Origin of the sequence: Myroides sp. ZB35, assembly GCF_001865835.1 — a bacterium.
GTDB lineage: Bacteria > Bacteroidota > Bacteroidia > Flavobacteriales > Flavobacteriaceae > Flavobacterium > Flavobacterium odoratimimum.
This window is the reverse complement of sequence record NZ_CP017769.1, coordinates 1,057,501-1,288,186: the sequence shown is the minus strand read 5'-3', so window position 1 is coordinate 1,288,186 and position 230,686 is coordinate 1,057,501. Positions and strand designations below refer to the sequence as shown.

The 230,686-nt window shown below is 35.5% G+C and carries 204 protein-coding genes, 6 tRNA genes, 5 rRNA genes and 1 pseudogene (2 of these 216 running past the window's edge); 120 read left to right on the top strand and 96 right to left on the bottom strand.

Annotated features, from left to right (window positions below):
• The 3 genes in view from BK054_RS05855 to ricT are tightly spaced (at most 33 nt apart) and all read right to left on the bottom strand, a layout consistent with a single transcriptional unit that may run on beyond the window.
• Positions 1 to 1,397: the 5' portion of a transglycosylase domain-containing protein gene (locus BK054_RS05855; protein ID WP_006257825.1), read on the bottom strand. It extends 919 nt beyond the left edge of the window; the window shows 1,397 of its 2,316 coding nt (coding positions 1-1,397); it begins with the start codon at positions 1,395 to 1,397; its stop codon lies off the left edge, out of view.
• 33 nt (positions 1,398 to 1,430) lie between these two features.
• The gene (locus BK054_RS05850; RefSeq protein WP_006257826.1) at positions 1,431 to 1,925 is read right to left on the bottom strand and encodes a gliding motility lipoprotein GldH; all 495 of its coding nucleotides are present in this window, start codon (positions 1,923 to 1,925) and stop codon (positions 1,431 to 1,433) included.
• Entirely contained in the window at positions 1,912 to 3,513 is a 1,602-nt protein-coding gene (gene ricT / locus BK054_RS05845; protein ID WP_006257827.1) for a stage 0 sporulation family protein, read from the bottom strand. The genes BK054_RS05850 and ricT overlap by 14 nt, the downstream gene beginning before the upstream one ends.
• A 502-nt stretch (positions 3,514 to 4,015) precedes the next feature.
• On the opposite strand from ricT, the gene BK054_RS05840 reads away from it, so the two are divergent.
• Positions 4,016 to 4,774, top strand: a complete 759-nt coding sequence (locus BK054_RS05840; RefSeq protein ID WP_006262514.1) for a 5'-methylthioadenosine/adenosylhomocysteine nucleosidase — start codon at positions 4,016 to 4,018, stop codon at positions 4,772 to 4,774.
• 98 nt (positions 4,775 to 4,872) lie between these two features.
• Here the strand turns inward: BK054_RS05840 and BK054_RS05835 are convergent, their stop codons facing one another.
• Both BK054_RS05835 and BK054_RS05830 read right to left on the bottom strand, forming a co-directional pair.
• Complete coding sequence (locus BK054_RS05835) at positions 4,873 to 6,894, bottom strand: DUF5689 domain-containing protein (protein ID WP_071307057.1); 2,022 nt, start codon at positions 6,892 to 6,894, stop codon at positions 4,873 to 4,875.
• An 11-nt stretch (positions 6,895 to 6,905) separates the two neighbouring features.
• Positions 6,906 to 9,716 carry a TonB-dependent receptor gene (locus tag BK054_RS05830; protein ID WP_006257830.1) on the bottom strand — a complete coding sequence of 937 codons (2,811 nt, stop codon included), beginning with the start codon at positions 9,714 to 9,716 and terminating at the stop codon, positions 6,906 to 6,908.
• Positions 9,717 to 9,850: 134 nt separating this feature from the next.
• On the opposite strand from BK054_RS05830, the gene BK054_RS05825 reads away from it, so the two are divergent.
• Positions 9,851 to 10,915, top strand: coding sequence for an endonuclease (locus BK054_RS05825; protein ID WP_006257831.1), 1,065 nt, complete (start codon positions 9,851 to 9,853; stop codon positions 10,913 to 10,915).
• A gap of 435 nt (positions 10,916 to 11,350) precedes the next feature.
• On the opposite strand, the gene atpG is transcribed toward BK054_RS05825, so the two are convergent.
• From atpG to BK054_RS05765, 12 genes are all read right to left on the bottom strand, one after another.
• Complete coding sequence (gene atpG, locus BK054_RS05820; RefSeq protein ID WP_006257833.1) at positions 11,351 to 12,211, bottom strand: ATP synthase F1 subunit gamma; 861 nt, start codon at positions 12,209 to 12,211, stop codon at positions 11,351 to 11,353.
• Positions 12,212 to 12,276: 65 nt separating this feature from the next.
• Positions 12,277 to 13,851, bottom strand: a complete 1,575-nt coding sequence (atpA, locus tag BK054_RS05815; protein ID WP_006257834.1) for a F0F1 ATP synthase subunit alpha — start codon at positions 13,849 to 13,851, stop codon at positions 12,277 to 12,279.
• A 41-nt stretch (positions 13,852 to 13,892) separates the two neighbouring features.
• Complete coding sequence (gene atpH, locus BK054_RS05810; RefSeq protein ID WP_006257835.1) at positions 13,893 to 14,429, bottom strand: ATP synthase F1 subunit delta; 537 nt, start codon at positions 14,427 to 14,429, stop codon at positions 13,893 to 13,895.
• Positions 14,430 to 14,442: 13 nt separating this feature from the next.
• Complete coding sequence (locus tag BK054_RS05805; protein ID WP_006257836.1) at positions 14,443 to 14,943, bottom strand: F0F1 ATP synthase subunit B; 501 nt, start codon at positions 14,941 to 14,943, stop codon at positions 14,443 to 14,445.
• Between the two features lie 94 nt (positions 14,944 to 15,037).
• Positions 15,038 to 15,232 carry an ATP synthase F0 subunit C gene (gene atpE / locus BK054_RS05800; protein ID WP_006257837.1) on the bottom strand — a complete coding sequence of 65 codons (195 nt, stop codon included), beginning with the start codon at positions 15,230 to 15,232 and terminating at the stop codon, positions 15,038 to 15,040.
• A 55-nt stretch (positions 15,233 to 15,287) separates the two neighbouring features.
• On the bottom strand, positions 15,288 to 16,466 hold the full coding sequence (atpB, locus tag BK054_RS05795; RefSeq protein WP_006262511.1) for a F0F1 ATP synthase subunit A: 1,179 nt from the start codon (positions 16,464 to 16,466) through the stop codon (positions 15,288 to 15,290).
• A gap of 105 nt (positions 16,467 to 16,571) precedes the next feature.
• The gene (locus BK054_RS05790) at positions 16,572 to 16,970 is read right to left on the bottom strand and encodes a hypothetical protein (protein ID WP_006257839.1); all 399 of its coding nucleotides are present in this window, start codon (positions 16,968 to 16,970) and stop codon (positions 16,572 to 16,574) included.
• Entirely contained in the window at positions 16,970 to 17,185 is a 216-nt protein-coding gene (locus tag BK054_RS05785) for an AtpZ/AtpI family protein (protein WP_006257840.1), read from the bottom strand. The genes BK054_RS05790 and BK054_RS05785 overlap by 1 nt, the downstream gene beginning before the upstream one ends.
• Before the next feature lie 6 nt (positions 17,186 to 17,191).
• A complete protein-coding gene (locus BK054_RS05780; RefSeq protein WP_006262510.1) occupies positions 17,192 to 17,587 on the bottom strand; it encodes a polymer-forming cytoskeletal protein in 396 nt (131 codons plus the stop codon).
• Positions 17,588 to 17,611: 24 nt separating this feature from the next.
• On the bottom strand, positions 17,612 to 20,263 hold the full coding sequence (locus tag BK054_RS05775; RefSeq protein ID WP_071307056.1) for a tetratricopeptide repeat protein: 2,652 nt from the start codon (positions 20,261 to 20,263) through the stop codon (positions 17,612 to 17,614).
• A 720-nt stretch (positions 20,264 to 20,983) separates the two neighbouring features.
• On the bottom strand, positions 20,984 to 21,679 hold the full coding sequence (locus BK054_RS05770; protein ID WP_071307055.1) for an ABC transporter ATP-binding protein: 696 nt from the start codon (positions 21,677 to 21,679) through the stop codon (positions 20,984 to 20,986).
• A gap of 1 nt (position 21,680) precedes the next feature.
• Positions 21,681 to 23,156 carry a DUF5687 family protein gene (locus BK054_RS05765; protein ID WP_071307054.1) on the bottom strand — a complete coding sequence of 492 codons (1,476 nt, stop codon included), beginning with the start codon at positions 23,154 to 23,156 and terminating at the stop codon, positions 21,681 to 21,683.
• 252 nt (positions 23,157 to 23,408) lie between these two features.
• On the opposite strand from BK054_RS05765, the gene BK054_RS05760 reads away from it, so the two are divergent.
• Together BK054_RS05760 and BK054_RS05755 are read left to right on the top strand one after the other, a co-directional pair.
• Complete coding sequence (locus tag BK054_RS05760) at positions 23,409 to 23,816, top strand: hypothetical protein (RefSeq protein ID WP_006257845.1); 408 nt, start codon at positions 23,409 to 23,411, stop codon at positions 23,814 to 23,816.
• Between the two features lie 92 nt (positions 23,817 to 23,908).
• Positions 23,909 to 24,334 (top strand): c-type cytochrome, encoded by a 426-nt coding sequence (locus BK054_RS05755; protein ID WP_016649957.1) that lies wholly within the window; start codon positions 23,909 to 23,911, stop codon positions 24,332 to 24,334.
• 75 nt (positions 24,335 to 24,409) lie between these two features.
• Here the strand turns inward: BK054_RS05755 and BK054_RS05750 are convergent, their stop codons facing one another.
• From BK054_RS05750 to BK054_RS05725, 6 genes are all read right to left on the bottom strand, one after another.
• A complete protein-coding gene (locus tag BK054_RS05750) occupies positions 24,410 to 25,390 on the bottom strand; it encodes a TerC family protein (RefSeq protein ID WP_006262505.1) in 981 nt (326 codons plus the stop codon).
• Positions 25,391 to 25,587: 197 nt separating this feature from the next.
• Positions 25,588 to 26,583, bottom strand: coding sequence for an NAD(P)H-dependent glycerol-3-phosphate dehydrogenase (locus BK054_RS05745; RefSeq protein ID WP_006257848.1), 996 nt, complete (start codon positions 26,581 to 26,583; stop codon positions 25,588 to 25,590).
• A gap of 329 nt (positions 26,584 to 26,912) precedes the next feature.
• Positions 26,913 to 28,070 (bottom strand): iron-containing alcohol dehydrogenase, encoded by a 1,158-nt coding sequence (locus BK054_RS05740; protein ID WP_071307053.1) that lies wholly within the window; start codon positions 28,068 to 28,070, stop codon positions 26,913 to 26,915.
• A 77-nt stretch (positions 28,071 to 28,147) separates the two neighbouring features.
• A complete protein-coding gene (gene nadD / locus BK054_RS05735; RefSeq protein WP_006262503.1) occupies positions 28,148 to 28,735 on the bottom strand; it encodes a nicotinate (nicotinamide) nucleotide adenylyltransferase in 588 nt (195 codons plus the stop codon).
• 10 nt (positions 28,736 to 28,745) lie between these two features.
• The gene (gene gmk / locus BK054_RS05730; protein WP_006257851.1) at positions 28,746 to 29,315 is read right to left on the bottom strand and encodes a guanylate kinase; all 570 of its coding nucleotides are present in this window, start codon (positions 29,313 to 29,315) and stop codon (positions 28,746 to 28,748) included.
• A 30-nt stretch (positions 29,316 to 29,345) separates the two neighbouring features.
• Positions 29,346 to 30,194 (bottom strand): YicC/YloC family endoribonuclease, encoded by an 849-nt coding sequence (locus tag BK054_RS05725; protein WP_016649954.1) that lies wholly within the window; start codon positions 30,192 to 30,194, stop codon positions 29,346 to 29,348.
• Between the two features lie 339 nt (positions 30,195 to 30,533).
• Between BK054_RS05725 and BK054_RS05720 the strand changes: the two genes are divergently transcribed.
• Together BK054_RS05720 and BK054_RS05715 are read left to right on the top strand one after the other, a co-directional pair.
• Positions 30,534 to 30,887 (top strand): hypothetical protein, encoded by a 354-nt coding sequence (locus BK054_RS05720; RefSeq protein ID WP_006262421.1) that lies wholly within the window; start codon positions 30,534 to 30,536, stop codon positions 30,885 to 30,887.
• Positions 30,874 to 31,860 (top strand): transposase, encoded by a 987-nt coding sequence (locus BK054_RS05715; protein ID WP_071307052.1) that lies wholly within the window; start codon positions 30,874 to 30,876, stop codon positions 31,858 to 31,860. Before BK054_RS05720 ends, BK054_RS05715 begins: the two co-directional genes overlap by 14 nt.
• A gap of 541 nt (positions 31,861 to 32,401) precedes the next feature.
• Here BK054_RS05715 and BK054_RS05710 read toward each other — a convergent pair.
• The 5 genes from BK054_RS05710 to BK054_RS05690 all read right to left on the bottom strand — a co-directional run bounded on the left by BK054_RS05710 (position 32,402) and on the right by BK054_RS05690 (position 36,292).
• Positions 32,402 to 32,929, bottom strand: a complete 528-nt coding sequence (locus BK054_RS05710; RefSeq protein ID WP_071307051.1) for a dihydrofolate reductase family protein — start codon at positions 32,927 to 32,929, stop codon at positions 32,402 to 32,404.
• A 163-nt stretch (positions 32,930 to 33,092) separates the two neighbouring features.
• Positions 33,093 to 33,449, bottom strand: coding sequence for an arsenate reductase family protein (locus tag BK054_RS05705; RefSeq protein ID WP_071307633.1), 357 nt, complete (start codon positions 33,447 to 33,449; stop codon positions 33,093 to 33,095).
• Position 33,450: 1 nt separating this feature from the next.
• On the bottom strand, positions 33,451 to 33,681 hold the full coding sequence (locus tag BK054_RS05700; protein ID WP_006257855.1) for a ferredoxin: 231 nt from the start codon (positions 33,679 to 33,681) through the stop codon (positions 33,451 to 33,453).
• Positions 33,681 to 34,922, bottom strand: coding sequence for a U32 family peptidase (locus BK054_RS05695; RefSeq protein WP_006257856.1), 1,242 nt, complete (start codon positions 34,920 to 34,922; stop codon positions 33,681 to 33,683). The genes BK054_RS05700 and BK054_RS05695 overlap by 1 nt, the downstream gene beginning before the upstream one ends.
• An 11-nt stretch (positions 34,923 to 34,933) precedes the next feature.
• Positions 34,934 to 36,292 (bottom strand): rhodanese-related sulfurtransferase, encoded by a 1,359-nt coding sequence (locus BK054_RS05690; protein ID WP_071307050.1) that lies wholly within the window; start codon positions 36,290 to 36,292, stop codon positions 34,934 to 34,936.
• Between the two features lie 360 nt (positions 36,293 to 36,652).
• Here BK054_RS05690 and BK054_RS05685 point away from each other — a divergent pair, with 360 nt between their 5' ends.
• Positions 36,653 to 36,982 carry a hypothetical protein gene (locus tag BK054_RS05685; RefSeq protein WP_006257858.1) on the top strand — a complete coding sequence of 110 codons (330 nt, stop codon included), beginning with the start codon at positions 36,653 to 36,655 and terminating at the stop codon, positions 36,980 to 36,982.
• A 68-nt stretch (positions 36,983 to 37,050) separates the two neighbouring features.
• On the opposite strand, the gene def is transcribed toward BK054_RS05685, so the two are convergent.
• Together def and BK054_RS05675 are read right to left on the bottom strand one after the other, a co-directional pair.
• Positions 37,051 to 37,629 (bottom strand): peptide deformylase, encoded by a 579-nt coding sequence (def, locus tag BK054_RS05680; RefSeq protein WP_006257863.1) that lies wholly within the window; start codon positions 37,627 to 37,629, stop codon positions 37,051 to 37,053.
• 67 nt (positions 37,630 to 37,696) lie between these two features.
• Positions 37,697 to 38,761, bottom strand: a complete 1,065-nt coding sequence (locus BK054_RS05675) for a WG repeat-containing protein (protein ID WP_071307049.1) — start codon at positions 38,759 to 38,761, stop codon at positions 37,697 to 37,699.
• 574 nt (positions 38,762 to 39,335) lie between these two features.
• Here BK054_RS05675 and recA point away from each other — a divergent pair.
• Positions 39,336 to 40,340, top strand: a complete 1,005-nt coding sequence (recA, locus tag BK054_RS05670; protein WP_006257865.1) for a recombinase RecA — start codon at positions 39,336 to 39,338, stop codon at positions 40,338 to 40,340.
• A 414-nt stretch (positions 40,341 to 40,754) separates the two neighbouring features.
• A complete protein-coding gene (locus BK054_RS05660; RefSeq protein ID WP_071307048.1) occupies positions 40,755 to 41,636 on the top strand; it encodes a hypothetical protein in 882 nt (293 codons plus the stop codon).
• 66 nt (positions 41,637 to 41,702) lie between these two features.
• On the opposite strand, the gene BK054_RS05655 is transcribed toward BK054_RS05660, so the two are convergent.
• Positions 41,703 to 42,461 (bottom strand): lysophospholipid acyltransferase family protein, encoded by a 759-nt coding sequence (locus BK054_RS05655; RefSeq protein ID WP_071307047.1) that lies wholly within the window; start codon positions 42,459 to 42,461, stop codon positions 41,703 to 41,705.
• Between the two features lie 137 nt (positions 42,462 to 42,598).
• Here BK054_RS05655 and trpS point away from each other — a divergent pair, with 137 nt between their 5' ends.
• Positions 42,599 to 43,579: a tryptophan--tRNA ligase gene (gene trpS / locus BK054_RS05650; RefSeq protein WP_006257868.1), complete on the top strand. Its 981-nt coding sequence runs from the start codon at positions 42,599 to 42,601 to the stop codon at positions 43,577 to 43,579.
• A 69-nt stretch (positions 43,580 to 43,648) separates the two neighbouring features.
• Here trpS and dprA read toward each other — a convergent pair whose 3' ends face one another.
• A complete protein-coding gene (dprA, locus tag BK054_RS05645; RefSeq protein WP_006262489.1) occupies positions 43,649 to 44,734 on the bottom strand; it encodes a DNA-processing protein DprA in 1,086 nt (361 codons plus the stop codon).
• A 221-nt stretch (positions 44,735 to 44,955) separates the two neighbouring features.
• On the opposite strand from dprA, the gene BK054_RS05640 reads away from it, so the two are divergent.
• From BK054_RS05640 to BK054_RS05630, 3 genes are all read left to right on the top strand, one after another.
• Entirely contained in the window at positions 44,956 to 45,897 is a 942-nt protein-coding gene (locus tag BK054_RS05640; protein WP_071307046.1) for an SPOR domain-containing protein, read from the top strand.
• A gap of 80 nt (positions 45,898 to 45,977) precedes the next feature.
• Complete coding sequence (locus BK054_RS05635; protein ID WP_006257871.1) at positions 45,978 to 46,490, top strand: acyl-CoA thioesterase; 513 nt, start codon at positions 45,978 to 45,980, stop codon at positions 46,488 to 46,490.
• 4 nt (positions 46,491 to 46,494) lie between these two features.
• On the top strand, positions 46,495 to 47,283 hold the full coding sequence (locus BK054_RS05630) for a S1/P1 nuclease (protein WP_006257872.1): 789 nt from the start codon (positions 46,495 to 46,497) through the stop codon (positions 47,281 to 47,283).
• Between the two features lie 88 nt (positions 47,284 to 47,371).
• Here BK054_RS05630 and BK054_RS05625 read toward each other — a convergent pair whose 3' ends face one another.
• Positions 47,372 to 48,793, bottom strand: a complete 1,422-nt coding sequence (locus tag BK054_RS05625) for a hypothetical protein (RefSeq protein ID WP_071307045.1) — start codon at positions 48,791 to 48,793, stop codon at positions 47,372 to 47,374.
• A gap of 238 nt (positions 48,794 to 49,031) precedes the next feature.
• Here BK054_RS05625 and hflX point away from each other — a divergent pair, with 238 nt between their 5' ends.
• Together hflX and asnA are read left to right on the top strand one after the other, a co-directional pair.
• Positions 49,032 to 50,264 carry a GTPase HflX gene (gene hflX / locus BK054_RS05620; protein ID WP_006257874.1) on the top strand — a complete coding sequence of 411 codons (1,233 nt, stop codon included), beginning with the start codon at positions 49,032 to 49,034 and terminating at the stop codon, positions 50,262 to 50,264.
• Between the two features lie 262 nt (positions 50,265 to 50,526).
• Positions 50,527 to 51,531, top strand: a complete 1,005-nt coding sequence (asnA, locus tag BK054_RS05615; RefSeq protein WP_071307044.1) for an aspartate--ammonia ligase — start codon at positions 50,527 to 50,529, stop codon at positions 51,529 to 51,531.
• A gap of 47 nt (positions 51,532 to 51,578) precedes the next feature.
• Here asnA and BK054_RS05610 read toward each other — a convergent pair whose 3' ends face one another.
• Genes BK054_RS05610 through BK054_RS05590 form a run of 5 tightly spaced genes read right to left on the bottom strand, consistent with a single transcriptional unit; the run spans position 51,579 to position 55,000 of the window.
• Complete coding sequence (locus BK054_RS05610; RefSeq protein ID WP_006257876.1) at positions 51,579 to 52,433, bottom strand: DUF3078 domain-containing protein; 855 nt, start codon at positions 52,431 to 52,433, stop codon at positions 51,579 to 51,581.
• A gap of 56 nt (positions 52,434 to 52,489) precedes the next feature.
• The gene (locus BK054_RS05605; RefSeq protein WP_006257877.1) at positions 52,490 to 53,005 is read right to left on the bottom strand and encodes a DUF2480 family protein; all 516 of its coding nucleotides are present in this window, start codon (positions 53,003 to 53,005) and stop codon (positions 52,490 to 52,492) included.
• Positions 53,006 to 53,007: 2 nt separating this feature from the next.
• Entirely contained in the window at positions 53,008 to 53,328 is a 321-nt protein-coding gene (locus BK054_RS05600) for an iron-sulfur cluster assembly protein (protein ID WP_006262485.1), read from the bottom strand.
• Between the two features lie 11 nt (positions 53,329 to 53,339).
• Complete coding sequence (locus tag BK054_RS05595; RefSeq protein WP_006262484.1) at positions 53,340 to 53,759, bottom strand: SufE family protein; 420 nt, start codon at positions 53,757 to 53,759, stop codon at positions 53,340 to 53,342.
• A 26-nt stretch (positions 53,760 to 53,785) separates the two neighbouring features.
• On the bottom strand, positions 53,786 to 55,000 hold the full coding sequence (locus BK054_RS05590; RefSeq protein ID WP_006262483.1) for an aminotransferase class V-fold PLP-dependent enzyme: 1,215 nt from the start codon (positions 54,998 to 55,000) through the stop codon (positions 53,786 to 53,788).
• A 188-nt stretch (positions 55,001 to 55,188) separates the two neighbouring features.
• On the opposite strand from BK054_RS05590, the gene BK054_RS05585 reads away from it, so the two are divergent.
• The 6 genes from BK054_RS05585 (at position 55,189) to BK054_RS05560 (ending at position 62,063) form a co-directional block, all read left to right on the top strand.
• Positions 55,189 to 56,046, top strand: coding sequence for a hemin ABC transporter substrate-binding protein (locus tag BK054_RS05585; RefSeq protein ID WP_071307043.1), 858 nt, complete (start codon positions 55,189 to 55,191; stop codon positions 56,044 to 56,046).
• Positions 56,047 to 56,052: 6 nt separating this feature from the next.
• Positions 56,053 to 57,084: a FecCD family ABC transporter permease gene (locus BK054_RS05580; protein ID WP_006262481.1), complete on the top strand. Its 1,032-nt coding sequence runs from the start codon at positions 56,053 to 56,055 to the stop codon at positions 57,082 to 57,084.
• A 2-nt stretch (positions 57,085 to 57,086) separates the two neighbouring features.
• Positions 57,087 to 57,863: a heme ABC transporter ATP-binding protein gene (locus tag BK054_RS05575; protein ID WP_006257883.1), complete on the top strand. Its 777-nt coding sequence runs from the start codon at positions 57,087 to 57,089 to the stop codon at positions 57,861 to 57,863.
• 11 nt (positions 57,864 to 57,874) lie between these two features.
• Positions 57,875 to 58,915: a hemin-degrading factor gene (locus BK054_RS05570; protein WP_071307042.1), complete on the top strand. Its 1,041-nt coding sequence runs from the start codon at positions 57,875 to 57,877 to the stop codon at positions 58,913 to 58,915.
• A gap of 436 nt (positions 58,916 to 59,351) precedes the next feature.
• Positions 59,352 to 60,329: a ribonucleotide-diphosphate reductase subunit beta gene (locus tag BK054_RS05565; protein WP_071307041.1), complete on the top strand. Its 978-nt coding sequence runs from the start codon at positions 59,352 to 59,354 to the stop codon at positions 60,327 to 60,329.
• 39 nt (positions 60,330 to 60,368) lie between these two features.
• Positions 60,369 to 62,063, top strand: coding sequence for a ribonucleoside-diphosphate reductase subunit alpha (locus BK054_RS05560; RefSeq protein ID WP_006257886.1), 1,695 nt, complete (start codon positions 60,369 to 60,371; stop codon positions 62,061 to 62,063).
• 706 nt (positions 62,064 to 62,769) lie between these two features.
• Here the strand turns inward: BK054_RS05560 and sufD are convergent.
• The 4 genes from sufD to BK054_RS05540 all read right to left on the bottom strand — a co-directional run bounded on the left by sufD (position 62,770) and on the right by BK054_RS05540 (position 66,843).
• Entirely contained in the window at positions 62,770 to 64,089 is a 1,320-nt protein-coding gene (gene sufD, locus BK054_RS05555; protein ID WP_006257887.1) for a Fe-S cluster assembly protein SufD, read from the bottom strand.
• A 53-nt stretch (positions 64,090 to 64,142) separates the two neighbouring features.
• Positions 64,143 to 64,895: a Fe-S cluster assembly ATPase SufC gene (gene sufC, locus BK054_RS05550; RefSeq protein ID WP_006257888.1), complete on the bottom strand. Its 753-nt coding sequence runs from the start codon at positions 64,893 to 64,895 to the stop codon at positions 64,143 to 64,145.
• A 64-nt stretch (positions 64,896 to 64,959) separates the two neighbouring features.
• Complete coding sequence (gene sufB / locus BK054_RS05545; protein WP_036471293.1) at positions 64,960 to 66,408, bottom strand: Fe-S cluster assembly protein SufB; 1,449 nt, start codon at positions 66,406 to 66,408, stop codon at positions 64,960 to 64,962.
• A gap of 105 nt (positions 66,409 to 66,513) precedes the next feature.
• Positions 66,514 to 66,843, bottom strand: a complete 330-nt coding sequence (locus BK054_RS05540; RefSeq protein WP_006257890.1) for a HesB/IscA family protein — start codon at positions 66,841 to 66,843, stop codon at positions 66,514 to 66,516.
• Between the two features lie 716 nt (positions 66,844 to 67,559).
• Between BK054_RS05540 and BK054_RS05535 the strand changes: the two genes are divergently transcribed.
• The 7 genes from BK054_RS05535 to BK054_RS05505 all read left to right on the top strand — a co-directional run bounded on the left by BK054_RS05535 (position 67,560) and on the right by BK054_RS05505 (position 77,060).
• Complete coding sequence (locus tag BK054_RS05535; protein ID WP_071307040.1) at positions 67,560 to 68,084, top strand: transposase; 525 nt, start codon at positions 67,560 to 67,562, stop codon at positions 68,082 to 68,084.
• 774 nt (positions 68,085 to 68,858) lie between these two features.
• Positions 68,859 to 69,719, top strand: a complete 861-nt coding sequence (locus BK054_RS05530; protein ID WP_071307039.1) for an MBL fold metallo-hydrolase — start codon at positions 68,859 to 68,861, stop codon at positions 69,717 to 69,719.
• Positions 69,720 to 69,795: 76 nt separating this feature from the next.
• Positions 69,796 to 71,409, top strand: a complete 1,614-nt coding sequence (locus BK054_RS05525; protein WP_071307038.1) for a S8 family peptidase — start codon at positions 69,796 to 69,798, stop codon at positions 71,407 to 71,409.
• 54 nt (positions 71,410 to 71,463) lie between these two features.
• Positions 71,464 to 73,386, top strand: coding sequence for a M1 family metallopeptidase (locus BK054_RS05520; RefSeq protein ID WP_071307037.1), 1,923 nt, complete (start codon positions 71,464 to 71,466; stop codon positions 73,384 to 73,386).
• Between the two features lie 70 nt (positions 73,387 to 73,456).
• On the top strand, positions 73,457 to 73,858 hold the full coding sequence (rnpA, locus tag BK054_RS05515) for a ribonuclease P protein component (RefSeq protein ID WP_006262479.1): 402 nt from the start codon (positions 73,457 to 73,459) through the stop codon (positions 73,856 to 73,858).
• A gap of 251 nt (positions 73,859 to 74,109) precedes the next feature.
• On the top strand, positions 74,110 to 74,979 hold the full coding sequence (locus tag BK054_RS05510) for a tyrosine-protein phosphatase (RefSeq protein WP_071307036.1): 870 nt from the start codon (positions 74,110 to 74,112) through the stop codon (positions 74,977 to 74,979).
• Positions 74,980 to 75,077: 98 nt separating this feature from the next.
• Entirely contained in the window at positions 75,078 to 77,060 is a 1,983-nt protein-coding gene (locus BK054_RS05505) for a KUP/HAK/KT family potassium transporter (RefSeq protein ID WP_006262477.1), read from the top strand.
• 43 nt (positions 77,061 to 77,103) lie between these two features.
• Here the strand turns inward: BK054_RS05505 and BK054_RS05500 are convergent, their stop codons facing one another.
• From BK054_RS05500 to BK054_RS05490, 3 genes are all read right to left on the bottom strand, one after another.
• The gene (locus BK054_RS05500) at positions 77,104 to 78,012 is read right to left on the bottom strand and encodes a DUF4837 family protein (RefSeq protein ID WP_071307632.1); all 909 of its coding nucleotides are present in this window, start codon (positions 78,010 to 78,012) and stop codon (positions 77,104 to 77,106) included.
• Positions 78,013 to 78,111: 99 nt separating this feature from the next.
• Positions 78,112 to 79,620, bottom strand: coding sequence for a lytic transglycosylase domain-containing protein (locus tag BK054_RS05495; RefSeq protein WP_071307035.1), 1,509 nt, complete (start codon positions 79,618 to 79,620; stop codon positions 78,112 to 78,114).
• Between the two features lie 55 nt (positions 79,621 to 79,675).
• The gene (locus BK054_RS05490; RefSeq protein ID WP_071307034.1) at positions 79,676 to 80,866 is read right to left on the bottom strand and encodes a phosphoglycerate kinase; all 1,191 of its coding nucleotides are present in this window, start codon (positions 80,864 to 80,866) and stop codon (positions 79,676 to 79,678) included.
• Between the two features lie 522 nt (positions 80,867 to 81,388).
• Between BK054_RS05490 and BK054_RS05485 the strand changes: the two genes are divergently transcribed.
• Positions 81,389 to 82,537, top strand: a complete 1,149-nt coding sequence (locus BK054_RS05485; protein WP_006257901.1) for an ATP-binding protein — start codon at positions 81,389 to 81,391, stop codon at positions 82,535 to 82,537.
• A 243-nt stretch (positions 82,538 to 82,780) separates the two neighbouring features.
• Here the strand turns inward: BK054_RS05485 and BK054_RS05480 are convergent, their stop codons facing one another.
• From BK054_RS05480 to BK054_RS05455, 6 genes are all read right to left on the bottom strand, one after another.
• Positions 82,781 to 85,060: a helix-turn-helix domain-containing protein gene (locus BK054_RS05480; RefSeq protein WP_071307033.1), complete on the bottom strand. Its 2,280-nt coding sequence runs from the start codon at positions 85,058 to 85,060 to the stop codon at positions 82,781 to 82,783.
• 93 nt (positions 85,061 to 85,153) lie between these two features.
• Positions 85,154 to 85,744, bottom strand: a complete 591-nt coding sequence (locus tag BK054_RS05475) for an OmpH family outer membrane protein (protein ID WP_006266025.1) — start codon at positions 85,742 to 85,744, stop codon at positions 85,154 to 85,156.
• 268 nt (positions 85,745 to 86,012) lie between these two features.
• Positions 86,013 to 86,861: a class I SAM-dependent methyltransferase gene (locus tag BK054_RS05470; protein ID WP_006266024.1), complete on the bottom strand. Its 849-nt coding sequence runs from the start codon at positions 86,859 to 86,861 to the stop codon at positions 86,013 to 86,015.
• Positions 86,862 to 87,737: 876 nt separating this feature from the next.
• On the bottom strand, positions 87,738 to 89,615 hold the full coding sequence (gene mnmG / locus BK054_RS05465; RefSeq protein ID WP_006266023.1) for a tRNA uridine-5-carboxymethylaminomethyl(34) synthesis enzyme MnmG: 1,878 nt from the start codon (positions 89,613 to 89,615) through the stop codon (positions 87,738 to 87,740).
• 42 nt (positions 89,616 to 89,657) lie between these two features.
• Complete coding sequence (gene ybeY / locus BK054_RS05460) at positions 89,658 to 90,077, bottom strand: rRNA maturation RNase YbeY (protein ID WP_006266022.1); 420 nt, start codon at positions 90,075 to 90,077, stop codon at positions 89,658 to 89,660.
• Between the two features lie 2,748 nt (positions 90,078 to 92,825).
• Positions 92,826 to 94,076, bottom strand: a complete 1,251-nt coding sequence (locus tag BK054_RS05455) for an NAD(P)/FAD-dependent oxidoreductase (RefSeq protein WP_071307032.1) — start codon at positions 94,074 to 94,076, stop codon at positions 92,826 to 92,828.
• A 116-nt stretch (positions 94,077 to 94,192) separates the two neighbouring features.
• Between BK054_RS05455 and hutH the strand changes: the two genes are divergently transcribed.
• From hutH to BK054_RS05280, 35 genes are all read left to right on the top strand, one after another.
• The gene (hutH, locus tag BK054_RS05450) at positions 94,193 to 95,710 is read left to right on the top strand and encodes a histidine ammonia-lyase (protein ID WP_006257909.1); all 1,518 of its coding nucleotides are present in this window, start codon (positions 94,193 to 94,195) and stop codon (positions 95,708 to 95,710) included.
• A 9-nt stretch (positions 95,711 to 95,719) separates the two neighbouring features.
• Positions 95,720 to 96,829: a WG repeat-containing protein gene (locus BK054_RS05445; RefSeq protein WP_006257910.1), complete on the top strand. Its 1,110-nt coding sequence runs from the start codon at positions 95,720 to 95,722 to the stop codon at positions 96,827 to 96,829.
• Positions 96,830 to 96,843: 14 nt separating this feature from the next.
• Positions 96,844 to 97,575: a 3-oxoacyl-ACP reductase FabG gene (gene fabG, locus BK054_RS05440; RefSeq protein ID WP_006257911.1), complete on the top strand. Its 732-nt coding sequence runs from the start codon at positions 96,844 to 96,846 to the stop codon at positions 97,573 to 97,575.
• Between the two features lie 3 nt (positions 97,576 to 97,578).
• Positions 97,579 to 98,799 carry a beta-ketoacyl-[acyl-carrier-protein] synthase family protein gene (locus BK054_RS05435; protein WP_006260483.1) on the top strand — a complete coding sequence of 407 codons (1,221 nt, stop codon included), beginning with the start codon at positions 97,579 to 97,581 and terminating at the stop codon, positions 98,797 to 98,799.
• Between the two features lie 8 nt (positions 98,800 to 98,807).
• Positions 98,808 to 99,056: a phosphopantetheine-binding protein gene (locus BK054_RS05430; RefSeq protein WP_006257913.1), complete on the top strand. Its 249-nt coding sequence runs from the start codon at positions 98,808 to 98,810 to the stop codon at positions 99,054 to 99,056.
• 5 nt (positions 99,057 to 99,061) lie between these two features.
• A complete protein-coding gene (locus BK054_RS05425) occupies positions 99,062 to 99,946 on the top strand; it encodes a lipid A biosynthesis acyltransferase (protein ID WP_006257914.1) in 885 nt (294 codons plus the stop codon).
• Positions 99,946 to 100,851 carry a flavodoxin gene (locus BK054_RS05420; protein ID WP_006257915.1) on the top strand — a complete coding sequence of 302 codons (906 nt, stop codon included), beginning with the start codon at positions 99,946 to 99,948 and terminating at the stop codon, positions 100,849 to 100,851. The genes BK054_RS05425 and BK054_RS05420 overlap by 1 nt, the downstream gene beginning before the upstream one ends.
• 8 nt (positions 100,852 to 100,859) lie before the next feature.
• Positions 100,860 to 101,993 carry a beta-ketoacyl-ACP synthase III gene (locus BK054_RS05415; RefSeq protein WP_006257916.1) on the top strand — a complete coding sequence of 378 codons (1,134 nt, stop codon included), beginning with the start codon at positions 100,860 to 100,862 and terminating at the stop codon, positions 101,991 to 101,993.
• Positions 101,994 to 102,434: a hypothetical protein gene (locus BK054_RS05410; RefSeq protein WP_006257917.1), complete on the top strand. Its 441-nt coding sequence runs from the start codon at positions 101,994 to 101,996 to the stop codon at positions 102,432 to 102,434.
• Positions 102,435 to 102,893, top strand: a complete 459-nt coding sequence (locus tag BK054_RS05405; protein WP_006257918.1) for a hypothetical protein — start codon at positions 102,435 to 102,437, stop codon at positions 102,891 to 102,893.
• A 3-nt stretch (positions 102,894 to 102,896) separates the two neighbouring features.
• Complete coding sequence (locus tag BK054_RS05400) at positions 102,897 to 103,304, top strand: hypothetical protein (protein ID WP_006257919.1); 408 nt, start codon at positions 102,897 to 102,899, stop codon at positions 103,302 to 103,304.
• A gap of 3 nt (positions 103,305 to 103,307) precedes the next feature.
• Positions 103,308 to 104,303, top strand: coding sequence for a BtrH N-terminal domain-containing protein (locus BK054_RS05395; RefSeq protein WP_006257920.1), 996 nt, complete (start codon positions 103,308 to 103,310; stop codon positions 104,301 to 104,303).
• Positions 104,303 to 105,055: an ABC transporter ATP-binding protein gene (locus BK054_RS05390; protein WP_071307031.1), complete on the top strand. Its 753-nt coding sequence runs from the start codon at positions 104,303 to 104,305 to the stop codon at positions 105,053 to 105,055. The genes BK054_RS05395 and BK054_RS05390 overlap by 1 nt, the downstream gene beginning before the upstream one ends.
• Positions 105,056 to 105,062: 7 nt before the next feature.
• The gene (locus BK054_RS05385) at positions 105,063 to 106,328 is read left to right on the top strand and encodes an ABC transporter permease (protein WP_083387859.1); all 1,266 of its coding nucleotides are present in this window, start codon (positions 105,063 to 105,065) and stop codon (positions 106,326 to 106,328) included.
• Positions 106,303 to 106,749: an acyl-CoA thioesterase gene (locus tag BK054_RS05380; RefSeq protein WP_016649923.1), complete on the top strand. Its 447-nt coding sequence runs from the start codon at positions 106,303 to 106,305 to the stop codon at positions 106,747 to 106,749. The genes BK054_RS05385 and BK054_RS05380 overlap by 26 nt, the downstream gene beginning before the upstream one ends.
• A gap of 1 nt (position 106,750) precedes the next feature.
• Positions 106,751 to 107,875 carry a beta-ketoacyl synthase N-terminal-like domain-containing protein gene (locus BK054_RS05375; RefSeq protein WP_071307030.1) on the top strand — a complete coding sequence of 375 codons (1,125 nt, stop codon included), beginning with the start codon at positions 106,751 to 106,753 and terminating at the stop codon, positions 107,873 to 107,875.
• Positions 107,876 to 107,877: 2 nt separating this feature from the next.
• Positions 107,878 to 108,504: a hypothetical protein gene (locus BK054_RS05370; protein ID WP_006266015.1), complete on the top strand. Its 627-nt coding sequence runs from the start codon at positions 107,878 to 107,880 to the stop codon at positions 108,502 to 108,504.
• Positions 108,504 to 108,761: a phosphopantetheine-binding protein gene (locus BK054_RS05365; protein ID WP_006257926.1), complete on the top strand. Its 258-nt coding sequence runs from the start codon at positions 108,504 to 108,506 to the stop codon at positions 108,759 to 108,761. Before BK054_RS05370 ends, BK054_RS05365 begins: the two co-directional genes overlap by 1 nt.
• Before the next feature lie 6 nt (positions 108,762 to 108,767).
• A complete protein-coding gene (locus tag BK054_RS05360; RefSeq protein ID WP_071307029.1) occupies positions 108,768 to 109,964 on the top strand; it encodes a beta-ketoacyl-[acyl-carrier-protein] synthase family protein in 1,197 nt (398 codons plus the stop codon).
• 3 nt (positions 109,965 to 109,967) lie between these two features.
• Positions 109,968 to 110,981 carry a beta-ketoacyl synthase N-terminal-like domain-containing protein gene (locus BK054_RS05355; protein WP_006260474.1) on the top strand — a complete coding sequence of 338 codons (1,014 nt, stop codon included), beginning with the start codon at positions 109,968 to 109,970 and terminating at the stop codon, positions 110,979 to 110,981.
• The gene (locus tag BK054_RS05350; RefSeq protein ID WP_071307028.1) at positions 110,975 to 111,736 is read left to right on the top strand and encodes a polysaccharide deacetylase family protein; all 762 of its coding nucleotides are present in this window, start codon (positions 110,975 to 110,977) and stop codon (positions 111,734 to 111,736) included. Before BK054_RS05355 ends, BK054_RS05350 begins: the two co-directional genes overlap by 7 nt.
• Before the next feature lie 4 nt (positions 111,737 to 111,740).
• Positions 111,741 to 112,370: an outer membrane lipoprotein carrier protein LolA gene (locus BK054_RS05345; RefSeq protein WP_006257930.1), complete on the top strand. Its 630-nt coding sequence runs from the start codon at positions 111,741 to 111,743 to the stop codon at positions 112,368 to 112,370.
• A complete protein-coding gene (locus BK054_RS05340) occupies positions 112,348 to 112,974 on the top strand; it encodes a hypothetical protein (RefSeq protein WP_006257931.1) in 627 nt (208 codons plus the stop codon). The genes BK054_RS05345 and BK054_RS05340 overlap by 23 nt, the downstream gene beginning before the upstream one ends.
• Before the next feature lie 9 nt (positions 112,975 to 112,983).
• A complete protein-coding gene (locus tag BK054_RS05335) occupies positions 112,984 to 113,580 on the top strand; it encodes a porin family protein (protein WP_071307027.1) in 597 nt (198 codons plus the stop codon).
• Positions 113,581 to 113,612: 32 nt separating this feature from the next.
• Positions 113,613 to 114,206 (top strand): porin family protein, encoded by a 594-nt coding sequence (locus BK054_RS05330; protein ID WP_006257933.1) that lies wholly within the window; start codon positions 113,613 to 113,615, stop codon positions 114,204 to 114,206.
• A gap of 981 nt (positions 114,207 to 115,187) precedes the next feature.
• Entirely contained in the window at positions 115,188 to 115,556 is a 369-nt protein-coding gene (locus BK054_RS05325; RefSeq protein ID WP_006257934.1) for a 3-hydroxyacyl-ACP dehydratase, read from the top strand.
• Positions 115,557 to 115,558: 2 nt separating this feature from the next.
• Positions 115,559 to 116,038, top strand: coding sequence for a hypothetical protein (locus tag BK054_RS05320; protein WP_006266009.1), 480 nt, complete (start codon positions 115,559 to 115,561; stop codon positions 116,036 to 116,038).
• 14 nt (positions 116,039 to 116,052) lie between these two features.
• Positions 116,053 to 117,246 carry a DUF2062 domain-containing protein gene (locus BK054_RS05315; RefSeq protein WP_071307026.1) on the top strand — a complete coding sequence of 398 codons (1,194 nt, stop codon included), beginning with the start codon at positions 116,053 to 116,055 and terminating at the stop codon, positions 117,244 to 117,246.
• Positions 117,246 to 120,908 (top strand): 1-acyl-sn-glycerol-3-phosphate acyltransferase, encoded by a 3,663-nt coding sequence (locus BK054_RS05310; protein WP_071307025.1) that lies wholly within the window; start codon positions 117,246 to 117,248, stop codon positions 120,906 to 120,908. The genes BK054_RS05315 and BK054_RS05310 overlap by 1 nt, the downstream gene beginning before the upstream one ends.
• Positions 120,909 to 120,913: 5 nt before the next feature.
• A complete protein-coding gene (locus tag BK054_RS05305) occupies positions 120,914 to 122,452 on the top strand; it encodes a phytoene desaturase family protein (RefSeq protein WP_071307024.1) in 1,539 nt (512 codons plus the stop codon).
• Complete coding sequence (locus tag BK054_RS05300; RefSeq protein ID WP_071307630.1) at positions 122,436 to 124,091, top strand: C45 family peptidase; 1,656 nt, start codon at positions 122,436 to 122,438, stop codon at positions 124,089 to 124,091. The genes BK054_RS05305 and BK054_RS05300 overlap by 17 nt, the downstream gene beginning before the upstream one ends.
• A complete protein-coding gene (locus tag BK054_RS05295; protein ID WP_006266004.1) occupies positions 124,091 to 125,383 on the top strand; it encodes a phenylacetate--CoA ligase family protein in 1,293 nt (430 codons plus the stop codon). The genes BK054_RS05300 and BK054_RS05295 overlap by 1 nt, the downstream gene beginning before the upstream one ends.
• Before the next feature lie 94 nt (positions 125,384 to 125,477).
• Positions 125,478 to 126,992, top strand: a complete 1,515-nt coding sequence (gene gltX, locus BK054_RS05290) for a glutamate--tRNA ligase (RefSeq protein WP_071307023.1) — start codon at positions 125,478 to 125,480, stop codon at positions 126,990 to 126,992.
• Between the two features lie 110 nt (positions 126,993 to 127,102).
• Positions 127,103 to 127,618 (top strand): hypothetical protein, encoded by a 516-nt coding sequence (locus BK054_RS05285; protein ID WP_058700016.1) that lies wholly within the window; start codon positions 127,103 to 127,105, stop codon positions 127,616 to 127,618.
• 73 nt (positions 127,619 to 127,691) lie between these two features.
• On the top strand, positions 127,692 to 128,678 hold the full coding sequence (locus BK054_RS05280) for an SPFH domain-containing protein (protein ID WP_006260463.1): 987 nt from the start codon (positions 127,692 to 127,694) through the stop codon (positions 128,676 to 128,678).
• Positions 128,679 to 128,724: 46 nt separating this feature from the next.
• Here BK054_RS05280 and BK054_RS05275 read toward each other — a convergent pair whose 3' ends face one another.
• The 4 genes from BK054_RS05275 to BK054_RS05260 all read right to left on the bottom strand — a co-directional run bounded on the left by BK054_RS05275 (position 128,725) and on the right by BK054_RS05260 (position 131,487).
• A complete protein-coding gene (locus tag BK054_RS05275; RefSeq protein ID WP_006257944.1) occupies positions 128,725 to 128,976 on the bottom strand; it encodes a DUF6327 family protein in 252 nt (83 codons plus the stop codon).
• Positions 128,977 to 128,986: 10 nt separating this feature from the next.
• Complete coding sequence (locus BK054_RS05270) at positions 128,987 to 129,337, bottom strand: phage holin family protein (RefSeq protein ID WP_025125990.1); 351 nt, start codon at positions 129,335 to 129,337, stop codon at positions 128,987 to 128,989.
• 18 nt (positions 129,338 to 129,355) lie between these two features.
• Positions 129,356 to 129,697 (bottom strand): YtxH domain-containing protein, encoded by a 342-nt coding sequence (locus tag BK054_RS05265; protein ID WP_006257946.1) that lies wholly within the window; start codon positions 129,695 to 129,697, stop codon positions 129,356 to 129,358.
• Between the two features lie 107 nt (positions 129,698 to 129,804).
• Positions 129,805 to 131,487, bottom strand: coding sequence for a glutamine--tRNA ligase/YqeY domain fusion protein (locus tag BK054_RS05260; protein ID WP_006260462.1), 1,683 nt, complete (start codon positions 131,485 to 131,487; stop codon positions 129,805 to 129,807).
• Positions 131,488 to 131,615: 128 nt separating this feature from the next.
• Here BK054_RS05260 and folB point away from each other — a divergent pair, with 128 nt between their 5' ends.
• Together folB and BK054_RS05250 are read left to right on the top strand one after the other, a co-directional pair.
• A complete protein-coding gene (folB, locus tag BK054_RS05255) occupies positions 131,616 to 131,972 on the top strand; it encodes a dihydroneopterin aldolase (protein WP_006257948.1) in 357 nt (118 codons plus the stop codon).
• An 88-nt stretch (positions 131,973 to 132,060) separates the two neighbouring features.
• Positions 132,061 to 132,131, top strand: a tRNA-Cys gene (locus BK054_RS05250).
• Positions 132,132 to 132,235: 104 nt separating this feature from the next.
• On the opposite strand, the gene BK054_RS05245 is transcribed toward BK054_RS05250, so the two are convergent.
• The 5 genes from BK054_RS05245 to BK054_RS05225 form a co-directional block, all read right to left on the bottom strand.
• Positions 132,236 to 132,919, bottom strand: coding sequence for a LysE family translocator (locus BK054_RS05245; protein ID WP_006265999.1), 684 nt, complete (start codon positions 132,917 to 132,919; stop codon positions 132,236 to 132,238).
• A 90-nt stretch (positions 132,920 to 133,009) separates the two neighbouring features.
• Positions 133,010 to 133,678, bottom strand: coding sequence for a head GIN domain-containing protein (locus BK054_RS05240; protein ID WP_071307022.1), 669 nt, complete (start codon positions 133,676 to 133,678; stop codon positions 133,010 to 133,012).
• Between the two features lies 1 nt (position 133,679).
• The gene (gene rnr, locus BK054_RS05235; protein ID WP_071307021.1) at positions 133,680 to 135,857 is read right to left on the bottom strand and encodes a ribonuclease R; all 2,178 of its coding nucleotides are present in this window, start codon (positions 135,855 to 135,857) and stop codon (positions 133,680 to 133,682) included.
• 404 nt (positions 135,858 to 136,261) lie between these two features.
• Positions 136,262 to 136,855: a toxin-antitoxin system YwqK family antitoxin gene (locus BK054_RS05230; protein WP_006257952.1), complete on the bottom strand. Its 594-nt coding sequence runs from the start codon at positions 136,853 to 136,855 to the stop codon at positions 136,262 to 136,264.
• On the bottom strand, positions 136,848 to 137,729 hold the full coding sequence (locus BK054_RS05225; protein WP_071307020.1) for a toxin-antitoxin system YwqK family antitoxin: 882 nt from the start codon (positions 137,727 to 137,729) through the stop codon (positions 136,848 to 136,850). Before BK054_RS05225 ends, BK054_RS05230 begins: the two co-directional genes overlap by 8 nt.
• 263 nt (positions 137,730 to 137,992) lie before the next feature.
• Between BK054_RS05225 and BK054_RS05220 the strand changes: the two genes are divergently transcribed.
• Together BK054_RS05220 and rpiB are read left to right on the top strand one after the other, a co-directional pair.
• On the top strand, positions 137,993 to 139,606 hold the full coding sequence (locus BK054_RS05220) for an AMP-binding protein (RefSeq protein ID WP_016649908.1): 1,614 nt from the start codon (positions 137,993 to 137,995) through the stop codon (positions 139,604 to 139,606).
• 48 nt (positions 139,607 to 139,654) lie between these two features.
• Positions 139,655 to 140,086, top strand: coding sequence for a ribose 5-phosphate isomerase B (gene rpiB, locus BK054_RS05215; protein ID WP_006257955.1), 432 nt, complete (start codon positions 139,655 to 139,657; stop codon positions 140,084 to 140,086).
• A gap of 112 nt (positions 140,087 to 140,198) precedes the next feature.
• Here rpiB and BK054_RS05210 read toward each other — a convergent pair whose 3' ends face one another.
• The 5 genes from BK054_RS05210 to BK054_RS05190 form a co-directional block, all read right to left on the bottom strand.
• Positions 140,199 to 140,405, bottom strand: coding sequence for a hypothetical protein (locus BK054_RS05210; RefSeq protein WP_006257956.1), 207 nt, complete (start codon positions 140,403 to 140,405; stop codon positions 140,199 to 140,201).
• A gap of 6 nt (positions 140,406 to 140,411) precedes the next feature.
• Complete coding sequence (locus tag BK054_RS05205; RefSeq protein ID WP_016649906.1) at positions 140,412 to 140,882, bottom strand: DUF6934 family protein; 471 nt, start codon at positions 140,880 to 140,882, stop codon at positions 140,412 to 140,414.
• A gap of 176 nt (positions 140,883 to 141,058) precedes the next feature.
• Complete coding sequence (locus tag BK054_RS05200; RefSeq protein WP_006265994.1) at positions 141,059 to 141,274, bottom strand: hypothetical protein; 216 nt, start codon at positions 141,272 to 141,274, stop codon at positions 141,059 to 141,061.
• 6 nt (positions 141,275 to 141,280) lie between these two features.
• The gene (locus tag BK054_RS05195) at positions 141,281 to 141,751 is read right to left on the bottom strand and encodes a DUF6934 family protein (protein ID WP_071307019.1); all 471 of its coding nucleotides are present in this window, start codon (positions 141,749 to 141,751) and stop codon (positions 141,281 to 141,283) included.
• 82 nt (positions 141,752 to 141,833) lie between these two features.
• Entirely contained in the window at positions 141,834 to 142,979 is a 1,146-nt protein-coding gene (locus BK054_RS05190) for an Atu1372/SO_1960 family protein (RefSeq protein WP_071307018.1), read from the bottom strand.
• 66 nt (positions 142,980 to 143,045) lie between these two features.
• On the opposite strand from BK054_RS05190, the gene BK054_RS05185 reads away from it, so the two are divergent.
• The 5 genes from BK054_RS05185 (at position 143,046) to BK054_RS05165 (ending at position 147,898) form a co-directional block, all read left to right on the top strand.
• Positions 143,046 to 143,846: an AraC family transcriptional regulator gene (locus BK054_RS05185; RefSeq protein WP_071307017.1), complete on the top strand. Its 801-nt coding sequence runs from the start codon at positions 143,046 to 143,048 to the stop codon at positions 143,844 to 143,846.
• A gap of 73 nt (positions 143,847 to 143,919) precedes the next feature.
• Positions 143,920 to 144,549 carry a hypothetical protein gene (locus tag BK054_RS05180; protein ID WP_071307016.1) on the top strand — a complete coding sequence of 210 codons (630 nt, stop codon included), beginning with the start codon at positions 143,920 to 143,922 and terminating at the stop codon, positions 144,547 to 144,549.
• Positions 144,550 to 144,896: 347 nt separating this feature from the next.
• On the top strand, positions 144,897 to 145,634 hold the full coding sequence (locus tag BK054_RS05175) for a hypothetical protein (RefSeq protein WP_071307015.1): 738 nt from the start codon (positions 144,897 to 144,899) through the stop codon (positions 145,632 to 145,634).
• Between the two features lie 91 nt (positions 145,635 to 145,725).
• The gene (locus BK054_RS05170; protein WP_071307014.1) at positions 145,726 to 146,670 is read left to right on the top strand and encodes a hypothetical protein; all 945 of its coding nucleotides are present in this window, start codon (positions 145,726 to 145,728) and stop codon (positions 146,668 to 146,670) included.
• A gap of 25 nt (positions 146,671 to 146,695) precedes the next feature.
• On the top strand, positions 146,696 to 147,898 hold the full coding sequence (locus BK054_RS05165) for a hypothetical protein (protein WP_016649898.1): 1,203 nt from the start codon (positions 146,696 to 146,698) through the stop codon (positions 147,896 to 147,898).
• Positions 147,899 to 147,977: 79 nt separating this feature from the next.
• On the opposite strand, the gene BK054_RS05160 is transcribed toward BK054_RS05165, so the two are convergent.
• Complete coding sequence (locus BK054_RS05160; protein WP_006260445.1) at positions 147,978 to 148,241, bottom strand: DUF1294 domain-containing protein; 264 nt, start codon at positions 148,239 to 148,241, stop codon at positions 147,978 to 147,980.
• Between the two features lie 56 nt (positions 148,242 to 148,297).
• Between BK054_RS05160 and BK054_RS05155 the strand changes: the two genes are divergently transcribed.
• The gene (locus BK054_RS05155; protein ID WP_071307013.1) at positions 148,298 to 150,424 is read left to right on the top strand and encodes a Tex family protein; all 2,127 of its coding nucleotides are present in this window, start codon (positions 148,298 to 148,300) and stop codon (positions 150,422 to 150,424) included.
• A 256-nt stretch (positions 150,425 to 150,680) separates the two neighbouring features.
• On the opposite strand, the gene BK054_RS05150 is transcribed toward BK054_RS05155, so the two are convergent.
• Positions 150,681 to 150,896 carry a twin-arginine translocase TatA/TatE family subunit gene (locus BK054_RS05150; protein ID WP_006257970.1) on the bottom strand — a complete coding sequence of 72 codons (216 nt, stop codon included), beginning with the start codon at positions 150,894 to 150,896 and terminating at the stop codon, positions 150,681 to 150,683.
• A gap of 190 nt (positions 150,897 to 151,086) precedes the next feature.
• Here BK054_RS05150 and BK054_RS05145 point away from each other — a divergent pair, with 190 nt between their 5' ends.
• The 15 genes from BK054_RS05145 to purD all read left to right on the top strand — a co-directional run bounded on the left by BK054_RS05145 (position 151,087) and on the right by purD (position 167,494).
• Positions 151,087 to 151,968: a murein hydrolase activator EnvC family protein gene (locus BK054_RS05145; RefSeq protein ID WP_006257971.1), complete on the top strand. Its 882-nt coding sequence runs from the start codon at positions 151,087 to 151,089 to the stop codon at positions 151,966 to 151,968.
• A gap of 6 nt (positions 151,969 to 151,974) precedes the next feature.
• On the top strand, positions 151,975 to 153,462 hold the full coding sequence (locus BK054_RS05140; protein ID WP_071307012.1) for a GH3 auxin-responsive promoter family protein: 1,488 nt from the start codon (positions 151,975 to 151,977) through the stop codon (positions 153,460 to 153,462).
• 36 nt (positions 153,463 to 153,498) lie between these two features.
• Positions 153,499 to 155,178, top strand: a complete 1,680-nt coding sequence (locus BK054_RS05135) for a DUF6909 family protein (RefSeq protein ID WP_006257973.1) — start codon at positions 153,499 to 153,501, stop codon at positions 155,176 to 155,178.
• Between the two features lie 126 nt (positions 155,179 to 155,304).
• Positions 155,305 to 155,853 carry a dTDP-4-dehydrorhamnose 3,5-epimerase gene (rfbC, locus tag BK054_RS05130; protein WP_006257974.1) on the top strand — a complete coding sequence of 183 codons (549 nt, stop codon included), beginning with the start codon at positions 155,305 to 155,307 and terminating at the stop codon, positions 155,851 to 155,853.
• Positions 155,850 to 156,623 carry a dTDP-4-dehydrorhamnose reductase gene (gene rfbD / locus BK054_RS05125; RefSeq protein ID WP_006257975.1) on the top strand — a complete coding sequence of 258 codons (774 nt, stop codon included), beginning with the start codon at positions 155,850 to 155,852 and terminating at the stop codon, positions 156,621 to 156,623. Before rfbC ends, rfbD begins: the two co-directional genes overlap by 4 nt.
• Positions 156,624 to 156,625: 2 nt before the next feature.
• Complete coding sequence (locus BK054_RS05120) at positions 156,626 to 157,939, top strand: O-antigen translocase (protein WP_006265987.1); 1,314 nt, start codon at positions 156,626 to 156,628, stop codon at positions 157,937 to 157,939.
• Positions 157,940 to 157,942: 3 nt separating this feature from the next.
• Positions 157,943 to 158,668 (top strand): glycosyltransferase family 32 protein, encoded by a 726-nt coding sequence (locus BK054_RS05115; protein WP_006262442.1) that lies wholly within the window; start codon positions 157,943 to 157,945, stop codon positions 158,666 to 158,668.
• A complete protein-coding gene (locus BK054_RS05110) occupies positions 158,669 to 160,039 on the top strand; it encodes an O-antigen ligase family protein (protein WP_071307011.1) in 1,371 nt (456 codons plus the stop codon).
• Positions 160,023 to 160,832, top strand: coding sequence for a glycosyltransferase (locus tag BK054_RS05105; protein ID WP_006262440.1), 810 nt, complete (start codon positions 160,023 to 160,025; stop codon positions 160,830 to 160,832). The genes BK054_RS05110 and BK054_RS05105 overlap by 17 nt, the downstream gene beginning before the upstream one ends.
• Positions 160,822 to 162,042, top strand: a complete 1,221-nt coding sequence (locus BK054_RS05100) for an O-antigen ligase family protein (RefSeq protein ID WP_006262439.1) — start codon at positions 160,822 to 160,824, stop codon at positions 162,040 to 162,042. Before BK054_RS05105 ends, BK054_RS05100 begins: the two co-directional genes overlap by 11 nt.
• Positions 162,042 to 163,145, top strand: coding sequence for a glycosyltransferase (locus tag BK054_RS05095; RefSeq protein WP_071307010.1), 1,104 nt, complete (start codon positions 162,042 to 162,044; stop codon positions 163,143 to 163,145). The genes BK054_RS05100 and BK054_RS05095 overlap by 1 nt, the downstream gene beginning before the upstream one ends.
• A gap of 468 nt (positions 163,146 to 163,613) precedes the next feature.
• Complete coding sequence (locus BK054_RS18425) at positions 163,614 to 163,778, top strand: hypothetical protein (RefSeq protein ID WP_006262437.1); 165 nt, start codon at positions 163,614 to 163,616, stop codon at positions 163,776 to 163,778.
• Positions 163,779 to 163,784: 6 nt separating this feature from the next.
• Complete coding sequence (locus BK054_RS05090) at positions 163,785 to 164,768, top strand: UDP-glucuronic acid decarboxylase family protein (RefSeq protein ID WP_006262436.1); 984 nt, start codon at positions 163,785 to 163,787, stop codon at positions 164,766 to 164,768.
• Positions 164,768 to 166,117 (top strand): exopolysaccharide biosynthesis polyprenyl glycosylphosphotransferase, encoded by a 1,350-nt coding sequence (locus tag BK054_RS05085; protein WP_071307009.1) that lies wholly within the window; start codon positions 164,768 to 164,770, stop codon positions 166,115 to 166,117. The genes BK054_RS05090 and BK054_RS05085 overlap by 1 nt, the downstream gene beginning before the upstream one ends.
• 105 nt (positions 166,118 to 166,222) lie before the next feature.
• A complete protein-coding gene (gene purD / locus BK054_RS05080; RefSeq protein WP_071307008.1) occupies positions 166,223 to 167,494 on the top strand; it encodes a phosphoribosylamine--glycine ligase in 1,272 nt (423 codons plus the stop codon).
• A gap of 9 nt (positions 167,495 to 167,503) precedes the next feature.
• Here the strand turns inward: purD and BK054_RS05075 are convergent, their stop codons facing one another.
• The gene (locus BK054_RS05075; protein WP_006257986.1) at positions 167,504 to 167,734 is read right to left on the bottom strand and encodes a DUF6341 family protein; all 231 of its coding nucleotides are present in this window, start codon (positions 167,732 to 167,734) and stop codon (positions 167,504 to 167,506) included.
• A 111-nt stretch (positions 167,735 to 167,845) separates the two neighbouring features.
• On the opposite strand from BK054_RS05075, the gene BK054_RS05070 reads away from it, so the two are divergent.
• Entirely contained in the window at positions 167,846 to 168,784 is a 939-nt protein-coding gene (locus tag BK054_RS05070; protein WP_006257987.1) for a DUF6427 family protein, read from the top strand.
• On the opposite strand, the gene upp is transcribed toward BK054_RS05070, so the two are convergent.
• Positions 168,779 to 169,432, bottom strand: coding sequence for a uracil phosphoribosyltransferase (gene upp / locus BK054_RS05065; RefSeq protein WP_006257988.1), 654 nt, complete (start codon positions 169,430 to 169,432; stop codon positions 168,779 to 168,781). The two genes, BK054_RS05070 and upp, sit on opposite strands and share 6 nt — an antisense overlap.
• Positions 169,433 to 169,491: 59 nt before the next feature.
• Here upp and BK054_RS05060 point away from each other — a divergent pair, with 59 nt between their 5' ends.
• The 11 genes from BK054_RS05060 (at position 169,492) to argH (ending at position 180,701) form a co-directional block, all read left to right on the top strand.
• A complete protein-coding gene (locus tag BK054_RS05060; RefSeq protein WP_006257989.1) occupies positions 169,492 to 170,097 on the top strand; it encodes a DUF4254 domain-containing protein in 606 nt (201 codons plus the stop codon).
• Positions 170,098 to 170,171: 74 nt separating this feature from the next.
• On the top strand, positions 170,172 to 171,218 hold the full coding sequence (locus BK054_RS05055; protein WP_006257990.1) for a glycosyltransferase family 9 protein: 1,047 nt from the start codon (positions 170,172 to 170,174) through the stop codon (positions 171,216 to 171,218).
• A 29-nt stretch (positions 171,219 to 171,247) separates the two neighbouring features.
• Positions 171,248 to 171,760, top strand: coding sequence for an adenine phosphoribosyltransferase (locus BK054_RS05050; protein ID WP_006257991.1), 513 nt, complete (start codon positions 171,248 to 171,250; stop codon positions 171,758 to 171,760).
• Between the two features lie 685 nt (positions 171,761 to 172,445).
• Positions 172,446 to 173,126: an N-acetyltransferase gene (locus BK054_RS05045; protein ID WP_006257992.1), complete on the top strand. Its 681-nt coding sequence runs from the start codon at positions 172,446 to 172,448 to the stop codon at positions 173,124 to 173,126.
• 18 nt (positions 173,127 to 173,144) lie between these two features.
• Positions 173,145 to 174,341, top strand: coding sequence for an argininosuccinate synthase (argG, locus tag BK054_RS05040; protein ID WP_071307007.1), 1,197 nt, complete (start codon positions 173,145 to 173,147; stop codon positions 174,339 to 174,341).
• 4 nt (positions 174,342 to 174,345) lie between these two features.
• Entirely contained in the window at positions 174,346 to 175,317 is a 972-nt protein-coding gene (argC, locus tag BK054_RS05035) for an N-acetyl-gamma-glutamyl-phosphate reductase (RefSeq protein ID WP_071307006.1), read from the top strand.
• 12 nt (positions 175,318 to 175,329) lie between these two features.
• Complete coding sequence (locus BK054_RS05030; RefSeq protein WP_071307005.1) at positions 175,330 to 176,469, top strand: aspartate aminotransferase family protein; 1,140 nt, start codon at positions 175,330 to 175,332, stop codon at positions 176,467 to 176,469.
• 13 nt (positions 176,470 to 176,482) lie between these two features.
• The gene (locus BK054_RS05025) at positions 176,483 to 177,481 is read left to right on the top strand and encodes an acetylornithine carbamoyltransferase (protein ID WP_006257996.1); all 999 of its coding nucleotides are present in this window, start codon (positions 176,483 to 176,485) and stop codon (positions 177,479 to 177,481) included.
• A 3-nt stretch (positions 177,482 to 177,484) separates the two neighbouring features.
• The gene (gene argB / locus BK054_RS05020) at positions 177,485 to 178,264 is read left to right on the top strand and encodes an acetylglutamate kinase (protein WP_006257997.1); all 780 of its coding nucleotides are present in this window, start codon (positions 177,485 to 177,487) and stop codon (positions 178,262 to 178,264) included.
• Positions 178,265 to 178,307: 43 nt separating this feature from the next.
• Complete coding sequence (locus tag BK054_RS05015; RefSeq protein WP_071307004.1) at positions 178,308 to 179,366, top strand: M20 family metallo-hydrolase; 1,059 nt, start codon at positions 178,308 to 178,310, stop codon at positions 179,364 to 179,366.
• Between the two features lie 3 nt (positions 179,367 to 179,369).
• Positions 179,370 to 180,701 (top strand): argininosuccinate lyase, encoded by a 1,332-nt coding sequence (gene argH, locus BK054_RS05010; RefSeq protein WP_006257999.1) that lies wholly within the window; start codon positions 179,370 to 179,372, stop codon positions 180,699 to 180,701.
• A 386-nt stretch (positions 180,702 to 181,087) separates the two neighbouring features.
• On the opposite strand, the gene BK054_RS05005 is transcribed toward argH, so the two are convergent.
• Positions 181,088 to 182,140: a ferredoxin--NADP reductase gene (locus BK054_RS05005; RefSeq protein ID WP_071307003.1), complete on the bottom strand. Its 1,053-nt coding sequence runs from the start codon at positions 182,138 to 182,140 to the stop codon at positions 181,088 to 181,090.
• A 297-nt stretch (positions 182,141 to 182,437) separates the two neighbouring features.
• On the opposite strand from BK054_RS05005, the gene BK054_RS05000 reads away from it, so the two are divergent.
• Positions 182,438 to 184,924 carry a DUF5686 and carboxypeptidase regulatory-like domain-containing protein gene (locus tag BK054_RS05000; RefSeq protein ID WP_071307002.1) on the top strand — a complete coding sequence of 829 codons (2,487 nt, stop codon included), beginning with the start codon at positions 182,438 to 182,440 and terminating at the stop codon, positions 184,922 to 184,924.
• Positions 184,925 to 185,060: 136 nt separating this feature from the next.
• Here BK054_RS05000 and pheS read toward each other — a convergent pair whose 3' ends face one another.
• Both pheS and BK054_RS04990 read right to left on the bottom strand, forming a co-directional pair.
• Positions 185,061 to 186,077, bottom strand: coding sequence for a phenylalanine--tRNA ligase subunit alpha (gene pheS / locus BK054_RS04995; protein WP_036471075.1), 1,017 nt, complete (start codon positions 186,075 to 186,077; stop codon positions 185,061 to 185,063).
• 86 nt (positions 186,078 to 186,163) lie between these two features.
• A complete protein-coding gene (locus BK054_RS04990) occupies positions 186,164 to 186,520 on the bottom strand; it encodes a hypothetical protein (RefSeq protein WP_006258004.1) in 357 nt (118 codons plus the stop codon).
• 95 nt (positions 186,521 to 186,615) lie between these two features.
• On the opposite strand from BK054_RS04990, the gene BK054_RS04985 reads away from it, so the two are divergent.
• Positions 186,616 to 187,158: a CvpA family protein gene (locus BK054_RS04985; protein WP_071307001.1), complete on the top strand. Its 543-nt coding sequence runs from the start codon at positions 186,616 to 186,618 to the stop codon at positions 187,156 to 187,158.
• Here the strand turns inward: BK054_RS04985 and BK054_RS04980 are convergent.
• The 8 genes from BK054_RS04980 to BK054_RS04945 all read right to left on the bottom strand — a co-directional run bounded on the left by BK054_RS04980 (position 187,155) and on the right by BK054_RS04945 (position 196,197).
• Positions 187,155 to 187,913 carry a tetratricopeptide repeat protein gene (locus BK054_RS04980; protein WP_071307000.1) on the bottom strand — a complete coding sequence of 253 codons (759 nt, stop codon included), beginning with the start codon at positions 187,911 to 187,913 and terminating at the stop codon, positions 187,155 to 187,157. The genes BK054_RS04985 and BK054_RS04980 overlap by 4 nt on opposite strands.
• 6 nt (positions 187,914 to 187,919) lie before the next feature.
• On the bottom strand, positions 187,920 to 189,680 hold the full coding sequence (locus BK054_RS04975) for a BatD family protein (RefSeq protein ID WP_071306999.1): 1,761 nt from the start codon (positions 189,678 to 189,680) through the stop codon (positions 187,920 to 187,922).
• A 6-nt stretch (positions 189,681 to 189,686) separates the two neighbouring features.
• A complete protein-coding gene (locus BK054_RS04970) occupies positions 189,687 to 190,562 on the bottom strand; it encodes a tetratricopeptide repeat protein (RefSeq protein WP_006262425.1) in 876 nt (291 codons plus the stop codon).
• A 1-nt stretch (position 190,563) separates the two neighbouring features.
• On the bottom strand, positions 190,564 to 191,595 hold the full coding sequence (locus BK054_RS04965) for a VWA domain-containing protein (protein ID WP_006258009.1): 1,032 nt from the start codon (positions 191,593 to 191,595) through the stop codon (positions 190,564 to 190,566).
• Between the two features lie 6 nt (positions 191,596 to 191,601).
• Positions 191,602 to 192,606 carry a vWA domain-containing protein gene (locus tag BK054_RS04960; protein ID WP_006260420.1) on the bottom strand — a complete coding sequence of 335 codons (1,005 nt, stop codon included), beginning with the start codon at positions 192,604 to 192,606 and terminating at the stop codon, positions 191,602 to 191,604.
• Between the two features lie 2 nt (positions 192,607 to 192,608).
• A complete protein-coding gene (locus BK054_RS04955) occupies positions 192,609 to 194,231 on the bottom strand; it encodes a BatD family protein (RefSeq protein WP_006260419.1) in 1,623 nt (540 codons plus the stop codon).
• 5 nt (positions 194,232 to 194,236) lie between these two features.
• Complete coding sequence (locus tag BK054_RS04950) at positions 194,237 to 195,100, bottom strand: DUF58 domain-containing protein (protein ID WP_071306998.1); 864 nt, start codon at positions 195,098 to 195,100, stop codon at positions 194,237 to 194,239.
• Positions 195,101 to 195,192: 92 nt separating this feature from the next.
• Entirely contained in the window at positions 195,193 to 196,197 is a 1,005-nt protein-coding gene (locus BK054_RS04945; protein WP_006258013.1) for an AAA family ATPase, read from the bottom strand.
• Between the two features lie 169 nt (positions 196,198 to 196,366).
• Here BK054_RS04945 and BK054_RS04940 point away from each other — a divergent pair, with 169 nt between their 5' ends.
• From BK054_RS04940 to BK054_RS04930, 3 genes are read left to right on the top strand one after another with little or no spacing between them, the layout of a single operon-like run.
• A complete protein-coding gene (locus BK054_RS04940; protein WP_041894930.1) occupies positions 196,367 to 197,515 on the top strand; it encodes a DUF5929 domain-containing protein in 1,149 nt (382 codons plus the stop codon).
• Positions 197,508 to 198,248, top strand: a complete 741-nt coding sequence (locus BK054_RS04935; protein WP_071306997.1) for a metallophosphoesterase family protein — start codon at positions 197,508 to 197,510, stop codon at positions 198,246 to 198,248. Before BK054_RS04940 ends, BK054_RS04935 begins: the two co-directional genes overlap by 8 nt.
• Before the next feature lie 40 nt (positions 198,249 to 198,288).
• Positions 198,289 to 198,846 carry a DUF3575 domain-containing protein gene (locus tag BK054_RS04930; RefSeq protein WP_006258016.1) on the top strand — a complete coding sequence of 186 codons (558 nt, stop codon included), beginning with the start codon at positions 198,289 to 198,291 and terminating at the stop codon, positions 198,844 to 198,846.
• Between the two features lie 71 nt (positions 198,847 to 198,917).
• Here BK054_RS04930 and BK054_RS04925 read toward each other — a convergent pair whose 3' ends face one another.
• The 6 genes from BK054_RS04925 to dut form a co-directional block, all read right to left on the bottom strand.
• Positions 198,918 to 200,465: an aldehyde dehydrogenase family protein gene (locus BK054_RS04925; RefSeq protein WP_006258017.1), complete on the bottom strand. Its 1,548-nt coding sequence runs from the start codon at positions 200,463 to 200,465 to the stop codon at positions 198,918 to 198,920.
• 87 nt (positions 200,466 to 200,552) lie between these two features.
• On the bottom strand, positions 200,553 to 201,086 hold the full coding sequence (locus BK054_RS04920; RefSeq protein WP_071306996.1) for a 3-hydroxyanthranilate 3,4-dioxygenase: 534 nt from the start codon (positions 201,084 to 201,086) through the stop codon (positions 200,553 to 200,555).
• A gap of 15 nt (positions 201,087 to 201,101) precedes the next feature.
• Entirely contained in the window at positions 201,102 to 202,358 is a 1,257-nt protein-coding gene (locus tag BK054_RS04915) for a murein hydrolase activator EnvC family protein (RefSeq protein WP_071306995.1), read from the bottom strand.
• A 23-nt stretch (positions 202,359 to 202,381) separates the two neighbouring features.
• Complete coding sequence (locus BK054_RS04910; protein ID WP_006258020.1) at positions 202,382 to 203,167, bottom strand: DUF4292 domain-containing protein; 786 nt, start codon at positions 203,165 to 203,167, stop codon at positions 202,382 to 202,384.
• A gap of 168 nt (positions 203,168 to 203,335) precedes the next feature.
• Positions 203,336 to 204,346: a sugar nucleotidyltransferase gene (locus BK054_RS04905; protein ID WP_006265966.1), complete on the bottom strand. Its 1,011-nt coding sequence runs from the start codon at positions 204,344 to 204,346 to the stop codon at positions 203,336 to 203,338.
• Between the two features lie 26 nt (positions 204,347 to 204,372).
• Positions 204,373 to 204,810, bottom strand: coding sequence for a dUTP diphosphatase (dut, locus tag BK054_RS04900; protein ID WP_006260413.1), 438 nt, complete (start codon positions 204,808 to 204,810; stop codon positions 204,373 to 204,375).
• Between the two features lie 439 nt (positions 204,811 to 205,249).
• Here dut and xseA point away from each other — a divergent pair, with 439 nt between their 5' ends.
• Positions 205,250 to 206,731 (top strand): exodeoxyribonuclease VII large subunit, encoded by a 1,482-nt coding sequence (gene xseA / locus BK054_RS04895; protein ID WP_071306994.1) that lies wholly within the window; start codon positions 205,250 to 205,252, stop codon positions 206,729 to 206,731.
• Positions 206,698 to 206,892 (top strand): exodeoxyribonuclease VII small subunit, encoded by a 195-nt coding sequence (gene xseB, locus BK054_RS04890; protein WP_006260411.1) that lies wholly within the window; start codon positions 206,698 to 206,700, stop codon positions 206,890 to 206,892. Before xseA ends, xseB begins: the two co-directional genes overlap by 34 nt.
• 132 nt (positions 206,893 to 207,024) lie before the next feature.
• Here xseB and BK054_RS04885 read toward each other — a convergent pair whose 3' ends face one another.
• From BK054_RS04885 to BK054_RS04875, 3 genes are all read right to left on the bottom strand, one after another.
• Positions 207,025 to 208,368 carry a mechanosensitive ion channel family protein gene (locus BK054_RS04885; protein ID WP_006260410.1) on the bottom strand — a complete coding sequence of 448 codons (1,344 nt, stop codon included), beginning with the start codon at positions 208,366 to 208,368 and terminating at the stop codon, positions 207,025 to 207,027.
• A gap of 237 nt (positions 208,369 to 208,605) precedes the next feature.
• Positions 208,606 to 209,511 carry a flagellar motor protein MotB gene (locus BK054_RS04880; RefSeq protein ID WP_006265962.1) on the bottom strand — a complete coding sequence of 302 codons (906 nt, stop codon included), beginning with the start codon at positions 209,509 to 209,511 and terminating at the stop codon, positions 208,606 to 208,608.
• A gap of 31 nt (positions 209,512 to 209,542) precedes the next feature.
• Complete coding sequence (locus BK054_RS04875; RefSeq protein ID WP_006258027.1) at positions 209,543 to 210,307, bottom strand: exodeoxyribonuclease III; 765 nt, start codon at positions 210,305 to 210,307, stop codon at positions 209,543 to 209,545.
• A gap of 194 nt (positions 210,308 to 210,501) precedes the next feature.
• On the opposite strand from BK054_RS04875, the gene BK054_RS04870 reads away from it, so the two are divergent.
• Entirely contained in the window at positions 210,502 to 212,337 is a 1,836-nt protein-coding gene (locus BK054_RS04870; RefSeq protein WP_006258028.1) for a GNAT family N-acyltransferase, read from the top strand.
• Between the two features lie 34 nt (positions 212,338 to 212,371).
• Here BK054_RS04870 and BK054_RS04865 read toward each other — a convergent pair whose 3' ends face one another.
• The 5 genes from BK054_RS04865 to serS form a co-directional block, all read right to left on the bottom strand.
• Positions 212,372 to 213,316, bottom strand: coding sequence for a 2-hydroxyacid dehydrogenase (locus BK054_RS04865; RefSeq protein WP_006258029.1), 945 nt, complete (start codon positions 213,314 to 213,316; stop codon positions 212,372 to 212,374).
• A 24-nt stretch (positions 213,317 to 213,340) separates the two neighbouring features.
• The gene (mgtE, locus tag BK054_RS04860; RefSeq protein WP_006258030.1) at positions 213,341 to 214,693 is read right to left on the bottom strand and encodes a magnesium transporter; all 1,353 of its coding nucleotides are present in this window, start codon (positions 214,691 to 214,693) and stop codon (positions 213,341 to 213,343) included.
• Positions 214,683 to 215,462, bottom strand: coding sequence for a 16S rRNA (adenine(1518)-N(6)/adenine(1519)-N(6))-dimethyltransferase RsmA (rsmA, locus tag BK054_RS04855; RefSeq protein ID WP_006258031.1), 780 nt, complete (start codon positions 215,460 to 215,462; stop codon positions 214,683 to 214,685). Before rsmA ends, mgtE begins: the two co-directional genes overlap by 11 nt.
• Before the next feature lie 7 nt (positions 215,463 to 215,469).
• Positions 215,470 to 215,784, bottom strand: coding sequence for a DUF4286 family protein (locus BK054_RS04850; protein ID WP_006258032.1), 315 nt, complete (start codon positions 215,782 to 215,784; stop codon positions 215,470 to 215,472).
• A 106-nt stretch (positions 215,785 to 215,890) separates the two neighbouring features.
• The gene (gene serS / locus BK054_RS04845; protein ID WP_006260406.1) at positions 215,891 to 217,162 is read right to left on the bottom strand and encodes a serine--tRNA ligase; all 1,272 of its coding nucleotides are present in this window, start codon (positions 217,160 to 217,162) and stop codon (positions 215,891 to 215,893) included.
• Between the two features lie 315 nt (positions 217,163 to 217,477).
• Between serS and rseP the strand changes: the two genes are divergently transcribed.
• Together rseP and BK054_RS04835 are read left to right on the top strand one after the other, a co-directional pair.
• Complete coding sequence (rseP, locus tag BK054_RS04840) at positions 217,478 to 218,821, top strand: RIP metalloprotease RseP (RefSeq protein ID WP_006258035.1); 1,344 nt, start codon at positions 217,478 to 217,480, stop codon at positions 218,819 to 218,821.
• Between the two features lie 90 nt (positions 218,822 to 218,911).
• A tRNA-Asn gene (locus BK054_RS04835) sits at positions 218,912 to 218,985 on the top strand.
• A 409-nt stretch (positions 218,986 to 219,394) separates the two neighbouring features.
• Here the strand turns inward: BK054_RS04835 and BK054_RS04830 are convergent.
• Positions 219,395 to 220,380: pseudogene (locus BK054_RS04830) on the bottom strand (ISL3 family transposase).
• A complete protein-coding gene (locus BK054_RS04825) occupies positions 220,367 to 220,720 on the bottom strand; it encodes a hypothetical protein (protein ID WP_006260368.1) in 354 nt (117 codons plus the stop codon). The pseudogene BK054_RS04830 and the gene BK054_RS04825 overlap by 14 nt, the downstream one beginning before the upstream one ends.
• A gap of 699 nt (positions 220,721 to 221,419) precedes the next feature.
• Here BK054_RS04825 and BK054_RS04820 point away from each other — a divergent pair.
• The 9 genes from BK054_RS04820 to BK054_RS04780 form a co-directional block, all read left to right on the top strand.
• Positions 221,420 to 222,937: ribosomal RNA gene (locus BK054_RS04820) — 16S ribosomal RNA — on the top strand.
• An 80-nt stretch (positions 222,938 to 223,017) separates the two neighbouring features.
• Positions 223,018 to 223,091 (top strand) — tRNA-Ile (locus BK054_RS04815).
• A gap of 93 nt (positions 223,092 to 223,184) precedes the next feature.
• Positions 223,185 to 223,258: transfer RNA gene (locus tag BK054_RS04810), tRNA-Ala, on the top strand.
• A gap of 119 nt (positions 223,259 to 223,377) precedes the next feature.
• Positions 223,378 to 226,271 (top strand): 23S ribosomal RNA (locus BK054_RS04805).
• A 106-nt stretch (positions 226,272 to 226,377) separates the two neighbouring features.
• Positions 226,378 to 226,487 (top strand): 5S ribosomal RNA (gene rrf, locus BK054_RS04800).
• A gap of 264 nt (positions 226,488 to 226,751) precedes the next feature.
• Positions 226,752 to 228,269, top strand: a 16S ribosomal RNA gene (locus tag BK054_RS04795).
• Between the two features lie 80 nt (positions 228,270 to 228,349).
• Positions 228,350 to 228,423: transfer RNA gene (locus BK054_RS04790), tRNA-Ile, on the top strand.
• A 93-nt stretch (positions 228,424 to 228,516) separates the two neighbouring features.
• A tRNA-Ala gene (locus BK054_RS04785) sits at positions 228,517 to 228,590 on the top strand.
• A gap of 129 nt (positions 228,591 to 228,719) precedes the next feature.
• Positions 228,720 to 230,686, top strand: a 23S ribosomal RNA gene (locus BK054_RS04780) (it continues 917 nt past the right edge of the window).
• The 16S, 23S and 5S rRNA genes sit together here with 4 tRNA genes alongside, the layout of an rRNA operon.

The window sequence follows — 230,686 nt, the reverse complement described above, 5'->3', positions numbered from 1 at the left end:
GTAGAACCTACTTGTCTCGCTCCTTGTCCTACGTGATCATACTGGAAGTGTTTGTAATTTATACCTCCTACCCATGCTTTAATATGTCCTGTCTGAGGCTCCATTGCCATCATACCCGCTTGTAAGAAATGTTTATAATAACGGATAGAGTCCTTTGGAGTCATAACAGTATCTCTTTCTCCTTTCCAAGAGAAGATTCTCATCTCTGTTTTCACATCAAATGATTTGATGATATCACTTTCAGATTTACCTTGCTCCTTCATCTGTCTCCAACGCTCAGAAGTCTTCATTGCTCTCATCATAATATTATCAACCTCTTGTTGGTTAATTTTATAAAATGGAGCCATCTTATTATTCTTCTGATCTATAAAAAACTCTTCTTGTAAGTTAGCAATATGTGCTTCTACAGCTTCTTCACCATACTTTTGCATACGCGAATCTATAGATACATATATCTTTAATCCATCGCGATAAATATCATAAGTAGTACCGTCTTTTTTAGGATTCTCTTTTACCCAACGGCGCATATAATCACGTAAATACTCACGGAAATAAGTAGCGATACCTTCTCTATGACTTTCTGGAGTAAAGTTTAATGCCAGTGGTAACTCTTGTAGTTTTACACTTTCTTCTTTTGAAATAAAGCCATTACGAGCCATCTGGTGCAACACTACATTACGTCTTTTATGTACTAACTCAGGTCTACGAACAGGATTAAAATAAGCAGGATTTTGTAACATTCCTACGAACATAGCAGCCTCATCTATAGTAAGATCTTTAGGCTCTTTACCCATATAGATACGAGTAGCAGAGCGAATACCTACTGCATTATTAACAAAATCAGCTTTATTTAAATACATCGTAAGAATCTCTTCTTTTGTATACTGTCTTTCTAGTTTCACAGCGATAACCCATTCTTTTGCCTTTTGAGTAATACGCTTAGGCAAACTTCTTGACCCTTCTCCGTGAAACAATAATTTAGCTAACTGCTGTGTGATGGTACTAGCTCCACCACTACTTCCCACAGAAGTAATTGCTCTAAGTGTACCACGAGCATCTATACCAGAATGCTCTTTAAAGCGCTCATCTTCTGTGGCTATTAATGCATTAACTAAATACTCTGGTAAATCTTCATACTTAACAGGTACACGATTTTCTAAATAAAATTTACCTATCGTTTTACCGTCTGAAGAGATAATCTCAGTCGCTACATTGCTAGCAGGGTTCTCTAACTCATCGAAGGTTGGCATCGGCCCAAAAACTCCCCATGATGCGCATAAGAAAAAGAAAATAACTGCGGCAACCATTCCTAAGAATAGAATCCAAAACGCTTTTAAATAACCTCGCAAACTCTTTGGTTGCTTCTTATCCCCTCTTTTGTTTTTACTTGAACTCATAAAGTCTATAATACTTATAAATCTATTATTCTATTATTGTTTTTCTATACGAAAGCCTACTTCTGAAACCCCTTCTAAAGAATTAACTCCTTCTACTTCTCCTAATTCACGAACAACTTGTTCTATAGTAAACTTATAGCTTCCCTTAACAGGAAAAGCAAGGTCTTCTTTCAATTCTAGTTTGCTCTCCTTTACATCAGAAAAACCATTTCCTAATAACGTCCCATCTGGATTAGCCATTTGGAACTGTAGGGTGTCTATCACGACATCTAAATTAGGTTGATGCATTTTAAAAATAACAAATAAATTACTATAAGGATAGTTCTTATTCACTCTTATATTCAAATAAAGATTATGACGCTGTACTGTATCATGCACGTCATACACAAATGTTTTTACATCTGTTCTATCCCAAGCACCTGAAGTCTTCTGATATTGGTCAAAGACCATATTCGTATCTCTCTGACAAGATACAACAAAGAGCATCACAGCACTTAACACCAATAAATAACTACTAATTCTCTGCATTAGAATTGTCACTATTATTATCTTTTTTAAATCGTTTATTTCTATTTGGGCGGTTGCCTTTATGATGTTGTTTTGCCTTAGCAGTCCCTTCACCATCAGTACCTCCTTCATTAGATCCCTCTACAGGTTTCTTCTTTTCCTTAAAATGAGGTTTGCCCTCTCGCGGCCCCTTATTTTCATTTCTAGGTTCTCTAGGACCTTTCTGTTCTCTAGGCCCTCCTTTTACCTCTTTACGAGTATTTTTTTGTTCTCCCGTATTCTGTTTCTCAAGATTTACACCTTCTCTCTCTTTATTTCCCTCTGCTCTATTCTTGTTTCTATTACGAGATTGTTGCTTATCTCTAGGCTCTCTTTCACCTTGTTTAGGTTGCTTATTATTACGTGCCTCCCCATTAGATGTTTTCTCGCGAGATGTATTAGGTGCCTGAGTTTCTTGTCCCTCTCTAGCCTGCCCATCCTTCTTCTTATTATTTCTAGATGGCTTTTTCTTACGTTTAGGCTGATCAAAACGAGTAACGCTATCTTGTTCAGATGCATTGTTAAAGTCTATCTCCTCGCACTCTACTTCCAGCATATAACTCTCTAGCTCTTGTCCTTTCTGATCTTTTCTATTCAAAGCAAGAATCTCTTTCACCATCTCAGTAGACAGTACATACCAATTTGCAGAATTATTAATATAAGCAAACCACATTTGTCCTTTGAATATATCTATCTTCTGACATATTGCTAATCCTTTTACAGTCATTAGTTTTGTATCAGAATCAGGCATATCTTTTAAGGCTTCTAGATACGTATCTAGCTCAAAGTTTAAACAACATTTCAATTTACCACACTGTCCTGCTAACTTTTGCGGATTAAGTGATAACTGTTGATAACGTGCTGCAGAGGTATTTACACTTCTAAAGTCAGTTAACCAAGTAGAACAACATAATTCACGTCCACAAGACCCCACTCCACCTAGTCGAGCAGCTTCTTGTCTAAACCCAACCTGCTTCATCTCTATACGAATGCTAAACTCTCTGGCAAAGTCTTTAATTAACTGTCGGAAATCTACACGTTCACTCGCTGTATAATAAAAAGTAGCCTTAGAAGCATCACCTTGAAACTCTACATCAGAGATTTTCATCTCTAATTTTAAAGCTATAGCAATCTCACGAGCTCTAACTTTAACGGTCTCTTCTCTATTACGTGCCTCTTGCCAAATATCAATATCTTTTTGAGTTGCTTTTCGGTAGATTTTTAAAACCTCTCCATTAGGATCAGCTTTTTTCTTTTTCATCTGCACTTTCACTAACTCCCCTACTAATGAAACAATACCAATATCATGTCCAGGAGAAGATTCTGTAGCTACGATATCTCCCATAGAGATTGCAATCTCTTTTGGGTATCGATAAAAATCTTTTCTACCATTCTTAAAACGAACCTCTACTATATCATATATTTCGGTGCCATTAGGATAAACCATATTTGACAACCAATCAAAAACTGCTAATTTATTACAGCCGTCTGTTCCGCACGTCCCCTTATTCTGGCATCCCTTCGGGAGCCCACTACTATCTTTTTCTGTTGAACAATTTGTACAAGCCATCTAATAATTTTTATATATTGAATCCCTTTCGGGAATTATTGCATTTATTTACTCGCTGTAAAGATACTATTTTTACATCTCTCTTAAATAATTTTTTATTATACAACTATTTCACATCCTATTTCGCTTAATTATCTTATTTAAAAAAGACTACAGCGCACATCTACACCTTACTTTACATTGTATTTTGACCTTGATTTGTCCTAAAAAAATATCTTTTTAAACATCAGAAATGACAAGATATAAAAAGAAATACAACTTAACATGGTTATCTTATCATTAAAACATTCTTTTAATAACTCTTTATAAAAATTATCATACCTATCTCAATGCATAATTCGATGGCAATTATAATTGTATTCTTGCTAAAAAACCTACTATTAACCAGAATATTGCACGGACTCTACATGTATTCGACAAGGAAATACACTACTTCAATAACTATCAAAATAGGTTGCATATAATTTTCGTAATTTTGGTTACTCAAAATAGTACTAAACTTATGCACTCAACAAATACGATAGGTATATTAGGGGCAATTCCACAAGAAGTAAATGGAATTATCACTCAACTAAGAGATAAAACTGAAAGAAAAATAGGTAATCGCACTTACTATGAAGGTTATATTAATAACCAAAAAGTAGTTATAGTCTACTCTCGCATTGGTAAGGTAGCAGCTGCTGCAACTGTGGCAACACTTTTATTAGAGTTTAAAGTAGATCGTATTGCTTTTATTGGTGTAGCTGGCGGTATTCACCCTAATGTAAAAGTAGGTGATGTAGTCGTAGCAAAGGATTTGGTACAATATGATATGGATGCTTCTCCTCTAAGACCAAAATTTGAAATACCTCTACTAGGTAAAACGTATTTTGAAACTGATACTGATTGGTCAAAAGAGACTTGTAAGCATATAGAGAATATGTTTGGGCTAGAGAATCTACACCAACTAATTACACCATCAGAGTTAGCTAAATTTAATATTACTAAACCTACTGTTCATTATGGCACAATAGCTAGTGGGGATCAATTCTTCTCTACATCTGAACAAAAAAACAATCTTCAGTCACAATTACCAGAAGTATTATGTGTAGAAATGGAAGGAGCTGCAGTAGCTCAGGTTTGTTTTGAGTTTGGAGTACCGTTTATTGTGATACGTACAATCTCCGATAACGCAAATGAAGAGGCAAGCTTTAGCTTTCAATCATTCGTTGAAGAAGTATCTCTGGTTTATGGTCAAGAGATCATCAATAAGATGTTTTAGTCCTATTCTAAAACAATAATTCTAGAATACACTCTAAGTAAAGAACATAAAAAAAGCTCGGCATAGCCGAGCTTTTTTATTTATAAATCAGAATTTAACTACTTAATGAATTTAATATCATCAATATTAACTCTAAGTCTATTTTTTGTACTTCTTACAAAAGAAGCATTTTGTATTTTGATAGATACTTTATCAGTTGCTTTTGCTGCAATATCAAAAGAAGCAGTAATTAACTCACCTCTTTTTCCAACTTTTTTCCCAACTAACTTCCATGTTTTACCAGAATCTATTGAATAAAAGAACTCTACTGCAATCTCTTTGTCTGCGTCAGGATCTTCTTTAAAAGTAGCCCCACCAAATTGGAACTCTACTTTTTTCAAACCTGTAACAACAAACTTTGATTCTAAAAAAGCTTCTGCTTTATCGTTTCCACGAAATCTTATTGATTGTTCTCCTGAAGATTTTAAATCATTAGCGTCCGAATAAACACCACTATCAGAGAAAGACCATTTTCCGATTTCAAAATCTAATTCCTTAGCATCATAACTACTAGCTCTATCTTCCTTAGTAAATTTCTTTTCAAAATTTTCTACAAGTGCTTTTGCTTCTGGTAAGTCACCAGCAGGAACTTCTGGCTCAGTTGTACCTCCATCTCCAGGTGTACCATCCTCAAAACGAATTTCATCAATGATTAAATCATATGCTTGTTCTTTTCCAACCTTAATAGCAAAGAAATTACCAACTCCTGAAGTATTATATCCTGAACCTTCTGGAGCAGAAGTCAAGTCAAGAACAACTTTTACCCATTGTCCTTTAGTGTCGATATTACCTTTATATTCTGGAGTAGTATTATTCCCTAAAGGTGTAGTATTTGCTTTAACAACTCTATGCACAGATAGATTTCCTACATTATAAGCTACATAAGATTTTCCATCAGCTTTATACATAAGTGGTACTAAAGAAGCTCCAGCAGTTCCTTTTACTAAGAAAGATAATTTAGTTGCTCCCGTAGGTACATTCTTAACTTTTTCTAAAGTAAATAAGAAATCATTACCACTAGGAGTAGCTTTAATGCTCATTCCATTAGTATTATTCCATCCCTGTTTTTCAGCTAAAGCAACATGCTTCAATCCATAACTATTCACTACAGATGTAAAGTCCTCCCATTTATCAAAGTTAGCACCAGGGAAAGCAAGATATTTTCCTAACTCTAATTTCATATTAGGATCATCATAACTTCCTTCTTCACTACCTCCAGTATTCCCTTTGAAAGGGTCTTTATCCAATCCTACTAAGTCAACCATAGTACGAGGCACAAATTGATAATCTTTAGAGAATTTAGTCATTACCCCAGTCATAGTACCGCTCTTAGCAGGAACCTTATGATTTTTAAACCCACTAGACTGCTCAGCTACTCTAAAAATAACATTAGCAGTAACACTTTCTTTAGATTCAATTTCTACATTTGTAGCTTTATTTGTAGGAGACACTAAATTATTTTCATCCCAAAATGGTTTGTCCCAGAATTTTTCCTTGAACTGTACATCCGTAATTGTAACTAGTTTACCTAAATAATTATCAGTAATCGCTTCTTTTAAACTAACAACGTGATTATATGTCTTATTAAAGTCATCTCCTGTAATTGTTTTACAAGATCTAAAAATATGCTTAGGTATATTAGTTATTCCTCCAGTATAATTAGTTGCAGGATCATTAATACCAATAGCTAGTACACCATTATCTATCTGAGTAAATAATCCATTCAATCGAATATGAATTACTCTACCTACAGGATAAAGTCCATATGTTCCTCCTCTATTAATTTTTACACGAGCAGCAATACCTCCATCTATTGTTTCGATATATAAATCTTTATAGAAGTTACCTCCTTCATCACTAGAAACAACTACTCCAGAGATAAAATCTTCTGTTGAAGACTCATATGCTTTTTTAGTAGTAGAAGAAAGTTTAAAAATTTCCTCTATCGTTTTATTTGCTTTTATCTGAGGCTCATCACAATGTGTAGCATCAGGTGTCGTAAAATCATCATTTTTAGCACAACCTACAGCAAGAAGGCTGGCAAATGATATATATAAAATTGATTTAAAAATTGTTTTCATTGTTCTAAGAATTAGAAGTTGTAATAAACATTTACAAAGAAATTACGTCCATAAGCGTACCAGTACTTGTTTCCGAAAGTATTATATCCATGACCTTCGTTTACTAGTTGCCCATTATTAATAATTTCTTGCTTATAATTAGCATTTCTTGCTTGTTCAAACCCACCAGTTTTATAATGTCTATTGAATACATTATTAATACTAGCAAAGAAACCAATTAGGTTTCTATTAGGTAATCTCCAAGATTTTCCTCCTGTAATATTAAATACAGTAAAGTCCGCTAACTTCTCTTGTTTAAGCATTCTATCCACATCTGCTTGATTAATATCGGCAAAAGATTGACCTGGATACAACGGTTCAGTAGCAAAGTTATCTGTTCTTCTTAAAGCAGAAACATTCGTATATGCATTATCCATATAGTTAACATTTGCTCCTACCCACCAATAAGCTGGATCTCTATATTCCAGTCCTAAAGACAGTGCTGTCTGAGGTCCATTCGCTACTTTATAATTTTTTAAATAAGATTTACCATAGTCGAAACTCTTAGCTACGTTATCAGAATTTAAACGAAGAGTAGGATCATTTGTGTAAAAAGATTGTCCTATAGCTGCTGCAGCTGTTGCCTTTAATGTTTGAGTTAACTGATATTCAGCTCCAAGCTCTAATCCTATATTACGCTTATTCACTCCTGTTAATATCTCTGATACGAATGTTGAACCATTTCCATTATACAACTCTCCTTCAGCATTCATAACACCTGCTCCATCAGCATAATAGAAATTAACTTGAGTACTATTCTTAATCTCAGATAAGTATCCAGAAACACGAGCTTTTAACTTAGGTGTTCTAACAATATAGCTACCATCAACACTAAATATATCTTCATTCGTTAAGTCTTTAGTAACTAAATTATTTACACGTCCATTAGCAAAAGTATTTCTAATAGATGGTGCTTGATTATAGTACGCAACATTCATATTAAGAGCATGACGCCCAGTAATATGGTAAGTAGCTCCTCCTTTAAATCCGAAGTTATTAAAATCTACTAAACCACCTTTTCCATAAGAATTGTTAGCATAAACACCATTTTTATATTTCCCATCTCTCTCATAAGAAGTATATCCTATCTTCTGTGCTATATAGAAATCAAACTTATCATAATCAAAATTGAACTGTGTAAATACATCTATAATATTTGAATCTACAGTATAGTTGTATCCGAATTTATCACCTTCACCAACTTTACGATTACGATTATTTAAATCACTATGTGCATTATCTCCTTTTTGATATGTATCAATATCTAAATAGTAATCTCCTCCTAATAAATCAACTAACTTTTTATAATAAGATGAATGTACTCTTCTATAATTAAACCCTGCATCTAAAGTAACATGATCAGATAATACAGACTTTAAGTTAGTATTAAAAGAAAATGTTTTATCATCTTGACGGTCTTCATACAATACAATTCTACTACGACTATCAGCATAATTTTGGTTTACTCCATAAATCCATTCCCAATCTAACTGTCCATTCCCTATAAAATAATTAGCAGCTTCTCTTGCACCATCTCTATCTGGAGTCCATTTTCTGATATCATCTCGATCCGTCTTGTTTAAAGCGAAACTTGGCATTCTTTGATAATATGTAGGATCTGGATTTAAATTATCTTGGTATCCTAAACGACTGTTAGCAATATGTCCAAATTGATAAGAAGCAGTTGTCGTTAAGTTATTTAACTCATCTATTTTCCAATAGTGTGTCAATTGGAAGATTGGTTCAGAAACATCTTTATAACGAGAATTTCTTTTATCTCCATTTTGATATCCCCAGTATGAATTGTATTTAAAATCTTTTAAATCAGCTTGCTCATCTGTAATAGGAGAGTTTTTCCCTCTTTTATTTTGAGCATAAATAGCTGTAAAGTTTAAACTGTGATTATCATTAAATTTCTTTTCAACGGCAGCGAATAAAGATAGTGCATCATAATTCGTTCCATCAAAATAACCTTCTTTAGCTCCTCTATAAGATGCAGATAAAGCAAATGCCCATCCATTCTTATCTAAACCAGAAGAGTAAATAACGTAAGGTCTCCAAGTATAGTTCGTATTAGAACCAGAGAAACCAGCTTTAGCACCTTTTCTGATTTGAGATGCTCTTGTAGTGATGTTTTGTGTTCCTAAGATTCCACCAAAAGAGAAATCTGAAGGAGTAGATCCTGAAGAGAAAACTTGGTTACGAGTAGCGTCATTTAGACCTCCCCAGTTCCCCCATTGTGGGCGACCATCATGAACTTTGTTCATCACCACCCCATTGATCATTGTCTTACCATATTCGTTATCAAGTCCACGCAATCTGTAGAATGCAGACCCCCAGTTATAAGCTGCTGCTTGTTGGAAAGGGTCTTTTGTAGCTTGTAACAAACCTGATGAAGTGTCGTTACTAGAGTCATCATCACTTAGGTCATTCTCCGTAAGTGTAATAAGCCCTAAATTTGCAATAGAAGCGAAATCCTCGTCTAAAGAAATTGTACCAAGGTCGATGATGCCATCACCTACCTCTACAGGTAAACGCTTTGTTACATATCCCACATAAGAGATTACAACATCATGGTTACCCGTTTTAACATTTTCTAAAGTGAATCTTCCTTCATTGTCTGTTAAAGAGGAAGTGGTAGTAGCTTGTACTCTTACAGATACCGCATTCATCGGCATCTGAGTGGTACCATCCACAACTTTCCCTTTAATTTCCTGAACTCCTTGTGCATAAGATATAACTACCTGCAACACAAAGAACAAACTAAATAAAAGTTTCTTCATAAATTAAAAATGATTAAAGTGCTATGTTAAGAAACACCGTAAGGTTATTTCTAATACAAAGGTATGTTATTATAATAATATTAGCTATTTTTGTCAAAGAAATAAGACAATTCTTTACTTAAATTAACCTAGTCATGCACATCAAACTTCAAAGAATCATTTTGTTGTTTGCTCTTATCACAATGGGAGCACAAGCACAAGAGAAAAAGTATGAGATTCAAACAATTGCGTTCTACAACTGCGAGAACTTGTTTGATACAATTAGAGACCCTAAAATTTATGATGAAGAGTGGACTCCTACAGGAGCACAAGCTTGGACATCTAAAAAGTACCAAAAGAAAATCCACAATCTTGCGAAAGTTATGTCTCAGATTGGTACGGACGAAAACACTAAAATGCCTGCAGTAATAGGCGTTGCTGAAGTTGAAAATAGAGCAGTTCTAGAAGACTTAGTACGCGACCCACAACTTGCACCTGGAGATTATGGTATAGCGCACTTTGACTCTCCTGACAAGCGTGGTATTGATGTAGGATTGTTATATCAGAAAAAACACTTCTCTGTAACTAATGCGACTCCGCATCCTCTTTATATCTACGATATGAATAAAGTAGACAAACATACAGGAGAAAAAGGTACTCGTATCTACACACGTGATCAGCTGTTAGTAACAGGTCTTTTAGATGGAGAGGAAGTACACTTCATCGTAAATCACTGGCCTTCTAGAGTGGGTGGAGAGAAAAGAAGTAGCCCATTACGTGAAGCTGCTGCTGCATTAAACAAAAAAATCATCGATTCATTATACACTATCAACCCAAATGCGAAAGTAATCACTATGGGAGATATGAATGACGGTCCATACAATAACAGTATGAAAAAAGTACTGAAAACAGCTGGTAAAAAATCTGAACTTACTCCACAAGGTCTTTTTAATCCAATGGAAAAAATGTCAAAAGATGGATTAGGGACATTAGCTTACCGTGATGCATGGGATGTTTTTGACCAAATGGTAATTAGCGAGCCTTATGTTAGAGATGATTACTCATCATGGGCATACTGGAAAGCGAAAATCTATAAAAAACCATTTATGGTTCAACCAACAGGACAATATAAAGGTTATCCTCTTAGAAATACTAATGGAGAACCAGGTTACAGTGACCACTTCCCTGTTTATATCTATCTAATTAGAGAATTAAAATAACATTACTTAATATAAGTATAAAGCCGTTTAAGACATCTTAAACGGCTTTTTTATTGACTCTAACTAACTAACTAACTAACTAACTAACTAACTAACTAACTAACTAACTAACTAACTAACTAACTAACTAACTAACTAACTAACTAACTAACTAACTAACTAACTAACTAACTAACTAACTAACTAACTAACTAACTAACTAACTAACTAACTAACTAACTAACTAACTAACTAACTAACTAACTAACTAACTAACTAACTAACTAACTAACTAACTAACTAACTAACTAACTACATTAAAAGCTTTCTAAGCTCTTTTCCGTCAATCGACAAACAAACAGACAGCACATGTCAAAAAACGTCTTAAATCTATTAATAACACAAAAAAAGGGATACTCAGACGAGTATCCCTTTTCTAAAAGTATAATATTCAGATTAGTTGTTTAATGCCTCAGCACCACCAACAATTTCTAGAATTTCATTTGTAATAGCAGCTTGACGAGCTTTGTTGTAACTTAACGTTAATTCATCACGTAAGTCTTTAGCGTTATCAGTTGCTTTGTGCATTGCAGTCATACGAGCTCCATGTTCAGAAGCTACAGAGTCTGCAACAGCTTTTAATAATTGAGTTTTTAAAGAAAGAGGAATTAATGTATTAATAATCTCTTCTTTAGAAGGCTCATAAATATAGTCGGAACTAGCATTTTCACTAGATTCCACTGGTAACAATGGTAAAAACTGCTCTGTTACTACATCTTGTGTAGCAGCATTTTTGAACTGATTGTAAACGATCTGAATTGAATCATATTTCTCTTCAACGAAAGCTTCCATCATTTGTTCAGCTATAACAGCACAATTTGCAAAATCTACATGATCAAACAAATCACTTCTATTCTCAATTACAGTAAAAGATTTACGTAATATATCGTGACCTTTTTTACCAATTGTCAATAAATCAACATTAACGTCTTTATATTGAGTAGCTTTAAGTGTATTAATTTGTTTAATAATATTCGCATTAAAACCACCACACAAACCTCTGTTTGAAGTAATAACCACAAGAAGAACATTCTTAACCTCTCTAGTTTGAGAATATACTCCTGAATTATCACCCTCTAAAGTTGCGCTAACATTTTGAATCAATTCAGTCAACTTTTCTGAATATGGACGCATAGCCATAATAGTATCAGTAGCTTTTTTAAGCTTAGCTGCAGATACCATCTTCATAGCAGATGTAATCTGCATTGTTGATCCAATTGATGAAATCCTATTACGTATTTCTTTAAGGTTTGCCATTGTAAATTGTATATAAATTTATCTACAAGTGAAGATAATCAACACTTGTAGACAAACATTATTTCTTAATATTTTGCAGAAATTTCTTTAGCTACTTTCTCAAGCACAGCAGTAATTTCGTCTGTGAATTTACCAGCTTTTAACTGATCTAATACATCTCTATGACGAGAGTTTAAAGCATCTAAATAGTCTTTTTCAAACTCTTTTACTTTAGATACTGGTACGCTTCTAAGAAGGTTTTTAGAACCTGCATAGATAATAGCTACCTGATCCTCTACAGTATATGGATCGTTAACAGCTTGTTTTAAGATCTCAACGTTACGTTGTCCTTTAGAGATAACGTTCATTGTAGCAGCATCTAAGTCAGAACCAAACTTAGCGAAAGCTTCTAACTCACGGTATTGAGCTTGGTCAAGTTTTAAAGTACCAGCTACTTTCTTCATTGATTTAATCTGAGCAGAACCTCCAACACGAGATACAGAAATACCAACGTTAATAGCTGGACGAACACCTGAGTTAAATAAATCAGACTCTAAGAATATCTGTCCATCAGTAATCGAAATTACGTTAGTTGGGATATAAGCAGAAACGTCACCAGCTTGAGTTTCGATAATAGGTAAAGCAGTTAATGAACCACCACCTTTAACGAATGGTCTGATAGACTCTGGTAAATCATTCATGTTCTTAGCGATTTCATCATCACCGATAATACGAGCAGCACGCTCTAATAATCTTGAGTGAAGGTAGAAAACGTCTCCAGGATAAGCCTCACGACCTGGTGGACGACGTAAGATTAATGACATCTCACGGTAAGCTACCGCTTGTTTAGATAAATCATCATAGATAATTAATGCAGGACGTCCTGTATCACGGAAGTACTCTCCGATAGCAGCTCCAGCCATTGCAGCATAAACTTGCATTGGAGCTGGATCCGAAGCATTTGCAGCTACGATAATAGTATAGTCCATTGCACCTTTATCTTCTAAAGTTTTAGCAATTCCTGCTACAGTAGAAGCTTTTTGTCCAATAGCTACATATATACAATATACTGGTTGTCCAGCATCGTAAAATTCTTTTTGATTTAAGATAGTATCGATACAAACAGTTGTTTTTCCTGTTTGACGGTCACCAATTACTAACTCACGTTGTCCACGTCCGATTGGAATCATGGCATCAACAGATTTAATACCTGTTTGTAACGGCTCAGTTACTGGTTGACGGTAGATTACCCCAGGAGCTTTACGCTCTAATGGCATCTCATATAAATCACCTTCGATAGCACCTTTACCATCGATTGGAAGACCTAATGTATTAACAACACGTCCTACCATTTTCTCACCTACTTTAAGTGAAGCGATACGACCTGTTCTTTTTACTGTAGATCCTTCTTTAACACCAGTAGGAGCTCCTAACAATACAATACCTACATTATCCTCTTCAAGGTTCTGTACCATTGCTTCTAGTCCATTCTCGAATACAACTAGCTCTCCGTATTCAGCATTTGTTAACCCGTATACACGAGCAACACCATCTCCTACTTCAAGTACTGTTCCTACTTCTTCTAAAGAAGCCTCTGAGCTAAATCCAGATAATTGTTTCTTTAAAATCGCTGATATTTCAGCTGGTTTAATTTCCGCCATTTTTATCTATGTTTATACACGAACATTCGTGCGGTGATTTTTTAATTAGTTAATTCTCTTTTTAAAACTTGTAATTGATTCGCTATTGAAGCATTGTACTGTTTATCTCCCATTTTCAAGATAAATCCCCCTAAGATAGAAGCATCTACTATATTTGAAACAACAATTTGTTTTCCAGGAGCTAAACTTTGAACTTTAGATAAAACTTTACTCTCTAAAGCGGCATCCATTGGAACAGCCGTAGTAACTACAACTCTCTCTATACCTTTCAAAGCTTCGTATTGCTCTTGAAACTGTAAAGCGACCGTACCTAAGATTTCAAATCTATTGTTCGCTTTAAGCACTTTAAACAATTCTTTAGTACTTTGATCAACATTAGCGAATACTTCTAACAAAGCATTTAATTTAATCTCACCACTCACGATAGGATTAGTTAAAAACACTTTTAAGTCTTCACTTTGAGATACTGATTCAGAGATCAAGATCATATCGCTATTAATAGCCTCAGCATTTCCTTTTTGACCAGAAACTTCTAGCATTGCTTTTGCATATCTTGCAGCTGCTCTAGTGCTTACCATAATGATCCTTTTATTAGTTTAATTTAACTTCGTCTAACATCTTCTCAACCAATTTAGATTGAGCCTCAGTGTTAGCTAATTGTTCTTTTAATAATTTCTCAGCAATTTCAATAGAAATAGAAGAAACTTGAGTTTTTAACTCAACGATAGCAGTAGCTCTTTCACTTTCGATAGCAGCTTTTGCTTGAGCAATCATTTTTGCTCCTACAGCTTCACCTTCAGTTTTAGCGTCAGCTAACATTTTTTCTTTAATCTCACGAGCTTCTTTAATTAAAGCATCACGCTCAGCACGAGCTTCTGCTAATAATTTCTCGTTATCAGCTTTTAAATTAGCCATTTCTCTTTTAGCATTTTCAGCAGCTGCTAATGCATCAGCGATACCCTCTTCACGAGCCTCTAAAGCATTTACAATTGGTTTCCATGCAAATTTTCCTAGGATGAATACAATCACCAATAAAATGATGAACTGCCAGAAAAATAATCCAAAACCGAAATCGTTAATTAATTTATCCATTATCTAAAATTATACTTTTTAATACCTATGTTGTTTAATTAAGAAGTTTATCTGCAACCAACCGTTACAGATAAACTCTTTTACTTGTCTTGGATTATTTACCTAAGATTAAAGCACCGAATGCTAAACCTTCCAATAAAGCTCCAATAATGATCATTGCAGTTTGGATTTTTCCAGCAGCTTCTGGTTGACGAGCGATAGCGTCCATTGCAGAAGATCCGATTTTTCCTAATCCGTAACCAGCTCCGATTACGATTAAACCTGCACCAATAATGTTTGGTAATGTCATAGTGATTGATTTATATTAATTAAACAAATTTTATTTTTATTCTAATTTAATTCTATTAATGATGAGCCTCATCATGTTCGTGCTCTGCAACAGCCATTCCGATAAACAATGAAGATAACATTGTAAAGATGAACGCTTGTAAGAACGCTACTAAGATCTCTAATACAACTAAGAACGTTGATAAGAAGAATCCTATCCCTACTGCTCCAGCAGTACCTAAAGCTTCTTTCATCACGAAGATAATAGCGATAAGTCCAAATACTACTGAGTGACCTGCTGTAATGTTAGCGAATAAACGAACCATCAATGAGAATGGCTTAATTAATGCTCCTAATACTTCGATAGGTGCTAACATTAATTTCATTGGTGCTGGTACACCTGGCATCCAGAACATGTGCTTCCAATAATCTTTGTTAGCAGAGAACTGTGTAATTATGAATGTAAAGATTGCCAAACACGCAGTTACCGAAATACTTCCTGTAACGTTGAATCCTAGTGGAGTCAATCCTAATAAGTTCAATAAGAAAATTAAAAAGAATACTGACAGTAAGTATGGCATGAACTTTTTGTATTTGTCCTTTCCGATATTTGGAATAGCCATCTCATCACGAACATAAAGCACCATTGGTTCTAAAGCTCTTGCAAAACCTTTAGGCAAGTTGTTCGGTCCTTTTTTGTATGTCTTAGCCAAGCTTAAGAACATAAGGAAGATTAATACTGTAGTAAATAATAATGAAGCCACATTTTTAGTGATAGAAAAATCTAATGGCTTTTCATTTGTAGGATGATGTTCAGCATCGTACTCGATAGTACCAGCTGCATCAGTTTTGTATATCTTACTGTGATATAACTTGTAGTGTTGTCCATCTTTTTCAACTACTTTGTTACCGTAGTCAAATTCTGATGACATAAATACTTTAAGACCATTGTCTATTAAAATAACTGGCAGTGGAAACCCGTAGTGTTTACCAGTAGCCTCGTCTGAGAAGAATATGAAAGAGTAATCATCTGCTAAGTGGTGCGTGATGTGATCTTGCACTTTTTCAGCTTGTGTTTTCTCTCCTTCTACATGCTCTGTACCTTCTACAGCAGCGATTGTTTCTTCAATTGACTGCTCTGTTTCTTGAATAGATTCTTCAAGCTTCTGAGCATTACTTTGTGCGTACGAAAATACCGACGATGCTGTAAAAATTACAGCTGCTAATAAATTCAGTGATTTCTTCAGAGTCACCATACCTTAACTTCTTGAATATTTATGGTTCTTAAAATTTTGTGCAAAAGTACAATAAATCTTAGACTTTCATACTTTCTTGCGAAACTTTTTTTTATTATCTTTTTGTTAACTAACCTTCTTATTTAAAATACGATATGCAATAAATGCATCCCCGCCTAGATAAATCAAGACAACTAACAGAAAATTATACTTAAATAGTTCATCTACATTCTCGCTGTCTAATCCTTCTCTTACGAATAGGTAACTAGCCAATAATCGAACTGTAATAAAGCCTAAAAACACGTATCCTAAGCTATTAGGCATACTTGTTTTTATTCCTTGCATAGCAAATAACATTCCTATAGAAAAAATAAATTCAAAGCCATAAAAACCCGCTAATGAATAACCTAATTCTACAAATGACTGACCAAAATCAGTATATGTGAAAAGTGCAAAATGAATTGCAAATATAACTGCTAAAACCCCAAAAAGTTTTAAACTTAAACTTACTGTTTCCTTATCCATTAATCTTTATTTAATTGATTTACTTGTTTTATAACTTGGTACAAAGCTAATCCTACTCCAATTAACGTACAAATTTTATTTGCTAATCCGTCAACTAAATTATATTTATCATCTAACCAAGTACCTAACAAGTGAAACAAGTAAATAGTTACCCCCATCTGAATAGGGATATTAATTAAACTTAACCAACGGTTTGGCCCTGAATTTTTTTTCACTCCTACTTATTTTCCTTTCTTACCTGAACCTTGTTCTCCGTTTCCTGCTATAGCCATATCGCATTTCACTTGAATTTTAGCTCCTGGTACAACCGAAAGTCTTCCTACTAATAAGTCTCCCTTTACATCTGCAGTCTCCTTGATATGTAGTAAATCTTTCACCTTCAGAACACCCTCTACTAGGCCCTCTATATCAGCATTTTCACACTCCACATTTCCGATGATTTGGGCTTGAGGCCCTACAACCACTCTTCCTTTTACTTTTAGATTACCGTGTAAGACACCATCTAAACGCAAATCCGTCACTGCTTCAATATCTCCTTTAATTATTGTAGCCTCAATAATTCTATTTGTTTTACCTAAATGATCTATAGACCCGTCATTCTTCGTTTTTTGGAACATAATTTTTACTTTTTTTCTTCAACCTTATTCTGATGGAGCAATATATTTCTCCCAATTTTTCTTTATCTGAACGATTACGTAGTTATCAGTACTTATAGTGACAGCATTACTATCCACACTTCTTGCTGCATAGACTGCATCCTCCTTATTCTTAAATCCATGTAATACAAAGAATTCTCCAACACCGATATACGGGTCTTCAGAATACTTTATTCCCTTACTACTATTAGCAGTTGCAAACTGTATAAATCTACGGCTTATCAACTGATTACTACTCGACTCTTTGTCCTGAACTAGTAACACTACTTTCCAATTATTTGATTCCCCTGTAGAAAATTCTCTAGCTTCTAACATCGGAATCGTTGTCTTTAACAACTCCTCTGCTTCTCTTCCTTCACGAGAAGAGCTATAGGTCAGAGCCACAAAATTCAATGCTTCTTTATATGACTCGATTCCCTTCAATCGACCAATCACATGTGCTTTTAACAACTCCAGTTTACTCACATACCCTTCATCATCGAATCGCTCTAAGGCGCGATCTATAGTTCGCAGTGCATTGTTATAGTCCGTCCCATCAGCATACACCTTATACGCCTGCGCATAAATCTGTTCTGGTGATAAGTCATCGATTTTATCCATTGACATATTCTGCAATAACTTAGCGTATCTAGAATTAGGATATTGACTGATAATTCTATCCTTCATAGCTATAGCTTTTGCCATATCTATTTCTTGATAAATCTTGTAAAGCTTATACATACTTGGTAAGATTAATCTCTCTGTAGGATCAAAGGTCAATAACGTCTCTAATCTCTGACTAGCCAAATCATATTTCTTAAATCGATCTGCATACATAGAGCCCAGTTGGAAATAAGCAAAGTCTCTATCTTTCTTGATAGACGCTATCTCTTTTTCATCTGTTGGAATCTTAGAAATATAGCTATTGATATCATACCTCGTATCATTAAACTGCTCTGTGCTATTATTTTGATTTGCATTCTCAGCTACTTGTTCCTCTGCCGCAGCATTATTCTGCGCTTCTTGTATATCAGCCGCCCATCTCCAGTTATCTACAGAAGGTCTATTCCCCCATTTTCTTCTAAACTCTGTCTTTCCAAAGGCAGCTGCTTGAGTTGAGTAGAAGTAGAATGTAGAACTACCTCCTGTCTGCTGATTATTTGTACCAAAAGCAACATCTATAGCCTCCCCGAAAGTTGCCATATTAAAATAATTCTGATTTCCTCCTCTTTGTTTTTTAAGTGTTGCCTGTAGCTTTCTAAAGTCTTCTTTTCTAAGATCATCTACATACTTCTGAAAATAAGCTATCCGCTGATCATCACTCATCGCTACTAATCGAAGTACACTATCATTGACATGAGCTACTCTTTCATATTTCACCACATCTCTTAATGCATCACGTCTCTTGGCTATTCTAAAGCGCTCCTTAGCCTTAGCAGGCATAATAGACAACACACTGTCATAATACTGACCTGCCAACGCATAACCAGCTTCATTAAAGTAAATTTCGGCTATACTCAAGTAGTTTTTAGACTTTAACTGCTTATCACCTTTACTTAACTTAACAGCTCTTTTTAGCGATTTTAATGCCTCTTTTGTATTGCCACTACCTTCATAGAACAGCCCTACCTGACGATGTAATACATCTAAGTAATCTCTGTTCTCTCTATCTCTAATTAATCTTTTATACTTCTTTAAGAACGCTACCGAATCTTTAGCCTGAGTAGGCTTCAGACCAAACTGCTGCGCATGAGACTGTATCACATAAGATCGAGGGCTCTTTCGATTCATATCGATTACGATACCGAATGCCTCATTCGCTTCCGTCTCCTTGCCTAACTTAGCATATAGCTGTCCAAGGATAAAAGTATAACGTGCATACTCCTCCTTATCCTTAGTGTGTTCTATAGCTATCTTTAGAGGCGGTATAGCAGAAGCATATTCCTCTATATTGATATAAGCCTGAGTAAGCGTAGCATTCGCATCTGCCACCTGTTGCTTCCTTAGTTTATCTTTTTTATCTCGAAGAAATTCATTTAAATTTTTAATTGCAATATCATCATAAGTAAGGCGCACATTAGATTTCTCACGCCAGATGATTGCATCATTTATTAAGCTCCCGTCTGGGTACTTATACAGAATATAATTAAAAGCCTCTAGTGCTGGTACAAAACGTCCGTCATAGTACCTAGCCTGTCCTAACATCAGATAAGCATCATCAATCTGGAAGTTGCGCTCACGCCCTTTTATGTACATAGAGTGTTTCTGAATGGCCTTAGCTGCTTTATCTTCAGCTCGTCTAAATCCTACCTCTCCCTGTTCTTCTTCACCTGTAACATTGGCTCCATCTACTTGCACATTGTCTAGAATAGATCCTTTTTTAGACTCTAGTGACCTACCTCTCTCGAACTCACGTGTAGAGTCTATCTTAATGTCGATACGCTCTACAGGAAGTATCTCCCAAAAGTCATCATAATAATCCTTTTTTAAAGAAATTAAAGCCTCATCATAAGCCAATTCTCCGTTATATAGAATATTATACCGAGTAGTCATCGCGTGATACCCTCTATTCAATAACTTATCTTTCTTTACAGAACAAGCCGCTCCCAAAAGAAGTAAAACTAAAAAAATCAGATATTTAAAACGAGTATTCAACACAATGAGCTTTACTTAAAAACTACAAATTCACTATTTTAGTATATAACAAAACGTAAAAATACATTACTTTTAGTAATACTTCTACAGTATTTTAAAAGTTTTTAAAGTTCTACAGAAACAAAACCTATAAAAGTAATTTACACTACTTATCGCAATATCTCAGTCAATTTATAGCATCCTATAGAAATCTAACCACATATCACTAAAACATTCACAATATCCTATATTTTCTATTATTCTACTTCTTGGGAATCTTAGGCAATAACTATAAACACAAAACTCTAGCAAAATAGATTCACTAGAGTCCCGCTAACTAACCAATTAAGTAATATTCTCCTTTTTCGTTCGATTAATAATGAGTTTTTTGAATTCACACAATAAGCAAAAAAATCTCAAACTAAATCTAGTCTTTATCACTGTCTATTTATAAACCAAAGGTATTTTGATACTGATTTACTAGGGGATTCCTTGAGGGTTTCTTGCACCTTTCTTCGAGAAAAGCACCTTCTAGGCAAGAAAACCCCTAGAAAACTCCTAGCAATCCCCTAAGAAGTGCAAGCGAAACGCTCTCCTCTTATTCATCCATAACGAAATCGAAGCTCATCTATTAATATTTCTATCTTTATTTTAACCTAATCCCCTCAATCTAAAACAATCTCATTATACCATCATGCATAAAGCCATTGTAATCAAACTGAAATGAAAAAGAAATGCATTCTATCATACCTGAAAGAACTCTTCTAATGCATCAAATGTGATATCCTGCGTCAAGACATCTTTCATGATTTGTCCTTTTTCTAAGGCGATCACTCGATCAGACACCTCATAAGTATGTTGAAGATCATGACTCGATATAATAATCGTGATCTCTCTATCTTTCATTTTTTGTTTTACCAATTCTTTTAATCTCAACTGTGTAGTCGGATCCAGATTAGCAAACGGTTCGTCTAAGATAACTAACTCAGGTTTTCCCATAAAGGCCGCTATAATACCTACCTTCTTTTGATTTCCCTTAGAGAAATCACGCAAATATTTACGTTGATTCAGCACTTCTCCATTGAAGAAACTTACATATTCATTTAGAAAACTCTCTATATCAGTACGAGACATCCCTCTCAGTTCTCCAACGAAATAAAAATATTCTTCAGGTGTCAAATACCCGATTAAGAAAGAATCATCAAAGAATGATCCTGTATACTTTTTCCATTCTTCATTTTCATTAACTACATTCCCTTTATTAGAAATATTTCCTTGAGTAGGTTTTATTAAATCTAGCAGAAGGCTGAAAAAGGTCGTTTTACCAGCACCATTATTCCCAACTAATCCAACACTTTGTCCTTTTGTTATTTCTAAACTAGGTATTTTTAAAACAGTCTGTTGACCATAAGACTTTACTAAATTATTTACTACTATCATATTACTTAGATTTAAAAGCCTCTATTGTGCTATATTTTTCTTGTTTATAAATTTTCTCTATGTACTTAAACGCCTGATTTTGGAAGAACATTCCTATGATCCCTATTCCGGTTAACAAGGTAAATCCTCCCCAAAAACCATATACCCAAAACCCGATATAATAGATTAGAATAGGCAAAAAGAGCTTAGGTAGCGAGATCAGCATCACCCTAAGGTTAAATGCATTCTTATCTGCAAATACATTCTTATTCGCTGTTAAGTCGACAGGGCTTTTTAGATAAGCACCTCCCCATAATACGATATAACCATTGATACCAATATTAAACACTCCATTCGCAATGATTAAATACACTAGATCCATACTCGTCCAGATATACAATACCGCCGCCAACATAGACACGCCAGTTCCCAACGCAATAATTAACCATTTAGACTTTAAATAATTCTTATACGTGATATTCTGAGTCATCATAAAAGAGTAATAAGAAGAATCCCAACTAGGCACATACTGTCCAAACATCATTAGGAAACCACCTGATACAAAGAAGGCAACGAAGATTAACATAAAGGTCGGATACCCTCCCATTTCTGTTGGACGAAGTATAAGGAAACCGTAGAACATAAATAATACGCTCATAAGCACCGTAGTACGTGCTCGTTTATTTCGAGTAATCAATCGCAAATCATTCTTAAGAAAAGAAGCATACGTCCCAAATCCGTCTAAACATTTCATCTCACGTGTAGTAGCTACTTCTACTTTGACCTTTAGCAGATCATCCATATACATATTCTTAACGTAGTAACGCACGGTCATCTTAATAGCTAACCACAACACTCCACCGTAGACAAGTACTAATGCAGGATATTCATACACACTATACAGTAAGTGCTGTGTGTATAAAGTACTGTCAAATAATTGGTAATACTGAATCGCGGCTAATAATCCGAATACTACTATAACAGCTATAAAAACAGATTTATATGACTCTATCAGTATATTGACAAAGTGCATCGTACACACACATAAATAGACTGCTATCATCCAAGCAATTACTCCTAAAACAGAATATCCCTGTACCATACTAACTATCGCAAATGGAAGAATAAATAGTAACTGAATAAAGTTAAACGCACTGATGAAAGAACTTCCTATATAGAAGTTCACGATCTTAATCTTAGGAAAAGGCAGTACGAGCAACGGTTTTATAGTAGCAGTAGGCAACTTCTGAAGGGTAAACCTCATAAACATCTCCATCACCATATAATACATCCAAAATCTGCTAATCACCTGTATAGGTGATCCCATACCTAGATTCATATCTTCGATAATAAAGAAACCACTCATCCCCATTACCAAAAACAGTAAACCAAAATACACTATCGCTATCCACTTAAAGACAACCAATATCGTATTCATGGTCTTATCATTGCTTCGAGACAATCTTTTCTTTTCTAAAAAAACAAACAACTTACGCATTGCTACAAATATTTATTATAACAATTAGTACTCTATTTAGGTATTTCGTTACAACTAAAACAGCATTATTTTAAATTAACCACTTTATTACTAAAATAAAAACAGAAACACATCAGCACAAAAACTATAATTAACCTAAAAATTAACACTTAACCACTTATTTATACCACAATATCAAACCAACTCTGCCTCACTTCAATCACTACGATATTTAGGACAAAATCATTTATCTTTGCCCAAAATATTAATACAATGAAAAAAGACATAGAGATTCCAGTAGTAAAAGATATAGAGATTGCAATCATAAAAGAATATAACGAAGAATTCTTAGCAGACTCTTGGTACGCATATCTATTCAATAACTCAGATCAAGAAATGGAAGCTATCCTAGTAGTATCACAAGCGATAGGTGAGATAGATGGTGAAGTAAGAGGTACAGGAGTATTTAGACATGCATTCAAATCTCTTGCTCCAAAAGAAAGTGTAAAAATAGAATTGTTAGATGAATCTGTTTTTAAACTGAGTAATTCATTTATGCTTACTTTCTTCCAAGGAGGAAAATTATACGACAAGACATATACCTTCATTCAGGACTCTCTAGGAGATGCACATTTACAGACATTGCCATTTACTACTAAAAAAGGAATATTAGCAAAATAATTTATTCTCCTATCTATCAATACCTTAATTTATAATCAATCCAAATGTTAGTTTGCTTAATTTGGTAAGCACAACTTAAAAAATAGATGATTATGAAAATTAAAAACGTATTGAGCATTTTATGCTGTTTGGGGGTATTAGTAACATTATTTGCTTTTAGCTCGTCAACACTTGTAACAGAAAGTAAAGCAGGAGACATAGAATGGAAAAACTTAAAGGTATTGCCAAAAGATATTTCTAATGACAGCCTTAAAGGACTAATGAGAGGCTATAATGATGCATTAGGAGTGAAATGTGGATACTGTCACACTACAGTAGAAGGAACAGATAAACTAGACTTCGCTGCAGATACAAAAAAAGAAAAAGAGTTCGCTCGACACATGATCACAATGACTCAAAAGATCAATGCTGAGAACTTTAATTGGCAGAATCACCCGAAACCAGAGACCATCGATGTAGTATCATGTGCTATGTGTCATAGAGGTACTGCTAAACCTTCACAGTCTTTAAAACTATAGATGTCACTATTGATAAGATATAAGAAAGCCCTTCTGTTAGAAGGGCTTTCTTATTATATATTTGATATACTTTTATTAATCCTTTTTAGGAGGAAACATAAATGATGCTACCACTGATAATACTAATACACCTCCTATAATACTTAATGACACTAATGATTCTACATGGTAGAATGGAGATACTATCATCTTGATTCCAATAAAAGATAAGATAATAGCTAAACCATATTTTAACTTAGAGAACCTATCCATAAAGTTAGCTAATAAGAAGTATAATGATCTCAATCCTAAGATCGCAAAGATATTAGATGTATATAAGATAAATGGATCATCTGGTGCGATAGCAAAAATAGCAGGTATACTATCTACTGCAAAGATCACGTCTGTGAACTCTATCACCATTAATGCTACGAATAATGGCGTCACCATACGCACTCCATTCTTAACTGTAAAGAACTTCTCTCCATCATACTCATCACTTACCTTAAAGAACTTATGCACCATACGTACAGCAAAATTCTTAGATAAGTCTTCATTCTCATCGTGTTCCTCTTTTGCAAACCAAGACTTAATACCCGAAATCAACAAGAAGATACCAAATATGGTCAATACCACATTAATCTCTACTGTTCTACCAAATACTTCCATCGCAGGTAGATATGTATGATTAATAATCTCTACACCCGCAAAAATGAAGATAGCTCTAAAGACTAAAGCTCCTAAAATCCCCCAGAATAACACTCTGTGGTGTAACTCTTTTGGAACCTTAAAAAAGGTGAACACTAGTATAAATACAAATAGATTATCTACTGATAGTGCTTTCTCTATCCAATAAGCTGATTGAAACCTTGCAAAGTTTTCGAAGTCGAGGTAATAATAAATAACTCCACTAAAACACATTGCTAAGCCTATCCACACAGCTGTCCAGATCAGTGCTTCTTTTGTTGATACAGTGTGACTGTGTTTATTAAATACTCCTAAGTCTAAAAGTAGCATGATAATAACGACTACTCCAAATACCCCTAATAAAGCAGGGTGATTGATTAAATGATCCATCTTTTAATTTTTTACTTGACAAAACTAAATGGAATAATCTCCCCCAAGAGAACACTCCTTAACTAACATTAAATCAACAAATTACAAACAAACTTTTGTATCTCAAAATTACAGCTAAAAAAAATAACTTATTGAAAAACAACAAGTTATTTTATATTTTTAGAATAAAACCTAAACACGGCTAAATCTATATTTTTTTAATCTAATTTCTCAGTAAGTTTTCTGAATACCTTTTTAGGATCCTTTCCATTGTATAAAATATCATATACTGCATTGATTATCGGAGTCTTAGCACCATATTGCTTATTTAGTTCATAAGCACTCTTAGAAGCATAGTACCCTTCTGCGATCATATTCATTTCCATTTGAGCTGACTTTACAGTATATCCCTTACCTATCATATTACCAAACATACGGTTACGAGAGAACAGAGAATATCCTGTTACTAATAAATCTCCTAAATAGGCAGAGTTATTAATATTACGTTTCATTCTATGCACTTTCTTAATGAACTTCTTCATCTCACGGATAGCATTACTCATCAGTAGAGCTTGGAAGTTATCTCCATAGCCAAGACCATGAGCGATACCACATGCTACAGCATAGATATTCTTTAATACTGCTGCATACTCTGTACCGATAATATCATCCGTTGTTTTCGCTTTGATATAATGACTGCTTACACAGTTAGATATTGTCTTAGCATACTCTTCTGTTTGACAAGCAATCGTTAAATAAGATAGGCGTTCTAGAGCCACCTCTTCAGCATGACATGGACCAGTGATTACTGCAATGTTCTCGTATGGTACATTATAAGTTTGATGGAAGTGTTCTCCTACGATAAGACTCGTCTCAGGGATAATCCCTTTAATCGCAGATACGATAACTTTCCCTTCTAGGCTAACATGTAATCTACTCATCTCCTGTGACAAGAACGCAGACGGAATAGCGAAGATTACATAATCCGCATAAGAGATTGCTTTGTTTATATCATTCGTCAACCTTAATTGTTCTACATCAAATTCTACAGAACTTAGGTAATTAGGATTGTGATAATTAACTTTTATCTCTTCTAATGCAGATTCGTTACGCATATACCAAGCAATCTCAGTTAGGTTTTCGCTCAACATTTTTACTATAGCAGTAGCCCAGCTCCCACCACCTATAACTGCAATTTTCGGATATTCATTCATACACTAAATTTATTAGTTGGTCAAAAGTAAGTAAAAAACACATTGCAAACAATTAGAACAACAATAGCTTAAGCTGAAAAAACACATCATTTATTCAACAAATATTGAAATAAATCTAAGTTTAACTCAGAAACAAGCCGATAAAAAACACTTTTATTTACATATTCGCATTTTAGTTTAATTAAAAACAAAGCATATACCTTCACATTCCGTGACCGATTTTAGATTAAATTAACAGTATATAAGATATACTGCTAATTATCAACTCCTTTAAACATAAAAAAACAAAAGCACATTCACCATTACAGTAAATGTGCTTCTCTATAGAATTATAAACTTAGTTTGACTATTTCTCTTACTTTGTCAATTGTTATATTTTTATTTTCTCCCATTGCTAGCCATCCTCTTTCATTAAATCGTTCAGCAATCCACTCTACAGCCTTCTCTCCTTCTTCAGTATAATCACTCAGTTTAGTAGCAACTCCTAGAGAATGAAAGAACGCTATCATACGCTCTATAGCCAGTCTAGCTACCTCATCATCACTCCCTTCTAGAGTAAATACTCGTCTACCGAACTGCGCTAATTTCTCTTTCTTCGTATCGAACATCACACTATATAGATTAGGGCCAATAATAGCTAATGTACGTCCGTGATCTATACCATATAACACAGTTAATTCATGACCAATAGCATGTGTCACCCAATCTTCTTTTACTCCTTTTGATATTAACCCATTTAGAGCCATCGTACAGCACCACATATAGTTCATCGCCGCATCATAATCAGTAGGATCCTTTAGTATCTTAGGGGCTATTTCTATTAAGGTCTGTAGGATACTCTCCGCAAACCTATCTTGTAAAGGTGCACCTTGAGGGAAAGTAAGGTACTGTTCTAACACATGGACGAAAGCATCTGTTATACCATTAGCAATCTGCTTCTCAGGCAAAGAAGCAATCACAGTAGGATCACATACAGAGAACACAGGATATAATACCTCTCCTGAGAATGATAATTTCTCTTGTGTAGCCTCTATCGTTACCACAGCACCACAGTTCATCTCACTACCTGTAGCAGGCAACGTCAGTATTGCACCATAAGGCATAGCCTTCCAGTTTACATTTAGTTTTTTCTGAATAATATCTATAGTATCTCCTTCATAGTACACAGCTGCAGATATAAACTTAACCCCATCTATCACACTTCCTCCTCCTACACCTAAGATAAAGTCTACCTTTTCTTTCTTAATCAGATCAACAGCTTTCACTAATGTTTCATATCGAGGATTAGGTTCTACTCCCGAAAACTCAACTACTTCATACCCTTCTAAAGCCTTTATCACTTGATCATAAACACCATTCTTCTTAATACTACCTCCACCGTATACGACTAGTACTTTACTTTTTTTATCGATTAGATTAGCTATCTCACCTATCTGTCCTTTCCCGTACAATAAACGAGTAGGGTTATATAATTCAAAATTCAACATAACTACTTTCTTTTATCTTATAAAATTAAAAAAAGGAATGCATTTGCATTCCTTTTATAGTATTAAATTCTATTTAATTATTTCTTATAAAACAAGTTGTGGTCTATATACTTCCACACTTCTTTATCAAGTAGAGGCATAATATTCTTACCCTCTTTAATGGAGTCTCTAATAAACGTAGCAGATATCTCCATGATTGGAGCATTCTCTACTAGGTGTATATTAGGATGATCTAGAAGAGGATTAGTCTCCTCTTTGCCACTGAATATACGAGGATATACATAGATAGGGTAACGTTCTAATAGCACCTCGTAGTTCTTCCACTTAGGTAGACTATCTAGATTGTCTTGTCCCATTAATAAACTAAACTCGTGTTTAGGATATCGCTCATGTAGATGCGCCATCGTATTCACGGTATAATTAGGTTGTGGCAAATTAAACTCTACGTCAGAAGGCTTGATATAATCATAATCAGCCGTAGCCAAATTAACCATATGTATCCTATGAAAATCCTCTAATAGACCTTTCTTTTTCTTTAAAGGACTATGAGGGGTTACCACCATCCATACTTCATCTAGGTCCGTGTACTGCACCATATGGTTAGCAATAACTAAATGACCGATATGAATAGGATTAAATGTTCCAAAATACAACCCTACCTTCATACTTATCTTCTTACTTTATAAAGTTCTTTACTAACTCTACAGCCTCATTCTTCGCTGTATCTAAGTCGTAATTCTTAATAATCATATCAAACTGAGGAGCCGTAGCCAACTCTACTGAAGCTTTAGCAATACGCATATTGATCTTATCTTCACTCTCTGTAGAACGCTTTTTAAGACGAATCTTCAATTCATCTATACTAGGTGGTTTCACAAATACAGCTAAAGTCTCATCTGGGAATTTACGCTTAATACGAAGACCTCCTGCTACATCGATATCGAATATTACATTCTTACCTTCTGCCCACAGACGCTCTACTTCACTACTAAGTGTACCATAGAAGTTATCTCTATATACCTCTTCCCATTCTAAGAACTTCTCTCCTTTTATGTTTTGTTTAAACTCTTCAAGAGAAATAAAATAGTAATCTTTACCATTCACCTCTTCACCTCTTGGTTCACGAGATGTACAAGAGATAGAGAACGCTAGGTTCAGATCTTCTTGCTCTAATAAATGTCTTACTATTGTAGTTTTACCTGAACCAGATGGAGCAGAGAAAACGATTAACTTACCTCTTTGCATAATAATATTCTGTCGTGTTGTATATATAACCTAAAGTACGTTTAGTACTTGCTCTTTTATTTTCTCTAATTCATCTTTCATCTTTACCACTATCTTCTGCATCTCAGCGTGGTTAGATTTAGATCCCATAGTATTAATCTCACGTCCCATCTCTTGACCGATAAACCCAAGTTTACGACCATTAGCCTCAGCTCCTTCAAGTGTTTCGATAAAGTAATCTAAGTGTTTGCTCAGACGTACTTTTTCTTCTGTGATGTCCATCTTCTCTAGATAGTAGATCACCTCTTGCTCATATCTATTCTCATCGATATTTAACTGAAGTTCTACTAAGTTCGCACGCAATCTTTCTTTTACAGTCACGATACGCTCTTTGTCTAATACCGATACCTCATCCATATACTTGCGGATGTTACCGATACGCAGTCTGAAGTCTTGTTCTAATGAAGCTCCTTCACTAGCTCGGAATTCCTTCATATTAGCGATAGCCTCAGTGATAACCTTTTCTATCTCTTTCCACTCATTCTCATCTAGCTCAGCACGCTCTACTTTTAATGCATCAGGCATACGCACAGCCATCTTCATAAGCTCTGTAGCATCTGCATCAGGGATAATCTCCTTCATTTGATCAATATATGCCATCACGATAGGGCCATTAATCTTATTAGAAGTTTCTTCTGCTGTAATCTCACTATATAATGAGAAGTCTACTTTACCACGCTCTAATTCTTGTGCAACAAGGTTACGAAGAGGTAGTTCTTTCTCTCTATACATCAAAGGCAATCTAACATTTAGATCTAAGCTTTTGCTATTAAGCGATTTTACTTCTACTGTGATTTTCTTTGTTGGTAATTGCAAACATGCCTTACCAAATCCTGTCATCGATTGTATCATATATTAAAAAATAATAGCTACAAAGGTAACAAAATCATTACTAACTGACTTATAAATAGCACAAAATACTGCTTAATAAGATTATAGATTATCTCTAAGTCAAGATGCCCATGATAATGCAGCTGTTTATCTTCTATAACTCCAAATAAAACCTCTTATAGTAATAAACACATTCATACCCAAAACAATAAAACATAAATTATAAATAAACAGAACCTGTAAAACACTAATAATAGCTTCTATACTTTTTGTCTTAATACTTAATTGATATAAAACGGATCAACGTTAAAAGTTGGGGAGGAAAGTGTAAAATAATATCTTTGCCTTATGATGGATAGCCAAGAAATACTAAAACTAATCTTACCTACTTACTTAGTAGAACACTTCAATATTACTAAAGTAGAAGAATTAGAGACCAAACTACATATCTACTTTGAAGAGAAGAATGATTACGCAAATCAATGTACTGAAAGACAGCTTATTTCTAAAGGTTTCCATAGTATGATTACTATTGAAGACTTCCCGTTACGAGGTAAATCAGTTAAACTACACGTACAACGTCGTCGTTGGACAGATAAACAAACAGGAGAAATTATATCACGTGATTGGAATATCATCGCAGAAGGAACACGAATGACTACAGAGTTCTCGGAGTTCTTAAAAAAAATTGGCCGATACTAAAGTACTTAGCTGTAAAGCTATTGGTGAATTATTTGGAGTTAAAGGTGAAAAGTTTCAACGCCAATACAAACATAAAACTAGTGGTTTCAAACAATGGGATCAACAAGAACATGCACAAGACTGGCTACTCTACCCAGAAAATATAACTGAACAACTCTCCATAGATGAAGTATGTTTATCTATGGGAGAATTGTACACTATACTGACTTCTAAAGCAGGTAAAGGTCAGAAAAAGACCATTGTAGCGATAGTTAAAGGAACAAAATCAGATACTGTAATAAAGCATCTATCTAAACTACCTAAAAAACTTAGAGATAAAGTTACCGAGATTACTTTAGATATGGCAGGGGCTATGAAACAGATAGCTAAGAAGTGCTTCCCTAAAGCTGTGCAAGTAATTGATCGTTTTCATGTACAAAAGCTTGTAAGTGAAGCTGTACAAGATATTAGAATAAAATATAGATGGGCTGAGCTTGACGCTGAGAACACTGCTGTTTTAAAGGCTAAGGAAGAAGGCGTTATATATAATCCTGAAATACTTACTAATGGGGATACTAAGAAGCAACTTTTAGTTCGCTCACGTTCTCTACTTTATAAAAACCAAATTAATTGGACATCTGATCAACAAGAAAGAGCTAAGGTACTATTTGAATTATACCCAGAGATCAAACAAGCCTATCTACTTGCTAATAACCTTAGACAGATATATAATCTACAAATAGATAAAGAAATAGCTATGACTAAGCTTGCTCATTGGTTTAATGATATTGAAAAAGCTTCACTTAAACACTTTAGTACTGTTTTAAAGACGTTTAATGTACACTATAACGAAATCATCAATTACTTTATTAATAGAAGTACAAATGCTTCTGCGGAATCATTTAATGCCAAAATTAAATATTTCCGTATGATGTATAGAGGTGTTAGAGATAAGAAGTTTTTCCTTTTTAGATTAACTAGACTTTTTGCCTAGTCCCCAACTTTTGTCACTGATCCTATAAAACTCTTAAACAGGCTAATAAGAAATAACAGAAATACATAAAAAAAGAGAGCCATATAGCTCTCTTTTGTGTTTTATACTCCTATTATTTGTTCGTTCCATCGCCTAGAATAGGAGATAACCAAAACAACCATAACTATGAACTATGCCTTCTAAGTCCTTATTTAGACCACCACAATCTACAAAGTCAGCAATAGTAAAAGTCGCGATGAAACTATGTGAATTAAATTTTTTACTAAAACAACCTAACCTTAACTCTTCTGTTTTAATTTAACCCCCAAACACTTAAAACTTTTTCTTTTCTTTTTATAAAGGAATTAATAGCAATTCTTCCCTTTCGTCTTCGATATTAAGACAACAAGCATCGCATTTGGTCACATCAAAAAAAGAATATTTTTTAAAAAAAGAATTTAATCAACAGATATACAGATGTTTGCGTGTGTAAAAAACATACTTAAAAATACTAACAAACTTATTTTAATGGAAGTCAATCAGCAAAAGAACAATTCATAAACTACTTGATTAGGCTATAACATAATTGTACTAATCCTGATTCAAAAGACTTTGTATTCTCTAACTTTAACTTAGACTCTGGTATACCGATATCAAATAGTCTAGTACCTTCACCTAATAATACAGGGATAACAGATATTACGATCTTATCTATGAGTCTATCCTTCAATAATCTGTTGACTAACTGTGCTCCACCATCGCAGAATATATCTTTACCCTCCTGTGATTTCAGTCTAGATACTAATTCCTTTAGATCACCATTATAGAAAGTCACATTACCTTCTGTAGGTAAATTTTGTCTAGTCATGACATACGTCTCTTTATCTGCATGATGAAATCCATATCCTTGATTTACTACCCAGTCATACGTACGCTTACCGATCAAGACTGTATCTATAGTTTCTACAAAAGCGGTATAACCATAATCTTCTCCTTCTCGCTGTACAGCATCCAAGAAACTCAAGTCATCCCCTGGCTTAGCGATATAACCATCCAAACTACTCGAAATGTATAATACTACCTGTCTCATATATCTTTGATCTTAAAACACAAAATTGCAAACTTTTATCCTCCTATAAACAAAAAATTACCTCAGCAGGTAAAAAACTTATCTGAACCGTTTATATAATTCATTGCATTAATGTTTACCTTATAACAAAAAAGAGCCAGCACATGCTGACTCTTTTTCCTTACTATTTATTCTTTACTTGTTCGATAGCAGCCTCGACTACTTTCTTACTATTCCCAACATAAATGTTACCGTCGATAAACATTACTGGGCGATTTAGAAAAGTATATTGCTCTAGAATAAGTTTTTTAAAATCATCTTCTTGAAGATTCTTGTCTTTTAACCCTTCACTTTTATACAGTTGAGCTCGCTTATTGAATAGTTTTTCATAGCTACCCACTTGCTTATACATCTCTTCTAACTGTGGCTCTATTACAGGGTTCTTCTTAATCTCTTGTAGTTCAAACGTATCTAATTCCGGCATCTCAGCCATGATACGCTTACATGTTGTACAAGTACTTAAATAATATATCTTTCTCATATTATACATCTTTTACGGTAATGATATGTACTGGACAAACTTTTTCTGCTTGTTCACATGCCTCTAAAATAGTATAATCTGGCGACTTAAGCGTATGAAATCCTTTATTATTCACAGATTTCAACAAAACAGTCTTTCCATCTTTCTTAGACATCTGAAACTGCTGAGGAGCAACCTCAACACAATAATTACATCCGATACACTTATCTCGTTGTAGCGTGACTATGACCATTATGCCTCTACTATTTTATACAGCTTATCAGATAAGCGAATTCTAAACGGAATCTTGATAGTACAGTCATCTCCTTTAGTCGCTTTCTCTACCTTCTGCTCATTGACGAATAATTCTTCTACGATTAACTCTTGTGCTCCCGTACTAGGTCCTGTGATAAGAATCTTATCTCCTACCTTGATATCATAAGCTTCTATTTTAAACTCTCCGATAGATGCTTTCTGGAAGTAGTGAGCAGCTTTACCTACATACACTTTTTTCTGAGTTGCATTACTACCAGGGTTATCACTCCACTCTCCCAATTTCTGTCCTAAGTAATATCCACTCCAGAATCCACGGTTATACACCGTTTCTAAAGCTTTCATCCATTCTGCTACTTTCTCTTGAGAGTAAGTACCATCAGCGATAGCATCAATAGCCTCACGGTAAGTACGAATCACAGTTGCTACATACTCAGGAGCTCTACCTCTACCCTCTATCTTCAGTACCTTAGTACCAGCATCGATCACTTGATCTAAGAAATCTAAGGTACATAAGTCCTTAGGAGACATCATATACTCATTGTCTATCTCGATCTCAAAACCACTCTCTTGATCTATTACCGTGTATTTTTTACGACAGTTTTGTTTGCATGCTCCTCTGTTTGCAGAAGAGTTATGTGAGTGAAGGCTTAAGTAGCACTTCCCTGATACTGCCATACACAATGCTCCATGACCGAAGATCTCTATCTCTACCAAATTACCAGAAGGCCCTTTCACCTGTTCTCTTTCGATAGCTTCTGTGATCTTTTTTACTTGTCGCAAGCTTAGCTCACGAGATAATACGATAGTATCAGCGAATAAGCTATAGAACTTAACAGTCTCAATGTTCGTTACATTTAGTTGAGTAGAGATATGTACTTCTAACCCGATCGCTCTTGCAGATGCAATAACTGCCTGATCAGATGCGATTACTGCTGTAAGCCCTGCCTCTTTTGCCTTATTCAATAAAGTTTTCACCACTGATAAGTCGTGGTCATAAACGATAGTGTTTAACGTCAAATAAGTACGTACATTCTTCTCTTTACATCTTCTCGCAATCTCTTCTAAATCATCAATAGAAAAGTTCACCGTAGAACGCGCACGCATATTTAACTGGTCTACTCCGAAATATACTGAGTCTGCACCGTTATCTAATGCGGCCTGTAAAGACTCGAAGTTACCTGCAGGAGCCATAAGCTCTACTCTTCCTGAAACTGTCATATTCTTTATGCTTAATCTATTATTTTATACAATTGGTCGTTTTTACGAATACGAAAACCTAATTCCATAGTCATCTTATCTCCATTATTAGCTGTACTAACTTCCACTCCATTTACCATCATCTTCTCTATAGTTAGTCTCTCATCACCTGTAGTAGGTCCTACAATAGCTACTTTATCTCCAACATTTAACTCCTTGTCAACAATAAACTGCCCTACACTAGCTTTAGTAAAGTAGTGTTGAGCTGTCCCGATTAGAACTTTTCGCTCTGCTTGTTTCTTGCGGATTTGTGTTACTGCACTTACCTTCACTGCTTTGATCTCATCAGTAGCACTGCGTTCTCCTTGGAACTTTAATGCCTCTGAGCGTCCTTTCTTGAATACTAAGTTTCCTTTTTGTACTCCTTGACGTAAGCGTTTTTGTTCATCTTCTGGTAACTGAATGATATCTAAACACTCATCAGAACAGCATCCATGCATCTTCTCAGCACACTCATCACACTGAATAAACAATAAGTGACATGCTTCGTTAGCACAGTTTACGTGAGTATCACATGGTTTACCACACTGGTGGCAGTTAGAGATAATATCGTCTGTAATACGCTCTCCTAGACGGTGGTCAAACACGAAGTTCTTTCCGATGAACTTACTCTCTAATCCTTCAGCCTTTACCTGACGAGTGTATTCAATAATACCTCCTTCTAATTGGTATACATTCTTAAACCCGTTGTGTTTAAAGTAAGCTGATGCTTTCTCACAGCGGATACCTCCTGTACAGTACATCAATAAGTTTTTCTCCTCTTTGATGTCTTCTAATTGGTCTTTAATGATTGGCAGTGATTCACGGAATGTGTCCACGTCTGGAGTGATCGCTCCTACGAAGTGCCCTACTTCACTCTCATAGTGGTTTCTAAAGTCCACTACTACCGTATTCGGGTCTTCTAATAATTCGTTGAATTCTTTTGCCTTTAAGTGAATTCCCTTATTCGTAACATCGAATGTATCATCGTTTAGACCATCAGCTACGATCTTGTGTCTAACCTTCACTGTTAGCTTTAAGAATGATAAGTCATCTTGCTCTACAGCTACATTCAGACGGATTCCTTTCATGAAATCATACTGCTCTAAGGTCTCTCTAAATGCATCAAACTTAGATGCAGGTACAGACATCTGAGCATTGATCCCCTCATGAGCTACATAAGTACGTCCTAAAGCGTCTAATGCATCCCAAGCTAGGAATAAATCGTCTCTAAATTGTTGTGGGTTTTCTATTTTGGCGTACGCATAGAAAGATAAAGTCAAACGGTTCTCCCCCGCTTGCTCGATAAGTTCAGCTCTTTCCTCTGCGCTTAATGTGTTATACAGTTGCATGCTATATACTTTTAAGTGTAGATTATATATGTTTGAAATCCTAAATGGAAGAATTTCGGTGCAAAGATAGTATTTAGATTTAAAAATGAGAATTGAACCTTATAAAATTTACATAAATAGTTAACTATCAAATTATTCAATCCTTTTTTTAGAACCTCAGCTTCTATTTTAAGCATCTCCTCTACAAAAGGTATTCTGTAAGAATACTTGACCTTATAGATTTATCTTTTGTTATGAATTGAACGCGATAATACACTACTTAAATATCCCCATAAACAGCCATTTTTGCGAAATAGACAAGTCTAAACAATAATATATGAGACAATTATACAGATATTTGTTTCCAATAAAACTCATAAAATGGACAATAAAACTTTATCAATCGTATCATACATCACATTAATTGGATGGTTAGTAGCATTCTTTGTAGGAAAAGAAAAAGCAAATGATTTACTAAAATACCACCTAAGACAATCATTTGGTGTATTAATCTTAAGCTTCGTTTTATCACTTGTTATACGAGTAATAGCAGGTATATTCCCAATCATTGCAGGCATGATAGCACTAGTGTTATACTTAATTATTCTTTTATATATGATTATGGGAATACTTAATGCAGCAGGAGAAAAGAAAAAACCATTACCTCTTATCGGTGAATGGTCAGATAAGACACTTAGCTTTATTAAGTAATACACATGTATTATCTAAACAAGAAGGGGGCTGTCTCATTGCAAAAAGAGACAGCCCCTTTGTATTTCTTATGGCTTCATTTTATAATCAGTAAATACCTTACCATTCATAATTTTATTAAGCTTTGTACCTATCAACTTTTTAGTCAATGAGCTTAATCGATCTGTAAATAACACCCCTCTCGTATGGTCGTACTCATGTTGTATAATACGCGCTGTAGTACCGTGGAACGTCTTAGTATGAGGTTTAAAATCTCTATCTAGGTACTCTATCGTGATAGACCATGGACGCGTAACGCGCTTAAAAATATCAGGAATACTTAGACATCCTTCTACCTCATCCCATGTCTCGTCAGATTTACCGATAATACGTGCATTGATAAATGTCTCGCGCATCCCTGTATCTCCCTCTGCGAAATTAGCTTTGCGCTCATCCTCTTCTGCATTCTCATACATCACGATACTATCTACTACGAATAGCTGTTTAGTCTCTCCTATCTGAGGAGCTGCTAGCCCGCATCCATAAGCGTTCTCCATAGTCTCCCACATATTATCGATCAGCTTATTTAGGTCTTCAGAACTGCTATCTATCGCATCACAGTCTACCTTTAATGTTTTATTTCCGTATGCTAATATTGGTAATTTCATTGTGTTTCTATTTGTTACAAAAGTCGGGATAAGTTACTTCCTACACAAAAAACTAACCTTAAATAATTTAATAACACTTACCATTACGTAAGTCTATATAGAAGTATTTATCATCTTGACGCACCTTTACATAATGCTCTTGTTCTATCTCGAAGATTACATCGTAGGCTATTGGTAATACGATATCACCTTTTTTATTCAGGATTCCCGTCTTTGCCATCACAGTGGTATACACTAGTCCATGACCTACTGATAGTATAAAGTCACACTCCTTACTGAACAACGTCTCTCCCGAAGTATTAATACAATGAAAAGTATTAGAATCATCCTCTCGTACGAAAGCAATTCCATCTTTAAAATCACTTGCATCTACATATTTATAGTCGATAACTACCTCTCCTGTCTTATTTACATAACCATAAGCATCTCTATTACGTATAGGAGCTAAACCATTTCTAAAGATTCCGACATAACCAATTTCTTCAGAGAAATGCTTGAGAACATCTCCTTTATCATTGATAATAACACGACTGTTATCGTCTAGACTCATACTAGCTAATCCCTCAGAAAATTGTGTCCCAAAAGAATACTGAGGCTCTATAACCCACTCTCCTTTTGGGTTAATAAACCCATAGTGATTATTACTACCAACTAATCGATAACGGTCATTCTCAAAAATAGTATCAGACTCGATAATCATCTCCAGAGTAGAAGTAATCTTATGGCCTCCCTCATCATATATCGTAGTCTTATGGTCTTTTTGTGTCATGAAATATTTCGATCCACGTCTATCCACATGAGTGGTGATGATTAGATACTTTGGTTCTACCATCCACTCTCCTACTGTGTTTATAATACCATACTCACCATCACTTACACTCGCTACAGCCATACCTCTACTAAACATCCAAGCGTCGGCATACTGAGGTTCTATCACCCAATTCTTATCCTCATCTACATATCCCCACTTTCCATCCTTATCTTGAGAAGGAATCAATATAACGTCTTCTGTACCCTCTATTGCGTTACTTATTACTAATCTATCTCCTAATAAACCATCACAACTAGAGCATGAAAACAACACTACTAGAGTGAACAGCAATACTTTAAAACACTTTTTTACCTGATCCATATATTATCCTAATAACGCTAAAATTAAGTGCTAAAAATACATAATTCTAAAATAGTATAGACCCCATCACTTCTCCACACGCTAAAATCAAAACCTTACTATAAATAAGCCTTACTACAAATGCAACACCACACACTTAAACTTACATACTATCTCCTAAAAGAACGAAGCCATCATGTCTTATTTTTCCAATCATAATTGAGGTGGTCGGCTTATGGTCGGCTTGTGATGGGCATTTGGTCGGCTTAAAAGTGCATAAAATAGCCCATCACTAGCCTATCAAATACTGATCATTCCCTTATCACTCAAAACAACGTCTAAATCTCATTACCCATTGTCTAAACCTTATCTTAGGGTGCATTCACCTAAAATTCAAAACCTTATTTTTAGGATTATTTCTCCTACATCATACTATCACAAGGACGAGGTTAAAAACAACACATTGCTATAAATTATATCATAACAAAGAGATCACACTCACCTGCTATAATTCATAGCATAATGATACTACTCTCTTGGACTGTAATTAAATTATATTACTTTTACATCAGTAAGAATCTAATTTTTATAAAAAATGAGTGCAGATAAAGAAGCAAAATTAAAAGCGTTACAACTTACACTTGATAAGTTAGACAAAACTTATGGTAAAGGAACAGTAATGAAGTTGGGAGATACTGCTGTAGAAGAGGTAGAAGTTATTTCTTCAGGATCACTAGGTATTGACCTTGCATTAGGTGTAGGAGGATTCCCTAGAGGAAGAATTATAGAGATATACGGTCCAGAATCATCAGGTAAGACGACTTTAACTTTACACGCTATCGCAGAAGCACAAAAAGCAGGTGGTATCGCAGCATTCATTGATGCGGAGCACGCTTTTGACCGTTTCTATGCACAAAAACTAGGTGTAGACATCGACAACTTAATTATATCTCAACCAGACAATGGTGAGCAAGCATTAGAGATCGCTGAGAACTTAATTCGTTCTGGAGCTATTGACTTAGTAGTAATTGACTCTGTTGCTGCCTTAACTCCAAAGAGTGAAATCGAAGGAGAGATGGGAGATTCTAAAATGGGATTACACGCTCGTTTAATGTCTCAAGCTTTGAGAAAGTTAACTTCTACTATTAGCAAGACTAACTGTACTGTATTCTTCATTAACCAGTTACGTGATAAAATCGGTGTAATGTTCGGTAACCCTGAGACTACTACAGGAGGTAACGCATTGAAGTTCTACGCTTCTGTACGTCTAGATATCCGTAAGTCTACTCAGATTAAAGATGGTGAGAATGTGATCGGTAACAGAACGAAAGTAAAAATCGTGAAGAATAAAGTAGCACCTCCTTTCCGTACTGCTGAGTTTGATATCATGTATGGTGAAGGTATCTCTAAAGTAGGTGAAGTACTGGATATGGCTGTAGACTATGAAATCGTGAAGAAAAGCGGATCTTGGTTTAGCTACGGTGATACTAAGTTAGGACAAGGTCGTGATGCTGTGAAATCAGTGATTAAAGACAACCCTGAACTAATGGAAGAACTTGAACAATTAATCAAGGACGAAATCAAAAATAAAGAAGCTTAATTGTTTCTATCCTTAAATATGAATCCCTTACAATAGTATTGTGAGGGATTTTTTTATATATCAACCTATAAATCCTGCTAGTGCAGCATATCATAACGTCAATACTGCTATATACATAAAACCAATAACATAGAGTTTTACAAGGAATTAGAAAAACTCCTTTACCTTCTGCAATGATAAACAAAACAGAAAGGCCTAATAGCATAGGTAAACTACTAAATATTCCTCTCAACACAATTTTCTTATGCTGTCTATCTAAAGCCATATATCTATTAATCAACACATAATAACGTTAAATAGTACAAAAAAAGTATCTCAACAATACCAACGCCTTTTATATAATAATCCATTAACACTAGGCACTAAAAGGAGAATCACTTAATTTTGTAATTCAATAAAACACAAAACAACAATATGAAATTACGATTATTAGCACTATTGCTAACAATTATGACCTTTATTAGCTGCGACGATCCGTTTAAAAGACATGATTTTTATCTGTCTAACCCAACTGATAAAGAGATTACAGTATCACTAGATAATCAAAAATATACCCTAGCCCCAAATACCTTTGAGGTATTAAAACTGGAGAATGGTGTACACGAATTAGACTACAATGGACAAAAAAACAAGTTCAATGTATTCAAACAAAACTCTGGTGGTATCATCAACCCAACTTTAGAACCACACTATATCTTCTCGATGGTATATGCTACAGAAGGAAACTTTGACAAATTTGGTTCTACTGCGAGAGAAGTAGTTATTGATGATGTACTTTATACAAATAATATTAAATCGACTAACGCTCTATTTATAGATAATAACCTATACAGATGTACTTATTTCTTAGGTGAAGAATATCCTGAAGAGCTGGTTACACATAATAAGAATGCTGTTGGTAACTTCTACAATAAATTCTTTACTAAAGCTGAATTTATCACTTTTTATGAAGAAGAGTTCTCAGCAGAGAGCAAAGGTTTTCACCAACAGAACATGGTTGCAGGAGGAGCGTGTACGATTACAGAACCTAATGCATTAGAGCTAAAGCTACCAGACGTGCCACAAGAAGATGTGATTGCTTCTTATAAACAAGAGATGGCACTAGTAGAAGAGTTTAAAACTTCAACTGATGCAGGCCGTCAAAAAGAGATTCAAAAAGAACTATTTGATTTATCAATGAGCCGTTCTAAACTTGATATTAATTACAGTAAGCTATCTACTGAACAAAACCAATCTATGAATGACTTCGTTCATGCTAGTGGTAGAATTTCAGGAGCAGGTATTATACAACTGTGAATCCATAAACCACACTATAACTAAAAAAGCGGTGAGATCTTCGTTGTCTCACCGCTTTTTGCATTATTACGCTTTATATTCCTTCTCCCATTCTAGCACAGGATCATATAATAGATTAAAAGCCATATCTCTTACTTCTTTTTTATTCTCTAAGGTCAGCCCTTTCGTTTCTATACAAGGGAATATCTTGACTGGTACCACTCCTGGGTGCCCTATCCCCCATACAAAAGGGAAATAATGTCTCAACCTACCAAACGCTAAAGGAGCTATCGGTATCTGATGATCTATAGCAAGCCGAAAAGCCCCATCCTTAAAGCTGTCTAGTATGATCGTTCTATCATCTGTCACGCCTCCTTCTGGAAAAATGCAGATGCTCAGCCCTCTACTTAAACGCTCTTGTGCACTGTCGAACACTTGCTTCTTACTTCTTGCATCCTTTCTATCTACTAAAATACAGGCACGCTTATAAAAGAACCCAAACACTGGAATACTCGATAATTCTTTCTTACCTACAAAGACAAAAGGATTGTCCTTTACAAGGATAAGCATCATCATAATGTCTAACATCGAAGTATGATTAGCAATAAACATATAGCTCTTCCCTTTCTCTAACGGAGTCTCCTCTTCTATCTTATACCTCATCCCTATTCCATAAAATACGAGAATAGCCCAGATACGAGCTACTTTAAAAAACTGAGGATATGTCTTCTCTGATCCAATCGTTATCAATAAAAAAGGAGATAATAGTAAAATAACAATTACCATCCAGATATAAAACCACAGTCGCCAAAGTGAACTGAAAAACGCACCTATACTTTTTATCATTTGTATTACAAATTCTATCTTTTACTAACTTCAAAAATAAACAATTCTATCGCCATATAACCACATTAGCTAGTAAAAACAAGGCAAATAAACTTCAATTCCCTTATCTTTGCTTTTTAAATAATTAATATCACGCAATGGCTAAAATTCTAACAGGAGTTCAAAGTACAGGAACTCCACACTTAGGGAATCTTTTAGGAGCTATTCTACCAGCAGTAGAAATGGCAAACAAAAAAGAGAATGAGTCTTTTATTTTTATTGCGAACTTGCACTCTGCAACGCAAATTAAAGACGCTAAAACTTTACAAGAAAATACCTATAGTGTTGCGGCTACTTGGCTTGCTTGTGGTGTAGACGTTAATCATGTAACTTTTTACCGCCAGTCAGATGTACCGCAAACAACTGAACTTACTTGGTACTTAAGTTGCTTCTTTCCATACCAACGTCTAACATTAGCTCATTCGTTTAAAGATAAAGCAGATGTTTTATCTGATGTTAATGCAGGGTTATTTACTTACCCAATGCTGATGGCTGCAGATATCTTACTATACGATGCAGAATTCGTACCTGTAGGAAAAGACCAAATGCAACACTTAGAGATCACACGTGATGTAGCATCTCGCTTTAATCACCAAATGGGAGAAACTTTTGTATTACCAGAGGTGAAAATCCAAGAGGAAGTAATGGTAGTGCCTGGTACAGATGGAAACAAAATGTCTAAGTCTAGACACAATACCATCAATATCTTCCAAACAGATAAGGTATTGAGAAAAGAAGTAATGGGCATCGAGACAGATAGTACTCCTCTAGAAGATCCTAAGAACCCTGATACTTGTAATGTATTCACGATCTATAAACTATTAGCTACTCCAGAACAAGTAGAAGCGATGAGAGCTAAATACTTAGGTGGTAACTATGGTTATGGACATGCAAAACAAGAGCTTTTCGAACTTATCGTTGAGAAGTTTAAAGATATTCGTGAGAAATACGAGTACTATATCAATAACTTAGAAGAAGTAGATCGTCTACTAGGTATTGGTGCAGAAAAAGCGTCTGTAATTGCTACAGGAACTTTAAATAAAGTAAGAGAGAAACTAGGTTACGGAAGTGCTAAATAGTCTTCTATAACCTTTCTTTAGATATCTTATAAGCCTTACCTCAGTGTAAGGCTTATTTGTTTATCATCACTATAGTAGTTCAAAATACTTCCCTGGCAATGGTCTTACTACTCCTAGCATTTCTAAATTAAGCAGGATACTACTTACCTTATAAATCGGAAGTGAACAACTGAGTGCTATAATATCAAGTAACTCACGTTCGTGCTTACTCAAAAAATCAACTATCGATTGTTCTTCAGGATTGAGATCAAGAAATAGTTGGGGTTGAATAACTTTAGGAGCTTTAGCTTGAGCATCCCAGTTTAAGGTTTCTACAATCTCCTTAGCAGAAGTTAATAATTGTGCTTTATTTTTTTGAATTAGATGATTACACCCTGCACTCATAATATCACCAACTCTCCCAGGAACTGCAAATACGTCTCTGTTATAATCATTAGCAAAAGTCACCGTAGACATAGAGCCTCCCTTAATAGCACTTTCTACAACGATAGTCGCTTGAGACATCCCAGCTACAATGCGATTGCGCTGAATAAAGTTCTCTCTATCTACCTTACTACTTACCCAAAACTCAGATAGACAAGCTCCACCCTGTTCTTCAATACGCCTAGCTACAGCTGTATGAACATCTGGATAAACTCTATTCAACCCATGTCCAAGAACAGCATAAGTATCTAAACCATTGTCTAAAGCAGCAACATGTGCAGTAATATCTACTCCGTAGGCTAGACCACTCACAATAATAGGATTATACGGCTTCAGATCACTTATTAATTCCACACAGATATCCACACCTCTTTTGCTTGGATTACGAGTACCTATGAAGCTAATGACCTTTCTATTGTCTAAACTGATACTGGGTCTTGTACTAAACAACAGTAAGGGACTATCCTCACACTCTTTCAACAAGGAAGGGTAACAACTATCTGTATAATCAAAACAAGACAGGTGATACTTCTCGATATTTCTTAACTCTTGTTCTGCTCTTTTTAAGACGTTGCTATCTTGAAGATTGCGCCATAGCATATTACCAATGCGATGTACAGCAATTACATCCTTCTCTTTTGCTAAAAAGACTTCTTTAGGAGAACCAAAGTAATCTAATAATCGCTTAGCTGTTATCGGCCCTACGCCCACAGTAGATTGTAATGCCAACATATAAAATAACCTTTCTTCTTCCATAGATAAATTGGTAATCAATTATAGTATTTGTATCTTCACATCACAGCCTCAAAAACCTATCCAACATCATGTCAACCCGCGATATTCTTTCATTTGTTTTAGTAATATAACTTACTAGATATAAAAAAGTTATCGATGGTTAAAAATAATAGTGAATATTTTTTTGATTAGTTATTGTTTAATGTAATTTTGTCTTTATGAAGATCGAAAAATACATATCAGCTTTGCTTTATCGATACCAGTGTGTAATCATTCCTGGTTTTGGAGCTCTATTGACAGAAATCAAGTCATCATACTACAGTGAGGAGAAACAATGTTTCTTCCCTCCACAGAAGAGTCTTTCTTTTAATGCGAATATTAAGCATAACGATGGGTTATTAGCTAATCATATCGCTGTAGAAGAGAATATCTCTTATGATGAAGCTGTTCTTTTAATCAATCAGAGTATTAAAGGATGGGAAGTAGAGTTGCGCAATATCGGTAGTTTAGAACTACTGAATGTGGGTATGTTCCAAACTAATTCTGAAGGCAATCTAGTATTCGAACCTGCTTCTAATAGTAATTACTTAATGACCTCTTTTGGTCTATCTACAGTAATGGCAAAGACGATAGAGCGATCTCCTATCATCCCACTTGCTGAAACTGTAACTGTGCCTACTGTTAAACCGAATAAGAAGTACACATTCTTTAAATATGCGGCTGTAGTGGCTTTATTTATAAGTACAGCTGGAGTCTTTGTAAACAAAGGATATGAAGCGTATTTAAATGATGAAGCGTACACTGTAAGTAAAAATGTTCAGAGTAGAGTGGAGAATAAAATTCAACAAGCTACTTTCATCATAGAGCCTACTGCTACTACTATCTCTATTCCTGTAAAAGAAGAAGAGGTAGTCTTAGAAGAGACTGTAAGTACCCCTTATCACGTTATCGCATGTGCTTTTAGATCAGAACAAACTTCGCTGTCTGAGGCTAAGAAACTTCAGAAAAAAGGGTATGAAGGTGCAAAAGCACTATCTCGTACGAAGTATGGAGTGTATCCTGTCTCTTATGGTAGCTATACGACCCAACAAGAGGCTCAACGAGAAATGAGAAAAATACATAATACTATCAATATTGATGCTTGGATTTTAGTACAATAAATAGTTAAAACATATATCCCGAATCTGAAAAGGTTCGGGATTTTTATTTAATGTGCCTATATTTGTCGAAAATAATAACAATGGAAGCAAAATTAGTATCTGAATCAGCTACTTTAATGACAGACTTAGTTCTACCAGGAGAGACTAATCCACTTAATAATATGTTCGGTGGAGAATTATTAGCTCGTATGGATAGAGCTGCTGGTATCGCTGCTAGAAGACACTCTCGCAGAGTATGCGTTACTGCATCGGTGAACCACGTCGCTTTTAACAGACCTATTCCTCTAGGAAGTGTAGTAACTGTGGAGGCTAAAATATCACGCTCATTTAACTCGTCTATGGAAGTGTACTTAGATGTATGGATCGAAGACAGAGAATCAGGAATAAAGAAAAAAGCAAATGAAGCTATCTATACATTCGTAGCTGTAGATGATACAGGTCATCCTGTAGCTATCCCTGAGCTAATCCCTGAAACAGATTTAGAGAAAGAAAGATACATCGGAGCCTTAAGACGTAAGCAGTTAAGTCTAGTTATCGCAGGAAAGATGAAACCGAGTGACGCTACAGAACTTATAGCTCTATTTAACGAATAATATTATGAAGAAATTATTATCCCTATTTGTAGTTGCATTCTTTGCATTACAGACAGCTAATGTATTTGCTTGGGGTACTACTGGTCACAGAGTAGTAGCTGAATTAGCAGAAAGAAACTTAAGCAAAAAAGCTAAAAAACAATTAAAAGAAATCATTGGCAACCAACAATTAGCGTATTGGGCTAACTGGCCAGACTTCTTAAAGTCGGATCCTTCTTGGAAGTTCGCAGATAGCTGGCACTATATCAATATGCCAGGTGATCTAGATAGACAAGCATTCGATAAAGAACTAGCTAACTCTACAGATGAGAACTTATACAAAAGAGCTCTTATCCTTATCGAAGAGTTAAAAGACAAGAATCTTCCGTTAGCTAAAAAACAAGAGAATCTGTACTTTTTAATCCATATCATCGGTGATGCTCATCAACCACTACACATCGGTAGACCAGAGGATCTAGGAGGAAATAGAGTAAAAATAGAATGGTTTAGAAAAGCAACTAACTTACACAGTCTATGGGACTCTGCTCTAGTTGACTTCGATAAATACAGCTATACAGAATATGCTACTGTACTAGATGTACACGGTGCTAACTACAATCAAAAAATCACTTCTGGTACATTAGAAGATTGGATTTATGATTCGTATACGATGGCTAATAAACTATACGCTAGTGTAGAGCCTGAAGAATCTCTAAGCTACAGATACCACTTTGATCACAAAGACAACGTAGAAAGTCAATTACTAAAAGGGGGATTAAGATTAGCTAAAATCTTAAATGACATCTTTAAATAAGACAATTCTAAAGCATATAAAAAAGGCGAAGTAATGATACTTCGCCTTTTCTTATTTATTGCTAAAATTAGCTTATTTACTCTTTTAATTATCGACTATAACTAGATCTAGACGATGATGAACTACTGCTTCCTCCTCTACTGTAGCCTGATGAGCTACTTCCAGAAGATGAACGGCTATAGCTACTACTAGGGTAAGAGCTACTAGACGAGCGACTGTAGCTACTGTTACTAGAACTACTCGGATAAGAAGAGCTGCCTCTACTATAACTAGATCTTGAAGATGAGTTACTTGGATAAGAAGAGCTACTAGAAGAACGGTTATAACTACTATTACTAGAGCTACTAGGATAAGATGAGCTTCCTCTACTATAGCTAGATCTAGAATAAGAGGAATTATTAGACGATGAGTTCGTATTATTAGAAGAGTTACCTCTACTGTAGCTAGAACGAGAATTGCTACTTCCTGTATTCGATATCGCCTCTCCTCTATTATAAGAACCAGAACTAGTATTATCTGTAGAACTACTACCTCTGCTGTAGCTAGAACGAGAGTTGCTGCTTCCACTATTCGCTATCGCCTCTCCTCTGCTATATGAACCAGAACCATTAGTATCTGTAGAACTACCTCCTCTGCTGTAACTAGAACGAGAGTTACCACTTCCATTACTAGATGTGCTACTATTATCCGTATAAGCAGATCTTCTATAATTTGGATTTTGGTTACTGTCCACTAAGTATTCACTACGTGAGTTAGAACTACCTCTTGTATCTGTTAGATCTTTTCTATTGTAGAAACTATCTTCTCCATATCTAGTTCTAAACGACTGGTTTGGATTCTGGCTTTCATAAGAGTTCTGAGCTACATCATAATACATTCTTTGTGCACGTGTACTATATCTATTACTAGAATAATAATAATTATTATAATGATTAATCTGGATGTGTACATGACTCATATATCTGTCTGTACTATAAGGAGAGTAATAATAGTAATAGTCAGGATAATATCCCCAACCCCACGATGAGTGATAAGCTCTATAATTATTCGTCCAGAATAAAGTAAACATAGGAGGTCTACTTAAATAAACAGGCTCATAAATATAGTTAGGTCCATACAGATAAGAGTTCCCTACTACTTGCATTAATACTACATTTTCTCTAGTATCTTTTTCTACTTCAATAGTTGCAACATCTTGGAAAAGATCCTTGCCTAATACTGCCTGAATGACAATAAGGTGTGTTCTTCCTTCCACTAATTCCACAACTCGTAGATAATCTACATAACCATCTCTATTCAAATCGAGGTTATTGATTCTCAAGTTAGGGTCATTCAATCTAAATTCAAAGTCAGCTAAATCCTTAGACTCTCCAAATATAGAAGCTACAGCCTGAAGGTCTAGATTATCACTAATGTCATAGTTATTAGCTGTTACGACAGCTCTCTGACCAAAACTTAAAGCCCCAGTAAGAGAAAAAATAACTAAAAATATATATTGTATTGTTTTCATTTCAAAAAGTATAAAATGTTATCACTTCTTCTATAATGGCAAAAAATGTACCATAACAATCTATAGCAAGATACTGAAAAACAAAGAGTAAAAGTTATTTGATTTCATAAAAAAAGCAAATGTTTTCATAATATTCCACGTTTTAAGGGTAGTGATAACAAATTAAAAGACAGTATTTTAAAGTATCTTCTTATTTAGTCTTACAATTTTAGTAATTTTGCACTATAATATAGTTTATATGATTGATAGAGAAGAAATAAATTTTGAACGTTCTGTAATCGTTGGAATCATTACACAAGATCAAGATGAATCAAAGCTAAATGAGTATTTAGACGAATTAGAGTTTTTGACATTTACTGCAGGAGGACAAGTATATAAGCGTTTTACACAGAAAATGGACAAGCCGAACCCTAAGACCTTTGTTGGTACTGGGAAGATGCAAGAAATTCATAATTATATTGTAGAGAACGATATTCATACCGTGATATTCGATGATGAACTATCGCCTGCTCAACAAAAGAATATTTCTAGGGAGCTAGACTGTAAAGTACTAGATCGTACTAACCTAATCCTAGACATCTTTGCGCAAAGAGCACAAACTTCGTATGCAAGAACTCAAGTAGAGCTAGCACAATTCCAGTATTTATTACCTAGACTATCTGGTATGTGGACGCACTTAGAAAGACAACGTGGAGGTATCGGAATGAGAGGTCCTGGAGAGACAGAGATAGAAACAGATAGACGTATCGTACGTGACCGTATTACCCTTTTAAGAGATAAATTAAAGGTAATCGATAAGCAAATGGCTTCTCAAAGAGGAAACCGTGGAGCAATGGTACGAGTAGCCTTAGTAGGATATACTAACGTGGGTAAGTCTACACTAATGAATGCTGTAGGTAAAAGTGAAGTATTCGTAGAGAATAAGTTGTTTGCAACGCTAGATACTACTGTACGTAAAATCGTAATTGGTAACTTGCCATTCTTATTGTCAGATACTGTAGGGTTTATTCGTAAACTACCTACTCAGTTAGTCGAGTCATTTAAAAGTACCTTAGATGAAGTAAGAGAAGCAGATCTATTATTACACGTGGTAGATATTTCTCATCATGACTTCGTAGATCACATCGAATCTGTAAATGAGATCCTTAAAGATATCAAGAGTAATGACAAGCCTACTATTATGATATTTAACAAAATAGATGCTTATCAACCTGAGAGAATCGAAGAAGACGATCTAATGACAGAACGCACTTCTAAACACTATTCAATAGAAGAATGGAAGAAGACTTGGATGAATAAAGTAGGTGAAAACAATGCTATTTTTATCTCAGCAACAAACAAAGAAAACTTTGAAGAGTTTAGAAAGAAAGTTTACGAAGCAGTACGTGAAATCCACATTACACGTTTCCCTTACAACAACTTTTTATTCCCAGATTATGACCATTTAATTGAATCTTCAGAAGAAGAATAAAATATTTGTTTATAAATTAATTAGTAAAAGAAGATTAGATAATAATATTTTTTCTATTTTTACAGTATTGCTAAAAAGCTGATTATATGTATTTATCAATGAACAATAATTTCTCTAATAATAATTTGAATCGTTTCTACGACTCGAAGAGGAATCCTATTGGCATTGATTTAAGTTAATTATATATTATTTCATTATCCGTTTAAAGGCTCCTCTCTGAGGAGCCTTTTTTATTTTAAAACAAATTCAAAAACAAAAAATCATGAGCAAAAAAGAAATTTTACAAACAGAAAAATCCATTGCATTGGTCAAAGAACAATTCTCTAAAGGACTATGTGATGCACTTAACCTATATCCTATATCATCACCTATGATCGTAAATGAAGGCACAGGTATTAATGATGATCTAAATGGTATAGAGCGTCCAGTGTCATTCCCTGTAAAATTTCTAAATAACAATCGCGGTGTAGTAGTGCATTCATTAGCAAAATGGAAAAGAATTAGACTACAAGAGCTAGAATTAGATGCTCATGAAGGCATTCTAACTGATATGAAAGCCCTTCGTCCAGATGAGGATAGCAGTCCTATACACTCTATCTATGTCGATCAATGGGACTGGGAGTTACGCATTGAAAAATCTGATAGAACTCTAAGTTATTTAAAAAACATAGTACGTTCAATCTATCAAACATTGCTAGATACAGAACACAGAATATATGAAGAACTAGGAATAGAGCCTATCCTACCTAAAAAGCTATCTTTTATCCATTCTGAGCAACTTTTACAACTATACCCTACTCTTACTCCAAAAGAAAGAGAACATGCAATAGCGAAAGAATATGGAGCTGTTTTTATTATAGGAATTGGAGGAAAACTATCTAATGGAATTCCGCATGATAGTCGATCAGCTGATTATGACGATTGGACTACTCCTACAGAAGATGGTTATAAAGGATTAAATGGAGATTTATTAGTGTGGAACCCAGTTCATGGCAAATCATTAGAACTATCTTCTATGGGGATTAGAGTAGACAAAGATGCTTTAGAACATCAATTAGAAGTAGCAGGAGCTTTAGATAAAAAATCATTGTTATACCACAGTTTATTACTTGAGAACAAGTTACCTCTTTGTATAGGAGGAGGTCTTGGTCAGTCGAGAATTTGTATGTTTTTATTACGCAAAAAGCATATTGGAGAAGTACAAGCGAGTATCTGGCCAGAACAAGTAAGAAAAGAAGCTGAACTAAAAGGGATTAACCTATTATAAAAAAGAAAAGGTTGGCATCTGCCAACCTTTTCTTTATATATATTCTCTTAGAAGTTGTAGTTTACTCCTACTCCAACCATTTCTCTAACTTGGAAGCCTTTATAAGCTAAGTCATCATAGATTGTTTGGAATGTAAAGTTTGTAGAAAGATATTTATTAATCTTCATCACTACATTCAACTGATAATCAATTACCACATTCTCTGGTTTTTTCAGATAGTTAGAATATAAGTTTAAGATATTCTCAACAGATACATTCTCCATAATGTCGAATTTGTAGTATCCATTAACAGACATCCCCAGTTGGTATTTCATTGATTTACCTTTTTCAACACCAAAAGCATCACCAAACTCTGTAAAGTGGTCATGAACAAAAATGAAACGCGAAGTAGCTGGTGCTATATTCACTTTCAAATTATCACTCTTTTTCCACAACATACCAGGTCCTACTTGTAAGTAAGCTGGAGACATAAAGTGTGAGTTGTATACTCCATCTTTATCTATCCCTCGATCCATCTGAGTCTTGAAATTCAAGAATGCAGAATAGAACCAATTACCTTGAGCTTTTTTACCTAGTAAAGAGTTAAACTCTAATCTATCATCCGTTTTTTTCTGATCTTGCCCTTTTAACTTAGTAAGACCATAACTAGCAATTATTTTATTATCCCAGTTCCAATCACCTTGTTTGTAATTGAAATCGTAATTCACTTTAAAACTTCCAGATACGTTATTATCTCCACCTGCTTGCCAATTTGAGAAGCTAGATTGGTTAAGTAAAAAAGTAAAATTACCCGTTCTTGTCCATGGGCTAACAGCTTCTGTTGCTGTATTAGCCTCAGTTTCCTGAGCCTGAGCTGAATACACTGCTAAGAAAGCGCACACTCCTAATAAAAGTCTCTTCATATTGTTAAAATTTTAATCAAAAATAATAACAATAAGTTAAAATAGCAAAGAATGAACTACTTTTTAATTGTACGTTTATACACAGGTACTGCAGAACATGCTTCTCCAAACATCACTGAACGTGCATGATTCATCATTAATTGTGTTGCTAAAACATACGCCTCCTCTGGGATTTCTTTCTTTGAACAACCTTTAATAATTACTGGTAAATCTGCATATTGAGAATAATCTAAAGAAAATAATAATTCCTGATAAATAGATTTTTCCAAATGTGCTCTATCACCTAAAAATATACGTTTCGCAACTGGTTGAAGATGACTGGTCAAAAGCATATATGCCCATCCTGGAAGAATAGCGTCTGTAGAACAGAATAATCCTACATAGGCATTCTCATAAATAGACCAATCTACTTCTTTTAATGAAGCTCTGAATTCTTTCTCTCTAAGAACAAATCCTTCGTATAACCACTGTGCTATATCTATATCCATACGAGGATTCGTAGGATACAACTCTTCTAAGTCAAAAACTTTAAGAGCGCTATTAGCAACCTTATTTACAATTTCTCCTTCCATAATTAAAGCATTCCTAACTCTAATTTAGCCTCTTCACTCATTAAATCTTTTGTCCAAGATGGCTCAAAAGTTAATTCAATCTCAACACTTTTTACATTGTCTATTGATCTTACCTTCTCCTCTACTTCCATTGGTAGAGTCTCTGCTACAGGACAGTTAGGTGAAGTTAATGTCATTAAAATCTTAACATCGTAATTTTCATTAACAAAAACATCATAAATCAATCCTAACTCATATATATCTACAGGAATCTCTGGGTCATAAATAGTTTTAAGCATCTTAACTATATTCTCCCCTAATTGTTGTACATCTACTTCTTCCATATTCTATAAATTTATTGTTTAGCTTGATAAGCTAAAGCATACATTTTAATTTGTTTGATCATTGAAACTAATCCATTCGCTCTAGTCGGAGACAAATGTTCTTTTAGACCTATCTCGTCAATAAAAGACATATCTGCATTTAGAATATCTTCTGTTCTCTGTCCTGAAAACACTCGAATCAAAATAGCAATAATTCCTTTAGTCAAAATAGCATCACTATTCGCAGTAAAAACAACCTTACCTTCTTCTAACGCTGCATGTAACCACACTTGTGATTGGCATCCTTTAATCAAGTTCTCTTCTACTTGATACTGAGGATCGATTAACGGAAGGGTTTTCCCTAATTCTATAATATATTCATAACGTTGCATCCAATCGTCGAACATTGAAAAATCGTCAATTATCTCTTCTTGAATTTCTTTAATTGTCATATCGTTATATTTTCTTTATTTACTTATTATGATAACATCATTTGTGCTTTCTTCACTGCTTCTACTAACACATCGATTTCTTCTTTTGTATTATAAAAAGCAAATGAAGCTCTAATCGTACCAGGAATACCGAAAAAGTCCATGATTGGCTGTGTACAATGATGTCCTGTACGTACTGCTACACCCAGTTTATCAACGATAACTCCAACATCATAAGGATGAATACCTTCTAGATTAAAAGAAATCACAGAAGTCTTCTCTTTAGCAGTTCCATATATTTTAAGCCCTTCTATTTCAGATAAACGTTTCGTTCCATACTCTAAAAGTTCATGTTCATAAGCAGCTATATTATCAAACCCAATTCCGTTTAAATAATCTAAAGCAACTCCTAACACAATTCCTCCAGCAATGTTTGGTGTACCTGCTTCAAATTTGTGAGGTAGACATGCATATGTAGTCTTTTCAAAAGTAACAGTCTTGATCATCTCTCCTCCTCCTTGATAAGGAGGTAATTTATTTAACCACTCTTCTTTTCCATAAAGAACCCCTGTTCCTGTAGGTCCACACACCTTATGGCCTGAGAACACATAGAAATCACAATCTAGGTCTTGTACATCAGGTTTAATATGCGGTGTTGCTTGAGCACCATCTATTAACACAGCGGCTCCAACTTGATGAGCTTTAGCTATAATTTTCTTAATTGGGTTGATAGTACCAAGCGCATTAGAAATATGGGTTACAGCTACTACTTTTGTATTAGAGTTTAATAGCTTGTCGAATTCTTCCATAATTAAATCACCATCCTGATTCATTGGAATAACTTTCAATGTAGCTCCTGAACGTTCACAAGCGAACTGCCATGGTACAATATTAGAATGGTGCTCCATAGCTGAAATAAGCACCTCATCTCCTTCCTTTAGTAGACTACCAAAACCACTTGCCACCAAGTTTATTCCAAACGTAGTCCCTGCAGTAAACAGTACTTCATAATCATACTTAGCATTCACATGAGCTTGTACTTTTTTACGAGCTTCTTCATACGCATCCGTAGCCAATTGACTAAGTGTATGCACACCTCTATGAATATTTGCATTGATAGTTTCGTAATATTTAACAATTGCATCCTCTACCACTTTTGGCTTTTGTGCAGTAGCTGCATTGTCAAAATAAACTAAAGGCTTGCCATTTACTGATTGAGTAAGAATTGGAAAATTCTTACGTACCTCCTTTATATCTAACATATTACTTTTCATTTAATTAAAAATACTCGTCATACTTCTTTAGTATGCAAATGTAAAAGCAAAGATAAGGATAACTATACTTTAGCCTACTAAATATTAATTTAAAATTAATCTAAATATGTTTTGTAACGCGTAAAAAAGATTCTATTTTTGCCATAATTTAGAACTATTTCAAATAAACAACTCAAATGAAAAAACTAACAGCTTTATTCCTAATCGTTACAGCAATGATGAGCTGTAATTCTAAAAAAGAACAAGAGTCTACACCAGTTGAAACGACTCAAGTAAAAGAAAGAATTATTTCTCTAAATGGAGCAATTACAGAAACACTTGTTGCTCTTGGAGAAAAAGAAAATATAATAGCAGTAGATGTAACTAGTACTTATCCTGAGGACATTAAAACAACAGCTCAAGATCTAGGACATACTTCTAAAATATCTATCGAAAGCATTATGGCGTTAAAACCAACGATTATATATGCTACAGAAAAAGACCTTAATGATGACTTTAAAAGTCAATTAGAAAAGACAAAAATACGCTTAGAAGTTATTAAACAAGAGTTCTCTTTAGAAGGAACAAAAACATTAATAAAAACAGTAGCTAAATCATTAAACAATGAAAACTACCAACCACTTCTAGACAAAATAGATCAAGATTTACAAGATCTTCCTTCATTTGAAAACAAACCTAAGGTATTGTTCATCTATGCTCGTGGAGCTGCAACACTTCTTGTAGCAGGAGACAAAACACCAGTAAACAATATAGTAGGTCTAGCAGGAGGACAAAATGCTGTAACAGAATTTGAAGATTTCAAACCTCTTACACCAGAATCATTATTAAACAGCGATCCTGACTATATCCTAATGTTCACAACAGGATTACAAAGTATGGGAGGTGTCGATGGAGTATTAAAAATCGACGGTATCAACAAAACGAATGCTGGTAAAAACAAAAAAGTAATTGCAATGGATGGCTTATTATTAAGTGGATTCGGTCCAAGAGTAGGTCAAGCAGCGAAAGAATTAAATCAATTACTATCTGAATAAATTATAATGAAAACCAAACTCTCTTTTTACGCAATAATATTATCTGTTATCTTAATTGTAATAGCCATTGCGTCTATATTCATAGGAGTTTATCAATTTGAGTCTGGATCATTTCAGACTTTATACCAAATATTGTTCACTAAGCAAGAGGTAAATCCAAGCGACTATTATGTATTTTTTGATGTCCGACTTCCCAGAGTTCTAATGGCAATCTTAACTGGCGCTGGACTATCTCTTGCCGGAACAACACTTCAAGGGATGTTTAAGAATCCCCTTGCCTCACCTGACCTTATAGGTATTACAGCTGGCTCTGTATTATTTGCAGCAGTTACTATTGTTTTAGGATCTCACATTAAATCCTTGATCCCAGAAGCTGTACACTACTCACTACTGAGTATCATGAGCTTTATAGGAGCCATCATCACGATGACTTTTGTGTATAAAATGTCCACCACAGCGGGTAAGACGAATATCAGTGTCTTACTATTATCAGGAGTAGCTATTACTTCCCTAACAGGTGCTGCGACAGGCTTGCTTACTTATCTATCAAGCGACGAAGAGTTAAGAAACCTGACATTCTGGACCTTAGGTAGCTTAGCAGGAGCGACTTGGACTAAAGTTAGTATCCTTGCAGTAGTAATACTAGTATCTATAACCTTGTTAATCAACAAGGGAAAAGCTTTAAATGCTATGATGCTAGGAGAACGAGATGCTACCCACTTAGGAATACCAGTAGAGAAAACAAAGAAAAAAATAGTACTATTATCTGCCCTTATGGTAGGTACCATAGTAGCATTCACTGGAACTATAGGATTCGTAGGATTAATAGTTCCATATATACTTAGACTTGTTTTTAAATCGAACTATTACTTTATCCTACCCCTGTCTACACTATGTGGTAGTATATTATTATTAGTTGCAGATACAATAAGCAGAACACTAGTGCCGCCTTCAGAGATTCCGATAGGTATTCTTACTTCGATTATGGGAGCACCAGTATTTATTGCTATATTAATCAAGTTTAAAAAATCACTCTAATTATGATTGAAGCTTTTAAAATAAACTATTTAGCAAAAGGAAATTATATCATCAACGATATAGATTTCGAATGTAAAGAAGGTGAGTTTATTGCGATATTAGGTCCTAATGGAGCTGGTAAGTCTACATTCTTAAGTATACTTGCTGACGAATTACACGAAAAAGGAAACAAGGTTTTATTGAAATCATGTGAATACCCTAAATGGTGTACGAAAGAACTACCAAAGCACAAAGCTAAGTTTTCACAACATCACAATGGAGATATCCCCTTAAACGTAGAAGACGTAGTGATGATGGGTAGATATCCTTACTTTGACCACATCCCTACAGAAGAAGACAAGACTGCAGTACAGCAGAGTATGGACTGTATCGACATCTGTCCACTACAGCACAGAGAGTATAATCATCTGTCTGGTGGAGAGAAACAACGTGTCCACTTAGCTAGAGTATTATCACAGTTAAACAATAATGTTGAGAATAAGCTGTTATTCTTAGACGAACCATTGAACAATCTAGATGTACTACATCAGCATCGTATCATGGATATCATTAAAGAATTTACGTCTAAAGGAAATACAGCTATCGTAGTAATACATGATCTAAATTTAGCAGCACAGTATGCTGATAAAATACTCTTGCTACAAAAAGGGAAAAAAGTAATCTATGACACACCTGCAGAAGTATTAACTCAAGAGATCATCTCTGAGGTATATAACTTCCCATGTGTAGTAACTAAAAACCCTGTTAGCAATAATCCTTTAATAATATTTGGTATCTAAAAACAACAATTATGAGTACAAGAACACAAACATTAAAAGAACGTTGGGACGCTCTAAAGGTGACCAATCCACATATTAGAATACGCAATGCAGCCAAAGAACTTAACGCTAGTGAAATGGAACTGCTTGCTACACAAATAGGAGAATCTGTTACACGATTAAAACCTGAATTTGAAGCCATACTATCTGAAGTAGAAACTTTAGGAAAAGTAATGGCACTTACACGTAATGACGAATGTGTACACGAGAGAAAAGGTGTGTATGCTAACCCTGATTTTAGTAGCCCTCACGCTGGTCTATTCGTTAACCCTGATATTGATCTAAGAATATTCTTAAGCCACTGGAAGAAAGTATTCGCAGTAGTAGAGAAAGCAGGAGACAAAGACAGAATGAGTTTACAGTTCTTTGGTAAAGACGGTGAAGCTATTCACAAGATTTATTTAGTACCTCAGAGCAACGAAGAAGCATTCCATGCATTAGTAAAAAAATATACTTCAGAGAACCAATCAACTGAAGAAACAACAGAACCTTACTTACATAATCTAGACGAAAGACTAGATGAAGAGATAGATGTAGAAGGATTCAGAACAGAGTGGAAAGAACTAAAAGATACACATAACTTCTTTTCTTTATTAAAGAAATACAACCTAACTCGTACCCAAGCATTAAGATTAGCTCCAGAAGAGTACTACGCTAAGCAGATTACTAAAGATGCTATCGTAACCTTGTTAGAAGGTGCTTCAGAAGCTCAGACACCTATTATGGTCTTTGTAGGGAATAGAGGTAATATCCAAATCCACACAGGTGAAGTAAAAAGAACAATGTGGCATCAGAACTGGTACAATGTACTAGACCCAGACTTCAATATGCACCTAGACATGGATAAGATAGCGCAGACATGGATAGTGCGCAAACCAACAGAAGATGGTATCGTAACTTCTGTAGAAGTATTCAACGAGATTGGCGAAATCATCGTCCAGTTCTTTGGTAAGAGAAAACCAGGAATACCAGAATTAGAACAATGGAGAGAACTAGTTGCTAAACTAGCTTAATATACTAAAAAGTGGAAGGCATACCTTCCGCTTTTTTTATTTTCAGTAGGTGCCCTTCTATTCAGCAGAAATAGAAAATTACATATTTTTTAAGACTATTCTGTAAAAACTAGGAATAACAAAATGGCATTAAGACAATATCATCACAATAAACCTACTCTTAAATGATATCACCATAAAATCGACAATCACAACATTTCAACAAATAATAGTTATCAACAGATGTTTAATAACTAATTATGATTTTCAAACATTTTATATTGATTTAGTTATTAGTAAACAGTAAATTAGCTAAGATAACTTCGTCAATCTTATCTACTTACACACAAGGCTATCGCAGTGTTCACAAGTGTTCATCACTTTTAAAAAGTACACTCACTTGACGTTTTAACTAGAAGAAGGTTGTCCTAATTATATAATATAATAAAATTAAGCTATGTCGATTTTTGATAAAAGAGTAAACTACAAACCGTTTGAGTATCCTGGAATTTACCAATTCACAGATGCAATTAATAAATCATTTTGGGTACATAGTGAAGTTGACTTCACAGCAGATACACAAGATTTCCACTCACACTTAACGAAAGAAGAACAACTAGCTATCAAGCACAGTTTATTAGCTATTGCTCAGATAGAAGTTGCAGTTAAGACCTTTTGGGGAAACTTATACTTACACTTCCCTAAACCAGAATTTAATGGACTAGGAAGTACATTTGCAGAATGTGAGTTTAGACACTCAGAAGCATATTCTAGATTATTAGATGTATTAGGATATAATGACGAGTTCGAGAACTTATTAACTGTACCTGTTATTAAAGAAAGAGTTGAATACTTATCAGAAGTATTAGAGAACTCTGGTAACTATACTGACCGCAAAAAGTATGTAGTATCTCTTATCTTATTCTCTTTATTGATTGAGAACGTATCTCTGTTCAGCCAGTTCGCCATCATCTTATCTTTTACTCGTTTTAAAGGACTAATGAAGAATGTGAGCAACATCATTGCATGGACATCAGTAGACGAGCAAGTACATGCTAACGCAGGTATCTATATCGTTAATGTGATTAGAGACGAGTTCCCAGACTTCTTTGATGATGACTTAATCAATCATGTGAATGAAGTAATTCATAAATCTATCGAGATCGAAAGTAGAATCTTAGACTGGATCTTCAGCACAGGAGAAATAGAAACGGTAAACAAAGCAGATCTATTAAACTTCATGAAGTTCAGAGTAGACGAAAGTATGCAAAAGATTGGCCTTAAAAAGGTATTTAATATCACCCACGAACAATACAAACCAATGGCTTGGTTCGAAGAAGAAGTGTTCGCAAACAGTTTAGATGATTTCTTCGCTAAGAGACCTGTTGACTACACTAAGCACGATAAGAGTTTCTCTGCAGACGACCTATTCTAAACCAAAAAATTCACTATCAAAAAAATCTAAAAGAATTCTATGAACAATTTCTCATTACCATTATTGACAGAAGACAACGATAACCTAACAGAAAAACTTTGGTGGAAAAACTCTGAAAGTGAACAAATCCTTAATAGAGGATACTTGCTTAAAGGAGAAACAGTAGAAGGTGCTATCGACCGTATCGCATCAGCTGCTGCCAGAAGACTGTATAAACCCGAATTAAAAGAATCATTCCAAGAGATGATAGAACGTGGATGGATGAGTCTGAGCTCTCCTATCTGGGCTAATATGGGTACAGAGAGAGGTCTGCCTATTTCTTGTTTTAATGTACATATTCCAGATGGTATAGAAGGAATCACACACAAGCTTGGTGAAGTGATTATGCAAACCAAAATTGGTGGTGGTACATCAGGTTACTTTGGAGCGCTTCGCGAGAGAGGTAGTGCTGTAACAGATAATGGTAAAAGTAGTGGTGCTGTAAGCTTTATGAAGTTATTCGATACAGCTATGGACACCATCTCACAAGGAGGGGTACGTAGAGGTGCTTTTGCAGCATACTTAGACATAGACCACCCTGACTGTGAAGAATTCTTAAATATAAAAAATATCGGTAATCCTATTCAGAACCTATTCTATGGAGTATGTATACCAGACTACTGGATGCAAGAGATGATAGATGGGGATAGAGAGAAGAGACAGTTATGGGCTAAAGTACTAGAGAGTCGCCAACAAAAAGGTATGCCATACTTATTCTTCTCTGATAATGTGAATGGGCATAAACCACAAGTATACAAAGATCTTAATATGCGTGTGAACGCAAGTAATCTTTGTTCTGAGATTATGCTACCTTCTTCTGATGACGAATCGTTCATCTGTTGTTTATCTTCTATGAACCTAGAGTTATACGACGAGTGGAAAGACACAGAAGCTGTTAAACTAGCGATCTACTTCTTAGACGCAGTACTTCAAGAGTTTATAGAAAAAACAGAAGGAAACTACTATTTAGCTGCTGCTAATCGTTTTGCTAAACGCCATAGAGCATTAGGTTTAGGAGTACTAGGATGGCACTCATACTTACAGAAGAATATGATCCCATTCGAAGGACTACAAGCTAAAATGCTTACGAATCAAATATTCGATAATATCAGTGCTAAAGCGGACAAAGCGTCTCAAGAATTAGCACGCATCTATGGTGAACCAGAAATCATGAAAGGATATGGTAGACGTAACACGACTACTATGGCTATCGCTCCTACTACATCATCATCTGCTATCTTAGGACAGACTTCTCCAGGTATAGAACCTTTTAGTAGTAACTATTACAAAGCAGGACTATCTAAAGGAAACTTCATGCGTAAGAATAAATACTTAACGAAGTTACTAGAAGAAAAAGGTCTAGACAACGAAGAAACATGGAGAACTATCATGCTTAACGGTGGTAGTGTACAGCAGATAGAAGGTCTTACTGAAGAAGAAAAAGCAGTATTCAAGACATTCAAAGAAATCAGTCAACTTGAAATCATACAACAAGCTGCTGTAAGACAGAAGTACGTAGACCAAGCACAAAGCTTAAATCTAAACATCCCTTCTGCTCTACCGATCAAGGAAGTAAACAACCTAATGATCGAAGCGTGGAAACTAGGAGTTAAAACATTGTACTACCAGCGTAGTCAGAGTGTCTCTAAAGAGATGGTAACTAACCTAGTGACTTGTAGCAGTTGCGAATCTTAAGCACTCAATCTATATTATCTTATAATCTATAAAGAGAGAATCTTCACACAGAGGGTTCTCTCTTTTTATATCCCTACTCTTCTACCTCATCGTAGTATACAGTATGTCAAAGAACGTATGAACTATAATTCTGTAGACAAAACTATCACTTCATACTTTCTTTATTCTCTACACTGACTTTTATGACTCTATATGCACACTTCTAGTCTATTATGGTCGCATAAAGTGGGACACATACCACAGCATCATATAGTACCTTTTAAGCCAATATCTCTTACTAAAAGCACACTATATAAGTAATTGTCGAAAAACAGCATATTAACACCTCTAAACACGCTCTGTGCAATACCCTTTTCTTATTTACTCACTAGCAGCAATACACAATAGCAATTCAGCTATACTGACATTTAATTGCAGTATAAAAATACGAATACTAGTAATCTCTTAAAATATAGTTAAAAAAACAACACTTTATACCCTCAAATACTAAAAAACAGCACGTTACATTTTTTGGCACGATATATGAAATATACTTTGTACAACAAAAACAACAAACTTTCTTTTTCTTAAGCGACCTAGCTCCCCCAATAGCTAGGTCGTTTTTATTATCATACCTAACCAATATGACCATAGCATTTAATAAATGCAAAAAGAGACTGCCTTAGGCAGTCTCTTTTATATTTGACCAAGTATAAAAAACGTGAAATTAAATTTCAAATCCCATAGATACTCCTAATTTACCAGCAATTACTTTTGCTACCTTAGATTTTAACTCAGGTACTTTTACAGACTCCATTACTTCATCTGTGAAAGCATACATTAGTAATGCTTTTGCTTCTTTCTTAGGAATTCCTCTTTGACGCATATAGAACATCGCATCTTCATTAAGCTGCCCTATAGTACATCCATGCGAACACTTCACATCATCAGCGAAGATTTCTAACTGTGGTTTAGCATAGATATTAGCTTTCTCACTTAGTAAGATATTATTACTCTGTTGGAAACCATCTGTTTTCTGTGCTATTTTATCTACATAGATCTTACCATTAAATACTCCTGTAGAATTACCATCATAGATACCTTTGTAGTTCTGGTGGCTCTCACAGTTAGGTTGGTTATGAGATACTAATGTGTAGTGATCCACGTGTTGTTTATCACTGATTAGTGTCACACCTTTTAACGTACTATCAATGCGCTCTCCGTCTTGATAGAAGTTTAAGTTATTTCTAATCAACTTACCTCCGAATGAGAAAGTATGAACAGAAACTCTACTCTCTTGCTTCTGAGTAATATATGTATTGTCTACTAGTGTAGCTTCTTCATTATCATTCTGTAACTTATAGAAATCTACGATAGCACGTTTATGCGCTACGATCTCAGTTACAGCATTAGTAAGTACAGTAGAGTTAGTCAAGTTCTGATGTCTTTCTACGATCTGTACATGAGCATTCTCTCCTACTACTACTAAGTTACGAGGTTGTACTAACAGAGCTTTATCCGCTACCGTAGAGAAGTATATAATCTCTATCGGCTTAGCCACTACTTTACTCTTAGGAATATTAATAAATGCTCCCTCAGTAGCAAAAGCTGTGTTTAACGCCGTCATACTATCTGTCTTATCAGCCGTATTGTTATAAAAGGCATCGATCACCATTTTATATTTAGGCTTAGTCAGTGCAGATGACATTAAACATACGTCTAAACCATCATGAGTAGTAGATGATAAATGAGAACTGAACACTCCATTGATAAACACCAATTTATACGTGTCAGAATCACTTAAGAAGTATTTCTTTACATCTTTATACTCTATCGCTGTCTCCTCTTTCTGTAATACGCGAAATTCATTCTTTAAAATTGAATTCAATGAAGTGTACTTCCACGCTTCTACTTTCTTAGTAGGAAATCCTTTATCTTCGAATGTCTTTAATGCTTCTAAACGAATATCGTGTAAACCTTCATGTTCACCTTTTAAACCTTGTTCAAAAGCCACAAAAGACGTAATTAATTTATCTTTAAGCTCCATAATTCTTTCTTTGCAATTAGATTAAAATGATTGATTCTTGAGATCTAGTATTCTTACTTCTCTAAAGAAGCTTTGATCCAATCGTATCCTTTTTCTTCTAATTCCAATGCCAATTCTTTACCTCCTGTCTTAACGATTTTACCATCGTATAATACGTGTACGAAATCTGGCACGATATAGTCTAATAAACGTTGGTAGTGCGTAATTAACACTACTGCGTTATCTTCACTTTTTAGTTTGTTCACTCCATTCGCTACGATACGTAGAGCATCGATATCTAGTCCTGAGTCAGTCTCATCTAGGATAGCTAACTTAGGCTCTAACATAGCCATCTGGAAGATCTCATTACGTTTTTTCTCACCACCAGAGAATCCTTCGTTAAGAGAACGAGATAAGAACTTTCTATCGATCTCTAATAACTCCGCTTTCTCCTTGATTTTTTTCAACATCTCGTTCGCAGGCATTTCTTCTAATCCTTGTGCTTTACGTGATTCGTTGATTGCTGTTTTCATAAAGTTAGTTACAGAAACACCAGGAATCTCTACAGGATATTGGAACGATAAGAACACCCCTTTATGAGCTCTTTCTTCTGGTCCTAATTCTCCTAACTCTTCTCCTTCTAAAAGAATCTCTCCTTCAGTAACTTCGAATGCTTCATTACCAGTGATCACAGATGATAATGTACTCTTACCAGCACCGTTAGGTCCCATGATAGCGTGTACTTCACCAGCTTTTACTTCTAAGTTAATTCCTTTTAATATTTCTTTATCTTCAACACTTGCGTGTAAATTTTTTATCTGTAACATAAATTGTCTTATTTAATTTTGTTGAGGTAATCTGATTTTTTGAACTCTTTAGTTTAGGCGTAGATTAACCTACACTTCCTTCTAAAGAAATCTCTAATAATTTTTGTGCTTCTACAGCGAACTCCATTGGCAACTTATTCAACACATCTTTAGAGAATCCGTTAACGATAAGTGCAATCGCTTTTTCTGTAGGAATACCACGTTGGTTACAATAGAAGATTTGGTCTTCACCAATCTTACTAGTTGTTGCCTCATGCTCAATCTGAGCAGTAGTATTCTTAGCCTCAATATAAGGGAATGTATGAGCACCACACTCATTACCCATTAATAAAGAGTCACATTGAGAGAAGTTACGAGCATTCTCAGCTCTAGGTCCCATATGAACCAATCCTCTATAACTATTTTGAGATTTACCAGCAGATATACCTTTCGAAATAATAGTAGACTTCGTATTCTTACCTAAGTGTATCATCTTAGTACCTGTATCCGCTTGTTGGAAATTATTCGTCACAGCGATAGAGTAAAACTCACCGATAGAGTTATCCCCTTTTAATATACATGATGGGTACTTCCATGTCACAGCAGATCCTGTCTCTACTTGTGTCCACGAGATTTTAGCATTCTTCTCACATAGACCACGTTTAGTCACGAAGTTAAATACTCCTCCTTTTCCTTCACTGTCTCCAGGGAACCAGTTCTGAACAGTAGAATACTTAATCTCAGCATCATCCATAGCGATAAGCTCTACTACAGCAGCGTGTAATTGGTTCTCGTCACGTGATGGTGCAGTACATCCCTCTAAGTAAGAAACATAACTACCCTCATCAGCGATCACTAATGTACGCTCAAACTGACCTGTACCAGCTTGGTTAATACGGAAGTATGTAGACAACTCCATAGGACAACGAACACCCTTAGGAATATAACAGAATGAACCATCAGAGAATACTGCAGAGTTCAGCGCCGCATAGAAGTTATCTGTCTGTGGTACCACAGTACCTAAATATTTCTTCACTAACTCTGGGTGAGTCTTGATCGCCTCAGAGATAGAACAGAATATAATACCTTTCTCAGCTAGAGTATCTTTAAATGTAGTCGCTACAGACACAGAGTCCATCACGATATCCATCGCTACACCAGTAAGACGCTTCTGTTCGTTAAGCGAAATACCCAGTTTATTAAAAGTCTCTATCAGTTCTGGATCCACCTCATCTAAGCTCTTATACTCATCCTTCTTCTTAGGTGCAGAGTAGTAAGATATAGCTTGAAAATCAGGTTTAGTATAGTTCACATTAGCCCATTCTGGCTCCACCATCGATTCCCAAATACGGAATGCTTCTAATCTCCAATCAGTCATCCACTCAGGCTCACCTTTCTTAGCAGAGATCGCTCTAACAATATCTTCATTTAACCCAACAGGAAATGTCTCTGACTCTATATCTGTATAGAATCCATACTCATACTCCTTGGTTTCTAATTCTTTCTTTAAATCTTCTTCTGTATACTTACTCATATATTTATACTTAAAAGCCACTACTTTCTCGTACGCTTCTTTTATTAAACTAATTATCAAAAGGAAAGAAAGACAGACGTACATCCGCCTTTCTACCTTGAGGTCTTATAATGAAAAGCTTTCTCCACATCCGCAAGTTCTACTTGCATTTGGATTGTTGAAATAAAAACCTTTACCGTTCAATCCTCCAGAATACTCTAAAGTCGTTCCTACTAGGTACAAAAAGCTTTTCTTATCCACAGCGATTCTTACACCATTGTCTTCGAAAACCTTATCGTCTTCTCCTATCTCGTGATCAAATTTTAATTGATACGAAAGTCCGGAACATCCTCCGCTAGTCACTCCTACACGTACATAATCTGTAGTATGGTTAAACCCTTCATCTTCCATCAAAAGGGCCACGCGTTTACTCGCTATATCTGAAACTTTTATCATACCTTTTTTAAAATAGATTAGTTCTAAAATTTGATTTACAAAGGTATTATAAAAAAATGGTTTCTTGTACTAACTAACATATTTATAACGATTAGAAGTTTTAATACTAATATCGATAAAAACTATCGTTAGAACTCCTTTTTTGATATTCTTTCCTAACTACTTTAGTAAAAAACCTACTGAAAACTAATCACTTAATTCGATTATTTTGCTCTACTAAAATACTTTATTGCAAATATTGTACCTTTAATTATACTATTCAAGGACATTTAAAAGAATGTATTGAACAAATCAAGGCAATATTTTTTCAAAAAGACAAAGTTATCCTTTATCAATAAAATATAAAAGCGAAAAATAACAAATCTCTATCTCTAAATATCCATTAAAAAGAAGAAGTCCCCCTCCCCCCATATCAAACAACCCCAATCAATGTAGAGACAGATCATTCGTGTCCAAAAAGTAGGTCAGTTAATTGTATCGTCAATAAAGTAGAGACGGATTATCATCCGTGTCAAATAAACAAATCATCATCCAAGTCAAACAAACCCAATCAATATCAAAGTAGAGACGGATTATTATCCGTGTCACCCAAAGAATTTAAAAAACTACATTAAACACGAAAAGGATAGATATAAATCAATATTAATAAATTGTAAACATTTAATATACATATCAGTAAGGATTGCTTTTTGCTATGTTTAATCATAAAAAAAATTATGAATAAGAAGTTTAAAGGCGTGTATAATAGGTCTTCAAATAGAGCTAAATGGTGGGACTATACAAATGATGGGACATATTTTATTACTATTTGTACAAGAGATATGAAACATTATTTTGGGTATATATTTCAAGATAAGATGTACTTAAATGATTTAGGGAAATGTGTTTTAAATTGTTGGTTCAGTATCCCTCATTATTACCCATTTGTTGTTTTGGATGCATTTATTGTAATGCCAAATCATGTGCATGGTATCTTGCATATTAATAGAGGTAATTATAATACTAAGAAAATTGATAATAACAAGGAATTTAAAAGCGTATCTGGAAGTTTAGGAAATATAATAAAGGGGTTTAAAGTTGGAGTAAAGAAAGATGCTAAAAGTCTTGGTATAGCGTTCTTTTGGCAAGATGGATATCATGACCATATAATCAGAACAGCTTCTGCATATAATAATATTGCTAATTATATTCATACTAATCCTTCACGTTGGAATAAGGACAGGTTTTATAATGAGTTTTGATATTGTTATTTTGTTTGACACGGATGATAATCCGTCTCTACTTTATTGACGATACAATTAACTGTCCTACTTTCTGGACACGGATAATCTGTCTCTACATTGATTAGGGTATTTTGTTTGACACGGATAATAATCAGTGTGTACATTGATATGGCTACTTTGTTTGACACGGATAATAATCCGTCTCTACTTTATTGACGATACAATTAACTGACCTACTTTTTGGACACGAATGATCTGTCTCTACATTGATTGGGGTATTTTGTTTGACACGGATGATAATCAGTGTGTACATTGATGTGGCTACTTTGTTTGACACGGATGATATTCCGTCTCTACTTTATTGACCATACAATTAACTGACCTACTTTCTGGACACGGATAATAATCCGTCTCTACTATAATCACAATACAATTCCTAATTCTTCATTAACTATCGCCCTCTTTTGCCCTTTTTGGTTAATATTGGAGAGATTGCCTTCTTTTGGTTATTTCATTTCAACATAAACAACTATCAATAAACACTTTACCATTTTTAATTCAAAAATTGTTCGGAAGTTGTTCGGTAATAAGCAGTGTTTACTTGGGATAAGTACCCTTTTACCGAACCGTACTAAATCTCTACCCGAAGCATCTATATACTAGTATCACTTCCTTAGATAACCGATTAGAATCTCTTCTATACCAAGGCCAGTGACAGACTTTTGCAAAAAAGAGAGACTAGGAGAAATAATTTTAGTAATTTGCACCTAACTCAAATAAACTAAAACAATTATGAAACTATACGCTATAGAAAGTGGCAACTTTAAACTAGACGGTGGTGCTATGTTTGGCGTTGTTCCTAAAGTGATTTGGAACAAAACCAACCCTGCTGATGCTAATAACCTCATCGACTTAGGGGCTAGACTACTCCTTATCGAAGAGGGCAACAGACTGATCCTTATCGATACAGGTATGGGAAATAAACAATCTGATAAATTCTTTGGTTATTATAATCTATGGGGAGACCATAGCATAGATAAGTCTCTAGCTAAGCATGGCTTTCACAGAGATGATATCACAGATGTATTTTTGACACACTTACACTTCGACCACGTAGGAGGTGCTGTAAACTGGAATAGTGATAGAACAGGATATGTAAACGCATTTAAGAACGCGAAGTACTGGACGAATGAGAATCACTGGGAATGGGCAACTAAACCGAATGCGAGAGAGAAGGCTTCTTTCTTATCAGAGAACATCCTTCCTATACAGGATAGCGGTGCACTTCACTTCATCCCAAAGGCTCAAGGAAACATACTGCACAACTCCGAATTAGGCTTTGATATCTTCTTCGCAGATGGACATACTGAGAAACAAATGATCCCTATACTGAACTATAAAGGCAAAAAGATAGCTTATGTAGCCGATCTCCTGCCTACAGTAGGACATATCCCACTTCCTTATGTAATGGGATACGATACAAGACCCCTGCTAACACTAGACGAAAAAGAGAAATTCTTAAAGATGGCAGCTGATGAGAATTGGTATTTGTTCTTAGAACACGATGCTCATAATGAAATCATCACTGTGCAACATACTGAAAAAGGAGTGAGACTAAATGAGAATTTAAAAGCTAATGAAATCTTAATTTAGTGTTAAGTACACTTTCAAGATGTAACTTATTTATATTTTTAGCACGAATAACATTGATAATTTAAATTTAACTATAATGCGATTGATTAAACCTTTATACCTATCAGCTGCTTTAGCATTAGCTTTAACTAGCTGTGGTACAACGAGTACGATTACCAATACACCGATCTCGGGTGTAGATAATCTACCGAAGAGAACAACAAAACTTACAGAAGAACAATTACGCAGATGGAGTCATTTAGACATCATTAATGATACTGTTCCTGGAATGTCTGTTGACAGAGCGTATGAAGAAATTCTTAAAGGAAAGAAATTACCTAAGAAAGTAATTGTAGGAGTTGTAGATTCAGGTATTGAGATTGATCACGATGATTTAAAAACTCAAGTTTGGACAAACCCTAATGAAATAGCGGGTAATGGTATCGATGATGATAATAATGGATACATCGATGACATCCACGGATGGAACTTCTTAGGACAGTCTGTACACGAAAACGTAGAGATGGTACGTGTGATCCGTAGAGGTGATGACGGTTCTGATCAGTATAAAAGAGCTGTGAAGGAATACGACGAAGAAATAAAAAGCAACCAAGAGAGCAAACTACGTGTAGATATGTTATTGCGCGCGAATGAGCGTATCGCAAAATACCTAGATAAGAAAGACTACACAATGGATGACTTAAACAGTATTCCATTAGACGCGACTGAAGAAATCATCCACTCTAAGAATGTTATGTATAATATCTTAGCAGGTGGAAGAGAGTTATCTTGGTTAGAAGCTTACAAAAACAGTGTAGAAAGTAAAGCGAAACACCACTTAAACTTAGAGTTTGACGGTAGAAAGATAGTAGGTGATGATCATACAGATATCAATGATAGAATCTATGGTGATAACAACGTGATCGGACCTGTAAGAGAAGAGGCAAAACACGGTACTCACGTAGCTGGTATTATCGCTCAGACTCGTGGTAATAACTTAGGTGGAGACGGTGTAGCATCTGACGTAGCAGAGATCATGGCTGTAAGAGCTGTACCAGATGGTGATGAGTATGATAAGGATATTGCATTAGGGATCAGATATGCAGTAGATAACGGTGCTAAAGTAATCAACGGAAGCTTCGGTAAATACTATGAAGAAAACAGTCAGTGGGTACGTGACGCTATTAAATATGCAGAAGAGAAAGACGTACTTATCGTAGTAGCTGCAGGTAATGATGCTATGGACTTAAACATCCCTGGAGGTGTAGAGCGCTACCCTAACGATAACGTAAAGATGGGACCAGAGATCTCTAACAACTTCTTAGTAGTAGGAGCTCTTAACCCAGAGTTTGGTAAAAATATGGTGGCTCGTTTCTCTAACTATGGTGATTATGATGTAGACGTATTCGCTCCTGGAGTGAAAATTTATGCTACTGTACCAACGAATAGTTATGAGTACTTACAAGGTACTTCTATGGCTTCTCCTAACGTAGCAGGTGTTGCAGCATTAGTGAGAGCTTATTACCCAGAGTTTACAGCTGGAGAAGTGAAGAAAATCATCATGGACTCAGGTGTAGCAGTAAACTTCGACGTAGTAGTAGGTGAGAAAAAAGAAATCAGAAATTTCCAATCTATCTCTACTTCTGGTAAGTTTGTAAATGCGTACAATGCATTATTATTAGCTGAGAAATTATCAAAAGCTAAAAAATAAAACTTGTAACTAAGTAACCCTTAATATAAAAAGCTCCACATTTATGCATAATATATGTGGAGTTTTGATTTCAAACACATTATGAAAAAAATATTACTAACTCTAGCTATCTGCTCTATTGCCCTAATAGACGCAATCGCTCAAAACAACCCTAATCCAGGTTATTGGCAACAACATGTTGACTATAAAATGGACGTGAAGATGGACGTGAAAAAGTACCAATACACAGGTACTCAAAAGTTAACTTACACAAACAATTCACCTGATACTTTAAAAGCAGTATACTTCCACCTTTACTACAACGCATTCCAACCAAATAGTGATATGGATGCACTATTATCAAATATCGCTGATCCTGACTCTCGTATGGTAGATACTAAAACAGTGAGAGGTAGAAAAGTATTCGAGAGTAGAATCACAAAGCTAAAAGACAACGAAATAGGATACCTAAAGGTATCTAAAATGATGCAAGATGGTGAGGCTTTAGAGACGAAAGAAGTAGGTACTATACTAGAGGTGACTCTAAAAAAACCTATCGCTCCTAAGTCATCTACTGTATTCACAATGAACTTCGACGGACAAGCTCCTGTGATGATCCGTAGAGCTGGTAGAAACTCTAAAGAAGGTGTAGCACTGTCTATGTCTCAATGGTTCCCTAAGATCGCTGAATATGACTTCGAAGGATGGCATGCTGAGCAGTATCTAGGTAGAGAGTTCCACAGTGCATGGGGTGACTTCGACGTAAAAATAACGTTAGATAAAAACTATATCTTAGGTGGTACAGGTAATATCATAAATAATAATGAGGTAGGATATGGATACCAAGATGCTGGTATCGATGATAACTCTATCAAGAAAGGTAAAGAGCTTACATGGCACTTTAAGGCTGAGAATGTACTAGACTTTACATGGGGGGCAGACCCTAACTTCATACACGATACGTATGATGGACCTGATGGAGTGAAACTTCACTTCTTATATAAAAACAACCCTGCTATTATAGATAACTGGAAAAAACTACAGCCTGTAACAGCAGAGTTAATGAAATTCTTCAATGAGAATGTAGGTCCTTACCCTTATAACCAATACTCTGTAATACAAGGAGGTGATGGAGGTATGGAATACTCTATGTGTACCCTAATCACAGGTGAGAGATCATTCCCAAGCTTAGCAGGAGTGACTGCTCATGAGTTAGCGCACAGTTGGTTCCAACATGCTTTAGCTACTAATGAGACGAAACACGAATGGATGGATGAAGGGTTTACTTCATTTATATCTGACCTAGCGATGCTAAAAATCTTACCTAAAGACCAACAAGAAGATGTGAACCCATTCGGATCTACTTATAAGAGCTACTACAACTTAGTGTCTAAAGGGATGCAAGAGCCATTAAGCACACATGCAGATCATTACTTGACAAATAGAGCTTATTCTACTTCTGCATACAGCAGAGGATCTATCTTCTTAACTCAGTTAGCTTACCTAATCGGGTGGAATAATATGATGACTACACTGAGAACGTACTATAATGAATACAAGTTCACTCACCCTACTCCTAATGACTTCAAGCGTGTAGCTGAGAAAGTATCTGGTGCTGTATTAGACCAATATTTAATCGACTGGACACAGACGAACAACACGATAGACTACTCTATCTTATTCGTAGAAGAGGTACAGAAAAACCAAACTTTAGTTACTTTAGGTAGAATGGGAAGAATGGGTATGCCTTTAGATATTTTAGTAGAATACGAAGATGGTTCTATAGAGACATTCTATATTCCTTATACTTCAATGCACTGGATCAAACCTAACCAGTACGTACAATACGAAAGAACAGTGTTAGATGGATGGGGATGGGCTCAACCAGAATATAAGTTCACAATCAATAAACCAAAAGGTGCTATTAAGAAAATAGTGATCGACCCAAGCCAGTTTATGGCTGATGTAAATCAAGAAAATAGTATCTATACAAAATAGAAATAGGCCGCAGTAGCGGCCTATTTTATTTATAAATATTTCATATTCCTTTGCTACCTTTGCAGTCTATATGGAACAAAAAAAATACAATTATCCTAAAAAGGAAAAGCTAAAAAGCAAAACTGTAATCGAAGAGTTATTTACAACTGGTAAAACTGTGAGTAAATACCCTTTGAGAATGGTATACGTGCAAATAGCTAATCAAGAAGACCTCCCTCTAAAAGTAGGAGTATCTGTATCTAAACGCCATTTTAAAAAGGCGGTAGATAGAAACTATTTTAAAAGATTACTACGCGAAGCATATAGGCAGAATAAACACTTACTACTAGAAAATATAGATAAGCCTTATGCAATGATGCTATTCTATCAATCTAAAGATAGATTAACATTCAAAGATGTAAACGAGAAGATGATTAAGCTTTTCGAGAAATTCATAGACGCTACAACAGAAAAAAAAGAAGACAACTCTTAATAGTTTGTCTTTTTTACATCTTATATTTGCACTATATTAAAAATACACTTAACTTAATAGTTTTCTGATTATTAATCATTAAATACTAATAAATAAATACCTTTTTATTGTTTAAATGTATTATTTATTCTTGATTGAGTTGATCATTTTTACAATATCTAGCATCTAATGCTACTTACATGTAAGAGTTCAGAAAAGCATTGTTATAAATATACCTGAGTTTGTTCAGGCTTTAAAATAGTGATAGCTCTATGCAAAATTTAGAAAAAGGAAATTGTTTAATTGAAACAGATAGTGATGTAGAACACATCTCTACACCTAACAAAAGCACTCTAGACCTTAATACTACACACAAAGCTCTTGAAGTAGCGAATAACAGATTGCGCCAACTACCTTTAGAAGGTCAGTCTAACTTCAGAGATCTAGGCGGATATCAAACAGAGGATAACAAAACAGTCAAATGGGGGTGCTTATTCCGCTCAGGACAATTGAGCAACCTAACTGACGTAGATCTAAACTACCTAAGCTCACTTCCGCTGACTACAATAGTAGACTTTAGAAGTGAAGAAGAAAGTGAAGAGCAGAAAACACTGTTACCAAAAACAGTTACTAATGAAGTACTTCTACCGATCACTCCTGGTAATCTTAGTAAGAATCAGGTCATGCAGATCGTACAAAAGGGAGATATAAACCTAGCTACTAAACTCTTAGTGGATATCAATGAACAACTGGTACTCCACAACCAAAGTCAATACAAAGCTTTCTTTAGAGAGGTAGAATGTTCTGAGGCTCCACTAATGTTTAACTGTACTGCAGGTAAAGATAGAACAGGCTTCGCTGCTGCTCTACTCCTATCTGCTCTAGGCGTGAATCAACATACAGTGATAGAAGATTACCTATTGACTAATCAATATGTCAATCTCGATATACAAAGAATACAAAAACAATTTAATCTAGAAACACAACAAGCCGAAACACTTCTAACCCTATTCACAGTACAAGAACAATTCTTAGCAAAAGCATTGAATACTATAGAAGAATATTATAATTCTGTAGAACAGTACCTAACAGAAATATTAGAAGTGGATATCGCTTTATTAAAAGCAAAATATCTTTACTAAACTAAGACTAGCCATGGAGTGGTATATATTCCTATTCTGACTATTAGCTTATTAGTAACCATATCGTTACAAATTACAAGTTTAAATCCGACAGTTTTATGCAAGCACAGTCATCACATGGCCACAGTTCTCAATTGAATAAAATAACCTTAGGAACACTACTGGTGACATTAGGTATTATCTATGGAGACATTGGTACATCCCCACTTTATGTAATGAAAGCCATCATAGGAAAAGAGATTATCCGAGAGGATATTGTCTTAGGAGCTATTTCATGCGTTTTTTGGACCTTAACCTTACAGACGACCATTAAGTATGTTTTTCTAACCCTAAAGGCAGATAATAATGGTGAGGGCGGTATATTCTCACTCTATACTTTAGTCAAGAGGTTGAAGAAACGTTGGTTAATCATTCCTGCTATTATTGGAGGTAGTGCGCTATTAGCCGATGGTATCATCACCCCTCCTATCTCTATATCATCAGCTATAGAAGGACTTAGAATATATGAACCCAACCTACAGACTATTCCGATAGTGATAGGAATTATCTTTATTCTCTTTGTCATCCAACAATTTGGTACCAAGGCTATTGGTAAATTCTTTGGCCCTATGATGACCTTGTGGTTCTTAATGATAGGGATAATTGGTCTATTTCACTTAATGGATAACCTTACAGTATTGAAGGCTTTAAATCCTTATTATGCAGTTCATTTACTTTCTATACACTCAGAAGGTTATTTTGTATTGGGATTTGTCTTTCTATGTACTACAGGTGCAGAAGCACTTTATAGTGATCTAGGACATTGTGGGATAAAGAATATACGCATCACTTGGGCATTTGTAAAAGCGATGCTAGTGTTGTGTTATTTTGGACAAGGAGCTTATTTAATCAACTTTTCTAACCAAACACTACTACAACTATCACCGGATAATCAAAACCCCGCAAACCCTTTCTTTTTAGTTATGCCTGAGTGGTTCTTGCCATTTGGTATAGCCATTGCAACAATAGCGGCTGTAATCGCATCACAAGCCCTAATAAGCGGATCATTTACACTAATCAATGAAGCGATAAGACTTAACTTATGGCCAAAAGTAAAAGTAAAATTCCCGACCAATGTAAAAGGTCAATTATATATTCCTTCTATCAACTGGTTACTATTCTTAGGCTGTGTATTCGTGGTACTACACTTCGAAGAGTCAGGTAATATGGAAGCTGCGTATGGACTAGCAATTACCTTGTGTATGATCATGACTACAATCTTACTAGGCTACTATATGTACCTAAAACGTGTACATATTGTTGTAATCGTATTAGTCGAACTAATATACCTAAGCTTAGAGGTATCTTTCTTTATCGCTAACGTTCAGAAGTTCACTCATGGTGGTTATGTTACCGTTATCATAGCATCTTTGCTAGCAGGTACGATGATTATAAACTACCTAGCGAAGAAGATAAGAAAGAACTATACTGAGTTTGTCAATATAGAACAGTATAAAGACATTCTTCTAGATATCAGTGGAGATACAAGCATTCCTAAATTTGCTTCTAATCTAATCTATCTAACCAACTCCAATACATGCTCTAAAATAGAATATAAAGCATTGTATTCTATCACACAACGTAGACCTAAAAGAGCAGATAACTATTGGTTCATACATGTGAATGTTAGTGATCAACCTTATAACTTAGAATACAAAATACAGAAGATGGGTGCTGATAATATTATCCGTGTTGACTTTTATCTAGGTTTTAGAAATGACCAAAAGATCAGTGTACTCATGAAACAGGTACTCAAAGAGCTAACTGAAACAGGAGAAGTAGATGTAATCAGTAAATACACCTCTTTACAAAAAAACAATATTTATACAGACTTTGAATATGTATTGATAGAGAAAGAATTGTCTTATGACAATGAACTACCTGCTCATGAAACAATCATACTTACACTATATGAATGGCTTAAAAAACTAGCACTATCAGAAGAAAAGGCCTTTGGTCTTGACAGTAGTGCTGTAACCGTAGAACGATTCCCTATGGTGATAAACCCAATAGAAGAATTACCTTTACACAGAAGGTATTAATACATAAAAAGGCGTTCAGTGATGAACGCCTTTTTACTTCTATTTAATTTGTTTCGCTCTCATTAAACTTTAATGAGTTTACGATTGATTCTACTTCCATTAAGATACCTCTCTTTCCCATAGCTGGATTATATACTAACCCTTCTATAAACAGGTACCTACTAGCTGATTCATCACGGAACACATAACTCATATAAGGACCACTCATAAAGCTATTATGCATGTCCCAATCTCCAGTGAACTCATAGACCTTTCTTCCTTGTCTTACAAACTCTTTATTGTTAGGAATAAACCCTTCATTGAGCCTTAGATACGAATTATCTTCTATAGAATGTATATACTTACCATTCACTGAATCCTTCACTGCTAATAAGTTATTTAGAATAGTATCATCTGTATTCTCTATTCTCTCCATTGGCACATCATAAATCAGAATATTACTATTACCTGAAGCAATATTCTTTTTAAACCATACAAAGTGGTAATTACTTCCAACCAACTTATACGTAGTCGGCAAATTAAGGCTTACTTGAAACTTATCCTGAAAATAATCAATATCAACTATCTTCCCTTCAAGAATACGCTTTGCAACGACATCAAACTCAGAGCGCAAAATAGAACTCACAATAGAGTCTGAATTCTTCTTAAACTCGCTTATTAGCCCCTTCCTAGAATCTCCGCTAACTGTAAAGTACATCTGACCAGCAGTGTACTTATCTTTCTCAAACAGAAAACTATTGTTACTATAGTTATCCGAAAAGACGATTATATTTCTTCTATTCTTCGTACGTGAAGAAAATAGATTAGGGGAGATCTGTTCTAAAGAAAAAGTAGACTCTGGTGGTGTAATTCCTTCTATAGGTACAGCCAGATGTTCTCTTATACTATCCCCTACACTACCATACCATAGTCTATCATTAATGACTATAAGTATCTGGTGAGGTTCGTCCATAGGATTGTTAGATCTATTCTTAGCAGACCTGTCTCTACACCCAACGAGTGCAAACAATACTAACAATACATAACCAATATACCTCACTCTTATCTTCTTCTAATTAAGTCTTAACTTCATACCTGGACGAATGTCATCTGAGTCCTTCATATTATTTAAGGACTTTAATTTAGTCACAGTCACTCCAGCAAACTTCTTACTTATAGAGGATAATGAATCTCCTCTCTGCACAGTATAGAAATTATTCTTAGTACCGCCTGACGCTTGAGCCACCGCTTTTTTACCTACTACTAATTTCTTACCAGGGTAGATTAGATTTCCTTTTAGATTATTTAATTTCTTTAATTGAGCTACCGAAATACCGTACTTATTAGCAATAGTACCTACACTCTCTCCCTTGCGTATCGTGTGATAACGCGGATTAACAGAGCTACTTTCTACTATAGATTCAGCAACTACAGCATAGTTAGGCTGTTCTTTTTTAGAGTCTACGAAGTCAACATAAGCATACATCTTCTCTTCATTAGAAGCCATTAAACCTATTTTCTTTACAGGTAGTCTTAAGAAGTTCAGTTTACCACTATCATAAGGAATCACTTGTAACTTATAAGTTGGGTTTAAGAACTCTATTTCTTCTTTAGATACATCTAATAAATTAGCGATTTGGTCAAAAGACATTGTTTTCTTAATCGCTATTGTATCAGTCTCTACTACCTTTATAGGTGCCTTTTTAGACGTGATACCATGCTCTTTTGCATATTCAAAAATATACATAGTAGCATAGAACGCAGGCAAATAGTTTTGTGTTTCACGTGGAAGATTTGGTCTAATATTCCAGTAATTCGTATATCCATTAGAACGACGAATCGCTTTACTCACGTTACCTGGTCCAGCGTTATATGATGCTAATACTAAATCCCAATCACCAAACATACCATACAAGTCTGATAAAAACTTAGCAGCTGCCTCAGATGACTTTAATGGATCTATACGATCATCTATATAAGAAGTTACTTCTAGATTATATTGTTTACCTGTAGGATACATGAATTGCCATAGACCAGTAGCTCCCACTCTAGAACGAGCTACAGGATTAAGTGCAGATTCTACTATAGATAAATATTTAACCTCTAAAGGAACATTTTGTTTTGCTAATTGCTCCTCAAACATTGGGAAATAATATTCTGATAAGCCTAATAACCTCTCAAAAGAACGTTTTCTATTCTTTAGAAATGATTTAATCACTCGTTCTAATGTTTCATTGTATTCAACATTAAAAGGTGTTTTCTCATTTAATCGTTTTAAACGTTCTTTTAAAAGCTCAGTAGGTAATTCATCAAAACGAACATCTCCTTCGTCAAAGTTTGCATCAGCTAACTCATTCTCTAGCTCATTAAATAAATCCTGATTTAATAACTCATTCAACCAACGCTTCTCTATAGAAGCACTACTAGCATGGTTAACAAATGTCTTTTTAATAGAGTCCAGATACACCTCTGGGCTCATTTCTTTCTTTGATACTTCTGTAAGCGTACTAGGCTCATTCTGTCCCATGACTGAGTACGAAAAAAGACCGCATGCTAATAAAGTTAATACTTTGTAATTCATCGCGCTATGTATTATAAAATCCCTATGCTTGGTATATAAGCATAGGGACCTACTATTATTCTTGTATTGCTTTAATTCCTGGTAATACTTGACCTTCCAACATTTCCAACATTGCTCCACCTCCAGTAGAAACATAACTCATCTTAGGCGCTAGACCGAACTGTTTTACAGCAGCTACAGAGTCTCCACCTCCTACTAATGAAAAAGTACCATTTTTAGTAGCTTCAGCAATGAAGTTACCTAACTCGATCGTACCATTCGCGAATTTCTCCATCTCGAATACTCCTAAAGGACCATTCCACAAGATGATTTTTGACTCAGCTACCACAGGTTTTAAGCTCTCTAATGTCTTAGGACCTACGTCTAAACCTTGCCATCCATCAGGAATTTCATTAGCAGCTACCACTTGTACATTCGCATCAGCAGCGAATGCATCAGCAGCCAAAATATCCACAGGTAAGTGTACTTGTACATTCTTCTCTTTCGCTTTTTTCAAGATATCTAAAGCTAAATCTAGCTTATCATCTTCGCAGATAGAATTACCGATCTTACCACCTAGAGCTTTAATAAACGTAAAAGTCATCCCTCCACCGATAATCATGTGATCTATCTTATCTAAGATATTCTCGATAATCGTAATTTTAGAAGATACTTTAGAACCACCTAATACAGCTGTAACAGGCTTATCAGTACTATTCAATACCTTATTTAAACTCTCTATCTCTTTAGCTAATAAATAACCAAAGCATTTTTTATCTGCAAAGTACTTCGCTACGATAGTAGTAGAAGCATGTGCTCTATGTGCAGTACCAAAAGCATCATTCACATAAAAATCAGCTAACTCCGCTAATTGTTTTGAGAACCCTTCATCACCTTTTTCTTCCTCTGCGTAGAATCGTAGATTCTCTAATAAGATGATATCTCCAGCTTTACTAGCTACGATAGCTTCCTTAACTGTACTTCCTACACAGTCGTTCACAAAAGTAACTTTATGTCCTAAAATCTCTTCTGTTTTTGCAACGATATGACGTAGTGAATACTTGTCATTGCGTTCTCCCTTAGGTCTTCCTAAGTGAGACATTAAGATAGCTACACCACCCTCTTTTACTATTTTTTCAATAGTAGGTTTTGCAGCCTCTATTCTATTTGTATCTGTAACATTAAAATTCTCATCTAGGGGAACATTAAAGTCAACTCTAACCAACACCTTTTGATCTTTAAAATCAAAACTATCAATAGATTTCATCTTTACTTTTTTATATATTTTACGATAAGTTACACAAATATAAATCTTTTTCGATATCAGACTACCTGATTATTATATTGTTAAACGAAAATTTTAACATATTACACTCATTAGTCTTTTATAAATACACCAATAAACAGAGTTATTAATAAATATATTACACTTTACATATATTAATTATTCAATATTATAGTATTTACAGACAGAAATACAAAATAATAAGGGCAAATAAATATTTAAACTATTTTTAATTTTAGAACAGTTATAGACTAGAACTTGTCTAAAAAACTCTAAATAACAAACAAAATAGATACTCCTAACACAAAACTAAACGCAAAACACATTGACTTAATCATCCCTTCACAGATTTAGTACCTGATAATAAGCCATATTATTACAACATATTGTTATAGAACAAACCCTATTTTGTGAAGGTAAATATTCTCTAAACAGAAATAAAATAGTTGTACAATTATGAATCTGATTATTTTAAACACTTGATAATTAATTTATCTTTGCCTTATGCAATTTTCAGATATTATAGGGCAATCCTTTTTAAAGAATCATTTGATACAGTCAGCTGCATCAGGTCGTGTACCTCATGCACAGTTATTTATTGGTGGAGAAGGTACAGGTACTTTACCTATGGCTATCGCCTACGCACAGTATTTACTATGCAAAAATACGGGTAATGAAAACACAGGAGGAAATGATGCCTGTAATATCAAATTCAACAATCTTGCTCACCCAGACTTACACTTTGTGTATCCTGTAGCTACGACAGAAGCTGTAAAAAGGAATGCTACTAGTGATCTATTCGCAGAACAATGGCGTAGTTTTTTAAAAACAAATAAATACGGAAACCTTTTCGATTGGTACACCCACATTGATATTCAGAATAAACAAGGACAAATAGGAGTAGATGAAGCGAGTGAAGTACTGAAGAAACTTGCCTTAAAATCCTTTGAAGGTGGTTATAAGATTATGATCATTTGGATGGCAGATAAGCTAAATACTGAGGCTTCTAATAAACTACTAAAGCTATTAGAAGAACCACCTGCTAAAACGGTGTTTATCCTAATCGCAGAGAACGAGAAGAATATTCTACAGACTATCCTCTCGAGATGTCAAGTACTAAAGTTTCCTCCGCTTAACGCTATCGAAATACAAGAAGCTTTAATACAACGTGAGCAATGTGATCCACAGGAAGCCATCATGATCGCTAATCAATCGCAAGGAAGTTATAATAAAGCACTGAGCTTACTGCATAATAAAGCGAATGCCTTACCTTATGAGAAATGGTTTGTACAATGGGTACGAGCAGCCTTTAGAGCCAAGGGAAATGCTGCAGTAATTCAAGAATTAATAGAATGGAGTGAGGAACTAGCTGCTTTAGGGCGTGAACAGCAAAAACAGTTTATAGAGTTCTGTATAGAACTATTCAGACAGGCTCTGCTGTTAAACTATCAAACTCCAGAACTAGTGTATTATAAAACGACAGTAGATAAGTTTAAACTAGAAAACTTTGCTCCCTTTGTCAACGGAGAAAATATAAATGAAATATACCAAGAGCTAGGTGATGCTATCTACCATATAGAACGAAATGGTAATGCTAAAATGATCTTCACAGATCTATCTATAAAGCTAACACGGTTAATACATAAGAAGTAATAAAAACGGTCGCATTCGATGAATACGACCGTTTTTTTATTGTTTCTATTTAGAAGAGTATAGCTTTAGCTTGCACTTTCTTGCAGATTCCTAGGACTTTCCTTGGAGAATCCTAGGCAAAACAGGTGTTTTGTCGAAGGAATGTGCTAGAATACTGCAAGCACTCCCCTAGCAAAGCAAAAGCAAATAAGCCCCACACTTGATTCATTCTCTAATGACAGTATGTTTACTTCAGTATATACCTTACTCCTCTTTCTGAGCCATTGCACGTTGATACAACTTTAATTCTTCCCATGAGAAGTCCTCTTCTGCATTCGCTTTAATCTCAGATAATGTCATTCCCTTACTCTTTTCAAATAAAGCGGTTAACTCCTCTATACGTTCTTTTGGCAATACTTCCTCTAAGGTAATATGCCCATCCATAATCAACTTACCGATATGAGAATAAATCGTAGTCGTAGTCAGTTTTCTAGTTAATGCAATATCTTCTATACTCATCTTCTCTTTCCACATCTCTAAGGTAATAACGAAGGTAGATTTTTTCTTCTCTTTCGACTTCGTCTTCGGACTAGAAGAATACACTTCTATATCTTCCTCCTCTTCTACTCCTAGTTTAGTACTTCTTATCAGATTAGCGATATTGACTAAATGGTTAATCTTATACTCGCTGATCTCTAGTGAGCGCAGATTCTCCTTACATATCTTCTTATCCTCTTCTATTAACTTCAACATAATAGAAGCCTTCTTCATCTGAATAACCGTCTTCAATAACGACTCTTCTAACGGTACTAATTCTTCATAGAACGCCTTTGATTTCTTCGCAGTTTTTACCTGTGCTATAGTGAACAATAACTCAAAAACCATATGATCTAAACGAGGGAAAAAGTAATCATACGCTTTAAGTACACGTTCTTTAGTAAACTCAAATCTGAAAGGTTCTTCTTCAAACAACGCTCTTAACTGATTGACAAATTTCTCTGAGTGAACAACCATTTCATCTAAGTGATTTGTCATACGCTGAGCCCAGCCCATAAATGCACTTTTCTTACTTCTCTCCGCCTCGGCATTATAACTATAAAGGTGCGTATGCCATTGTGTACTAAGGTTAAACCAAGAATAGGTCTGTATCAGATAGTTTCGAAGAAAGTTCTTTGTCTCTATCTTTAATTGCAGATTTAATTCTTCTGCACCAGCCTTATTCTCTGCATAGCTCATTACATCCTCATCATTGACTAAGCCGTTCATCTGTATAGGTGATAATAAAACTAATCCTTCTAACGAACGAAGTCTAGATAAGGCAACATAAGCCTGCCCAGGTAAAAACACCTTAGATACGTCTAAAACAGCTTTATCAAAGGTAAGCCCTTGACTCTTATGCACTGTAATAGCCCATGCTAGCTTAAGCGGATAATGACTAAAGGTACCTAAGACCTCTTCTACGATTTCCTTAGTATTAGGGTCAACCGTATATTTTATATTCTGCCACTCGTATCGTTCTACTTCAATGACTTCTTTATTTTCAAACTCTATGAATATCTCATGCTTAGTCAAGGTCTTCACCATTCCCATTTTACCGTTGTAGAATCGCTTCTCAGGAGAGATATCATTCTTAATAAAAATAACCTGAGCACCTTCTTTAAGCGTCATTTTAGCCTCGATAGGATATATCTTTTCAGGAAAATCTCCCACGACTTCAGGCATAAAACTAAACTCCTTCGTAAACAATCCTCTAAGTGCGTCTTCATTAATCTTGTCCGCCTTAGCATTATGTGTACTTAGAGTGATATAACCAGGATTATCTTTTATATTAAAGTTAGGGTTGGTATACTGATTTAAGAGTGCCAGATCCTCTCTAGATACACGATTATTGCGAAGATTATTAAGCAAGTTAATAAACACTTGATCTGACTGTCTATATACTTTCTCTAACTCGATATACAAGGGAGGATACTGTCTAACAACTTCTGAATGGAAGAAATATACCCCGTCATAATAGCGCTTCAACACATCCCATTCTTGGTTCTTGACTACGGGTGGCAACTGTAATAAATCTCCTATAAAAAGAACCTGTACTCCACCAAAAGGTTGTTGACTTTTACGCACAGTCTGTAACATAAAGTTCATCGCATCTAATACATCTGCACGCAACATACTAACCTCGTCTATAATCAACAAATCCATGTTTAAGAACAACGCTCTACGAGCATTACTCATCAGCATATGACGCCTTAGCGATACGCGATTTTCAAACTTGATTGTATCAGTAAAAATAGGAGGATTCTTAGTATCAGGAACAAAAGCAGCAAAAGGCAAATGAAAAAAAGAATGTATAGTCACTCCACCTGCGTTCAAAGCCGCTATCCCAGTAGGAGCTACTATTACTGCATTCTTATGTGTAGTATTAATAATTTCTTTTAACAAGGTAGTTTTACCAGTACCAGCCTTTCCTGTCAAAAAAAGAGATCTATTCGTCTCATTGATAAACTTTAAAACGTATTCTGCTTCTTCTGAAAAATTAGTCATTCCTTTTTTTTTACAAAATACGATAATAAAACTGTACTAAACGAAAAAAGCCCCTGTTAAAACAAGGGCTTTCTCTAAAGTAATTCAAAGATATTACTTTTTATCTTCTTTGCTTTCTGAAGGTTTTGTCTCCTCTAATTTAGCAGGTGTAGCGCTACCTTTATATTTAGCATTTAATTCTTTGATCATGATTTCAGTAACATCATTACCGTCTTTACTATAGATAACAGTAGATGCATCCTCAGTGTTGAATACATAGTCTAAGTTATTCTTTTTAGCATACTCAGCGATATGTTCTTTTACTTTCTTCACTACAGCTTCCATTTCTTCACCGCTCTCTTTTTGTAAAGCTTGCATTAAAGTTTGTTGTTTAAACTGTAATTCTTGCTCTTTTCTTTGAAGGTTAGCAGCAGTTTGCTCAGCCCATGCTTGTCCTTTTTGACGAGCATTAGCTTGGAAGTTTTGAACCTCTTGTTGGAACTTAGCAACTTCAGCTTCTAAGCTTTTTCCTTTTTCTTCAGATTGGATCTTATATTTTGATTCCATATCCTTCATCTCTTCATACTCCTTCATCAACTTAGCAGAATCTACATAAGCAGTTTTGAATTCAGTAGCAGGAGTTGCATTATTATTACATGAAAATAATAATCCAGCTATACCTAGCATTAAAATAGTTTTTTTCATTTTCGCTTTTTTAAACCAGTTGTAAATGTAATAAACTTTTTACAGTTAAATAAAAATAATTAAGATATAATAAAAATCTATCAATACACATTAACTATATAGATAAACTTAATACAGAACACCTTTTTTAAACCATCAAAATAACTATTATCTCAAAAAAGAAATACAAGGATATCACTACTAAGTAGAAACTCGCTTAAATCGCTTTAAAATAAGAAATGGTACTTCTAAACTACTAAAAAGGCATCTTATCCTGCTAAAAAGTAGCTTAGCTCTTTTTTAAGTAATAAATCAGTGAAGAGTACTCTAAATTTGCTCTTGCTTCAATATTTGATTTTAATCCAACACGAAAAGCTTTAAACCAATTCTTCTTTCCTGTTTTATATTGCTCCGATAAAAGTGAAACATAAAAGCTATCGAACAACATTGGATATGTTTCTACTAATTCAAATTGGTATGGATTAAAAAGTAACGGAATTGACTTCTGAGAAAAATGCCAAAGATGACGAGGTACATCATAAGCTGCCCAATAGTGACCATAATACTTAGCGTCGTAAGAATTATAATTAGGTACAGCAACGATCAGTGTTCCTTCTTTTTTTAATATACGTTGAAGCGTCTTTATCTGTTTATCTAAATCAGGTATATGTTCTAACACATGCCACATCGTAATAACATCTACAGAATGATCTTCTATATCATCTAGAGAATCCACTAAGGTGATTCCTTTATTTAAGCTTAATTGTCTCGCCCCATTATTTGGTTCAAAACCTAAAACAGACCAACCTCTATTTTTTCCTTCTAATAGAAACTCCCCTGTCCCACATCCTATGTCTAAAAGTACACCTTGATCACTTTTAATATCTTCAAGTATTTTGTACTTATTCTGTATAGCTTTTGATTTAATCGTCTGATATACTTTATCGAAGAAAGTCTTTTTACTATCTGTATGAGAAATGTATTCTGGGCTTTCATAATAACTATCTAATTTATCCAAATCAGGAACTGGTTCAGTTTTTAATAACTGAAACTTCTCATCTAAATAAAGTTCAAATTTCTCTTTAGAAACAGAATGATCTTCTACTTCTATATATTTAATAGTTGCATTAATTTCCATCAATGAAGTTTTAAAAGCCACACAAATATAAACAACATATATCGGGTATGATTCTAAAACCACAAAAAAATAATGACTTAGTTAAGGGGAATTTTAAAATAAAAAGAGAGAAAACCTAAGTCTAAAAATGTTACTTAAAGTTATTATTTAACGTCGAATAACAACCCTTAAAAAACAAAAAGTACTAAACTAAAATAGATAACCTAAACAATTACTCTAACTAAAAATATAAAGTAGATAACTAGAAAGCTTCGTTCCTTCCTTTCATTAAACTTCATTTTTCTTCTTTAAAATAGCCAATCATAATACCCCCATAAAGTACTAACTCATTACATAATATTATCCCCTATTCTCTAAATAAAAAATGATAGAAGACAACCCAGATAACTATACATAAATATAAACTCTTACGAATATTCTACTTTCTTTTATCTACTCAAATTAGTACTGTGTAGTAAAATTATATAATCACTATGAAAGTAAATAAGCATATAGATAAGAGTACTTTCTAATATAGTATTAAGGTATAAACTCATCCTCTCCTTTAAAAGAAAGTAAAAACTAAAGCATCAAATACTATCTACTCAATACCTCTTATAAAGTAAAAACTCAAGAGTATTAGACTATCCTTTACAATACAAAACACAATAACTATAGAGAGGATACCATATCCTTAACCGCTAATAATAACGCCAAAATAAGTACTCTGAACTTTACATATGATACACTATACATCTACCTACTCTGTACGCTTAGATATGTATCTATCCTACTACTTCTATATTATTCTATACAGCACCATCCATAAAAAAAGGCTGGTATGTTCCACGTGGAACATACCAGCCTTCTATATTTTTTCAAGCCTGCTAAACCTGCTTATCTACCCATATGGATTAACAAGATAGAGATATCTGTAGGCGTTACACCACTGATACGAGAAGCTTGAGATATCGTAATAGGCTTAATATTTTTAAGCTTCTCACGTGACTCAAACGATAGAGATACTATCTTATCATAATCGAAATTAGCAGGGATTCTTACATCCTCTAGCCTATTAAGTTTATCAGCATTGTTCTTTTCTTTCTCTATATACCCTGAGTATTTCACTTGGATTTCAGCTTGCTCTATGATCTCCTGATCTAGATCATGCTCGTCTATATAAGTTTTTACCTTTTCGAATTTAAGGATATCTTCTAACTCGATTTGTGGACGAGAGAATACCTTAAACATCTTATCAGGTTGACTCATTAGAGACGATCCTTTCTCTTCTAAAATAGGATTAGCCTCCTCTGTTTTCACACTTGTTTCTTTAAAGAATTGAACGAAGTTTTCTGCTTCAGTCTGCTTATGTTCCATTCTTCTCATACGTTCTTCAGACGCTAAGCCTAGTTCATAAGACTTCGGTGTTAATCTAAAATCAGCATTATCTTGACGTAATAAAGTACGGTATTCCGCACGAGATGTAAACATTCTATAAGGCTCTTCTGTCCCCTTCGTGATCAAATCATCTATCAATACACCTATATATGCTTCATCTCTTCTAAGGATTAATTCTCCTTCTTCTCTTACTTTTAAAGCAGCATTCATACCAGCCATTAGCCCTTGTGCAGCAGCCTCTTCATAACCTGTAGTACCATTGATTTGCCCAGCGAAATATAGTCCTTCTACAAGCTTAGTTTCAAGCGTATGCTTTAACTGCGTAGGTGGAAAATAATCGTACTCGATAGCATACCCAGGTCTAAATATCTTAGCATTCTCAAACCCAGCTACCGAACGAAGAGCCTTAAACTGTACGTCTTCTGGTAGTGAAGTAGAGAATCCATTTACATAGATCTCACAAGTATTCCACCCCTCAGGTTCTACGAATATTTGGTGTCTATCTTTATCTGCAAAGCGGTTAATCTTATCTTCAATTGATGGACAATAACGTGGTCCTATACTCTTAATTCTACCTGTAAACATCGGAGAACGATCAAATCCTTCTCTTAATAAATCGTGTACTTCAGGAGAAGTATACGTCATAAAACAGTCTCTTTGTAGAACTAATGGTTGTGTCACATCTAGGTAAGAAAACTTAGAAGGGTTAATATCTCCTCCCTGTACTTCCATCTTACTATAGTCTAATGATCGACCATCTACTCTAGGAGGTGTACCTGTTTTCATTCTTCCAGAAGTAAAACCAGCTTTCACTAGGTCTTCTGTTATTCCATAAGCAGCACCCTCTCCAGCTCTACCACCTCCGAACTGTTTTTCTCCGATGTGGATAAGCCCATTTAAGAAGGTACCATTAGTTAAGATAACTGTCTTAGCCTTTATTTCTAACCCAAGATTAGTTACTACACCTTCGATCTTATGATTCTTAATAATCAAAGATTTCACCATATCTTGATAAAAATCAAGGTTAGGTGTCCCCTCTAACATAAGCCTCCAAGTCTCAGAGAAACGCATACGGTCAGACTGTACTCGAGGAGACCACATAGCAGGTCCCTTAGACTTATTAAGCATCTTAAACTGGATCGCAGTCTTATCAGATACAATACCAGAGTACCCCCCTAATGCATCTATCTCTCTTACGATTTGCCCTTTTGCGATACCTCCCATTGCAGGATTACAAGACATCTGAGCGATGTTCTGCAAACTCATTGTAATCAATAAAGTTTTAGAACCCATATTTGCAGCAGCAGCAGCAGCCTCTGAACCAGCGTGCCCACCACCTACTACTATTACATCATATTTATCAGCGAATATACTCATTGTTCCACGTGAAACATTTAAATTAAAATACTTGAAAAAACACTATTGTTCCACGTGGAACATAGCCATTTTCTCTTCTTCTTTACTACGCATTAAGCGTTCATCCTCAGGAGATTTATCCTTATAACCACAATAATGTAAGACACCATGAGACATAACTCTTAGTAACTCAACGTCAAAATCAACATTAAAGTCCTTAGCATTATCACGTACTCTCTCTATAGATAAAAAGATGTCACCTGAGACAATCTTTCCTTCACAATAATCAAAACTGATAATATCAGTCAAAGTATCATGATCTAAATACTTAACATTAATCTCATGTAAGTAAGCATCGTCACAAAATATATAACTGATATCCCCAGGGATCAATCCTTCTGAAGTCACTATCTCTTCAATCCAATCTTCGTATTTAGTCTCATCAACTAATTGAAAATCAGTCTCATAGTTAAAAAATATCATACTTTTTCTCTATTAAAAAATAATTGTTGCAAAGGTACACGGAAAAATAAAAAATAGACTTAAAAAGCCCTTAAAATATCAAATTTACAAACTAAAAACACAGATACTTAATCCTTTAGGCTTTAATGCCTAAAAATAGACTTAAAAAGCCTTCTCCATTCTAAAACAACCCGCTTAGCTTTTGATATTTAATACGAACACTTGATTAAAATAATATATTGAAATTATAAAGCGTTATTTTCTTGTAAAAAAAGACTTGTATAAAATATACAGCCTTGTAAAGTTCCAAAGTTACGCAAATAGAAAACGAAACTCCTACTTAGATCGATAACAATTAGAAAAAAAACTCGTGATACAAAAACAACACACTACCACTACTCTATTTTTTTTCACGTGAAACAAAAAACAAAATATGACAATCTCAACGCTTCATTTTTTTTATCCAATATCAAAATAAAAAATAAGAACGATGAGGAAACTAAAATAATAAAAAAGCTCAAAATCTCTCCTTTCCATATTTCCCATAAAACGTACCAATGGTTAGAAAAAAAAATATACGCGATTCTCAGCGCGTTGAAAAAATGTACCAAAAACAACGAAATTTAATTCTCTAAAAAAATATACTCCCCACAAACTCATATTTTGAAGAAAAATAATCTCAAGCTCAAATATCAAAATCTAGAAGCATTTTTATTAACTAGCAAAAACTAAAAAATACTACTTGACAAATTTTTCTCAACCAATGAGAAAAAATGAATAAAGTCTAAAATCAATCCAATGAAAAAAGAAAAATATAAAAACCTTCAAAAATGTTCCACGAGGAACAATTAGCATTTCATCAATAAAGACTCAAGGAGAAAAAAACACAAAATCAAAAAAGACTAAGATTTTCTCTTTTAAAGAAAAATATAAATATCACCTGGATCAATAAATCGGATTACATCTTCAGAGATTTTGATCAATATGAAAACAACCAACCTCAGAAAATATGATCCTGCTAATAAAAAATAGAGCTATAAAATTCTAAAATAATCCCCTTAATCTAACCTAAAAATCACAGCTAAAAAGCAGACAAAAAACAGTCTTAAAAACTACACAAAAAACACTACTAGATCAAAGTCAAATTTTACTAAAAACAACCTCTTATAATTTAGATATTTTACCCTACTTCCACAGTCAGAAAATATACGCAAAATACAAGGCGATGTTTCGGAATGTTCCTCGTGGAACATTTCTTCTTTTCAAAAAAATCAACCCTCTATATTTTTCATATATAGACCTACTACCCTATCTAAAAATTATAAGCAAACCTCAGAGGCTCCGAAAATTTTAACCGACATCCTTCTAAAGTCTCCTTTAAAAAACAACGCCTTATAATTTCAATATTTCACACTCAACAATACATAATACCAAATATGAAAAACAAAAACACTTATCAACGTTATTAACAACTATAATAAATATAAATAGATTTTTTAAAATTTTAAAATAAACTAATAGTATAGTATTGTCTGTTAATATGTACAATAACTTTTCTCTATAAATTCTATAAAATCAATTATTAATACTTATCAACAGGTTGTTAATTCACAAATCATTTAAAATAAATAGTTTAGACTGGTTATTAACAAGAGACTTTTTCGTTATCAACAGTTATTTTTAGATAAATGAGGGTGTGTAAAACTGTTCACAACCTATACTTTTGATCTTAATATCCACACAATATGTTTTAGAAAATAAATTTGCAAATATGTGTGCATGAGCTGTATTGTAATTTTTTTGAAATAAACAAAAAATACTTTTTTCAAACTTTTTACAGTTATCAACACAAATTGTTAGTTCTTACTTTGTTTAATATCAGTGTTATACTGTTTCTTATTAACAATGGGGTGTATGAAGATAAATCGCTGTATTATAATACATTAGGAAATATAGTAAACTTAGTTACTATCTGAGTTTTAGCACCTTTTATCCCCCTAATTGAGGTTGTAAACAGAGTTTCGATTGTATTTTTGAGTTCAAAATTAAGTGTCCCGAGGTTATTATTTGGGTTAGTTGGTTAGTGGAATTTGGGGTAAGATTGGAGAGATTACGTGCCCATTTTTGAGGTAGAGAGAGGAGTTTTTTTAGCCATGATGGGGGGTAGAATGAAGTGTCTTTTTAAGATTTTTGTATTGTTTTTACCTCTTATTTCTTTATCGAATAAATGATTTTTTTATTGAAATATGCTCTCTATTTTGAGTTTTAAGCAAGCTTTTTTAGCTGTATTTTTTGCTCTTTTTTTAGAGATTTTGGTACTCTATTTTGATCTAGTTTTTGATGTGTTTTTTGAGAGTAAAAAACGCGTTTTTTTGACCTTAAAATAAGGTGTTATTTTGCCTATTTTGGATTAAGAATATTGCTGATATTTTAACTTCTAATAAATCATAATGTAGTGTATTTAGTTAGTAGATTGTTCGGGTAGAGATTTAGTACGGTTCGGTAAAACACCTCCTATCCCAAGTAAATACTAGGTATTACCGAACACTATCCGAACAAAATAAAAAAGATAATGTGTATATTATTATGTTTTAGTTAGTTATAACTATTTATATACTTCATTTAGAGTCATTTTGACCAATTAGCGCTATTCACTCCATTAGAGGTCATTTTGATCAAATGTGATTATAATAATGATTCTAGTGTATCTATATATAGGCACAAAAAAATAGCCACTCTGTACGGAGTGGCTATTTTTTATCTATTATTTTAAACGTTTTTGCTTTCCTTTTCCATTTTGATAAGGTGTGCCATATTGCGTATTACACTGTTGTGTTTCTTAACGAAAGGGTTTTGATCGTCCCATACGTACCCTGCTAGTACAGAGCATATCTTCCTTTTTACATCTGGATTTTCGGGTTGGTGGAAGAATAGTTCTTGTAGATTACCCGTATACCATTCTTGAATATAAGTTGTGAATACATCTATACCTTTATTCATGTGGTCGCTATATTCAGCTTGCCAATCTACTTTTTCTCCTTTGATTTGTCTTATAGCTAATTTGGCTGCTAACATACCAGATTCTGTTGCAAAACACACTCCTGAAGAGAATACAGGATCTAAGAATTCTGTACTATTACCAGTCAATACATAGCCATCATCAAACATTTTTTGTACACTGATAGAATAGTTGGCTAATTTAATTGGATCGAATTCGAATGGTAAATCACCAAAGCGTTTTATATAGAAATCAGATAATGTGATTGCTTTTTCTAGTGCTTCTTTAGTCGAATTGTTATTCGATAATGATTCTATGAAGTCTGTAGGGCCTACGATACCTACACTAGTATTACCATTTGAGAATGGAATTACCCATAGCCACACTTTTGTTTCTAGAATGTCAAAAGAGATTTGTGTACCCTCTACTCCTTCCGGTCTCCTCACATCTCTGATATGGCTAAATATAGCAGAATGTGGGCTCAGTTTCGAAGCCGCATCTAACTTGAGTAAACGTGGTAATACACGACCATAACCACTAGCATCAATTAAGAATTTGGCATTTATTTGTTTTTCTTGTTTGTTTTTGTCAATCACTGTAGTGATAGAGTCTGTGCCTTTAAATTCTATATGGGTTACTTCAGATTCGAATTCAAGATCAACCCCTTTTTTAATCATTTCGTTAGCAATAGCCAAGTCAAAATCAGCACGAGGGATTTGCCAAGTCCAATCCCATCCTTCTGAAAACTTATCGCTAAAGTCAAAAATACAAATCTCCTTACCACGTATAAAACGAGCACCAGGTTTCTTTTGGAACCCCATACTGTCTAGAGAAGGGAATAGATCTGCTTCTGCGAAGTGATCCATCACTCTGGGGATAAGGCTCTCTCCTACAACTATTCGAGGAAACTTAGTTTTCTCTACTACTTTCACACTAATACCCATCTTGTGAAGGTAACTTGCAGCTACACTACCAGATGGTCCAGCACCGATAACTAGAACATCTACATTTTCAATTAACATTTTATATTGTTATTTTGTTAATAGTATTAAATTTGCCTTAAAATTATGACTATCAAAGTTATTGACAATATTCAATTCTTGAAAGCATTTAATTAAAAAATATTAATAGACTTATAATGAATATCTTAAAAGACTTCTTAACCTTAGAAAATTTTATAACTATACTAAATGATAAAAATGAAATAGTTTTATCTAAAGAGTTAGTAACACGTGTAGAGAATAGTTTCTCGTTTTTACTTGATTATTCAAAGAATAAAGTAATCTATGGCGTGAATACTGGTTTTGGCCCTATGGCTCAATATAGAATACAAGAGGAGGAATGTATTCAACTACAGTATAATTTAATAAGAAGTCATGCTTCAGGTATCGGAACACCATTATCAGTAGCACAAGTTAGAGCAGCTATATTGGCTCGTTTGAATACCTTGTCATTAGGGTATTCAGGAGTTAACCTTACTGTTATTACCTTGATGAAGGAGTTATTAGATCGTCATATTACACCATTGATTTTTGCTCACGGTAGCGTAGGTGCTAGTGGAGATTTGGTACAGTTGGCGCATTTAGCATTAGTATTAATTGGAGAAGGGGAAGTATTCTATAAAGGAGAGAGAAGAGATACAAAAGAAGTCTTTGAACTAGAAGGACTACAACCAATAGAGATACGCATTAGAGAAGGGATATCACTTATGAATGGTACTTCTGTTATGACTGGTATAGGTATTCTGAATTGGCAAAATGCAAATAGGTTATTAGATTGGTCTATTAAGATGTCTTGCGCTATTAATGAGCTTGTAAGTGCGTATGATGACCACTATTCTGTAGAACTTAACCAAGCTAAAAAGCACAAAGGTCAACAGTATATCGCAAAGGCAATGCGAGATACATTAGTGAGTAGTAAAATGGCGCGAAAAAGAGCCGAACATTTATATACTGGAGAGAATCAAGAAAGTATCTTCAAGGATAAAGTACAAGAGTACTACTCTATCCGATGTGTACCACAGATATTAGGTCCTGTGTATGATACCATACAAGAGGTAAAAAAAGTATTAGAGAACGAGATAAACTCTGCTAATGATAATCCTATCGTAGATATGGAGACTAAACAAGTATATCACGGAGGAAACTTCCACGGAGATTATGTCTCATTAGAGATGGATAAACTAAAGTTAGTGATGACGAGATTGACAATGTTATCAGAGAGACAACTTAACTATCTTCTGAATGCTAAGATTAATGAGCTGTTACCACCATTCGTAAACCTGGGTAAACTCGGGTTTAACTTCGGGATGCAGGGAGTACAGTTTACTGCTACTTCTACTACAGCAGAGTGTCAGACATTATCTACTTCTATGTATGTACACAGTATTCCTAATAATAATGATAATCAGGATATCGTAAGTATGGGGACTAATGCGGCAGTATTATGTGATAAGGTGATAGAAAATAGCTTCGAAGTATTATCTATTCAAATGATTACTTTGGCTCAAGCAATAGATGCCTTGAATTGTAAAGATAACTTATCTTTACCAACACAAGAGTGGTATAAAGAAGTACGTAACATCATCCCAACATTTGCTGAGGATGTAGTAATGTATCCATATCTACAAAAAGTGAAAGATTATTTAAAACAATAATATCTGTCTATGAATAGGTTTATTTTGACATGCTGTATATCACTACTTACTATATGTAGTTTTAGTCAAGGATTAGCCTTGTTTAAGGAGAAGGGGAAGATAGGTTTTCTTAATGAAAAGGGAGTACATGTTATCCCACCAAGGTTTAAAGAAGCTAGAAGCTTTAATGAAGGACTTGCTGCTGTTTTTGAAAAAAATAAATGGGGGTTTATTAATGAAAAAGGGGAATGGGTTATATCGCCTTCTTATGATAAGGTAAAAGACTTTAATTATGGAATAGCGATGGTGTTGAATGACAAAGATTGGTTTTATATCGATAAGAAGAATCAACCATTTAAAACGTTAGGAAAGACTTATAACTTTAAAGGTGGAGTAGCGTTTTATAAACCAGGAGAAAAAGTAGGGTTAATTAATCAGGAAGGAGTAGTCATAGTACCGCCTACTTATGAGAAAATAATGTATTTAAATGATGAATATTTTAAAGCATTATCTCAAGGTAAATGGGGTATAATCGATGCAAAAGGTAATATTATAGTATCGTGTATGTATGATGCTGTTGGTGAATATCACAATGGGATAACTTGGGTAAAAGAAAATGAGATATTTTATTTGTGGAACAATGAACAGAAGATAGAATTACCTGAAGTAACTAAGATTATTTCGATAGAGAATATGGATTATATCATTGCTAAAAAAGAAAAGTTAGTAGGTATGATAAATAGTCTCGGACATGAGGTTATCCCATTTATGTATGAAAACATGGGGGAATTATCTGAAGGATTAATCTCTGCTAGAGTAAATGGTGAATGGGGCTATGTTAATACTAAAAATGAGGTAGTAATACCATTTAAGTATGATTATGTATTAGCTTTTGGAACAGAAGGATTAGCTGCTGCTCGCTACAATAAAAAGTGGGGCTTTATAGATAAAGAGGGTAAAGAGTTAATCCCTTTTAAATATGAGATAAATGCTAGAAACTATGTTTATCGAAAGAGAGGTAGTGGATTTATTAATGGACTAGCTCGTGTAAAATATAAGGGTAAATGGGGCTATATCAATACCCAAGGAGAGTTGTTAGGCAATAAATGGTATGACAACTTAGAATTATTTAGTAAATAAAAGTTATTAAAAGTATGAAAACTGCTATAGTTACAGGTGGATCAAGAGGAATAGGTAGAGCAATATGTTTGCGTCTAGCAGCAGATAAAAAGTATCATATATTAATTAATTATCAGTCTAATGAAGAAAAGGCATTAGAGACCTTAGCTGAAGTAAATAAATTAGGATCAACAGGAGAGATTATTAAGTTTGATGTTAGTAATCATGAGAATGTAGTTAGTGTATTAACACAATGGGTAGAGGCTAATCCTGCAGCTGTAATAGAAGTTATTGTTAATAATGCGGGGATTACTAGTGATGGTCTATTTATGTGGATGCCTTTAGAAGATTGGAATAAAGTACTGCAAACAAGTTTAAATGGATTCTATAATGTAACGCAATTCTTTATGCAAAAGATGTTGCGCAATAGATATGGCCGTGTAATTAATATTGTATCTGTATCAGGTGTAAAAGGTACAGCAGGACAGACAAACTACTCTGCTGCTAAGGCTGGTGTGATAGGAGCTACTAAAGCATTAGCACAAGAGGTAGCAAAGAGAAATATAACTGTAAATGCTGTGGCACCTGGGTTTATAGAGTCTGATATGACTGCTGAATTAGATCAAAAGGAATTAGTGAAGATGATTCCTGCTAATCGCTTCGGAAAAGCAGAGGAAGTAGCTGATTTAGTAGGTTTTTTAGCTTCTGATAAGGCAGGTTATATCACAGGAGAAGTGATTAATATTAATGGAGGTATATATTCTTAGTATATGGATAATAGAGTAGTAATTACAGGTATGGGAATTTACTCTTGTCTAGGATTAAACTTAGATGAAGTAAAGCAATCATTGTATACAGGTAAGTCAGGTATTATTTATGATCAGGAGCGTCATGATAAGGGATTTAGATCTGCCTATACAGGTATGGTGCCTCGTCCAGATCTTAAGAATGAATTGAGTAGGAGACAGCGTATTTCTATTGGAGAAGAGACAGAGTATGCTTATGTAGCTACAGTGGAAGCACTGAAGAATGCAGGTATTACAGATGCGTATTTAGAGCAGAATGAGGTAGGTATTCTTTATGGAAATGACAGTGTATCTAGGGCTGTTATAGAAGCAACAGATATTTTTAGAGAGAAGAAAGATACTGCCTTAATAGGTTCTGGCGCTATATTCAAATCTATGAATTCTACAGTGACAATGAATCTATCAACTATCTTTAAACTAAAAGGTATTAACATGACCATTAGTGCAGCATGTGCTAGTGGATCACATGCTATTGGTTTAGGATACTTAATGATCAAAGGAGGGCTACAAGACATCGTTATATGTGGAGGTGCACAGGAGATTAACCCTTATGCTATGGCTAGTTTTGATGGATTAGGAGTGTTTGCAGAAGAAGGAGTAGCACCAGATAAGGCTTCTAGACCATTTGATAGTAGTCGTAATGGTTTGGTACCTAGTGGTGGTGGTGCGACAGTAATTTTAGAAAGTTATGAATCAGCTATGAAGCGAGGAGCTACTATTCTAGGAGAGGTTATGGGATATAGCTTTTCTTCTAATGGAGGTCATATTTCTACACCTAACGTAGAAGGACCAGCTACAGCTATGCATAGAGCTATAGTACAATCAGGAGTTGCTATAGATGAAATAGGATATGTGAATGCACATGCTACTTCTACTCCACTAGGAGATGCTAATGAGGCTAAAGCAATCCATGAAGTATTTAAAGGATATTCTCCTGCTGTGAGTTCTACAAAGTCTCTTACAGGACATGAATGTTGGATGGCAGGTGCTTCAGAAATTGTGTATTCTACGTTAATGATGAATAACGATTTTATTGCTCCTAACCTGAATTTTAAAAATCCAGATGAAGACTCGAGTAGATTAAATATAATTAACCAAACTTTAGATAAAAAATTTGATATATATTTGTCTAATTCTTTTGGATTTGGTGGAACAAATTCAGCATTAGTAGTTAAAAAAATATAAAGTAAGAAATGAATCACGAAGAGATTTTAGAAAAGATTAATCAAATTTTAATAGAAGAATTTGAAGTAGATGAGGATGTTATTGCAAATGATAATAACTTGAAAGAAAGTCTTGATTTAGATAGTTTAGATTACGTAGACTTAGTTGTGTTAATAGAGTCAAATTTTGGGGTAAAGTTAGTAGAAGCTGATTTTGCAAATATTGTAACATTTCAAGATTTTTATACACTTATAGAAACAAAAGTTGCAGCTAAGTAATTAAAATGACACAATGGCAAGGTAAATCTAAAGGGACACTTTTAGGATATAGAATATTTGTTTTTTGTATAAAGAAGCTCGGTATTAGAACAGCTTATAGTGTTCTAGTATTTGTAGCTTTTTATTATTTAATAACAGCATGGAAGTCAAATAAGTCATTATACTATTATTTACATCATAGGCATAGATATTCAATAGTGAAATCTGTAATGATGATGTATATGAGTTATTTTAGATTTGGACAGGTACTTATTGATAAAACAGCTATCTCTTTAGGTTTACGCAACCGTTTTACTTACGAATTTGATGGCATAGAAATATTAAAGCAATTATTAGAAGAAAAAAAAGGGGCAATTCTGATTAGTGCTCATGTGGGGAATTTTGAGGTTGCAGAATATTTCTTTGCAGATATAGATTTTGAATGTCAAATAAATTTGGTAACAACGGATAGAGAGCACTCATTTATCAAAGAGTATTTTGAGAGTATATCTATTAAGACAAACCTTAATTTTATTATTGTCAAAGATGATATGTCTCACATTTTTGAGATTAATAATTGTTTGTCTAATAACGAGATTATTTGTTTTACTGGAGATAGATATTTTCCAGGGACAAAGGTCTTGACAGAGGAATTCTTAGGTGAACAAGCTGTATTTCCAGCTGGTCCATTTAGTATAGCTTCTCGTATGAAGGTACCTGTTGCGTATGTATATGTGATGAAGGAAGCTAATTTACACTACCATTTGTACACTAGACGTGCAGAGGTAAAACATAGAGATGCGCAGCATCTATTAAAATCATATTGTGACAGTGTTACTCAGATTGTAAAGAAGTATCCATTACAGTGGTTTAATTACTATGATTTTTGGGATACAGATAGTAAGAAATAATGAAAAAAAAAGTACTTGTTTTATATTATTCTCAGTCAGGACAGCTTAAGCGTGTCTTAGACAGACTTACTGAGCCTATTCAGTTAGATGATAATGTAGAAATTACGTATTGTAAAATACAGTTAGAACAAGACTTTTTATTTCCTTGGAACAAAGAAGATTTCTTTAATGTTTTTCCAGAATCTTTTAGACAGATAGCACAACCTGTAATTGCTCCTGTTGATGAAATATTAAACACTAAGTATGATTTAATCATATTAGGGTATCAAGTGTGGTATCTCTCCCCATCTATTCCGATTAATTCATTTTTAAAGAGTGAATATGCACAGCATATTTTTGCTAATACTCCTGTAGTGACAGTGAGTGGTAGCCGTAATATGTGGGTTATGGCACAAGAAAAGATGAAAAAACTATTGAAGGATGTCAATGGACAGTTGGTTGGTAATATAGCACTTGTAGATAGACATATTAATTTGGTAAGTGTTATTACGATTGTCGATTGGATGTTTAGTGGTAAGCAACGCAGAGTCTGGGGCTTTTTGCCTAAACCAGGTATATCAAATGAAGAGATAATGAATAGCAACCGTTTTGGAACGGTTATAAAAAATTATCTTTTTAAAGAAAATTATCAAGGTATGCAGACAGAGCTAGTAAATATAGGGGCTGTAGAAGTTAGGCATTTTTTAGTATCTATGGATAAGAAAGCCAATAGAATATTTAAGGTATGGTCAGCGTTAATCTATAAGAGTAAAAATAGAAAGACATTATTAAAGATATTTAATTATTATTTATTTATCGCGATATGGTTGATTTCACCTATCGTGCATATGATTCACCTCTTGTTATATCCATTGAAATATTGGAAGATAAAAAAGGACGAAAAGTATTTTCAAGGAATAGATTAGTTACTATTATGAATAAAGTATATATAACAAAAAGTGCAAAGTTTTTGCCTAATGAAGCTGTTGATAATGATCAGATGGAAGCCAAATTAGGTAAGATAGACAATAAAGAATCAAAAGCGAGACGTATTGTATTGCGTAACAATGGAATTGAACAACGTTATTATGCTATTGATAGTAATGGCTATGTAACACATAACAATAGTGATTTGACATTTGAATCAATAAAAGGATTATGTGATAATCAATTTACCTTAAGGGATATTGAGGTATTGTCATGTGGTACTTCTACACCTGATCATTTGTTGCCTTCTCATGCAGCTATGGTACATGGTCTAATGAAAACAAAATCAGTAGAACTAAACTCTGCTTCTGGGGTGTGTTGTTCTGGGATGAGTGCATTGAAATTTGGTTATATGTCAGTGAAGTCTGGTAATTCTAAGAATGCTGTTTGTACAGGATCTGAACGTGTGTCTTCATGGATGAAAGCAGACCGCTTTGAAGCTGAGATAGACAATCTAAAGGAACTGGAACAGACTCCTATTATCGCATTTAAAAAAGACTTTTTGCGCTGGATGTTATCTGATGGAGCGGCAGCTTTATTATTAGAGGATAAGCCTAGAGATACTACTTCTCTAGAAGTATTGTGGATGGATGCTTACTCATACGCTTATGAATTAGAAGCGTGTATGTATGCTGGAGGAGATAAACAAGAAGATGGTTCTATCAAACCTTGGAGTGATTATTCTTCTAGTGAATGGTTGACTGAATCTGTATTCTCTTTAAAACAAGATGTGAAGATACTAAATGACAATATATTGGAAAGAGGTGTGGATAGTATGAAACGTGCAATGGAAAAATATGATGTCAAAACAGGCGAAATAGACTATTTTTTGCCACATGTGTCATCACATTATTTTGTAGATAATTTATATACTAAATTTGTTGAAGCAGGTATAGAAATAACAAAAGACAAATGGTTTATGAACCTTAAGCGTGTTGGTAACGTTGGGTCAGCTTCGATTTATCTAATGTTAGAAGAACTGATGAATTCAGGTAAATTAAAATCAGGTGATCGCATTATGTTGTCCGTTCCAGAGAGTGGAAGATTCTCTTATGCATATGCTTATCTAAAAGTGGTATAGATGGATAAATTAGTAGATATAATAGATCGCAACTTAGTCAAACAGTTGATACCTCAACGTGAACCAATAGTTATGGTAGATGCTTTGTATGAATATACTGAGACTAGTATAACTGCTGGACTAACAATAGATGAACATAATCTGTGTGTAAATAGCGATGTGCTGAGAGAGGTAGGAATAATTGAACATATGGCTCAGTCTGTAGCACTGCATACAGGGTATCAGTTTCATTTGCGTAATGAGCCTGCACCAGTTGGCTATATTGGGTCTATCAAGAAGATAGATATACATAACTTACCTAAAGTAGGTGATACAATATATACAAAGGTTGATATTCTACAAGAATTTATGGGAGTGACCTTAGTAGAATTAGTTACGTATTGTGAAGGAGTAGTAATTGCTTCAGGTTCGATGAAGACTGTATTAGCTAAAGAAGAATAGATGGGACGTTCTACTCGATCTGTAAGTATTCAAAATTATCTACCTCATCGCGAACCGATGCTTATGGTAGATATCATTAGTGAAATAGGGAGTAAAACGGTAAGTACTACTTTTTTAATAAAGGAAGATAACTTATTCGTCACTAAAGGAGAACTCCAAGAGGTAGCACTAATAGAGAATGCAGCTCAGACTTGCGCTGCTATAGTTGGTCAGTCATTTTTCTTTGATGAGAATGATAATGAAAGAGAGAACGTTAGTGTACTAGGCTTTATTAGTTCGATAAAAAAAGTGAAGATAGATAAACTACCTAAGGTCGGAGAAATGATTATTACTAAGGGATCTTTGGTTTCTAAAATAGATGGAGGAGATACTGTCATCTGTGTGATGCAGGTTAGTACTTTATTAGGAGAGGATGAGATTATGAGTGCTGAACTCAATCTATTTCTACAAAAACAATAGCTTATGAAAGAGTCTGATGTACCACAAGACAAGAGTAGTCTAAAAGAAAATGATATTAAGGAGCTGTGCTATGCTGTGAATGATGATGGAGAATATGTGACAGCATTAAGCTCAGGTTGGGAAACTAAAACAATAGTACAAGAAGCTACCCTGTCTCAAATAGAAGAAAGAGTGAATGAAGCGAGACATCAAGTGATAGATGGTGTTTACAGTCCTATTGTGTACTACATGGAAGTGAATAGAATGGATATGCAAACATTATGTGCTTATGTATCAATGTGGAAGTGGAGAGTCAAAAGACATTTTAAACCAACTGTGTTTAATAAATTAAGCAATACGATATTACAGAGATATGCAGATGCTTTTGGTATCACAGTAGCTGAATTAAAAGCATTTAAGGGAAAGGAATAAGTTATGACTGTAGATTTTATACATCATCAATCAGCACACTGTGAAAACGGTGTTGCTTCAAATTTGTTAACTAATCAAGGGATAAAGATTAGCGAACCAATGGCTTTTGGTTTAGGTTCTGGTCTGTTTTATGTGTATTTACCTTTTATCAAAGTAAATCATGCACCTGCAATTAGTTATCGCCCTTTACCAGGGCTAATCTTTAATCGTTTGGCAAAGCGATTAGGGCTAAAGGTAAAGCGTATTAAGTTTTCTAATAAAGCTAAGGCACAACAAGTCTTAGAACAAAAGATAACAGAAGGGATTCCATGTGGATTACAAGTAGGTGTATATCACTTACCTTATTTTCCTGATGAATATAGATTCCATTTTAATGCACATAACTTAGTTGTTTATGGCAAAGAGGATGAAAGGTTCTTAGTAAGTGACCCTGTGATGGAAAGTACGACAGTGTTAACTCCACAAGAGTTAGAGCGTGTACGTTTTGCACAAGGGGCTTTTGCTCCTAAAGGACAAATCTATTATCCTATAGAAATACCTCAATCCATAGATTGGGAAAAAGCAATCAAAAAAGCGATCAGAAAGACTTGTACAGATATGCTTGCTCCTGTACCTATTGTTGGTGTAAAGGGAATGCGTATGGTAGCAAGAGCTATTGTGAAGTGGCCTAAGAAGGTCGGTGGAGCTAAAGCAAATCATTACTTAGCGCAAATGGTGCGTATGCAAGAAGAAATTGGTACTGGAGGAGGAGGTTTTAGATTTATCTATGCTGCCTTTTTACAAGAAGCAGGGAACAAAATCAGCAATACTAGATTAATAGAATTGTCTCAAGAGATGACTGCTATCGGTGATAGTTGGCGTGACTTTGCAGTTAATGCTGCTCGGGTATACAAGAAGAGAAAGAATGGAGATGATGTATATATCGCACTATCTAAAGAACTATTAAGTTTAGCAGATAGAGAAGAACAATTCTTTAAAAAATTGAAAAAAGCAATATAATGCAACAAAAGATAATAGATATCGAATGCCTCTATAAGAAATATGAAGGGAGTGAGTTCTTTTCTGTAAAGGACTTGACACTTTGTATTGATAAAGGAACATTCTTTGGTTTCTTAGGGCCTAATGGTGCTGGGAAGACCACATTGATATCTATGTTATGTGGTTTGATTAAACCTACATCAGGTAAGTTACTAGTTAATAAATTGTCATATCGTACACATGCTAGTATTATCAAACAACAGATAGGTGTAGTCCCTCAGGAGTATGCCTTATACCCTACCCTCACTGCTTACGAGAACTTGTGTTTCTTGGGGAGTATGTATGGACTTAAAGGGAAGGCACTTAAAGAAAGAATTAATTACTACCTTGATTATTTAGGACTAGAAGCTTTTAAACACAAAAGAGTTGATATATTCTCTGGTGGAATGAAGCGACGTGTTAATCTAATAGCAGGAATATTGCATAAACCGAGTATCTTGTTTTTGGATGAACCAACAGTAGGTGTAGACTTACAATCAAGACTCGTTATTGTTGACTTCTTAAAGCAATTGCACCAAGGAGGAACGACAATATTATATACTTCACATCATCTGGCTGAGGTAGAAGAATTGTGTACAGAGATTGCTATTATTGACAAGGGAACTATCTATGCACTAGGTACCAGTGAAGAATTAAAAGAACAAACCAATACAGAGACTTTAGAACAAGCTTTTTTATCTCTAACAGGAACGAATTTAAGAGATGATGTATAAACTGTGGATGACCATACGCAAGGAATTCTTGTTGTTGATTCGCGACTTTGGTGGATTGGCAATACTCTTTGTGATGCCTGTATTTTTAGTAATTACAGTTACCTTAATTCAGAATAACACCTATGAGAACATCACTAACCAAAAGATGGAAATTCTATTGGTTGATAATGATAAAGGCGAGATATCTAATAAGCTAATCACTGAAGTAAAACAGTCTGGTACATTTGAGTTTATTAGTGAGATGAACAATAGGCCTTTGACAGAACAAGGAGCAAGAGAAGCTGTACTTAAAGGGCAATATCAGTTGGCTATCGTAATTCCTGAGCATCTAAGTAGTAGTTTAACAGAACGCATAGATAGTAATGTTAATCGCGTAGTCGCACACTTTATGGATGGAGATTCGCTTAGTACGCAAGAGACATTCACACCGAAGGAAGTTAAATTATACTTTGACCCTGCTCTACAGACTTCTTTTAAGGAAGGGATTAAAGGAGCAATTGATAAGATAGTTGCTACGATAGAGAATAAGACGATATACAGTGCTTTTGCAACTCAGTTGAGCGAGAGTTCAGAACCACAAGAATTATTCGCTCAGGAGAGCTTAATTAGCTTCAAAGAGATAGCGCCTAAAGATGAGGAGTTTAATAAAATCCCAAATGCAGTACAACACAATGTACCTGCATGGAGTCTATTTGCTATTTTCTTTATCATCGTACCCTTAGCGATGAATATTGTCAAAGAAAAGAATCAAGGAACAAATATTAGATTATATACCATGCCTACCTCACCTATCATTACTTTAGGAGGAAAGGTATTTACTTATTTAACCATATGTTTATTGCAGTTTTACCTTATCATTTTAGTAGGTAAGTATTTCTTTCCGATGATAGGTTTAGCTTCATTTGAGTTTAGCAATAATCTATTTGCGCTTACTATTGTTACGCTTTTTTCAGGGTTAGCAGCAGTGTCGTTAGGCGTGCTGTTAGGGACAATAGCTAAGACTCAAGAGCAGTCCTCTCCTTTTGGAGCTACATTTGTAGTTATACTTGCAGCAGTGAGTGGTGTATGGGTACCTACATTTGTGATGCCAAGTTTTATGCAGTATATCGCTAGTGCCTCACCTATGAATTGGGCATTAGAAGGGTACTATACTATCCTACTAAGGGATGGAGGCTTATGGCAAGCACGCTATATGATTATTTTGCTACTTTTGTTCTCATTATTAATACTTTTAATTGCTCTGTTTTATGATAAGAAAAAAAGATCTTTATAACGAAGTATCTCCGTTAGTGGAGATAACAGAAGTAAGGGTTCGTTTTAATGAGACGGATGCTTTAGGTATTGTGTGGCATGGAAACTATCTAACCTATTTTGAGGATGGTCGAGAAGCATTCGGTCGCAAGTATAAGATATCGTACTTAGATGCTATTGATAATGGGTATGTGACACCTATTGTATCTTCATCTTGTTCGCATAAGCTAACAGTAAAGTATGGGGATGTATTGCGTATAGAAACGAGTTATATCAATACACAGGCGGCTAAGATTATATTCAGATTTAAGATATTTAATCAGAAGGATGAAATAGTCTGTACAGGAGAAACTATACAGGTATTTTTAGATAAAGAAGGGAACTTGTCTTTGCAGTTGCCTGCTTTTTATGAGGAGTGGAAAAGAACAGTAGGTTTGTTGTAATATGAAGAAAGTATATATCACATCTACTTCTTGTCTGAGTAGTGTAGGCGCTGATAAGCAACTAACATGGCAAGGAATACAAGAAGGTCGATCAGGAATAAAGAAAGTCAAACAACTTGGCTTTATAGAGGATATCTATGCAGGTCAGATAGAGGATACTAGTATAGAAGTACAGTGGAGTAAGCTGAATATATCAGGTGTATATACACGCTTAGAGAAGATGCTTATCCTTGCACTTAAGCCTATTGTAGACCAAAAAAAACCTTCTGCTAAGTCACAGCTGATTCTAGCTACGACTAAAGGTAATATTAGCGATCTAGCTCATACAGGTGCTACAGGTGCAGATATCAATGTGATGATACAGCGCATAGCAGATTTGTTTGGATTTAGTACACTACCTATTGTTGTTTGTAATGCTTGTGTATCGGGTATCTTGGCAGTGTCAGTCGGTAAGAGAATGATACAGATGGGAGAATGCGAAGATGCATATATTCTAGCAGGTGATGAATTAACACCATTTGTAGTGTCTGGCTTCAATAGTTTTCAGGCGATGAGTGATGAGCCATGTAGACCTTTTGATATTAATCGAAAAGGAGTTACACTAGGTGAGGCTACAGCAGCGATACATTTATCATCAGAGCACAAGGAGCACACAGTAGCATTCGAAGTGATAGGAGAAGCTTCTATAGCAGATGCAAACCATATATCAGGTCCTTCACGTACAGGAGAAGGACTATATCTAAGTATACAAGGAGCTTTGCGAGAAGCGGGTATTACAGCTGAGCAAGTTGATTTAGTATCTGCTCATGGTACAGCGACTAACTATAACGATGAGATGGAGTCTATCGCTTTTGATAGATGTGCTTTGGCTACTACACCTATTCATAGTCTGAAAGGGTATTTTGGACATACACTAGGAGCTGCAGGACTGTTAGAACTTGTGATGGTGATAGAAAGTATGCTGCACAATCAATTGGTTGTCTCTAGAGGTTATGAAGTATCAGGTGTATCTAGAGTCTTGAATATGATTACGACGAAGAGTACATTACCTTTAAATATTGCCTTGAAGACAGCGTCTGGTTTTGGGGGGTCTAATACTGCTTTATTAATTGCTAAACGAAATTAAATATGACTGAACAATATAAATATAGCATCAGCAAATGGTGTACTGTATCAGACGAAGTAGTTAGCCTTAATGATAAAGTCGTATTTACTGGAGATAAAGGTGACTTTGCTGCCTTTGTTAAGGCATATTATAAAGCAAATGAAATAGATTATTCGAAGTTTTTCAAAATGGATCCGATGAGTAAGCTAGCGTTTATTGGAGCAGAATGTTTATTGATGGATGAGGTATTTGAAAAACCGACCCATGATATTGCACTGTTGTTTAGCAATGCTAGTTCTAGTCTAGATACAGACTTGAAACACAGTGAGACTATAGTTGACAGAGATAACTTCTATCCTAGCCCTGCCGTATTTGTCTATACATTGGCTAATATATGTTTGGCAGAGGTTAGTATAAGACATAAACTACAGTCAGAGAACACGTTTTTTATTTCGCCTCGTTTCGATATTGATTTGATGTATGCACAAGCATCGTATTTACTAGAGACTAATAGAGCGAAGAAGGTTGTCTGTGCTTGGGTAGAGTATTTAGAAGGAACGTATCAGTTCTTTGGGTATGTCGTAGAACCTCAACAACAAGGAAAAATAGAACACACAAAAGAGAATATTAAAGAAATATATAAGATATAATGGAAGATTTAAAGATTGAATTAAAAGGAAAAATCATTGAAGTATTAAACTTAGAAGATATTGCAGTGGAAGATATCCAAGATAACGATCCACTATTCGGCGATGGTCTAGGATTAGACTCTATTGATGCTTTAGAGTTAATTGTATTAATGGACAAAGATTACGGGATTAAGTTAAGTGATCCAAAAGAAGGACGTAGTATCTTTCAGTCAGTTGAAACAATGGCAACTTATATTGCTGCTAACAGAACTAAATAATTTGCTATGCAGAAGCGTATCGTTATTACAAGTATGGGGATTATCTCTGCGATAGGTAATACTGTCGAAGAGAACTACAATGCCCTTATTTCAGGTCAATCTGGTATAGATGAACTGACTTTATTCGAGTCTATTCACCGTGGAGTAATTAAAGTAGGTGAAGTCAAAATGACTACTGAGGAGTTAATTACAGCACTAGGATTGAGCAGTGATAATAATTATACGCGTACAGCTTTACTAGGAGCATATGCAGCTAGAGAGGCTGTTACAAATGCAGGAATACAAGATATCAATGACCGTAAGACGGGATTGATATCTTCTACTTCTGTAGGTGGAATGGATTATACTGAGAAGTTCTTTTATGAGTTTGAGACTAGCGTAGAGAGCAGAAAGTATATTGATACACAGGGAGCTGGTGACTCTACAGAGAAGATAGCAGATTATTTAGGACTTCACGGATTAGTGACTACGATTAGTACTGCGTGTTCTTCTGCTGCGAATGCGATTATGCAAGGATCTAGATTGCTTAGAGCGGGTAAGTTAGACCGTGTTATCGTAGGAGGTACTGATGCATTGTCTAAGTTTACCGTTAATGGGTTTAATACCTTGATGATTCTTACAGATGGATATAATACGCCATTTGATCACAATCGCAAAGGATTAAATCTAGGAGAAGCTGCTGCTTATTTAGTACTAGAGCGTGAAGATATCGCTATAGCAGACGGTAGAACTATACTAGGTGTAGTAAGTGGATATGCTAATGCCAATGATGCATACCATCAGACAGCCTCATCAGAGAATGGTGAAGGTGCTTACTTAGCGATGCAAAAGGCATTAAAAATGGCTAATCTATCTCCTAAACAAATAGACTATATCAATGCTCATGGCACGGCTACTCCGAACAACGATTTATCAGAAGGAAGAGCGATGCAACGCATATTCGAAGATGATATGCCTATGTTTAGCTCTACAAAGCCCTATACAGGGCATACTCTTGCAGCAGCAGGAGCTATAGAATCGGTATATAGTATACTTGCAATGACACATGGTGTAGTATTTCCGAACCAAAACTTCGTTACTCCAATGGAAGAACTTTCGATAAGACCACAGACTACTCTAATGCACAAAGAGATTAATACTGTATTATCAAATTCTTTTGGTTTTGGAGGTAATTGTTCGACTGTTATATTCTCTAAAATCTAAGCTATGAAAGTGTATGTAAATGGACTAGGGTCTGTCTCTTGTCAAGAGGGATCTAGAAACTTTAAAGCTACATCTTTAACACAGGTGTCTCAGGGTATTAATCTAGCGAAACAACCTTCTTATAGAGATCTTATCCCTGCTGGGATGATTAGACGTATGGCTAAGGGTGTGAAGATGGGGATATTCGCTTCACATACCGCATTAGAAGAGGCTAATATAACGATACCTGACGCTGTGATTACTGGCACAGGATTAGGGTGTCTGATAGACTCTGAGAAGTTTTTATCTACGATGTTAGAGAACAACGAGAGTTACCTTACTCCTACTTCGTTTATTCAATCTACCCATAATACAGTTGGTGGGCAGATAGCTCTACAGCTACAGTGTATGGGATATAACTTTACTTATGTACATCAAAATACTTCTTTTGAGTCTGCTCTTTTGGACGGTATTTTACAGATACAGTCAGGTGAGTTAAATAATGCTTTAATCGGAGGTGTAGATGAGATAGGAGATATTACGATGAGATTTCTTCAATTGGCGAAGAAGATAAATACACCAGAAGAGATATTCTCTAAAGGGGTTAACTATGGGGAGGGAGCTACTTTCTTAGTATTAGATAAGCAGCAGTCTGAGCAGTCTTATGCGGAGATTGTCGACACAGATATTTGCAACAGAATAGATTCAGTACAAGACTTTATCGAAAGCTTCTTGTCTCGAAATAACTTAACTACTGAGCAGATTGACGTTTTAGTACTGGGTAGTAATCTGACTTCGAACGATGGAGATTATTACTTACATGCGCAAACTACGTGTGCAAATAGCGCCGTAGAGACGTTCAAAGAGTTTAGTGGAGAGTATCATACTGCTTCGGCATTTGGTCTTTTAAATGCCTGCGAAATGCTTAAATACCAACAACTATTTAGCACAGGTGAGTCCAAGTCGATAACGTATGTTTTAGTGTATAATCAGTTTGACGGAAAAGACCACAGTTTAACTTTACTTAGAAAATGCTGAGATTTAAACGTATCAACTTCTTTGGAATCTTGTATTCCACAGTAGTTGTTATTCTTATTTTTACAGATTCAGTTCGCAGTTGGTGGTTTATCTTAGGTGGAGTGCTTTGGATAGGCTTACTTGCTTGGGGTGCATTTGATATGAGATTAAACGTGTTTACAAAGGCTGTATCTCATCAAAAACAGGAGAAGCGCAAGCGCATAGCCCTTACCTTTGATGATGGTCCTACCCTATTCACTCCTAAAGTACTTGAATTATTGACACAGTATAAGGCAAAAGCAACTTTCTTTTGCATTGGCAATCAAGTAGCACAGCATCCTGACATTCTTCTACAGGTGTTAGCACAAGGTCATCTTATTGGCAACCATACCCAGACACACACTACACGTATGGGGTTTCTCTCAGCAGATGAGGTTTATCAAGAGATAATAACAGCAGAACAGACGATAGTAGATACCACCGGTATTAGACCGAGGTGGTACAGACCTCCTTTTGGGGTGACTAATCCTAATATCGCCAAAGCCTTGGCTAGAACAACTTATAAGGTAGCAGGATGGAATATTCGGTCTTTAGATACTGTTATTGAAACAGAACAACGTATTTTTGAACGTATAAAACACAAGATTAGACCTGGAGCTATTATCTTACTACACGATACGACAGATAAGAGTGTACAGGCGCTAGAGCTACTGCTTATCGAACTGACTAAACAGGGATATGAGATGGTCACTCTAGACCAATTATTAAATGATTAAACGTATGAAAAAGGTATTAAGTACATTGTTTTTACTGGTGATGACAACAGTCTCATTGGCACAAGAAAAAGCAATGAGTCAAGCTGAGATTGCTTCATTTAAGAAAGAGGTTGTCTCTAAAACCAAAGAAATAACAAGCTTATCTACAGACTTTACGCAGTATAAGCACATGAGCTTTATGTCAAAAGACATCGAGTCAAAAGGTGAAATGCTATTACAAGTGCCTAATAAGCTACTGTGGAAATACAGTACGCCGTTTGAGTACAGCATTGCCTTTAAAGACAATAAAATAAGCATCAATGATCAAGGTAAGAAGAACAAGGTAGATATAGGAAATAACAAGAAGTTCGCTAAGATCAATAACCTTATTGTAGGCAGTATCAGTGGGAATATGTTTGATGAAAAGGAGTTTAAAATTTCTTATTTCAGAGATAATAAACGCAGTATAGCGAAGCTTATCCCTCTAAGTAAAGATATATCTCAGTATATCTCACAGATCGTTTTATACTTCGATGAAGGGCAGAGTACTGTATCTGAAGTGAAGTTAGTGGAGCCTTCGGATGACTACACACGCATCGTATTTAAGAATAAGAAAACGAATATCAAACTAAATGATTCGAGTTTTACTAATTAGTCTGTGTAGCCTTTTAGCGGTATCGTGTAAGAGTATTAAGCTCGATGGTATTTATACAGATAGCTTTATTACTCAGGAGAGTGTTATCGAGAATAACTATTTTGCTACCCTAGGTGAAGAACACATCTTTAGGGCAAATATGACAGTGTTTAAACACGAACTAAGTGGGCTCTTAGTGGTTAAGCGCATGGATGAGAATCAGCACAGAGTGGTTATGACTTCTGATTTTGGAAACACATTATTTGATTTTTCTATTTATTCGGATAAATATGCTGTTAATTATGTGATGAGTGATATAAATAAGAAGCTAATATTAAATATCTTAGCTAAAGATTTTCAGTTGTTTACTGCTGTTCAGTTACCTGTGAAGAAACTTAGTCTAAGAGAAGACGATACAGTCTTCTTAGGAAGGTATAATAAGTTAGAGACTGTCGTGTTTTGGGACAATGCCTTAGGCAGAGTTTCTCGCCTAGTCTATGGTACACCGAAGAAAGCTAAAGTATCATATAATTATGTACAATCAGAGAATGATAAGCCTATCTTATCGATAGAACATTACAATTTTCCGATGCGTATAATACTTACCCCTATGACTGATGAGTAAATAAGAAGTATGAACCACACAGATACTATAATTATGAAAAAACTATTACTTACACTTTTATTAATCATGGGTATAAGTCAGTCTTATGCACAAAAGAAACAAAGAATACTAACGCCTGGTGTTCGTGGAGGATGGAACTTTAGCAGTGTTGTAAACTCTGGGGGGGACTCCCGTACAAACGTCTATGTAGGGGTGCAACTTCCTATACGCTTAGCTAAGTTTTATTCGCTTCAACCAGAATTAGTGTACTCTCGTCAAGGGGCAGATAATATCGTTGACAGAATCTATTATGAGAATGGACATGGTCGTTCAGTTGATTTAAAAATGGGGTATATTGATATCAATGTGATTAATAAGTTTCACTTTGGTCGATTGAATCTTCAGGTAGGACCAGGTATTGCCATCCAAGCTCATAATAACGTATCAGAAATGACCCCAGTAGACCTAACTATTAATTTAGGTGTCGGTATTGATATTACCAAGCGCATCGGGATAGAAGCTCGCTGGATGCCTGGTCTGATTGGTATTAATGATTATTACTATGATAGTGATAATGGCGAAATGCGCAACAATATACTTCAAGTAGGAGCTTACTTTAGATTCTAATCTCTTTTGGCTACTATAAACACACTATAATTATGAAAAAACTATTACTTACACTTTTAATAGTCATGGGGGTAAGTCAGTCTTATGCTAAAGAGAAGAGAAAGATACTTAATCCCGGTATACGCGGTGGTTGGAGTATTAGTAATGTAACTAATATAGGTGGAGATTATCGCACTGATTTTTACGCAGGGATACAATTACCTATTCGTTTTGCTAGATTTTATGAATTACAACCTGAGCTGATATACTCACGTCAAGGAGTGAAAGGAACAAATAATAATCCACATTATGATCCGTATCAGCGAGATGCAGATGAATTAAAACTTAGTTACATAGACATTAACGTGATTAATAAATTCTATTTTGGTAAGATTAATTTACAAGCAGGACCTGGTTTAGCTATAGCAACGAATAGCAGTAAGTATAATGTCACTCCTATTGACTTAACACTTAACCTCGGTATCGGTATCGATATTACCAAGCGCATCGGGATAGAAGCTCGCTGGATGCCTGGTATAGTGAGTATTAATGCATCTGCTGATGAGTATCACTATAGTAGTCGATATGATGATTCGGATTATATGCGTAATAATACATTTCAGATAGGAGCCTATTTGAAGTTCTAGTACACAGTATATAAATATATTCAAAGTCGATTAAACGCAATAACATTGCGTTTAATCGACTTTTTTTATGGCTGTTTTTTCATGATTATTTACTCGATATACAGAGCTAATAGTATTTGTAGTTTTTGAAATTTCGTTCGTATTAGGAAGCCTAGTGTGACATTGTATAAGGGAGGATCACATCCTAAAATTAGAAGAACAGATCATAAAATCGTTTTATTCAGACAGATACTAGTATTACATTATTTTAGTGTTTGCCTCCTTTCTAGACAGTTTAGCGTGTCAATTTTATCCCTTTTTTAAGTATATAATTTTCTTGATTACCTACTTTTTATTTACAGATAAGTAGTGCAATGTGTGCTATTTAAGATACAATAGGTGTAAAATACGATATGTTTAGCTCACTATGTTTCCAGTATGCTAGGCTAGTGCTGGGTATGTGGTCGGCTTAAAACAATATTTTTAAGCCGACCAAATGCCTATCATATGCCGACCACAAGCCGACCACCCCGATTTTGTATACTCGGAAAAATAGAGAAATTAGGGCGAAATATGAATTTTAGTCTGTTTTTTACCTTTGTGTTTCTAGTCTGCATTGTGGAGTGTTGTTATTTCTGTGATGAATATTGGGTGATGCAGTCAGTAGAGAAGTAGCTACGTATTGTTTTGAAAGGAGGAGTTTTAGTGTGTTAATCGTTTTGTAATTAATGTGTTATATTCTGTATAGGAGTGGTGAAAGGATGAATAGAGGTGATATAATGAGTTTCTATTATATATTTATTTCTTTTGTGTATAATTAAAAATTAACCTAATATGCAGGGAAATTTTATTGTTATTTGCTGAAGAATATAGATTAAATAAGAAAATAAATGCTAGAACTTCTGTTTTTTTTGTGAAGAAGTTAAATGGCGTTTAAATAACAGTATGTTTTTTTTAATTAGTTTTGCATTAAAGTTTTTTTAAGAAATAATATAGGTATTTATGCTTATCGACAATTTTTATGAAGTAGTTAATTTAGAAGAGACTACAGCGAATCAATATACTGCCTTAGTACGATTAAATACCACGCATGATGTATTTAAAGGACATTTTCCAAATAATCCTGTAATGCCTGGTATATGTATGATGCAGATCATTAAAGAATTGTCTGAATCAATCTCGAAGTGTGAACTTTTTATGGAACAGGTAATCAATGTGAAGTTTATGGCCTTGATTAATCCTGAGAAGTGTAATGAACTAACGTTTTCGCTACAGGTAGATGAGGTAGACGAAATCGTAAAGGTGAAGAGTACTATCGACTTTGTAGGTACTATCGCTTTAAAAATGAGTAGTACTTATAGCAAGAAATAGATATGAAATTCTTAACTGTTATTTTCATTAGTGCAATGATGCTGTTTCAGACTTCGACGACTAGTATCAGAGAACGTTTTGAACACGCGGGAGAGTCTGTAGAACTAGCAGAAGCGTTCTATAATCAGACTCTAAAATTAGATAACACAGATTTGGGCAATGCTTACAAAGGAAGTGCGCTAATCACGAAAGCTAAATTCGAGAAAGGTATTAAGAATAAAAAAGCGCTAATCGTACAGGGGGCTGCACTGCTAGATGGAGCAGTAGCTAGTAAGCCAAAGGATGTAGAAATAAGATTAATCAGGCTCATCATACAAGAACACGTACCGAATATCGTGAAGTATAAAGCGAATATACAAGAAGATAAACGGGTAATACTAGAGAATTATAGCAATCAGTCTGCTGATGTAAAGAAATGGATTAGTAGTTATGCGAAACAATCAAAAGCATTTACTACTGATGACAGAAATAAACTTCTGTAATGGAAGATGAATAAATGAAAGAAGACCTTACCTTACCTAACATACATAATACCATAGGCGAATTGGGCATTTGTGTCTTGATTCCCACTTATAATAACCACAAGACTTTACGGCGTGTTATCGATGGAGTATTGTCTTATACGAATAAGATAATTGTCATTAACGATGGCTCTACAGATGATACCTCAGCTATTTTAGCAGATTATAACAGAGAGTTGCATACTATTCATTTACCAGAGAATAAGGGGAAAGGAAATGCACTGACTGTTGGGTTTAGAGAAGCTATACGCCAAGGGTATCAATATGCTATCACGATAGATAGTGATGGACAACATTATCCGAGTGATATTCCTGTGTTTGTCCAGGCGTTGATGGAGAGTGAAGAGAAGAACCTATTGCTTATTGGTTCTCGCAATATGGAGCAAGAGGGTGTACCGAAGAAGAGTAGCTTTGGCAACCGATTTTCTAACTTTTGGTTTTGGTTTGAGACGGGTATTACTTTGACAGATACTCAATCAGGGTATCGCTTATATCCTTTGCAGTCTTTGGCAAAGAAATATTACACAAATAAATTTGAATTCGAAATAGAGGTTATTGTGCGAGCAGCATGGAATGATGTAGCTGTGCGCAATGTACCTGTACAAGTACTCTATGATGAGTCTGAGCGGGTATCTCACTTTAGACCATTTAAGGACTTTACGCGTATTAGTATACTGAATACAGTTTTGGTAACCTTACTGTTGGTCTATATTATCCCAAGGAATTTTTTTAGACGTTTCAAAAAAAAAAGGTTTAAAGATTTTTTGAGAGAAGATATACTAGGAAGTGATGATTCGAATAGGGTCAAAGCGATATCTATAGGACTAGGGGTATTCATCGGTATAGCGCCACTGTGGGGACTACAGTCGTTCTTATCTATTTTTTTAGCTATCACATTCAGGTTGAATAAAGTGTTGGCATTTACGTTTTCGAATGTGAGTATACCACCGATGATACCTATTATCGTATTTGCATCTTTGCAGCTAGGATATTATTTGGTTCCACATGGGACGAAAGATATTATCTTAGATGAGTATTCTATAGCCTCTATGTCTGCACACTTAGTACAGTATCTAGTGGGAAGTATTGTCCTAGCAAGTGTAATGAGTGTACTGTTCGGAACAGTGAGTTATGTATTATTATCTGTATTCAATAAAAAAAGGAAGTAATGTCAAGTGTATTTTATCATATTTATAAATGGGGAGAGAAGAACAAAGTAATGTTCTTTATACTATCCTTACTTTTTGTGGTATTAACAGCTTATGGGGTTTTAAATATTAAGTTCGAAGAGGATATCACTCGTATATTACCAAAGAATGAAAAGACAAGCATTACTTCGAAAGTACTTAGTCAGCTGCGTTTCTCAGATAAGATATCAGTTATCATAGAGAAACAACAAGAGGGAACTACAGAAGACTTAGTGACGTTAGCTGATCAGTTCTTAGATTCTCTAGCGGTGAAGAACGAATATGTCAAGTCTATACAAGGCAAGGTAGATGATGAGAATATCAATGAAGCAATTAACTTTGTCTATGCACACTTGCCCCTGTTTTTAGAAGAAAGTGACTATGAAAAAATAGAAGCCAAACTGAATAATGATAGTTTAAAGCAAGTCGTAGAAGCCAACTATAAGACGCTAATCTCTCCTACGGGAATGGTAGCGAAGCAGTTCATACAGCGAGACCCAATGGGGATAGGCTTTATGGCACTACAGAAGCTGCAACAACTCAATATCGGTGATGACTTCCACCTTGTGGATGGGTATATCATGAACAAAGACGAGGATAAGCTACTCTTGTTCATTGATCCTGTATATGACGGTACAGAGACGGAGCACAATACTATTTTTATCAACTATTTAGAAGAGGTAAAAGAGAGCTTGAATGGAACGTATGCTGATAAAGTAAGTGTAGATTATTTCGGAGCTTCTTTTGTAGCTGTAGCTAATGCTAAGCAGATCAAGAGTGATATACAGAAGACCGTAGCTATATCTGTGACAGTGCTCATGGTTCTATTAGTAGCCTTTTATCGCAAACTATTTATTCCAGTCATACTGTTTATCCCGACTATATGTGCTGCATTAGTAGCCTTGTTTGTCTTGTATTTTATCAAGGATTCTATATCTGCTATATCGTTGAGTGTAGGGGCTATATTGATAGGAATTACGATAGACTACGCCCTGCATATTATGACACACTACAAGCATAGTGGAGATATAAAAGAAGTGTATAGAGAGATCACTAGACCTATCATAATGAGTTGTGCTACGACAGCCATTGCTTTTTTATGTCTAGTATTTGTGCATTCAGAAGCCTTAAAAGACTTGGGAATATTTGCGTCTATTACAGTGATGGCAGCAGGTCTATTCTCCTTGCTATTCATACCTCATCTGTATAAACCGTCTGAGAAAGATTTGGTAGGCAAGTCGAATACACTAATAGATAAAGTAGCTAAGTTTCCCTTTGATAAGAGTAAGTGGTTGTTTGGACTATGTCTTTTAGCGATTGTAGTAAGTTGTTTTACTTTTGACAAGACTACTTTCGATAAGGATTTGTCTTCGATGAACTACTTTCCAGAAGAATTAAAACAAGCAGAAGAAAAGCTCAATAGTACCTTAGATAGCAATAGTAAATCCTTGTATATAACGTGCTATGGAGAATCTGTAGATGATGTGGTAGAAGATAATGCACGACTAGCTCAGCACTTAAAGAGTGAGAAAGCAGATGGACATATCTTGCAGTATAGTTCACTAGGCAATATTGTATTATCTAAGAGTCAACAAGAGCAGAAGATTAAGCTTTGGGACACATTCTGGGCAAAGCAAGATATATCAAGTATAAAGCATACACTGATCAGAGAAGGACAGCGATATGACTTTATGGAAAGTACGTATGAGGGGTTCTATGATTTATTAGATACGAGCTTTGGTGTTATTCCAATTCAAGAATATATAAAGTTGAATCCTCAGATTATGGATGAGTTCTTCATAGAGAAGGATGGATTCTATACAATTAATACGTTGGTCAAAGTACAAGAAAACAATAGAGTTGCATTTGTCGATGAGTTAAAAGGGCCAGAAGAGTATTTGGTGATTGATAGGAAGGCTATTAATGAGACTTTCTTGAGTAATCTGGTGAAAGACTTTACGAGTTTGGTCAATTATTCTTTGATTGCTGTATTGTTGATTCTATGGTTTTTCTTTAGACGTATAGAGATGGTACTAGTGAGTATGGTACCGATCATCATTACCGGATTTATTACTACAGGTCTGATGGGACTGTTTCACATAGAGTTTAATATCTTTAGTTCGATCGTGTGTACCTTGATATTCGGTCAGGGAGTGGACTTCACTATATTTATGACGAATGCCTTGCAGAAAGAATATACAACGGGTAAGAATGAGAGTGTGATGTATCGTTCGTCTATTATCTTGGCTGTATTGACAACACTATTAGCTATAGGTACACTGATATTTGCGAAGCATCCAGCCTTGCGTTCTATCTCTGTAGTGTCTTTGATAGGATTGTCTGTATCGGCTATTTCGGCATTTGTATTATATCCTCGTTTATATCGCTTCTGTTTTACAAATAGACAGCAGAAAGGAAAGTCACCTATTACGTTGCGTTTAGTATTGTTTAGTATTGTATCATTTACCTATTTTGGGGTATGTGGTGTATTGTACTCTTTTATTGCAAGGATATTGATGTTCATATTGCCTATGCGAAAAGTAGTTAAGTTGAGGTTGTTTGGCAAGGGAATGTCTTTGTATATGGCTTCTGTATTATACTTAAACCCATTTGTGAAAAAAGGGATTATCAATAAGCAAAAAGAAGACTTCAAGAAGCCAGCAGTTATTATAGCTAATCATACGTCATTCTTAGATTCATTGACGATAGGAATGGTTAACTCAAATATAGTCTATCTAGTGAATGACTGGGTATATAAGTCACCTATCTTTGGTAGAGCGGTACAGATGGCTGGGTTCTATCCTGTATCTAATGGGGTAGATAATAGTGTAGAGCACTTAGAGGAACGTGTGAAACAAGGATTCTCGTTGATGATATTTCCTGAAGGAACACGCTCATTGACCAATGATGTACAGCGCTTCCACAAAGGAGCTTTCTTCTTAGCAGAGACCTTGAAGTTAGATATTATACCTATGTATATACATGGGAATGCTGAGGTTAATGGAAAGAGAGATTATATCATATATGGAGGGCACATTATTACTACAGTAGGAGAACGCATTACTTATGAAGATAGATCGTATGGTGAGGATTACTCAGAGCGAACAAAGAAGATAAGTAAATTCTACAAAGAACAGTTTAGAGTTATTAGAAGACAACTAGAGGATAAGAATTACTTTAGACGTAAATTGTTCTTAGGATATTTCTATAAAGAAGGCAGTATATTGAAAGAGGTGAAAGATGATTTTAAGCATTATGCAGAGGACTATTATGAATTGGATAATCACTTGTCTGACAAAGAGAAGATATTGCATGTGGGAGAGGACTATGGACAGATTAATTTCTTGTTAACTTTACAACAGAGCAAGCGCAAAGTGTATGCTTATATTCAAGATGATTACAAGCGTAGCGTAGCACAAACCAATTATGTAACAAAGTGTAGAACGGTAGAATATATAACTGATGTACTTGAAATAGATGGTAGTGTCAACACGATGTTAGTATCTACAATAGTAAGTAGTGAAGTACCTACTACTATCCATAAGATAGTAGTGTTACATAGAAAAGTAAAGGAGTATGTACCTGATAGAAGTTTCAAATTATCTGTACAGAATGAATATATCAGTGTGTATCTAAGAGAATAAAAGTTATGGAGAAGAAGTATGATGTAGTTGTGATAGGAAGCGGTCTGGGGGGATTAGCTTCTGCTGTAATATTAGCAAAAGAAGGAAAGAAAGTCTGCGTACTGGAGAAGAACATACAGTATGGAGGTAACCTACAGACGTTCGCTCGTGATAAGTCTGTGTTCGATACAGGGGTACACTATATCGGAGGTCTAGATGTCGGTGAGAATCTGTATAAGTATTTCTCTTATCTAGAGATTATGGATAAGTTGAAACTATATCGCTTAGATGAGAATGGATATGACTTTATCTCCTTTGAAGACGAAATGATTGATTATCCACATGCACAAGGGTATGAAAACTTTGTGCAACAATTACTTGTGTTCTTCCCCGAAGAAGAGGTCGCACTGCGAAAGTATTGTGATACTATCAATGATATCTGTCACCGCTTCCCGATGTATTACCTCGAAGGAGGGAAAGGATATGACGAGAATATCGTAAGTATTAAGTTGATCGATTTCTTAGATGAAATAACAAGTAATGAAAAGTTAAAAGCAGTGCTTATAGGTTCTAACTTTTTATACGTAGCAGATAAGGAGAAGACACCCTTATATGTACATGCCTTGACAGTCAATTCTTACATACAGAGTGCTTGGAGATGTGTCAATGGAGGAAGTCAAATCAGTAGAGCACTTATCAAAGTACTGAAGAGTTATGGAGGAGAGATCTACAAGAATAAAGAAGTTGTAGGTTTTGTTTTTGACAACCAACAATTGGCTTCATGTAAGACAGCAGATGGGATGCAGTATACGGCAGATCAGTTTGTTTCTAATATTAACTTGAAGCACACGATACGCATGGTAGGGACAGAGAGTTTCTCTAAACCATTTGTAAAGCGTATTATGAGTTTAGAGGAGGTACCTTCGGTATTCTCACTTTACATTGTGTTTAAGAAGGAGAGTTACCCTTATCAGAATAGCAATATATACCACTACAACAGTATAGAGGATGTATGGGATACACATCACAAAGCAGCAGGTAGATGGCCTAACTTATTAGTGGCTTCTATGAACTGTACTTCTCCTGCACAAGAGTGGGCAGATAGTATGACGGTGATGACCTATATGGATTTCGATGAAGTCAAGCAGTGGGAAGAGACCTATAATGTATCGACGATAAAGAATCTAGGAACTAGAGGAACTAGTTATGAAGATTTTAAACGAGAAAAAGAGCAACTTCTATTAGCTAAGTTAGAGTCTAAATATCCTGGTATCTGCGGGGCTATAAAGAGTGTTCATTCCTCTTCGCCCTTGACTTATAGAGATTTTATAGGGTCAGAACGAGGAAATATGTACGGATTTATCAAGGATGCTAATAGCCCTATGAAGACATTTATCTCTCCGAGATCGAAGATAGGCAACTTATTCTTCTCAGGGCAGAATGTGCGTATGCACGGAGTAATGGGAGTGACTATAGGTGCATTTGTAACTTGTCTAGAGATGGTAGATAAAGATTCTTTGCTTACGAAACTCAATAAGTATAGAGATGATGAAGCATTGGTATAGATATATTGGGACTCTAATCATATGTGCCTTACTAGGAAGTTGTGGTGTAAAGAAAGGATTGAAAGATGTTCCTATTCTAGAAGGATGGGATGCCGCTACGCCAGAAGTTAGTATCATACAGGATAGTATTCGCATAACTGATAAAGGCTTTTTAAGTAAGAATAAACAACAATTATGGGAATTGTATGTTAGTGGTGATCCTTATCAAATTGGATTAAATACAGGAGCTCTAACAAAGGATTTGTATCAAAAGCAAGAAACAATCTTCTTCTCAAAAGTAGAGGAGTTTGTACCAGCAGGATTTAAACAGAGGATGTTGATTAAACTATTGAAGTATTACAATAGAGACTTATATCAATATATTCCGAATGAGTATAAAGCTGAGATATACGGACTAAGTAAGTATGCTACTACCCGATTTGATTTCTTAGGACCAGCTTACCAGCGCAATCTTTATCTTCACGGAGCGCATGACATAGGACATGCTTTTCAGGATCTAGCTTTAGTAGGATGTACATCTCTTGCAGTATGGGATGAGAACTCTGCTGATGGTGGATTGTTGATAGGGAGAAACTTTGACTTCTATGTAGGAGATGATTTTGCAGAGAATAAGATTATCGCTTTTATACAACCTGATAAAGGCAATGCGTTTATGTCTGTGACATGGGGAGGTATGACAGGTGTGGTATCAGGAATGAATGAAAAGGGACTTACTGTAACACTAAATGCTGGAAAGTCTTCTATCCCACTGAAGGCAAAAACACCTATCTCTGTAGTAGCTCGTGAAATATTACAATATGCTGATAATATAGAACAAGCGATCGCCATTGCTAAGACAAAGAAAGTATTTGTATCTGAGTCTATCATGGTGGGAAGTGCGGCAGATAGAAAGGCAATATTGATAGAGATAGCGCCTAAGAACTTTGGGGTATATGACGTAGCGAATAGCAGTGCATTAATCTGCTCGAACCACTTCCAGAGTGACGCCTTTAAAAAGGATAAGCGAAATACCAAACAAATCGAAGAGAGTCACTCGCAATACAGATGGGATAAGGTCAGTGAGTATGTACATAATGCTGAGGTGTTGACTCCTCAGAAGATGGTAGAGATACTCAGAGATACAAAAGGACTAAATGGAAAGGAAATAGGATATGGAAATGAGAAGGCATTGAATCAACTCTTAGCACACCATGGTATTGTCTTTCAACCTGAGAAAAGACTCGTATGGATATCTTCTAATCCTTATCAACTAGGAGAGTTCGTTGCGTATGATTTGAATGAGATTTTTAGTAAAGAAAATAGAGGTTATCATTTAGGGATTGATAGTTTAACGATAGCCAAAGACAAGTTTATCGATAGTAATGCGTTTAAAGATTATGAACGCTTTAGAGTAGAAGACCAAGTCTTTCAGCAAGTGATAAAGGATAAGGAAAAAGTCTCAGAGGAATACATTAAAACGTATCAGGCGTTGAATCCTGAGTATTGGTTAGTCTATTACCGTACAGCATTGTATTATATGCAAAAGAAGCAGTATTCTTTAGCTCGTGAAGAGTTTAATACAGCGCTGACTAAAGAAGTGACAACCTTACCTGCCGAACAGAAAATAAAGAAGTATTTAAAGAAAATAAGAAATAAGTAATGGAAAGTTCTCGTATAGATTATCAACCTAAAGAAGATATTCTGAAATATCAAGAGCAAAGGCTACAAGAAGTCTTAGCTTATGTCAATGAATACTCTCCTTTCTATAAAACTTTGTTTAAAGAGAAAGGTATTGATATAGCTACTATTAAAACAATAGAAGATTTACAGCAATTACCTTTGACAACTAAAGATGATTTGCAGAGACAGAATGATGCTTTCTTCTGTGTACCTAAAACTTCTATTATTGATTATGCCACTACTTCGGGAACATTGGGAGACCCTGTTACATTTGGGTTGACCGATGGTGATTTGGAGCGATTAGCAGAGAATGAGTATCAATCCTTTAAGTGTGCAGGGGTACAACAGGGGGATGTGGTACAGCTGATGACAACAATCGATAGACGGTTTATGGCAGGATTAGCTTATTTCTTAGGGTTGAGAAAGCTAGGGGCTGGAGTTATTCGTGTAGGAGCTGGTATCCCACAACTACAATGGGACTCTATCTTACAGTATCAACCAAAGTATTTAATAGCTGTTCCTTCATTTTTATTGAAGTTGATAGACTATGCCGAGAAGAATGACATAGACTATAATAAAAGTAGTGTAAAAGGCGTAATCTGTATTGGAGAAGCGCTTCGTAAGGATGATTTGACACCTTCTGTTTTGGCTCAGCGAATCACAGAGAAGTGGGATATTAAATTATATTCAACATATGCTTCTACAGAGATGGGAGCGGCATTTACAGAATGTGAGTTTACACAAGGAGGACATGTGAATCCGGAGTTGATTATCACTGAAGTATTAGATGACGAGAATCATGTAGTAGCAGATGGAGAATTAGGAGAGTTGACGGTGACTACATTGGGGGTTGAGGCGCTGCCTTTAATCCGTTTTAAGACAGGTGACATGGTGCGTAAACATGTATCTCCTTGTCGTTGTGGTAGACATACTTATCGCTTAGGACCTGTAGAAGGACGCAAGAGACATATGATAAAATATAAAGGGACGACATTATATCCACCTGCAATAGTAGATTTGTTGAATTCTTTTCCTCAGATTAAGTTACATCTTATAGAAGTTTCTACAAATGATATCGGAACAGATGAGATAGTAATTCGCATTGTGACTGAAGATACGAGTCAAGAATTCTCTAAGAATATCAAAGATACCTTTAGAGCTAAACTACGTGTAGCACCTAAAGTAGTCTTTGAAGCATTTGATACACTGCAACCTATCGTGTTTAATCCAATGAGTCGTAAACCTATTACATTTATTGATAAACGCGTTTGATCTATTTAGAAATAGATAGAGTAGTAAAATATTATACTAAATATCAGTAGATAAATGGCCTTAGTATTTATCTTTGTAAAAAATTTTAAACAAAATGGCTAAGCAAGTTCGCGTGCGTTTTGCACCAAGTCCAACTGGACCATTACACATTGGTGGCGTAAGAACCGCATTATTCAATTATTTATTCGCTAAAAAGCACAACGGAGTATTCTATATCAGAATAGAGGATACTGACCAAAATCGTTTTGTACCAGGAGCTGAGGCTTATATATTAGAAGCTTTAGAATGGTTAGGGATTTCACCTGATGAGACTATCGGTAAGAATGAAAAGTTCGGACCTTATAGACAGAGTGAACGCAAGGAATTGTACAAACAATATGCTGATCAACTAATCGAGAGTGGATGGGCATACTACGCTTTTGATACTGCTGAAGAATTAGACGAATTAAGAAAAGTAGCTGAAGCTGAAGGAAAGACATTTATATATAATCATACGAATAGAGAGCAGCTGAGTACTTCTCTTAAATTAAGTAAAGAAGAAGTGGATACTAAGATAGCTAATGGTGAGGCTTATGTTATCCGCTTTAAGACTCCTGTAGGTGAGACTTTACATCTAAAAGATATTATCAGAGGTGATATCAAGTTCGAAACGAGCTTATTAGATGATAAGGTGTTGTATAAAAGTGATGGGATGCCGACATATCACTTAGCTAATATCGTGGATGACCACCTAATGGAGACATCACACGTGATTAGAGGTGAAGAGTGGTTACCTTCTCTTCCACTACACGAGTTGTTATACAAAGCATTCGGATGGGAAGCTCCTGAGTTCGCTCACCTTCCTCTAATCCTTAAGCCAGTAGGTAACGGTAAGTTATCTAAGCGTGATGGAGATAAACTAGGATTCCCTGTGTTCCCATTAGATTGGCAAGATCCTACATCTGGAGAGAAGTCTTCTGGATATAGAGAGAGAGGATTCTACCCTGAGACAGTGGTAAACTTCCTTGCTTTATTAGGATGGAATGACGGTACAGATCAAGAGATTTTCTCTTTAGAAGAGCTAGTAGAGAAGTTCGATTTAACACGTGTACACAAGGCAGGTGCTAAGTTTGACCCAGAGAAGAACAAATGGTTTAACCAACACTATCTGAAACTACAGAGCGATGCTGACTTAGCTAAGGCATACCAAGTAATCTTAAAAGATAACGGTATCGAAGCGACAGATGCTTATGTAGAGAAAGTAGTAGGATTAATCAAAGAGAGAGCAACATTCGTAGCTGATTTCTATGAGCTGAGTGATTTCTTCTTCGTAAAACCAACAGCATACGATGCTAAGGCATTAAAGAATTGGAAAGAAGATACATCTGATATTATGACACAAGTGTCTGAAGTAATAAAAGGTATCGAGACATTCGAAGCGAAGAATATAGAGTCTATCGTGAAGGATTGGATCAATGAGCAAGGCATCGGAATGGGGAAAGTGATGCAACCACTTCGCCTTAGTCTAGTAGGTGCTGTGAAGGGACCAGACTTATTTGACATCATCGAGATGATCAGTAAAGAGGAGACTATAGAGAGAATAGCTATCGCTGTAGAAGCGAATAAATAAGATATAGAAGAGGTATGAACATCGTTCAAACCTCTTTTTTTATTATTACATATTCTGTGATATTTTGGATATAAATGCCTAAATTTAGGTGTGTATTAAAACGTAATGCTATGAAAAAGGTCGGTTATATTATTTTATTTCTATTCACAGGTTTAGTATTTAATGGATGTTCTAGTGATGATAATGGTGGCTCTAGCGCTGAGAGTGAATGGATAAAATTTGTTCAAAAGCACTTGATTGGGGAATGGACACCTCAGCAGATAGAGGTAAAACCCATTATAGGACAGGCAGTATTTAGCTCTCCTTATCCTCATACTCCTAACTGTAACAAAGATCTATTAGTCCTTCAGAAGGACTTTACAGGTAACTTCGATCACTATGTACAGGGCTGTCAGGTGAGCAAAACCAACTTCAAATGGAATCACAGATTAGGCGAATTGAGTTTTACACTAGATAACGGTAGTGAGATACCGATGATCTTATTAAAAAAGTCAGAGAAGGCTCTCGTACTTGCAGTTCCGGCTAAGGCTGTAAAAGAGTATCTTATCCCTTTATTTCCAGACATAGAGTATATAGAGGATAGTCAATTGAACCTGCTTTTTGCTAATATTATACTGACAAAGTAATAAATAATGAATTATTCTTTTAAATAAGGATATAAATATTTATTTTAACAGAATAATTCATAAAAATTGCACTATGACACCAATGTACTTTATAGTCGGAGCGGTAATTATATTATTACTTCTTGGCTTTTTTACGGTGAAGCAGCAGTCAGCTGTGATCATTGAACGATTCGGAAGATTTAATAGTATTAGACATTCTGGATTACAAATTAAAATACCTTTTGTGGATAGAAAGGCAGGAGTAGTAAATCTTCGTATCCAACAATTAGATGTATTAATCGAGACTAAAACGAAAGATAACGTATTCGTTAAACTGAAAGTTTCTATTCAGTTTAAGGTTATCCAAGATAGAGTAGAAGATGCGTTCTATAAGCTAGAATATCCTCATGATCAGATTACTTCGTATGTATTCGACGTAGTGCGTGCAGAAGTACCTAAGCTGATCTTAGATGATGTGTTCGAGCGAAAAGATAATATCGCTATCGCGGTGAAACGCGAATTAAATGAAGCAATGACAACATACGGATATGATATCATCAATACACTAATCACGGATATCGACCCTGATATCCAGGTAAAAAATGCGATGAATCGTATTAATGCAGCGGATAGAGAGAAAGTAGCTGCTGAATATGAAGCAGAAGCAAGTAGAATCCGCATCGTAGCAAAAGCAAAAGCTGAGGCTGAATCTAAGCGCTTACAAGGACAGGGTATCGCTGATCAACGTAGAGAGATCGCACAAGGACTAGTAGAGAGTGTGGATGTATTAAATAAAGTAGGTATTAACTCACAAGAAGCTTCTGCGCTAATCGTGGTTACGCAACACTATGATACGTTACAGTCTGTAGGAGCAGATAGCCGTTCTAACTTAATCCTATTACCAAATGCTCCATCAGCAGCGAGCGATATGCTTACGAATATGGTAGCTTCATTTGCAGCTAGTAGCAAGATAAAAGAAATGAGTACTATGGAAGGTGTTTCTAAGCGTTCTGAGGACTTTTCTTCTAAAGAATATAATGATTACTCATCAAGCTATGAAGATGGCTTAGAAGATGAATAAATACAAAAAGGGCTCCATCTATATGGAGCCCTTTCTTATTAAAAAACTATTTGTTTTTAGTTCTATTCTTAAAGAAGTATTTTAAAGCAGTTGTTATTAAAAACGCTTGAATATTACTCGAACCTTTTACATAAGATGTAACTGAGCCTAATGTATTTCTAACGACTCTATCAGGTGATAATTCTGTTTTTATATTATCTACTGCTCTAAAGACTTTGTGATAGTGTATATCTTTTTTCAGTTTTAGAACTTCTAGATCATATTTGATTTCTTCAAAAGAAGAATAAGACTTTCTCATCGTACCAGTTTTAATCGTTAAATATTATCTCAGATAACTTTCTAAGAAATGGTTTCTCTACTAGAGGTTTTCTAAATAGATAAGCTAATACAGCTATCAGCATATAGAATGCTGCTACTAGTAAAAAACCTAGAGCTGTACTCTCAAGACAAGCTGCTAAAGCATAAGCTGCAAATAAAGATAAGAAAAGTAGAGACATCATAACAAACAGACATACTAGAAGTAAAGTCATAAACTTGCTCCCAGCTTTGGCTGTAATTTTAAACCCCCATAAGCGATAGTAATCTAAACTTGTATTGATAAACTCTTCAGAGTTAGTCTTAATGTCGTCTAGATTCTCTTTTATATCCTTAAATGCCATTTCTTATATACTACTTGATTACTTCTTAGCGTTTTCAGCTATACTGTTTCCTTTAGACTTTAACTCTGCTAATTTTTTTTCTAAAGCAGCGATAACATCATCTTTTTTGTCTTCTGTATGAGCTAAAAACTCATCAAATCCAGCTTCGAAATCTTGTTTCTTTTTTGCTACAGTTTGACGTACTTGTTTTTTTAATTCATCAATTTTATCACTTAAATCATCTTTTGACTCATTAAATGTTTTTTTGATTTTTTTACGTGTTTTTTTTCCTTCGTCAGGTGCAAATAATATTCCTAGACCTGCTCCTACTACTACTCCAGCTAATACTGCGATAGTTGTATTTCCTAAATGATTTGACATAGCTTTTAATTTTTAAAATGATTAATACTCTAAGGTATAAAAAAAGCAGTGTTTTAACCGTTAATTTTTAGTTAAAACACTGCTTTTGTGTAATTTTTATAGAAGTATTACTTTTGTTCTACTTTTGCCCAAGTATCTCTTAAACCTACGGTTTTATTGAATACTAGCGCTTCTGGAGTACTGTTTTTATCTACACAGAAATAGCCTAAACGTTGGAATTGGAATTTATCTCCTTCTACCGCTGTACTTAGACTTGGTTCTAGATATCCTTTCACTACCTCTAATGAGTTAGGATTGATAAAATCTAAGAAGTCTACCTCCTTATTACCATCAGGGTTCTCATCTACGAATAGACGGTCATAGATACGCACTTCTGCTTCTACTGCATGAGGTACAGATACCCAGTGTATAGTTCCTTTTACTTTTCGCTTGCTCGCTTCAGATCCACTACCACTTCTACTGTCAGCATCATAAGTAGCGTGTATCTCAGTGATGTTGCCATTCTCGTCTTTTACTACGCTTTCACCTTTGATGATATAAGCATTTTTAAGGCGTACTTCTTTTCCTAAAGTCAATCTAAAGAATTTGCTATTCGCTTCTTCTTTGAAGTCTTCTCTTTCGATATAAAGCTCTTTAGAGAAAGGAACTTTACGGAAAGTCATTACTTCTTCTTCAGGATTATTCTCTGCATCTAGCCACTCTTCTTGTCCTTCTGGATAGTTAGTAATTACTAGTTTTACAGGATCTAATACTGCCATCACACGAGGAGCTATCTTATTAAGGTCTTCTCTAATGCAGAATTCTAATAGAGATACATCGATAAGGTTATCACGCTTAGCGATACCTATCGTATCAGCATAGTTTCTAATAGAAGCTGCTGTGTATCCTCTTCTTCTCAGTCCTGATATCGTAGACATACGTGGGTCATCCCATCCTGTCACGTGTCCTTCGCTTACTAGACGAGCTAGCTTACGCTTACTTACTACTGTATGTGATAAGTTTCTTCTAGCGAATTCGCGTTGTTTAGGTCTGATATTATTCTCATCTACCACTTGATCTAAGAACCAATCATATAACTCTCTATGAGGTAAGAACTCTAATGTACAGAATGAATGTGAGATGCTCTCTAAGTAGTCACTCTCTCCGTGAGCCCAGTCATACATAGGGTATATACACCAATCATTATTCGTTCTGTGGTGTGCTTTTTTCATGATTCTATACATGATAGGATCACGCATAAGCATATTTGTATGTGCCATGTCTATCTTAGCACGTAAAATATGAGTTCCTTCTTCAAATTCGCCATTCTTCATTCTTTCGAATAAATCAAGGTTTTCTTCTACAGATCTATTTCTATATGGACTATCTACACCTACTGTAGATGGAGTACCTTTTTGCTGAGCCATTTCTTCAGAAGTTTGGCTATCAACATAAGCTTTACCGTCCTTAATCATTTGGACAGCCCAGTCGTATAGCTGTTGGAAATAGTCAGATGCATAAACTTCATTTGCCCATTTGTACCCTAGCCACTCTACGTCTTGCTTGATTGCGTCAACAAACTCCTGTTCTTCTTTAGAAGGATTGGTATCATCAAAGCGCAAGTTCACAGGCGCATTGTATTTAAGACCTAATCCAAAGTTTAAACAAATAGAACTCGCGTGACCTAAATGCAAATAACCATTAGGCTCAGGCGGAAAACGGAAATGAAGTTTTTCTGTTGGCAAACCATTCTTGATATCTTCTTCAATGATTTGCTCAATAAAGTTTAATGATTTCTCTTTTGTTGACATGGAAATAATTATTATAACTACAAAGGTATCAAAAAACTAATCAAAAGCTGATAGTCTTTTAGCATATTATGAATTATAGGAGGCAAATAATTTGTACTTTTAGCCATTATTAAACAAACAAATGTGTTATGGGAATAATTAGATTAAACAATATTAGAACGTTTTCTTTTCATGGATGTATGGATGAAGAGGCAAAAATAGGTTCGGATTACCGAGTAGATTTAATTGCGAAAGGAGATTTTACGATGGCTGCTTCTACAGATGATTTGAAACATTCTATAGACTATGTTCACTTAAATACAATCGTGAAGGAAGAGATGGCTATTCGATCTAAGTTATTAGAGCATGTAGCACAACGAATCATCGATAGAGTAATCCTAGAAATAAGAATGGTAGAAGAAATAACAGTATTAGTTTCTAAAATAAACCCTCCTGTAGGTGGTGATGTAGAATATGTAACGGTTGAAATGCAAGGAGTTAGATAATATCGTCTTGAATTGTTGTAAAAAAGTACATTAATTGGTTTTGAAATATCAAAATATTTAGTAAGTTTGCAATCCAATTCAAGGACAAGGCTTCGTGTCCGAGTGGCTAGGAAGCGGTCTGCAAAACCGTCTACAGCGGTTCGAATCCGCTCGAAGCCTCAACTAAAGGATAGTGATTTCACTATCCTTTTTTTATGCATTATAGTTAACGTTATATCTTATTATAAAAACAAAGGGATTAGTAATTCACTAAGCCCTTTGCTTTATTTCTTACTCTCTAGATTAGGGAGAGGGAGATTAATATGATTATCTGCAGATTTTGGAAGTATTCCTTTAATCATAATGACTAGCCCGAATACCATAATAACGATACTGCTTATTTTTTTTATCTTTAAGATATTGGTTGCTGTGAGCTTTTCGCGTAGTTTCTTTGCTAAGAATATTTTGAAAAGATCTGTAACGAAGTACGCTAGAATAGTGAACCCAAAGAAGGTAAACATCTTATTAGGATTCATATCCATCTGCGGGCCTAATGTTATAATAATCCCTAACCAAAAACCGAGTACTCCTACATTGATAAAATTAAGTAGGAACCCTTTTGCAAATAAGTTTAAGTATTCTCGTCTTAGATTAGGTGGGGCTATTTGTAAGGTTTGTACTTGTACCTTTTTTAGTTTGATAAAAGAGATAATCCCATAAGTAAGCATAATCATTCCCCCAAAGAGGAATAGTGCAGGGTCATCCTTTATCGCATTGATTAATTTAAAGCTACTAAAGAACGCTATAGCGAAGAATACCGCATCAGCTAATATAACACCTATATCGAAGGCTATAGCTGCCTTAAACCCTCTTGTAATACTTGTCTCAATAAGAATAAAAAAAACAGGTCCGATCATAAAACTCAGAAAGAATCCAAGAGTGACACCTGTTAATAAATCATCAAACATCTTATATAATTAAAAAATGCCAATTCTAGAATTGGCATTTATTCATAATCTTTTGCAAGATACATTTTTTTGTATAAAAACGTATTATTACTAATCTACTTTTTTAATTACGCCACCTAGAACATTCTTTTCATTAATTGTTTTAGGGTTTCCATGAACTCTGATTTCTCCACCAGCTCTTACCTTTGCTTCTACGAGTTCAGTAGCTCTTACTTCTGCAATACCACCAGCATTTACAGTAACGATAGTTTGATTTGTTTCTAAGTCTTGACTCTTTACTTTAGCACCAGAACTATTCAGTACATCCTGTACATTTGCTTTTCCTTCTAGTGTAATAACTGAACCCGCACTTGACTTAACAATTGCTTTATCTACATCTATATTTAGATTAATCATTCCACCAGTCTTCGCATTTATAATTAGCGTAGTTGCCTTGATAGGAGTTTCTCCTTTTATGCTAGCCCCTTCACCTGCTACTACTTCAGATAGCTTGTTGTAGTATAGTTTGACTTTGATATCATCTCCTTGAAAACTATTAATGAAGTTCATCTTTATTTTTAGAACTCCGTTCTTGTTTACTACGTTTACATAGTCTTCTTTATCTCCTTCAATTTCTATTTTACCTTCTTCTCCAGGAACTAAAGTTACTGCAATTTGATCAAAAACATTAACTTTTGAAAAGTCTCCTATTGATTTCGTTTTTTGTGCAAAAGAAATTGTACTTGCCATTACGGCAATGAATAAAACGATTTTTTTCATCTTAGTTTACCTTTTTAATATAGTTGAAATCTAATTGTTTTTTTACAAGATCTGCATTCTTAACAGTAACGATAACCTCATCACCTAGCTGAAGCATCTTTTTCGTTGCTTGTCCTACTAATGCATATTGTTTCTCTTCGAATACGTAATAGTCTTCTTTTATTTCTCTAATACGCACCATACCTTCACACTTGTTATCTACTATCTCTACATAGATACCCCATTCTGTAACACCTGAGATAACACCCAAGAACTCTGTACCTTGCTGATCTTGCATATATTTCACTTGCATGTATTTGATACTATCTCTTTCTGCATTGGCCGCTAGGTTCTCTCTAGAAGAACAGTGAGAACATTTTATTTCATATAACTCCGGATTTACGTTATCACCATGGTCTAAATAGTGTTGTAATAATCTATGAGCCATTACGTCAGGATAACGACGAATAGGTGATGTAAAGTGAGAATAGTAATCAAACGCTAATCCATAGTGTCCGATATTATTTGTAGAATAACTCGCTTTACTCATACATCTAATCGCTAGAGTATCTACTAAGTTTTGTTCTTTTTTACCTTCTACATCTTTTAGAAGTTTATTGATAGATTTAGAGATACTAGACTTAGACTTGAAGTTAATATTATGTCCAAAGCGTGCAATCACAGTCTGAAGACCAAATAACTTCTCTTGATCTGGTTCGTCGTGTATACGGTATACGAATGTTTTCTTTTGTTTACCAATAAACTCAGATACTTTTCTATTCGCTAATAACATGAATTCCTCAATCAAATGATTAGCTTCTTTTGATTGTTTAAAGAATACACCTACTGGCTCAGCTTCTTCGTTTAGGTTAAACTTAACTTCTACTTTATCAAAAGAAATAGCACCATCTGACATACGGTTTTTACGCATGATCATTGCTAATTCATTTAGCTTTAATACTGCATCAGCTACTTCTTCACTTACTTCTTGATCTTCTCCTGTAAGCGAGATATCAGCAGGAATAACTCTGTCTTTAGAGTCAATGATATACTGAGCTTCTTCGTAAGCCATACGTTGGTCAGAATGCGTTACAGTACGACCAAACCATTTGTTTCTGATTTCTGCTTTATCGTCTAATTCAAATACAGCAGAGAAAGTATATTTATCTTCATTAGGTCTTAACGAACAAGCAAAGTTAGATAACACCTCAGGTAGCATAGGTACAGTTCTATCCACTAGATATACAGAAGTAGCTCTGTTATAAGCCTCTTCATCTAGGATAGTTCCTTCTTTTACATAGTGAGATACGTCAGCGATGTGAATACCTATTTCGTAGAATCCATTTTCTAACTGACGGAATGATAAGGCATCATCGAAGTCTTTTGCATCTTTAGGGTCAATCGTGAACGTAAGAATATCACGCATATCTCTACGCTTCGCTATTTCCTCTTCAGTGATAGAAGTATCTAAGTGATTAGCATATTCATCTACTTCTTTAGGGAATTCTGCTGTTAATCCATATTCAGCTAAAATAGCGTGTATTTCAGTATTGTGCTCTCCTTGTTTACCAAGTACTTTCATCACTTTACCGAATGGGCTATCTGCTTTCTCTGGCCAATCTTCTATTTCTACTACGACTACATCTCCATCGCGTGCCTCTCCTACTTTTTCTTTAGGAACGAATATATCTGTGTACATCTTAGCATCTGCAGTAGATACGAAAGCAAAGTTTTTTTGAATCTCGATAACTCCCACAAATTGTTTTTTGTGTCTTTCTAAGATTTCTACTACTTCTCCTTCAGGTTTTTTACCTTTTCGTTTGTTGTAGATATATGCTTTAACGAAGTCACCATCTAAAGCCTTGTTTAGGTTATTTGTTGGAATAAACACATCATCCTCTACTCCTTCTACTACTAGATAAGCAGTCTTACGAGAAGTCATATCGATATAACCTTCTACATAGTTTGCTTTAGGAATGAATTTGTATTTACCAGTTTCGATCTCTTCTATTTTTCCTTTTGAGATAAGGTGTTTAAGCTCTTTGATAATCTCATTTCTACCTTGAGTATCGTTTATTTCTAATTGGGCAGCGATCTGTTTATAGTTATACGTTTTAGTCGTATTCTTAGATAAGAATTTTAATATTTTTGGAGCAAAGTCAAATGCTTTACTCTTTTTATGTTTAATTTTTTTTGCCATTTTCTAATTCATTATGTTTACCTAAAATAGGGTTGGTAATTATCCTTAAATGTACGAATTACTAACTGTTTTATCCTATTTTTTAGTAATATTTTAATTTGATTGTTTTAATCAGCGATAGTATTTCTTCTTTTGTAGCTAAGTTTTTGAAGAAATAGGTCGAGAAATAACTCTTTTAGAGAAAGGAAGGTAGAGTTATTTAATACTTATATTTTATCGTTGATTAGTGCACTGTACTTTCATTTCTTGAAGTACGTTTGATTCTGCAAATTTATAATGTTCTAGTTTATTTTCCAAAAACTCCCTAAAAAGAGAGATAAAATAATACAAAAAGCAAGAATAAGGTACCTCAATATCCTATTCTTGCTTTACAATTTATTCCTTTAACGTAGTGTAAAAGTGGATTAGTCAAAGTTTAACCCATGTGAGAACTTCCCATTTTCGTAATAGTCTATTTTGATTACTTTTCTATTTTTATAGTAACTTCTTTGATCAAGTTTTCCTCTAGTTGTAAACTTATCTTCTTGTGTAATAATACCTTCTACATAGGTTGTTGTATATTTTATTTTACCGTTGTCATAAAAGCGGTGGTGTAATTCTTTCTTATCGTTTCTGAATAATGTCTCATATTCTATCTTTCCATCATCATCATAGAACTTACTTATCCCCTCTTTTAATCCTTCTTGATAGGCATATATTCCCTTTGTTTTACCATTCTCATAATAGGTTCTGTATTCTCCTTCTAGCTTACCTAGTACATATTTGCCTTCAGAAAAAAGCACTCCATTGCGATAGTAAGTTTTTCTAATCCCAGTACGCATGCCTCCTTTATAAGTGACATCCTCTACTTTTATATCATAATCATTGTATTGTTGTATTCTGCCATCTAGTGGTTTACCATCTAGTTGATACAATACAGCTTCTTCTTGTCCATATACAGTTGTTATTGAGCAAGTAAGCAAAGTACATAAAATTGAAAATAGAGCTTTATTATTCATCTTCATCAGGATTAAAGGTTTGCATTGCTTTTATAACTAGTGGTTCATATACCTTCTTATAAATAATATCAGATTGATCTATTAGCTTACCTTTCCCATTGTGTAGAGTCGGCCTACCTACTTCATACCCATTTTGGAAAGTTCTTCTGATGTATAGATCAGCAGCAACATATTGTTTGTACTCCCCATCTAGCAGACCGTTGATATAGTTCATTTCTTTGACAGGACTACCTTTAGTATCTGTCACTTTTCTTAAACCACTCCTCTTGCCATTTAGATAATAATTGTCTTCTAGTAACGTTCCTGCTGGAGCGTATATCTTCTCAGGTCCATCTTTTTTATCATTCTTATAAAGTGTTTTAATCTTTACTTTGCCATTAGGGTGATAATAGAAGAATTCTCCATCGAGCTTATTCTGGATATAGGTAGATTTCTGAAGAAGTTTACCATCTAAGTAATCTTTAGAGATACCATTAAGTACTCCGTTTTTATAATTGTACTCATCTTCTAGCATTCCATTTTCTGAGTAAGACTGAGCTAAACCTTCTCTATCTCCATTAACGTAGGTTGCAGAATAGGTTAGTTTTCCATTGGCATAGTATTCTTTAAAAGTTCCACTTAGTTTGCTGTCTTTGTAGGTACATTCTTTTTTTAGCTTTCCATTATCGTAGTAACTTTTATTAATACCTTCTTTTTTACCATTGACTAAGGTTGCTTCTTCCGCTAATTGGTTGTTGGCATAAAAGCATTTTAGTTTCCCATTTAAGGGCTTATTCGTATCCACATATTTGTAAGTACCATCGTCTATTTGTGCATATATACTTATAGAACAGAAGACTGTGCATAGTATTGCTATTAATCTAAGTGGTCTCATATTCAGCTGTTTTAATTATACATATAGGTGTATTATAAAGTTACTGATTTATAGTCTATTAGTCGTTTTAGCGATGCCTCTATTTATGGTAGTAATTACTTGTTTGTTTGACTAAAAGAAGGGAGTTAGAGAATAGGATAATTTTTTGAGGATAATGATGCCTTTTATCTAGTATAGCTAAGATTCTTTATAGCAATTAATTATATAAAGTGAATTGTATTTAAAATTTCGTACTTTAGAAAAACCAACAAAAAACTATATTTATGAATACTATTTCTTATGTGCATGGTGCATCTGATACACCATTGTTAGGAGAAACCATAGGACAGAATCTAAAAAAGATAACAGATCAATACCCCAATAACGAGGCATTAGTCAGTGTTCATCAAGGATTCAGAGCAACGTATCAAGAGTTCTATAACTTGACGACTCAAGTTGCAAAATCATTATTAGCGCACAATATACAGAAAGGAGATCGCGTAGGGATATGGGCACCCAACTGTTATGAGTGGGTGCTTATGCAGTATGCTACAGCCCGTATAGGTGTGATATTAGTTAATATTAACCCTGCTTATCGAGCACATGAGATCGAGTTTGCGGTTAATCAATCTGAAATATCCCTTATCGTATCTGCTCCAAGTTTTAAAAGTAGTGATTACAGGAAGATCATCTCCTTGATCTTTGAAGATTGTCCTTCGTTAAAAGAAGTTGTTTTCTTAGGAGAAGAATGGGATACTTTCTTATCAGATAGCGATCAGATAACAGATGGCGAACTAGCTATTATAGAAGACTCTGTACAGTTCGGAGAAGCTGTTAATATACAATATACTTCAGGGACTACAGGTTTCCCTAAAGGAGTAACTCTGACGCACCACAATATCCTAAACAATGGCTATTTTATCGGTAAGCGTTTAAAGTACACTACTGCAGATAGAGTCTGTATTCCTGTGCCTTTTTATCACTGTTTCGGGATGGTTATAGGCAATCTGTGTTGTACCTCTCATGGAGCTACGATCGTGATTCCAAATGACGGATTTGACCCAGCTAAGACCCTTCAGGTAGTACAAGACGAGAAATGTACTTCCTTATATGGAGTACCTACTATGTTTATCGCAGAACTACAGTTGCCTAACTTTAAAGAGTATGACCTTACCTCTTTGAGAACGGGAGTGATGGCTGGCTCACTGTGTCCTGAGCAAGTGATGCGCCGTGTGAAGACAGAGATGAATATGGAGGAAGTGAGTATCTGTTACGGTATGACAGAGACTTCACCTGTATCTACCCAAACACATATCGGTATTGATATTGTCAAACAGACCACGACAGTTGGAACTGTACAAGACCATCTAGAAATCAAAATTATAGACCCTGAAACAGGTAGAATAGTTCCTAGAGGAGAAGCAGGCGAACTGTGTACACGCGGGTATTCAGTAATGCTGAAATATTGGAATAATCGCACACTGACTTCTGAAGTATTAGATGAGAATAGATGGATGCATACAGGAGACTTGGCTACTATGGATGATCAAGGGTATATTTCGATTACAGGACGTATTAAAGACCTTATTATTCGAGGTGGGGAGAATATATCTCCGAAGTGGATAGAAGACTTCTTATACACTCATCCGTCTATTGCAGACGTACAGGTTATTGGAGTTCCAGATGAGAAATATGGAGAAGAGATTATGGCTTGGGTAATCTTAAAACCAGGAATAACTTTGACAGGTGAAGAATTAAAAGGCTTCTGTACGGAGAAGATAGCCCACTTCAGAATACCGAAGTATTGGAAGTTCGTATCAGAATTTCCAATGACCATATCAGGTAAGGTAAGAAAAGTAGAGATGAGACAAATAGCTGTGGAAGAATTAGGGCTGTAGAAAAGATTTATTCTTAACTTTGTACAAAATTATTCAACACAACACACAATGAAAATAGCAATCGGAAATGATCACGCGGGACCTGAATACAAAAAGGCTATCGTTAAGTATCTAGAAGAAAAAGGATTTACAGTAACTAACTATGGGACAGATGATTTTTCGTCTGTTGACTATCCAGATTTTGGACATAAAGTAGCTACAGATGTAGAAGAAGGTAAAGTTGATTTTGGTATCGTAATCTGTGGAAGCGGAAACGGTATAGCGATGACTGCTAATAAACATCAAGGTGTGCGTTGTGCCCTTTGTTGGACAAAAGAGATTGCTGAGTTAGCAAGACTGCACAATGATGCTAATGTGATCAGTATACCTGCTCGTTATACTTCTATAGAGCAAGCTGTAGCGATGGTAGAGACTTTCTTAAACACAGCTTTCGAAGGTGGAAGACACCAGAATAGAGTGAACAAGATTACTTGTGCCTAAACAAGTAAATACTATAATGTAAAAAGAACAAAAGCACGTAGTCTCTAGATTACGTGCTTTTTTATTTTATAACAGTCTTGTTTTTTATTATCAGTAGTAAGTTATTGAATAACTATTCTTGTGCTTTTTTTTCTGCTCTATTTCTTTCTAACATTTCATTAAAACGTTGCCATTCTCCAGAAGCTTTTAGTTCATTGATTAAAGCAATTGTACCTTCTAGCTTCCCTGTATTATCAATAATAACCTCTTCTCTATCAGAGTATGTAACTTTATGTAAGATAGGTTCTTCGTTTTTATTAAAATCAATTTCTTTTTTCATAATGCATTACTTTATACTGTTCGTATTAGGTGTGATTAGAAAGCCTTGATATTCTTTATTCTTAGCAAAGAATATTAACTTTCCTTCTATATCAAATCCATAGATATTAAAATATTTAGACAGTTCCTCATAGTTATTTGATATAGCTATTCTGTATAATCGTGTTCGTGAAGGGGTACTACCTCTAAAGACTATTTTATAAACTTCTTTGTCTTGTGTGAATAGTAAAATTGCTTGAAATAGTGTAGCTAATATCTTAACCATATCACCATTGTTACTAATGATTTTATCATCAATAGAATTACTATTTAGTAGTTTTATGTTCTTATCTCCGAAGCTTAAATTATATAATTCATCTTCACCATCTAACGGTGTAAAGTTAATTATTTTTTCGATTACTTGAGTATCAGAGATACTTGTAAATTCATAACTGTAATTCTTGTTAAAAGCTGTAAGTGAATAAGATGGATACTGCATATCTAACCTATTAGCGTGTTAGAAATGACAAGTTAGGGATTATCTATAAGACGAAATAACAGTATTCAAAGACTGTGTGTATCCAGAGAAGATGGATAGTAGATTCGTTAGTGATCAGAAGTATTATTAGGCGAAATAGTGAGAACTAAAAGACTTTAGTTATTGTTGAACGAACATTAAGATTCCTTTTGTGCCTTTTCGTATTCTTCTTTTCTCTTTCTTTCTCTTTCTTCGAAAATGTCTAATTCCCCTGAAGCTCTTAGCTGTGCAAATAAATTATTTGCATATTCTATTTTACCTGATTCGTCAATGACTCTTAGGTTGTTATTAATAGTGATGATTTTAGGATTAGCATCAGTCTTTACTTCGTTTGAATCAATCTTTTTTTTCATAATGCCTTATTTTATACTGTTTGTATTTGGTGTGATTAAGAAACCTTGATAGTTTGTATTCGTTGCAAAGAACACAACTTTTCCTCCCATATCAAATCCGTATATACTGAAATGTTTAGATAGTTCAGCATAGTTATTAGATATAGCCATTCTGTATAATCGTGTACGTGAAGGAGTACTACCCGTAAAGTATATTTTATAAAAATCTTTGCCTTCCGTAAATTTGAGTACAGCTCTAAATATAGTAGCCAATACTTTATTCATATCGCCATTATTACTTACGATTCTATCATCTATACGCAATAAATCACCATCGTAATTGGTTCTATCTCCAAAGCTTAAGTTATAAACTTTATACTCACCTTCGACAGGTGTAAAGATAATTAATTTTTTGATTGCTTGGTTTTTACCTATGCTTGTAAATTCATAGATTGAGTTTTCTCTATCTGTTGTAAATGAATAAGATGGATACTGCATATCTAACCTATTAGCGTGTTAGAAATGACAAGTTAGGGATTATCTATAAGACGAAATAACAGTATTCAAATACCTTTTTTGATTACTCTATTTCGAAGATAGCTTGTATCTCTACCGCAGAGTTGACAGGTACAGAAGTAGCACCTAGAGTACCTCTAGCATGTTTACCTTTTTCTCCAAATATTGCTACAGATAGATCCGATGCCACATTCATTAGATTAGCGTGTTGAGAGTAGTCAGGAGTGGTGTTGAATATACCTGTTAGCTGTACTGTCTTCTTTACTCTGTTGAGGTCACCATCCACTGCTAGTTTAAGCACAGCGATCACATTCAGCATTGTCTGTTCAGTCGCTTGTTTTGCTTGTTCTTCTGTGACATCTACACCTACCTTACCAGGATATAATATTTTTCCATCTTTTAAGGCTACCTGATTGATGAATACTAGATTTCCACTGCGTGAGTAAGGTGTATAGTTCCCCACAGGATTAGGCGCTACAGGTAGTATGATGTTTTTTTGTTTAAGCGTAGTTTCTACATCAGTGACTACTTGTTTAGGTGTACTTTCCTCTTTCTTCTGAAAAGTTCCTTTTAAGGCTTTGGCAACTTTGGCGAAGTTTTGACCTTGCGTATAAGCGATCAGCAGTTCACTTTCACTAGGACGTTGCACCGTTTTGTTTGAAGCAAGGCTACTTGCTCCTAGTATACTATTGCCTTGAGGGATGCTATTATCTAGCTTCTCCGTAGCTCTGATGCCATTCGGTACGAGTATCATCCCATGTACTGCTAGACTGTTCCAGAACGACTGTAAGGCTAGCTCCTTCCCTGCTCCACTACCAGCAGACATAAATACCGCCGTAGGCATTCCCTCTAGAGCATGAGTAGTCCATAGATCTACTGTCTTCGCTAGAAAAGCACTCATCGGAGTACTGATATTGCCAAAATACACAGGCGACCCCCATACGACTCCATTATAAGTAGGTAGCTCCTCAGGAGTAGCTATCTGTAGATCATGTAACAGTGCGTTTTCTGAAGGTTGTACTAGTTTTATAGTTGCCTCTGTGTGAGGATTGTTTTCTATTCCTTTAGCGATTTCTTGCGCCATTTTATACGTACCACCTGTATCAGAGTGGATAAGTACTAATATTTTGGTTAAGGTATCTTTTGCCATGATCTGTGATGTTGTGAAGAGTAGTGCACAAGTGATTAGTGCAGTATATAATGTTTTCATATTATTTATTTTAAGTATAATCACAAAGGTATGCTTGCAGTTTATATTATATTTGTCAAAAAATATATGCAAAACGCCAATATCAAATGTGGATTGACTGAGAAACTCTTAGGAGTATATGATGATACTAATGAGGTACAGGCGTATGTATGGTATGAGGACAACTTCGTTCACGATGAATATCAACACGCTCATCAGCGATATCAGCTCACCTATGTAGAACAGGGCTATCAGTACCTTCACGTAGATAACTGTATCTATCTAGTGCCTCAGTATCATGTAGCTTGGATACCTTCTGGACAGCAGCACGCGACTACTTCTACAGCGAAGGATATCAACCTAAAAGTACTGTTGTATAAAGATGTGCCAGCTGACTCATTCTATGATCAAGTACATATATTCCCTGCGCCTACTGTGCTGAGGGAGATGCTACAGTATGCGACGAAGTGGAATAGAGTAATCCATACAGAGCTAGAGAAAGAACAGTTTTTACAGGCTATTCTAGTCAGTTTAAAATCGTTCTGTGAAGAGAATCAATCGCTTCAATTACCTATCCCGACAGATCATAGGTTAATACCTGTATGTGCCTATATCAACGATCATTTTACCTCAACGCTAGACTTAGATGAACTAGCCAGTATCTCTACCATGTCTGTGCGCAATCTACAGCGTCTGTTCAAGCTAGAGACGGGTATCACTCTACAGAAGTACCTTCAGATCATCCGCATCTTGAAGAGTATAGAGCTAGTAGATACAGGAGAATTTACCTTGAGCGAAATCGCTTTTAAAGTAGGTTATAAGAGCTTAGTTGCCTTTAGAAACTCCTACTTCGACATTATGAAAGTGTATCCTAAAATTAAAAAATAAGCGTATACACCCCTGACAAAAGGCTGTCACTGCCCTACTCTACTTTTGCTCCATAATCTTAACAATAGAGAGTATGATACGAGTAAGTAATGCACCAGTGTGTGCGATGGAGTTCACCAGTTTTAGAAAGAAAACAACAGTAAGTGACGACGAATTATTGTTTGCAGTAGCCCGATTTGAGAGTCAATTGGTGCAAGTAGAAGGCATGGTATATCATACCTTGGTTCGAAACTATGATAACGAGTATGCGAATGTGCTGTTCGCTACTTCTATGGAGGTGATAAAGACATTAGAAGCAGTGATAGGAAACACAAAAGAAACCCAAGATTTCTTCAGTATGGTAGATATAAGTACAGTGCAGGTAGAGTATCACGAGATAAGCAAACCTAACTTCACAGTGCCTTCCTACTTTGGTTGTATAGAGAATGGTAAGTTTTCTCTTAAAGATACCGCCCAAGCCTCTACTCTATTATCTGCTTCGGATGCTGTAGAAGAATCTTATCTCAATGCTTTCGAGAACACAAAAGGGCACTTTATCTCTGTCCTTAATGAGAATGAATATTCAGAAATCGTATTAGGTCAAACCTTAGGCAATACGAAGGAGATTTGCTATGGTTATTTTGGGAACGAGGCTTGTCTTTCTCTTCTTGGTTTAATCGACGAGAGCAGTATGCATTTAGGTTTTTGGTATGTGGTAGGATAAGTGAACTTTAACTACCTTATTATTTGAATTTTAACTGACATTGAGTTATTTAACTGTCGCTGACTAAATGAGGTTGTCACTGTCAATATCAGTTCAATAGCAACTAAAATGAACAGATGTGTTCAGTAATTGTACAGGTACAGATTGTCTTAAATTAGGGTTTACCTCTCTTTTTTGTGCTACTATTATTTGGGTGGTCGGCTTTTGGTCGGCTAGTGATGGGCATTTGATCGGCTTAAAACATCGCAAAATAGCCTATCACTACCCTATCACCTACTGATCATATACCGATAAGGTGGAATAGTCTTTGTGCAATTTTAGAATACCAACCTATAAAATTAAAAGTTATGGCAAAGATGTCACCAAAAGGAAAAATTACAGGAGTAAGTGGGCCTGTGTATTTTAGGTCTTTAAACAATGTACAGATCGTACAAAGCAGGCCTAATCGCTCAAAACAAGACAAGGGTAAGAATCCTTCCGCTAAGCTGTTTAAGCATACTGCACAGAGTCTAAAACATATACGTAAGCATGTCGAGTACTTCTTAGGGATGAGGTATGAGTCTACAGCTCATCTGCGATTAATGGGGCTAGTGATGACGGCCTTGCGCAAGAATACTGTACTGCCGATAGCAGAGACTACACTGTACAATACTTCTATCGCTGAGGTAGTCGGATTTGAATGGAATACAGCCAAACTATTTACAGATACCTTCTTAGTCGATATAGCTGTAGATGAGTTGGAAAATAAGGAGATAACTATATCAGTGTCTCCATTTATCCCGATAGAACAGGTGGACTTCCCTCCTATGTGTACACATGCTAGCTTGCGCATAGAAGGTTTCTTTATGACGGATACAGATGAGATGCTCGGTAAGGAAACAAGTACATTATCTATTGATTTCAAAAAGAGTGATGAGGTGGTCAGTCCTCACCCGCTATCTGTCCTGATACCTCATCGAGATTGTCTAAAGATGGTGGTGGCAGAGATACAGTTCTTCTATCCAATTAATAACAATCCTGATCAGTTGACACTGTACAATTCTAAGGTGTATAATCCTAGTGTGGTGGTGTATGTGGGGAGGTGATTATGGAATGAAAATTTACTGTATATTTATGGTAATTGTTTTGATAATAAATGGTTTATTAGAATAGTAGCTAAAAATAAAAGAGTAAGTCATGAATAGACTAATAGTTATACTGATACTAGTTTTCGGCTTGAATGCTTGTGGACAACAGCCAAATAAGGCTCAAGATAAATTGAATCCAAGTTTTGTAGAGAAGACAAAAGAGCTGTTTAAACAAGTAAAAGTATATGACGAAGAGCTAGAGTACACTCTTGAGGTTAAAGAATCACATGGTTGTACTTATGAAGTATTAGTGAATGGTTTTCCTGTTTTGAGTCATTATGCATCAGGAGATTTCATGGGTAATATTCCTATTAATCAAGCTATAGTAAAGAGTGGTGTACAGAAAGTAGAAGTAATAGTCACTCCATCTGTAGATGTAAACTATGTGATTAAGAATGGCTTAGATCTAAGTAAGGCTAAATTTGATTTTAGTATTGCCTGTCAAAATAAGAACAGACAATCTACTACTGTTCATACCTATTCTTTACCCAAACATGAAAGCACTTTAAAGGAATTTGAAGACAGTTTTGTTTTTGATGCTCCTTATGTTTATTACGAACACGATGTACAACATTGGATGAATAGTGTTGATCTTCAGACAGAGGATAGGGGTAAGTTATTAAAGGAGGTAGAAATGTTTTATAACGAGACTATAGAATTTCTTAGTAAAGGGGAAGCGGAGCATTTGGCGCGTATTGCCTATCAAAGCCAGCTGGATTATCATCGCTATTCTTATCTAAAAAGTGGTAGTTATGCTAATTTCTTAATTGATTTTTGGAAAAATAGCTATAAAACCAAAGAGATAGAGCCATTAAAAGATTATGAAATGAGGTTCTATGCTCGTGGTCAAATAGTAAAGTTAGTAAGGATAGATAAGGAGAATTATAATAAATCGCCCTTGATATTGGTAACTCGTGAAGGTGGTGGAACTAGTTTTTATGAGATTAATTTGCATAGACCGAAAGAAGGAGGTGCTTTAGAAGTGATTAGATGATAAGAAAAATAGAAGGTTTTAAAATATGAAGAAGTTAAATTACTTTGTTTGTGCAAATAGGGGATATTATATTGAGTTAGATTGGAGCTGGGAAGTAAGCTATAGTTTTAAAGATTTTGAATCAGGCTTAATATATGTACATACAGTAGATCAAAATGAAGATAGATGGGTATCTGGTGCAGGTATGATTAGACAACCACAAAAGAGTTATATCCTTGAACCAAAGTATGGTAAAATAATGACATATAAAGAATGGAAGGCTTTCTTTAATTATGATATGCAAACTATTTATACTGAAGACGGGATGTTTAAATACACAAGACAGCGTAAATATGATGATAAAGTAGATTGTGATTATATAGATGAAACGTTAGTCTTTTTAAAAGGAGATCATATAACTACAAGTCAAGGTGTTGCTTTTTATGGAGAAAAAAAGGATACTTTATTAGAAAGTACAATTAAAGAAATAGAGGAACGAATTAGAATTAAACAGGAGTATGCTAATAGACCATCTATAGTTGATTTTAGTAAGGGATATGAGGATAAGTTAGAGGATTATGACATATTATTTGCTTATTATAAGCAGACTAATGTTGTTCTGAATATTTTTGATAAGGGCGTTTATAAGGTTTATGAATTAAATAAATCGAAACAATTTGATTTTAGAGAGTTAGTGAGAGCTGGAACAATAAGTCCTGTTATTGAATTTTCAAGTATTAAGAACTTATGGGAATCTTTTGTACAAGATGAAGATTGGTACCTAAAGTATATTCGATGTTATAATATTAAAACAAGTCCATTTGCTTTAGCGAGTGTTGTGTTGGGGACTATAAATGAACTACATAGGCAACAAAGTTTTACCTTTAAAGAATATGAACAAATAAACAGTTGGATAAATTTAGTTTATAGTGATGAATATAGAGGAGAGGAAATAAAACAGTGGTGCTCTAACTGTCATAGTTTAGTTAAGTTTTATAGTAGGTATCCTAAACATATCTGTAGAGAATGTTCAGATAAAAAGATGTATGATAAGGACGGATTACTTTTAGACATTGTTTATTTAGGATATGATGGAATAGAAGTAAAACATTTAAAGAGTGATAATTTAGTTGAGAAAACAGAGACTACTTTTTATTTTGATGATTGTCATTTAGATGGAAAAATATTTACAGCACAGCCAGCTAGATTTGGAGGTATAGTTTTTCAATTGAAAGAAGACTCAATATGAAGTTGCTTTGACTTAAAGTAGTAGAAGATTAATATACAAGAGACTTATGACTTCGGTTATAAGTCTTTTTTTATGGATATTATCGTTTAAATACAATAAAAAATAAGGCTACCTGTATGGCTAGTATGGCATAAAACTTTACTTTAAAAGAGTCTTTAGAAATCTTATGTCTAAGTTTCTTCATCGCAATCCATGCACCTAGTGTTCCTCCAAAAAAGCAAAGAGACAAGAGGTTCTTCTCAGAAACACGTCTTTTGTTTTTAATCGCTTGTTCTTTGTCAAAGGCAAACATGGAGAAAGCTAAATAGTTTATTATAAGTAGATATAGGAATAAAAACTTCATGAGATTTATTTATTGTGACAAAGGTAGTATTTTAGCTATTCTTAAAATAATAAAATATGACGTTGATAGAGTTTATTCAACAGGCTGTGAGTGCTAGTACAAAAAGTATAGAGAATACGCTGTCTCTGTTAGGAGAGGGATGTACTATACCGTTTATCGCTAGATATAGAAAAGATAGAACAGGTAATCTAGATGAGGTGATTATCGAAAAGATAGCGAAGTATAGTGAGCTGTACGAAGGGATAGTGAAGAGAAAGGAGTCTATATTAGGTTCTATAGAAGAACAGGGAAAGCTAACGGATGAATTGCGCAATAAGATTACAAATAGCTTTGATCTAACAGAGATAGAGGATTTATACTTGCCCTATAAGAAGACTCGTAAGACGAAGGCTGATACTGCTAGAGAGAACGGTCTAGAGCCATTGGCTAAAGTGATTATGGCTCAGAATGCTCATGATATAGAGTCTATCGCTGCTAAATATCTTAATGATAAGGTAGGAAGTGAAGAAGAGGCTATACAAGGGGCATCTGATATCATCGCTGAATGGATTAATGAAAATATGTATGTGAGAAAATCACTGAGAAGAAAGTTCCAACGCAGTGGGGTGATCAGTACTAAGGTAGTAAAGGCAAAAAAAGAAGAAGAGAATGCGCAGAAGTTTGAGCAATATTTTGATTGGGCAGAACCTGTGTATAAGATACCTGCACATCGATTATTAGCTATTCTAAGAGCAGAGAAAGAGGGTTTTATCAAGTTTAATGTAGGTATTGATAAGAGTGAGGCTATTAGTTTCATAGAAGATAATGTAGTCAAAGGTAAGAATGAGTGTGGTAAGATAGTAGAGAAGGCAGTCGCGGATAGCTATAAACGTCTGTTAGAGCCTGCATTGTCTAATGAAGCCTTGGTAGAAGCGAAGGAGAAGGCAGATTTAAACTCTATACAGGTATTTGCTGATAACCTTACTCAGTTGTTATTAGGTTCGCCATTAGGAGAGAAACGCATATTAGCTATCGACCCAGGGTTTAAGACTGGGTGTAAGGTGGTTTGTTTAGATGAGCAAGGAGATTTGTTATACAATGAGACTATATTTCCTCATGCTCCTCAGAAGGATACTACTATGGCGATGAAGAAGATTCGCTCTATGGTCAATGCATACAATGTAGAAGCTATCGCCATCGGTAATGGTACAGCCTCTAGAGAGACGGAGTTCTTTATTAAGAAAATAGCTTTTGATAAGCCTGTACAAGTATTCGTAGTGAATGAGGCTGGAGCATCTGTGTATTCTGCATCTAAGATAGCGAGAGAAGAGTTTCCTACTTATGATGTGACAGTGAGAGGTGCTGTGTCTATCGGGCGTCGTCTGTCTGATCCATTAGCAGAGCTAGTGAAGATAGATCCTAAGTCTATCGGAGTAGGACAGTATCAGCACGATGTAGATCAGTCTATGCTTAAAAAAGAGCTAGATAATGTGGTGATGAAGTGTGTGAACTCAGTAGGAGTTAACCTAAATACTGCTAGTAAATCGTTATTGAGCTATGTGTCTGGGATAGGTGAGAAGATGGCTGAGAATATAGTGCAATACAGAACTGAGAATGGGCCATTCGAGAGCAGAACAGAACTTAAGAAAGTACCTCGACTAGGAGATAAAGCCTTCCAACAGGCAGCTGCATTTGTGCGTATTAAGAACGCTAAGAATCCATTAGACGACTCTGCTGTACATCCAGAGGCTTATGGTGTGGTAGAGAAGATCGCTAAAGATATGAAGGTGTCTATAGGGGATATGATCTCTAATAAAGAACTTATCGCTAAGGTAGATGCTAATAAATATACTACGGGTGAGGTAGGAGCATTAGCGCTTCAAGATATCTTAAAAGAATTAGAGAAGCCTGGGTTAGACCCTAGACACAGTGCTAAGGTATTCGAGTTTGATCCTAGTGTGAAACAGATTACAGACTTAAAAATAGGTCAGGTACTGCCTGGTATTATCAATAATATTACCAATTTTGGTTGTTTTGTAGATGTAGGAATTAAAGAGAGTGGTCTAGTGCATATCTCTCAACTTAAGGCAGGCTTTGTATCAGACGTGAATGAAGTAGTGAAGTTACACCAGCATGTACAAGTGAAGGTGACTGATGTAGATGTAGCTAAAAAGAGAATACAACTGTCTATGATATTAGATTAAAAAAAAACATTTCTAAATCTTGTTTTTGGCACGATACTTGTTTTTAAACTAGTACTTGAGTTTGAAAACAATAATGTTGTTATTGAAAAAGAAAACAAGCAGGTAAGTAGTGTTTTTATTATGTTTTATAAGTGAAGTGCCTATCTTTTATTGTCAAGATAGGTACTTTTTTTTGAGCTATAGTGATGTATAGAAACAAAAAAAGCGTTATACGGCAAGCCATATAACGCGTAAAATATATAAGTTTAGAACAGAATTATTCTGTCTTAGAATTGTCTTGTGTATTCTCTTTTTTAGTTGTCTGTTGAGCGTTTTCGTCTCTAGTAGCATCTTTAAATTCTTTGATACCAGAACCAAGTCCTCTCATTAATTCAGGGATTTTTTTACCTCCGAATAACAATAGAATGATAGCTACAATAACTATAATTTGCCATGGCCCAACCATTCCTAAAAATATGTGTAATGAGTTCATAATAATCTTTTTGAAACATTAAGTAGCGACAAATATAGTAAGAAAAATGTAAAACGTTTATTCGTAATAGGTTTTATTTAACTTTTAACGTTTATGTAGTAAGGAATTTTCTTTTAAACTGTGAATATTTAGGTAAAGTGATAGAGTCAAATTTTATAATTATTATATTTGTGTAGTAAAATAGGTACAGATGTTAGGAAAGGGACATAAAAGAAAAAAGTGGAAAAATACACTTTTAAGTAAATACCGTATTGTTATCGTTAATGATAAGACGTTCGAAGATGTAAAGTCTTTTAAGCTTAATTTACTTAATGTTTTTGGTGCCAGTACTACATTGGTATTTTTATTTATTCTATCAACTGTTTTGATGTTGGTATTAACTCCATTAAAGGAATATATACCTGGGTATTCTTCTGCTGAGCTAAAACAAAAGGCAGTCGAATTAGCTCTGAAAGTAGATTCGCTAGAGAATGAGTCTAGACAGAATCAACAGTATCTAAGTGCAATCAAAAGTGCCTTGTTAGGAGAAATACAGGTGACAGAGGCTAGTATAGACTCTTTAAAGCTAACTCAGAAACCATTAAATCAAATCGAGCATAAAGATCCTAGTGAAACTGATATGAAGCTAAGAGAAATGGTTCGACTAGAGGATAAATATAACCTCTTCGAAGAGAGTAAACCTAAAGTTAGCCAAGTCCTGTTTAGCCCAATTAATGCAGAAATAGTTAGAAAATACGATAGTAGAGCAATGCACTTCGGTGTGGACTTTAGAGCCCCTGCTAATACACCTGTAAAAGCGATTAGTAAAGGGACAGTGTTATTCGTAGACTGGACTATAAAAGATGGTTATACAATCATCTTGCTACACGATGAAGGTTTAATATCTGTATATAAACACTTAACTTCTCTTACTAAAGGAGAATATGAAAGTGTAAGGTCAGGAGAAGTAATCGGTCTTTTTGATGGAAGTAGTGAGGCTACCGCATTAAATGCTTCTACAAAATACTTCCACTTCGAATTATGGAAAGATGCCTATCCATTAGATAGCTCATTATTTATAGATTTAGAATAAGAGAATATGTCAATAAAATCATTTGGGGCTAAAGTATTTGCTTCAATTATACATAAGAAAACACAGAAGTGGGTCAATGATCCTATTAATACGCAAAAGAAGGTTTTTGAACAATTGTTAGAGGATGCTAAGCATACGGCATTTGGAAAAGACCATAATTTTGCTTATATTAATAGCTACGAAGATTTCGTAAAACATGTACCCATCAGAGATTATGAAGGATTAAGACCTTATGTAGATAGAGTAGTAGCTGGTGAGAGTGATGTGTTGTGGAAAGGTAAACCTTTATATTTCGCAAAGACTTCGGGTACAACTTCGGGGGCTAAGTATATCCCATTAACCAAAGAGTCTATGCCGTATCATATAGAAGCTGCTCGTAATGCAATATTAGCTTATGTATATGAGACAGGTAAAGCGGACTTCGTAAATGGTAAAATGATCTTCTTACAAGGGAGCCCTATACTAGATGAGAAAAATGGTATAAAATTAGGTAGACTATCAGGGATAGTAGCTCACTATGTTCCTGCTTATTTACAGAAGAATAGACTGCCTAGTCTAGAAACAAACTGTATAGAGGACTGGGAGACTAAAGTAGATGCTATCGTGGAAGAGACAGTAGATCAGAATATGAGTGTGATCTCTGGTATTCCGAGCTGGGTACAGATGTACTTCGAAAAACTAAAGGAGAAAAAAGGTAAACCTGTAGGGGATATATTTCCTAACTTTAATTTGTTCATTTATGGCGGTGTAAACTATGAGCCTTATAGAGGTAAATTTGAACAAATGATAGGACGTAAGGTACCATCTATAGAGTTGTTCCCTGCTTCTGAAGGATTCTTCGCTTATCAAGATACACAGACAGAGAAAGGGATGTTATTACTGCTAAATGCAGGTATCTTCTATGAGTTTATAAAAGTAGAGGAGTTCTTTCATGAGAACGCTAGAAGATATACGATAGGAGAGGTAGAGCTTGGTGTGAATTATGTATTAATTATCTCTACTAACGCTGGACTATGGGGGTACAATATCGGTGATACGGTACAGTTCGTTAATCTAAAGCCTTATAGAGTAGTGGTATCTGGGCGTATAAAGCATTTTATCTCTGCATTCGGAGAACATGTAATCGGTAAGGAGGTAGAATCTGCTATACAAGAAGCTATGGAGGGTACGTCAGTAACTGTTAATGAGTTTACTGTAGCGCCACAGATTAGTCCAGAAGAGGGATTGCCTTACCATGAATGGTTGATAGAGTTCGGCAATGAACCTGAGGATTTAGAAGCTTTTGCTTTAAAGATAGATAATGCCCTAAGAAAGCAGAATATGTATTATGATGATCTAATTGTAGGAAAGGTGTTGAAGACATTAGTCATCTCTAAAGTAAAACAAGAAGGCTTTAATAACTATATGAAAAGTATAGGGAAGCTAGGAGGGCAAAATAAATTGCCTCGATTAAGCAATGATAGAATCATCGCTGATCAATTAAAATTATATTAGTAAAAAGAAATAATAAGACGTAAAAAGGAGAAGTATATGAAAGAGATAAAGAATATATCTAGAACGAGAGCGCAAGTGTCGTCTGCAGCTGTGGAGCGTATGTATATTACAATGCGCCATTTGTTCAACAGAGGTTTCTATAAACCGATGGGAGTGTCAGGAGATACATTAAGAGAAGCGCTATTAGAATTGCGTCCAGAAATATATGGTACTATCGCAGAAGAAAAAGTAGAGTTAAACGGATTGTTATATGTTATAGAACGCCTTCCGATCGGAATAGAGGAGTGTCGTTATATTAACTTGACATCTGATGAGGGGTATTCATTCTCTCACTTTACAGCTATCGTACCACCTAAGAGAAGAAGAAACTGTTATCGAATAGATGAGGAGCAGATGAATATCGAGATCACTAGAGGTAGATCTGATATCTATGATGTTTTGACTCACTTGACATTTATATTTATCGAATCACATAAGATTAAAGATCGTGTATTGATAGGAGAAGATGGTAAGGTAACTCGCGATTGGAAAAAGATAGAAACGGCAGCTAAAAAAGAAGAGTTTTTAGAATTAGAGGAGAAAGAGGTAATCATGTCTCACCTAGCTAATGTATTAGGACGTTCTTTTGCTGAGGTTCTAGATGTATATGAGAAATTTGCTATTCCTGAGAATCCAGACCGTTTCTTAGACGTGATTTATTGGTTAGGAAAGTTAGCGATAGAAGAGGATGTGTATAACGATAAACGTACAATCACTTTTAGCCCACTACTTAGAGAACGTCTAGGACACCATATCTATGGAGAAATGTGGTCTGATAGAATTAAAGAGGTGCTCACAGCTAAAGGATTATTAGAACGTCCAATCCATATCATCAGTGCGAATATGCACAGTGTTATGAATTCTATTTTTGCTCCTTCAGTTGTAAAGAGTGAAGTAGAGGTAAGTTCTGAGCTAGAGGTATACGAAGAGCTTAGCAAGCCTGAGAACAAACACCTTAGAGATTTGGTTAATGAACGCGCTGAAAATGAAGGAATGACTTTCTTAAGAGATGAGTCAGGAACGAACATTGACGTACAAATCTTCGATACTGCTAAGATAGATTTCGCTACTACAAACTTTAAGGCTCAGCAAATAGAAGGAGAGTATCCTGTGATTATCGTTATGGATTACGCTTTCGGTGAGCAGGCTTATGAGACGATTGATGAGCTTTTAAAGCCTTATAAAAAGACAACGATGATAGATGTGGAATCTGTATCTATCATGGGTAAAGCAGGTATCTTAGTGGGAGGTAAAGGAGATATCATGATTCCATTCGCTCATATTAATGAGGGAACAGGGGATAATTATCCTTTTGACAATGAATTGACAGTAGATATGTTTAAGAATGATGATATCCCTGTATTTGGAGGAACAATGGTAACTGTATTAGGGACATCACTTCAAAATAAGGATTTATTAAAGTTCTTCCACGATTCTACATGGGGTGTAATCGGTCTAGAGATGGAAGGTGCTCACTACCAAAAAGCAATACAGTCTGCTTCTAAGATCAGAAAAAGTATTAATCCTGATGTGAAAGTAAGATATGCTTACTATGCTTCTGATAACCCATTAGAGACAGGTAGTACATTAGCTTCAGGAGGGTTAGGTACAACAGGAGTAAAGCCTACTTACTTAATTACCATTAAAATACTAGAGCAGATATTTAATATTAAGTAATTAAATTCTAAATAGTTTAAGATAAATGAGCCATCACAGAATATATGTGGTGGCTTTTTATTTTGATTTATATGTTAAATTGTGAATTTAAGTGTAATTTTATAGTCTTAGAATTTAGTTGAAAAGATGAAGGTATTTACTACTCCTATACAAGATTGTGTTATCATAGAACCAAAGGTATTCTTCGATGAGCGAGGATATTTCTTAGAGAGCTTTAATGAGGCTGTTTTTGCGAAAGAAACAGGGTTAGCTGTACGTTTTATTCAAGACAACCAATCTAAGTCTTCTAAGGGCGTTCTAAGAGGGCTTCATTACCAAAGAGGAGCTTATCAGCAAGCTAAGCTAGTAAGAGTATTACAAGGTGAGGTATTAGATGTAGTAGTGGATCTTCGCAAGGACTCTAGTACATATGGACAGCAGTTCACTCAAGTGCTATCAGCAGATAATTTTAAACAGGTGTTTATCCCTAGAGGGTGCGCGCATGGTTTTTTAGTAAAGAGTGAGACGGCAATATTCGCTTATAAGTGCGATAACGTTTATAATAAAGAATCTGAAGGGGGTATCATCTATAATGATCCAAGTTTAGGGATTGATTGGGAGTTTAATCTTGATGAGGTTATCGTTTCTGATAAAGATAAGGTATTACCATTATTCGAAAATGCTTTACCTATATGATCAAGATATTAGTTACAGGGGCTAAAGGACAAGTAGGACAATGCTTACAATCTATAAGTCATGAATATGATGGAGTGGAATTCTTTTTCTTTGATTCTAGTCAGTTAGATATAACGAATGAAGTTTCGATAGATGAGGTTTTCAGTAAAGTGTACCCTGATTATTGTTTTAATTTAGCTGCTTATACTGCTGTAGATAGAGCAGAGGATGAGGAAGAATTAGCGTATAAAGTAAATGCTGAAGGAGTAATGCACTTAACAAGAGCATGTAATCAATACAATACTACGTTAGTGCACCTGTCTACTGACTTTGTATTTGATGGTCATAAACAGACTCCTTATACTGTCTCTGATATCCCAAATCCTATTAATGTGTATGGTGCTTCTAAATTAAAGGGAGAATTATACATAAAAGCGAATATGAAGCGTTACTATATCGTGCGTACTTCATGGGTGTACTCTGATTATGGTCATAATTTTAAGAAGACGATGTTGAGATTAGCAGAGACTAAAAGTGAAGTAAGTGTTGTAATGGATCAAATAGGTTGTCCTACTCATGCAATAGAATTATGTCATTTTTTAATGTCTCTGATGCAAGGAAATCATGATTATGGGGTTTATCATTATAGAGGCGATGTAATTTGCTCTTGGTATGACTTTGCGGTATCCATATTTAAAGAGAATAATATTAATATAAAAGTGAATCCAATCACTACTGAGGAATATCCTACTAGGGCTAGTAGGCCGAGGTATAGTGTGTTGGGTATGTAGATATGATAAATAACTTAGTAAATAAATTTAAAAATAACGCATTTTTAGTTGCTAGTCTGTATTCTGGGGTTGCTGCTATTTCTAAGATATTATCAGCTGTTGTTATTGCAAAAGTTGTTGCTGTATTGTTAGGACCTGAAGGATTGGCACTAATAGGACAATTGAATAACTTTGTATTGTTGTCTGTTACTTTAGCAGGAACAGCAATTAGTCAAGGTATTGTAAAATATGTAGCTCAGTATGCTAAAGAAGATGTTACTCGATTAAATTCTATTATAGGTGTAGGTTTAAGACTTGTCATATACAGTAGCTTGATATTAGCTGTATTAATAGTTTTAGGAGCATATTATTTATCTACTTATATTCTATTAGATAGTAAATTTTATTATGTATTTATAGTGTTGGGAGTTACACTCATTTTAAGTGGTTTAAACTCTTTATTTACTTCTGTTCTTAATGGATTTAAAGAATTTAAAAAGTTTAATTTAATATCCATTGTTAGTAATCTTTTTGGTTTACTTATAACAGTGTTATTAATTTATAGTTATAAAATTGAGGGAGTTTTAATTAGTTTGGCTTTAAATCAAACTATTATATTTATAGTAACTTATTTCTATATTAGAAAACAAGAATGGTATTCCATAAAAAAGTATCTTTTTTTACCCTTTAATAGAGGTTTTGCTATTGATTTATCTAAATATGCAGTTTTGTCTTTGTTCTCTACTGTTTTAGTACCTATAGTAACTATCTTGATTAGAAAGATAATTATAAGAGAGGATAGTCTAGCCGCAGCTGGATATTATGAGTTTGTTTTAAGAGTATCTAGTGTTACTATTATGTTTTTTTCTATAATTATTTCTACATATTATATTCCACGTATTTCAGAAATAAGTTTAGTAGAAGATTTGAAAAAAGAAGTTAGAAATACTTATAAAATTGTAATACCTATTTCAATAATTGTTTTAACCGTAATTTATATTGGTAGGTATTTTATTATTAAAATTCTTGCTACAGATGAGTTTGCTGTAGTGGGATCAGTCCTTTATTGGCAATTAATAGGTGACTTTTTTAAAGTATTAGCGCAAATTTTAAGTTTTATACTTGTTGCAAAAGCATTAATTAAATTAGCTATTGTTATTGAAGTTATTTTTAATTTAACGAACCTGTTGTTATGTTTTTTACTAGTACCATATTATGGATTTGAGTCTGTTCTAGGAGTTTATAGTATATTGTACTTTTTGTATTTTATTAGTTTTGTATTAATTTACAAGTATGTACTTCTCAATGTAAAAAAATATAATTTCTTTAAAATGTAAATTATGATACCAAAAATTATACATTATTGTTGGTTTGGAAAAGGAGAGTTTCCAGATTTAATAAATAAATGTGTTGAATCTTGGCGAAAATATCTACCAGAATATGAACTAATGTTTTGGACAGAAGATAATTTTGATTTGGATAGATATCCTTTTGCTAGGCAGGCATTAGAATGCAAAAAGTACGCGTTTGTTTCAGATGTATGTAGATTGTATGTTCTAAAGCAATATGGAGGTATTTATCTTGATACAGATGTTGAGATTTTGAAAAACTTAGACTGTTTTTTACATCATGAAGCATTTTCTGGCTTTGAAGATAATAATAGTGTTCCTACAGGAATAATGGCAAGTATTAAAGATGGAAGATGGGTTAGTGATATGTTAGAATATTATGAGAATAGAAGCTTTATAAAATCTGATGGTGAGATGGATATGACTACTAATGTTAATGTAATTACTGATATTATGAAGATTAAGGGGCTTGTTCTGAATAATTCTTTTCAAATAATACCAAATTATATAGCATTTTATCCGAGTGATGTATTTTGTCCTAAGTCCCATTTAGATGGTAAGATTAGAAAGACTGATAATACTGTAGCAATTCATCATTTTGCGGGCTCTTGGCTTTCTAAAACGGAGAGACGTAATAAAAAGATAAAAGTTTTTTTGAGAAATATTATAGGGAATAAGAATTTTGAGAGAATTAAATTATTAAAAAAGAAGGGATAAATGTATTTGTTTATAAAAAAGTGGTATACTTTATTTTTTTTAACAGGTATATTTTTAATACCGTTTAATCAGATTGCAGGACTTTCTATCCTTAGAGAGTATTCACATGAGTCTGCTATTTATTGCTGGTTATTAGGTGGGATATTAGCAATAATAGAGGATGTGTTTTTAAATAAAAGAATTATTTTTCCTTATAAGAGTAAAGTGATTTGGTTGTGGTCTTTGTTTTTTGGCTGGAGTTTATTAACGTATTTTTTTAATTATAGTGAAATACAGGTTAGTTATTTTAAACATAGGAGTGGTAATAATAAATTTATATTTCAGGCAATCTCTATTATTTTAACCTCATATTTTCTAATTTATTACTTCAGTAAGGTTTTAAAAAACTCATCAATTATATGTTTTTTTTATAAAATTAGAAGAATAGTTTTTATGTCTTTTATTATTGTATTTGTATACGGACTTTTAGAATTCTTAGTTAATATGTATAGTATAAGATGGGTCAAAGATTTTATAGAGTGGTTAAATTTTATGCCAATACTAGATAAGAGGGAATTTTATGGTGAAAGGTTGTCTTCAGTAAGCTTTGAGGTTCCAGCTTTAGGCAATTATCTCATATTTGCTTTTGGCTGGATGTTTAGTTATGTGTTTACAGAAAATAATTGGTTTAAAAGAATATTGCCAAGTATTGCTATAGTATTACTCACAATTTTAAGTGGAGCTCGAGCTGCTTTAGTAATAATTTTTATTCAAGTCTTAGTTGGTATATTATTGTATATTAAATATAAAGGGATAAAAGTAAATCTAAAATATTTGTTAGGTATTGTTTTTTCTTTATTGGTAATAGGGAGTTTAAATTTTAATAAAATAGTAGAAATTAGTTCTAAGAAATTAAACTTCTTTAATGTAGAGAGTAATATTTCTAATAAGACGCGATTTGGTATGCAATATGCAACAATACAAGTGTTTAAAGAAAATCCGATTGTAGGTGTTGGTTTAGGACAAAATGGTTTCCATAAAAGGAACCATTATCCTAATTGGGCAATTGAAAATAATAGTGAATTTACTGATTGGTATTTAAATGAAGAAGTGTATAGTTTTGCCCCGGATTTTAATCTCTATTTAAAGGTATTAGCTGAAACAGGAATTATTGGATTTGTTTTATTTTGTAGTTTCTTATTTCTTTTGATAAGAAAAGTATTTGTTGTTGCGACTGGTTCAAGTTTTGATATAACTGTTATAAGTGTTGTGTTATTTATAAGTATAATAGGGTACTTAATTAATTGGTTCCAATTAGATTATTTTAGACAGTTAGGTTTTTGGTTATGTGTAGTTATGTTAATTAGGATAGAAAATGGAGAAAGTGTTTAATAAGAATAGATTAGCATTATTAATCCCTTTTTATAATGATTTTGAAGGGTTGCTGAAGTCTTTAAATTCAATAAAGGATAAACTTGTTGTGGATGTAGTAATTGTAGATGATGGTAGTAAAGAAGTTTTAAAACGGAGTCATCTAGAAGGAATAACTTTTGAAGGGAATGTTAATATAATTACGATGATAGAAAATGTTGGTATTGAGAATGCGTTAAATGCTGGATTAGAGTATATAAAAGATAATGATTACGAATATGTTGGTAGGTTGGATAGTGGAGACACTTGTTTAGAGGATAGATTCTTTAAACAGGTGACATATTTAGATCAGAATCCGGACTTATTGTTGTTAGGATCTTGGGCGAATTATATAGATGAGAAAAGTAATAAGTTTTTATATATATTACAGCATCCTTGTTCTAATGATCAAATAGTAAAAAAGATGCGCTATAATAGTTGTTTTGTCCACCCTTCAGTTGTTTTTAGATTAGAAGTTGTAAAAGATGTTGGTTATTATCCTATTGATTGTAAATACGCTGAAGACTACGGTTATTTTTATAATATAATGAATTTTGGAAGGGTAGAGAATTATCCTGAACCTCTAATTAATTACTATGTAAATGAGAAGTCAATAAGTACTTTGAGAAGAAAAGAACAGATAAGGAGTCGGATAAAGGTGATTAAAAAAAACGTACCTTTTTCTCTTGTGAAAATACTTAGTCTTGGAAGAAACTACTTACTATTATATACTTCAAGGAATCTAATATTAAAAATCAAACAGTATGTTAAGTAAAATACGAAGTTATTTATACCCACTCAGTGTTTCTTTATTTTTATTCTTCCTTTTCTTTGATTTTAGAATAGTGAACATAGCTTTAGTATTACTATTAATTACTTCTTTTTTGAATGTAAAAGAGGGGTGGAATGACTTTAAGAATTATTACCAAGAAAATAAGAGCATTGTATTTATTCTTTTTACTATTGTAATGTATCAATTGATAAGAGCCTTTATAGGCGATGATTTAGGAGATAAAAGGATAGGTTTTTTAGGTTTACTATTAGTTTCTTTTTTTGGGTTGTTTAATATAAAAGATATTAAAAAGCTCTTTTCTGCGATTATACTAATCTTATTCTTTTTAGTTGTAGGAGGTGGATTTAATATATATAAATATTTTATTAGCAGTGACGAATTCAATATGAGTACAGGAGGACATATTGATCCTATGCTTATTGTTGCTAGACCTTATTTAGGGTTTATACTGAATATAGGTATAATTCTTTCTTTTTTTATGTTCTCAAAGATTAAGAGTAAAGTTAGGTACATATATTTAGGGGCAGCATTGCTTTTTGTATGCTATATGATGTTTATAGCTATCCGTATTCAATTAGTTTCATTAGTATGTATAGGAGTAATCTATTATATTTTCTATAATAAGATGAAGGTGTTGTATAAGTTAGGATTACTGATATTGTTACTATCTTTTAGTATTGGGATAGTATCAGTTAGTCCAACTCTTAAAAATCGCTTTGAAGTAGATACTTTAATTGGGACAAATGTGATTGATAAGTTAGCAGAAAAAGAACCTAGAATAGTAATATGGAGATGTGCTAGTTCTATAGCAAAAGGAGAAGATTTTAGTCCTATAGTAGGAGTGGGTAATATTGGTATTATAGATAATAAATTAGCTCAATGCTATGATGACTCTACACGTGATAATAAAATGAGACAATATTTTCTTGATGCATTATTTAATACTCATAACCAATTTATCGAATATTATTTATTATCAGGTGCTATAGGTGTATTGTTGTTGTTTAGTTTATTTTTTAGAACGGCAGTAATAGTTAGAAAAAACTTTTTTTCAATAGGATTATTGGTTTGTCTATTTAATTTTTGTTTTGTTGAAAACTTATTAGATAGACAATTAGGAGCTTATTTGTTTGGGTTTACTTTGTTTTTGATAGTTAGTATAAAGTTTTTTGATAATAAAAAAGAGGCTTAATGAAGAAAGCATTGGTAGTAGATTGGTATGATAAATATGGTGGGGCGGAACGTGTAGTAGCTATTTTGAATAAAGAATATAGTTTTGATGAAACATATACAATGGTAAATGTTATGTCTGAGAATGATTTGAATAAAATTTACACTCTGCAGAATAGAAAAATTATTACGTCATCATTACAGATATTTGGTAAGTTTTTTAGAGTGTTATTTCCATTGTTTCCTTTTTTTATTAGAAAATTGAAAGTTGACTCAGATATAGAGGTGATTATCTCATCTTCTCACTGTGTAGCTAAAGGAATTAGGAAAAGTAGAAAAGAGCAAGTACATTTTAGTTATTTTCAAGCAAGGAACTTTAAGTATATTTGGGAAGAAGCAGCATTGTATTTTGGTGTATTTACACCACTTTTCACACCACTTTTTAGATTTCTTCAGAAACAAGATTATAAGCAAGCACAGTTACCAGATTATATTATAGTAAACTCTAAGTTTGTTCAACAATGGGTGAAGAAGAACTATAATAGAGATTCAATAGTTATATATCCACCAGTTAATACAGAAAAGTTTAATTTATGTATTGATAAAGAAGACTATTATGTAACTGTAGGTAGACTTGTAGAGTATAAAAGATTTGATGTTATAGTTAAAGCTTTTAAAGATAATGGCAAAAGATTAGTTATTATTGGTGATGGAAGTATGAAGAAAAAACTAGAAACTATTGCCATAGACAGTCAGAATATTGAATTTAAAGGTTTTTTAGAGTCAGAAGATGTTTATAAATATATTAGTAGGGCAAAAGGGTTTATTCATGCTGGAGTTGAAGATTTTGGGATTGCACCATTAGAAGCTCAAGCATGTGGAACACCTGTTATTGCATATGGTCAGGGAGGTGTACTTGAGACTGTGATTGATGGCGTTACTGGTGTTTTATTTGAAGAGCAGACAGAAGTGTCATTGAATAAAGCTATTCAATTTTTTGAAAGAATAGAGTTTGACTTGAATTTAGTAAGACAAAATGCTATGAGATTTTCAGAAAATAATTTTGTAAAAAATATAGATAGTTATATTATGGAAAAGCTATCATATATTGTTTTAAATAAATGATGGTGTTATAGTTGCTGTAACAGTATGTTTGTAATTTTTTAGTTTATTTAAATTAACTATTAATGAGATTTCGTTATAATATTCAAGGGCTTAGAACTGTTGCTGTTCTATTAGTTTTTATATTTCATCTCTCTCCTTCCTTTCTGTAAGGAGGGTTTGTTGGTGTTAATATATCTTTCGCTATATCTGTTTTTTGGTTAGTAGTATTATTCTAGATAAGAAAAGTCGAATAGCTTTTGATTTCTCATAGTTTTATTTAAAATAGATTAAAAGAGAATAGTTCCTGTTTTTGTTGTATTATTAGTTTTAATAGGTGTTCTTGGAGATTATCCAATGTTAAAAACTAATCTTGTCCTAAGATATAGAAAATATATTTGAAAAGATGTCAGTAGTAATGATAGCTTAGAGGTTAATCCATTATCATCTTATGTAAAAGAACTAATAAGTAAGTCAAATAAAGTGGTGTATATGAATCTAAATTGTAATAGAGTTATCAATCAATTGCCATTTATTAATGACACTTTAGGATATTATGATGATTCACATTTTAATGAGTATGGTAGCAGAAAGCTTACTAATTATTTAGATAAGGATTTAGTTCTTTTTTTTAGGAAAGAGGGAATCATAAAATAAATTGAGATGAAAAAAATATTAATAACAGGAGCAGCAGGTTTTTTAGGCTCGCATTTATGTGATCGTTTTATAGCTGAAGGTTTCCATGTAATAGGAATGGATAATTTAATTACAGGTGATTTAAAGAATATCCAACACCTATTTCAATTAGAGAACTTTGAGTTTTATCATCATGATGTAACGAAGTTTGTTCATATACCAGGAGAGTTAGATTACATACTTCATTTCGCATCACCAGCGAGTCCGATAGATTATTTAAAGATACCTATTCAGACGCTAAAAGTAGGTTCATTAGGAACGCATAATCTACTTGGCTTAGCTCGTGTAAAAGGAGCGCGTATTTTGATAGCATCTACATCAGAGATATATGGAGATCCATTAGTACATCCACAGACAGAAGAATACTACGGAAATGTAAATACGATAGGACCAAGAGGGGTATATGATGAAGCTAAACGATTCCAAGAATCTATTACAATGGCATATCATACATTCCATAATGTAGAAACAAGAATAGTACGTATTTTCAACACTTATGGCCCTCGTATGAGACTTAATGATGGACGTGTTATACCTGCGTTTATTGGTCAAGCATTAAGAGGAGAAGATTTAACTGTCTTTGGTGATGGTAGTCAGACTAGATCTTTTTGTTATGTAGATGATCAAGTTGATGGTATCTATAGATTACTGTTATCAGACTATCACCTACCAGTTAATATTGGAAATCCAGATGAGATTACAATATTAGACTTTGCTAAAGAGATTATTGCCCTTACTCAGTCAGAACAAAAGATTATTTATAAGGATTTACCAATAAATGACCCTTTACAACGTTGTCCTAGTATTGAGAAGGCTAAGAGCATATTAGGTTGGGAACCAAAAGTCGGTAGAAGTGAGGGTATGAAGTTGACGTATGAGTACTTTAAAGCTTATTCAAGTGAGGATTTATTAAGAGAAGAACATAAAGATTTTTCAAAGTATATATATTAGTGAGTAAAAATTCAGGTAGATATTCGTATTTAATTAGACCATTGACTATAGCTATTGATTTGTTTGTAATCAATACAATGGCAGCTTTATACTTCTCTAGTTTAAAAGGAGTATATCTATTTCATTTAGTCATTACTATTGGTTGGATTATTGCAGCATGGATGAGCGACTTCTATGGAGTCTTCCGCCATACACGAGTAGTTAAGATTGGAGAGAAAATAGTAAAGCAGTTTGTTCTGATCTTAGTATTGATTACCTCTTTTAACGGGATTGCAGCTAGGTTTGCAGAACCTTTAGATATATTCCTATACTGTGTATATGCTTTTGGGATTATTACAGGAGTGAAGTCTTTTATCTTTTTCTCTTTAAAGTATTTTCGAAAAGTACTAGGGGGGAACTCTAGAAATATCATTTTAATAGGAAAGAGTAAGGAAATATCTTTATTAAATAAACTGTTTATAAAGAGAGGAGATCTTGGATATAGAATAGTTGCTACTTATGATGATGTATTATGTTTAGAAAAAGTAGATGAGATAGAACAACTTATCTTGGAGAATAAGGTAGATGAGATTTATATACAGTTTTCAATAATCCAAGGGGAGGATTATCATAGATTATTAGAATTGGCAGATAATAATTTAGTAACATTAAAGTATGTACCTACCCAAAAACAGATTATTACACATAATCTGAAGGTAGACTATTATGACTTGATAGCTATTGTCCCTAGACGTGTTATTCCTTTGGATAAGCCCTATAATAAGCTATTAAAAAGGTTATTTGATATTGTATTCTCTTCTTTAGTGATTGTATTTGTGTTGTCTTGGTTATTTCCTTTACTCGCTATTTTGATTAAAAGAGAATCTAAAGGACCTGTATTCTTTAAACAGAAAAGAACTGGAGTCAATGATGAAGAGTTTGTATGTTATAAGTTCAGGTCTATGGCTGTTAATGATGATTGTGATCAGAAGCAAGCGACTAAGAATGATATGCGTGTAACTAAGATAGGAGCTTTTATTCGTAAAACTAGTTTAGATGAGTTTCCTCAGTTTATTAATGTCTTTTTAGGAGATATGTCTATCGTAGGGCCTAGACCTCATATGGTGGTTCATACGAAGTTATATTCAAAGAGAGTAAACAAGTTTATGCTACGTCACCTTATCAAGCCAGGAATTACAGGGATGGCACAGACACATGGATATAGAGGAGAAATAGAAACAGATAGAGATATTATTAATCGATTCAAGTATGATTTGTTTTATTTAGAGAACTGGTCTATACTCTTAGATTTAAAGATTGTGTATCTTACTGTTTACAATGTTTTTAAAGGAGAAAAAAAAGCATATTAATAGGAAAGCATCTAAACTAAATTAGATGCTTTTTTCTTTAGAGTAACTTTCGTTATTGTGTTATTTATATTTATTTTTGGTGTTTAATAACAAACAACACAATTAATGAAAATTTTACTATTAGGTTCAGGAGGACGTGAGCACGCACTTGCTTGGAAAATGCTTCAAAGTTCTAAATGTGAAGAGTTATTCGTAGCACCAGGAAATGCTGGTACAGCGAAAATTGCTAAGAATATAGCGGTCAATCCAAATGATTTTGAAGCAGTAAAGAAGACTGTTCTAGAGCATAAGATTGATATGGTGGTAGTAGGATCTGAAGATCCTCTTGTAAAAGGAATTGTAGATTTCTTTAAAGGAGATGATCTAGTAAATCATATTCCTGTAATAGGACCTTCTATGAAAGGAGCACAATTAGAAGGAAGTAAAGACTTCGCTAAAGAGTTTTTATTTAAACATAATATACCGACAGCTGGTTATGCTACTTTCACAAAAGATACAGTAGAAGAAGGGAAGAAGTTCTTAGAGACAGTAAAAGCTCCTTATGTATTGAAAGCAGATGGATTAGCAGCAGGTAAAGGAGTAGTTATTTTAGAAGACATCAATGAAGCTAAGGCGGAGTTAGAGAATATGTTAGTAGATGCTAAGTTTGGTGATGCTAGTTCTAAAGTAGTTATTGAAGAATTCTTGTCTGGTATAGAATTGAGTTGTTTTGTATTAACGGATGGTAAATCATATAAGTTATTACCAACTGCAAAAGACTACAAGAGAATAGGAGAAGGAGATAAAGGGTTAAATACAGGAGGTATGGGAGCAGTTTCTCCAGTTCCTTTTGCTACTGATGACTTTTTAAAGAAAGTAGAAGAGAGAGTAGTTATTCCTACTGTAAGAGGATTGCAAGAAGACAACTTAGACTTTAAAGGTTTCGTATTCATTGGATTGATTAAGGTTGGAGATGATCCATTCGTGATTGAGTATAATGTACGTATGGGAGATCCTGAGACAGAAGTGGTGATGCCTAGAGTGAAGACTGATTTAGTAGATCTTTTTGAAGCAGTGGCTAACGAAACACTTGATACAGTAGAGATAGAGTTAGATGAGCGCACAGCTACTACAGTAATGTTAGTATCGGGTGGTTATCCTGAAGAGTATGAGAAAGGAAAAGTAATTACAGGTATAGATGACGTAACAGACTCTATTGTATTCCATGCTGGAACAGCACTAAAAGATGGAGAAGTAGTGACTAATGGAGGTCGTGTATTAGCTGTTACATCTTATGGAAACAGTTACGATGAGGCATTAAAAAAATCTTATCAAAACATAGCTAAGCTAAATTTCGATAAGATTTATTACCGTTCAGATATAGGTTTCGATTTGTAAAAATCGAAACTATTTTAAAAATGAGTGGGCTGTAGTATCTTGGTCATCTTCATTATTTGCTTTGAAGATTTTTAGTTGTTTTAACCAAAAAGCAAAATAGTAGCAAGTAATAAGGATAAACGCCCAAGTAATAATATTTGCAGTCCACCAATTTGTTAATTCTAATTTTGCAAAAAGATCCATTGGAATAAATAGAACTTTTTCAAAAAGGAATCCTAATCCAAGAAAAAATGAAGTCATTGTACTTTATTTTAAATTAAATAAAATTATTTTATTAATCCGTTACTAAACTTATTCAACCGATAAAATGGAAGTATAGGCTTAATATGTACAAAAATATAAAATATATAAATGTTAGCAAGTATTTTTAGTAAAACAAAACCAATTAATTACATTATACTGACCATCTTAATTCTATTAATCAGTGTTTTGTACTTATTTATAGACCAAGATCAGTTGGTTTGGACTACTTATGAGTTTGGTAAAAGAACTGTTTTACTAGCTTTGCTAATGGTGATGATGTATTTATCACAGTTTATTGCTACTCGTAATCGATTAGTAAGGGACAATGCTTATGTACCTCTTTTATTCGTCTCTTTTTTAATGCTATTCCCTACTGTTTTAGTACATAGTAAGGTTATTATAGCGAACTACTTTATCATGTTGGCATTGAGAAGAATATTCTCATTGCATTCATTGAAGCAGTCTAAGGAGAAGATGTTTGATACCTCTTTATGGATTTTTGTAGCAGGGTTATTTCACTTTTGGAGTGTATTATTTTTACTTCTATTGTTCTTTGCGATAACTTATTTTGGAGCAAAAGATTATAGAAACTGGTTTATCCCAATTATTGCTTTTTTCTGTGTTTCTATATTTTTAGAATTGTACTTAGTGATTACAGACGGTAGTTATTATGACTGGTTCTGGGAGAAGTGTAGAGTGAGCTTTGACTTTATGTATTTTGAAAACGTATATCAGAATATTGCTTTGGCAGTCTATGTACCTATCGCTTTACTATTCTTTGTGAGCCAAGCAGCGAGTATTTCTTCGAAGCCTTTTAATATGCAAAGCACCTATAAGAAAATACTGTTATCTTTCCTTATAGGCGTTGCTATTTATGTGATTTCTGCTGATAAAAACAATGGAACTTTAATATTTACTTTCTTCCCATTAGCTGTATTAGGAGCTAATTATATAGAAGATATTCCACAGAAGTGGAGAAGAGAAGCCATAGTATACAGCGTATTTGGACTAGGGGTATTCTTCTACTTCATGCAGTTAGTATTATAGTTTATGTCCGTATGCTAGATCTCCAGCATCACCTAGTCCTGGTACGATATAATTGTGATCATCTAATTTCTCATCTAGAGTAGCTACCCATAGATTTACATTATCAGGAAGGTTTTCTTCTAAGTATTGTACTCCTTCAGGAGCAGCGATAACTACAGCTATATGTAGTTCTTTTGGCTTTTCTTCAGCCATTAGCTTATTGATTACGGCTACTAGAGATTGTCCTGTAGCTAACATAGGGTCAATAAGGATCAATATTTTGTCCTGGAATGAAGGTGCCGCTTGATACTCAACTAAGATCTCACTAGCCTCACCATGTTTTCCATGACGGCGATAAGCAGATACGAATCCATTCTCAGCGTTGTCAAAGAAGTTCATAAACCCTGTGTGTAGTGCTAAACCAGCACGTAGGATAGAACATAATACTACATTGTCTTCAATGCACGTTGTGTGTTTAACTCCTAGAGGAGTTTGTACAGCGATATCCTTATAAGGTAACTTTTTACTTAACTCATAAGACATAATCTCTCCGATTCGCTCGATATTTTTTCTAAATCGCATGCTATCTTTTTGGATATTAACGTCTCTAAGTTGTGCTAAAAAGTGGTTCAGGATACTGTTTTCTGCTGAAATATAATGAATTTTCATCTCGGTATAATTAGTACGATAAAGGTATAAAAACTATATTTGTAAATAAAATAATTAGTATGTTTTCAGAATTAGCATTTCCAATATTCGAAGAGAGTATTCGTGACTATCATAAATTTGATAATGTTGACCAGCCAATCAACAACCCATATCCAAAAGATGATATCAAACATTTATTGTATTTAAAGAACTGGATTGACACTGTTCAATGGCATTTCGAAGATATTATTCGCGATCCACAGATTGATCCTGTAGCTGCATTAGCATTGAAAAGAAGAATTGATGCTTCGAATCAAGAGCGTACAGATATGGTAGAATATATTGATAGCTATTTCTTACAAAAACATAAAGATGTACAAGTAAAGGCTACTGCTAAGATTAACTCTGAGAGTCCAGCTTGGGCTATTGACAGATTATCTATCTTAGCTCTTAAGATTTATCACATGAATGAAGAAGCTACTAGACCTGAAGCTACTCAAGATCACAGAGATAAATGTCAAGCTAAATTGGATGTACTTTTAGAACAAAAGAAAGACTTAACTACTGCTATCGATGATTTATTAAATGATATCGCTAACGGAGATAAGTATATGAAAGTATACAAGCAAATGAAAATGTACAATGATGAGGAATTAAACCCTGTATTGTACCAAAACAAGAAATAATCATATCTTTGATAAAAAATATAGAAAGCGTGAGTATTCACGCTTTTCTTGTTCATAACCTAATTTAACTAGTTGTGGCACAGTTGAAACATATATTGGTATTTAGATTGTCTGCTATGGGGGATGTCGCTATGACAGTGCCTGTAGTGCGTGCTTTAGTAGCACAGCATCCAGATGTACGAGTGACTGTAGTATCTCGTCCTTTTTTCAAACCTTTTTTTAAAGATATAGACAGGGTTGATTTCTTTGCAGTTGACGTAAAGAAACGACACAAAGGATTCTTGGGTTTGATCAGATTATTTAGTGACTTAAAGAAGCTTAAGGTTGATTATTTTGCTGATTTTCACAATGTACTACGAGCACAGATTATCAGAAGCTTATTTAGTTTAAGTGGTACTAAAGTAGCTGCATTAGATAAAGGAAGAGAAGGAAAGAAAGAACTTACTCGAGCAGAGAACAAAGTCTTTAAACAGTTGCCTACGATGTTTTCTAATCATCAGAATACATTAGCTAAGCTTGGCTTTAAAGTGGATTTAACTAATCCTCAGTTCCCTGCTGTACCAGAGTTAGCCCCAGAGTTATTACAATATGTAAAGGAGAAAGATACCATATGGATTGGGATTGCTCCTTTCGCACAGTATGATACGAAAGTGTATCCTCTTAACTTGATGCAACAAGTAGTAGACTCCTTAGCAGAACGTGAGAAGTCTATCATATTCTTATTTGGAGGAGGAGAAAAAGAAATAGCTTTATTGAACCAGCTAAAGCGCGATAACTATAATGTAATCGTGATGGCAGGTAAGGTGAAGTTTGATATAGAGATTAATCTTATACAGCATTTAGATGTAATGCTATCAATGGATTCAGGAAATGCACATATAGCAGCTATGCTTGGCAAGAAAGTTGTGACTCTGTGGGGAGCGACACATCCTTATGCGGGTTTTGCGCCGTTTAATCAACCTGCAGACTATTGTATCACTGCGGATAGGTCACAGTATCCATTATTACCTACGTCTGTGTATGGAAATAAGATTGTAGAAGGGTATGAAAACGCGATGCATACAATAGATCCGCAAGTAGTGTGTGACAAGGTTATAGAAGTAATAAAATCAGATAAATAATTGTATTTTTACAGTATAAAATATTGACTATGAACATAGCAGATTATATTAGAGATATTCAAGATTTTCCGAAGGAAGGTATTGGTTTTAAAGATATCACACCATTATTAAATGACCATGCAGCTATGGTAGAAGCTACTAATCAGTTATTAGCATTAGTAGGTGATAAGAAGATTGATAGAGTAGTAGGGATGGAGAGTAGAGGTTACTTTTTTGCTACTTTGTTAGCAGAGAAGCTTGGAGCAGGATTTATTCCTGTGCGTAAACCAGGTAAACTTCCTTTTGACACGATATCTGAAGCGTATGGATTAGAGTACGGAACAGATATCCTAGAGATACATACTGATTCGATTAAGCCAGGAGAGAAGGTATTAATCCATGATGATGTATTAGCTACTGGAGGTACAGCAGAGGCTGTATGTAAGCTTGTAGAGCGTTTAGGAGGAGAGATAGTACAAGTAAACTTCTTAATGGAACTATCATTCTTACACGGAAGAGATAAGTTATCTAATTATGACGTGAAGAGCTTAATTAGCTACTAATACGATAAAAAACATACTTATAGCCCTATTCAGTGTCTTATTATAAGAGACATTGAATAGGGCTTTTTTTATTGTGTTATTGGAGAATAATTCCTCTTTTTTATTCCATTTTATCACCGTTATTATAGGCTAATTGAGTGGAATATTAGAGGTAAAAACGATATTTTTATAGCGTTTATTTAGAGAATAAAATACCCTTTTTAATGGTGGTTTATATCCTATTTTAAATAAAGGGAGAGTGCAGAAATGACGTTCAAAATGAACTATTAGGTAAAATGAACTAAAAATATTTTGAATCAAATACTGTCAAACTCTTAGTATATAAGGTATTGAGTGATGTTTTATTTTTTTAATAAAAACCTTGCATAATCCAATTTTAATTAGAAAACTTTGTTCATGCTTATTTAAGCAGTTATAAAACTTATGAAGAGAACCGATTTAAATATTACTTTTATCTCTAACAACATTGCCTTAGCAACTGTTGCGGTTTTCTCATTGTCTACATCGCGGTCATCTCGCGCCCGGGCTTAATCTTTTTTAGCCTTTTTTTAGTATAATGCCTTTTTTGGCATTATATCTGTACATATATCATTGATTTTTAATGCTTTTCAGACAGTCTGAGGATTATTGTACCTATTCGGTATCAATATCTTGGCTCGTTTGATTCTTAATCACTTGTTTTGAAATGAATTCAAATCAGTTTATCGTAATTCCTGCGAATGAAACACACGTAGGATATGCGGAACAAATTTGTGAAGAAATGGCTCAGTCAGCTCTTGCTAGAGGGACTGGTATTGCTAGAAGAAAACCAGAGTACGTTGCCAATAAAATGGTTGAAGGTAAGGCTGTTATCGCCCTACATGTTGATGGTACTTGGGCTGGTTTTTGTTACATAGAGACTTGGAGTCACGGTGATTATGTAGCCAATTCTGGACTGATTGTGAACCCTGTTTTTAGAAAAGAGGGACTGGCAAAAGCTATTAAAAAATGTGTTTTTGAATTATCTAGAAAGAAATATCCAAAGGCTAAAATATTCGGTCTAACTACAGGGTTTGCTGTAATGAAGATCAACTCAGATTTAGGCTATGAGCCTGTGCCTTACTCAGAACTAACTCAGGATGAGATGTTCTGGAAAGGGTGTGAGAGTTGTGTAAACTTCCAAATCTTACAGAGTAAAGAGAAGAAAAACTGTCTTTGTACAGCCATGCTTTGGAACCCAGAAGATAAAGAAAAAGAGCTTCGGAATAAAATAGACCAAAAGACCAAAGCAAAAGAGAGACTTAAAAATATGCAGAAAAAGTACTCATTGCTGAAACGATTGCAAATGCAATTGAAGAAAACAGTCAAAAAAACACATCTATTTTAATTTTAAAACACATCAATCATGAATAATAAGAAAGTTGTATTAGCATTTAGCGGAGGATTAGACACGAGCTTCTGTGTAATTTATTTAAAAGAAGAATTAGGGTATGAAGTACACTCTGTAGTGGTAAACACAGGTGGATTTGATGCAGCAGAAGTGAAGACTATCGAAGAGAAAGCGTATGCTTTAGGAGTTGCTTCTCACACGACTATCGATGAGACAGAGGACTACTATAACGACAGTGTGAAGTACTTGATCTTTGGTAACGTATTGAAGAATGCTACTTACCCATTATCAGTAAGTGCTGAACGTGTATGTCAGGCTACAGCTATTGCTAATTACGCTAAGAAGATTGGTGCCGAAGCGGTAGCTCACGGTAGTACAGGGGCAGGGAATGACCAAGTGCGTTTTGATATGATCTTTAATATATTGGTGCCTAGTGTACAGATTATTACGCCGATTAGAGATCTAAAATTAAGCAGAGAAGAAGAGATCGAGTTCTTACAAAAACACGGTGTCGAAATCAATGCAGAGAAAGCAAAATATTCAATTAATAAAGGTTTATGGGGAACTTCAGTAGGTGGAAAAGAAACCCTAACCTCTAATCTATATTTACCAGAAGAGGCATGGCCTACACCGGTGACTAAAGTGACTCCTGAGACAGTGGAGATTACTTTTGATAAGGGTGAGCCAGTAGCTTTAAATGGTAAGAAACTAAAACCTACTGAGGTTATCCAACAGTTACAAGACTTAGCTCAACCATTCGGTATCGGTAGAGATATCCATGTAGGAGACACGATTATTGGGATTAAAGGGAGAGTTGGTTTTGAAGCAGCAGGGCCTATTATTTTAGTGAAAGCGCACCACACTTTAGAGAAACATACGTTGACGAAGTGGCAACTAAGTTGGAAGGAGCAGTTGGCGTCATTCTATGGTAACTACCTACACGAAGGACAATTCCACGATCCAGTAATGAGAGATATGGAAGCATTCTTGAGCAGTACACAGCAGACCGTAAGTGGTAAGGTAATCGTAGAGTTACACCCACACCGTTTTGTGGTGATAGGTATAGAGTCAGAGCATGACCTAATGTCTAATAAGTTTGGTAGCTATGGAGAGATGAACAATGCATGGACAGGCGAAGATGTAAAAGGGTTCTCTAAGATCTTTGGTAACCAAGTCATGATTTGGCACAAAGTTAATAACCAAGACCAATAGAACTATGCAGACAATAAAAGCAGGAATAGTAGGAGGTGCTGGCTATACGGGAGGAGAGTTGTTGAGACTTCTCTTACCTCATCCCGCAGTAGAGATCACCTTTGTACACTCTAACAGTAGCGCTGGTAAGCCAGTATATGAGATTCACAGTGACCTATTCGGAGATACAGACTTACATTTTACGAATGTGTTGATGGAGGATATTGATGTATTGTTTTTGTGTATGGGGCATGGAGATTCTAAAGTGTTCTTAGCAGAGAATGACATTGATAAGGAGATTAAGATTATAGACCTCAGCCAAGACTTTAGATTAAAAGATACAGCAGGAGAGTTCGTTTATGGCTTGCCAGAGTTGAATAAAGAGAAGATAAAGAAAGCGAATTATATAGCTAATCCAGGTTGTTTTGCTACAGCATTACAGTTAGCCTTGTTGCCTTTAGCACATGCAGCTAAGATGCCTGAGTCTGTTTATATCAATGCTTTGACAGGGTCTACAGGAGCTGGACAGAGTCTATCTACTACATCTCACTTTAGTTGGAGAGCGAATAATATATCAGTATATAAAGCCTTCACTCACCAACACCTTAGCGAGATAGGAGAAAGCCTTGTACAACTACAACCTGACTATGTACAGAACATTAAGTTTATCCCAGAGAGAGGAGACTTCGCTAGAGGGATTTTTGCAAGTGTGATGTTTGAATCGACTTTGACAGAAGAAGAGCTTTACACGATGTACAGCACATATTATGCATCACACCCATTTACACACGTAAGCAAAAAGGGCATTGACCTAAAGCAAGTGGTAAATACGAACAAATGTTTGGTGTCTATCGTAAAGAATGGAAATGATGTATTAGTGACTAGTGCGATAGATAACCTACTAAAAGGAGCAAGCGGACAAGCTGTTCAAAACATGAACCTGCTATTCGGATTAGACGAAAAAACAGGTTTACAACTAAAAGCTTCGGCTTTCTAACAACGATTTATTATGATGAAATTATATGATGTATACCCACTTAACCCTATCGAGATTGTAAAAGGATTAGGGAGTAGAGTATATGACAGCAAGGGTCAAGAGTATTTAGATTTATATGGAGGGCACGCTGTGATCTCTATCGGTCATACTCATCCGCACTATGTAGCGAGATTAACGGACCAATTAAACAAAATCGGATTTTATTCTAATTCTATAGAAATCCCTCTTCAGCAGCAATTAGCTGCATTATTAGGGGAAGTAGCTGGGTTGGACAATTATCAATTGTTTTTGTGTAATTCAGGAGCAGAAGCAAATGAAAACGCTTTAAAATTAGCTTCTTTTTATAATGGTAAAAAGAAAGTTATCGCTTTTGATAAAGCTTTTCATGGGAGAACTTCTCTTGCTGTTTCTGCTACTGATAACCCAAAGATAGTTGCCCCAGTCAATCAAACAGAGAACATTGTGTTCTTGCCTTTTAACGATGAGCAAGCTCTTGAACAAGCTTTCGCATCTTACGGTGATGAAGTAACAGCAGTGATTATCGAAGGAATACAAGGTGTAGGTGGGATTAAGGTAGCTACAGATAGCTTCTTAGCGAAAATCAGAAGTCTTACTACGCAATATGATGCAGTATTTATCGCAGACGAAGTACAGTGTGGATATGGACGTACAGGTTCTTTCTACGCAGTGAATGACGGTGGAGTGAGTGCTGATATCTATACGATGGCTAAAGGGATGGGGAATGGATTCCCTATTGGAGCAATAGCGATAGGAGAGCAGTTTAAGCCTTGGCATGGACAGTTAGGAACTACTTTTGGAGGAAACCATTTAGCTTGTGCAGCAGCCCTATCTGTATTAGAGGTTATGAAGCAAGACAATCTAATGGCAAATACAGCACAAGTAGGGAACTACTTAATCAATGAATTAAAGAAATTAGACAAGATACAGGAAGTAAGAGGAAAAGGATTGATGATCGGAATAGACCTTGCTCCTGAGTTAAAAGAGGTTCGTAAAGAGCTATTAGTGAAAGACCACATCTTCACGGGTAATGCAAGCCCTAATGTAATTCGGTTGTTACCAGCATTAAATCTGACTCAAGCTGATGCAGATTTATTCTTGGATAAATTCAACAACAGATTACAACAATTCTAAAAAGACAATTACAATGAAACAATTTTTTTCCGTTAACGATATACCTTCTCTATCTAAAGCAGTAAACAGCGCATTAGCGTGTAAGGCAAACCCTTTTGCAGAAGAAACTCTTGGCAAGCACAAAACAATAGGTTTAGTATTCTTAAATCCAAGTTTGCGTACAAGGATGAGTACTCAGAAGGCTGCTGCTAACTTAGGGATGAATGTAATGGTGATGAATATGACATCAGACGGTTGGGCTTTAGAGACTAAAGACGGCGTAGTGATGGACGGAAATACAGCAGAGCATATTAGAGAAGCTGCAGCTGTGATGGGAGAGTACTGTGATATATTAGGACTTCGTTCATTCCCTGGGTTAAAAGATGCTGAGGAAGACTATAGCGAAGAATTGTTTAGCAAGTTCGCTAAGTACTGTGGCAAACCTGTAGTGAGCTTAGAGAGCGCGACAAGACATCCCCTACAGAGCTTTACAGACTTGATCACCATAGTAGAGCACTTCGATTATAATTATGACGCTGCACAAGATAAATTAGTACCTCAAGGCAAAAAACCTAAAGTAGTATTGACATGGGCACCGCACGTTAAGGCACTTCCGCAGGCAGTACCGAACTCTTTCGCAGAGTGGATGTGTAGAGCTCAGGCAGAAGGTCTTGTAGACTTTGTGGTGACTCATCCAGAGGGTTATGCGCTGAAAGAGGAGTTTACAGTAGGAGCTACAGTGACTACTAATCAGGATGAAGCTTTAGCAGATGCAGACTTCGTATATGTAAAGAACTGGTCGAGTTATGAAGACTACGGACAGATAACGTGTACAGATAAGTCTTGGATGTTAACTCTTGATAAATTAGAAGCAACAAACCAAGCCAAAGTAATGCACTGCCTACCTGTTAGACGTGATTTAGTGATCTCGTCAGAAGTATTAGATAGCGAGCATGCTATCGTGATACAAGAAGCAGGGAACAGAGTATGGGCAGCACAAGCTGTATTAAAAGAAATGCTTAAAAACCAATAAATTATGCAAAGCCTTACAGTTATTAAGATAGGAGGTAATATCGTCGATGACGAGTCTGCGTTAAACGCTTTTTTAGACATCTATGCTCGTATAGAAGGCCCTAAGGTCTTAGTACATGGTGGAGGTAAATTAGCTACGCGTATGGCTGCGCAGTTAGGGATAGAAACTCAGATGGTCAATGGGCGTCGTATCACTGACGAAGCGATGTTGCCTATAGCTGTAATGGTGTATGCAGGTTTGATAAACAAACAAATCACAGCACAACTTCAAGCAAGAGGTTGTGATGCGATGGGAATCTCAGGAGCAGACGCTAAGCTGATACAGAGTCATAAACGCCCTATTGAGCCGATAGACTATGGCTATGTAGGGGACTTTGAGGCAAGCGATGTGAATGTGGTTCGATTACAACAATTGTTAGAGATAGGGATTAGTCCTGTATTCTCTGCGATTACGGCTGATAAGGAAGGCCAACTACTAAATACCAATGCAGATACTATTGCCTCTAATATAGCCGTTGCTCTCGCTACTAAGTATAAAGTAGCCTTAGTATATTGCTTTGAGCGCAAAGGGGTACTGCAAGACATTAACGATGAGAACTCTGTGATCAATACCATTAATCAAGAGAACTTTACACAACTAAAACAACAAGGGGTGATAGCTGATGGTATGTTGCCAAAGATAGAGAATGCTTTGGCGGCTGTCAACCAAGGAGTAGATAAGGTATGTATCAAGAAAGCAGAGGATCTATTAGATATAAAAGCTGGTACTACGATTCAACTCTAATATAAGATAACAAGACAACTACCCATAACTATATAAAACCACAATGAAAGACAACTTATCACAACAGGCAATAGCTTTATTAGAAAGCCTTATAGCATCTCCATCTTTTAGTAAAGAAGAGCATTTGACTTCTGATCTAATCGCTAACTTTTTAGAGTCTCATGGAGTAGCTATTCACCGAGAGCTTTTTAATGTATGGGCGTTTAATAAGCACTATGATCCGAGTAAGCCTACGATCTTATTGAACTCTCACCACGATACTGTGAGACCAAATAAAGACTATACTCGTGACCCTTTTAAGCCTGAGATTATAGATGGCAAGTTGTTCGGATTGGGGAGTAATGATGCTGGAGGGTGCTTGGTCTCTTTAATCGCTACATTTCTTTACTTCTATGAAAAAGAGGGAATGAAGTATAACTTCTGTATCGCTGCTACGGCAGAAGAAGAGATATCAGGGAATGATGGCTTAGAATTTGTAATACCTAAATTAGGAGAATTAGAATTCGCTATCGTAGGAGAACCTACACAAATGCACTTAGCTGTAGCAGAACGTGGACTAATGGTGTTAGACTGTGTAGCTCATGGGCGCTCAGGACATGCAGCGCGTAATGAAGGAGACAATGCGATATTTAAAGCAATAAAAGATATAGAGTGGTTTAATACCTATCAGTTCCCTAAGGTATCTGAGGAGTTTGGACCAATCAAGATGAGTGTGACAATGATCAATGCTGGTACACAGCATAATGTGGTGCCTTCTACTTGTGATTTTGTAGTAGATGTACGTGTGACAGATGCTTATACAAACGAAGAAGTATTAGAGATGGTGAGACAGCATGTAGACTGTGAGGTCAATGCGCGTTCTACTCGATTAAAGCCTTCGTCTATAGCTAAGGATCACCCTATCGTACAGGCGGGTATAGCACTAGGTAGAGAGACCTATGGCTCACCTACTACGAGTGACCAAGCCTTGTTAAGTATTCCATCGCTTAAGTGTGGACCTGGCGACTCTGCTCGCTCACATACAGCAGACGAATTCGTCTATGTAAAGGAGATAGAAGAGGGAATAGCCTTGTATATAAAGATGTTAACGCAAATTGTGTAGTAAATGAAATTATGGCAAAAAAACACTACTGTAGATAGTAATGTAGATACCTTCACAGTAGGACAAGATAGAGTGTTAGATATGAACCTAGCGGCATTTGACGTTATGGGGTCACTAGCACATACACAGATGTTAGAAAGTATAGGATTATTAGAGTCAGAAGACTTAGTCCTTATTCAAAAAGAATTAAAACAGATATACCAAGAGATATTAGCTGGTCAATTCGAGATAGAGGATGATGTAGAAGACATACACTCTCAAGTAGAGTTATTATTGACTAGGAGAATAGGTGAGGCTGGTAAGAAGATACATTCAGGACGTTCTAGAAACGACCAAGTATTAGTAGACCTTAAACTTTATTTTCGCCATGAGATAGAGGAGATCGTGACTAAGACGAAGGAGGTATTTGATACACTACAGCAATTGAGTAATCAGTATAAAGATGTTTTACTGCCTGGCTATACGCATTTACAAATCGCAATGCCTTCGTCATTTGGCTTGTGGTTTGGGGCGTATGCAGAGAGCCTTGTAGATGATTTAGAGATGATGCTAGCTGCGTGGAAGGTTACGAATAAGAACCCATTGGGATCGGCTGCAGGTTATGGCTCATCATTTCCGTTAAACAGGCAGATGACTACAGACTTATTAGGCTTTCAGTCTATGAATTATAATGTAGTCTATGCACAGATGGGTAGGGGAAAGACAGAGCGTATTTTAGCACAAGGGTTAAGCGCTATTGCAGCTACTTTAGCTAAGTTCGCGATGGACGGATGCTTGTATATGAGTCAGAACATGGGCTTTATTAAATTCCCAGATCATTTGACTACAGGTTCGAGCATTATGCCACATAAGAAGAATCCAGACGTTCTAGAGCTTATTCGTTCAAGATGTAATAAGATACAAGCTTTGCCTAACGAAATAGCCTTAATGACCACTAATTTGCCTTCTGGGTACCACAGAGATCTTCAGTTGTTAAAAGAGAACTTGTTCCCAGCTTTCACGTCATTGAAAGAGTGTTTAGATATTCTGAAACTGATGTTGGACAATATAGAGGTGAATAAAGAGATATTAAGCGATCCGAAATACGACTATTTGTTTAGCGTTGAGGTAGTGAATGATTATGTACTAAAGGGGATGCCTTTTAGAGAAGCATATAAAGAGATAGGGCTGTCGATAGAGGCAGGTACTTATCAACCGTCAAAAGAGGTAAACCATACACATGAAGGTAGTGTAGGTAACCTGATGAATGAAGCAATCAAAGGAGAGTTTGACCGTGTGTACACGTCATTCAACTTTGACCAAGTAAATGAGAAACTAGTAAGTTTAGTGTTGTGATAGATTGAAAGAGGCTTTTCCACGCGGTGGGAGAGCCTCTTGCTATTTATTAATTTATCACTGTTAACTATAATTGATTTAGGGCTGTATGAAGTATAATGCTTTGTACAGCTCTTTTTTATTGTGTTATTGTAATGTGTTTTATATCTCGGCCCGGATTTGCATTCTGAGTATTATTTCTAAAGTATTAAATGTGCTTTTATTACCTTTTTTTGTGGGGTGGTCGGCATGTGGTCGGCTAGTGATGGGCATTTGGTCGGCTTAAAAGTACCAAAAATAGCCTATCACTAGCCTATCATATAGGGAGCAATAGGCTATCACCTCGGAGTATGATCGCAAAAAAAAGCTCTCCACTGTGGGAGAGCTTAGATTATATCGTATATCTATTATATATCGTCGTAGTCTACATAGATTTCGTCTGATGTAACGATAGCTTGACATGATAGGATAAGTCCGTCTGCTATCTCATCATCTGTAAGGATGCTGTTCTTCTTCATCACAGCAGATCCTTTAACGATCTTACACATACATGAGCTACAGATACCTCCCTGACATGAGTATGGAGCATCTATACCGGCTTTAAGCACACCGTTTAGTAATACTTCACTCTTCGGCATCTCGAAGCTAGCTTCTTCGTCATCTACTAGTGCAGTCACCTTAGTAGTACCTCCTTCTGCCTGTACAGGGTTTACACCATCTGTGTTAGGAGTGAAGATCTCAAAAGCGATTTTGTCTTTAGCAACTCCTCTATCTTGTAGAGTAGCACTTACAGTATCGATCATGTCTTCTGGACCACATAAGAAGAAACGAGCGAACTCTTTTTCTTTGTGTTTGTTGTTTACTACGAAGTTGATCGCTGCTTTATCTATACGTCCGAAGATAGAATCGTTCTCTCTAATACGTGAGTAAACGAAGTGGATGAATAGACGCTCTGCGTATTGTTCTTGTAGTTTGTATAATTCGTCGTGGAAGATAGTCTCTTCCGCATTTTTATTACCATATACTAGTACGAACTTGCTGTTAGGCTCTTGTTCTAATACTGTTTTTAGTATAGACATCACAGGAGTGATACCGCTACCTGCTGCAAAGGCAGCATAGTTATTAGCTACTGAATCATTAGGCTCAAAAGTGAATCTTCCTTCTGGGCTCTCTACTTCTAGCTGATCACCAGCTTTCAGTGTGTCATTAGCAAATGTAGAGAACACTCCGTGTTCTACTTTTTTTACTGCTACACGTACTTCTCCACTAGTAGGAGTAGAGCAGATAGAGTAAGCTCTACGAATCTCTTTCCCCTCGTGTTGGTATTTAATATTAAGATATTGACCTGCTGTGAATGCAAATTCCTCTTTTAGGTTGGCAGGAATATCAAATGCTATTGATACTGCATTAGGAGTTTCTCTGCGAACTTCTTTTACAGTTAATAGGTTGAATCTTGACATAGGTAGTTTAGTTTGAACTGACAAAAATACAAAAGAGAATGAGTTAAAGGTGTATTTAATGTTATAATGACTAATTCTTTTACAGTTAATTAACGCTTTAGAACTTTCTCTACTTAGGTATTGTCTTATTCTATGAGAGGATATAGTGGTATGAAGTCAATGAATATGAAGGTTAGCGATGTGATGAGGTATGAAGACTGTATGAGGTGTTCTGTTATTTAGTATAATATCATGGTCAAGGTGTAACAATGCAATAAATACAATGTCTAATAGTTACTATTAAACAAAACCTAACCAATGAAACAATTTATTACACTTTTTATGCTTCTGATTGGCTTGACTGTATTTGGTCAACTAAAAGGGAGTATAAAAGACACAGAGGGTAATCCCATTAGTTATACTACGGTATATCTAGAGAAAAGCCAACAGAATACAATAAGTAATGAACAGGGACTATATGAATTAAGCTTACCTCAGAAGGGGGAGTATACAATCGTATATCAATTCTTAGGCTATAAGACGCTGCGAAAGAATATTACCTATACTGGAGTTGCCCAGGAGGTAAATGTGGTACTGGAGTCTGAAGACTTCATACTAGAAGATATCGTGATCACAGCTGGTAAGAATCCTGCAGATGATCTGATCCGTCTAGCGATAAAGAACAAGCAGAAGAATACAGAGGGAATGTCTGCTTTCACTGCGGATTTTTACTCTAAAGGAATGCTGAAGACGCTGAAGATGTCTAAGTTTTTTCAAAAGAAGGTGCAGGTGAATGGTAGTGGATTATCTGGTGTGGATTCACTAGGTAGAGGGATAGTGTATCTGTCAGAGACAGTTTCTAGCCTAAAGTATCAAAAACCGAATAAACTAAAAGAACATATTATCGCATCTAAGGTAAGTGGGAGCAATAGTGGATATAGCTTTAATACTGCGGATGAGTCCTTCTATGACTTCTATGATAATCATATCGTGATCGGAGATATGGATACTAAACTAATCTCTCCGATAGCAGATGTAGCGTTCTCATACTATAAGTACACGCTAGAGGCTACCTTCAGAGATCAAGGGGTATTGATTAATAAAATCAAGGTAACGCCTAAGTCATCAGTTCAGCCTGTGTTCTCAGGTGATCTCTACTTAGTAGATGGGATAGGGGCTATCTATGGTATAGATTTAAAAGTAACGGGAGTAAGTGTACAGCAACCATTGATAGAAGAGATCAATGTGAGTCAGAACTTTAGTTATAATGAGGATAATAAGAGCTGGGTGAAGCGCTCGCAGAACCTTGACTTAGTCTTTGGAGCATTAGGAGTACGGATACAAGCAGTGTTCTTAAGTGTGTTTAACAACTATAACTTCACACCTAATTTCACTAGAGCGAGCTTTGATAAAGAGATTTTATCCTTTGCGAAGGATGTGAATAAGAAAGGGGATGATTTCTGGAAAGAGAATAGATTATTTGCTTTGTCTGAAGAGGAGTTGAATGATTATCGCGTGAAGGATAGTATAAGAATAATTAAGGAGTCTCCTGCGTATAAAGATAGTATCCGCAAAAAGCACAATAGATTTAAAGTAGGTGATGTGTTCGGTGGGTATAACTATAGAGGAGAAGATAATAAGTATAGCATCGGCTACACAGGATTAATAGGGATGGATAAACCTGGATTTAATACTGTGCAGGGGTTCAATATGAAGACGGATGTGTATGGTTCTATCTACGATAAGGATAAGATAGGGTATACGTATGGTAAAGCTAGCTTTGGCTACGGGTTTGCCTCTGATAGGTTGAGAGTGTATGGAAAGCTATTGCGCCAGTTTAAAGGAGCGTCTAAATCAGCAATATATATAGAAGGAGGAAGTAAGATAGAACAGTATAATAAGGAGAATATACCTGAGCTACTAAATACTGCATTCTCCCTATTAATGAGAAAGAACTATGCGAAGTACTACAATCACAATGATGTGTATGTGGGGTATTACGGTCAGTTCTTCAATGAAGCTCTAAAGGTACACAGTGCGATAGGGTATGAGGATAGAAGCCCGCTGTATAATAATGCGAATGGCTCATTCTATAAGGGTAGTAGAGCCTATACCTCTAATGATCCGTTAGCTCCTCTAGATATGAACAGTAGTCCGATCACGAATCATCATCTATACAAGTTTAGAGTTGGTACTACGCTATCCTTAGGGATGAACTATGTAAGCTATCCTGACAAGCGTATCTATATGCGCAATCCTAACTATCCTCTGATAGAGGTGAACTATGAAAAGGGATTCAGTGGTAGTGAGAAAGGATTAGAATACGATAAGCTAGAAGCTAGGTTCAGCCAAGGACTAACGGTGAGTAATAAAGGGAGATTCGAGTATAATGTATTAATGGGTAAATATTTTGGAGCTGATGGTATCTCTTATGTGGATAGAAAACACTTCACAGGTAACGAGACTCATCTAAACATCACGAATGATAGATTGACCTCGTTTAACCTATTACCGTATTATGCTCTGAGTACGAATAAGTCTTATGTAGAGAGTCATTTTGAGTATGATTTTAAGGGATTCTTGATTAATAAGGTTCCTTTGCTAAGAGAGACAGGATGGAATGTAGTATTAGGGTATCACAATGCTATGGTAAGTGATATAAAGCCATATCACGAGTTTACAGCAGGTCTGTCTAACTTCGGATTTGGTAAGATTAATTTCTTCCGTATAGACTATGTACGCTCATATCAAGGTGGGGCGTTTGCTAAAGACGGTATTATGATAGGGGTAAAGAAGAGCTTTTAGTTAATCATCAAGTATTATTAGAAATAAATAGCCCTTATGATGCATGTAGTGATTATAAGGGCTTATATGTATAAGGATATAAAAAAACACCTCGTCTAGATCAGATGAGGTGTTTTTACTATATATCGTTTTCTTATTAGAAGTTCGATTTAAATTGTTCTAAGAAACGTACATCGTTCTCAAAGAACATACGGATATCTCCGATTTGGTATAATAGCATAGCGATACGCTCTATCCCCATACCAAAGGCAAAACCACTGTACTCAGTAGGGTCGATATTACAGTTCTTAAGAACGTTAGGGTCAACCATACCACATCCCATGATCTCTAACCACCCTGTACCTTTAGTAATACGGTAGTCTGTCTCAGTCTTTAATCCCCAATAGATATCTACCTCAGCACTAGGCTCTGTAAATGGGAAGTATGATGGACGTAATCTAATCTTAGATTTACCAAACATCTCTTTAGTGAAGTATAACAAAGTCTGTTTTAAGTCAGCAAAAGAAACATCTTTATCAATGTAAAGACCTTCTACTTGGTGGAATATACAGTGTGAACGAGATGATATAGCTTCGTTTCTAAATACACGCCCTGGAGATATAGTTCTCAATGGTGGTGTATTCTTCTCCATATAACGAGTCTGTACAGATGAAGTATGTGTACGTAATAGTTGTTCTGGATTTGTCTGAACGAAGAATGTATCTTGCATATCACGAGCTGGGTGATACTCTGGGAAGTTCAACGCAGAGAAGTTATGCCAATCATCTTCAATCTCAGGACCTTCAGAGATATTAAAACCAATGTTATTAAAGATATCAACGATTTGGTTCTTCACTAATGAAATAGGGTGTCTAGACCCGATCTCTAGAGGGTAACCTGGACGTGTTAAGTCTCCATAAAGACCTTGCACATCTTTAGATTCTAGTTCATCTTGAATAGATTTTACTTTATTCTCGACAGTGCTTTTTAATAGATTGATAGCTTGACCAAACTCTTTTTTCTGCTCATTAGGCACCGTTTTAAAGTGTGCAAATAAGTCGTTTAAAATTCCTTTTTTAGATAAGAATTTAATTCTAAATGTTTCAAGCGTCTCTTTATTATCGGTGTTAAAGTGTTCCGCTTCACCGATGTATTCTTTTATTTTATCTATCATCTTAAGTAAAGTAAAAAGCAAATTTACTGCTTTTCAATTAGACATAAAATTATAAACAGCTATAATTTTTATAATTGTTTCTTATGTTAGTCAATAAACTTACTTTCTAAGAAGTAATTGACTATCGCTTCTTTCATTAAAACCGATTGTTCACCTGCTTTAAGGCTAGGTAGGTTTTCTTTTACGTTATAGTGTGGCCATCCGTCTTGGTCAAAGTGATCAAACTCGTAATAACCATAAGGTTCTAATAGACGACAGATAGCGATATGCATTAAGTTCACTTTGTCGTCTTTTTTATATCTCTTTTTGATTTTACCTAGTTCTTGTACTCCGATTAAATATATGATAGCTTCTAAGTCTAGTGTCTCTCCGTCTCCGAATCGGTCAGATACTTTCTGAACGACAGCGTCCCATCTAGCTTTTAATTGTTCGTCTCTTGCCATATTGTTAGTTGTAATGGTGACAAATATACTACAGTTCTGCTCTATTGTAATTAATAGAATTGTAATATCTTCGCACAGAATATATTTGAGTATTTATGTTTTTAGATATTATATGCCTTATCGCCGTTATTTTTGCTATTATAAAAGGAGCTAGAGATGGTTTTTTTATTTCAGTAGTTTCTTTTCTATCTCTATTTATCGGAATAATAGGAGCATTGAAATTCTCAAATATTATTAAAGAATTTCTGATGAATTCACTAGGGTGGGAGTCACCTTCTATTCCTTTACTTGCTTTTGTATTGGCTTTTGTGTTGGCAGTATTAGCTGCACGCTTCATCGCTCAGTTAGCTACTAAGTTTGTACAAGCGGTATTCTTAGGGCTGTTCAACAGACTTTTTGGGGCTGTATTTCAGATTTTGATCGTGATCCTAGTAGGAAGTATCTTTCTCTCTATATTCGATGAGGTTAACGCGATATTTAAGTTCGTCAGTCAGGAGACATTAATGAACTCTACTAGTTATAAAATATATGTATCTCTGTCTGAGTCAGTACTACCTAGTTTATACGATTTAGTTAAATCTCTGTTCTCTAAGAGTATCGATATGATACAAGATATAAAAGAACCCGAAACGATCTAGATATACTTAATCGTATTCTCTTCTATCCATCCTTCTTGCTGATCATCTAGTTTTACCCTGATCCACAATGCTTTTTTCTCTAAGATATACACCTTAGTACCCTCGTGTAGTTCTTTTAGTGTACGAGAGGTGTTCTTCGCTTCTTCTTTAAGGTTTACTTTTTCAGTAAATAAGATAGCAGCTGTAGTCTTAGAAGCATACTTCTGCTCAAATGTAGCTGCGTAGACACTACCTCCTATCACTAGGATAGAAACAAGCATCAATACAAAGCTAATACGCTTAATCGTACTGCTGTGATTCAGATAATATACCACAAAACACAATAGTACTACAAAGGACATCACTGTGGCTAGTGTAGCCCATTGGTCAACGGATAGCTTCCCTAATGACTGGTGAAGTATGTCTTCGTTATCATACTGCTTCACTATCATAATATCGTCTATAAGCTCTTTGCGCGCATAGTTTAGATTAGTCTCTATAGCGGTGTCACTAGGATTAAGCTTTAAGGCTTTCTCATAGTAATAAACAGCATTGACATAATCGCGTGTTTTATAATAAGCATTCGCTAGATTAAAGAATACTTCTGGTGAAGAAGTTTCTTGTTTCTCTATAACTTTAAAGGCTGTGATTGCTTCACTATATTTTTCTTTTTGATACAAGGCATTTCCCTTGTCAAATTGTTGTTTCCAAGAATCCGTTTGTGCCCATGTATGAAAGCTCAAAACAAATATAAAAAGAGTGATGATGTGTTTCATGTTGGTCTATTTGAATTGTTTTTCTAGTTCAGAGATTACTGTAATCGCATTGTCATAATCCTTATTGATATTAACCTGATCAGTCGGAGCGTAACGAGCCCATTCACAAGCGTTCTTTATATCCATAAAGTTCTTAATGGCTTCTTCAGTAATATTTCTATCTGTTAGAATCTCTGTAATGTTTTCATTGCTCATCTCACTAGTCACCATGTCTAGCTTCGCTTTTAGGAAGTTGTGCAGACAGCGCTCTAGTGCTTCATAGAACAATTCTTTGTTATTGATGTTTTTCTTCGCTTCTCCTAAGTATTTCCTAGCTAGTCTATTGTTGTTTCTCAATCGGATACCATCTGTGTCTGACGCATATCTACGACGCTGTATCACTACAAGTAAGAATAGCGGTATAGCTGCGAATGGCAGTACTGTAAGGACGTAGAATAACGTAGTGTCCCAATATGTGCTAGTAGAAGCTTCTACTACTGTAGGTGTAGCTTTATTCGGTTGGAACAATTCGCTCTTATCTACTACGTCTGTGTCTTTTGCTTCTGTATTAGTTGGTAGGGTAGGCCCTTCTAGTACATTAATCGCTAAGCTGTCAATGTGAATAGTCTTATACTTCTTAGTACTTAAGTCAAAATATGAGAACTCCATAGGGTCAATCATATAATCCCCTTTATACTGAGGGATAATGATGTAATCGTTCACTCTGCTACCTTGCATACCATGTACCCCAGAAGTAATCTTATCTGAACTAGTAGGGTCATACATCTCTAGAGCAGAGTGCGCAGTAGGGGTGGGAATGGTCAATAAATTCAAGTTACCCTTACCTGCAACTTCAACTTTTAGGTTTAGTTGCTCGCCTGATTTAAGGCTTGTCTTAGTAGGAGTTACTTTAAATGTAAATGTCCCAACACCTCCAGAGAAGTTGTCAGGCTTACCTGCTTCAGGAAGGTCTTTTGCCTTGATCGTTACTCTACCTGTACTGTATTCTTTCTCCATATACCCAAACTCTGGATATCCGAAGAAGTCACGTCTACCTGTAGGAACTTCTGCCTGTATCATTAACTCAAGAGGATCTATACTAAGATTGCCTGCTTCTTGAGCCATTAATACATCTTGCTTTAATACAATGTAGTTATAATCTGTCCCTTTATACTTACCTAGCTTCACTTCAGGTCGTCTAGGGATGTCTACATTGTGCACCCAGAACTTCTCATAAGTAGGTATTTTTCTTCCTGTATATCCTGCGATATTGGTATTGAAGTACAGTTTATACGTTATCGTTACAGGTTCGTTTATATAAGGATTCTGATTCGTCACCTCAGCGACTAGATGTATTTCATCTAGAGCTTTCTGCTGTACTTGATTATATTGCTGTCTAGGATCTTGCTTTGCTACAGCGTCAGATACTGTAATGGTAATCGGTTTGGTTTTATAGACCTGTCCTTCTATTTCTATAGATGCTGAACCTATAGATAAAGTTCCTTTCTTCTTCGGTTGTAAGAAGTAAGAATAGGTTTTATTAAAAGACTTTTTACCATTTGTCCAAGCGTAGCTAACAGATTGGTTAGGCCCTCCAACTACAGTGAAATTGTCAAAACGAGGTGGAGAGAAGTTATCTCCATCTTGGTTCATAGCAAAGTCAACGCGAACATTGTCGTTAAGCGGTATGTTATCTCTACTTACTGTTGCTTCAAAGCTGATTTGAGCTAAGATTGCTTGAGTGCAAATCAGAGCGAATAATAATATGTAGTAACGCAGTGTTTTCATTGTATTCTACCAGTCTTTTTTTCTTTGTTCATTTTGTCCAGCAGGTTGTCCTTTCTCTGGTTTACCACCTTTAGGACCTCTATTAATTAGCCTCTGCTGTACATCTTTTTCATTTTTATTCATCGCATCTAATATTCGATCCATCTGATCTTGATTAGGTGTTTTAGGGTTATTCTGTTTAGATTGATCTTTTTGATCGTCTTTTCCTTTATCGTCTTTATCCTTATCATTCTGACCATCTTTGTTCTTGTCATCCTGATCTCCTTTATCATTTTGATCTTGATCTTTCTTGTCTTGATCGCCTTTATCCCCTTTGTCTTTATTATCTTTATTTTGGTCTTGATCTTTGTTGTCCTTGTTTTGGTCTTTATTCTGATCTTGATTATCCTTATTCTGATCTTTGTTTTGGTCTTGATTATCCTTGTTGTCTTGATTGTCTTGAGGATTCTCTTTGTTCATTTTCTTCGCTACAGCGTAGTTATAACGCGTCTCATCATCTTTAGGATTGTTTAATAAAGCCTTTTTGTAAGCTTGTTCTGCTGCTTGATAATTCTTAGATTTCATATAAGCATTCCCCAAGTTATGGTAGGCTTGGTGCTTAGCTTCTTTGGTTGTCGCTTTTTGTATGGCTCTAAGGTAGGCAGCTTCTGCTTCTTTGGTTAATTGCTGTTTGTATAAAGAGTTTCCTAAGTTATAATCAGCTACAGACTTACTGTCTTTAGAATTAGCTATTCTATAAGAAGATTCTGCATGAGTATAATGTTTGTTCTCGAATACTTCATTACCTGTGCTCAGTGCTCTACCAGCAGACTGTGCAAATGAGTAAGCAGTAAACAATAAAAATATCGTGATGTAGAATGAGTTTTTCATAATTAATCGCATGCTATTCTTTTTCATTGAACAAATTAAGTTTCTTCATCCAGATAGTCTTTCTTTCTAGTATGAATAAATCGATAAAGATCAGTAAGAAAGCAAACCCTAAGAACCACTGATATTGAGATTGGTACTCTGCGATTTGTTGATCTTCAAAATCTGTTTTTTCTATTTTGCTAAGGTCGTTTTTAATAAGGTCTACAATCTCTTGCGTATTCGAACCGTAATAATACTTTCCTCCAGTAGCATCAGCTATATATTTAAGCGTAGATGGATTGAGCTTTGTAGTAACGATCTCATTGTTCCAATCTCTTTTATATTCCACGCCTTTAGGTGTCTTAATAGGGATAGGTCCTCCTGCCTCTGTTCCTACACCGATGGTGATAATCTTTACTTTCTTTTCTTTTGCTATTTTGATAGCATTCTCCATTTCTTCTCCGTGGTCTTCTCCATCAGAGATAAGGATCATGACTTTGCTTGTATTGGGATTGTCATAGAAATTAGAAGCTACATAGATAGCGTCCTCAAATGCGGTACCTTGTGAAGAGACCATATCTGTGTTCATCGTCTGAAGATACATCTTAGCAACGTAATGATCTGTAGTGATAGGCAACATCGGGAATGCCGTACCTGCATATCCTACTATACCTATTCTATCTGGTCCTAGATTATTGATAATCTGAGAGACTAGTTGTTTCATCTTTGCCAATCTATCAGGAGCCATATCCTGAGCTAACATACTCTTAGATACGTCTAATGTGAATACGATATCAACACCTTGTCTTTTGACTGTAATAACCTTTGTTCCTATCTTAGGATTGATTAAAGCAATTACAATAGATATTAGAGCTACTAGATAAATAGAAGCCTTAATGATTGGTTTATTCTTAGATTGATTAGGTGCCAAAGTTTTAATTGCTTTAGCTGTAGCAAATGATTGTTGCTTCTTTTTCTTCCACAAGATATCCCCAATAAAGATTAAGATCAATATTGCTATGATTGAAAATAGAAAAAGATATTGTTTATTGTCTAACTCCCACATAATCTATTATATGAATCCTCTGAATAATGTTTTTTGTAATGTGAAATCAATACACAATAGAATAAAAGCAAGTAACACTAAGAATTGAAACTTGTCATCAGATTTAACGAACTTCTGTTCGTCAATCTTCGTTTTCTCTAATTGATTGATTTCTTCATAAATTGCTTTAAGCTTACTAGTATCTGTTGCTCTAAAGTATTTACCTCCTGTTGTTTTAGCGATAGACTTCATAAGCTCTTCATCTAGTTCTACAGGTACTTTCTCATATACTATTTCACCGTTCTCTCTTATTCCTACTGGAGATTCTGCTAACCCATTAGTACCAATACCGATAGTATATACTTTAATATTGTACTCTTTAGAGATCTCAGCAGCTAATGTAGGGTCTACTGTACCTGTATTATTGACACCATCTGTAAGAAGTATGATAATCTTACTTTTGGCAGGGCTGTCTTTTAATCTGTTTACTGATGTCGCTAAACCTACACCTATAGCAGTACCATCTCTTAGGACATTGTCATATTTTATACTCTTAAGGTCATTTAGTATCAGTAATTTATCACTAGTCACTGGCGTCTTAGTATATGCTTCAGCAGCATAAATAACTAATCCTATACGATCTGTCACACGCTGTGATACGAAGTCAGCAGCTACAGTTTTTAATGCTTCTAAACGGTTTGGTTTTAGATCTCGTGCTAACATACTTCCTGATACGTCCATAGCCATCACGATATCGATACCATGCGTAGAGTGTATCTGTGAATCTACATTCACGATTTGAGGTCTAGCCATACCTACTATAATGGCACTAAGGGCTAGTACTCGTAAGATAATAGAAATAGGCAATAACTTAACTAATAGTGAAGTATGCTCTTGTACACCTTGTATAGTGCTTAGCTTGACAGTAGCACGCTGTTTCTTTCTGTTTTTATACCATACAAATAGGACTATTGGTAATAGTATAAATAACCAGAAGAACTCAGGATTGGCAAAAGTTATATTCTGTATCATTGTTATTTCTCCTCTTTTTTATACTGTATTGAATCAAACATACGTTCTACTAGCTTAGGAGCTATCTCATCTTCTGCTAGATAGAATATCCATACTTGATCTTTGTTAGCACCATTGTCTGTTAATACTCCTTCGAACATTACTTTCTCTTCTACTTGATTAGTAGGGTTCTTGAATGCAAACTCACCATAAACAAGTGTCCCGAGAATACCATTTGCATTCTCAAAGCGTTCATCTTTATACTCTAAGTTTTCTATTTTATTGTTTTGTGTCAGCAATGAAATAGAATAAGTAATCAATTCTTTGTCAGTATATTTGTATTCCTTAGTGGTAACTACATTATTTAATACAATGTGAATAGGGTCTTCTAGGACACCATATTTAAATTGATTAAGTGATGATATACCATCAGGTTTTCCTTCTTGCAATAAAGGTTCATTCTTACGGATTAGAACTTCAGGAGTTGAGATAGTCAGTCCTGGAGCAGTACCGTACGTACTAGTAATCCATTCTTTGTTCATCAGTTTCTTCGTATTGTTGAATGTAAACCAATGATAGTCTTCTTTAGCAGAAGTATTGATAATATACACTATCCCAGTCACAACAACTAAGAAAGCTGTGATGGCTGTAGGAATCCATATACGTATTCTTTTCTTTTTCTTTTTACTTTCCTCTCTTCTTCTGATTAACTCCGTTTGTGTTGCAGCAGAGATAGGATAAGCTGTATTGATACTGTCTATGACATTCTGTATCTTAGAAGTATCTGCTGTTATTTCGCCTTCAGTAGGCTGAGACTTAGCGAACTTAACTAAGTCCGCAGATTCTAGAACTCGTTTTAATTCTTTAATCACCACAGGATCTAGCTTTACCTTCTTATCATTTAAAGTAGCCTTAAGAATAGTGATAATTTCGAAAGTCGTCAATTCTTTCGCTGAGATTCCAAAAGTATCTTCTATAAACCCCCTAGTGATAATACTCATATCAGAATAGTATGGTTTAGCATCACCTCTATTCCAGTTTTTCTTCTCTTCTAGTTTCTTAAGTTTTTTAACTGCTTTCTCATAAGGAGTTTTGTATTTATCATCCTCCGTAAGGTTCTTCTCTTGTTGTCTTCTGATATAGATATAGATACCTATTCCTGCTAGTATAGCGATGAAGATAAACAGTAGATAATACCAATCTGTAGAGAAAGAAGCTCCTTCTTTAGAGATTGACTTGATCTCATAAAGAGGTTGTTTTAATGTATCTACTGCTACATCTTGTACATGTATCTGTATAGAGTCTGTATGAAATAGCTTAGCATCTACTATAACAGGTACAGCAGGAATACTAAAATCACCTGGGTCGAATTGAGTCAAGTGATATTTCTTAATAAGCTCCTGTGTATTATCATTCTTAATCGTATCAATAGGGAATGACTCTACTACATCAAAGTTCCCTATCTGTTCTGTTGCAGGAAATGTAATTAAACTCCCTGTGTTAGAATGGGCCTTTATGGTGTATAGAAAGGTGTCTCCTATTTTTATAGCAGTAGTATCTACTTGCGTTTCTACTCTATTTTGAGCTAGAGTAGAGAAAGTAGCAACTAAAAAAATAATAGCGATATGTAGAAAATTAGATTTCATTGTCCTTATCTCGATTTAAAGTATCCTAGTAATTTTTTGACATAACTATCGTTTACTTCAATATTGATAGTTCCTGCTCCACATTTTTGAAATACTTTGGTAAAGTTTTCTTCTTGCTTGTGGAAGTGAGAAGCATAGGCTTTTCTTACACTAGCATCAGAAGTATTGATTAACTGTTCTGTATGAGTCTCTGCGTCGAATACATTGATAAGACCTACATTAGGAAGTTCTTTCTCTCTTTTATCGTAGATTCTTATGCCTGTAATATCGTGTTTTTTTGCAGATATTCTTAAAGTCTGTTCAAAAGAGTGTGTAATAAAGTCTGAAAGCACAAAGACAATAGCTTTCTTCTTGACTACCTTCGAGAGATACTCAAGAGCAAAGCCTACATCTGTCTTTAGACTTTTAGGTTTGAAGTCGATAAGCTCTCTAATGATTCTCAGTACATGTGTTTTTCCTTTTTTAGGAGGAATGAATAACTCTATCTGATCAGAGAACAGTATTAGACCTATTTTATCATTGTTTTGAGTAGCAGAGAAGGCAAGTGTCGCAGCTATTTCGAGTACAATATCCTCTTTAAACTGATTAGTAGACCCGAACGCTTCCGAACCACTTACATCCACTAAGAGCATCATTGTTAACTCACGCTCTTCTTCGAATACTTTGATATAAGGCTCATTATAACGTGCAGTAACATTCCAGTCTATAGCCCTTACATCATCGCCAAACTGATATTGACGCACCTCTGAGAAGGTCATACCTTTCCCTTTAAAAGAAGTGTGATACTCTCCCGAAAAAATATGGTCACTTAATCGCTTTGTTTTTATTTCGATCTTCTTGACCTTCTTTAAGATATCTTTGGTTTCCATGACTATACAGCTTTCAAATTAACAAAATCATCAAAACCTATCTACACTTAACTATAAATAGGTTTTGTATATTAAAAGTTATCCTTGTTCTACTAAGGAACTTCTATTTCATTTACGATTTGGTTAATAATATCTACAGAAGTAATATTCTCAGCCTCTGCTTCATAAGTAACCCCGATTCTATGGCGTAATACATCTATTACTACTGCTCTTACATCTTCTGGAATTACATACCCTCTCTTTTTGATAAACGCATAACATTTAGCTGCTAGAGCTAAGTTGATACTTCCACGAGGAGATGCACCGAAGCTAATCATAGGTTTTAACTTCTCTAGTTTAAATTGTTCTGGATAACGAGTAGCGAAGATAATATCTAAGATATACTTCTCTATTTTCTCATCCATATATACTTTCTTAACAGCTTCTTGAGCTCGTTGTATTTGTTCTAGAGTTACTACAGCATTAACTTGAGGTTTCTCACCAGCTAAGTTTTGACGGATAACAAGTCTTTCATCCTCTAATTTAGGATAATCAATAACTGTCTTAAGCATAAAACGGTCCATCTGTGCTTCTGGTAGAGGGTAAGTACCTTCTTGCTCCACTGGGTTTTGAGTAGCCATAACTAAGAATGGCTTGTCTAGTTTGAATGTGTCGTCACTGATAGTTACTTGTTTCTCTTGCATCGCTTCTAGTAATGCAGATTGTACCTTAGCAGGAGCACGGTTAATCTCGTCCGCTAGAATGAAGTTAGCGAATATAGGTCCCTTTCTGATCGAAAAGTCATTTTCTTTTACGTTATAGATCATTGTACCTATAACGTCTGCTGGTAATAAGTCAGGCGTAAACTGGATACGGTTAAATGTTCCATGTACTGCTTTAGATAAAGTATTAATGGCTAAAGTCTTTGCTAATCCAGGCACTCCTTCTAATAAAATATGCCCCTGTCCTAACAAACCAATTAAAAGTCTATCGATCATATGTTTCTGACCAACAATAACTTTATTCATCTCCATGGTTAGGATATCGATAAATGCACTCTCTCTTTCTATTAATTCGTTTAATTCACGGATATCATAATTAGATCCTGTTGTGTCCATATCTATAGTTTTTTTTCTAAAGTAATATACTTTTCTGATTCTTACCGCAAATTCAAAAAATATTCTCTATTAAGTTGTTAATGTATGGTTAAATATAACAAAGAGGTTTCTGATTTAGGTCTGAATTGTGAGTTTCTTTTTATAATTTTAAGAACAAAACAAGAATGTTGTGATTAATAAGCGATTACTTATTAAAAATTTACTAGCGCATTATGATGAGAATAGCTTTTATGATAAGAAGAGGCAACTCAATCTGCACAGTAAATCAGGCAAAGCTAAGTTTTTAAAACATATCTGTGCTTTAGCGAATTCAAATCCAGACAATAGCTCCTATTTATTAGTAGGGATAGAAGACGAAGATAACGAAATAGTAGGTGTAGACTTCTATGATGACAGTAAGATTCAGAACTTAGTCAACGCTTATTTAGATAATCCTCCGCTTATCACCTATGATAATGTGGCGTTCAATGACCTACCCAAAGATAGAGTAGTAGGACTTGTATCCATTCGATCAGGTATCGGTCTAACGACGTTTAAGCGATCGATTAGTGAGATAGCAGAAGGGAGTTATTTCGTGAGGATAGGCAGTACCTCTGTTCCTGATGCAGTAGTACCTCGTAGTACAAATAGGGAAATAGTAAAAAGCATAGAGAAGAACTCTCAGAATGATCTAGCGAGTATCTTAGATAGTGTTATCACATTTATGACAGATACGCATCGAGATATGAAGCCGAGATATAATGTCTTTAGAGAACAATTTATCATCTGTTGGGCAGGTAATAAAAAGATGGTTAGGGGGATGCCTTTTTATTCTAGAGTAGATATAGAGTTTGTCAATGAGCAGATTAAGTTGTTCTATTCAGATCTTGACTCTGTCACGATTGCGTATAATGGGCATAAGTTTGTGATAACAGAGTATCTAAATCTAGGGCTGAATGATAAGACGAGTTATTACCCATTCGAAGAAGTGATGATCTCCTTCTCAGAGAACGGGACTTATTCTATGACCAACACAGTCTTGTTTAAAGCACCATCCTATAACAGGAATATCCTTGGGCATATCTACGGATCTAGTCTTAATGTTATTTATAAACTTCAGAACAACCTTAAACTGACTTCTAAGGAAGAACGTGTATTAGGTAAACTATGTTTTAATATGATGTTGTGTTACCTAAACGGTTTTGAAGATGCTAAAGATGAACTAATCTCCGTTAAAGATTATCTAAAATATTCGAATGACCCTCAGCTCTTTATAGCCTTTAAGGAAGTAATGCGTATCTTGCGTAAACTGAAATACGAAACAGAAATAGATGAGTAGAACACTAGTTATAGGAGATATACACGGTGGTTATAAGGCGCTATTACAAGTGATGGAACGTGCAAAAGTAACCCCTTCAGATAAATTAATTTTTTTAGGAGACTATGTAGATGGATGGAGTGAATCTGAGAAGGTAGTAGAGTATTTATTAGCTTTGAAGGAGACACATAATTGTACATTCTTAAGAGGTAACCATGAGACGCTTTTAGTGAATTGGTTAGAAACAGGTAAGGAGAATAAACTATGGGAAGGCAATGGAGGAGACGCTTCTGTTAAATCTTATTCTTTAGACAATATCACAAAAGAAATGAGAGAGAAGCATCTCCATTTCTTTAGAAGCTTACAGAACTATTATATCGATGAGAACAATAGACTCTTCGTTCATGCAGGTTTTACGAACTTAAGAGGGGTGAAGGACGAGTATATTGAAGAAGGCCTTTATTGGGACAGAACGTTATGGGAGATGGTATTATCTATGGATACAACGATCAGTAAGGAAGACATTAGATATCCGAAGAGATTGTTGCACTATCACGAAATCTTTATAGGACATACACCTGTTACTAATTATGGTTTTAAGTATCCTATGAACTTTGCCAATGTATGGAATATAGATACAGGAGCAGCATTCTTAGGACGTATTTCTATTCTAGATATAGAGACAAAGGAGTATTGGCAGAGCGATGTAGTCGCTGAGCTATACCCAGATGAGGAGGGAAGGAACCATAAATAAAAAACACTTTTATTATATTTGTCACACACAATCTTGTTATATGAAGAAAATATATTTAGTACTATTACTCTTAGTAGGTACAGTAGGAGCTAGAGCACAGGCTGTTAATGAAGTAAAAGTGAATGTGTTTAATACACTTGCACTAGCATCAGTAGAGATCGGGTATGAGCACTTTATTGGGCACAACCAGTCGATAGGAGCTAATTTTAATATCAACGACCGTTTTTCTTACCACAAAGAAAAAGGAGGAAAGAACCAAAAGTTTAATACCAACAGTTTAGTTGTTAACTATAACTACTATTTTGGGTCAGGGAATGATGCACATGGCAGTGGTTATGTAGTATCTCCTTTCTTGAAATACCGCTTTGGAGATTTTAAAGAGAATCTATGGTCAGAAGCAGCAGATACATCTATTAGAACTAAAGTAGATATGAATAGCTTCATCTTTGGAGTAGGCTTCGGGTATAAGTGGGCTTTAGGAGACTCATTCACGATTCATCCTTTTGCAGATATTGCGAGAAACTTCAGTAGTGAAGTGAATGACAGATTCTCTGCTATTGAGTTTAATGCAGGGATTAACTTAGGATATAGATTCTAAACACCTAGATAATAGAATAAAATAGAGGGTGCTTACTAACTGTAAGCACCCTCTATTTTTATAAGTATAGACTAGAAGTCAAATTTAATACCTTGTGCTAATGGTAACTCTGTACCATAGTTGATTGTATTCGTCTGTCTTCTCATATAAGCTTTCCACGCGTCTGACCCAGACTCTCTTCCTCCACCAGTCTCTTTCTCACCTCCGAATGCGCCTCCGATCTCAGCACCAGATGTACCGATATTCACATTAGCGATACCACAGTCAGAGCCTGCATGAGATAAGAATAACTCCATTTCTCTCATACTATTCGTGAAGATAGAAGAAGATAGCCCTTGAGGCACCCCGTTTTGCATAGCGATAGCCTCTTCGATATCTTTGTACTTCATGATGTATAAGATAGGTGCGAATGTCTCAGCCTGTATAATTTCGTAAGTATTCTTACCTTCTATGATACACGGTTTTACATAACATCCACTCTCATACCCAGCACCTTCTAGTACACCACCTTCTACGATGACCTTACCACCTTCAGCTTTTGCCTTTTCTATAGCGTCTAAGTAATCTTTTACAGCTGCTTTATCGATAAGTGGTCCTACGTGATTAGTAGCGTCTAATGGGTTCCCTATTTTTAATTGTGCATACGCCTTTTGTAGTACATCTACTGTTTTATCATATACGCTCTCGTGTACGATCAGCCTTCTCGTACTAGTACAGCGCTGTCCTGCAGTACCTACAGCTCCGAATACAGCCCCTACTAATACCATGTTGATATCAGCATGCTCAGATACGATGATAGCATTATTACCTCCAAGCTCTAGGATAGTATTACCGAAGCGTTCTGCTACAGTCTTAGATACATGTCTACCTATACGAGTAGACCCCGTGAATGACACTAGAGGGATTCTAGGATCCGTGTTGATTAGATCACCACACTCATTACCGATAACTAGGTTACATACACCTTCAGGGATATTGTTTTTCTTGAATACGCCAGCTACGATATTCTGACACGCTACACCACATAATGGTGTCTTAGAACTAGGTTTCCAGATACACACATCACCACATACCCATGCGATCATGGTATTCCAACTCCATACTGCTACCGGGAAGTTAAATGCAGAGATAACACCTACCACTCCGATAGGGTGCCACTGCTCATACATACGGTGCATAGGGCGCTCAGAATGCATCGTTAGTCCGTATAACTGACGAGATAGACCTACTGCGAAGTCACAGATGTCGATCATCTCCTGTACCTCACCTAGACCTTCTTGAAGGCTTTTTCCCATCTCGTATGATACTAGCTTGCCTAAGTATTCTTTTTTATTTCGAAGTTCTTCACCTATTTGTCTTACGATTTCGCCTCGTTTAGGAGCAGGTACTAGTCTCCAGCTTTTAAAAGCCTCCTCTGCAGTAGCCATTACTTTTTGGTAATCTTCTTTTGTAGAAGCTTTTACTTTTCCGATAAGTTGACCGTCTACAGGAGAATAAGATTCTATAATCCTACCGTTAGAAAAAGAATTAAGACCTGTAGAAGAACCATTGTTCTCTGCCACGAGTCCTAATTTTTCTAATACTTCCGAAATACCAAATTGGTTATTAGATGTCGTCATTTGTTTTTTTTATTTATAGTTTGTAATTGATTGTTACTTGCTAATATAAAAAAAAATATGACAGGGAGTGTAATGTACAGTAATCTACTATTCTACGAATTTTGCATCAGTAGGCATCACAGTCTGACAACACTTACAGGTTCTCAATTCTTCAGATGAGTAGAAATGTTTAAAATGAGGTAAGAAATCTTTCTCTATATCCGTCAATTCAAAATAGACTTCATATAATTTATGATTACAATTTTCACAGAACCACATGAGTCCATCTTTTGCACCAGGGTCTTTTCTCTTTTTCTCTACCACTAGTCCTACAGAGTTCTCTGTACGAATAGGCAAATGAGGTACCTTAGCAGGTAGTAGATAAATGTCTCCTTCGTTTAAGGTAATGCGCTTGCGTTCGTTATTCTCTTGTATATCGATATAGATAGTTCCTTCTAGTTGAAAGAAGAACTCTTCAGCTTCATTATAGTGAAAATCCTTTCTAGCATTAGGGCCACCTACGACCATAATGATATAATCAGCTGCTTCAGGGTAAATGTTTTTATTGCCAACAGGTGGTTTTAATAAATCTTTATTCTCTTTTACCCATTTAAATATATTGAATGATGATTGTGTACTCATAGTGTGGTGTATGAATTAATTACTTCTGCTCAGCCAACTTTGTGGGTTATAGATATCTGTATTTCGAGACAGTAAGAACTTCAGCACCGTCTGACCATTACTATTCGTACTGATAGACCCGATGTCTTGTTTTAGACTTACTTTATCTCCTTTTTTCACAGATACATCACCTAAGTTTTGATAAACAGTTATATAATCTCCATGTTGTATTAAGACAGCTTTATTACCACCAGGTAATACCTGTACCTGAAGCACATCCCCTCCGAATACTGCTCTAGCTCTAGCGCCTGCCTCAGTAGTGATCTCTACACCACTATTGTGTATCGTCAGCTGAGTCTGTACAGGGTGAGGCTGATCTCCATAAGGTAGAGAGATATATCCTTTAGCTACTGGCCAAGGAAGCTTACCTTGATTTGCTCTAAAGTTATCTGCTACGATTTTCCCTTCTGGAGTAAGCTCAAAGGCAGTAGCAGACTTCGTAGAAGCAGTAGACTTAGTCGTCTTCTTACCTTCTTTAGCGGCTTTCTCTCTAGCGATACGGTTCGCTTCTTCAATCGCTTCTTTGATCAATTGCTTGATTTTTCTATCGATTGCCTTTGTCTCCTCTTGCTTTTGCTTGATGTGTTTGTTATACTTTTGCTGATCTTTTTGTACGATAGACATTAGGTTCTTTTGTTCTCCTAGATCCTCTTGTAAGTTCTTTTCGTTCTGTTGTTGTTCAGCAAGTAGCTTTTGCTGTTTTGCTTTTTGTATACTCAGTCTAGCGAGTGCCTCTTTTAGAGATTCAGCCTTAGTCTTCACCTCATCTGCTTGAGATTTTCTATAGTCAGCATATTGCTTCATATACTGTACTCGTTTATAAGCTTGAAGGAAGTTATCTGATGATAATACGAACATCAGTCTACTTTGGCTAGACTTTGTTTTATATGATTTTAATACCAGATCAGCATAGTCTTTTCTAAGTTTAGCCAACTCTGCTTCTAGGGTATTAACCTCTTTTTCTGTTTTAGAGATATTGCTATTTGTTGCAGATATTTGTTTTTGAACATTGTTTATTAACTGTCTATTTAAGTTAATCTTACGGTTGTTCTCATCTATTTCTAATAGAATATTTCTCTCTTTCGTCTTTTCTTTTTTAAGTAAATCTTTGACAATATTTATCTCCACTAAGATTTGCTGCTTTCTACGCTCCAGTTGTTCTTGCGTTTCTTTCTTTTGCCCGTAAGCAAAAACAGTACATATTAATAATAAGGATAAATACGCTCGTCTCATTTGTAGATTACTTCTTGTTGATCTTATTGTTTTATTCCGACTTGTTTATAACCTGCTGGAACCTTGTAATTAAAGTTCAAGTTATCATTAAAAGTCACATTGTCATAACGAATGTTCAAATGTATGCTTTTTTCTTGTCTTGCATCTATATTTATTTCAGTAGGAGTCGTATATTTTCCCACTTTTTTATATTCTGGATACGAAATAGTGACAATTCTATTGCTAGATGCCTGAGATATCTCTTCTTTTTTCAATAATCCATTTTGGTCTTCGAAGAAATAAGCAGATTGAATATCTTCTTCTACCTTAGCTTTGATTTTGTGCAATCCTTCTTCTATAGATGCTTCATACTTATTAGTTCCTGACTGAGCATCTAGAGCCTGGCCTAATAGCAGATTCTGAAATTTAGTATAGTTAAGGTCTGTACCTAACCACTGACTTAGCATACTGAAGTCTCCTTTGAAGAATACCTTATTCCACTTCTCATAATACTGCACCCCTTCTGGAGTTACATATACCTTAGCTATCGGAATACCTATAAAGCGAATGTTCAGCAAGATCTGTTTATCCTTTTCGATAAAGATATCCATAGAGAACTTCTTAGATTCGTTATCCGCCTCATAAGAAGCAGAAGAGCGAATAGCAGTGGTAGTGAAGTCTACTATTTGTTTATTGTGGTTGTTTAGAATCGTAAGCACAGTTTTAGCATTACTAGCCTCACTCTCGTCTAGTATACCATCCATGTTTTTCTTCTTACATCCTACGACTAGAAATAAAGTACATATAATAAGTAGGGATATCTTTCTCATAATTGTCTAAAACTATTTTATAGTAGCAAGATAGATAAAAAAAATCCGTTTTAAATAAAGTTTAAAACGGATTTAATATTTTAGAGTCTGTTCCTGTATTCAATAAGGATGCAGATATAGTCAAATAAATATATCAACAGAGTATACAGGCGACGTCTATATCATGATTTAGTCTAGTACAGAGTAGTCTCCGATACTGATACTCGTATGCTTACCGTCATAAGTAGCATGGTTACCCACCATAGCATTATCTAGATTTGCATTTCTGATTGTAGAGTTTGTTTGGATAAGACTGTTTTTGATGGTAGCATTCTCTACTTTACAGTTGTCTCCTAGAGATACATTAGGTCCTACAGTCGTATTCACTAGTACTACATTCTCTCCGATATAACATGGACGGATGATTGTACTGTTCTCTAACACTACATTACTAGATACATAGTTAGCGTTCTCTTGTTCTAAGAAACCTAGCATTCTATTATTCGTATCTACAGTTACATTTTTATTACCACAGTCCATCCACTCATCTACCTGACCAGGTACGAAGCGCATTCCTTTTTGCTTCATATTCTCTAGAGCGTCTGTTAGTTGGTATTCACCTCCTTTGATAATATTATTATCTAGTAAGTACTCTAATTCTTTGCGCAACGTTTCACCACTTTTAAAGTAGTAGATACCGATGATTGCTAGATCAGAGACGAACTCTTTAGGCTTCTCTACGAAATCTACGATGTCGTTTTTATCATTTAGTTGTACTACACCGAATGCGCTAGGATCTTCTACTTGTTTTACCCAGATAACGCTGTCAGCATCTTTCTCTAGGTTAAAGTCAGCGCGGAATAACGTATCTGCGTACGCTACCACGATAGGTCCTTGCATTGCTTCTTTAGCACATAGGATAGCATGAGCAGTTCCTAGAGCTTCGTTTTGATAGCAGATTGTCCCTTTCGCTCCTAGTTTAGCAGCGATAGCGATTAAGTCTTCTTCTACTTTTTTTCCAAAGCTCTCGTGGATGATAAATGCAATCTCATCTATCGTATCGTTAAGAACTTTAGCGATGTCTTCTACTAATCGGTGTACAATTGGTTTCCCAGCAATAGGGATTAATGGTTTAGGAACAGTTAATGTGTGAGGACGAAGTCTAGACCCACGACCAGCCATTGGTACAATAATTTTCATTTTCTAATATCTTTATATTACAATATCTATTTTACTCCAGTACTCCCAAAACCTCCAGCACCTCTCTCTGTATCAGTAAGTACCTCTACAGGCTGCCATTGGATTTGTTCGTATTTAGCGATTACCATTTGAGCAATGCGTTCCCCGTTCTCTATCACGAAAGGTTCTTTTGACAGATTGACTAAGATAATACCTATTTCACCTCTATAATCAGCATCTATAGTACCAGGGCTATTTAGTAAGGTGATTCCTCTTTTTGCAGCTAATCCACTTCTAGGTCTGATTTGTGCTTCGTATCCCTCAGGTAGTTCTATAAATAGACCTGTAGGTACGATGGCTCTCTCTAGAGAGTTTAGCGTGATAGATTCTTCTAAGTTCGCTCTAAGATCCATCCCCGCAGACTGATTCGTCTCATAATTCGGCAATGAATGTTTAGATTTATTGATGATTTTTACGGTAGTCATATCTATTTTTTAATGGTTAACAAAGATAAAAAAGTTATACTGATTAAAAGAACATTATGCGATTAAGTATGAGTGTGATATTGTGTTTTTTATGTTTTTATAGGGGTGGTCGGCTTGTGGTCGGCATTTGATGGGCATGTGGTCGGCTAAAAAGTACTATAAATAAGCCGACCACCTACCGATCAATAGCCAAGCAAATAATGATCACAAGGACTAGACTCAAAGAATGAAGTTATAATCCTGCTGAAATGAGGAGATGTAAGCAAGGAGTTGTTATAAATTATAGCAATTCTGATCGATAGGGCACTTTAGACTTATTTCGGAGCTATTTTTGTGCTATTCATAAATATAATAATGAGAAGCGAAGACCATAGATTTCGTTTAGATATCTTAATAAAGATTGTATTTTTGGTCTAAAGAGTTTCTAGATTTTAAACAGATGTATATAGACAATAAGTATTATCGACTGAGCACTATCCTCTATAGAGTGAAGGATATAGTAGATAAGGCTATATCGAATAACTACTTTTGGCTAAGGGCAGAGATAGGTCAGCTAAAGGAAGACCGAAAGGGACATCTCTATCTAGAACTCGTAGAGCACAAAGATGGAGTAGTGCTAGCCAAGTGTCGTGCGAATATCTGGCAATCTAATGCCTATGTGATTAAAAAAACCTTAGGGGAGAATGCGAATGAGATACTGAAGAATGGGGCTGAGATTATGTGTTACTGCGAAGTCACGTTTAGTAATCTATACGGGATGTCTATAAATATACATCGGATAGACTTGTCATACTCATTAGGGGAGGTAGAACGCATAAAACAAGAGAATCTTAGAAAGCTAGTAGAGCAGGGATATCATCAGCAGAATAAAGAACTGTATCTACCTGCTGTGCTTCAGCGCATAGCCTTAGTAAGTTCTAAAGGGACTGCAGGGCATGCAGATTTTATAAAACAACTAGAGGAGAACGAGTATAACTTCGTCTATCATCTAGATCATTATGACTGTCAAGTGCAGGGGGATGGGGCTGTAGCGTCTATACAAGAGGCGCTGAGTGAGATAGAGCCAGATGCGTATGATGTGATCGTGCTGATTAGAGGGGGAGGATCGGCGCTAGACTTAGATGTGTTTAATCACTACGAGTTAGCAGTGACGCTAGCTACGAGTCATACACCTGTATTTACTGGGATAGGACATGAGACTGATAGTTCGTTAGCTGACTTTGTGGCTAATCGCTATTTTAAAACGCCGAGTGCTGTAGCGGCTTATATCGTGGAGCGAACTGCTCTGTTCTATACGGATATCAGTAGGATGTATGAAGGCATTATACAATCTTATAAACAGCATATCACTGTAGAACAGCATAAACTAGAAGTAGCAGAGAAGGAGATAAGGTTATATGGAGTGGCACAAGCCAAACAAAAAAAGCAGGAACTAGGTACGTTATCTAATAGACTGATAACAGAGGTGAGAAAACGCCTTCATACAGAAGAGTCGTTTATAGAGAGTGCAACGCAGTCTATCTCCTATCGGGCTCAACGCATAACAGGTAAAGAAAATCAGATGCTAAAAGAAAAAACGAAGCTGGTGGCTTATCTAGCACAACAATGTATCGATGTACATCAACAACAACTGAATACTTCACTTGAGAAATTAGTATATCAGGTAAAAGGGCAGTTGAAGAAAGAACGTGTACGATTAGTTACCTTCGAAGAGATTACGACAGCGTATGACCTGAGTTCTATTCTAAGGAAAGGGTTTGCGATCGTGATGCACAATGGGCAACTGTTGAATGAACACCAAGAATTAAATATAGGAGATGAGCTAGAGATAGCGATCTATAATAAGAAGTATAGAATTATATTAGCAGAAATAAAAGAAGTGAAGCAATGGAACAACTTACTTATGAAAAAGCCGCTTTAGAATTAGAAGCAATTCTGAATGATTTAAAGAATGATGAAGTCACAGTAGACGAATTAGCGAGTAAAGTAGAGCGCGCATCTAAACTAATAGTGTTCTGTAAAGAGAAACTCACAACTACAGAACAACAAGTAGAAGGCATTATAGAGAAACTAGGACTATAAAATAAGAACACGATCATAGAGATACTCCATGACCGTGTTCGTCGTATGTAGTTTGCTATATTATAGTCTTTCTTTCATGTCTAAGAGAAGACAGGCTATAGCGACCTGTTATAATCATGGTAATAAGTATCCTTAGTTACCAAACGAATCATGATTAGTCATGCTGTTCTGTAGGAAATGTCGTACATCATCAGAAGAAGGCAACTCATATACATCTAGGTGAAAATAATCTACAGCGGCTAATATGTGGTCGAATATGTCTGCCATGATATTCTCATATACTGCCCACACAGTGGTATTCGTGAAGGTGTATATCTCTATCGGTAGCCCGTGCTCTGTAGGTTGTAAGTGCCTTACCATAAGATGATATTCTTTGTGAATATTAGGGTTCTGTTCTATATACCTCGTCACATAAGCTCTGAACATTCCTATATTTGTTATTCTACGTCCGTTGATAGGCATAGATTGATCAGCTTGTGTTCTCTCGTTGTATTCTTCTATTTCTTTTTGACGCTCTTCTATATACGGAGCTAATAGTTGTATCTTTTTAAGTAGTTCTATCTCATCCTTCTCTAGATAGCGAATAGAAGAGATTTTAATATTGATACTTCTCTTAATCCTTCTACCTCCAGAAGTCTGCATACCTCTATAGTTTTTAAACGAGTCACTGATTAGAAGGTGAGTCGGTATGGTGGTGATTGTCTTGTCAAAGTTCTGCACCTTCACCGTACTTAGGTTCATCTCTAGTACTGTACCATCTGCACCATACTTCGCCATCTCTATCCAGTCTCCTACGCGTACCATATCATTAGAAGAAACTTGAATACTCGCTACGAATCCCATAATAGTATCTTTAAACACTAATAGAAGAATAGCAGAGGCTGCTCCTAATGAGATTAAGAATTTGATAGGGTCTGTACCTGTGATGATAGAGAATATAATAATCCCTGAGAAGAAATAGACTAGTATACTAGATACTTGTGCGTAGCTATCTAGAGGTTTGTCTGCTAGACGTGGCTTGCTCTTTAGATAATCGCGGGTACTGCGTATAGTAGATCTAATCACTAAGGTCAGAGCCACTGTGACTAAGATATCTGTCAAAGACATCACAAACTTCGTTAGGTTCGGAAAGCCTAAAAAGAATATCGGAAATAAGATTTTCGCTAAGGCAATCGGAATTAAGTGTGTGACATTGTGAAAGAATTTATTTTCTACTAATAAGTCATCGAACGTCGTTTTAGTCTTAGAACTAAAAGTCTTTACTAAGACAATAAAAAAGTTCTTTAGAATATAATCTAAAATGAACATACAGATTGTAAAGGACGTTAGTAATAGAATAGCTGTCACCACATGGGTAGCATATTCTGATAGACCTAAGAAGTCTAGCAGGTTGTAGAACCACTGATATAGTCCGTTGAAATCTTCTGTATTGATAATAGTGTTAATATTAGTAACTAGATAGTTATTAATCATCATGTAATTATGGCTTTTATATTTATAGCTCTTTTAATATAAGCATTATAGCAGACAAATACAAATGAGTACTGCTAATGTGTGTGAAAAGTAATTAATTTTTTAGAGAAATCACTTAAGAAAAGTATAAACTGTTGAAAAAACAGGTGAGTCTGAAGAGAGTGTATTGTCATGATGTAAAAAAAGGCGAAATGCTTAACATCTCGCCTTTTAGTGGGTATTTTATATTTTTTTTTAATGCTATAGTTGATTCAGCATAGAGTTGATTTTATCCAGATTAGGAGTTAAGATAACTTCTATACGTCTGTTCTTCGCTTTGCCCTCAGCAGTGTTGTTACTTGCTAGCGGAGCATATTCACTTCTACCAGCAGCTGTAAGATTTCTCTTATCTATCTGAGGCGTTTGCTCTAGAATAGACACGATAGTTAAAGATCGTTTAGTAGATAAGTCCCAATTGGTCTTCACTCCATCTCCTAGATTACCTAATATCTTATCATTATCTGTATGCCCTTCTATCAGTACTGTGATATCTGGGTTATCAGCTAATACCTTGCCTAGCTCTACTACTGCCTCTTTTCCTTCATCACTGATCGTCCAACTACCAGATTTAAACAACAATTTGTTTTCCATAGAGACATAGACACGTCCATTTTTTTGTTCGATGGTCAGTCCTCTTCCTTCGAATGCGTTTAGGGCATTAGATAAGTTGTCTTTTAGGGTACGCATCTGCTTATCATTAGCCGCTAAGATACTCTCTAGCTCAGCTACACGTCTTGATTTCTCTTCTAGTTCCGTTTTAGCTTTAGCTAGTCTAGCAGCCTCTGCTTTTAGTGTTTCTTCACTGTGCTTCTCTAGATTGTTATAAGAGCTTTCTAGGTCTCTTAGTTTGTTCTGTGCAGCAGCGATTTCAGCGTTAAGATTACTTCTCTCTTGTTGCAGTTCTTTTAACTGAGCAGCTAGTTGTCTTTTGATATTTTCTAAGTCTGTATTAGAACTATTCATCAGGTCTAATTCACTACTTAGCTGTTCGTTTTCGGCTAACGCATCTTTGTACTGTTGATCTAGTTCATTGTATAACTTGCGTGTCACACATGATGATAACATGGTAAGCGCTAATAAGCCTAGGCTAATCTTTTTAATTGACATAGTTTGTTGTTTTATGAGGGAAAAATAGGGGTTATGCGTCTATCTCTACGAGTATTGGGCAGTGATCAGAGTGCTTTACATCAGGTAGTATAGTCGCGTGTTTTATCTTGCTTCTCATATTCTCTGTCACTAAGTGATAGTCTATTCTCCACCCTTTATTATTATTACGAGCATTCGCTCTGTATGTCCACCAGCTGTAGTTATGTGGCTCTTGGTTGAACATACGGAAGCTGTCTATAAACCCATTGTTGATAAACTTGTCTAACCATGCACGTTCTTCTGGCAAGAAACCTGATACTTTAGCATTGCGCACAGGGTCATGGATGTCGATAGCTTGGTGACAGATATTATAGTCTCCACAGATTACTAGATTTGGAATCTCTTTCTTTAGGTTATCGATATAGTTGAAGAAGTCATCCATATACTGATATTTAAAGTCTAGTCGCTCTATATTAGAAGCAGAAGGTAGGTATAGAGACATCACAGAGATATCGTCATAGTCTACTCTTAAGTTTCTACCTTCGAAGTCCATATAGTCTATACCTGTTCCGAATACTACGTTCTTAGGTTCTTGTTTACACAAGATAGCTACTCCACTATAACCAGCTTTCTGAGCAGAATAATAGTATTGGTATGGATATCCAGCAGCTAGTATATCCGCTACAGGTATTTGATCTTCTTTTGCTTTTATTTCTTGTAGACATATAATGTCTGGATTCTCTTCTTGAATCCATTCTATAAATCCTTTGTTTATAGCAGCACGTATTCCATTTACGTTATACGAGATTATCTTCATATAAAATGAGTATGTAGTTTAAAAAATCAAAAATATAAAAAATATATTTTTTGATTTAATATCTTATCTTTGTTTTAATCAGTTATTTATACATTTTGTAATTTCTTTTTTATGAATTATAGTACTAGTCTGATAAAATAAAATGGAATAGCTGAAGATTTTAGTATATTTGTATTACTTAATTTTGAATTTTAATGGGGTTAGTAACGGCGAAAGAAGTAGCAAAGGCAATTAACGTAGATAAGTATGGTTTTCTAGGAACCTTTACGGGGTGGATGTTGATGAAGGCGCTTAAAATCACTACGTTAAATAAAATTTACGACCGCAATAAGCATTTGTCTAATCTAGATTTTTTAAATGCTATCTTAGAAGAATTTCAAATAGAATTTGAAATAGATCCAGAAGAACTTAAGAGACTGCCTAAGAAAGGGCCTTATATAACTATTTCTAATCATCCGTTAGGAGGAATAGACGGTATTCTATTGCTTAAACTGATGTTAGAGCATGATCCTGATTTTAAAATTATCGCTAACTTTTTATTACATCGCATAGAGCCATTAAAGCCTTATATTATGCCTGTGAATCCTTTTGAAAACAATAAGGATGTTAAATCAAGCGTTATAGGATTAAAAGATACTTTAAGACATTTAAGCGATGGAAAGCCTTTAGGAATTTTCCCTGCTGGGGAAGTGTCTACGTATAAAGATGATAAACTTATCGTAGATAAACCTTGGGAAGAAGGAGCGATTAAGCTGATAAAGAAAGCAAATGTACCTGTAGTACCTATTTATTTTCATGCAACAAATAGTAAGTTATTCTATTTCTTGTCTCAAATAAATCCTACGTTGCGTACAGCTAAACTGCCTTCTGAACTATTGACTCAAAAAAATAGAGTGATCAAAGTAAGGATAGGTAGACCGATATCAGTAGAAGAACAAAGTGAACACTATGATATAAATGATTATGGTAACTTCCTGCGTTTTAAAACATACTTATTGTCGAATGCATATAAGGATGAAGATATACGTAAATGGATTAAAGTACCTTCATTTAATTTCAAATTACCAAAAAGCGTGAAAGATATTATTGAGGCACAGCCAGTAGAGAAGATTTTAGAAGAGATTAATACGCTGAGAGAAGGTAATTATAGATTATTACAGAGTAAGAATTACGAGATATTCTTGTGTAAATCAGATCTAATACCAACGATTCTAACAGAATTAGGACGTTTAAGAGAAATTACGTTTAGACAAGTAGGAGAGGGAACGAATAATGAACTAGACTTAGATCAATACGATAAGTATTATCACCATATGTTCTTATGGGATAATGATACTCAACAGATTTGTGGAGCATACCGTATGGGATTGGGAACAGAGATTTATAAGAAATATGGAATCAATGGGTTCTATTTAAATGAGTTGTTCCGCTTTGAGTCTGAGTTATATCCGATGATGTCTCAGTCTATAGAGATGGGTAGAGCTTTTATCATTAAAGAGTATCAACAGAAGCCAATGCCTCTATTCTTATTGTGGAAAGGTATTGTACATACTACATTGAGATATCCTGAACACAAATACTTAATCGGTGGAGTGAGTATTAGTAATCAGTTCTCTGATTTCTCTAAATCATTAATGATTGAGTTTATGAGATCACACTATTTTGATCCTTATATCGCTCAGTACGTCACTCCTAAGATGGAATATAAAGTAAATCTTAAGGATAGTGAGAAAGATTTGATCTTTAGTGAGACAGATTCTGATTTAAATAAATTCGATAAGATCATTGAGGATGTAGAACCAGGAAAGTTAAGATTGCCTGTATTGATTAAAAAATACATTAAGCAGAATGCAAAGGTGATCGCTTTTAATGTTGATCCATTGTTTAATAATGCAATAGATGGTCTGATGTATATCAAGATTGCTGATCTACCAGAAAGCACAGTGAAACCTGTAATGGAAGAATTCGAAGCAGAACTTGAAAGAAAGATTCAAGAAGAAAATAACAAAAGCGAAAAGCAAGAGTCATAAAAAAAGGAGTTTCTATTGAAACTCCTTTTTGTTTTTAGTATAGTAATTTGATTTTGTCTATAATCGTTTGCGCTAGTTTTTCTTTGCTTTCTATAGTCCATCCTCCGATATGAGGGGATAGTAATACATTCTTAGCTTGTATTAAGTATTGCATAGGTTCAGGAAGAGTATTATCTGAGAACATATTCTCGAAAGAAGACTTCTCGTACTCTAATACGTCTAATGCAGCACCTCTTACTTTACCAGACTTTAAAGCTTCGACTAGATCTGTAGTATTGACAGACTTCCCTCTAGCTGTATTTATAAACCAGAAAGGCTTTTTGAACCCTTGGATTAGTTCCTTGTTGATGAGATACATGGTCTCCGGTGTCTGTGGAGTATGTAGGCTTAGGATATCAGCTCGTTCTTGTAACTCTGCTAAACTTACTTGTTTTGCATAGGCATTCTCTAGTCCTTCTCTGATATCGTGGAAGATTACTTCACAGTCAAACCCTTGTAGGCGTTTGGCAAAAGCATTTCCCATATTTCCATAGCCTATAATACCTACTGTTTTACCTTCTATCTCATGTCCTCTGTTTCCTTCTCTAATCCAGATTCCTTGTCTTACTTCTTGGTCGACTAAGTTGAGTTTATTCATTAGGCTTAGTAGCATCCCTAAGGCGTGTTCTCCTACTGCAGTTCTATTACCTTCTGGAGCAGCGATAAGCGCTATACCTTTAGTCTCTGCATATGCACAGTCTATATTCTCTAGTCCTGCACCGACACGTCCAATGAACTTTAAGTTAGTTGCTTTCTCTAAAAAAGATTGATCAATAGAAAAGCGACTTCGGATAATGATACCTTCATATTCGTGTATGTTTTCTGCTATTTCTTCTTTACTAGCAGTGTAGTTTTCTACATTTTCGTATCCTAGTTCTGCTAGTTGTGTAATCATTAAAGGATGATTACTATCTATATGTAATACTTTCTTAGTGTTCATGGTTGTGATGTAGCTTTAAATAATCTAGAAACCTAAAATAACCTTTGCAATTGAAAAGTAAATTAAGATTCCAAAGATATCATTACTTGTAGTGATAAAAGGACCTGTGGCTAAAGCAGGGTCTATACCATATTTATTCAGTAAGATCGGAACAAAGGTACCGATAAGACTAGCGATGATTATTACACTAATCAGTGCTATAGATACAGTGATACCTATGATATAATCTACCCCTAATAAGAAGTGACTTCCTAGCATCATCAGAATAGCAAGTAAGAAACCATTTAGTAAACTAAGCGTTACTTCTTTTCCTAATCGCTTCCATATAGATCCGGTGATAGAGTTATTAGCTAGTCCTTGTACGATAATAGCAGAAGATTGAACTCCAACATTACCTGCCATAGCCGCAATAAGAGGGGTGAAGAAGAATAGTACACCAAACTTCTCCATAGCTCCTTCAAAACTTCTAGATACATTAACAGCTACGAATCCACCTATCATGGCTAATATTAACCAAGGTAATCTAGCTCGTGTCAGCATAAGGATACTGTCATTAGCCTCTACGTCTTGAGAAATACCTGCTGCTAATTGGTAATCTTTATCTGCTTCTTCTTTAATAACGTCTACGATGTCATCTATGGTAATACGACCTACTAACCTTCCCATTTCATCTATAACAGGAATGGCTTCTAAGTCATACTTCTGCATAATACGAGCTACCTCTACATCTTTTGTATCTACTTTTACTGAGTCTACATTTCTAATATAGACATCACTAATATGGGTAGTAGTAGAAGAGGTAAGGAGGTCTTTTAGCGACAGTCTCCCTTTTAGCCTTCCTTCATTATCTATTACATAGATAGAGTGTACTCTAGATACATGCTCAGCCTGTTTGCGCATTTCTTTGACACAAGTAAGCACTGACCAATTCTCATTAACAGAGACATACTCTTTGGCCATTAACCCCCCTGCAGTGTCCTCGTCATAACGCAATAGTTCAACGATGTCCTTTGCATGCTCTAAATCTTCCAGCTCAGAAAGAACCTCTTCCTTCTTAGATTCTGGTAATTCAGAGATAATATCAGCAGCGTCATCCGTGTCTAATTCGTCTAACTCCTCTGCAATTTCTTTTGGAGATAGCGTTTTTAAGATCTTTTCACGGACATCTTCATTTAATTCTAAAAGGATTTCTGCTGTTACTTCACTATCTAATATATCGAATATGTATATCGCTTCTTCTCCAGAAAGCTCATTCATAATCTCTGCTATATCGGCGTAGTGTAAATCTTTAAGAATCTCTAATAATTCCTTTTCATTCTTTTCAGCGATTAAATCTTCGAATTGTTGTAAAGATTCTCTACTGATTTTAAACTCCATAGGCTTCTATTTTCTTTGTTAGTTCTATAAATTCTTTATAGTCTAATTGTTCTGGTCTTAAATTAAATACTTCTTCGGATCTTATTTCCTCTGGCAAGTTAAAGCTTTTTAAGCTGTTGCGTAATGTCTTTCTTCTCTGATTAAAGGCAGTTTTTACTACTGTAAAGAATAATTTCTCACTACAAGGTAGACTGTAATCTTCTTTACGGATCATACGCATTACTCCTGACTTTACTTTTGGAGGTGGGTTAAATACGTGTTCGTCTACAGTGAACAAATATTCTGTTTCATAGAATGCTTGTGCTAATACTGAAAGTATACCATAAGCTTTAGTTCCTTTTTTCTCACAGATACGTTCTGCTACTTCTTTTTGGAACATCCCTGAGAACTCAGGGATATAGTCTCTTAGTTCTAATGCTCTAAACACGATTTGTGTAGAGATATTATAAGGGAAGTTACCGATTACAGCGAAAGGCTCTTGATTAAAAGCACGTACTATATCGAATTTTAGAAAGTCTTGTGCGAATATATGGTCGTGTAGTTTGTTATAATGAGCATGTAGATAATCTACAGACTCTGTATCTATTTCTACTACGAATGTTTCTATCGGTTTGTCTAATATATATTTGGTTAGAACTCCCATACCTGGACCAATCTCTAATACCTTCTTATATCCTTCTAATGTCAAGGTATCAGCGATTCTCTTTGCGACACTTTCGTCAGTTAAGAAATGCTGACCTAAGTGTTTTTTTGCTCTTACTTTATCCATGGTTATCTTATTGATGTTCGCTGATTAATTCTAGTTCTGTTTTAAATGTTAGCATAAGCTCACCAAAAAGCCGTTTAGCCTCGTTCTCAAAACGATCAAAATCTTCTTTATAGAATTGATCTAGTAATTCTTTACTCTGTGTTTCGAATTGAATAGAATAAGTTTTTCCTCCCATTTCTTCTTCGATGAGTACTTTGACAATTTTAGCTTTGTCAAACTTTCCAGTTGCTAATATTCCTGGTATATAAGCGTTTTTTGTCCATTGCATCCATACGTCATGTGCGCTTTCATGAATGTTGACTGTGATATTATATATGATCATAATTTTAATTACACTGAATGAATTATTTTTTGCAAAGATAAAAAAAGCACCAAATGTCTTATTTCGAATATTTGGTGCTTTTTGTTTATAAGGTTATTGGTGTTAATTAGTCGATAATATCAAATCCTGTGTAAGGGCGTAAAACTTCTGGAATTACGATTCCTTCTGGTGTTTGATAGTTTTCTAAGATACCTGCTAGTACACGAGGTAATGCTAATGAACTACCATTTAAAGTATGTGCTAATTGGTTTTTACCATCTTTATCTCTGAATCTTAATTTCAATCTATTCGCTTGGAATGTCTCGAAGTTAGATACAGAACTAATTTCTAACCATCTGTCTTGTGCTGTAGAGAACACTTCGAAGTCATAAGTAAGAGCTGATGTGAATCCCATATCTCCACCACATAATCTTAAGATTCTATATGGAAGTTTAAGGTCGTTCAATAGTCCTTTAATATGTTCTACCATTCCGTCTAATGCTTGATAAGAATTATCAGGGTGTTCGATACGTACGATTTCTACTTTGTCAAATTGGTGAAGGCGGTTAAGACCTCTTACGTGTGCTCCATAAGATCCCGCTTCTCTACGGAAACATGGTGTATAAGCTGTACACATAATAGGTAACTCTGTCTCTTGTAAGATAACATCTCTAAAGATATTAGTCACAGGAACCTCTGCTGTTGGGATTAAGTATAAATCGTCAACTGTACTGTGATACATTTGCCCTTCTTTATCTGGTAATTGTCCTGTACCATATCCTGATGCCTCATTGATTAAGTGAGGAACTTGATATTCTCTATATCCTGCATCTGTATTCTTGTCTAAGAAGTAAGAGATTAATGCACGTTGTAGACGAGCTCCTTTACCTTTATATACAGGGAAACCTGCTCCAGTGATTTTATTCCCTAGTTCAAAGTCAATGATGTCATATTTCTTTGCTAATTCCCAGTGTGGTAAAGCACCTTCGTGTAGTGTAGGTACTTCTCCTGCTTCGAATACATTTAAGTTATCATCAGCATCTTTACCAGCAGGTACGATATCTGTTGGTACGTTTGGTATAGTATATAACTTCTCAGTTAATAATGCAGATACATTATTAAGCTCTTCAGTTAATTGTTTGCTTTGGTCACGTAAGTTTGATGTTTTCTCTTTGATGATTTCAGCTTTTGCTTTTTCACCACTTTTCATCAACTCCCCGATGCTTTTGGATAGTTTGTTCGATTCTGCTAATACATTGTCTAATTCCACCTGTGTGCTTCTTCTTTTCTCATCTAATTCAAGCACTTCTTTTAGCAAATCGGCAACATCAAGATTTCTTTTGGCTAATCCTTTAACCACTTGCTCTTGATTTTCTCTAATAAAAGCTATCTGTAACATATTATAAATATTAATTGTAAAGCAAAGTTAGAAAATACTTTTCTATTAACAGCTATTTTACGTACCTCTTTATAAGTTTTGTAGAACATTATGCAGTTTATTTGGTAGTTTATTAGCTTTTCTAAATAATAATTTAATAAATAGAATTGCTTTGAAATAATATGTGAAGTGCTTTTTAGCTTTATTACACTTTGTTTATCTTGTTATTTATGTGAAAGAATTGATAATTTAAACCTTGATTTAAAAAAAAGTGAGATTAGTTAAAGTAATATTTTACTTTTGTCTGAATAATATTAGAGTCTGTAAAAAATAAAAATGGATATACTTATTAAATTATCTCAATTCTTATTGAGTTTGTCGTTGTTAATTATCTTACACGAGTTAGGGCATTTTATTCCTGCTAAACTTTTTAAAACACGTGTCGAGAAGTTTTACTTATTTTTTGATGTTAAGTTTTCTTTGTTTAAAAAGAAAATAGGAGATACTGTTTATGGTATTGGGTGGTTGCCATTAGGAGGGTATGTAAAAATATCTGGTATGGTGGACGAAAGCATGGATACAGACCAATTAGCTGGTGAGCCACAACCATGGGAGTTTAGATCTAAACCAGCTTGGCAACGTTTGATCATTATGTTAGGTGGAGTTACGGTGAACTTTATTTTAGCCTTTGTTATCTATATTGGGATGGCTTATGCGTATGGTGAGTCATATATTGCTAATAAAGATGTAAAGAGCGGAATCTGGGTTCAGAATCCTATCTTAGAAGACGCTGGTCTAAAAACGGGAGACAAGGTATTGAAGGTTGATGGAAAGGAGATTGTGAAGTTTAATAGTCTGCCAGAAGCAATCCTTATGGGGAAAGATATTGAAGTAGAACGTGCTGGTGTGGTAGAGCATGTACAGTTGCCTGTTGACTTCTTAGGACAAATTACAGAGAACAAAGGAAATGGTTTCATAGGACTGCGTATTCCTTTTATTGTAGCAGGATTTGGTGAAAACTCTATTAATGAAGGTACATTAATGGTTAAAGATATTGTGAAGTCTATTAATGGGGTAGAAACACCTTTCTTTGATATGGTGAGCAATGTGTTAGAAGAAAACAAAGGAAAGACTGTTGCTGTTGTAGTGAATCGCGATGGAAAAGATACGACTGTTGATGTAAAGGTAAATCAAGAAGGTAAGATAGAGACATATTATGCTCCTGCTTTGCCATTTGATAATTTGCAAAAATTAGGACTATATGAGATCAGTAGAGAGCAATACTCTTTAGCAGAAGCTATTCCTGCAGGGTTACACATGGGGAAAGATAGAATCATGAGTTATTTCGGACAGTTAAAGAAAATTGTACAACCTGAAACAGGTGCTTATAAAGGAGTAGGAGGGTTTAAAGCGATTTATGATATCTTCCCTCAGTTCTGGAGCTGGCAAGTGTTCTGGAGTATTACAGCGATGTTATCTATCATGTTAGGGGTTATGAACTTATTACCAATCCCTGCTTTAGATGGTGGGCATGTTATCTTTTTATTGTACGAGATGATCTCTGGAAGAAAGCCAAGTGATAAATTCTTGGGTAACGCTCAGATGGTAGGATTCTTCATACTTATTGCATTATTGTTATTCGCGAATGGGAATGATATTTATAAGGCAATTTTTAATTAGATGAAAAAAATATAAAAAAAATGCTTGTTGTGTTTGCAGAAATGAAAAATCGTATTATATTTGCATCGCAATAAAGGTAAGACATCACCTTCCTCCTTAGCTCAGTTGGTTAGAGCATCTGACTGTTAATCAGAGGGTCCTTGGTTCGAGCCCAAGAGGGGGAGCAGAGAAGCCAGTCATTGACTGGCTTTTTTCTTATAACCGTTTAGGTTATGGAATTTTAAAAACAAGAATACAAGTAAAGAAATTTACTTTTTAAGGGGATTTGAAAAGCGATATCTAATAGGTATCGCTTTTCGCTTTTCTAGAATATCTATGATATACTATATATTGAGGTATATAAGAGAATGATTGTTCAATGCTTGAATCCTTTAAAGAAGAAAAATAATTATAGAATAGAGCTCTTGTCAGTAGGCAAGAGCTTTTTTCATTAAAGAATGTATTACCTACAGCCTTAGTCTATATAGTCTAGGGCTTTTTTATTGTCATCATAAGTTAACCCCCTTCAAGAGTGCTACAATAGCTCTTCAATATTGGTTCAAGAAAGAGGGGATCAGTGACAAAAGTTGGGGACTACGCAAAAAGTTTAGTTAATCTAAAAAGAAAAAACTTCTTATCTCTAACACCTCTATACATCATACGGAAGTATTTAATTTTGGCATTAAATGATTCCGCAGAAGCATTTGTACTTCTATTAATAAAGTAATTGATGATTTCGTTATAGTGTACATTAAAAGTCTTTAAAACAGTACTAAAGTGTTTGAGTGAAGCTTTTTCAATATCATTAAACCAATGAGCTAGCTTAGTCATAGCTATTTCTTTATCTATTTGTAGATTATATATCTGTCTAAGGTTATTAGCAAGTAGATAGGCTTGTTTAATCTCTGGGTATAATTCAAATAGTATCTTAGCTCTTTCTTGTTGTCAGATGTCCAATTAATTTGGTTTTTATAAAGTAGAGAACGTGAGCGAACTAAAAGTTGCTTCTTAGTATCTCCATTACTAAGTATTTCAGGATTATATATAATGCCTTCTTCCTTAGCCTTTAAAACAGCAGTGTTCTCAGCGTCAAGCTCAGCCCATCTATATTTTATTCTAATATCTTGTACAGCTTCACTTACAAGCTTTTGTACATGAAAACGATCAATTACTTGCACAGCTTTAGGGAAGCACTTCTTAGCTATCTGTTTCATAGCCCCTGCCATATCTAAAGTAATCTCGGTAACTTTATTTCTAAATTTTTTAGGTAGTTTAGATAGATGCTTTATTACAGTATCTGATTTTGTTCCTTTAACTATCGCTACAATGGTCTTTTTCTGACCTTTACCTGCTTTAGAAGTCAGTATAGTGTACAATTCTCCCATAGATAAACATACTTCGTCTATGGAGAGTTGTTCAGTTATATTTTCTGGGTAGAGTAGCCAGTCTTGTGCATGTTCTTGTTGATCCCATTGTTTGAAACCACTAGTTTTATGTTTGTATTGGCGTTGAAACTTCTCTCCTTTAACCCCAAATAATTCACCAATAGCCTTACAGCTAAGTACTTTAGTATCGGCCAATTTTTTTTAAGAACTCCGAAAACTCTGTAGTCATTCGTGTTCCTTCTGCGATGATATTCCAATCACGTGATATAATTTCTCCTGTTTGTTTATCTGTCCAACGACGACGTTGTACGTGTAGTTTAACTGATTTACCTCGTAACGGGAAGTCTTCAATAGTAATCATACTATGGAAACCTTTAGAAATAAGCTGTCTTTCAGCACATTGATTTCCGTAATCATTCTTCTCTTCAAAGTAGATATGTAGTTTGGTCTCTAATTCTTCTACTTTAGTAATATTGAAGTGTTCTACTAAGTAAGTAGGTAAGATTAGTTTTAGTATTTCTTGGCTATCCATCATAGCACAAAGATATTATTTTACACTTTCCTCCCCAACTTTTAACGTTGATCCGTATAGGATAAAGTAACATCTATAAATAGATAGAAAGGGTATAAAAAGGTATATTCTCAATTATTATATATATATAATAGAGTACAATATTAAGTACTGCTCTTTACGTATATATAGTATAGAGATGTCTCAAGACTATAGCTATTAAAAAAAGACAAAAAAACTTTCTCTCGTAAAAGGTGATATAATAGAGAGTTATGAAATAGTTTTCAAAAACCTTTAAAAAAAGGCAAAGATAAGTTTGGAAGTAAGGGAAAAGATACTACTTTTGCATCCGCATTAGAGAAGTGATAACGACTCTAGAGGCAGACGATCATAAACAAAAAGTGAAGCAAGAGCGACTAGAAAATAAGCTTTAAAAAATTTACAAAAATAAATTTGCATAAGTGAAAAATAAGGTAGTATCTTTGCAGTCCGCTTCAGTAAAAACGGGAGTTGAGCGAAAAAATAAAGAAAAATATTTTCTTGAAAAGTTTTGCTAATTCGAAATAAGTTTTTACTTTTGCACTCGCTTTGAAAAACAAGTGAGACTTAGAAATAAGAAGACACGTTCATAAACATATTGGATTGACAGCATACAAATAAGAGAGTAAGGCAAATCGCAAAGATTTGGAATTATACTTTTTTAATTTACGAAATTAAAAATATACGATGAAGAGTTTGATCCTGGCTCAGGATGAACGCTAGCGGCAGGCCTAACACATGCAAGTCGAGGGGTAGAAGAAGCTTGCTTTTTTGAGACCGGCGCACGGGTGAGTAACGCGTATGCAACCTACCTTATACAGGGGAATAGCCCGAAGAAATTCGGATTAATGCTCCATGGTTTATCGATATGGCATCGTATTGATAATAAAGATTTATCGGTATAAGATGGGCATGCGTATCATTAGCTAGTTGGTGTGGTAACGGCATACCAAGGCAACGATGATTAGGGGTCCTGAGAGGGAGATCCCCCACACTGGTACTGAGACACGGACCAGACTCCTACGGGAGGCAGCAGTGAGGAATATTGGTCAATGGAGGCAACTCTGAACCAGCCATGCCGCGTGCAGGATGACGGTCCTATGGATTGTAAACTGCTTTTGTACAGGAAGAAACCTCCCTACGAGTAGGGACTTGACGGTACTGTAAGAATAAGGATCGGCTAACTCCGTGCCAGCAGCCGCGGTAATACGGAGGATCCGAGCGTTATCCGGAATTATTGGGTTTAAAGGGTTCGTAGGCGGTCAGATAAGTCAGTGGTGAAATTTCTTAGCTTAACTAAGACACGGCCATTGATACTGTTTGACTTGAATAGTATGGAAGTAACTAGAATATGTAGTGTAGCGGTGAAATGCTTAGATATTACATGGAATACCAATTGCGAAGGCAGGTTACTACGTATTTATTGACGCTGATGAACGAAAGCGTGGGGAGCGAACAGGATTAGATACCCTGGTAGTCCACGCCGTAAACGATGGATACTAGCTGTTCGGTTTTCGGACTGAGTGGCTAAGCGAAAGTGATAAGTATCCCACCTGGGGAGTACGTTCGCAAGAATGAAACTCAAAGGAATTGACGGGGGCCCGCACAAGCGGTGGAGCATGTGGTTTAATTCGATGATACGCGAGGAACCTTACCAGGGCTTAAATGTAGATTGACAGATTTGGAAACAGATTTTTCTTCGGACAATTTACAAGGTGCTGCATGGTTGTCGTCAGCTCGTGCCGTGAGGTGTCAGGTTAAGTCCTATAACGAGCGCAACCCCTATTGTTAGTTACCAGCGCGTTAAGGCGGGGACTCTAGCAAGACTGCCGGTGCAAACCGTGAGGAAGGTGGGGATGACGTCAAATCATCACGGCCCTTACGTCCTGGGCTACACACGTGCTACAATGGCAAGTACAGAAAGCAGCTACCTGGCAACAGGATGCGAATCTCCAAAGCTTGTCTCAGTTCGGATTGGAGTCTGCAACTCGACTCTATGAAGCTGGAATCGCTAGTAATCGGATATCAGCCATGATCCGGTGAATACGTTCCCGGGCCTTGTACACACCGCCCGTCAAGCCATGGAAGCTGGGGGTACCTGAAGTCGGTGACCGCAAGGAGCTGCCTAGGGTAAAACTAGTAACTAGGGCTAAGTCGTAACAAGGTAGCCGTACCGGAAGGTGCGGCTGGAACACCTCCTTTCTAGAGAATAATTATAGAAGTATGATACTTTGCTCTCGCTGTTAATACCAAAAATAGAAAAAAAGAATTAAGTAATACAGAGTCTCGTAGCTCAGCTGGTTAGAGTACTACACTGATAATGTAGGGGTCGGCAGTTCGAGTCTGCCCGGGACTACTAATTTACTAATTCGATAAGGAAATACTAGAGGTTAAACTAACCGCCCAAAAGTTACTGTTAACTGTAAGCTGTTAACCAAACACTAGATACGGGGGATTAGCTCAGCTGGCTAGAGCGCCTGCCTTGCACGCAGGAGGTCATCGGTTCGACTCCGATATTCTCCACTAGGACAGAAGTCCACAAGTTCATTGACATATTGATAAAACTTAACTAACAAAACAGTTAGAAAGAATAAAAAAGATATAGAAATATATAGAAAGTACGATTCGAAAGAATTGTAAGCACATAAGCAAAATAAGGGCGTATGGGGAATGCCTAGGCTCTCAGAGGCGAAGAAGGACGTGATAAGCTGCGAAAAGCTACGGGGATTGGCACACACGAATTGATCCGTAGATATCCGAATGGGGCAACCCAGTATGTTGAAGACATACTATCCAATATGGAGGCGAACCCGCTGAACTGAAACATCTAAGTAGGCGGAGGAGAAGAAAACAAAAGTGATTCCGTAAGTAGTGGCGAGCGAACGCGGAAAAGCCCAAACCAAAGTTGTTACGGCAATTTTGGGGTTGTAGGACCACGAGATTTCTTGCGGATTTAATTAGAATTACCTGGAAAGGTAAACCAAAGAGGGTGATAGTCCCGTATAAGTAAGAGAAGATAAGAATAGTGGTATCCTGAGTAGGTCGGGGCACGTGAAACCCTGATTGAAACTGGCGGGACCATCCGCTAAGGCTAAATACTCCTGAGAGACCGATAGTGAACCAGTACCGTGAGGGAAAGGTGAAAAGAACCGTGAATAACGGAGTGAAACAGATCCTGAAACCATACGCCTACAAGCGGTCGGAGCCCCTTAGTGGGGTGACGGCGTGCCTTTTGCATAATGAGCCTACGAGTTACCGTTGCTGGCAAGGATAAGTGATTAAGTCATGGATCCGTAGCGAAAGCGAGTCTTAATAGGGCGCTTTAGTCAGTAGTGGTAGACGCGAAACCGTGTGATCTACCCATGGGCAGGTTGAAGTTTAGGTAACACTAAATGGAGGACCGAACCGTTTAACGCTGAAAAGTTTTCGGATGACCTGTGGGTAGGGGTGAAAGGCCAATCAAACTCGGAAATAGCTCGTACTCCCCGAAATGCATTTAGGTGCAGCGATGATCGATAGTTACTTAGAGGTAGAGCTACTGATTGGATGCGGGGGCTTCACCGCCTACCAATTCCTGACAAACTCCGAATGCTAAGTAATGATAATCATCAGTGAGGGCATGGGTGCTAAGGTCCATGTCCGAGAGGGAAAGAACCCAGACCATCAGCTAAGGTCCCCAAATGTATGCTAAGTTGAAAAAACGCGGTTTGATTGCCCAGACAGCTAGGATGTTGGCTTGGAAGCAGCCATTCATTTAAAGAGTGCGTAACAGCTCACTAGTCGAGCGATCGAGCATGGATAATAATCGGGCATAAGTATACTACCGAAGCTATGGATTTGCGCATTTAGTTGCGTGAGTGGTAGGGGAGCATTCTAACGGCGCAGAAGGTGATTTGTGAGAATTGCTGGAGCTTTTAGAAAAGAAAATGTAGGCATAAGTAACGATAAGGGGTGCGAGAAACACCCCCGCCGTAAGACTAAGGTTTCCTCAGCTATGCTAATCAGCTGAGGGTTAGTCGGGACCTAAGGCACACCCGAAGGGGGACGTCGATGGCCAACGGGTTAATATTCCCGTACTACTGATAATTGTGATGGAGTGACACAGTGATGAAAGCACCGCGAACTGACGGAATAGTTCGTTGAAGCACGTACCTATAGGTTTGATAGTAAAATGCGTCGAACTTGGAGAAATGCGATAGTACTTTGAGTCTTCGGACAACGAGATAGTGTGCCTAAGGGCTGTCAAGAAAAGCTTCTAAACTTAGATTATTAGTACCCGTACCGTAAACCGACACAGGTAGTCGAGGAGAGTATCCTAAGGCGCTCGAGAGATTCATGGCTAAGGAACTAGGCAAAATAGACCTGTAACTTCGGGAGAAAGGTCGCCAGCGCAAGCTGGCCGCAGTGAAAAGGTCCAGGCGACTGTTTATCAAAAACACAGGGCTCTGCAAAATCGTAAGATGACGTATAGGGCCTGACACCTGCCCGGTGCTGGAAGGTTAAGAGGAGATGTTATCGATGAGTAATTGTTGAGAAGCATTGAATTGAAGCCCCAGTAAACGGCGGCCGTAACTATAACGGTCCTAAGGTAGCGAAATTCCTTGTCGGGTAAGTTCCGACCTGCACGAATGGTGTAACGATCTGGACACTGTCTCAGCCATGAGCTCGGTGAAATTGTAGTATCGGTGAAGATGCCGATTACCCGCAGTGGGACGAAAAGACCCTGTGCACCTTTACTATAGCTTAGTATTGTTCTTGGATAAGTGATGTGTAGGATAGGTGGGAGACTGTGAAATGGCGTCGCTAGGCGTTGTGGAGTCATTGTTGAAATACCACCCTTTGCTTATTTGAGATCTAACTCCTTGTGTAAGGAGGACATTGCTTGGTGGGTAGTTTGACTGGGGTGGTCGCCTCCAAAAGAGTAACGGAGGCTTCTAAAGGTTCCCTCAGCACGCTTGGTAACCGTGCGTAGAGTGCAATGGTATAAGGGAGCTTGACTGAAAGACTAACAAGTCGAACAGGTACGAAAGTAGAGCATAGTGATCCGGTGGTTCCGCATGGAAGGGCCATCGCTCAAAGGATAAAAGGTACGCCGGGGATAACAGGCTGATCTCCCCCAAGAGCTCATATCGACGGGGGGGTTTGGCACCTCGATGTCGGCTCGTCACATCCTGGGGCTGGAGAAGGTCCCAAGGGTTGGGCTGTTCGCCCATTAAAGTGGCACGCGAGCTGGGTTCAGAACGTCGTGAGACAGTTCGGTCTCTATCTACTGTGGGCGTTAGAAATTTGAGTGGATCTGATTCTAGTACGAGAGGACCGAATTGGACCAACCTCTAGTGCATCTGTTGTCTCGCCAGGGGCATCGCAGAGTAGCTACGTTGGGAAGGGATAAGCGCTGAAAGCATATAAGTGCGAAACCCACCACAAGATGAGATTTCTTTAAAGGGTCGTTGGAGATTACAACGTTGATAGGCTATAGATGTAAAGACAGTAATGTCAAAGTCGAGTAGTACTAATAACCCGTAAGCTTATGTGAATCTCCCCTTGTTTAAATACAAGGGGAGGGCAACTTTCTAAAGTATAGTTAAGTTATAATATCAATATAGTTAAAAATATTAGTTACGTTAAAGTAACAACCGATTTAAGGTGGTTATTGCAGCGGGGCTCACCTCTATCCATTTCGAACAGAGAAGTTAAGCCCGCTAGCGCAGATGGTACTGCTAACCAGTGGGAGAGTATGTCGCCGCCTTTCTTTAGAAATCCTCGCTGATTTTCTAGCGAGGATTTTTTATCTACAAATTTTACTGAAAAAGGAAAAACTTTAAATAAATATTCAAATTTATTTGGATTGTAAAAAATAAAGTTCTACTTTTGCACTCGCTTTGAAAAACAAGTGAGACTTAGAAATAAGAAGACACGTTCATAAACATATTGGATTGACAGCATACAAATAAGAGAGTAAGGCAAATCGCAAGATTTGGAATTATACTTTTTTAATTTACGAAATTAAAAATATACGATGAAGAGTTTGATCCTGGCTCAGGATGAACGCTAGCGGCAGGCCTAACACATGCAAGTCGAGGGGTAGAAAGAGCTTGCTTTTTTGAGACCGGCGCACGGGTGAGTAACGCGTATGCAACCTACCTTATACAGGGGAATAGCCCGAAGAAATTCGGATTAATGCTCCATGGTTTATCGATATGGCATCGTATTGATAATAAAGATTTATCGGTATAAGATGGGCATGCGTATCATTAGCTAGTTGGTGTGGTAACGGCATACCAAGGCAACGATGATTAGGGGTCCTGAGAGGGAGATCCCCCACACTGGTACTGAGACACGGACCAGACTCCTACGGGAGGCAGCAGTGAGGAATATTGGTCAATGGAGGCAACTCTGAACCAGCCATGCCGCGTGCAGGATGACGGTCCTATGGATTGTAAACTGCTTTTGTACAGGAAGAAACCTCCCTACGAGTAGGGACTTGACGGTACTGTAAGAATAAGGATCGGCTAACTCCGTGCCAGCAGCCGCGGTAATACGGAGGATCCGAGCGTTATCCGGAATTATTGGGTTTAAAGGGTTCGTAGGCGGTCAGATAAGTCAGTGGTGAAATTTCTTAGCTTAACTAAGACACGGCCATTGATACTGTTTGACTTGAATAGTATGGAAGTAACTAGAATATGTAGTGTAGCGGTGAAATGCTTAGATATTACATGGAATACCAATTGCGAAGGCAGGTTACTACGTATTTATTGACGCTGATGAACGAAAGCGTGGGGAGCGAACAGGATTAGATACCCTGGTAGTCCACGCCGTAAACGATGGATACTAGCTGTTCGGTTTTCGGACTGAGTGGCTAAGCGAAAGTGATAAGTATCCCACCTGGGGAGTACGTTCGCAAGAATGAAACTCAAAGGAATTGACGGGGGCCCGCACAAGCGGTGGAGCATGTGGTTTAATTCGATGATACGCGAGGAACCTTACCAGGGCTTAAATGTAGATTGACAGATTTGGAAACAGATTTTTCTTCGGACAATTTACAAGGTGCTGCATGGTTGTCGTCAGCTCGTGCCGTGAGGTGTCAGGTTAAGTCCTATAACGAGCGCAACCCCTATTGTTAGTTACCAGCGCGTTAAGGCGGGGACTCTAGCAAGACTGCCGGTGCAAACCGTGAGGAAGGTGGGGATGACGTCAAATCATCACGGCCCTTACGTCCTGGGCTACACACGTGCTACAATGGCAAGTACAGAAAGCAGCTACCTGGCAACAGGATGCGAATCTCCAAAGCTTGTCTCAGTTCGGATTGGAGTCTGCAACTCGACTCTATGAAGCTGGAATCGCTAGTAATCGGATATCAGCCATGATCCGGTGAATACGTTCCCGGGCCTTGTACACACCGCCCGTCAAGCCATGGAAGCTGGGGGTACCTGAAGTCGGTGACCGCAAGGAGCTGCCTAGGGTAAAACTAGTAACTAGGGCTAAGTCGTAACAAGGTAGCCGTACCGGAAGGTGCGGCTGGAACACCTCCTTTCTAGAGAATAATTATAGAAGTATGATACTTTGCTCTCGCTGTTAATACCAAAAATAGAAAAAAAGAATTAAGTAATACAGAGTCTCGTAGCTCAGCTGGTTAGAGTACTACACTGATAATGTAGGGGTCGGCAGTTCGAGTCTGCCCGGGACTACTAATTTACTAATTCGATAAGGAAATACTAGAGGTTAAACTAACCGCCCAAAAGTTACTGTTAACTGTAAGCTGTTAACCAAACACTAGATACGGGGGATTAGCTCAGCTGGCTAGAGCGCCTGCCTTGCACGCAGGAGGTCATCGGTTCGACTCCGATATTCTCCACTAGGACAGAAGTCCACAAGTTCATTGACATATTGATAAAACTTAACTAACAAAACAGTTAGAAAGAATAAAAAAGATATAGAAATATATAGAAATATATAGAAAGTACGATTCGAAAGAATTGTAAGCACATAAGCAAAATAAGGGCGTATGGGGAATGCCTAGGCTCTCAGAGGCGAAGAAGGACGTGATAAGCTGCGAAAAGCTACGGGGATTGGCACACACGAATTGATCCGTAGATATCCGAATGGGGCAACCCAGTATGTTGAAGACATACTATCCAATATGGAGGCGAACCCGCTGAACTGAAACATCTAAGTAGGCGGAGGAGAAGAAAACAAAAGTGATTCCGTAAGTAGTGGCGAGCGAACGCGGAAAAGCCCAAACCAAAGTTGTTACGGCAATTTTGGGGTTGTAGGACCACGAGATTTCTTGCGGATTTAATTAGAATTACCTGGAAAGGTAAACCAAAGAGGGTGATAGTCCCGTATAAGTAAGAGAAGATAAGAATAGTGGTATCCTGAGTAGGTCGGGGCACGTGAAACCCTGATTGAAACTGGCGGGACCATCCGCTAAGGCTAAATACTCCTGAGAGACCGATAGTGAACCAGTACCGTGAGGGAAAGGTGAAAAGAACCGTGAATAACGGAGTGAAACAGATCCTGAAACCATACGCCTACAAGCGGTCGGAGCCCCTTAGTGGGGTGACGGCGTGCCTTTTGCATAATGAGCCTACGAGTTACCGTTGCTGGCAAGGATAAGTGATTAAGTCATGGATCCGTAGCGAAAGCGAGTCTTAATAGGGCGCTTTAGTCAGTAGTGGTAGACGCGAAACCGTGTGATCTACCCATGGGCAGGTTGAAGTTTAGGTAACACTAAATGGAGGACCGAACCGTTTAACGCTGAAAAGTTTTCGGATGACCTGTGGGTAGGGGTGAAAGGCCAATCAAACTCGGAAATAGCTCGTACTCCCCGAAATGCATTTAGGTGCAGCGATGATCGATAGTTACTTAGAGGTAGAGCTACTGATTGGATGCGGGGGCTTCACCGCCTACCAATTCCTGACAAACTCCGAATGCTAAGTAATGATAATCATCAGTGAGGGCATGGGTGCTAAGGTCCATGTCCGAGAGGGAAAGAACCCAGACCATCAGCTAAGGTCCCCAAATGTATGCTAAGTTGAAAAAACGCGGTTTGATTGCCCAGACAGCTAGGATGTTGGCTTGGAAGCAGCCATTCATTTAAAGAGTGCGTAACAGCTCACTAGTCGAGCGATCGAGCATGGATAATAATCGGGCATAAGTATACTACCGAAGCTATGGATTTGCGCATTTAGTTGCGTGAGTGGTAGGGGAGCATTCTAACGGCGCAGAAGGTGATTTGTGAGAATTGCTGGAGCTTTTAGAAAAGAAAATGTAGGCATAAGTAACGATAAGGGGTGCGAGAAACACCCCCGCCGTAAGACTAAGGTTTCCTCAGCTATGCTAATCAGCTGAGGGTTAGTCGGGACCTAAGGCACACCCGAAGGGGGACGTCGATGGCCAACGGGTTAATATTCCCGTACTACTGATAATTGTGATGGAGTGACACAGTGATGAAAGCACCGCGAACTGACGGAATAGTTCGTTGAAGCACGTACCTATAGGTTTGATAGTAAAATGCGTCGAACTTGGAGAAATGCGATAGTACTTTGAGTCTTCGGACAACGAGATAGTGTGCCTAAGGGCTGTCAAGAAAAGCTTCTAAACTTAGATTATTAGTACCCGTACCGTAAACCGACACAGGTAGTCGAGGAGAGTATCCTAAGGCGCTCGAGAGATTCATGGCTAAGGAACTAGGCAAAATAGACCTGTAACTTCGGGAGAAAGGTCGCCAGCGCAAGCTGGCCGCAGTGAAAAGGTCCAGGCGACTGTTTATCAAAAACACAGGGCTCTGCAAAATCGTAAGATGACGTATAGGGCCTGACACCTGCCCGGTGCTGGAAGGTTAAGAGGAGATGTTATCTTCGGAGAAGCATTGAATTGAAGCCCCAGTAAACGGCGGCCGTAACTATAACGGTCCTAAGGTAGCGAAATTCCTTGTCGGGTAAGTTCCGA

Excerpts from the sequence above, each read along its gene's own strand:
- BK054_RS05675 (WP_071307049.1), bottom strand. The coding sequence starts at position 38,761 with ATGGATCAGGTAAAAAAGTGTTTTAAAGTATTGCTGTTCACTCTAGTA.
- atpB (WP_006262511.1), bottom strand. The coding sequence starts at position 16,466 with ATGGTGACTCTGAAGAAATCACTGAATTTATTAGCAGCTGTAATTTTT.
- BK054_RS05115 (WP_006262442.1), top strand. The coding sequence starts at position 157,943 with ATGATACCAAAAATTATACATTATTGTTGGTTTGGAAAAGGAGAGTTT.
- BK054_RS05140 (WP_071307012.1), top strand. The coding sequence starts at position 151,975 with ATGTCAATAAAATCATTTGGGGCTAAAGTATTTGCTTCAATTATACAT.
- BK054_RS05295 (WP_006266004.1), top strand. The coding sequence starts at position 124,091 with ATGGAAAGTTCTCGTATAGATTATCAACCTAAAGAAGATATTCTGAAA.
- BK054_RS05825 (WP_006257831.1), top strand. The coding sequence starts at position 9,851 with ATGCACATCAAACTTCAAAGAATCATTTTGTTGTTTGCTCTTATCACA.
- BK054_RS05725 (WP_016649954.1), bottom strand. The coding sequence starts at position 30,194 with ATGACAGGATTTGGTAAGGCATGTTTGCAATTACCAACAAAGAAAATC.
- BK054_RS05750 (WP_006262505.1), bottom strand. The coding sequence starts at position 25,390 with ATGGATCATTTAATCAATCACCCTGCTTTATTAGGGGTATTTGGAGTA.
- BK054_RS04955 (WP_006260419.1), bottom strand. The coding sequence starts at position 194,231 with ATGAAATCTAATTTTCTACATATCGCTATTATTTTTTTAGTTGCTACT.
- BK054_RS05050 (WP_006257991.1), top strand. The coding sequence starts at position 171,248 with ATGAACATAGCAGATTATATTAGAGATATTCAAGATTTTCCGAAGGAA.
- mgtE (WP_006258030.1), bottom strand. The coding sequence starts at position 214,693 with ATGGAGTTTAAAATCAGTAGAGAATCTTTACAACAATTCGAAGATTTA.
- mnmG (WP_006266023.1), bottom strand. The coding sequence starts at position 89,615 with ATGAGTATATTCGCTGATAAATATGATGTAATAGTAGTAGGTGGTGGG.
- BK054_RS04875 (WP_006258027.1), bottom strand. The coding sequence starts at position 210,307 with ATGAAGATAATCTCGTATAACGTAAATGGAATACGTGCTGCTATAAAC.
- rfbD (WP_006257975.1), top strand. The coding sequence starts at position 155,850 with ATGATCAAGATATTAGTTACAGGGGCTAAAGGACAAGTAGGACAATGC.
- BK054_RS05270 (WP_025125990.1), bottom strand. The coding sequence starts at position 129,337 with ATGGCATTTAAGGATATAAAAGAGAATCTAGACGACATTAAGACTAAC.
- atpG (WP_006257833.1), bottom strand. The coding sequence starts at position 12,211 with ATGGCAAACCTTAAAGAAATACGTAATAGGATTTCATCAATTGGATCA.
- BK054_RS05105 (WP_006262440.1), top strand. The coding sequence starts at position 160,023 with ATGGAGAAAGTGTTTAATAAGAATAGATTAGCATTATTAATCCCTTTT.
- sufD (WP_006257887.1), bottom strand. The coding sequence starts at position 64,089 with ATGGAGCTTAAAGATAAATTAATTACGTCTTTTGTGGCTTTTGAACAA.
- BK054_RS05275 (WP_006257944.1), bottom strand. The coding sequence starts at position 128,976 with ATGAGAAAGTCTTATTCTTCTTTTGAAGAAATCAAATATGATCTAGAA.
- BK054_RS05300 (WP_071307630.1), top strand. The coding sequence starts at position 122,436 with ATGAAGCATTGGTATAGATATATTGGGACTCTAATCATATGTGCCTTA.
- BK054_RS05590 (WP_006262483.1), bottom strand. The coding sequence starts at position 55,000 with ATGTTAGATATAAAGGAGGTACGTAAGAATTTTCCAATTCTTACTCAA.
- BK054_RS05610 (WP_006257876.1), bottom strand. The coding sequence starts at position 52,433 with ATGAAGAGACTTTTATTAGGAGTGTGCGCTTTCTTAGCAGTGTATTCA.
- BK054_RS05455 (WP_071307032.1), bottom strand. The coding sequence starts at position 94,076 with ATGTTAATTGAAAATGTAGATGTTCTAGTTATCGGTGCTGGACCATCT.
- dut (WP_006260413.1), bottom strand. The coding sequence starts at position 204,810 with ATGACTACCGTAAAAATCATCAATAAATCTAAACATTCATTGCCGAAT.
- asnA (WP_071307044.1), top strand. The coding sequence starts at position 50,527 with ATGAGCAAAAAAGAAATTTTACAAACAGAAAAATCCATTGCATTGGTC.
- BK054_RS05365 (WP_006257926.1), top strand. The coding sequence starts at position 108,504 with ATGGAAGATTTAAAGATTGAATTAAAAGGAAAAATCATTGAAGTATTA.
- BK054_RS05305 (WP_071307024.1), top strand. The coding sequence starts at position 120,914 with ATGGAGAAGAAGTATGATGTAGTTGTGATAGGAAGCGGTCTGGGGGGA.
- BK054_RS05195 (WP_071307019.1), bottom strand. The coding sequence starts at position 141,751 with ATGCAGTATCCATCTTATTCATTTACAACAGATAGAGAAAACTCAATC.
- BK054_RS04850 (WP_006258032.1), bottom strand. The coding sequence starts at position 215,784 with ATGATCATATATAATATCACAGTCAACATTCATGAAAGCGCACATGAC.
- BK054_RS05640 (WP_071307046.1), top strand. The coding sequence starts at position 44,956 with ATGAAGATCGAAAAATACATATCAGCTTTGCTTTATCGATACCAGTGT.
- hflX (WP_006257874.1), top strand. The coding sequence starts at position 49,032 with ATGATTGATAGAGAAGAAATAAATTTTGAACGTTCTGTAATCGTTGGA.
- BK054_RS05595 (WP_006262484.1), bottom strand. The coding sequence starts at position 53,759 with ATGACAATTAAAGAAATTCAAGAAGAGATAATTGACGATTTTTCAATG.
- BK054_RS05475 (WP_006266025.1), bottom strand. The coding sequence starts at position 85,744 with ATGAAAAAAACTATTTTAATGCTAGGTATAGCTGGATTATTATTTTCA.
- BK054_RS05265 (WP_006257946.1), bottom strand. The coding sequence starts at position 129,697 with ATGTCAAATCATTTAGGAAATACAACTATCGCAGTATTAGCTGGAGTA.
- BK054_RS05120 (WP_006265987.1), top strand. The coding sequence starts at position 156,626 with ATGATAAATAACTTAGTAAATAAATTTAAAAATAACGCATTTTTAGTT.
- BK054_RS05165 (WP_016649898.1), top strand. The coding sequence starts at position 146,696 with ATGAAGAAGTTAAATTACTTTGTTTGTGCAAATAGGGGATATTATATT.
- BK054_RS05525 (WP_071307038.1), top strand. The coding sequence starts at position 69,796 with ATGCGATTGATTAAACCTTTATACCTATCAGCTGCTTTAGCATTAGCT.
- recA (WP_006257865.1), top strand. The coding sequence starts at position 39,336 with ATGAGTGCAGATAAAGAAGCAAAATTAAAAGCGTTACAACTTACACTT.
- BK054_RS05400 (WP_006257919.1), top strand. The coding sequence starts at position 102,897 with ATGAAAGAGTCTGATGTACCACAAGACAAGAGTAGTCTAAAAGAAAAT.
- BK054_RS05470 (WP_006266024.1), bottom strand. The coding sequence starts at position 86,861 with ATGGAAATTAATGCAACTATTAAATATATAGAAGTAGAAGATCATTCT.
- BK054_RS05570 (WP_071307042.1), top strand. The coding sequence starts at position 57,875 with ATGAGTACAAGAACACAAACATTAAAAGAACGTTGGGACGCTCTAAAG.
- BK054_RS04885 (WP_006260410.1), bottom strand. The coding sequence starts at position 208,368 with ATGATGATTAATAACTATCTAGTTACTAATATTAACACTATTATCAAT.
- BK054_RS05005 (WP_071307003.1), bottom strand. The coding sequence starts at position 182,140 with ATGTCAAGATTCAACCTATTAACTGTAAAAGAAGTTCGCAGAGAAACT.
- rnpA (WP_006262479.1), top strand. The coding sequence starts at position 73,457 with ATGGAACAAAAAAAATACAATTATCCTAAAAAGGAAAAGCTAAAAAGC.
- xseA (WP_071306994.1), top strand. The coding sequence starts at position 205,250 with ATGTATATAGACAATAAGTATTATCGACTGAGCACTATCCTCTATAGA.
- BK054_RS05535 (WP_071307040.1), top strand. The coding sequence starts at position 67,560 with ATGAATAAGAAGTTTAAAGGCGTGTATAATAGGTCTTCAAATAGAGCT.
- BK054_RS05190 (WP_071307018.1), bottom strand. The coding sequence starts at position 142,979 with ATGAAAACATTATATACTGCACTAATCACTTGTGCACTACTCTTCACA.
- BK054_RS05200 (WP_006265994.1), bottom strand. The coding sequence starts at position 141,274 with ATGAAAAAAAAGATTGATTCAAACGAAGTAAAGACTGATGCTAATCCT.
- BK054_RS05630 (WP_006257872.1), top strand. The coding sequence starts at position 46,495 with ATGAAGAAATTATTATCCCTATTTGTAGTTGCATTCTTTGCATTACAG.
- BK054_RS05415 (WP_006257916.1), top strand. The coding sequence starts at position 100,860 with ATGAATAAAGTATATATAACAAAAAGTGCAAAGTTTTTGCCTAATGAA.
- BK054_RS05540 (WP_006257890.1), bottom strand. The coding sequence starts at position 66,843 with ATGATAAAAGTTTCAGATATAGCGAGTAAACGCGTGGCCCTTTTGATG.
- BK054_RS04880 (WP_006265962.1), bottom strand. The coding sequence starts at position 209,511 with ATGTCAATTAAAAAGATTAGCCTAGGCTTATTAGCGCTTACCATGTTA.
- BK054_RS05160 (WP_006260445.1), bottom strand. The coding sequence starts at position 148,241 with ATGAAGTTTTTATTCCTATATCTACTTATAATAAACTATTTAGCTTTC.
- BK054_RS05830 (WP_006257830.1), bottom strand. The coding sequence starts at position 9,716 with ATGAAGAAACTTTTATTTAGTTTGTTCTTTGTGTTGCAGGTAGTTATA.
- atpE (WP_006257837.1), bottom strand. The coding sequence starts at position 15,232 with ATGACATTACCAAACATTATTGGTGCAGGTTTAATCGTAATCGGAGCT.
- BK054_RS05225 (WP_071307020.1), bottom strand. The coding sequence starts at position 137,729 with ATGAGACCACTTAGATTAATAGCAATACTATGCACAGTCTTCTGTTCT.
- BK054_RS05375 (WP_071307030.1), top strand. The coding sequence starts at position 106,751 with ATGAAGAAAGTATATATCACATCTACTTCTTGTCTGAGTAGTGTAGGC.
- BK054_RS04950 (WP_071306998.1), bottom strand. The coding sequence starts at position 195,100 with ATGGAAACCAAAGATATCTTAAAGAAGGTCAAGAAGATCGAAATAAAA.
- rpiB (WP_006257955.1), top strand. The coding sequence starts at position 139,655 with ATGAAAATAGCAATCGGAAATGATCACGCGGGACCTGAATACAAAAAG.
- BK054_RS05220 (WP_016649908.1), top strand. The coding sequence starts at position 137,993 with ATGAATACTATTTCTTATGTGCATGGTGCATCTGATACACCATTGTTA.
- BK054_RS05030 (WP_071307005.1), top strand. The coding sequence starts at position 175,330 with ATGATGAAATTATATGATGTATACCCACTTAACCCTATCGAGATTGTA.
- ricT (WP_006257827.1), bottom strand. The coding sequence starts at position 3,513 with ATGGCTTGTACAAATTGTTCAACAGAAAAAGATAGTAGTGGGCTCCCG.
- BK054_RS05405 (WP_006257918.1), top strand. The coding sequence starts at position 102,435 with ATGGGACGTTCTACTCGATCTGTAAGTATTCAAAATTATCTACCTCAT.
- BK054_RS05205 (WP_016649906.1), bottom strand. The coding sequence starts at position 140,882 with ATGCAGTATCCATCTTATTCACTTACAGCTTTTAACAAGAATTACAGT.
- BK054_RS05285 (WP_058700016.1), top strand. The coding sequence starts at position 127,103 with ATGAAAAAGGTCGGTTATATTATTTTATTTCTATTCACAGGTTTAGTA.
- BK054_RS05695 (WP_006257856.1), bottom strand. The coding sequence starts at position 34,922 with ATGACAGTTTCAGGAAGAGTAGAGCTTATGGCTCCTGCAGGTAACTTC.
- xseB (WP_006260411.1), top strand. The coding sequence starts at position 206,698 with ATGGAACAACTTACTTATGAAAAAGCCGCTTTAGAATTAGAAGCAATT.
- BK054_RS05655 (WP_071307047.1), bottom strand. The coding sequence starts at position 42,461 with ATGATAAAAAGTATAGGTGCGTTTTTCAGTTCACTTTGGCGACTGTGG.
- BK054_RS05600 (WP_006262485.1), bottom strand. The coding sequence starts at position 53,328 with ATGGAAGAAGTAGATGTACAACAATTAGGGGAGAATATAGTTAAGATG.
- BK054_RS04980 (WP_071307000.1), bottom strand. The coding sequence starts at position 187,913 with ATGAAACACATCATCACTCTTTTTATATTTGTTTTGAGCTTTCATACA.
- BK054_RS04870 (WP_006258028.1), top strand. The coding sequence starts at position 210,502 with ATGGGGTTAGTAACGGCGAAAGAAGTAGCAAAGGCAATTAACGTAGAT.
- argB (WP_006257997.1), top strand. The coding sequence starts at position 177,485 with ATGCAAAGCCTTACAGTTATTAAGATAGGAGGTAATATCGTCGATGAC.
- BK054_RS05840 (WP_006262514.1), top strand. The coding sequence starts at position 4,016 with ATGCACTCAACAAATACGATAGGTATATTAGGGGCAATTCCACAAGAA.
- BK054_RS05710 (WP_071307051.1), bottom strand. The coding sequence starts at position 32,929 with ATGAGACAGGTAGTATTATACATTTCGAGTAGTTTGGATGGTTATATC.
- BK054_RS05260 (WP_006260462.1), bottom strand. The coding sequence starts at position 131,487 with ATGTCAACAAAAGAGAAATCATTAAACTTTATTGAGCAAATCATTGAA.
- BK054_RS05625 (WP_071307045.1), bottom strand. The coding sequence starts at position 48,793 with ATGAAAACAATACAATATATATTTTTAGTTATTTTTTCTCTTACTGGG.
- BK054_RS05765 (WP_071307054.1), bottom strand. The coding sequence starts at position 23,156 with ATGCGTAAGTTGTTTGTTTTTTTAGAAAAGAAAAGATTGTCTCGAAGC.
- BK054_RS05705 (WP_071307633.1), bottom strand. The coding sequence starts at position 33,449 with ATGAGAAAGATATATTATTTAAGTACTTGTACAACATGTAAGCGTATC.
- BK054_RS05095 (WP_071307010.1), top strand. The coding sequence starts at position 162,042 with ATGAAGAAAGCATTGGTAGTAGATTGGTATGATAAATATGGTGGGGCG.
- BK054_RS05510 (WP_071307036.1), top strand. The coding sequence starts at position 74,110 with ATGCAAAATTTAGAAAAAGGAAATTGTTTAATTGAAACAGATAGTGAT.
- BK054_RS05175 (WP_071307015.1), top strand. The coding sequence starts at position 144,897 with ATGGCAAAGATGTCACCAAAAGGAAAAATTACAGGAGTAAGTGGGCCT.
- BK054_RS05565 (WP_071307041.1), top strand. The coding sequence starts at position 59,352 with ATGTCGATTTTTGATAAAAGAGTAAACTACAAACCGTTTGAGTATCCT.
- BK054_RS05685 (WP_006257858.1), top strand. The coding sequence starts at position 36,653 with ATGGACAATAAAACTTTATCAATCGTATCATACATCACATTAATTGGA.
- BK054_RS04965 (WP_006258009.1), bottom strand. The coding sequence starts at position 191,595 with ATGTGGGAGTTAGACAATAAACAATATCTTTTTCTATTTTCAATCATA.
- BK054_RS05780 (WP_006262510.1), bottom strand. The coding sequence starts at position 17,587 with ATGTTCCAAAAAACGAAGAATGACGGGTCTATAGATCATTTAGGTAAA.
- rnr (WP_071307021.1), bottom strand. The coding sequence starts at position 135,857 with ATGGCAAAAAAAATTAAACATAAAAAGAGTAAAGCATTTGACTTTGCT.
- BK054_RS05150 (WP_006257970.1), bottom strand. The coding sequence starts at position 150,896 with ATGAACTCATTACACATATTTTTAGGAATGGTTGGGCCATGGCAAATT.
- BK054_RS05110 (WP_071307011.1), top strand. The coding sequence starts at position 158,669 with ATGTATTTGTTTATAAAAAAGTGGTATACTTTATTTTTTTTAACAGGT.
- argC (WP_071307006.1), top strand. The coding sequence starts at position 174,346 with ATGCAGACAATAAAAGCAGGAATAGTAGGAGGTGCTGGCTATACGGGA.
- BK054_RS05505 (WP_006262477.1), top strand. The coding sequence starts at position 75,078 with ATGCAAGCACAGTCATCACATGGCCACAGTTCTCAATTGAATAAAATA.
- BK054_RS05485 (WP_006257901.1), top strand. The coding sequence starts at position 81,389 with ATGCAATTTTCAGATATTATAGGGCAATCCTTTTTAAAGAATCATTTG.
- purD (WP_071307008.1), top strand. The coding sequence starts at position 166,223 with ATGAAAATTTTACTATTAGGTTCAGGAGGACGTGAGCACGCACTTGCT.
- BK054_RS05850 (WP_006257826.1), bottom strand. The coding sequence starts at position 1,925 with ATGCAGAGAATTAGTAGTTATTTATTGGTGTTAAGTGCTGTGATGCTC.
- BK054_RS05155 (WP_071307013.1), top strand. The coding sequence starts at position 148,298 with ATGACGTTGATAGAGTTTATTCAACAGGCTGTGAGTGCTAGTACAAAA.
- upp (WP_006257988.1), bottom strand. The coding sequence starts at position 169,432 with ATGAAAATTCATTATATTTCAGCAGAAAACAGTATCCTGAACCACTTT.
- BK054_RS05185 (WP_071307017.1), top strand. The coding sequence starts at position 143,046 with ATGCAAAACGCCAATATCAAATGTGGATTGACTGAGAAACTCTTAGGA.
- BK054_RS05310 (WP_071307025.1), top strand. The coding sequence starts at position 117,246 with ATGTCAAGTGTATTTTATCATATTTATAAATGGGGAGAGAAGAACAAA.
- BK054_RS05790 (WP_006257839.1), bottom strand. The coding sequence starts at position 16,970 with ATGGATAAGGAAACAGTAAGTTTAAGTTTAAAACTTTTTGGGGTTTTA.
- BK054_RS05075 (WP_006257986.1), bottom strand. The coding sequence starts at position 167,734 with ATGACTTCATTTTTTCTTGGATTAGGATTCCTTTTTGAAAAAGTTCTA.
- BK054_RS05585 (WP_071307043.1), top strand. The coding sequence starts at position 55,189 with ATGAAAAAACTAACAGCTTTATTCCTAATCGTTACAGCAATGATGAGC.
- argH (WP_006257999.1), top strand. The coding sequence starts at position 179,370 with ATGAAATTATGGCAAAAAAACACTACTGTAGATAGTAATGTAGATACC.
- serS (WP_006260406.1), bottom strand. The coding sequence starts at position 217,162 with ATGTTACAGATAGCTTTTATTAGAGAAAATCAAGAGCAAGTGGTTAAA.
- BK054_RS04915 (WP_071306995.1), bottom strand. The coding sequence starts at position 202,358 with ATGAGACGAGCGTATTTATCCTTATTATTAATATGTACTGTTTTTGCT.
- BK054_RS05605 (WP_006257877.1), bottom strand. The coding sequence starts at position 53,005 with ATGGAAGGAGAAATTGTAAATAAGGTTGCTAATAGCGCTCTTAAAGTT.
- BK054_RS05560 (WP_006257886.1), top strand. The coding sequence starts at position 60,369 with ATGAACAATTTCTCATTACCATTATTGACAGAAGACAACGATAACCTA.
- BK054_RS05395 (WP_006257920.1), top strand. The coding sequence starts at position 103,308 with ATGACTGTAGATTTTATACATCATCAATCAGCACACTGTGAAAACGGT.
- BK054_RS05320 (WP_006266009.1), top strand. The coding sequence starts at position 115,559 with ATGAAATTCTTAACTGTTATTTTCATTAGTGCAATGATGCTGTTTCAG.
- BK054_RS05660 (WP_071307048.1), top strand. The coding sequence starts at position 40,755 with ATGAAATTACGATTATTAGCACTATTGCTAACAATTATGACCTTTATT.
- BK054_RS05480 (WP_071307033.1), bottom strand. The coding sequence starts at position 85,060 with ATGACTAATTTTTCAGAAGAAGCAGAATACGTTTTAAAGTTTATCAAT.
- BK054_RS05770 (WP_071307055.1), bottom strand. The coding sequence starts at position 21,679 with ATGATAGTAGTAAATAATTTAGTAAAGTCTTATGGTCAACAGACTGTT.
- BK054_RS05090 (WP_006262436.1), top strand. The coding sequence starts at position 163,785 with ATGAAAAAAATATTAATAACAGGAGCAGCAGGTTTTTTAGGCTCGCAT.
- BK054_RS05445 (WP_006257910.1), top strand. The coding sequence starts at position 95,720 with ATGAATAGGTTTATTTTGACATGCTGTATATCACTACTTACTATATGT.
- BK054_RS05060 (WP_006257989.1), top strand. The coding sequence starts at position 169,492 with ATGTTTTCAGAATTAGCATTTCCAATATTCGAAGAGAGTATTCGTGAC.
- BK054_RS05740 (WP_071307053.1), bottom strand. The coding sequence starts at position 28,070 with ATGTTGAATTTTGAATTATATAACCCTACTCGTTTATTGTACGGGAAA.
- BK054_RS05575 (WP_006257883.1), top strand. The coding sequence starts at position 57,087 with ATGATTGAAGCTTTTAAAATAAACTATTTAGCAAAAGGAAATTATATC.
- BK054_RS05410 (WP_006257917.1), top strand. The coding sequence starts at position 101,994 with ATGGATAAATTAGTAGATATAATAGATCGCAACTTAGTCAAACAGTTG.
- gmk (WP_006257851.1), bottom strand. The coding sequence starts at position 29,315 with ATGCAAAGAGGTAAGTTAATCGTTTTCTCTGCTCCATCTGGTTCAGGT.
- BK054_RS05425 (WP_006257914.1), top strand. The coding sequence starts at position 99,062 with ATGACACAATGGCAAGGTAAATCTAAAGGGACACTTTTAGGATATAGA.
- BK054_RS05520 (WP_071307037.1), top strand. The coding sequence starts at position 71,464 with ATGTGGAGTTTTGATTTCAAACACATTATGAAAAAAATATTACTAACT.
- BK054_RS05345 (WP_006257930.1), top strand. The coding sequence starts at position 111,741 with ATGAAAAAGGTATTAAGTACATTGTTTTTACTGGTGATGACAACAGTC.
- folB (WP_006257948.1), top strand. The coding sequence starts at position 131,616 with ATGGGAATAATTAGATTAAACAATATTAGAACGTTTTCTTTTCATGGA.
- gltX (WP_071307023.1), top strand. The coding sequence starts at position 125,478 with ATGGCTAAGCAAGTTCGCGTGCGTTTTGCACCAAGTCCAACTGGACCA.
- dprA (WP_006262489.1), bottom strand. The coding sequence starts at position 44,734 with ATGTTGGCATTACAATCTACTGTGGGCGTAGGGCCGATAACAGCTAAG.
- BK054_RS05340 (WP_006257931.1), top strand. The coding sequence starts at position 112,348 with ATGATTCGAGTTTTACTAATTAGTCTGTGTAGCCTTTTAGCGGTATCG.
- fabG (WP_006257911.1), top strand. The coding sequence starts at position 96,844 with ATGAAAACTGCTATAGTTACAGGTGGATCAAGAGGAATAGGTAGAGCA.
- argG (WP_071307007.1), top strand. The coding sequence starts at position 173,145 with ATGAATAATAAGAAAGTTGTATTAGCATTTAGCGGAGGATTAGACACG.
- BK054_RS05500 (WP_071307632.1), bottom strand. The coding sequence starts at position 78,012 with ATGGACGAACCTCACCAGATACTTATAGTCATTAATGATAGACTATGG.
- BK054_RS05635 (WP_006257871.1), top strand. The coding sequence starts at position 45,978 with ATGGAAGCAAAATTAGTATCTGAATCAGCTACTTTAATGACAGACTTA.
- BK054_RS04975 (WP_071306999.1), bottom strand. The coding sequence starts at position 189,680 with ATGAAAACACTGCGTTACTACATATTATTATTCGCTCTGATTTGCACT.
- BK054_RS05580 (WP_006262481.1), top strand. The coding sequence starts at position 56,053 with ATGAAAACCAAACTCTCTTTTTACGCAATAATATTATCTGTTATCTTA.
- BK054_RS05430 (WP_006257913.1), top strand. The coding sequence starts at position 98,808 with ATGAATCACGAAGAGATTTTAGAAAAGATTAATCAAATTTTAATAGAA.
- BK054_RS05180 (WP_071307016.1), top strand. The coding sequence starts at position 143,920 with ATGATACGAGTAAGTAATGCACCAGTGTGTGCGATGGAGTTCACCAGT.
- BK054_RS04910 (WP_006258020.1), bottom strand. The coding sequence starts at position 203,167 with ATGAGAAAGATATCCCTACTTATTATATGTACTTTATTTCTAGTCGTA.
- BK054_RS05805 (WP_006257836.1), bottom strand. The coding sequence starts at position 14,943 with ATGGATAAATTAATTAACGATTTCGGTTTTGGATTATTTTTCTGGCAG.
- BK054_RS05170 (WP_071307014.1), top strand. The coding sequence starts at position 145,726 with ATGAATAGACTAATAGTTATACTGATACTAGTTTTCGGCTTGAATGCT.
- BK054_RS05245 (WP_006265999.1), bottom strand. The coding sequence starts at position 132,919 with ATGTTTGATGATTTATTAACAGGTGTCACTCTTGGATTCTTTCTGAGT.
- BK054_RS05015 (WP_071307004.1), top strand. The coding sequence starts at position 178,308 with ATGAAAGACAACTTATCACAACAGGCAATAGCTTTATTAGAAAGCCTT.
- BK054_RS05000 (WP_071307002.1), top strand. The coding sequence starts at position 182,438 with ATGAAACAATTTATTACACTTTTTATGCTTCTGATTGGCTTGACTGTA.
- BK054_RS05280 (WP_006260463.1), top strand. The coding sequence starts at position 127,692 with ATGACACCAATGTACTTTATAGTCGGAGCGGTAATTATATTATTACTT.
- rfbC (WP_006257974.1), top strand. The coding sequence starts at position 155,305 with ATGAAGGTATTTACTACTCCTATACAAGATTGTGTTATCATAGAACCA.
- BK054_RS05495 (WP_071307035.1), bottom strand. The coding sequence starts at position 79,620 with ATGAATTACAAAGTATTAACTTTATTAGCATGCGGTCTTTTTTCGTAC.
- BK054_RS05070 (WP_006257987.1), top strand. The coding sequence starts at position 167,846 with ATGTTAGCAAGTATTTTTAGTAAAACAAAACCAATTAATTACATTATA.
- atpH (WP_006257835.1), bottom strand. The coding sequence starts at position 14,429 with ATGGTAAGCACTAGAGCAGCTGCAAGATATGCAAAAGCAATGCTAGAA.
- BK054_RS04990 (WP_006258004.1), bottom strand. The coding sequence starts at position 186,520 with ATGGCAAGAGACGAACAATTAAAAGCTAGATGGGACGCTGTCGTTCAG.
- trpS (WP_006257868.1), top strand. The coding sequence starts at position 42,599 with ATGGCTAAAATTCTAACAGGAGTTCAAAGTACAGGAACTCCACACTTA.
- atpA (WP_006257834.1), bottom strand. The coding sequence starts at position 13,851 with ATGGCGGAAATTAAACCAGCTGAAATATCAGCGATTTTAAAGAAACAA.
- BK054_RS05145 (WP_006257971.1), top strand. The coding sequence starts at position 151,087 with ATGTTAGGAAAGGGACATAAAAGAAAAAAGTGGAAAAATACACTTTTA.
- def (WP_006257863.1), bottom strand. The coding sequence starts at position 37,629 with ATGAAATTACCAATATTAGCATACGGAAATAAAACATTAAAGGTAGAC.
- BK054_RS05100 (WP_006262439.1), top strand. The coding sequence starts at position 160,822 with ATGTTAAGTAAAATACGAAGTTATTTATACCCACTCAGTGTTTCTTTA.
- BK054_RS04920 (WP_071306996.1), bottom strand. The coding sequence starts at position 201,086 with ATGAGTACACAATCATCATTCAATATATTTAAATGGGTAAAAGAGAAT.
- BK054_RS05210 (WP_006257956.1), bottom strand. The coding sequence starts at position 140,405 with ATGAAAAAAGAAATTGATTTTAATAAAAACGAAGAACCTATCTTACAT.
- BK054_RS05045 (WP_006257992.1), top strand. The coding sequence starts at position 172,446 with ATGAATTCAAATCAGTTTATCGTAATTCCTGCGAATGAAACACACGTA.
- BK054_RS18425 (WP_006262437.1), top strand. The coding sequence starts at position 163,614 with ATGAATCTAAATTGTAATAGAGTTATCAATCAATTGCCATTTATTAAT.
- sufB (WP_036471293.1), bottom strand. The coding sequence starts at position 66,408 with ATGAGTAAGTATACAGAAGAAGATTTAAAGAAAGAATTAGAAACCAAG.
- BK054_RS05355 (WP_006260474.1), top strand. The coding sequence starts at position 109,968 with ATGAAAGTGTATGTAAATGGACTAGGGTCTGTCTCTTGTCAAGAGGGA.
- BK054_RS05720 (WP_006262421.1), top strand. The coding sequence starts at position 30,534 with ATGATGGATAGCCAAGAAATACTAAAACTAATCTTACCTACTTACTTA.
- BK054_RS05530 (WP_071307039.1), top strand. The coding sequence starts at position 68,859 with ATGAAACTATACGCTATAGAAAGTGGCAACTTTAAACTAGACGGTGGT.
- BK054_RS05325 (WP_006257934.1), top strand. The coding sequence starts at position 115,188 with ATGCTTATCGACAATTTTTATGAAGTAGTTAATTTAGAAGAGACTACA.
- BK054_RS05760 (WP_006257845.1), top strand. The coding sequence starts at position 23,409 with ATGAAAAAAGACATAGAGATTCCAGTAGTAAAAGATATAGAGATTGCA.
- BK054_RS05135 (WP_006257973.1), top strand. The coding sequence starts at position 153,499 with ATGAAAGAGATAAAGAATATATCTAGAACGAGAGCGCAAGTGTCGTCT.
- BK054_RS04945 (WP_006258013.1), bottom strand. The coding sequence starts at position 196,197 with ATGGACACAACAGGATCTAATTATGATATCCGTGAATTAAACGAATTA.
- BK054_RS04865 (WP_006258029.1), bottom strand. The coding sequence starts at position 213,316 with ATGAACACTAAGAAAGTATTACATATAGATAGTAATCATCCTTTAATG.
- BK054_RS04925 (WP_006258017.1), bottom strand. The coding sequence starts at position 200,465 with ATGACGACATCTAATAACCAATTTGGTATTTCGGAAGTATTAGAAAAA.
- BK054_RS05330 (WP_006257933.1), top strand. The coding sequence starts at position 113,613 with ATGAAAAAACTATTACTTACACTTTTAATAGTCATGGGGGTAAGTCAG.
- sufC (WP_006257888.1), bottom strand. The coding sequence starts at position 64,895 with ATGTTACAGATAAAAAATTTACACGCAAGTGTTGAAGATAAAGAAATA.
- nadD (WP_006262503.1), bottom strand. The coding sequence starts at position 28,735 with ATGAAGGTAGGGTTGTATTTTGGAACATTTAATCCTATTCATATCGGT.
- ybeY (WP_006266022.1), bottom strand. The coding sequence starts at position 90,077 with ATGATATTTTTTAACTATGAGACTGATTTTCAATTAGTTGATGAGACT.
- rsmA (WP_006258031.1), bottom strand. The coding sequence starts at position 215,462 with ATGGATAAAGTAAGAGCAAAAAAACACTTAGGTCAGCATTTCTTAACT.
- BK054_RS04825 (WP_006260368.1), bottom strand. The coding sequence starts at position 220,720 with ATGATGGATAGCCAAGAAATACTAAAACTAATCTTACCTACTTACTTA.
- BK054_RS05380 (WP_016649923.1), top strand. The coding sequence starts at position 106,303 with ATGATAAGAAAAAAAGATCTTTATAACGAAGTATCTCCGTTAGTGGAG.
- BK054_RS05390 (WP_071307031.1), top strand. The coding sequence starts at position 104,303 with ATGCAACAAAAGATAATAGATATCGAATGCCTCTATAAGAAATATGAA.
- BK054_RS05745 (WP_006257848.1), bottom strand. The coding sequence starts at position 26,583 with ATGAATGAATATCCGAAAATTGCAGTTATAGGTGGTGGGAGCTGGGCT.
- BK054_RS05025 (WP_006257996.1), top strand. The coding sequence starts at position 176,483 with ATGAAACAATTTTTTTCCGTTAACGATATACCTTCTCTATCTAAAGCA.
- BK054_RS05315 (WP_071307026.1), top strand. The coding sequence starts at position 116,053 with ATGAAAGAAGACCTTACCTTACCTAACATACATAATACCATAGGCGAA.
- BK054_RS05240 (WP_071307022.1), bottom strand. The coding sequence starts at position 133,678 with ATGAAAAAAATCGTTTTATTCATTGCCGTAATGGCAAGTACAATTTCT.
- BK054_RS05350 (WP_071307028.1), top strand. The coding sequence starts at position 110,975 with ATGCTGAGATTTAAACGTATCAACTTCTTTGGAATCTTGTATTCCACA.
- BK054_RS05700 (WP_006257855.1), bottom strand. The coding sequence starts at position 33,681 with ATGGTCATAGTCACGCTACAACGAGATAAGTGTATCGGATGTAATTAT.
- BK054_RS04970 (WP_006262425.1), bottom strand. The coding sequence starts at position 190,562 with ATGCGATTAATTATGAAAAACTCATTCTACATCACGATATTTTTATTG.
- BK054_RS05435 (WP_006260483.1), top strand. The coding sequence starts at position 97,579 with ATGGATAATAGAGTAGTAATTACAGGTATGGGAATTTACTCTTGTCTA.
- BK054_RS05335 (WP_071307027.1), top strand. The coding sequence starts at position 112,984 with ATGAACCACACAGATACTATAATTATGAAAAAACTATTACTTACACTT.
- BK054_RS04935 (WP_071306997.1), top strand. The coding sequence starts at position 197,508 with ATGAGTAGAACACTAGTTATAGGAGATATACACGGTGGTTATAAGGCG.
- BK054_RS05385 (WP_083387859.1), top strand. The coding sequence starts at position 105,063 with ATGACCATACGCAAGGAATTCTTGTTGTTGATTCGCGACTTTGGTGGA.
- rseP (WP_006258035.1), top strand. The coding sequence starts at position 217,478 with ATGGATATACTTATTAAATTATCTCAATTCTTATTGAGTTTGTCGTTG.
- BK054_RS05490 (WP_071307034.1), bottom strand. The coding sequence starts at position 80,866 with ATGAAATCTATTGATAGTTTTGATTTTAAAGATCAAAAGGTGTTGGTT.
- BK054_RS05755 (WP_016649957.1), top strand. The coding sequence starts at position 23,909 with ATGAAAATTAAAAACGTATTGAGCATTTTATGCTGTTTGGGGGTATTA.
- BK054_RS04985 (WP_071307001.1), top strand. The coding sequence starts at position 186,616 with ATGTTTTTAGATATTATATGCCTTATCGCCGTTATTTTTGCTATTATA.
- BK054_RS04905 (WP_006265966.1), bottom strand. The coding sequence starts at position 204,346 with ATGAAAATTATTGTACCAATGGCTGGTCGTGGGTCTAGACTTCGTCCT.
- BK054_RS05230 (WP_006257952.1), bottom strand. The coding sequence starts at position 136,855 with ATGAATAATAAAGCTCTATTTTCAATTTTATGTACTTTGCTTACTTGC.
- BK054_RS05835 (WP_071307057.1), bottom strand. The coding sequence starts at position 6,894 with ATGAAAACAATTTTTAAATCAATTTTATATATATCATTTGCCAGCCTT.
- BK054_RS04960 (WP_006260420.1), bottom strand. The coding sequence starts at position 192,606 with ATGATACAGAATATAACTTTTGCCAATCCTGAGTTCTTCTGGTTATTT.
- BK054_RS05420 (WP_006257915.1), top strand. The coding sequence starts at position 99,946 with ATGAAAAAAAAAGTACTTGTTTTATATTATTCTCAGTCAGGACAGCTT.
- pheS (WP_036471075.1), bottom strand. The coding sequence starts at position 186,077 with ATGATAGATAAAATAAAAGAATACATCGGTGAAGCGGAACACTTTAAC.
- hutH (WP_006257909.1), top strand. The coding sequence starts at position 94,193 with ATGAATATCTTAAAAGACTTCTTAACCTTAGAAAATTTTATAACTATA.
- BK054_RS05360 (WP_071307029.1), top strand. The coding sequence starts at position 108,768 with ATGCAGAAGCGTATCGTTATTACAAGTATGGGGATTATCTCTGCGATA.
- BK054_RS04930 (WP_006258016.1), top strand. The coding sequence starts at position 198,289 with ATGAAGAAAATATATTTAGTACTATTACTCTTAGTAGGTACAGTAGGA.
- BK054_RS05370 (WP_006266015.1), top strand. The coding sequence starts at position 107,878 with ATGACTGAACAATATAAATATAGCATCAGCAAATGGTGTACTGTATCA.
- BK054_RS05690 (WP_071307050.1), bottom strand. The coding sequence starts at position 36,292 with ATGCAACTGTATAACACATTAAGCGCAGAGGAAAGAGCTGAACTTATC.